The organism is Brucella tritici (assembly GCF_902825325.1).
In the GTDB taxonomy this organism is placed as follows: Bacteria; Pseudomonadota; Alphaproteobacteria; order Rhizobiales; family Rhizobiaceae; genus Brucella.
In genome coordinates, this window is record NZ_CADEAR010000001.1 from 229,819 (window position 1) to 460,504 (window position 230,686).

Genomic DNA, 230,686 nt, shown 5'->3' on the forward strand with positions numbered 1-230,686 from the left:
AACGATGGACTGGATGAACTTGCCCTTCGACTGCAGATCGATCGTATGATCGTAAAACCCGACCACGGCCTGAGCTGCACCGGCCAAAAGTTCGTTTTCTGCATCCACACCCGCGCGGCTGTTAATCAGCTCGACATCAAGGCCTTCGTCCTTGAAGTAACCGAGCTTTTCCGTCAGCACTGCAGGAAGATAAATCTGTTTTTCCATACCACCAACGATCACCGTCAGCTTCTCGGCATGGGCCGCGCCTGCGCCAAACACCATCGCGCTGCCAATTAAGGCCGCACCAAACAAATGGCGGCATGAATCGATAGAGATTGTCATCTATGCTCCTCCGAGAGCTCCTGTTGGCCCAGCAAAGCCAAGCCCCTCCTAATATGCGCCGATTCCTCAATCGGTTCTGAATGGTTACCGCAGGCAAGCTTTCAACCAGCTTTCAACAAACTTACAGCGGGCTTGCAAACCCAACGAATTGGGAACCAGAGATTATCGCTATTTGCGTTCAGAGAAACCGAACCACCAGAAGTAATGCCATGATGCGTTTGATACCGCTGTCATAAAACGATCAGTTGCTTTCCCCCTGAATTAGGGGTTCAATCAGTCAAACGGGGAGGCAGTCATGCCATTTCGCGGCAACAAGTATCAGGGTACATACGCGCCAACAGATCTTCAGGTCCTGCAGGCTGCCTATAATCGGTGCTGCGTATTACTCGAGCCTTGTGCGACCACAAACGAGAGCAAAGAAGCTCTCGCGCGCGCGATTATAAGAACATATGAATCTGGCGAACACGACCCCGAAAAGATCGCCGAAACGGTCGCGAAGCTGCAGCTTGCTCGCGTCTAGAGTATTTCCAGCAAAAGCGTGAAGTGGTTTGCGTTTGGGAATACTTTTAAAGTGGTGGGAGAGCAGGTCGAACGGTTCAATTAAAACATGAGCCATGAGGACAACTATATTGACGGAGGGTCAGTTCAAACACGCTATTTGCTTCCGGCAAAGCACTAGTAAAACCCATATGAAAGCCTGAGCAATTTTACTGCAGACTGATTATTTTACATAAACTAAACAATTATCGGTTATAAGATTTTGCAATCGGCTGTCTTTTAGTATAGCGGATCGCACGAAATTACGGGTTTTCGGGTGGAATTATCTATCCGTCAGCCATCTGCGGAATGCGTAGAATGCCATTTTCGAGAGATTACTACTTCGGGCGTTTCAAACCCACCGAGTTGGAAAAGCTGCAAGCGGCTTATGTGAAGTCGTGCGAAACAATGACTCGTTGTCCTATCACCTCTCCCCACAAAGACGAAATGGCGCGCGAAATCATCCAGATTTATGAATGCGGTGTCGTCGATGCTGACAAGATCGCCGAACTCATGGTTCAGATTGAGGCGGTAAAACCGCGCTCTATGAGTGAACAGTTACTCGGCTTGACGACAACCGAGTCCAAGATCGCCTGACAAAATCACTTCAGGAAAAACACCCGGATGCGAAGGTCGCATCCGGGTGTTTTTTGTTCAGCGCTGCGCGACAGGACGAACAAGCGGGGTTACTCGACGGATGGTGACCCGGCGATTTTCCTGCTCTGCGGCTTGCGTGCGAATCTTAAGGAATCGCTCACCATAGCCTTGCGTAACGAGATTTTCTGGGGGGATTTCATAGACTTCCGTCAGGAGACTTGCGACGGATTCAGCCCGCTTGTCGGACAGAACCAGGTTCGAACGATCCGAACCGACGGCATCCGTGTGTCCCTCAATAAAGAACGTCTCGCCAGGGTCCTTGGCCAGCACTTTCTGCATGGCGGTTGCAACCTTGCGCAGTGTCTTGGCCTGCGAAAGGGAAACCTCGGCACTTCCGGTCGCGAAGTGGATCGTATCCAGATCGATACGACGCACCTTGTCACGCAGGCGGGCGGAATGACGGACTTCGTCAATCGTGTAGACGCGTTCCACACGCTCAACTGGCGGCATGGCGAGGAAGTCATAGAAATCGCGATCCGGATCGTCCGCGACGTCGATGATGTAATCCCTAACCGGAATGGTCAGGCGCATCGGGGGCAATTCGTAGCCGACATCAATAATAGAGGCTCGCGGATTGTCGTCATATTCCGGCGCATAGATCATCAAATATTCGTTGCCGTCCCGGTCAATACGGGAGCGCTGAAGAATGTCGCCATATCGATCATAAACCGTGACGATCTGATTTCCGCCCGGACGAACGATGGTTTCACGGGTGCGTCCGCGCGGCAGCTCATCATAATAGGTATCTTCCGCATCGCGGCGCAATCTCGGACGATCATCACCACGTACGAAAATACGGTCACCCACATCGAGAATGACGCGATTATCTACTTCCTCAATCACTTTGACGTTCGCGACATTATTGGTCACATTATTGACTGTCGTATTGTTGATAACCGTATTGTTCACCACTGTGTTGTTGATGATATTTGTGGTTTCCGGCACGGCAAAAACCGGTGCCTCCTTTATACGGGTACCCTCTTCCTTGAGATTGGCTTCGATTTTCTGCGGCAATGCGGCCTTCACTTCGTCCGGAATCGCAACCTGTGCCGCCGCATCATTTGGGGGTAGCGGTGCATTCTCCTCAGACGAACGCTGTTGTTCACGCTGCTTGCGACGCTCTTCACGCGACTGGCTCCCACCGGAATTGTCGGCATCCTTGTCGCTGTCGAGAATGGCGGCGCCATTTTCAACCGGCAAGACAACGGTGTCGTCTGTCTTGGCAGGGTCTTTCGCAATCTCTTGCTTTTCCTCGGTCGAACGCTGATCAACTATCTCCGGTGCTGGCTCCGGCGTAAGCTTTTGCTGGCCTTCGGTTGATTGCGGTTGTTCGACCGGCCGCACAGGTTGAGCCTCATTCTGCAGCTCCTCCGTTGCTTTCGGTTCTTGCGGTTGAGCTTCCTCGGGATGCTCTACAATCGATTCTTCTGCTGGTTCTTTCTGCGAAGGCGTTACCGGGTTTGCCTCTGCCGGTTGCCCAGCTGGCTTTTCCGCTTCCTGAGCGGGAGCCTCCTTGGCTGGCTTTTCGGCTGCAGGTTGCTCGGGTTTAGCTTCATGGTTCGCTGCTGGAGCTTCCTTTACCGGCTTTTCCGCGGGCACGGCTTGCTCTTGAGGCTCAACGGCCTTGCGAGCTGCATCCTCATCAGCCTTCTTTTGTGCTTCGGCTCGACGTAGGGCTTCCTCTTCAGCGGCCTTCTGCTGCTGTTCGCTCTGGCGCTGTGCCTCTTCCTCGGCCTTGTTCTTCTCGGCAGCCTGTTTGGCTTGTTCTTCAGCCTGTTTCTGCGCTTCGCGCTCCGCAGCCTTCTGTTGCTCCTCGGCTTGCTTCTGTGCTTCGCGTTCGGCCGCCTTTTGCTGTTCTTCAGCTTGGCGCTGCGCCTCTGCGTCCGCAGCGCGCTTCTGCTCTTCTGCTTGACGCTGGGCTTCCTCCTGAGCTGCCTTTTGCTGCTCTTCGGCTTGTCGACGGTTTTCTTCCTCGGCAGCGCGCTGTTGTTGTTCAGCCCGACGTGCTTCTTCTTCCGCTGCGTTTTGCTGTTCTTCAGCCTCGCGCTGTTGCTGCTGCAACTGTTCGTCGGACGGCTGCTGGTCTCCATTTTCTTGCGCCAGCAAGATTGGAGCCGTCAACATATCCGCCAGTACTGGCTGCGCAAGAATGGAGGCTGACAGAACCGGCACGGCAACCGTGGCAAGAAGCTTCGAACGAATAGACATATCCTTCTCCTTCTGGAAGGCAGAATTGATATGCGTCTCACCCACAGATTCGCGAGGAGAGACGCCGTAGAGCCGCCAGCGATATCCATCGAATTGGGACAAATTCCGGCAGCTTCACAAATCCGTTATCGTAATCCACATGAACGCAGGCTGAACTCAAACTTTCCAGACCTACGAGATTTGCCGCATTCTCTTGGCCAAAAGCTCGATACCTTCCGCAATGCGATTAATCGGGATGGAGGAATAAGCGATACGGAAATAACGACATGGTCGGTCGTCGCTCCAGAAGAATGGCGACCCTGACTCGATTAACACGCCATCCTCGCGCAGATCGCGTGCGAGCTTGTCGGCATCCATACCTTCCGGCCCTTCGATCCAGAATGCCGTGCCACCAAAACCCGACTTGCCGGCGATTTTCAATCCTTCGCGATCAAGCGCGTCGATCATGACAATGTGACGCTTGTGATATTCGATCCGCATACGGTGGATTACCGCATCGTAATGGCCAAGCGCCAGAAAGTAAGCGGCCGTTCGTTGCAGATGACCGGGCGGATGGCGCAGCATGAGCGCACGTAGTGCTCTCGCCTCGCGAATGACAGGTGCCGGTGCAACCAGATAGCCTAGCCGAAGTCCCGGAAACAGCGACTTGGAGAAGCTGCCCACATAGAGAACGCGACCATATTGGTCGAGCGACTTCAGCGCCGGTGTCGGTGGCTGCAGAAAGCTCATCTCAAATTCGTAATCATCCTCGACGATCACGAAATCACGTTCAGCAGCGGCTTCCAGGAGTGCGATACGTCGCGCGCGCGGCATGGTGGCGGCTGTTGGAGACTGGTGACTTGGCGTAACAAAGACCGCATCGATCTCATCTGGCAACAGTTCCGGCGGCAAGCCGCCTTCATCAACGTCGAGGGCTGTTACACGAGCTCCCGTCAGATGAAGCGTCGCGCTGATATCCGGATGCCCCGGGTTCTCACATACGACATGCGAACGTCGCGTCAAAAGCAGATGGCTGACGATCCAAAGCGCGTTCTGTGCTCCCACCGTGACCAATATCTCGTCCGGTTCAGCCCGTATTCCTCGGCTAGGTAGCGTGCGTGAACGGATATAGTTGACCAGTTCGACGTCGTCCGCGGCAGCAAAATCTCCAGCCATGAGAATAAAGTCTTCTCGTGCCAAGGCGCGCCGGGCGCAATCGCGCCATGCGGCAAGATCGAACAAAGTCTGGTCCATCTGGCCATATAGAAACGGATAGCGATACTTCCGCCAGTCCAGCGGCTTGCGAATGGTCTTGGCAATATTGAATCCGAGACGCAATTTGGACGACCAGTCAACCGCGGTATCGGGTGTCTGCAAGAAATCTCTGTCAGGACGACTGATGGGAGGGGTTATGGCCACGTGATAGGCACTGCGTGACCGCACTTCCAGATATCCTTGGGACACAAGCTCCTGATAGGCCAGCGTTACAGTCAGGCGTGAGACTTTCAGATAATCTGCCAGCCCCCGTGTCGAAGGCATGCGCGCACCCGGTAAAACAGCACCGGAGAGGATGGCCGATACAGTCGTTTCACGGATCTGCGACTGCAATCCGGTGTTTCGGCTGCCATCTATGAAGAAGATCGTCGGCGAGACGGCGTCCAAGGCTTTACTCCATCAGTATATCTGTAATTTCGTCCAAATTTGCGTCAGTTTTTCCGCTTCATGCTCCACTTAGCAATAGTGTTTCTTCTTTCTGTTTCTCTACGTGGAATAATTTCGACGGCAAGGTGAGCGTGCCCGCCGATTTTCGGGCTGCGTCATCTTGATCACCAATCTGGACTTATTGACTATTCCAACTGGATATAAGGCAAATTTGATGAGATGGCTATCGTTTGTAACTGGAACTGCAGATTGGCGAAAAACGCCAACAGTCATGACTAAGTCAGATATGGTTCTTAAATGGAAGGGGAACTCCATGAACTATTTCAATAGCATGAAACGGGTGGCGTTATTTTCGGCCGTAGCAGCGCTTTCTACGTCTACGGCCTATGCCGAAACTACGGTCGTGGTTGGCTATCAACAGATCGTCGGTCCGTTTCTGACCGCGATCGCTGCCGGAAGGTTCGATGCGGCAGCCAAGGAAGCCGGTTACACGATCGATTGGCGCCAGTTCGCATCGGGTGGTGATATTTCGACGGCACTTGCGTCCGGTAACGTGCCCGTCGGTGTGATTGGTTCAACGGGTATCGCAGCGGCCGCCACACGTGGTGTCGACCTGCAACTATTCTGGATTCTCGATAATATTGGCAAATCGGAAGCACTGGTAGCACGAGAAGGCTCGGGCATCGACAAACCGGAAAATCTTAAGGGCAAGAAGATCGGCGTGCCCTTCGTTTCGACCTCGCATTTCCATCTGCTCGTTGGCATGAACGACATCTGGAAGATCAATCCGCGTGATGCGGAGATCCTCAACATGACACCGCCGCAGATCGTTGCCGCCTGGCAACGTGGCGATATCGATGCTGCCTATGTCTGGCCCCCTGCTCTTTCCGAAATCCTCAAGACTGGCAAGGAAATCGCCAATTCTGAAGAAATCGGCGCAAAAAGCGTTCCGACCTTCGATGGACTTGTGGTGGACAAGAGTTTCGCCAGCGAGAATCCCAAATTCATGACCGCCTTCACCACGGTGCTGAAGGAGGCTTATGCCGACTACAAGGCCAATGGCAGCCAGTGGACGGCAGATTCCGAACAGATCAAAGGCATGGTCAAGCTGATCGGCGGCAATGCCGCTGACATACCGGGCGCACTCGCGCTGCTGTCCTTCCCGACAGCGGAAGAACAGGCCTCCCCAGCGTGGCTCGGCGGCGGCAAGGACAGCGGGGCGCTCAAATCCGTCACCCAGAGCGCAAAATTCCTCGTCGATCAAAAGCAACTCGACCAGGCTCTGGATGACTATAGCGGCAACGTAAATGGCAGTTTCGCCGAAGCCGCCGCGAAGTAGTTGCGTGAAGTAATTCAAGCACCTCCCACCAGCGGCATGCCTTGGGCAAGCCGCTGAACCGAGACGGTTCCTGCAATGTTTTGCCTTCTGGCTCAAGCCGGAACCGCTCCTTCGTTCCCGAAAGGTGACGTCATGGAAACCTTGAACGTATCAAATGTCAGTCTGACCTATCCCGGTCTTTATGTGGAAGAAGCCGTGATCGCGCTGAAGGGTGTTAATCTGCGCATCGACAGCGGGGATTTCGTGGTGGCGCTTGGTGCATCCGGCTGCGGCAAGACCACACTTCTCAATCTCATGGCAGGGTTCATGATCCCGTCATCCGGCGAAATCACGTTAGGCGGAAGGCAAGTGCGCGGCCCGGGCGCTGATAGAGGTGTCGTGTTCCAGAAACATGCGCTGCTTCCCTGGCTCAATGTAATCGACAACACTGAATTCGGGCTCAAGCTTCAAGGTGTGCCAAAGGCGGAACGCCGTGCGCGTGCCACCAAGAATCTGGCTCTGGTCGGCCTGCAGGATTTCCACAATCACAAAATCTACCAGCTTTCCGGCGGTATGCAGCAGCGTGTCGGTATCGCCCGCGCACTGACCTGCGATCCGGCGATGCTGCTCATGGATGAACCCATGGCAGCGCTCGATGCCCTCACCCGCGAAACGATCCAGGAACTGCTTTTGCGGGTGTGGCAAGTGACCAACAAAATGTTCTTCTTCATCACTCACAGCGTCGAAGAGGCCCTGTTCCTCGGTTCGCGACTGATCGTCATGTCACCGCGTCCCGGACGGATCACCCATACCTATGATCTGGATTTCAACCGACGCTTTCTGGAATGCGGTGACGCGCGCGCCGTCAAGTCCAGTCCCGATTTCATCAAGATGCGTGAGACAATTCTGGGGATTATCTATGGCGATGAACGTGCATCAGGAAACCCGGAACTGGTCCATGCTTGAGTTTGTAACTCGGGCAAGACCAGTCAAACCCGGTAAAATCTATGGCGCCCCCGGCGACGGCAATAGTGGCTTTATCAGCCTCGTAACCGCACTGATTTTGTTGGGGCTGTGGTTTCTCGTAACGGGAATGGGCTGGGTCAAACCGCTGTTTCTCCCCTCTCCTTTCGCGGTCTATGGCAAGTTCATAGTTGCCATGACCGACGGCGTGGCAAACTCCACTCTGACCGAACATACGCTCGTCAGTCTCGGACGCGTATTGGGTGCTTTCGCTATTGCCTGTATTACGGCAATTCCCATCGGTATCATGATGGGCATGAGCAGCTTCGTACGTGGCGTTCTCGATCCGATAATCGAGTTTTATCGCCCGTTGCCGCCGCTTGCGTATTTGCCGCTGATTATTATCTGGCTCGGGATCGGTGAGTTCCCGAAAGTGTTTCTCATCTTCCTCGCGATTTTCGCGCCGATGGCGATTGCGGCCAGAGCAGGCGTTCGCTCGGTCTCCACGGAGCAAATCCACGCCGCCTATGCAATGGGTGCCTCCCGGACGCAGGTGATAACACAAGTCATCATGAAAGCAGCCATGCCGGAAATCTTTACGGGCATGCGCATCGGGATCGGCGTAGGCTGGACGACGCTGGTTGCCGCGGAAATGGTGGCGGCCAATCGCGGCCTTGGCTTCATGGTGCTCAACGCGGCACAGTTTCTGGCCAGCGACACCGTCATCATGGGCATCATCGTCATCGGTGTGTTCGCTTTCGCCTTCGACCTTTTGATCCGTTACATGGAAAAGGTTCTCATCCCGTGGAAGGGTAAAGTCTGATGGCGCTGCAACCGCTTTAATCAGCCCGACCGAAATCTCATTCGCAATATCAATCGCGCGGCAATTCTGCCGCGCCACAGGGAAGCTTTGCCTAAAAGTGGGCTAGGCTTCAGACTTATCAAGGAGCATTGGAATGTCCGCCGGACAACTCACAGAGAAGCATTTTTCCGACCTCTTCGACGCCTTCAACCGGCACGACATCGACGCGATTATGGCCTTTTTCGCCGATGATTGCGTGTTCTACACCATCGGCGGCGAGGAAGTTTACGGCACCCGCCTCGAAGGCAAGGATGCCATTGCCAAGGCTTTCTCCGGCGTCTGGACCGCCATGCCCGATGTAAAATGGGACGGACACAGACACTTCGTGAGTGGCGACCGTGCCGTGTCCGAGTGGACCTTTCGCGGAACCGATACCAACGGCGCACGCGTCGAGGCCGAAGGCTGCGATCTTTTCACACAGCGTGACGGCAAGATCGTCCGCAAGCAGGCATTCCGCAAGAACCGGCCTTTGCTGAAGGCGTAAGCCCCAACAATGTCCGTCGGTGATTTGGAGGACCGACATATGGATACCCACACTCTCAACAGTTTCACTGCCACTCAGCCATTCGACCCCGCCTATGATCCGGTGATTTCGAAGACGCCCGGACAGGGGCGCGACTATGCCCCGACCTACTGGATCGGCACTGCCGGACCGGTGCCGGAAGACGATGGCCCTATTCGCGGAGACGTCGAAGCCGATGTCGTGATTGTCGGCTCAGGTTATACTGGTCTTTCTGCAGCGATCCACCTCGCCCGGGATCATGGCGTCAAGGCCATGGTGCTTGAAGCAAATGGCGTTGCCTGGGGGTGCAGCACTCGCAATGGCGGTCAGGCGCAGATTTCCGCCGGTCGGCTCAAGCGTTCGCAATGGATCGAGCGTTGGGGCGTAGAGGTTGCCCGGAAGTTGCATAAGGAAATTGCCGAGGGTTTCGATCTCTTCCGCGCGCTTGTTGCCGAACCGGAAATCGATTGCGATCCGCAGGATGGCGGTCATCTGTACATCGCCCATCGCGACAAGGTCATTCCCTCGCTGGAGAAAGAATCCCGCCTGCTGAACGACGTGTTCGGCTATCGGACGCGCATGGTTGGTCGCGACGAAATTCATCGCGATTTCATCCGGGACCAGGAAGCCCGCGGCGCAATGTACGAACCGGACGGCATGGGCATTCATGCTGCAAAGCTCGCCTTCGGCTATCTTCGGCTTGCCCGCAAGCTAGGCGCAAAGGTGCATACTGCAAGCCCGGTTCTCAGCTGCCGCAAGAACGGCAATGTTTTCCATCTCAACACACCGAACGGTACGGTCAAGGCGCGACAAGTATGTTTTGCAACAGCAGGATACACCTCGCCCGGCCTCCATCCTCTCACCCGTTACCGGCTGATGCCGGTGCTGTCGAACTCTGTTGTGACGCGACCGCTGACGCCGGATGAAATTGAAGCATGTGGCCCGAAGACCGGCATTCCGCTAACTGATACGCGCACGCTTCGCCACTATTATCGTTTTCTGCCCGACGGGCGGATACAGATCGGTAGCCGCAGCGCCATTACGGGAGCCGATGCACCAAATCAGAAATATTACGATCTGTTGCTTTCGGGGCTTTACCGGAAGTTCCCGGCGCTGACCGGCATCAAGATCGATTACTCCTGGTGGGGATGGGTCGATGTCAGCCATGACATGATGCCCCGCATCTATCGTCCCGATCCGACGCAGGAAATCTATTATGCCATGGGCTACGGCGGCAACGGCGTGATGTATTCCGCACAGGCCGGACGCCGGGTCGCCCAATTGATGACCGGTCGCGGACAGGAATTGGACCTGCCGATCTTCACCTCCGAACTGCCGAGCTACGGCATGCTGACGCCATTTAGGCGCATAGGGCAGCGTGCGATGTATCGCTGGTATGCGCTGAAAGACGAAGTTCTCTGAATTGTAAGGAAAGGTATTCGCCATGAAGATGACGACGGAAGAAGCGTTTGTTAAGGTTTTGCAGATGCATGGGATAGAGCATGCATTTGGGATCATCGGTTCTGCGATGATGCCGGTTTCGGATCTGTTTCCGAAGGCAGGTATTACGTTCTGGGATTGCGCGCATGAGACGAATGCGGCGCTGATCTGCGACGGTTATACGCGTGTGACTGGCAAGATGGGCATGGCGATTGCCCAGAACGGTCCGGGCGTGACCGGCTTCGTGACCGCCATCAAGACGGCCTACTGGAACCACACGCCGATGCTGCTCGTCTCTCCGCAGGCTGCCAACAAGACCATCGGTCAGGGCGGCTTTCAGGAAGTCGACCAGATGGCGCTGTTCGAGGAGATGGTCTGCTATCAGGAAGAAGTGCGCGATGCGACCCGCATTCCCGAAGTGCTGAACCGGGTGATCGAAAAGGCATGGCGCGGCTGTGCACCGGCACAGATCAACGTGCCGCGCGATTTCTGGACGCAGGTCATCGATGTCGACCTGCCGCAGATCGTGCGGCTGGAGCGTCCGAGCGGCGGACGCGATGCCATCGCCGAGGCTGCAAAGCTTCTGACGGAAGCAAAATTCCCGGTCATTCTCAACGGTGCCGGTGTCGTCATCGGTGGCGCGATCCCGGAATCCATCGCACTTGCCGAAAGGCTCGATGCGCCGGTCTGCTGCGGCTATCAGCACAATGATGCCTTTCCCGGCACCCATCCGCTATCCGCAGGACCGCTCGGCTATAACGGCTCCAAGGCCGCGATGGAGCTGATCGCCAAGGCCGATGTGGTTCTGGCGCTCGGCACCCGCCTCAATCCATTTTCGACACTGCCAGGCTACGGCATCGATTACTGGCCGAAGGATGCCAAGATCATTCAGGTCGACATCAATCCCGATCGCATCGGCCTTACCAAGAAGATCTCGGTCGGCATTTGCGGCGATGCCAAACAGGTTGCGCGGCAGATCCTCGACCAGATGGGCGCCAATGCGGGCAATGCCGGTCGCGACGAGCGCAAGCAGCTCATCCATCAGCGCAAGTCCGCCTGGCTGCAGCAGCTTTCCTCAATGGATCACGAGGATGACGATCCGGGCACACACTGGAATGCCGGTGCACGCGAACGCGAGAAGGACCGCATGTCGCCGCGACAGGCATGGCGCGCCATTCAGGCCGGCATGCCGAAGAACGCCATCATGTCCACCGACATCGGCAATAATTGCGCCATCGGCAACGCCTATCCAAGCTTCGAGCATGGACGCAAATATCTGGCGCCGGGCATGTTCGGCCCCTGCGGTTATGGGTTCCCGTCCATCGTCGGCGCCAAGATCGGCCAGCCCGACACGCCGGTGGTCGGCTTTGCCGGCGACGGTGCCTTCGGCATCTCCATGAACGAGATGACCTCCATCGGTCGCAAGGGCTGGCCTGCGATCACCATGGTCATCTTCCGCAACTATCAGTGGGGCGCCGAAAAGCGCAACACGACGCTGTGGTACGACAACAACTTCGTCGGCACCGAGCTCAATCCAAACCTGAGCTACGCCAAGGTGGCGGATGGCTGCGGCCTCAAGGGCGTGACCGTCGATAGCCAGCAGGCGCTCACCGAGGCCTTGCAGACGGCAATCGACGAGCAGGCCAAGGGTGTGACCACCTTCATCGAAGTCGTGCTCAATCAGGAACTGGGCGAACCTTTCCGCCGCGATGCGATGAAGAAACCCGTCATCGTGGCCGGTATCGACAAGGCCGACATGCGCCAGCAAATGCCGGTCTGAACCAGTTCGTCAGTAATCAGGCCGGGAGCGCAACTCCCGGCCTTTTGAAAAGATTGCGCCATGCTGCCGTTGGAAAAGATTTTTGAGAAAGCCCGGTCGAGGCCGCGCCACATCGTGCTGGCCGAAGGCGAAGACCCGCGCATCATCGATGCGGCGCTGCGTGCCGAACGCGAAGCCATTGCCCGCATCACGCTTCTGGGGTCCGAAAGCATCATCGGCAGACAGATCGACGGCTCGACAATTGCGATCATCGATCCCACAACATCGAGCTTGAGCGCGGATTATGCGCAAAAACTCTATCGGCTGCGTCAGGCCAAGGGCATGACGGAAGAACAGGCTGAGGCAATGGTGAAGACACCGCTCGGCTTTGCAGCCATGATGGTGCGGGAGGGCGATGCGGATGGGACGGTCGCCGGTGCGGTTGCAACGACCGCCGATGTGGTGCGCCATGCCCTGCAGATCATCGGCAAGGCCGAAGGCGCTTCGCTTGTCTCCAGCTTCTTCCTGATGCTGTTGTGCCAGTCGCATCATCAAAAGAAAGGCGCTTTCGTCTTTGCCGATTGCGGCCTCGTCGTGGAACCGGATTCCGCGCAGCTGGCCGATATCGCCATCCAGTCGGCCGATTCATACCGCCAGCTAACGGAAAAAGACGCAGCCGTGGCCATGCTGTCCTTCTCCACCGGCGGCAGCGCCGCCCATGAGCGCGTATCAAAGGTCGTTCAGGCAACCCGCACCGTGCGGGAGCGGACGCCCGATCTGTGCATTGATGGCGAACTGCAGTTCGACACCGCTTTCGTGGAGGCGATCAGCCATGCCAAGTCACCGGGCTCCCCGCTGAAGGGCAATGCCAATGTCTTCGTGTTCCCCAATCTCGAAGCCGCCAATATCGGCTACAAGATCGCGCAGCGCATCGGCGGCGCACAGGCCATCGGCCCCGTGCTCCAGGGCCTCGCCAAACCCGCAAACGACCTCTCGCGCGGATGCTCCGCCGATGACGTCCTCCACATGATCGCTATAACAGTCAATCAAGCCAAATGAAGAACACCAAGCCGTTCGCGAACCGCTAAGGCTTAAGGAACCGAGCAGCGATGCCATAGAGAAACTGCGGCAGCACCGTAAAGGCATAGGGCGCATAGACCCGTTCCAGCCGCTGATGATACTCGCGTCCCCATGGGCCGATATTTACTACAGGATAAGAAAGCGCCTTTGGATTGGCGCGGTCGATAAACTGAGCAGCGGGCGTGTTGGCCGCGATGACTTCGCTATCCATCGCATCGGGGATATGACCGAAGAAGCTCATATCCGAAATCCCGGCAAAGATTTCCCTATATCGGATCGTCGTATCAAACTGGCGCTCCGTATCCACGCGCGCGGCTTCCAGAGCTTCGGTGAAACGCTGTTCTTCTGCCGTTTCGGTCCCAATCCGAACATGCGGATAGACAAGGCTCCCGAAACCGATAATGACCGTCGGACCTGTAATACGCGCCTCGGCAACCATCGCATTGACGAGTTCCCGCGTCATGAGGAGTGGGTTGTCGCTGCTTGAGAGCTCGGCTTCCAATGCAGCTATCCGTTCCAGTGCCGCGTCACCACCAATACGCCGGACTTCGTCGCGCAGCTCGACAGTGGTCAGAATTCGACCCTTGTGATTGGCGTCTGCATCGCTGCCAACCAGCTTTGCAAAGCGTTCAGCCTCAACATTGAAGTGCCCGATCGCAAGATCCAGTGCCTCGCCGACAACCGCCTTGAACCGCTGGAACAACGCATCGGGAGAAACGGAATGGGTCAGCCAGTTGAAGGCAATCCATGTTCGTTCCGGCGTGGTCACTTCATAGCCACCGCGGAAATCCCGCGCTTCAAGGCAGATCGGAGGTGGCGAAACTTCACCGTCCGCCGTATCGCAAAGGGTGGCATTGGCTTCCACCGCCCGCATGATTTCAGACGCAATGAGATGCGCGCTGACACCTTCGAACGGATAGCTTGCATGCGAAGGCTGCCCGATCACGAAGGCAAAGGGAAGCTGCTTTCCGATAGTGCCGCGATAGATGGCGCGGCCTTCCGCACCGTCACCTTGATCGCTTGTTGCATCCAGATTGATACCGGCGACAATGTCGAGACCCCAGCGTTCGGCAAGTTCCGGCAAAGCATCGCGCAGGTTGCGCATTCCCCGCGAACCGCGCTCTTCGTCAGGGGTCGCGAACAGGATCAGATTGCCTTCGCGATCAGGCTGTTGCGAGAAATATTCGAGTGTGGCGATGCCAGCGGCAACGCCACTCTTCATGTCCAGCATGCCGCGTCCCGGAATGTAATGTCCGCTCTGGAAGTCGGCGAGTGCCTTTTCTTCGTTCGGAGCAAGCGGGCGGCTGGTAAGATCGGCGAGAAGCGCTTCCAGCAAGGCATCCGGTTCAAAGGCCAGATGTTTCAAATCGCGGTAGTTTGCAGTTTCCACCACGTCGAAATGGCCCGCCAGAGCTAGAGTTCTACGCCCTGTGCCGCGAACGACCGCGATGACATTCTTGGTCATCGGCGAACCGTGACTGTCGATGACGGCAATGTGGTCCGGATTCTTCTGGAAATAAGGAATCTCACGCAGAAGCTCGGCAAGCTTCGGACCGAAGGATGCCTCGTCAGGCGTTCCGGTCTCGCTCGGCCATCGTACCATGCGATAGGAGAGTTCTCGCACTCGTTCTGTCGGGTTCCATTCTTTTGGGGATGCCACGGTCTTTCCTCGCTTAATAATTCCCCGTCTCCGTGCCTTGTTGAAGGCACAGACGGGTTCTCAAAACTGGTTTAACGTCGACTTACTGGTTGAGATGTTTTTTGAGGAACGCTCTCGTTCGTTCATTTTCCGGATTGCTGAAGATCACGTCCGGCTTGCCTTCCTCGACCACAACGCCCTTGTCCATGAAGAGCACTTTGTCGGAGACTTCAGCGGCAAAGCGCATTTCGTGGGTCACAATCAGCATGGTCATGTGCTCCTGTGCAAGCTGCTTCATGACCTGGTTGACCTCCTCGACCAATTCCGGGTCGAGCGCGGAGGTCGCTTCGTCGAACAGCATGACTTTCGGCTGCATGGCAAGTGCACGAGCGATAGCCACGCGCTGTTTCTGTCCGCCCGATAAGCGCGACGGATACATTGAAGCCTTGTCAGCAAGGCCAACCTTCTTCAAAAGTGAAACGGCCAGTTCCTGTGCTTCCTGCCTGCTCTTGCCCTTCAACTTGATGGGGCCGAGCGTGATGTTTTCCATGACATTGAGATGCGGAAACAGATTGAAGTGCTGAAAAACCATGCCCATCTGCTGGCGCACGGCATTGATATGCCGCTCGAATGCCCGCCCGTTCAACGACTGGTTCACCTGAATACCGTCCAGCAGTATCTGGCCCGAGTTGACCGTTTCCAGATGGTTGATAGAGCGCAGCAAAGTACTTTTACCGGAACCGGACGGACCGATGATCGCGATGATCTGGCCACGTTCGACAGACAGGTCGATACCTTTGAGTACTTCGAGTGCGCCATAAGACTTGTGGACGTCCCGCACTTCCACCATGGGGTTACTGTTGCTCATCGGTAAGCCTCGACTTTCTTTTCCATCCAGTGCAATCCGGCTTCCAGGATGAGATTGAGTACATAGAAGATCACTGCGGCAGTGATGTAGAATTCAAACGGGCTGTAGGTCTCGCTGATCGCCTGCTGTGACGCATGCACCAACTCTGTGATACCGATCACCGAAACAAGTGCCGTGTCCTTCAAGAGAGCAATCAGATTATTACCCACCTGCGGCAGCGCGTTGCGGACAGCTTGCGGCACGACGATGTAGCGCAGTGTCTGGCCGCTGCCGAAGCCAAGAGAGCGCGCGCCTTCATTCTGCCCCGGATCGACAGTCTGGATCGCGGTGCGGAAGATGTCAGAATTATACACCGCAAAGTGCAAGCCAAGGCCGATGATACCCGTCCATACGGCAGGAATGTTGATGCCGATCTGCGAGAGGCCGTAATAGAGCAGGAATAGTTGCAGAAGCAGCGGCGTTCCCATGAACAGCCAGATGAAGAAGCGGACCGGATAGCGCACCAGCCAGTTGCCATAGAGCACGAGCAGGGCGAATGCGATGCCGCCGAAGAAGCTGACGATGGATGAGGACACAGCGATGATGAGCGTCCACCAAATGCCCGTCATCAGAAGTTCGGTATAGGGCGGGACGATGGAAAAATCGAGTTGCATGGGATCACCGCCTATTTGAGTGCGTAGCGGGCTTCGAGGAAATCGACGAAGCGTGCAACGATGTAGATGAGAACCATGTAGATGGCCGCGGCGATGCCGAAGATTTCAAACGGGCGGTAGGTCGAGCCGATGAAGCGTTGGGCCGTGTAGGTCAATTCGACCACGGAAATCGCTGAAACCAGAGCCGATCCCTTGATCAGCATGACGGTGTTGACACCCAGCGAGCGGATCATGAGCCGTGCTGCCTGGGGCAACACCACAAAGCGCATCGACTGTCCGCTGCCGAAGCCGATGGAACGGGCAGCCTCCCTCTGACCGACATCAACCGTCAGAATGGCGCCCCGCATGGCTTCGGCGTAATAAGCGCCGATATTGAGACCAAGACCGATAGCACCTGCTGCGAACGGTTCAAGATTGATGCCAATCTGCGGTCCACCGAAATAGAGAACAAAAAGCTGCAGCAGACATGGTGTGCCGCGAAAAACACTGACATAAGCTGTTCCGATGAAACGCAGCGGCCAGAAGCGCGACAGTTTCGCTGCTGTGGCAAGAGCACCGACGCTCAAACCGATGAGAATGGCAAGTGCCGAGATTTCGACGGTAACCAGGGCGGCCTCCAGAAAGTATGGAAAGACCTCCGCCATCAAAGAGAAATTCATTATCTCCCCTTTCCTGTCTGGAAAACCAAGCCGGAAAGAAATGTTGCCGGGACAATTGCGTTAATAGCCGTCCCGGCTTGGGGTTTCACGCGGTTAGCGGATGTCGCGACCGATCCATTTGGTCGAGATTTTCTCGTAGGTGCCGTCGGCTTTCATGTCATCGAGAGCCTTGTTGATCGCGTCCTTCAGCTCAGGGTTACCCTTGCGCAGAGCAATACCAACATTGTCGGTACCCTGAAGTTCTGGCGTATCGAGCTGACGAACCTCTTCGCCGCTTTCCTTGATGGCAATCAGGATTGGAATGTCATCCGAGGCAATGGCGTCCACGCGGCCCGAACGAAGCTCAAGCAGAAGTTCCGGAATGCCCTTATAGGTGCGGACGGTCCAGCCGCCCTGCTCGCGCGCCCACTTGTCGCTGGTTTCGCCAAGCGTAACGGCAATGGTCTTGCCCTGCTTCAGCTCGTCCATGGACTTAACCGGCGATGCTTCCGTCACGAAGATACCACGACCACCGCGATAGTAAGGGCCTGCGAAGTCGACAGCCTTTTCGCGTTCCGGCGTGATACTCATGCTGCCGACGACTACATCAAACTTACCTGCACGCAGCCCTGCAATGATACCGTCGAAAGCGGTAGTCACGACAACCGGCTTTACATCAAGGCGCTTGGCGATTTCAGCACCGATATCAACGTCGAAGCCGACAACCTGGTTCTGACCATCAACAAAGCTGAACGGCGGAAAAACACCGCTCATGCCGATGCGCAATTCGCCGCTCTGCGTGACTTTTTCGAGGTCGTTAGCGTGGGCGGGAGCGAGCATCATCAGCGCGCCGACGCCAGCCGCAACGAGTGAAGACAGAAGGGTTTTCATTTTATTTTCTCCTAAGTGATCGTAACGCGATCACGGGCGATGCCCGTTCCGAGCGCCCAGATGGACGCATCTTTCCAGATCGTCGACGCCCGACGGGCGGCGGCAAATTTCTCGGGAAAACTGATTCGGAACAGGCAAGATCGACGCGCTCTGGTTACCCAGGAGCGGGAGAAAGAAAAACTCCATCGATCCACCTCCGAAATTCCCCTGCCGGTTGCGTTGCTGCTTATCCGGCTTGTTTGTTTTCAAGCACGCTAACGGAGCAAAGGATCAACGAAAACGTCAATTCGGTATAGAAATGTCCAGTAATCTGCGATAAACGCAATCAAACTGACGAAATCGTCAAATGGCGGTGTAGTGATGGATGATCTGGATCAGCGATTAATATCGGAACTGCGTATCAATGCCCGTGCGTCCATCCCGACGCTTGCGAGCATTTTGGGGGTGGCGCGAGGCACGATCCAAAGCCGTATGGAACGTTTGATCGCATCAGGGGTCATTGCAGGCTTTACAGTCAGATTGAAGGATCATGGCACCACCGACATGATCAGCGGTATCATGATGATCGAACTGACCGGGCGTAACATCAAAAGCGTGATAGCGACTTTACGCAAGAATCCCGGCTTTTCCGCCGTGAACACCACGAATGGAACATGGGACCTGATCGCCGAGATTGAAGTCCCCAACATGAATGAGTTTCACCGGCTGGTAACAGGAATCCGCGCCATGGACGGGATCGCGAAGTCCGAGACGCACATTTTTCTCGGCCCCGCCTGAACCTTCGAAGGTCTATTCCGCAGCTTCTGCTACATAACCGAATTGCATGATGGCGTCCGGCGCAGCAACGCCCGGCAAAATACGACCGTCATCCACCGGTGAACCCATTTGAGTAGTCATAGGAATGACGCCTGCCCAGATTGGCAGGGCATAATCGGCGTCATCATCCTTCGGCGGACCGGAACGAACCTTTGCCGAGGCTTCTTTCAATTCCAGTTCCAGAAGCATGGTGGCCTTCAGTTCCTTGGCCATCATCGGGCGCAGTCCCTCCCACCGACCAGGAAAAAGCCCGTTTACGAAACTGCGCAAGTGATGTTCCTTCGTCGCGACATCCGAGATTTTACGCGCTGTCCCGAAAGCCATGACCGAGCGATAATTACAGGAATGATGAAACGCTGATCGGGCAAGGACCAGCCCATCGAGCAGTGTAAAGCTCACGCACACTTCTGCTTCGTCGCAGCTTTCCAGCATGCGGCTGGCGGATGATCCGTGCCAGTAAATGAAATTGCCTTCACGCCAGACCAGCGTTGGTGTGACATAGGGCGTTCCATTGAACACATAAGCCACATGCGCCAGAGGCTGAGCATCGATGATTGCGTGAACCGTGGCTGCATCATAGGCACCGCGCTCATGCATGCGCTTCACGCGGCTGCGTTCGGAAGGGGCTGTCGTCATGGCCGATATTTCTCCTTTATGTTTGGCCAAACTGCCGCCATAGTGGTTTTGAGAAAATAACCACTTTCAACGAATACGATAATGCCAATTTCCAATACGCTTCCGGAATTCGGGATCGATCGCGCCAGCGATGTCTCGCTTACTGCGCAACTGGTCGGTCAGATAAGACAAGCGGTTTTGGCCGGACGCCTGAAACCCAATGCAAAACTGCCTTCTACCCGTGCCTTGTCTCTGGAACTCGGCCTGTCACGAACAACCGTTCTTGCGGCATTCGACCAATTGATCGCCGAAGGCTATCTGGAAGGACGTCAAGGTTCCGGAACCCATGTCACCGCCGAACTTCCCGAAACCAGCCTGACAGTCGACCAACCGCCCCTTCATACGATAGCCCAGCAGCGGTTACACCGTGAGGAAGCCAAAGCCTTCCGGCTCGGTATGTTCGATAGCGATCATTTCCCGCACGACGAATGGGGCAAACTGTTAGGACGCATCTGGCGCAATCCCTCCCCTGATCTATTAAGCAGCGACGATGTGTTTGGCTTTCATCCTCTGCGGTCATCTTTGGCCCGTCATTTGCACGAATGGCGCGGTATGATTGTCTCACCGGAACAGATTATCATCACCAACGGCAGCGCAGACGCTCTTGGCCTTATCCGGGAAGCGCTGTTTGCGCCGGGTGACAGACTCTGGATGGAAGAACCCGGATATCCGCCTGCGCGCAAGATCCTAGGTACCAATGGCCTCGACATAATAGCCGTTCCCGTCGATGTCGGCGGTCTCGATGTCTCGACGGGGCGAGATAAAGCCAGCGACGCACGCGGGGCGTTCGTCACACCGGCTCGACATCACCCGACAGGCGTAACCATGACGTTGGGTCGCCGTCTTGAATTGATTGCATGGGCAAGAGAGCGTGATGCTGTCATCATCGAGGACGATTACGACAGCGAACACCGTTATATCGGCCAGCCCCTGCCGGCGTTGATGTCGCTGGACCCAGACCGTATTCTTTACATTGGAAGCTTTTCCAAGGTCTTTTCGCCACTCCTGCGGCTAGGCTTCCTGATCGTACCGGCACATATGACCGCTCAATTCAGAGCTTTGCGACAAACCCTGTTTCCTGCGCCGTCGCCACTGGCGCAGCCAGCATTGGCCAGCTTCATAGAAACGGGAGCCTTTGCGCAGCACATCAGGCGTATGCGTCGCATACATGCATCGCGGCGGCGTAAACTGATGGCAGCACTTGCCCCCGGAGAGCCGGAACTGTTCCGGATTGAGGCTCCTCCTGCTGGGCTTTCACTGCTTCTGGCTTTACCGGACGGGCAAAGCGATACACGTCTCGCAGGCATTCTGTCAGAGTCTGGCATTGAGGTTCATGCACTATCGACACTCTACACGAAACTGAAGCCGCGCCAGGGGCTTATCCTCGGCTTCTCAGGATTTGATGAAACCGTATTGGAGAATTCTGCAACAGCACTGATTAAAATTCTCGCGCAATCAAATTAGAGAGCGTGCATTAGCAATTTCGTAAACTTTGGATTCAGCATTTCCCGGTAAGCTTTGATTAGCAATTAGCTCAGAGGGAGCGTTGCAGCCCATTTGTTTTGCGTTACGGGTGCTCATGCGTTCTTCGGTTGTATCAGTCATCGCCCTTGCCTGCGCCGCTTTGACGGGCTGTACGTCAAGTTCCGGCATCGACAGCATCATGCTCCAGTCGAAGACTTCGGCTGAGACAACGAGTTCGGTGGCTCGCCCGGTGCCGCCCGCTCCTCTGAGCGAAATGGCGAGCGCTTCGCAGCCGATGCCAGCAGCCCAACAGGAAGAAGTTCTGGCTTGGGCAGGCCCCATACCTGATGCAGGCCCGTTCAAGGCAGAGCCGCCAGCCCGCATTACGCCGCAACCACAGCCGCAGGAACGCCCCCAGGCGCGCATCTCGCTTCCGAAGCCTGAAGTCGCAGCCTACCCGCCGGTACGCCTTACGCCGCAAGAACGCTCGAAAATCTACAGCCACCGTTTCCGCGATGCAAAACCGATCAATTTCGGACGCTCTTCGCCGCGCAAGCTGGCAGTTCACGGTGTGGACGTCTCGCGCTGGCAGGGTGATATCGACTGGGTGAAGCTGCGTACACAAGGTGCAAACTTCGCCTATATCAAGGCAACTGATGGCGGCGACCATCTCGATCCCATGTTCCGCAAGAACTGGCGAGAGGCGAAAGCCGCAGGCATCAAACGCGGTGCATACCACTTCTTCTACTGGTGCCGCGTGGCAAGCCAGCAGGCCGACTGGTTTATCCGCAATGTTCCCAAGGAAGCCGATGCGCTTCCACCTGTCATCGATGTGGAATGGAACGGCGATTCCTCCTGCAAGCGGCGGCCTTCTCCGGCGCAGGTGCGGGAAAAGATGCAGGTCTTCATGGACAGGCTGGAACAGCACTACGGCAAGCGGCCAATCATCTATACCGCGCCAGATTTCTATGACGACAATCTGAAAGGTGCCTTCACCAACTATCCATTCTGGCTACGTGCCGTCGCCCAACATCCGTCCAAGGTTTATCCGGGGCGTCCATGGACCTTCTGGCAGTATTCAGGATCGGGGCTTTCGCAGGGTGTAAGCGAAAAGATTGACCTGAATGTCTTCCACGGCTCAGAGGACGACTGGCACAGATGGCTGGCGCGCGCTGCCAGTTAACCGCTCAAAACCCGGCGTGCAATATCGCCATGCCGGGTTCGTTCATTTAGGCCGCGTCCGCTCCGTGCTCTTAGCGCTTCCCGATATTTTCCAGGTCGTAAGGCGTCGATTGATACATCTCGTTGATCCAGTTTCCAAAAAGAAGATGCGCGTGGCTGCGCCAGCGGTTTTCCGGCTGGCGCGTTGCGTCGTCTCCAGGGAAATAATTCGCCGGAACCTTTGTTTCAGGTTGGGCCTGAATGTCACGGAAATATTCGTCCGCCAGTGACGTCGTGTCATACTCCACGTGATTGAACATATGCAGTGAGCGATGACGCGGATCGTCCAACAGGCAAAGCCCCGTCTCTGGGCTATCGACCAGCACCTTCAACTCGCTGTCGGACGGAATGTCGCTCTTGCGCACTTCGGTCCAGCGCGAAACCGGGATTTTGAAATCATCCGAAAAGCCGCGAAGGTAGGGAGACGATGGCGCAAGGTTGCGTTGGCTATAGACGCCCGACGCCTTGCCCGGTAGTTCGTATTTGCCCATGCCGTGGAAATGATGAACGGCAGCTTGCGCAGCCCAGCAAATATTCAGTGTCCGATGCACATGGGTCTGTGTCCAGTCGAACACGCGTTGCATTTCGTCCCAATAGGTGACTTCCTCGAACTCAAGGCGTTCGACCGGAGCCCCGGTGATGACAAAACCGTCAAAGCGTTGATCCTTCACATCTTCCCACGGCTGGTAGAAGGACAGCATGTGATCGGCAGGCGTGTGGCGCGCCACATGGTTGGTGATACGAACAAGGGTCAACTCCACCTGCAACGGCGTTGCTCCGAGAAGCCGCGCAATCTGCGTCTCGGTGGTGACCTTGTTGGGCATCAGATTAAGAAGGCCGATCTTCAGCGGGCGAATATCCTGACGAACGGCATCTGCTTCACGCATGACCATGACGCCCTCGGACTGGAGAACACTGGTTGCTGGCAGATCGTCAGGAATTTTAATCGGCATGTCGCGTCGGTCCCTAGTTTATGTTGGTGAGGACGCGAGTGGCTTTATCCGTATATTTGCCGGTTTGGCCACATCCTCTCCTTGCAGAGAGTACCACCTTGCCCGGAGAGGCAGGTTGGCGTTGGGCGTCTCCCCAACTCTTGATGTGACGACACTTCTACTCAAACTCTTTGGGAGTGGCAATAGGGATTAAGTGTCACCTTAAAGTGTATGAGAAATTTCCGTTTCAGGCGTCGATCAATATGCGAATACTACACTCACAGACGCCGCGAATTTGGATTGAATGGCCTTTAAGCGCGCGCGATTGCAGTTTTCAAAGCTCTAACGCGTTGAACGCATGTCCGAAATGATTGTTCAGCAGCAAAACCGAAGGCGATAGCACGAGGATCCTTCTCCTCGACCGGGACCCGGCATGAAGCATGAACTTCTGCGGCGCCAGTTGCCTCCATGATCCGTCCCACATTCTCAGCATTCACGCCGCTACCGGGCATAATGCTGATACCCTCGCCAGCGATTTCAGCTAGCCGCCGCAGTTTATCAAGCCCGTCCTCGGCGGTTTGTGACAGGCCGGATGTCAGAATACGTTCAAAGCCGAGCGCAATTGCTTGCTGCAGCGCAATCTCCATATCGGGAACAAGATCGAATGCGCGATGGAGCGTTACTCCAAGGCCCTTTGCCTCTGCAATCAGTCTTTCCAGCATAACCGCATCGAGAGAGCCGTCGCTCAGCGATGCACCGACAACGACACCGGCCAAACCAGCATTTCTAGCGTTGCGAATATCAGCCAGCATTATGGCTTCATCTTCTGCCGAAAAGCAGAAGTTGCCCCCGCGCGGTCTGATCATTGCGTAAACCGGGATTGGTGCTTTCGAGGCAAGCTCAATCAACCCCAGCGAAGGGGTTAAGCCACCCAGCTCGAGCGCAGAGCAGAGCTCAATCCGATCAGCACCACCTTCAATTGCCGACCGCAAGCCATCGGCACTATCCACGCAGACCTCAAGTAGTGCGCTCACGTCTGATGCCCCAATATTGCTGCCCCGACCAAACCGCCATCGCTGCCGAATATACCCGGAACAACTAACGGCTTGTCTATCTTCCGCAGAATTCGAGCCCTGACCGCCTCATCGACTGCTGAGATCAATTCGGAAGCGGTAGCAAGTCCACCTCCAACCGGTATGATTGATGCGCCGGTTATGTTGACGACGGCAGCAAGCGGATCGGCAACCAACTGGAGATAGGCCGAAATTGTCCGTCTCGCCTCCGGTCTGCCTTCCAGCCATTCCTGCAGGATCGTATGGCTATTCGCGTCGATACTATTCAGAAGCTGGTGCAGCTTTTCGATCCCGCGTGCACCGCCGATCGTGTCGACACAACCGCTTTGACCGCACCCGCAATCGAAGCGAGGAACCGACACTGTTTGCCCGTCTATTTCTACACACGTGTTGAGGATCGGGCCATGCCCCCATTCACCAGTCAAACCACCTTTACCGCGAACCAATTGACCGTCGATAACAAGCCCACCGCCGACGCCTGTTCCCAGCACTGCGCAAAAGACTATGTCATGTCCCTTACCCGCTCCTTCGATTGCCTCAGCAAGCGCCAGACAATCGGCATCATTGGCGGCAATTACCTGCCGTTGTAATCGCTCGCCGAGTTCAAAGCTTAGCCTGTGTCCGGTAATGCATGGGATATTTGCAGAGAAAGCGGTAGTTGTATCCGGATCAACTAATCCAGCGATGGAAAGTGCAAGTGGCCCCCTGTCGTCCGGTGCGTGGGTTCGGAGCGCAGTTTCCAATGCCCCGCCAAACTCATCCCAACTGTTGGCCGGCGTTGGCAGTTTTTCAAGCAGCTCGATATCGCCCGGATTGGCTGAGCGCGCCAGCCGAATGAAGGACCCGCCAACATCAGCGGCGAAAACTGTTCCAGCCCGTTGAGACTGACGCGTCCTTCTGTCGTGCATCATTGATCATCCGCCGATACGTTTCGATGTTCCATCCAATCATCGTAAATGTAACGGCAGTCAATCGGGAGGCACAATCTATCCTACGGTTTCGAGGCAACAAGCGAGATGTTCACGCCTTGCGGGTCCTTGCATTGAACAACCCATTCGCCGTTGGGCACTTGCATCGGCTCTTGCAAAACGGCTCCACCGAGAGACTTGACCCTGCTGGCAGCATCCTTCACGCCATCGACCATGAAGTAGAAACCCCAGCCGACGCGAGTACCAGGAGGCGCGGTCATGATACCGCCATGATCGGCGCCATCGACACTGAACACCTTGTAGTTCCCCATAGGCCCCATGTCGAAGTTGCGTGAGAGCTTCCAGCCGAAAACCTTCTCGTAGAAAGGAAATACTGTCTCGCCGTTCTGGGCGTAGAGTTCGTGCCAGCCCGGATGTCCCGGTTTGCGCGAACCGAAGTCGGCCGGTGGCGGCATTTCGTCTTTCGGCTCAAAAAGTGCAAAGACACCACCTTGTGGGTCCGACACAATCGCAAATCGCCCGATGTTCGGAATATCTTGCGCAGCTCTGAGAACTTTGCCGCCCTCCGCCTCAACTTTCCGGGCGTAGTCATCAGCATTTGCCACGCCGACATAGCCGATCCAACCGGGCTCGCCGCCGCAGTCCTCTTTGGGCATGTCGGCCATCGACATCATGCCCGCAATCATGCATCCGGGCACTTCAAACAACGTATATTTCATGCCGGGGACGCCGGCGTCTTTTGCCGTCCAGCCGACGACTTTTGTATAAAAATCCTGTGCCTTGTCAGCATCTGTTGTCATCAATTCGTACCAGACGAACGGAGAAGAGCCGTTTTTCATTGAAAGTACTCCCTTGGATTATTTCGCGGGCGAATGATCAGCCGCAGCAGCTGTGCCTGGAAGCCTGCGATTCATATTCATCGTGCCGCTTGACGAAATGCATCGTGCTATTTTCATTGCGGCCCTTCGGCGCGCGATCGAGGATCATCAGCGTACTGACCCATTCTTCAATGCCGCGCGCATAGCTGGAATAGGTATGATAGATCGCGCCGTTTTCATCCTTGTAAAAAGCGCTCATGCCGTGCAGTTCATCGAAAGCATCTTCGGCCGCCAGCTTTTCGAAGTTGTAGAAAACGCGATTATTCTCGAGCTCATCCTTTGTAAAGGAGACGTGATAATCAAAATTGAAATCGCTGCCTTCCGACGAAACCCACGGGAAATGCCAGCCCATCCGATTCTTGTAAGCTTCCAGCTTTGCCAGCGGTCCGCGCGAAACGGCGGCGAGCGTGACGTCGTGATTGTTGAGATGTGTCACGGCGCCATCAAGATTATCGGCCAGGAACGAACATCCTGTGCAACCTTGATCCCAGTCGGGTCCGAACATGAAATGATAGATCAGCAACTGGCTGCGCCCCTCGAACAGGTCAGAAAGTGTTTTCCGTCCCGAAGGCGTATCGAATGTATAGTCCTTATCAACCTTTACCCACGGCAGAGCCTGCCGCTCACGATTGACCTTGTCGCGCAAATGGGTGGCTTCTTTCTCGCTTGCCAGAAGCGCGCGCCGCGCCTCAAGCCAAACTTCTCGGGATACGACCTTGTTCATGGTGCAAGCCCTCCTCCGGCTTTTGCTCCCTGTCTATGCCCAGATATCAATGTTCCCGCTTGACGATTTACATTGATATCAATATTAATAAGTCATGTCAAATAGCCACGATGTACCTTTTGAAACAACACTTCTGGTTCGTGATACCTGCCTTTGTTTGCATGTTCAGCGCGCCGCACGCGCCCTCGCCCGCCGCTTTGACGACGCTCTGCGTCCAGTCGGGATGACCAATGGCCAATTCTCGCTGATGATGTCCCTTAATCGCCCGGCACCACCACCGATGAAACCGGTTTCGGAGCTTCTAGCCATGGATCAAACCACTTTGACGGCAGCCTTGAAACCATTGCAGCGGCAGGGTTGGGTGGAGATCATTGTCAACCCGAATGACAGGCGCGAACGTTTACTGCAGCTCACACACGCGGGAAAAGCAGCTCTTGCTGCAGCTGTGCCTATATGGAAGGCTATCCATGCGGATATCGAGAAACAGCTTATAAGCGGCAATGGCGATGAAGTCCGCCGCGACTTACTGGTTCTGTCATCTATCTAATGACAGAAGGGGCGCTCATCGCGCCCCTTCTAGCAACTTACTTATTCTTTTTCTTCGGCTTGAATTCCTTGTCGTAAACCTCTTCCGCCATACGCCGGAGAGAACGTCCGATAGCGGCATATTCATATTCGTTGAGGTTCGCCAACGAGATACGGCCCGCTGGCTGCAAGGTGCCAAAGCCCGTACCCGGTAACATAACGATGCCGGTTTCATCCGCTATACGGAAAAGCAGTTCCGTCGGGGAAATATTCTTCTTCACCCACGCCGCGAAATCATCGCCGTAGAGACGGCGGACGATATCTTCCAGATCGAGCAGCGTATAATAATCCACTTCATTCTCGCCGGACTGAGGCGGCAGCCCAAGTTCGCGATAAAGCGCTGCCTCACGGTGACGGATAAGCTTCTTCAGCTCCGCCTTGTATGAATCCTTTTCGTCCATCAGGCCGAAGAGCGAAAACAGAACCATCTGGACCTGCTGCGGTGTCGAAAGCCCTGCCGTATGATTAAGCGCAACTGTGCGGCTGTCGGCGACAAGCCTGTCTATAAACTTCAGCTTCGAGACATCCGGTGTCAGTGATGAATAGCGCTCGTTCATTTCCTTCTTTGCTGGTGAAGGGAGATTTTTGAGCTTTTCGTCCAGAACATTGTCCTTCTGCATCGCGACGACGCCAAGGCGCCAACCAGTTGCGCCGAAATATTTGGAGAAAGAATAGACAAGCATCGTGTTATAAGGGCAGATAGCGAAGAGCGATTTGAAATCATCCGCAAAAGTACCGTAGACATCATCCGTCAGGATCATGAGATCAGGACGCTTTTCCTTGACGATCCGTGCAATCTGCTCAAGGCTGCGTTGATCTACCTTAACCGAAGGCGGGTTGCTCGGATTGATCAAGAAAAAAACCTTGATTGACTTGTCGAGCAGCTTGTTCAGCTCTGCTTCCGGATATTGCCAGCCCTGATGTGGGTCGGCATTGATGTGCACTTCTTTCAACCGATAGTTGTTCAGCTCCGGTATTTCGATGTAGGGGGTAAAAGCAGGCATGCCGATGGCCACTGTATCGCCTTCATCGAGTATTTTGTTCTGCTTCAACGTATCAAAAATGTAGGTCATGGCGGCCGTCCCGCCTTCGACCGCGAACAGGTCGAGCTTATCGGAACTCATATAGCCGCCGATCATCTCGCGAACGAGATAATGCTTCACAATCTCCTCGCTGATCGTCAGCATACGTGGCGGAACCGGATAATTACAACCAAGAATACCTTCCACCATTTCGTGCAGATACTCCGATGGAGAAAGACCCAGCTGATCGCGAACGTAAGACAGTGCTCGTCCGAGAAATTTCACCCCCGGCTGGTCGCCGTTGTCGGAAAGAAAGCGCTGGAACCGCCCTTCTATTCCCTCAACTTTCGGCAAGCCACCGACACTTGTCGACATATATGAGTATGAAAGTTCAGCTTCGGAGACAGCAAAAAGCCCCAGCCTTAAAAATGCGCGGCGCGGCAAGGTCGCAAGAAAGTTCGGGTTGCCGCGCCCAGCATTCAGCATGGTCAGATCAGTTTTACTGGAAGCCAGCTGGATGAGTGCATCCTTGAGTTCGAACGGGCTCAGCTTCGCATACTTGCTATAATCAGTCTTCGCCATGATCTAATCCTCAGGAAAAAGCGACCACCAACGGCCCAAGCAATGTCAAAAAGACATTGGCAAGCGCGTAGGTGATAGCGAACGGGGTGGTAGGAATGGAATTACCTGCCTTGTCCAGCACTTCGCCGAAGGCTGGATTAGCGCTGCGAGAACCGGAAAGTGCCCCTGCGAACACAGCCACATTGTCGTATTTCAGCACGTAACGGCCAAAGAACATCGTGATGATCAGCGGCAGAATGGTAACGACAACACCAATCAGGAAGATGGTGAGGCCACTGCTGACAATTGTTTGCACGGCCTGCAGGCCAGACTGGAGTCCGACAACCGCCACAAAACCGGCAAGCCCCAGATCACGCAACAAAGTGGAAGCACCTGTCGGCATATTGCCGATGGTCATATTTCTGCTGCGATACCAGCCAAAGAGCAGACCCGACAAAAGCGCACCGCCACCGCTGCCGAGCGTCAGAGGTATCGAGCCGATACGTACGACCGCCAAACCGATCAGCAGGCCAAAAGCAATACCTAGACCGTGAAACACGAAATCGGTCTTGTCACTCGGAACAATCACCGGACCAATGGACTTTGCAGCACGCTGCAAATCCTGATCAGTGCCGTAGAGTGAAACGACATCACCCGCATTGATGACGGTATCCGGCTGCAATGGCAAAGGTTTGTCGGCCCGTTTGACGCCAATGACATAGACGCCGTGGCGCAGTTCAGAGCTTATATTCTCTTTGATTGCAGCGACGGTCTTGCCAACATAATCCAGTGAGGTGATCGTCACATCGCGGATTTGTACAACGACATCCATGCCCTCGGAGGATTGTAACTCGGTCCCGATCTTGTTGCCGAAAGCGACAACTCCAGTGCGTCGGCCTGCCACTAGGACGATGTCATCCCTTTCCAGTTTAAGATTGGGTGAAAGGCCGATGATCTTGCCAGTACGTTTGACACGTTCAATGGTTATAGCATCTTCAACCGAGGTTAGAGCCTCGATCTGGGCCACAGTCTGTCCGGCTGCTTGCTCTACCTTGTAAATGCGTCCCACAAGATCAGGAGCAGCCTCGCTTTCTCCCTGCCCCAAAATTCTTATGCCCGCCAACAGTTCGGCTTCCGCCTTTATGGCGTCGTCACGGATACTTCGCCCCATGAATTTCGGCAGCAGATTGACGCAAACAATAATCGCGCCGAACGAACCAAAAATATAGGTAACAGCGTATCCGACAGCTACATTCGCCTGCAATCGCTGCACCTCATCGGCAGCAAGGCCCAGCTTCGAAATCGCCGAGCTTGCCGTTCCGATGATTGCTGATTGGGTTAGCCCACCGGCGGCGATACCCGCAGCAAGACCTTTATCCAAACCAAATATACGCGCCATGATCACGACTGTCGCCAAACCGCTGATGGCAAGCACTGCAGCCATCGCGATCTCGCGCAGAGATTGCCGTCCGAGTGAACGGAAGAATTGCGGACCGCTTTCGAAACCGACCGCATAAATAAAAAGGGCGAAGAGCAGAGCCTTCACCCCATTATCGATTTGAACGCCTACTTGGCTGATTATCACCGCGACAAGCAGTGATCCAGCAACCCCTCCTAATTGGAACTTGCCGAAATGTATCTTGCCGATGGCATACCCACCGGCCAACGAGAGGAATAATGCTATTTCTGGTGCCTGCTGAAATATTGCCTGAAGCCAATGCATCCGTCCCTCCAAGCTCCGATAACAACCTAGGATTACTTAGCGCGCAAACAGCAAAGACAAGAGGTAAACAATATAAAATTGGGGAATAATTTACGACAATCCTAACATAATTAAAAAGTTGAAATCGCTGTCTGGAACTGTTCTATTTCGAAACACAAGAAACGTCTTCACGACGATCTGTGATAAAAACTTGAAGGTGATTAATATTGAAACGGATGGCCTGGCTACACGAGATGCGGACATAAACTGTGTCAGATACCCCTGTTCAAGACGGACGGGCTGGCTAAATATTGTAGAATGAACGCAGGCTGAAGATAATGAACAAAGAGCGTGTACCCCATATCGTCGTCGTAGGTGCTGGTTTTGGCGGATTGCAACTGATCCATGACCTTAGAAGCGTTGATGTGCGGATCACACTGATAGATCAGCGTAATCATCACCTGTTCCAGCCGCTCCTATATCAAGTTGCAACCACCATCCTCGCCACCTCGGAAATTGCATGGCCGATCCGGCATCTGTTCAAGGATCGCAAGGAGGTGACCACGCTATTGGGCACAGTCACCGATGTTGACACCGAGCACCGTCGGGTATTGCTCGAAAACGGCACCGAAATCTCGTACGACATGCTCGTACTCGCCACCGGAGCACGGCACGCCTATTTCGGCAACGATCAATGGGAAGCGTTGGCCCCCGGACTGAAGGCGCTTGAGGACGCAACCACCATTCGCCGTCGCCTGCTCCTAGCCTTCGAGCGTGCCGAACGCGAGACAGACGAAGCAAAACGGCAGGCGCTGCTGACATTCGCCATCGTAGGTGGTGGGCCGACCGGTGTAGAGCTTGCAGGCATTATCGCGGAACTGGCCAAGCAAACCATATGGCCGGAGTTTCGCAATATAGACACCCGGCAGACACGCGTAATGCTGCTGGAAGCAGGTCCACGCATTCTGGCGGCTTTTCCAGAAGATCTATCCGATTATGCGCTGAAAGCACTTGAAAAACTGGGTGTCGAAGTGCGGCTCGGAATTCCGGTCAAGGATATTACAGCCGAAGGCGTAACTGTTGGCGAAGAGTTCATTCCCTGCCATACGGCAATCTGGGCGGCAGGCGTTGCCGCCTCTCCTGCTGCAACATGGCTGAACGCTGAGAGTGACCGCGCGGGACGTGTGAAAGTTCTCTCTAACCTAAATGTGCCCGGCCATGAGGATATTTTCGTCATCGGCGATACAGCATGGGTCGAAGGACCGGACGGCAAGCCGATTCCAGGCATAGCACCCGCTGCCAAACAGCAAGGTGCCTATGTCGCCAAGGTCATTAAAAGCCGCATTGAAGGAAAAACACCACCGATGCCATTCCGTTATAAGCATCAGGGCAACCTTGCGACCATCGGCAGAGGCGCCGCTGTCGTAGATATGGGGCGCTTCAAACTCAAGGGGATCATCGCCTGGTGGTTCTGGGGCATCGCGCACATCTTCTTTCTGATCGGAACAAGAAGCCGTGCGGCTGTCGCCTGGAGCTGGCTGTGGACTTATATCTCCGGCCAGCATAGCGCCCGGTTGATAACACAGGGAAAGCCTGTCGAGCGCTAAACGCAAGACGGCCCGCCAGAGCGGGCCGTTGCATTTTCTGTCCGATAAACTCTATTCAGCCGGCTCAAGCTGCGGAACAAGGTCTGTGATAACTGGCGTTCCGTTCATCGCCGCGGCGAGCTTGTCCGCATCGAGTTCGTTTTCCCAACGCGCCACGACGATTGTTGCCACCGCATTGCCAACGAGATTGGTCAGCGCACGGCATTCCGACATGAAGCGGTCAATACCGAGGATCAGGGCCATGCCTGCGACTGGAACGGCTGGAACGACAGACAGCGTAGCAGCAAGCGTGATGAAACCGGCACCGGTAATACCTGCAGCACCCTTGGAGCTTAGCATCGCCACCAGCAGAAGCAGAATCTGGTCGCTCAGCGACAGTGGAATATCCGTCGCCTGCGCGATGAAGAGGGCTGCTAGCGTCATATAGATATTTGTGCCGTCGAGGTTGAACGAATAACCGGTCGGGATGACCAGGCCGACAACAGAACGCTTGCAACCAGCCTTCTCCATCTTGTCCATCAGTGCAGGCAATGCTGCTTCTGAAGATGACGTACCCAGAACCAGAAGCAGTTCTTCCTTGATGTAGCGGATAAGTGCAAGGATCGAGAAGCCATTGTAACGAGCAACCGCTCCCAGAACGACAAGCACGAACAGCAAGGACGTAAGATAGAATGTGCCGATCAGAAGCGCGAGATTGGCGATCGAACCGATGCCGTATTTACCGATTGTGAATGCCATGGCACCAAAAGCGCCGATTGGAGCGGCCTTCATGAGAATCGCAACCAGCTTGAAAACAGGTGCAGTCAGAACATGAAGAAAATCAGTGACAGGCTTCCCCTTGTCGCCGACGAGAGCCAGCGCGATACCGAACAGGACCGAGAAAAACAGTACTTGTAGAATGTCGCCTTCTGCGAATGCGCCGACAATCGTTGTCGGGATGATGTTGCTCAGAAAGCCGGTAATGGTTTGCTCATGTGCCTTGGCGGCGTAATTGGCAACAGCTTTCGGATCCAGCGAAGCCGGATCAATATGCATTCCAGCGCCCGGCTGCACGACGTTAGCCACGATGAGACCGATAATCAGGGCAAGTGTCGAGAAGGTCAGGAAGTAGATCATCGCTTTACCGGCAACGCGACCGACCTTTTTCATATCGGTCATCCCGGCAATGCCTGTCGCAACGGTCAGGAAAATGACAGGTGCGATAATCATTTTCACGAGCTTGATGAACGCATCCCCAAGTGGCTTTAGCTGCGTGCCAAGCTCGGGATAAAAATGGCCAAGCAGAATACCGGCAGCAATAGCTGCCAGTACCTGTACATAAAGATGCTTATAAAGTGGGATCCGACCGCGCGGCTCTGCCGCGGTGCCTGTCGATACTGCAATCATGATGTCCTCCGTTCGACCCAGCCCGGAACCTGTCCGGCCTCCCGAGCCTTTCAGTCTGGAATTCCAGCGGTCTGAGCCGCTGCTGAACCTTTTGATTGCAATGTCCGTGCCAGTTCGATCAAATTCATATAACTCATTGTTTTATATATATTTATTATAAACCTCATAATTCATACCTCAACGAAAGTGCGAATATCCGCACATTTTTATTTTCAATGTGTGTGAAATAATGCACTATTGAAATAATGAATTCGAACTCTTCGAAAGAGGGCATCACTGCCCAATCCGATACTTCCAACCGCCGCACATGGGCGTTGTTTGGGCTGTTTTGGGTTGTGGTTTTCGCTTTTGCTTTGTGGATTGTCGGCGATTTTGCGCGGAACAAAGCCATCCTGACAATGCGTGAGCAGACAAGGATCGATGCTAATCTCAACATAGCATTACTGCGGGCAGTTCTCGATAAACAGCGCGCACTGCCTCTGGTCCTCTCAAAGGATAAGGCACTTGAAGCAGCGCTTCAGGACAAAACGTCAGCGACAATCAATCCTTTGAACGAGAAGCTGGAGACGCTGGCGCAAGGCACGCAGGCTGCCGTCATTTATCTTGTGGGCATGGATGGCATTGCCATTGCTGCAAGTAACTGGCGCGGACCAACAAGCTTCGTCGGCAACGACTACAAGTTCCGTCCCTATTTTCACGAGGCGCTGAAAAACGGAGATGCGGAGTATTTCGCACTCGGCAATGTCAGCAATCGCCCCGGCCTTTACATATCCCGTCGTATTGATGGGCCGAACGGACCGCTGGGCGTGATTGTCGTCAAGCTGGAATTCGACCGTCTGGAGAACGACTGGAACAATGCCGGACGACCGACATTCGTCACAGACGAGCGCAACATTGTTCTGATTACCAGCCTGTCGTCTTGGCGCTTCATGACCGTTGGTTCAATCGGTCAGGAACAACTCCAGTCCATCCGTGATAGCCTGCAGTTTGGTAACGCACCTCTCACCGCGCTGCCGCTAGCGGTTAAATCAATCGGCGGCGGCGATGTTCTTCTGATCGACGCACTGCTACCGGGCAACGCCCGCAATACCGAGTTTCTAGCCATTCGTTCAACCGTGCCTTCCACTCCATGGCAAATGTACAGTCTCGCTCCAATCCGCCCGCAAATTACCGCGGCCATGCGTGAAGCGCGTCTGTTTACCTTTATTGTTCTGGCAACAATTGCCACGGTTGCCGGACTTCTTTTGCGACGCAGGCAGAAAATCGCAGCACGCATTGCCGATGCCCAACGCAGACAAGCAGAGCTGGAAGAGCGCGTGGAGGAGCGCACCCGCGATCTCAGCTCGGCGCGTGACCGTCTGCAGGCCGAAATCAGTGACCATCGTCGCACCGAAACAATGCTGCAAGGCGTCCAGCAGGATCTTGTTCATGCCAACCGGCTTGCCATCATGGGCCAAGTTGCGGCTGGAGTAGCACATGAAATCAACCAGCCGGTTGCAACCATTCGAGCCTATGCTGATAATGCAAAAACCTTCATCGAACGGAAGCACCTCTCCGATGCAACCGAGAATCTCGATGAAATCGCGGCACTGACAGACCGTATCGGCACAATCACAGGTGACCTTAAAGCACTCGCCCGAAAGGGCCGCTCTCCTTCCGAGCCGACCTCGCTCAGCCAGGTCATTTCAGGCGCGCTGGTACTGTTACGAAGTCGGTTCTCCGGACGCATGGATCAGCTTGATATCGCGCTGCCGCCGTCCGAACTGCACGTGATAGGCCAGTCCCTCCGCCTTGAACAGGTTTTCATAAACCTATTCCAGAATGCGCTGGAAGCTGTTGATTTAAAAGAAAATGACGGACGAATAGAAGTTCGTACACAGGTGAATGACGATAAGGTCATCATCACGGTCTCCGACAATGGACCCGGTATGCCACAGCATATTCGCGACAATCTGTTTTCGCCATTCAACACATCGAAAGAAAAAGGACTCGGCCTCGGTCTTGTGATCGTCAAGGAGATCATCACCGACTATGGCGGAACCATATCTGCCGAAAGCAGCGCCGCAGGTACATCTTTCCGCATTGAATTGAGAAAAGCATGATGGACAAGTCCCCTTCCGTTATTCTCGTCGACGATGACAAGGCGCTGCGCCGCGCCACCCGTCAAACGCTTGAACTTGCCGGTTTTGGAGTTGCCGACTTTCCAAATGCATTGGATGCCTTGAACAACGTTACAACTGAGTATGACGGCATTGTCGTTACCGATATCCGTATGCCGCAGATCGATGGTCTCCAGTTCTTTGCGCGGATCAAGGCCATCGACCCTGATTTGCCGGTAATCCTGATCACCGGTCATGGGGATATTCCGATGGCCGTACAGGCCATTCAGGATGGTGCCTATGATTTCATTGCTAAGCCATTTGCGGCCGACCGGCTCGTGCACAGCATCCGCCGCGCATTGGAAAAGCGCCAGTTGATCTTGGAAAACCGCGCCCTGCGTGAAGCCGCCGAGAATGTGGAGGGAGATCTACCATTGATCGGCCGAACACCGGCGATAGAAAATCTGCGCCGAACCTTGCGCGATATCGCCGACACTGATGTCGATGTTCTCGTGGCTGGTGAAACCGGCAGTGGCAAGGAAGTCGTCGCACAATTGCTGCACAACTGGGGCTGCCGCCGCAAAGGCAATTTCGTGGCACTCAATTGTGGAGCCTTGCCCGAAACGGTGATTGAAAGTGAGCTGTTCGGTCATGAGGCCGGGGCCTTTACGGGTGCCCAGAAAAAGCGGCTCGGACGGATTGAACATGCAAGTGGTGGCACGCTGTTTCTCGATGAAATTGAAAGCATGCCCGCAGCGACACAGGTGAAGCTGCTGCGCGTCCTTGAGATGCGCGAAATCACACCACTCGGTACAAATGAGGTTCGCCCGGTCGACCTGCGGGTTGTAGCAGCAGCAAAGATAGACCTCGGCGACCCAACCCAAAGAGGCGATTTTCGTGAAGACCTCTATTACCGGCTGAATGTCGTCACGCTTTCCATCCCGCCGTTGAGAGAAAGGCGGGACGACATTCCGTTACTCTTCGCACATTTCCTGACGCGGGCGTCGAAACGCTTCAATCGCGATGTGCCGGCCATAGATGCAACCACGCACCGTTATCTTATGAGCCACAACTGGCCGGGAAATGTCCGCGAACTGGCGCATTTCGCCGACCGTGTGGCGCTTGGTGTTGCGAAACCGGCACATTCGCCGCAGCCAGCGATCAGTGATCAAGAGCCCCTCCCCAAAAGGCTCGAGCGCTACGAAGAAACGCTCATACGCGAAACGCTCGCCGCACATAATGGCAATGTTCAGGAAACAATTGAGGCGCTCGGTATTCCGCGAAAAACCTTTTACGATAAAATGCAGCGCCATGGCATCAATCGCGCGGACTACCGCGCCAATGATGATTGAAGTTCATCTGCCATTTGTCTGGGAGGACCACGATGACTTTGAAACTCTACCTTCACCCCTTTTCGTCATACTGCCAGAAAGCCATAACAGCCTTCTATGAAAAGGACATAGTTTTCGAAGCAAGAATGCTGGACGGCACGGAACCAGTGGCCAGCGAGTTCACCTCACTTTGGCCCTTCGGTAAATTTCCTGTGCTAACGGGCAATGGAAAACTGGTGTTTGAGGCGACGGGTATTATCGAATACCTAGAAGCCGCCTATCCGCATACCAGACGGCTGATCCCATCAGACCCGCTGGTCAGCGCGGACGTGAGAATGTGGGATCGCTTCTTTGATAATTACATAAACTACCCACAACAACGCCTCGTTTACATTGCACTTGGTCGTGAACATGACGACGGTGGTGACCGCTGGCGAGCGGCATTTGATACAGCCTACGCATTTCTAGATCTACACATGGAAGGACGCGAGTGGGTCTCGGGCGATGATTTCAGCCTCGCGGATTGTGCTGCCGCACCTTCCCTGCTTTATGCAGACTGGACCTATGCCATTCCCGAAAAATTCGCCAACGTTTGGGCCTATCGTAAACGCCTGCTTGCGCGACCCAGCTATGCCCGCGCGCTCGACGAAGCACGGCCTTTCCGTCACTTGTTTCCATTGGGAGCACCTGAAGAAGGCAGAGATTGATAGCCTACCGTGGCGAAGCGATCAGCTGACCCGAGGAGACGTGTTGCATGACTTCCATCGGAATGCCGTAGATTTCCTCAAGGCGGTCAGGCACCATGATACCCTTTGGGGTCGATTGCGCGATCAACCTGCCGCTGTGAAGCGCAAACACTTCATCGCAAAAACGCGCAGCCATATTTACGTCGTGCAACACGACAAAGACGCTCAGTTCCTTTTCGTGTGACAGCTTACGCACAAGTGAGAGAACTTCGATCTGGTGCGCGATATCAAGCGCCGATGTCGGTTCATCAAGCAAAAGGCATTCCGCATCTTGAGCAACCAGCATGGCCAGCCAGACACGTTGACGCTCACCGCCTGAAAGCGTGTCTACCAAACGGTCAGCGAAAGGGGCGATCCCGGTCAACTCAATGGCTTCTTCCACTTTCCTACGGTCGGCTTCTCCAAAACGACCAAGGGCGCCATGCCATGGGTAGCGTCCCAATGCCACGAGTTCCTTGACCAGAATGCCTGCGGCCGGCGCCGTCTGCTGCGGAAGATATGCGAGCTTTCGCGCAAATTCACGGTCGCCCCATTCACCAAGCGTCTTACCCGCAAAGCGTACAGTCCCGCCCGACGCAGGCTGCTGCCGCGCCAGGATTTTCAGAAGCGTCGACTTTCCGGAACCATTGTGCCCAATGAGTGCTGTCAGACTTCCTCCCGGTATGGACATCGTCAGCGGCTGCAACAGAGTGCGTCCGGCGACCGAAAAGGAAACATTTTCAAGTTCGAACAGGGCGGAGCTCATCAATCTCATTCCAGATTTGGTCAAGTCCAGATGTTTGTCCTGCAATAAAGCAGTTCATCAAAGGTTGATAGCAAAATATGAGAAAGATATACATGTTTTGAGAAACACCATCAGGAAGAAGAATTTGGGCTTCCATCCGCATATGAAAAGCCACATCGAGGACGTCAGCTTGCTGGACGATCTTCACTATCGCGTATGGAACGGCGCAATAGCTGATGTATGGTCGGTCGATTGCGGACCGGGCGCGCGCGGGGAATATGTCTCGGAAGCGCCGCGTCTTTTTCTTGTACTTGAAAGCCGAGGCGAACTGGCCATCTGCCCTGAACGGACCAACCGCACGCTAGCCGATATCCAGCCCCAGCAAAGGCTTTGCTACATCCCTGCGGGAATGACGATCTGGAGCCGGGTGACGCGCCCGGGAAAACTGAAGCATCTCGATCTGCATTTCGATGTTGCCAACCTGCAAAAACGTTTCGGCTACGCCTTAAGCAAGTGCAGCATTGAGAAGCCACGTCTGTTCTTTTCCAACCCGAAGATTGAACAGATCGGTTCTCTGCTGGCGGAAGAATGCCTTTCTAAAGCACCTATGCACGACCTTCATGGAGAGGGCCTGTTAACCGCGCTCGTCGCCGAACTGTTTGAAGCAAAACTGGAACAACGGCCGCGCAACAGCCAGCTTTCGCCGCGACAATTGCGTCGCGTGACGGAATTCATGGAAGACAATTATGCGCGCGTCATCCGCCTTCAGGAACTGGCGACGCTCGCGGGGCTGTCTGAATCTTATTTTTGCAGTGCCTTCAAGGCCTCGACAGGTATTTCACCCCACGCCTGGCAAATGCAGAAGCGCATCGATCGAGCACAGATGCTGCTTCTGCAACCAAGCGTTTCCCTGCCCCATATCGCAGCTCTAACCGGCTTCGCCGATCAGGCACATTTCACACGTGTTTTCAAGAAACTGACTGGTATCACGCCTGCCGCCTGGAGCAGGCAACAACTCCAGTAAATCCGAGCCGAATGATATTCGAAGGGCTTCATACATTAGCCAAAAATCATTCAACTGGTCGAAATAATGAACAATCTTCCAGCAATAACTTGATGTAAACACTCATATTAATTCGCAACATGTCACAGCTTTGACGTGTTTTGCGCACCCGGCCCGTGCCTTATTAGGCATCAACGCGCCGGGTCATATATGGGATTTCTCGAGGGGCTTGCACCGGATGACGACATCGATAAAGCAACATTTCCTGATCCTGCTGGGTAACGCAGCGTTTACAGCTTTGGCGCTCTCGGCAGCTAGTGCGCAAGAAACGAACAATGCAGTTCGTCTTGAGACAGTTGTCGTGCAGACAGGAAATGGCCGAAACGACGAGGGCGTTGCGCCGGTGACGGGCTTCGTGCCGACGAAAACTATAACAGGATCTAAGGATAGCGTTGCCATCGAAAAGATCCCACAATCTGTATCAGTCGTAGGTCGCGAACAGATGGATGCCGTCGGTGCGCAAAAACTGGACGAAGCACTCCGCTATACGCCCGGCGTGCTCGGGCAGCCTTTCGGCGTCGATAATGATACCGACTGGCTCTACATTCGCGGTTTCGAAGCCACCCAGTACGGCACTTATCTCGACGGTTTGCAGAACTTCAGCTACGGCTTCGGCGGCTTCCTGATCGATAGCTTCGGCATCGAGCGTATTGATGTTCTGCGTGGTGCGTCGTCTGCCCTTTATGGCGGCTCCAACCCTGGCGGCATCGTCAATTATATCAGCAAGCGCCCGACCGGCGAGCGGCTGCGTTATCTCGAAACGGGCATTAATAGCTACGGCAACGCCTATCTCGGCTTCGACATCGGAGACAAGGCCAGCGAAACGGTCAATTACCGATTGAACGGCAAGATTCAGGGCGGTGACAATTATACGGACTTCGCCAAGGAATTTCGCGGTGTCATCTCGCCGAGCATTGAATACAAGCCCGACGAAGCAACCAAGCTGACCATTCTCGGCAACTATACCCACCTCAATCTGACCCATGACGGCGGTGGCTTTCTTCCTTACTACGGCAGTGTTGTTCCGACCGAATTCGGCAGGATTTCGCGCAAAAGGAACTTCACCGAGCCCGACATCGACTCCTACGAGCGCGAACAGGCTTCCATTGGCTATGAGTTCGAACATCAGTTCGACAATGATTGGACCGTACGCCAGAATGTGCGCTACGGCTTCTCACACGTGAAAGAACACAGCCTCTATGCGTATGGTTATGAGGGTTTCCTGCCGCAGCCTGCACCGGGCAATCCGAATATCGCGCGCATCAACTTCAAGCACGATACGACGGTCAATACCTTCCTTGCCGACAATCAACTTGAAGGAACGGTCGATACTGGCGCGCTGACGCATAACCTTCTGTTTGGTATCGAGTACCGTTATTTCCGAATTGACCAGATGCAACAGACTGGCGGAGCGACCGTTATCGACGGCTTCAATCCTGTCTACGGTGAACCGCAGGGACCAATGTTCGATCCTTATATCGATCAGGATTTGCGGCGCCACCAGATCGGCATTTATGCTCAGGATCGCATGGAATTCGGCGACGGTTGGATCGCGACCTTCAACGGCCGTTACGACTATGTCAAAACCGATGCGACGGGATTGCCAAGCTACGAGTATAACAAAGGCAAGGCCTCTGGGCGTGCAGGCCTCGGCTATGAATTCGACAATGGCATAACGCCTTATGTCAGTGTCGCGACCTTCTTCAATCCGATCATCGAAACGCTGGCAGACGGCAGCTACGCTCAACCAGAGACCGGAGCACAGTATGAAGTGGGCCTCAAATACCGTCCAGAACTTTTCGATGGCTTGATTACCGCTTCGCTGTTCGACCTGACCAAGGAAAATGCCCTCACCGGCTCCAGTTTCGCGCGCGAACAGCTGGGCAAGGTCAACTCTCGCGGTTTCGAGCTCGAGGTTCAGGCCAACCTCACCGACGAATGGAAAGTGACCGCTGCGGTTACCGCCTATGATCTGAAAATCAAGGAAAACGACAGCAATCCCGATATCATCGGAAATCGCCCCTATCTCCTGCCAGAACAGCAGGCCTCCGTTTTTGTCCAGTACAAAGTACCGGATGGTACACTTCAAGGCGTAACCCTTGGCGGCGGTGTGCGCTATCTCGGCTCGTCATATGCTGATGAACAAAACACCCTCAAGGTACCAATGGTGACGCTTGCCGACCTGAAGCTTGGTTACCAAAAAGACAATTGGGGCGTCGACTTGAACGTCACCAATCTGTTCGACAAAAACTATGTGGCGGGATGTCAGGGCATTTATGTTTGTGGCTATGGTGAAGGACGCAAGGCGCTCTTGAAAATTCACACCAAGTGGTGATCTTAAAGCGCAATATCAAAGGGTGTTGCAACTACGGCAGCACTCTTTGGGAATTGTCTATAGGGATTGCATGAACTCGTGTAGGACCACAGCCTGATTATGCTCTTCGTCCTTTGCGCCGTATAACAGCGTCAGCCGCCCACCTCTTGCCTTGGCTTCGGCGATCAAATCCTCCAGTGCTGGTTTATGACCTTCCAGCTCTCGGCGGTATTTTTTCTGGAAATCATTCCATTTCACCGGATCATGGCCGAACCATTTGCGAAGATCCGTCGATGGTGCGACATCCTTGGCCCAAAGATCTATATCCGCCTTTTCCTTCGTCATGCCACGCGGCCAGACGCGATCCACGAGGACCCGATAGCCGTCATCCGGCGAAGGAGCTTCATAAATCCGCTTCAAGTCAATTGTCGTCATTAGGAATGGCTCCTCAATATCCTGCCGACAGATATGGCGGGGAAAACGCATTCGACAAGTCGACACAATCTGGCTCACAAAATAAAAAGGCCGCTGCAGACTGGACATTTCATGTCCGGCAAGCAACGGCCTTTGATGGCGAAAACCGGACTGCGAGGGAGCCGCCGGTTTTCGCGCGAAACGGAAAACTTAATACTTCTTGGCCGGAGCGGCCTTCTTATGCGACTTCTTTGTAGTGTGATGCTTCTTGTGAGCCGAAGCCTTCTTCGCATGATGCTTGGTGGTTGTCATGTGGGTTGCAGCAGCCGGAGCAGCGTTAGCAGCGCTTGCCGTCAGGACAGGAGCGGACAGGCCCAGAACGACAGCCATGCCAAGAGCAGAAATAAGGGACTTCTTCATTTTCCGGTTCCTCAATTGGGTTTTCCGTTCGGGGTCTTCCCCGCCGGAGGTAAAGCAGTTTCCTGTCCGCCTGTGTCGGCCATGTCAGGTTTGACCCCTAGAAGCTTGAGGGCCTCGGCATAGGCTCGCAGGCCCTGTGCCTCTCTTCTGCTCGCGCAGAATTTCATCCCCCTCTTCTGCAAGGTCTCCGCCTGGCGAGCCTGCCGAGTTTCGACACGACCGGAAAGTGCGGTTTGCAGTTGATGCTGAAGCCTGTCACACCGTTCGCTGCGTGTTACGAGTTGTGCCGCCATTGCTCCGTTGGGAAGCGGACAGGACAGCAGACCCGCTAGACAAAGTGTTGAAAGAAACGCTTTCGCAGATGTTTTCGATATAAAAATCGAGTTGAACATACGAATTCGATCTTTCATTGGGCTTCAGTTTCTTCAGCGAGACCGTTATTGCACGCCTTGTTTGCGCTTGTTTTTCGCGTCTGTTGCAATTTGTTTCTGAATTGTAGCGCCATGCAAATGCCGGTTGAAAACCGAAGCTTGAGGCTTTTTATCGTCGTAATCCGGGCGCTACTATCACAAGACTCATAGCTACTATGGAAGCTGCAAATTGAAAGAAGACGCCCACGTTCTGATTGTCGATGACGATAAGGATATACGTGACCTTCTGCACGAATTTCTCAAGCGCCGCGGCATGCGCGTTTCCATCGCCCAGAACGGCGAGGAGATGCATGATGTAATGAGCCGCACGGCCATCGATCTGATCATTCTGGACGTTATGCTTCCCGGCAAAAGCGGCATCGAAATATGTCAGGATATCCGCCGTCATTCGCGTGTTCCGATCATCATGTTGACGGCAATTGCCGATGCGGCCGACAAGATACTGGGCCTTGAAATCGGCGCTGATGACTATCTGGCAAAGCCGTTCGATCCGCGCGAGCTCCTCGCCCGTATCCGCGCTGTGCTCAGGCGCCTGGAAAACAGCCGTGGTCCCAGCCGCCCCGTCACACACAGCTACCGCTTCGCTGGCTGGACACTCGACTGCGCGCGCAGGCGTCTTACGTCTCCGTCCGACGTGCGCGTCGAACTGACCACGGCAGAGTTCAATCTGCTTGAAGCTTTCGCCAAAAGTTCGCAACACATCCTTAGCCGTGATCAGCTGATGGAACTGGCCGGAAATCAGGCTGTTTACGGCTATGATCGAAGCGTTGACATCCTAATCAGTCGACTGCGACGCAAATTGAATGACGATCCTCGCTCCCCCAAACTGATCCTCACCATTCGCGGCGGCGGCTACCAGTTCGGCCATGAGGTCGAAATGGAATGAGGTTTCCCTTTCCTCGTTCCCTGCCAAGCTGGCTTCTCACAATTCTGATCAGCGGCCTCCTGATTACACAGATTGCTACGCTCTGGATTGTTTCGCAGGATCGCAAGGATGCGAACAATGCGCTGGAGCTGTTCCGTCTCAGCGAAAGAGCGACGGCCCTCGTCAAACTGCTTAGCTCAACACCAGTCAGCGACTGGAACAGTCTTGCCACTCGCCTGACAACTTCCGGTCAGGGCATCACGATCACGACACAACCCGATGTGTCGACTGTGCTGGCTAGTGAAGATGACCTCGCTGAGCTCGAAGACGTCCTTGTCGCGCGTCTGGCACGCTATGGCGTTATCGACGCCCGTATATGCCGCGATAAAATTACACATGGATTCCGTGCCGCTTCGACACAGACCACTGACAACGGTGATATCGGCGATGTCGAAAAGCAGATCAACGATCTTGCAGCAACGACAAACTTGAGCGCCAGCCTGACCACTTCACTGCAGTTCGGCGACGGACGCTGGATGAACTTCACTACAAGGATCACCCCGGCCGATCCGATCATCACGACCGAAACCATCCCTCTGTTTGCGCTTGTAGCGCTTAGCGTGGTTCTCGTGGCAATATGGGCGACCCGCCGTCTGACAGCACCCTATCGGGTGCTCGAACGCGCCGTGCACCGGATTGGTGGCGACTTGAAAAGCGCGCCACTGCCTGAAGACGGAAGCCGTGAATATAAAGCTGCCGCGCAAGCCGTGAACACGATGCAATCGAAGCTACTTGATTATGTTGCTGAACGTGAACAGCTTGCGGCCGCCCTTGCGCATGACCTGCGCACTCCGCTCACACGCATCCGGCTTCGCCTGGCACTGGTCGAAGATGAAGCTCTGGCAAAGTCACTCGCCAAAGATCTCAATGATATTGAGGCGATCTCGCGCTCGGTAATCGACTTTGCAGCATCCGAACTTGCCAATGAAAAGAAGGAGAAAATCGATCTCTGGTCGCTTCTCCTGTCCATTGCCGACAATTACCCGCAGGCAACGCTGGATGAGAGAAATTCCGACGGACTGGACGCTGTAGCCTACTGCCAGCCTATCTCGATCCAGCGCTGCATCACCAATCTGATTGATAATGCGTTTGCTTATGGTGGCAATGCCAAACTCTCGCTTCGGCAAGACCGTAACGAGCTCGTGTTACTTGTGAAGGATAATGGTCCGGGTATTCCTGAGAACCAAATCAAGGAAATGTTCAAGCCCTTCAACCGGGCAGACAAATCCAGAAATCGGGACTCCGGCGGCTTCGGTCTCGGATTGACTATCGCCCGCAACGTGGCGCATGCCAATGCTGGTGAAATCTTTTTAAAAAACGATCCATCAGGTGGACTGGTCGCCGAGCTGCATCTACCGGCCTGGCGGGAATAGTCCCCGGAAGATATGCCTCCGGGGACAATGGTTCAAGCAAAGACGGTGTCGATCGCCTTTTTTGTAGCTGCAACAACCTTGTCTGCCTCCTCAGGCGTAAGGCAAAGTGGCGGCGCAAATCCCAGAATATCGCCTTCCGGCATGGCGCGTCCGATCACTCCATTGACCAGCAGCGCCGTTGAAACCTGCGCGCCGATCTTCAGCGACGGATCGAAGAACTTGCGGTCGTCTCGATCTTCCACGAATTCGATCGCCGCCATCAGGCCCTCGCCACGAATTTCGCCGACGTGCTTATGATCGCCGAGAGCATCCAGCAATGCCTTGCGGAAATAGACGCCTGTGGAACCGGCATTTTCAACGAGCTTCAATTCGTCGATGAGCTTGAGATTGGCGACGCCCGCCGCAGCGCAGATCGGATGGGCGGAATAGGTCCAGCCATGGCCGATTGGTCCCATCTTGTCCGATCCTTGAACCAGCACCTGCCACATCCGGTCCGATACAATCGAACCGGAAAGTGGTGCATAGGCCGAAGTCAGTCCCTTGGCGACGGTGATCAGATCGGGTTTCATGCCGTAGTGGTCGGAACCGAACATGCTGCCAAGACGGCCGAAGCCGGTAACGACCTCGTCTGCAACAAGCAGAATATCGTAGCGGTCAAGAACGGTTTGAATTTTCTGCCAATAGCCAGCGGGTGGCGGGACGATACCTCCGGTGCCCAGAACAGGCTCACCGATGAAAGCCGCGATTGTATCCGGGCCTTCTGCAAGGATCATTTCCTCAAGCTTGTCGGCGCAATGTTGCGAGAACTGCTCTTCACTCATAGAGCGATCCGCACGGCGGAAATAATACGGCGATTCCGTATGCAGGATTGGCGCGCGAGGCAGATCAAATGCATTATGGAAGGTCGCAAGACCGGTCATGCTGCCCGTCATCACGCCTGATCCGTGATATCCGCGCCAACGCGAGATAATCTTCTTCTTTTCCGGGCGGCCCAGAATATTGTTGTAATACCAGATGAGCTTGATGTTGGTTTCGTTCGCATCCGAGCCAGATAAACCGAAGTAAACGCGGCTCATATGCTCTGGTGCGCGGTCGATGATCATCTTGGCGAGCGTGATCGACACTTCCGTGCCATGACCGACATAAGCGTGATAATAGGCAAGTTTGCGCGCCTGCTCCGCAATTGCATCGGCGATTTCCGTCCGGCCATAACCAACATTGACGCAATAGAGGCCTGCGAAGGCATCAAGGCTCTTGCGACCGTTCACATCGGCAATATAAACGCCCTCGCCGCCTTCCAGCACACGCGTCGGTGTTTCGCCCCGCGCATGCATGCCCATATGAGTGGAGGGATGAAAGAAATGATCCCGGTCCCAGGCGGTGAGTTCATTGCTATTGTTCAACATAGTTATGTTCCTTTCCTGTCGCTACGCTTTCACGCGGCGGTGTCAATGCAGAGATATTTGAGTTCGGTGAAGGCCTCGAGGCCCTGATGGGAGCCTTCGCGGCCAAGACCGGATTGTTTCCAACCTCCGAAAGGGATCGGTGCGCCCGTGATCTTCGCGCGGTTAATCGCTACCATTCCGTATTCGAGCGCACGGCCCATACGGAGCTGTCGGGCGCCGTTTGTCGTTACGACATAGGCAACGAGGCCGTATTGTGTGGCATTGGCACGCTCGACGACTTCATCCTCATCGTCAAATGCCGTGACGGCGGCAACTGGTCCGAATGTCTCTTCGTGCATGATCGCAGCATCATCCGGCACATCGACCAGCAGAGTCGGCTCAAAGAAAAGCCCAGCTTCCCCGCTCCGGTTACCGCCCACGACGATCCTGCTGCCCCGTTGCTGAGCATCCCGCACATGTTCTTCGACCTTTTCGACCGCCCGACTATGCATCAGAGGACCGATGTCAGATGCCGGATCGAGCCCGTTACCGAGCTTCAGCGCCGCAATGCGCGCTGCAAACACCTCGGTGAAGGCTTTCAAAATTCCGCGCTGGACAAAGATGCGGTTCGCAGCAAGGCAATCCTGACCGGATGTCGCGAACTTGGCAGCCAAGGCAACTTCTACCGCCCGCTCGATATCGGCATCATCGAAGATGATTAACGGTGCATGGCCGCCGAGCTCCATGACAAGCCGTTTCAACGTGTTTGCGCTTTTGGTGGCAATCAGCTTGCCGATGTCCGTTGAACCGGTGAAGCTCAGCCCCCGCACGCGCTCATCACGGCACAATACATCAACGATGGGCGCAGCCTTGCCTGCCACAACATTGAATATGCCGGCAGGCATTCCGGCACGTTCGGCCAGTTCGGCCAAGGCAAGCGCGGAAAGCGGTGTTTCTGAAGACGGATGCACGACCACCGGGCAACCGGCGGCAATAGCTGCAGCCGCCTTGCGTGTAATCATGGCATGCGGAAAATTCCAAGGGGTAACAAGCGCGACAACGCCCAGCGCCTCACGGCGCACAAGCATTTCTGCATTCGCGAGATGGCTCGCTATGGTTTCGCCATTGAGCCGTTTCGCTTCTTCAGCAAACCACTCGATGAAAGATGCGCCATAATCGATCTCGCCGCACGATTCAGCCAGCGGCTTGCCCTGCTCCAGCGTCATCAGCAATGCTAAATCTTCGCGATTTGCCGTGACCAGCTCGAACCACCGCCGTAAGACTGCCGATCGTTCCTGGGGTAGCTTATCACGCCAAGCTGGAAACGCCTTTACTGCGGCATCGATCGCGAGCGTCGTCTCCGCTTCGCCAAGACTTGCCACACGAGCAAGCCGCTGACCGGTTGCAGGATCGAGAACGGGGAAGGTTTCTGCCTTTTCTCCTGCTACCCAACGCCCATCTAAATAACCCAGTTCGCGAAAAAGATGTTTGTCGCGAAGCTTGCAAAGCCCGTCATGTTGTATCGGATGATCCAGAACGGCATTCATTGTTCTTCTCCCAATTCAGGAAGAAGTTTGTCACAGGATGGCTCCGGATTCGGACCAAAGACATCTCACCGAACATATAAATTGGACTAAATTTAAAAGCCAGACAGCCTGTTTAGGCTAGCCCGTGACTTCATTGAATAGCGACAAAGGCGCACTCGCCTTCTCGTCCTTGACCAGTTTTGTCACGATATAGGTGAAATAGCGCTCAATACCGATGTTCTGATCCAAAAGGCGGTCAATCAGGCGCTGATAACCGTCAATATCGCCTGCGACGATCATCAGAAAATAATCCACACCACCACCAACCGACCAGCAGGACACGATTTCGGGTACGGCTGTGATCGCTCTCTCGAACCGGTCGAAATCGCCTTGACGATGATTGCCCAGGGTGATCTGCACAATAACATGCGCAATCGGTGCTATTTTTCGATAGGCGATGCGCGCGTGATAGCCGGTCACGATGCCCGCCTCTTCCAGCTTGCGCAGTCGCAGCCAGCAAGGTGTCGCAGAAAGTCCAACCTTCTCCGCCAAGGCAAGCTTTGTGATCCGCGCATTCTCCTGAACGGCTTCGAGAATGCGCAAATCGACGGCGTCGAGCTTCAAGGCGGCTTTCATTGTGTTGATCCAGCATCTGCAAGTATTTCAGTTCTCATTGGCATGCCCCTGCGTCGCTGGCAAGGCTTAAGCATAGAAAGTCGTTACAGATCAAAATTGTAATGATCCAATATAATTATTGACATGAACAAACTGGTCTTTCACACATAGAGGCAAGAACAAAAATCAAGCATATGGGGAACGAGGATGCGGCCTTACGGTTTCGCACGTGGTGCATTATTGCGCCTCAGTGCGTTCATCCGTTGCCGCCTCGGCAGAACTCGACACAGCTTTCCCCATTGCCATGACGCTATGAGAGGCAGCGCCGTGCAAAAAATGATTGGTCTTGATGAAATCGAAGCCGCTCACAACAGGCTGAACGGTCTTGTCGTGAGAACGCCGCTTGTGCGCTCCGAATATCTCAGCGAACTTGTCGAGACACCAGTTTATCTGAAACTTGAAAATCGACAGACGACCGGCAGCTTCAAGCTGCGCGGCGCGACCAATACCGTCCTTAGTCTGTCGTCCGATGATCGCAAGCGTGGACTGGTGACCGCGTCAACCGGTAATCATGGGCGTGCTGTTGCGTATGCCGCTTCCGAACAAGGCTTGATCGCTACCGTTTGCCTCTCATCGCTCGTGCCGCGCAACAAAGTCGATGCAATCCGCGACCTTGGTGCGGATGTGCGCATCGTTGGGAAGTCGCAGAATGACGCCATGGACGAGGTGGCGCGACTGGCGCGCGAAGAAGGAATGAACGTCATTCCGCCTTTTGATGATCCGCGCATTATTGCTGGACAGGGCACAATCGGTCTGGAGATCATTGATGACCAGCCGGACACCGGAACGGTTCTTATTCCTCTTTCAGGTGGGGGGCTTGTTGCAGGCATCGCCGCAGTAGTCAAAGCCCGACGCCCTCATAGCCGTGTGATCGGCATTTCGATGTGTCGTGGAGCAGCCATGGATGCCAGTCTCAAAGCTGGCAGGCCAGTCAATGTCGAGGAACTGGAGACACTTGCAGATTCGTTGGGCGGAGGCATCGGGCTCGACAACCATTGGACTTTTGCGATGTGTCGCTCATTGCTGGACGAGGTGGTCCTGCTCGATGAAGAAGAGATTGCAGCAGGGATCAGATACGCTGCGACGCACGAAGGGGAAATTGTCGAAGGGGCTGCTGCGGTCGGCATTGGTGCCTTGTTGAGCGGCAAGATCAGGCCAACAGGCCCCACTGCCATCATTATCTCAGGCGGTAATATCGATCCCCAACAACATCGCGCGATCATGGAAGACCGCTATCGGAGGGCAGGCTGATGGCTGAAATGAGAATTCTGACCGAAGCTGATCTGCGACAGATCATAGCTCTTGATCTCGAAAGCGTGACGTGCGTGGAGAATGCCTTCCAGGCACTTGCCCGTGGCGGTGTCAGCATGCCGCCAATTCTTCGACTGGACATACCGGCAGAGCGCGGCGAAGTCGATGTGAAGACTGCATATATTCCGAGGCTTGACAGTTTCGCCATCAAGGTAAGTCCGGGTTTTTTCAACAATCCTTCAATCGGCCTGCCATCCACCAACGGGTTGATGATCCAGTTTTCGGCCAAGACCGGGCTTATCGAGGCACTGTTACTGGACAACGGCTACCTGACCGACGTGCGCACGGCTGCAGCAGGTGCTGTCGCCGCAAAATATCTGGCGCGGGAAGACGCTCATGTGGCTGTCATCTTCGGCGCAGGCATGCAGGCTGCAATGCAGCTTGAAGCGCTGACCCTAGTGCGTCCCATCACCGAAGTAAGGGTTTGGGCACGCAAATTCGACAGCGCGCAAAAAGCTGCGCGAAGCTTTAGTGCAAAACTCGGAATCTCAGTGAAGGCAGTCGCAGATGCGCAAGAAGCCTGCGACGGCGCTGACATCATTGTCACGACAACGCCATCGGAAACGCCGCTCGTCAAGGCCGGGTGGCTTGTCCCCGGCCAGCATGTTACCGCGATGGGTTCGGATGCCGAGCACAAGAACGAGATCGATCCTGCTCTGTTCCAGCGCCCAATCATCTATGTTGCCGACAGCCTGTCCCAGACGCGCAGGCTCGGCGAGTTGCATCATGCAATTTCGGCTGGGGTTGTTGCGACGGATGCTGTCTTCCCAGAACTCGGCCACATTGCACTCAATGCCCCGACATTCCAGCGGAAGGCAGAGGATATAACCTTCTGCGACCTCACCGGAACAGGCGTTCAGGATACGGCGATTGCTCGTCTCGCCACGGAGCGCGCCAGCCTGCGCAATGCAGGCACAAAAATCGATTCAACCAAAACTGCAGGAGCCAGTCGATGAGTGTGGAACTCAACTTCACCCGCGCGGAATACGATCAGCGGATAACCAAAACCCGTCGCGCCATGGAGAAGGCAGGCTTCGATATCATCATTGTCACCGATCCATCCAATATGCACTGGCTGACCGGCTATGATGGCTGGTCCTTCTATGTTCATCAATGCGTTGTGCTTTCGATGGAAGGGGAACCGATCTGGTACGGTCGCGGTCAGGATGGCAACGGTGCGAAACGCACTGCGTGGCTCAGCCACGACAATATTATCGGCTATCCCGATCATTACGTGCAATCGCTGGAGCGCCACCCCATGGATCTCCTGGCCTCGATGCTGGAAGAAAAGGGTTGGGGTAACAAAACCATAGCTGTGGAGTTCGACAATTACTGGTATACGGCTGCCGCTCATCACGCATTGCAGAAGCACTTGCCGAATGCCCGGTTCAAGGATGCGCAAGGACTGGTCAACTGGCAGCGTGCCGTCAAAAGCTCGACGGAAATCGACTATATGCGCAAAGCTGGCCGCATCGTGGAAGTCATGCACCGACGCATCGCCGACAAAATCGAGCCAGGTATGCGTAAATGCGATCTGGTTGCAGAAATCTACGATGCAGGCACGCGCGGCGTTGACGATTTCGGCGGCGATTATCCCGCCATTGTGCCGCTGCTGCCTTCCGGACCCGACGCATCCGCACCGCACCTGACCTGGAATGATCTGCCGATGAAGACCGGCGAAGGCACCTTCTTCGAAATCGCTGGCTGCTATAAGCGTTATCATTGCCCGTTGTCGCGCACCGTATTTCTCGGCAAGCCGACACAAGCCTTTCTTGATGCCGAAAGAGCCACCCTTGAGGGCATGGAAGCGGGACTTGCTGCCGCCCGTCCCGGAAATACCTGCGAAGATATCGCCAACGGCTTTTTTGCGGTGCTGAAGAAGTACGGGATCGTCAAGGACAACCGCACTGGCTATTCAATCGGCCTGTCCTATCCCCCAGATTGGGGCGAGCGCACGATGAGCCTGCGCCCCGGCGACCGCACCGAATTGCAGCCCGGCATGACCTTCCACTTCATGACAGGTCTCTGGTTGGAAACCATGGGGCTGGAGATCACCGAGAGTATCGTGATCACCGAAACGGGCGTGGAATGCCTGTCGAATGTGCCGCGCAAACTGGTGGTCAAGGATTAGGACGCTGCGATGATGCACACTTCGCCTCCCTCACGTCCCTCCCCGATCACGCCGACCATCGATCTCAACCGAGACGGCGTGCAGCACGGGCATCTGCGACTGCCTTGGTCCAGAGACGATTCCGCATGGGGATCGCTGATGCTACCCATCTGCGTGATCCGGAATGGCGACGGTCCAACGGCTCTTCTGACGGGCGCCAATCACGGCGATGAATACGAAGGTCCGGTCGCACTCTACGATCTCGCCGCCAATCTCAAACCGGAGCAGATCAGCGGGCGTGTCATCATTGTTCCGGCAATGAACTATCCAGCCTTTCTGGCGGGGACGCGAACATCCCCCATCGACAAGGGCAATCTCAACCGCAGTTTCCCCGGTCGCCCGGATGGCACCGTCACGGAAAAGATCGCGGACTATTTCACCCGCTACCTTTTGCCGGCAGCCGATATTGTTATGGATTTTCATTCCGGCGGACGGACACTCGATTTTCTGCCTTATGCAGCCGCACATGCCTTGCCCGATACGGCCCAGGAAGCTCGTTGCTTTGCTGCTGTCAAAGCCTTTTCTGCTCCCTTTTCCATGCGGATGATCGAGATCGACGCCGTCGGCATGTACGATACGATAGCGGAAGAAGCCGGCAAGGTGTTCGTGACGACCGAGCTTTCCGGCGGCGGCACAATTTCTGCCCGCACCGCTTCCATAGCCAAGCGCGGCATTCGCAACCTTTTGCGCCATGCAGGCATTCTGCAAGGAGAGGTGGAGCTTTCACCCACAACATGGCTCGATATGCCGTCGCAGGAATGTTTCGGCTTTGCCGATACCGAAGGTTTGCTTGAACCATTGGTCGATCTTGGCGCGGAGATACGCAAAGGTGACCTCATTGCGCGCGTTCATACCGTAACCCGCACGGGTGCAGCTCCACAGGAATACCGCGCCGCACTCGACGGAATTCTCGCGGCCCGGCACTTTCCAGGCCTCATCAAGATGGGTGACTGCCTGTCGGTCACTGCCACGATCAGCAAGGAGCCAGCCTCGAGATAAATCTATCAATACCAGCCAACCGACAAGCCGGGCAGACAAACAACCGGCATTCAAAAAGAGGAGTGAACACGATGCGCATAAAACTACATACAATTTCAGCCCTGTTCTCGGCTGCGGCAGTCCTGGCTCTTACGCTTCCGTCGCACGCCGTCACGGTCGATGAACTCAAGAGTGCGGGCTTCGTTCGCGGAGCAACAGCGAACGAAGTACCCTATGGTTATATGGACGAGAGCGGCGCGGCGAAGGGCATCGGCCCAGACGTCGCGGCCGCGATCTTCAAGAAACTCGGTATCGAGGAAATCGACTGGACCGTTACCCCGTTCGGATCGCTCATTCCCGGCCTGAAGGCAAAGCGGTTCGAGTTCGTCGCAGCCGAGCAGAACGTCCTGCCTGATCGTTGCAAGCAGGTAACCTTCACCGTTGCAAATTCGAGTTATGGTGAAGGCCTTTTGGTGCCCAAGGGCAACCCGAAGAATATCCATTCATATGAAGACATCAAGAAGGATCCATCCCTGAAAGTCGCAATCGTTTCCGGTGCGGATCAGATCGACTTCCTGCATGGAATGGGTATCGATGAATCTCAGATCGTCATGATCCAGGGCAATGCCGATGCACCATCGACCGTCCAGACCGGGCGAGCTGATGCCTATGCCGCAACGGAACTGACAGTCGCCAAGCTGGTCGACAATTCACCAGAGTTGGAACAGGCGCATCCATTTACCGATCCGGTTGTCGATGGCAAATCTGCCAGAAGCTTCGGCGCTTTTAGCTTCCGTCCGGAAGACAAGGAATTCTACGAGGCCTTCAACAAGGAACTCATCGAGTTCAAGAAGACTGATGACTATAAGAAAATCCTTATGACTTATGGACTTAGCGAAGAAAGCGTAGAAGCTGCGCGAACCGTGGATACTGCCAGCCTCTGCAACGCAAAATAAGTCGATTTGCTGCCCGCCGGATCGGTCAACGGCTCGGCGGGCATTGTCTCATCTCAACCGGGAGACGACCATATGCATTGGACGGAGTATCTTCCCGCCCTTTTCAAGGGGGCGCAAGTCACCGCCATTCTTGCCCTCAGTTCGATGGCCATCGGCACTATACTGGCGTTTGCGGCCGGGATTGCCCGTTTTGCCGGCGGACCGATCCTATCCACGATTGCGGTGATCTATATCGAGATATTCCGCGGCACGTCTCTGCTCGTGCAACTGTTCTGGCTCTATTATGCCTTGCCGCTGATCGGCATTTCATTTGATCCGGTCACTACAGGCATCATGGGGCTTGGGCTCAATATCGGTGCTTATGGCGCGGAAGTCGTGCGCGGTGCCTTACAGGCAGTTCCAGAAGCGCAACATGAAGCCGCGCGCGCACTCAATTTCAGTAAGGGACATACCTTGTTCCATGTCATCCTGCCGCAAGCCGTGGTCGAAATGATGCCAGCATTCGGTAACCTTGCAATCCATAATCTCAAGGATACTGCCCTTGCCTCGCTGATCGCGATTAGCGACCTGACCTTCCAGGCCCAACGCCTGCGCAACCTGACGCTCGATAGTGTGACAATCTATACGCTGACCTTGTTTGGATACTTTGCGATGGCGCTTGTACTTGCCGCAGCCATTCGCTGGCTGGAGAGACGTTTGAGACGTCAAACCATGGCTGGAGGTTTCGCATGATCTACGGCTATGCCTGGGACACCTCGTCCACACTCTCCTTCGCAATTTCCATTTTGCCAATTCTGGCGATTGGTCTGACTGTAACCCTGAAAGCGGCTGCAACCGGGTTTGCAATTGCGCTCGTCCTTGGCCTTGTCTTCGCGCTTCTGCGCCGCAGCCCATACAAGATCATATCCTGGCCAACAGCAGTTGTGGTGGAGTTTCTTCGTGATACACCACTGCTCGTGCAGCTGTTTTTTCTGTACTACGTGCTGCCGGTCTACGGCATTGTCCTGCCTGCCTTTCTGACTGGCGCACTGGCACTTGGTCTTCAGTATTCAGCCTATACGTCGGAAGTTTATCGCGGAGGTATCGAAGCCATTCCGCGCGGACAATGGGAAGCGGCGCGAGCTCTCAATCTCACGCCTTGGCGCACCTATCGCGATATCGTCATTCCACAAGCCATACCCCGGATCATCCCAGCCATGGGCAATTACCTTGTCTCCATGCTGAAGGAGACACCGGTTCTGTCTGTTGTGAGCATTGTCGACATGCTGAACCTCGCCAATCTGATCGGCGATCGCACCTTCGAATATCTCGTGCCATTGTCGATGGTCGGCTTGATCTTCCTTGTGCTGACCCTCATCTGTTCAGCGCTCATACGCCTGCTCGAACGCACACTTCCAAAGAACGGGATCGCTCTCAAATGACCCAGGAAATTATCCGCTTTCAGGACGTAACCAAGCGCTTCGGAGCCCTGACTGTACTGGATCGCTTCAATTTTTCGGTCAAGACAGGCGAGAAGGTTACGCTAATCGGACCCTCCGGATCGGGAAAATCAACGGTGCTCCGCATTCTCATGACACTGGAGCCGTTTCAGGAGGGTACACTTGAGCTTGCAGACATGCCCTATCACGAGCCAAACGGAAAAGGGCAATTTCAGGCGAGCGAAGGCCATTTGCGCAAGATCAGATCGCATGTTGGCATGGTGTTTCAGAGCTTCAATCTGTTTCCGCATATGTCGGTGCTACGTAACATCATCGAGGCGCCGGTCCATGTTTTGGGCATGAAACGCGGCGAAGCGGAGGCTCGTGCCCTCGACTTGCTCTCACTTGTGGGTTTGACGGACAAGAAGGATCACTATCCCTCGCAGCTTTCAGGCGGCCAGCAACAGCGCGTTGCTATCGCCCGCTCGCTTGCGATGCGCCCGCGTGTCCTGTTGTTCGATGAACCGACATCGGCGCTTGACCCGCAGTTAGTAGGCGAAGTGCTCTCCGTCATTCGCAGCCTGGCACAGGAACATGATCTGACCATGCTTCTTGTCACACATGAAATGCGATTTGCTCGGGAAGTATCCGACCGCGTTTGTTTTTTTGACAAGGGACGTATCTGCGAGCAAGGCACCCCGGAACAGATATTCCAGTCACCGACAGAAGCTCGCACCAAGGAATTCCTGCAGTCTGTACTTTGAGATTGATCGTTTAGAGCGCGTTTCGATCTGATTGGATCAGATCGACGCTCTATCTCTTGGTTTTGACGCGTATCTTTTCCGAAAACCGTTTCACACTTTTCGGGATGCGCTAAGCGATCGAACCAACATCATAAACGGGCGGCAGTTGGGCAAAGGTTTCACGGATCGTTTCAAGTGCCGTCTGCAAAGCCGAACGCGAAAGCCGTCCGCCAAGACAGACCCGGATGCCCCCGTTTCCTCGATCTACACCAGCCACAAAGGGATCAGACGGTGTGACTGCAACGCCTTTGTTGGCAAGCGCGCGCACCAGTCCATCCTCAGACCAGTTGCGAGGAATTTTCAGCCAGGCACATAGAGAAAGCGGATTGCTGCCTGCCACAAGTGCGCCCAGAATGTCGGTCACTTGCGCCTGACGGGATCGCAACTCGCTGCGCTGGATGTCAATAAGTGCCTCAGCCGTGCCATCTTCAATCCAGCGGCTGGCCATTTCAGCCATGAGATTGACGCCGCTCCAGCTCGTTACACGAAGAATGGATGTAATCCGAATGGAATATTGCGTCGGAACAACAAGATAACCCGTACGCAACCCCGTCATGACCGTTTTGGTGAAGCTCGTTACAAAGAAACCCAAGTCGGGCAACAGCTCCGGCATCGAGGGTAGTTTCTCTTCGAGAATGGGTTTGTAGACTTCATCCTCGATAACGCAGACGTCATATCGCCGCGCGATTTCGGCAACGGCTATGCGGCGCTCGGGCCCCATCAAATGGCTGGTCGGATTGCCAAATGTCGGGATCATTACGAGTGCACGAACGTCTCCAGCTTTGCAGGCGATTTCGAACGCATCCGGCAGAATGCCCTGTTCGTCAATCGGGAGCCCGCGCAGAGTAAATCCAAGCACATTGGCAAGACCAATGATGCCATGGTCGGTCAGGCTTTCCGTCAGCACCACCTCCCCCGGCTGAACAACAGCAGCGACGGCAAGAAACAGCCCATGTGCGGCACCGTTTGTGATGATAATCCGGCCTGGATCGACAGCTACGGATAGGCCACGCAGCCACTCCCGTGCAACCGCGCGATGTCGATCCAGCCCCGCAATTGGACGACATGGGCGCATGAAACTGGCGTTGTCGGACTGACTCATTTCTTCAAGCAGACAACGCGAAGCATTTTCGTGTGCTTCTGTATAAACCGCCCGAATGATTGATAAATCTGCCGCTCCACTCGGATCCCGGTCCAGCATAAAACGGTCCGCTCGCTCTGTCACACGGTTGCAGACATAGGTTCCCCGGCCAACCTCACCGCGAAGATAGCCGCGCCGTTCCGCCTCCTTGTAGCTGATACTGACGGTCTGCACAGAAAGCCCGAGCTTGTGAGCCAAATCGCGATGGGTAGGCATACGCGTGGCGGGCAGAAGAATGCCCTTTTCGATATCGTCAACAATTTTGTCCGTCAAAAGCCGGTGCTTGGTGACACCCTTGCGCATTTCCAATATGGGTTCCCACATACGTCCAACGACTCCATCATGACATATCCATAATTGTCTTATTATACTGGAGGTATATCATGACAATCCAGTCAAAACAGCAGTTGGGAAGCAGTCACTCCGGCTAGCGAGGACAATTGCCCGGACGACGCAAAGTATACCTTAACGAGCGTATGGCGCGCGATGCATTGTACCCGAAGTAGCATCGGAAGATGTCAATATCGCCTCATAAAAGATGACAAGCCCGTCAAAACAAGCTATTGATAGTTAAAGTGAATTCTATCGTTCACCTATATAAATCGCTCATCGCCGCCGGATGAAATGCGCATGAATAAAAAACGGAGCTCGCAGGCTTCCAGGCCGCAAAATCCAGCCCAATCATTCCTTGAGAATGAACGTCCGACGCTGAAGACAATTGCATTTATGACCGGCCTTGGCGTGACCACGGTTTCCCGTGCCTTGAAGGATGCACCGGAAATTGGTTTGGAAACACGTAAACGCGTACAATTGATCGCTCGACAGATCGGCTATCGTCCCAATCGTGCGGGTGTGCGTCTTCGAACAGGTAAGACGAATGTCATTGCGCTGGTACTGAATACACAGGACGAGATCATGGGTTTCACCAGTCAGGTCATTCATGGCGTCGCCGATGTTCTAGCTGAAACACAGTACCATCTCATTCTGACGCCCTATTTTCATTCGAAGGCGTCGATCGAGCCGATCCGCTACATCGTGGAAACGGGTTCAGCCGACGGCATTATTTTCTCACGTACAGAACCGGACGATCAGCGCGTCCATTTTCTGACGGAACATGATTTTCCTTTCGCCACCCATGGTCGTACTGATACGGGCATTGAGCACCCTTTTCACGACTTTGATAATTTCAATTTCTCGCTGGATATGGTCGGCAAACTGTCATCGCGCGGACGAAAGCGGCTTGCTTTGCTGACTCCACCGGCCCATCTCACCTATTACCGGCATATGGTGGGCGGATTTTATGAGGGGCTTCGTGCTTTTCACTGTAGCGGATCGCCCCTTGAAGGTGTTGATCTCGATACGCCGCTTGAGGAGTTGCGGCAGCATATTGCTCAATTGATGAAAAGACCTGATCGACCGGATGGTATCATCTGTTCCGGTAGTGCCGCTGCGTTGGCAATCGTGGCAGGCGTCGAAGATGCCGGATTGAACATTGGCAATGAAATCGATGTCGCAGCCAAACAATCAACGCAGATTCTGCATTGGTTTCGACCGGGGCTGATCGTCGTCGAGGAGAGTTTCAAGCTCGCCGGGCAACAGCTCGGTAAAGCCATTCTTGGCCGGATCAACGGCATCGATGTCAAGTCCTTGCAGACCATCGGGTAAGAGTGGGCGGAGGCCACTCCAATCCCGTAGGACCGGAATAGCCTCCTATCGCTCGGGAGGAGCGATGCAAAGTCAGTTTGCCGCCCGCTTCTTTCCGTTTTTTACGGGCCGCAGCAAGGCTTCAGCTGCGGCAATGTCGAGTGCTGCCGGGCGAGTGCAGCGTGTTTCGATGTCGATGAAGCGCTTTTCTTCACCCGACCTGAGAACAGCCAGCATGACATCGACCCCATGCAGTGCACGTTCCAGCGAACAACGCATATCGCGACCATCCAGAATTGCAGCCGCCATATCTGCCAAGCCTGCTGTTCTATAATTGGCCATCATACCTTGAGGGTGCTGTTCATTGGCAATTCCAAAGGGGTGCTCCCAATTTTCAACTGGTTCGGCTGGCTTGCCCGGCTTCGCCAGTTGCACCTCTCCGCCAAAAAAATTGGGATCTGGCAGATAGAGAGATCCTTCGGTGCCATATAATTCCGTGTTCGCATGGCGATGAGCCCAAACGTCCCAACTTGCCGAAAGGGTTATTGTTGCCCCCTGTTCGAACTCCAGCAGTGCGTGAACCGTTGTCGGTGTCTCAACCCGAATGGTTTCGCCTTTGCGGGGTTCTGAGCTGATCGTACGCGTTGGTGTAGCCGCGGAGGTCAAAGCCGCAACACGTCTCACGGGCCCTATCAGATTAACGAGATTGGCGATGTAATAAGGCCCTAAATCAAGGATCGGTCCGCCGCCCTTTCGAAAGAAAAAGTCCGGATTCGGATGCCAATGCTCCATGCCATGGCTCATGACATGGCATGTACCTGACGTGATGCGACCGACATTACCGCTATCGATTTCGCGCCGCGCCAGCTGGTGCGCTCCACCCAGAAACGTATCCGGCGCGCAACCCACTTTGAGATTGCGGCCATCGGCAAGCGCTTTCAATTCCAACCCTTGTTCCATCGAGAGAACCAAAGGCTTTTCCGAATAAGCGTGTTTGCCTGCGGCCAGAATTTGCTTTGTGACAGCATAATGGGCATCGGGAACCGTCAAATTGACGACGATATCTATATCGTTATTTTGGAGCAGCTCATCGATAGTCTGCGCTTTTACACCAAACTCTTCTGCGCGCGCGTTTGCTGCGGCAGGGTTAATATCGGCACATGCCCTTATTTCGATACCTCGAAACATCGGAGACAGCCGCAGATAGGCAGCAGATATATTACCGCAACCGATAATGCCGACACCAAGTGTCTTGGTCATTTCATTCTCCAAATCAGAAATTCTTTACGGTTTCGATGGAACGGCTGGCAAATCGGGTATCATCCGACGGATTATCGTGTTCCATGATGAAATAGCGGGCAGGCGTCTTGCGCAAAGCTGCGAACAACGCAGCCCAGTCTACAGTTCCGTGCCCGACATCTTCCCAGCCGTCTTCGTCAGCTTTTTCACCGGTTATCGCGATATCCTTGACATGGACCGCAAGGATACGGTCGCCATAGCGCTTGATCCATTCAAGCGGGTCGGCACCACCTTTGATGATCCATGCAATGTCCGCCTCCCACGCAAGATCAGGCGAAGCATCAAGGATATGCTCCTGTGGCACTGAACCGTCAGCCAGGGGACGGAATTCAAAATCGTGATTGTGCCAGCCAAAGGCATAGCCCGCCTTGCGGTAAGGCTCTCCGGCGGCAGCGAGGCGCTTTCCGAACTCCTGCCAACCGGCAACGCTATCCGGGCGACGATCAGTATCGAGATACGGGCAGAAAATCGCCTTCATATCGGCAACCTTGGCGATTTCCAGAACACGGTCGACTTCGTTCTCGAGCATGTCCAGACCAAAGTGCCCGGTAGGCATGGAGAGCCCGAAAGCGTCGAGCTCCTTCTTTAGTCGTGCCGGATCACCATAAATCCCCCCATAGCCTTCCACCCGACGATAGCCGAGGTCTCGCAGCATTGTGAGTGTACGCTCCAGCGGTTGGAAATTGCGGGAGCTGTAAAGTTGATAGGAATATCCGTTCATGTCCTCATCCTTCAAACTCTGTCCTGATTTGTCTCGGGCTTTTCTGAGGTCAAAGCATCCCGGCGCGGCCCAAAGCGATCTTCGTGCCGTCCATTGAAAGCCAATAGTTTCGCCTCTTGCAGGAGGCTCTTAAGGGGAGCGTTTTTCGCTATTCATCTAAAGCCTCTCCTCCGTTTGGGCGTCGAAAAGTGACAGGGCACCGGGCTTGAATCCGATCCTGACCTGCTCGCCCGCCCGATAGCGTTTACCGGCTTCCACTCGCGCGGATAGCGGATGACCGTTCAAGCGAAGCCAGACAAGGCTATCGGCGCCCATCGGCTCGTCCAGATCGACGGTCGCTTCAAAGCCGTTTTCGACGTCAAGCCTGATATGCTCTGGACGAACACCGAGGATCGCCTTCTGTCCTGGCGCTAGCTTCCCGTCATATCCGTCGAGCCGCACAGCAGTCTCTCCGATATGGAATACGAGCTCGCTTTGTGTGACCGTAATTTCCCCGGAAAAGAAATTCATCGACGGCGAGCCGAGAAAACCTGCGACGAACCGGTTTTTCGGCCGGTTGTAGATCGTCAGCGGATCGGCCAGTTGCTGGACCACCCCGCCCTTCATCACTGCAATGCGATCCGCGAGCGTCAGGGCTTCGATCTGGTCGTGGGTGACATAGATCATCGTATTGCCGAGCTTCTGGTGAAGACGCTTGATCTCGACGCGCAGTTCGGAGCGCAATTTTGCATCGAGATTGGAAAGCGGTTCATCGAACAGAAACACGTCGACGTCGCGCACCAGTGCGCGACCGATCGCAACACGCTGGCGTTGACCGCCAGAAAGTGCCGAAGGTTTGCGTTGCAGCAAGGGTTCGATCTGAAGAATTTCAGCGGCACGCTGGATACGTTTGTCTATTTCCGACTTCGACAGACCGGCAACCCGCAAACCGAAAGAAAGGTTCTTTTCGACAGTCATCTGCGGATAAAGCGCATAGGATTGAAACACCATGCCGATGCCGCGATCCTTCGGTTCTTCCCACGTAACGTTGCGCCCCTTGATATAAATGCTGCCTTCGGAGATATCGAGAAGGCCCGCCACGCAATTGAGCAGCGTGGACTTGCCACAACCGGACGGGCCGAGAAGCACGAGGAATTCACCCTCTCCGATCTCAAGATTGAGATTTTGCAACACGTTGACCGAACCGAAGCCGAGCGAGAGGTCCTGGATGGAGACGCTTGAATTCATGAACTCATCCTTTCACTGCGCCGGCAGCGATACCGCGAACAAAGTAACGGCCTGAAAGAAAGTAAACGAGCAGCGGCACAGCACCTGTGAGAATGGTGGCAGCCATATTGACGTTATATTCCTTCACGCCCTGCATGGAGTTGACGATATTGTTTAGCTGAACAGTCATCGGAAAATTCTGCGTTCCCGCGAACACCACGCCGAACAAGAAGTCGTTCCAGATACCGGTCACCTGCAGAATGATCGCGACGACAAAGATTGGCAGCGACATAGGCAACATGATCTGAAAGAAAATGCGCCAGAACCCGGCTCCATCCACGCGCGCTGCCTTGAAGAGTTCAGGCGGTAGACCGGCGAAATAGTTGCGAAACAACAGCGTCAGGATCGGCATCCCGAAAATGGTATGAATGAAGACAACACCGGTCAGTGTGCCGAATATGCCAAGCTCGCGCGTAATTATGACGAGCGGATAAAGCATGACCTGATATGGAATGAATGCACCGAACAACAGGACCGAAAAGAAGATTTCCGATCCTTTGAATTTCCAGTTTGCCAACGCATAACCATTGACCGAAGCAATGGCGATAGAAACGATCACACTTGGCACGGTGATCTTGATCGAATTCCAGAAACCCGCTCTGATGCCTTCACAATAAAGGCCGGTGCATGCTTGGCTCCACGCCTTGACCCATGGTTCAAATGTGATCTCGACTGGTGGTGAAAAGATATTACCGAGCCGGATTTCAGGCATGCCTTTCAGGGATGTGACGACCATCACGTAGAGCGGCAGCAGATAATAGACGGCAGCAACGAACAAAATACTGTAGAGCATAATGGTGGCAGGCGCAAAGCTCCGGTTTGGCTTACGACCCCAAGGTTGCGATGCCGGCCTCTGCGCTGGGTGGATCCGGGTTGCTACAGCCTCATTTTCTGTTGGCACCTTCCTATTCAGGACAGCTTCCGTCATCGGGCTTTCCTCCTGCTGTATTCAAGCATCGTCCACGGAACGAGAATGATCAGAACAGTGGTTAGCATGATCGTGGAAGCAGCAAGTCCTTGCCCCAAATTGGCCCAACCAAACATGAAGTCGTAGACATATTTTGCCGGGACTTCCGATGCGATGCCGGGACCACCATTGGTCATGGCAACCACCAGATCGTAGAGTTTTACGATGCCTGTCGCGATCAGAACGACAGTTGTTACCAGGACAGGGCGCATCATTGGCAGGATGATGAAGAGATAGGTTTTCCACTTCGGAATGCCGTCAACCCGCGCAGCCTTCCAGATTTCATCGTCGACATTGCGCAGTCCAGCCAGCATCAAAACCATGACCAAACCTGTCATCTGCCAGAGTCCGGCAATGACAATCGCATAGATGACGTAAGTTCGGCTCGACAGGATCGCCATCTGGAAATTGTCGAAGCCTATATCGCGAATAACTTTCTCGAGCCCAAGTTGCGGATTGAATATCCACTGCCAGACAAGACCCGTCACAATGAACGACAGAGCATAGGGATAGAGAAAGATCGTACGAAACGTGTTCTCGAAACGGATTTTCTGATCCATCAGGGCAGCAAGGATAAACCCCGTCACAAGCGAAAAGCCCATGCAGAAGACGCCATAGATCGCCAGATTGCGGATCGACACATGCCAGCGGGTTGCCGAAAACAAACGCGTATACTGATCAAAGCCAACAAAGTTCAACATAGGCAGGGATTTGGAAGACGTGAAGGAATACACAACCGTCCAGAGCGTACAGCCAACAAAGACCACGAGAACCGTCGCGATCATCGGAAGTGCTGCAATCTTTGCATTCAGATTGCGAAACATGCTCGGTGGTTTTCGACGATTGTCCTCTTCCATCAAGGCCATGATATTCCTCCCTATCCCGATTCTCGGAGTAGCCCTGCACCGTCGTCTCGTAGATGGCGCCGGACTCGAACGAGACTATTGTGCCTGTTCGATAATCTCCGCAAAGCGTTCCTGAATGTCATCGACCGTCATGTCAGGATTGGAGAAAAACTCAGCCGCCAGACTTTCAATCTGCCCTTGCGTATCGGGTGCGCGCAATTGCTCCACAGACGGAACGATGTTGTCGGGGTTCTTCAGAATATCTATACCAGCACGCATACAGCTTGAGGCTGAATCGAGATCGACATCACCACGGATCGGCAGCGAGCCCTTGGCAAGATTAAAGGCAACCTGCGTTTCCTTGGAAACGAGCATACTTGCCAGCTTGAGCTGCGCCTTGGTGACTTCCGGATCCTTGTTCTTCGGGAAGTAGATCGCATCACCGCCGGTATCCAGATATTGATGAACGCCGAGCCCCGGCAAGCAGTCATAATCCTTGCCTGCAATCTTGCCCGCAGTACCAAACTCGCCCTGCGCCCAGTCTCCCATGATCTGGGTACCTGCGCGGCCGGTTAGCACCATATTGGTTGCCTCGTTCCACGAACGGCCGACATAACCCGGATCGGCCAGTGAGCGCGCCTGCGCCAGTGCTTCGAAAACTTTCTTCATTTCAGGACCGCGCGCCGCATCGGCATCCTTGTCTTTGTTGACCTTCAGATAAAGGTCCTTACCGCCAATTGCTGTTGTCAGAACAGTCAACATGCCATTCACCTGCCAACCATCCCCCGTCGCCAGTGGCACGATGTTCTTTTCCTTCAGCTTCGGAGCTGCAGCGACGAGATCGTTCCAGTTCTTGGGAGGTTCAGCACCGGCATCACGAAAGGCTTGCGGATTGATCCACATCCATTCCCAAGAATGAATATTTAGTGGCACACAGTAGAGACGCCCTTCAAAAGTGCAGGATTCCAAGAGGCTCTTCGGGCGAATAAAATCGGCCCAGCCCTCCTTTTCGGCGAGCTCTGTAAGGTCGGTCATCAAGCCGCCCTGAACCAGCTCTTCAGCCTGCCGTCCGTGATTGAGTTGGGTTGCGCCCATTGGATTACCACCGAGAATACGGCTGATAATGATCGGTCGTGCGGTAGAGCCGCTACCGGCAATCGCTCCATCGACCCACTTATCGCCGCCGAGCGCATCATATTTTTCAGCGAGAACTTTGACAGCCGCAGCTTCACCGCCAGATGTCCACCAATGCGTAACTTCAAGATTGGCCGACGAAGCTGAATCTGCCATTGTCAACGCTGTCATAACCAGACAAACGGATGCGGTGAGAAGCTTTGCTCTTTCAGTCAACATTCCATATCCTCCCAAATCTGAAACGTTACAGATATGGTATTGAAAACAATCCCTCTTGCAAGCTCTTAATTTCTAAGGAGCGGAATTCCGCTCTCATAAAGATGCCAACTAGCTGATTTAATGCTCTTTTCTGTAAGACAATTTTTCGTCTAGTAAGCATCATTCTGTATTTTATCTCGCATTTTATCCAGCATGGAACCGGCAAAGTTCAAGAATCTGTAACGTTACAGATTATGTAAACACAAACAAAAAAGGCGCCCGTGAGGACGCCCTTTTTGTATTTCGAAACCGGCCTCAATCAGGCGGCCTTGTTCAAAAGGCCATGCGGATCGAGAACGAACTTCTTCGCTGCGCCATGATCGAAACTCTCATAGCCTTGCGGGGCATCCTCAAGCGAAATGATCTGAGCGTTAACAATCTCAGCGATGTTCAGGCGTCCGTGAAGGATGGCCTGCATCAATTGACGATTATACTTCAGAACAGGTGTCTGACCCGTATGGAATGACTGTGCCTTGGCCCAACCGAGACCAAAGCGCAGCGACAGACTGCCTTGTTTCGCAGCATTATCGACTGCTCCAGGGTCTTCAGTGACGTAGAGTCCAGGAATCCCGATTGCCCCGGCAGGACGCGTTATCTCCATCATCTGGTTCAGCACGATTGCCGGTTGTTCGCCGCCGCTATGACCGCGCGCTTCGAATCCAACAGCATCGATAGCGCTATCGACCTCGTTGCTGCCTGTGACCTCTGCAATCATGTCACCGAGGCGATCACTTGCCGAAAGATCGATGGGCTCAAAGCCAACTTTCCTAGCGTGATCAAGGCGTTCTTTGTTGAAATCGCCGATCATGACAACCGCAGCACCTAGAATACGTGCGGACGCGGCGGCAGCAAGACCGACCGGTCCCGCTCCCGCAACATACACAACCGAACCAACCCCAACACCGGCCTTTACCGCGCCATGGAAACCCGTCGGCAAGATATCGGATAGCATGGTCAGATCGCAGATTTTTTCCATCGCCTGTTCGCGATCTGGAAACTTGAGCAGATTGAAATCGGCATAGGGCACCATGACATAGCGTGCCTGCCCGCCGATCCACCCGCCCATATCAACATATCCATAGGCACCACCCGCGCGTGACGGATTGACCGTCAGACAGACGCCCGTGTCCTGAGATTTGCAGCAGCGGCAGCGCCCGCAAGCAACGTTGAACGGCACCGAAACAATGTCGCCCACGTCGAGCATCTCGACATCACTGCCCTTCTCTATGATTTCACCTGTGATTTCATGCCCAAGTACAAGGCCGGGCATCGCGGTCGTGCGCCCCCGAACCATATGCTGATCGGAGCCGCAAATATTGGTCGAGATTACTTTCAGTATGACGGCATGTTCCAACTTCCTCCCGTCTGGAGCCGCCAACGCTGGATCTTCAATATCGCGTACTTCGACGGTCCCGGGCCGCAAATAAACGACGCCACGGTTCTTGCTCATGTCTACCTCCTCCAGGTCGAACAACACTGACAGATTTCAAACAATGCAATGATCGATAATTTTCGGGCGCGAATTAAGAACGCCCGCCTCGAGAAGGTTACAGACTGAACGCACGCTGTTCAGTCTCAATCGCGACACGTCTCATTCAAATTGATCTTGGGAAATCGAAGGGCTGTGCCATCACTGCACTGAAAGGTTGGCGCGCTCCACACCCTCATCGAAAATGAAGGCTGGACCAACAACACGAACACTACGATCTGTTATCGGCGCAAAAGCAGTTGCCGAAACGCTGGCGCCGTCATTGCGTGCCGGACGGGTATCCGGCAAAGGAACAACGACGTTCTTGAATGCGCGACCGCCTTTATTTTTGGCCCGCAGCTCGCTGACCTTACCGACATAACCGGCCCAGTCACACTTCTTGAAGTCCCCACTTCCCTGATAGTTATAGGCCGTTGGCAATTCAACATAAGGCCTGCCGTTCGAAACGGATACCATATCAGCGGTCTCGCCGTTCGGATCGTTCAGAACATAGAGATCAATATTCTGGCCCTGGCAAATGAACCGGCATTGCGCCATTGTTTCCGTCACACTGTCGGATTTCTGAAACTGGGAATGCGGAGCAGGAAACAGATAACCATCCGACAAACGCACACAATAAGTCAGAGCGCCTTTGATGCCGTTCGGTACCCATGGTTTGCTGTTCGTTGTAACTGTCGAAGTCTTTGGCCGGTCAAGTTTCACCTTTGCGGTTTGACTGGCGGCCGGTTGTTCGATGCATGATCGAGAAGAAAGCGAACTGGACGAAAGCTGCCGCTGAATTTCAGCGATACGTTGAGACAAATCGCGGCAAGGATTGAAGAAACCGCCGCGTTCATCGCCTCCTTTGCAGCCACGGCTGCGTTCCAGCGCGCGCAAGGCTGAAAGCTGTCGCTGTGTCATCAAATCCGCAGCACCGGCTGCTCGCGTGCAAGACGCGGCAGCCAATTGCGGATAACAAAATAGTCCAATCAAAAGAAGCAAGGCGAAAGATTTTGCCACCACAACACCTTTGATACCCATAACTTTTGATAATCACCGCACCGACAAGAGGGGGAGAGGCGTTTCTACTTCCGAATTCCCACGTTTGGAATTCAGTACTTCGTCTGGATTCATTTCAGATACCAGCGCGGCCAATGCCAATCGCAAATAAAGAGGCGCGTCAGCGCGATTTATCGCTTTCAACGCAACTCGCGAGATGCCGAGAGAGTAGGCCAGCTCCTGCTCGGAAGTGTTTAGGGATGCACAGATCCTCGCGAGTTTTTCATATGCATGTCTACCCATTACCGTTGTTCCCTCCTCTGAAATCTGGCGGTTGGTTCCGACCGCCATTACCTTCACCATTTTATGTTAAGCCCCAAATTGCCTTCCCATATCCGGTTGCGTTCGCCGCCGAGATTGGTCGTATAATCTGCTGTCGCAAACAAACTGGCTTTCTCCGTTACGTCCAAAGTCAGACCACCTCCCAGCTCCAGCGAAGTACCCTTCAGGTCGGTTACAACCGGATCAGTGGCAAAACGCACGGTCTGGTTCGAAGAGAAATTTTGCCAGAGGTTGGCTTTCAAATATGGCCGCAGTTTTCCGATCGATGTTTCCTGTTTGCCTTGTAATCTGAACCCGATCCGCCCTGTCCACGCATCGTCTGCATCAAACGAGATCGAAGAATAGCGATCAGCCTGATCGTCGAGCGAGAGATGTTGCCAGATCAACTGCGCCTGGGGCTCGAATGTCCAGCTTTCACTCAGGGCGATAGGATACCCCCCTTCAAGCGAGGCCGTAACCCCATGCCCGTCAAGGTCGATGCTCTGCCCTTCGTTCGAGCTCGCATCCCCGCCAAACCAGGTTCCCATAAGTATGGCGTCGAGATACCAGCCTTGCGGACCAATATGGGTCCAATAACCACCAAAGCTCGTTCCCGTCACTTCGAGGTCACCGACAGCAAGATCGTTCCAGCCAAGTGCCTGCCCGGTAATATCTCCGGTTGCACGCGAATACCCGAAAAACAGGCCGAAACGGTCAAAATGTCCGCCATTCGTTTCGCGACCCAGAATATCCTGTCCAGCCTGAATACCAAAGAGCTTTCCATCAAGCGCCGGGGCGACAGTACCTTTCCATTTCGTGTCGATGTCCTGCCCGAAAACTCTGGCCCAGCTGGCAGGTAGATATCCTGCAGTCTCAAGCAGGTCTTGTTCCCCGCGGCGTTCGTGGAAGGTCCCGAGGGTGGAAAGCGCAAGATGATGTGCCACCGGCGGCAAAGCCGAATAGACGGGCACTTCCATTCGATAGAGCGACACCACGTCGCCATCAACCCGTGTCGCTCCTGGAGAAGGCGGAACTGCTCCATCGAATGGAAGTGCGACCTTCTGTTGCTGGCCCGTGGTATTGTCTGGAGGATTGGGGGCCTCGGCCGGCTCTGGCGGCGGAGGTGCCTCCGGCGCCGGTGCATCTTCCGTTACCGGGGTTGATGTATCGTCTGGGTTTCCTTCGTTCGGGTCGACAGGCAAGGTCGCTGGCGGTTGCTCAAGCGCGGGTGGCGGCGCAGTTGTTTCAGGCTCTTCCGGCGTGACAGCGGTTCCGTCCGTCGCAGCAGGTGGCTCACTCCCGCGTACCAAGGTGGATCTCAGATACCAGTTATCAGTGGTATTTGCTGTTACACCACCCTTGAAAAGAAAATATTCGTAAGCGCCAGCGGCAGCGCGGCCATTCAACGAAAACGCATTCCGGCTAGTTGAGGCACCGTTCAACGCCTGCACAACCATGATACCGTCGGCATTCGTGGCAGCACCTGTCCCACCCGCATTCGTAACCGCAATACTGGTACTGCCGGATGCAACGCCTGTATCGATCACCAGTTTATCAGAAGGTGAATTATCGGAACCGAGAACGGTATCGACAAACAGTAGACCGTTCTGCCCAATATAGTTACCCTTGATCGTAAATGTGTCGACAGTGCTCGTTCCACCGTTGGTGAGATCAATTCGCCCTGCATTGAAAACACTTGCCAGCTGACCCGAAGTGAATGGATTCACGCTACCTTTTGCTGCGCCGCCGTAAACCGTGCTCGTCGCATCAATGTTAAGCCAACCCGTTCCTGTTCCGGCGTCGCCCAACGTAAGAGCGTTATCGAAAACAAGACGCGTATCATCGGTAAGATTGATAGTTTCCCAGCTATCGAAACGGGCAACTTTTCCCGTCTTTACGTTATTGAACGTGAGAACATCGGCCCCACTACCACCGGTAAGCTGCGTGGTCGCACCTATATTGGCATCCGTAAGATTGGCGAGAATAGCCGTATCGTTATCCGGACCGAGGTCGATCTTCCCATAGATTATGCCACCGCCATTCCATGAGAATTGATCATTGCCAATGCCGAGCAAGACATCACCAGCAACCGTGCCACCCGTCATTGTTACACTATCGGTTCCGCTGCTGATGCTTATATTGCCGCCAATCATGCCTCCCGAAACGATAATTGTATCGTTTCCAAGCCCTGCGATCAAATTGCGGTCAATCGTTCCACCGGACATGTTGAAATAGTTATTGTCGAGCTTGAGATTTACACGCCCAATCCGGCCATCCGTCATGACAGCGTAATCGCCGTCGTCAAAAGCATCGACGATACGCCCACCCGACATGAAAAAGCGGTCGTAACCGTTACCCTGATTAAGCGACCCAATCTCGCCACCAGTTATTTGGAACTCATCGATATCATTTCCCTGACGAACGTTGCCTGTAACGCTTCCGCCCGTAATGAGAAAGCTATTGAGACCATCGCCCTGATTGACATTTCCTACGATCGAACCGGAATGAACTTCGACGCGATCTATACCGGAGCCGAACACAACATCGCCATTCAGGGTTCCTGTTCCTCCGGTTGGCAAAAGCAACGTATTATTACCATTGATATCTGTAAGACCGCCGGTTGATGCGCCGCTGTCGCAGATGAATGTGTCATCGCCGAGTGTCGGCGAGAACGAACATGCTGCGTTGGCAGGGGCGTCGTGTAGCAAAACCGTCCCCAAGGTTATCAGCGCTGTACTGGACATGAAACGGATGGCGCGCGAGCCAATATCGAGACAATGCATTGAAACCCCTCAGCTCTTTGCAATGCGGTACTTGCAACAATAGAAGGGCATTTCCTTTCATTAAGCAACGCAAAATATCACGCGAAAAGTGAAACTACTTCCAGGAAACAGAGATAATCTATCAGAACAAAGAACCGCATCGATTGATCCAATATGCGACACATTCTTGTCGAGTAAACAGCCGCTAAGTATACTTAAAACCGTAAACTATTAATTTTATTAGAAAATTCGTCACAACCCCCCTGAATAAGGGAATAAAAACGTATTGAAAGACAACACTCTTAGATTGAAAAGAATAAATCTTTCAATCTAAAGTTGCCATCCATTGAAAGGCTTACAAATTGAGATAACCATTAACTTTATCTGGAACTAGCAAACTCAACCCGGGTCCTGATTGCACATATGATCCGGCATAGAGAAACGAATTGATTGAATCCGAAAATCGATAAAGAATCGCTGCTTGATAAGCGCGACATCCTTGCAGACAACAGAACTCCAGCTGCCTTCAGCTAAGCAACGGAAACTGAAGGTGTTCTCTCCTTTCAGAAATCGTCCCTGTGACGGATCGATTGTACATAAGCATAGGCAGTACCCAAAAGCACTGGCACGATTACCAAAGCAGTCCAGAATAGAATATTGCTCATCTCTGCCCTCCCTCCCATGGTGCGTAGCGATGTGCATTCTGCAGCTTCTATTCTAACACGCAAAAGACCTTTTTGTTCCGGATTCTTAATATCTTTCTCCAGATCTTCCTCCGGAAAGGCTGGCAACTCCGGTAGAAGGAAATGACGTGCTGGCGTCCTGAGGTAGCAGATACGTTCTGTGAGGCCTGTATCCCACAAATCGTACTTTTCTCTAAAATTATCCTAATAGTTGTAGATATCCCCTATTCACCTTGACAGTTTGTCGCGGTGAGGCTTCACATGAGCCTGATTCTTTTCGCCTTTTCTAATAGAATTGGAAATGGCACAGGTCGATGTGAGGGGATGCAAATGCGTATTGGTTTCAACCGGTTTTTATGGGCTTTTGCGGTCGCAGCCTGCCTGTCGGCCGCTCCACACACGACGCAAGCTGCCGAAACCCGGCGGATAGAGATTACCAAGGATAGCGATTATTTCGGCTTCGACTTGCGTACGGAGAAGAATGTTTCGCTCGACCAGTGCAAAAGCATTTGCCTGGGTGACAACGCCTGCCTCGCCTTCACCTATAATCCGAAGGTGAAATGGTGCTTCTTGAAATCAGATTTCAACAAGCTCAATCAATCCGTTGGCTCTATTGCGGGCAAGGTCGTAACGCGATCCGCAGCTGCGCGCGAAGTTGAAGATCTTGGCGCCGCACCTGCCATCTCGTTCTTTGCCACCAATCTGGTTGATGAAGCCCGTCGTCTCAAGCGCGAAATCGGCGGCCTTGAAAGCTCCGACAGCCTGCGCGATCTGCGCAATGAAGCAGGCGCTGCTGGGATGAATGGCGATCCGCGCACGGCAATGGAAAAATTCCGCCTGGCTGCCAGCATGTCGCCGGACGAAAGCGAAATCTGGGCCGGATATGCACTGTCAGCGCTTGCGACCGAGCCGTCCAATGGTCAGGAACGTTCCAAGTTCCAGCGCGATGCGACGTCGGCCTCGTGGTTTGCCTACCAGACCTCACGCACCAAGGATGAGCGCGCGCAAGCGCTTGCCGTCATGGCGCAGGCACTCGAAAAGCGCGATGCATCGCGCCCGGCCTTGCAGGCCTATGAAGCGAGCCTTGATCTCGTCAATTCCGCATCCGTTCGTGACGCCTATGAAGATCTGAAGGCCCGCAAAGGCTTCCGCATCGTCAATAATACGGTCGATAATGATAATGCGGCGCCGCGCATCTGTGTGCAGTTCTCGGAAGAACTGGTGAAAAGCGGTGTCGATTATTCGAGCTTCGTTACACTCGATAACGGCGCGCCAAAAGCCGTTGACGCCAAGGACCGCCAGATTTGCGTCGAGGGTCTGGAACATGGCCGCAATTATACAGTGACGTTCCGTCAGGGTCTGCCATCGGCTGTTGGCGAAGTGCTGCCAGCTCCGGTCAATCTTTCGATCTATGTGCAGGACCGCGCGCCATCGGTGCGCTTTACCGGCGACAGCTTCGTGCTGCCTGCGAAAGCCCGTCGCGGCATTCCGCTGGTCAGTGTCAATTTGAGTACAGCCAAGGTCAAGCTCTACCGCGTCGGCGACCGTTCGCTGGCACAGCTTCTCTCCGGCTATCAGTTCCTGCGCCAGTTGGACAGCTACGACATCAGCACGGTTTCCGATCAGATGGGTGCGCCTGTCTGGGAAGGTGAGATCGAGGTTGCAGGCAATGAGCTGAACAAGGAAGCAACGACCAGTTTCCCGGTTGATGAAGCACTGCCGGAACGCAAGCCCGGCGTCTATGTGCTAACCGCTGAACCGCTGGTTCAGAAGTCCGATGATGAATATGGCACCAAGGCAACACAGTGGTTTGTCGTTTCCGACATCGGCCTTTCGACCTATACCGGACAGGACGGCATCAATGTGTTTGCCCGTTCGCTGGAAAGCGCAGAGCCGCTTAAAGGCGTGAAGCTGACGCTGCTTGCACGCAACAATGAAGTGCTGGGCGAAGCGACCACCGACAGCGATGGCCGGGCGACGTTTACGCCGGGACTGACACGCGGTACAGACGGCATGGTGCCAGCGGTGCTGATGGCAAGTCAGCATGATGAGGATTTCACATTCCTCGATATGGCGCGCGCCGGTTTCGATCTTTCCGATCGTGGTGTGACGGGCCGTGCCGTGCCGAAAGCGCTTGATCTTTATGCATGGACAGAGCGCGGTATCTACCGCGCGGGCGAAGTTGTGCATGTAGGCGCGCTTGCGCGTGACGACACCGCAACCGCAATCGATGATCTGCCGCTCACCTTCATCTTCACACGTCCCGATGGCGTGGAAGATCGCCGTCTTGTTTCCGACAGCAAACTGGCCGGTGGTCATGCCATCGACCTGACCTTGCCGTCGAACGCCATGCGCGGCACCTGGAATGTTTCGGTCTATACCGATCCCAAGCAGCCAGCGATTGCCACGCAGATGTTCCTGGTTGAAGATTTCGTGCCGGACCGGATCGAGTTCGATCTGACGTCTGACAAGCCGGAAATCGCTGTTGGCGAAACCGCCAATATCACCGTGGACGGTCGTTTCCTCTATGGTGCGCCTGCCGCCGGCCTTGCGCTTGAAGGCGAAGTCACGCTTTCGACCAAACGTCAGTGGGGCCGCTTCAAGGGCTATTATTTCGGCCTCGCCGATGAAGAACAGGGCGAAGCCACGCGCCTGCCGCTCGATGGCCTGTCAAAAGTCGATGACAACGGCAAGGCGACCTTCCCGGTTACAGTCGATGAAATGCCGTCAACGACGCGTCTCGTAAATGCAGCCGTGACCGTTCGTATGCGCGAAACCGGTGGTCGTGCGGTTGAGCGTAAGATCGATGTGGCCATTCAGCCGGAAACCGATCTCATCGGCATTCGCCCGGATTTCGCTGGCGATGAAGTCCCGCAGGGTGGAACCGCAAAGTTCAGCCTGATCGCCTCTGACAGCAAGGGTGATCGCAAGGCGCTTGATGGCGCACAATGGTCGCTGGTCAAGATCGAGCGTAATTATCAGTGGTATCGCAGCGGCAACAGCTGGAACTACGAACCAGTGACTTTCACCAAGGCGATTGCCAACGGCAAGATTGACCTTACAACCGATAGCGAGGCTGAAATCAGTCTGCCGGTCGATTGGGGCCGTTACCGTCTGGAAATCGAAACAGCTGATGCTTCGGGCCCGGCCACAAGCTATGAATTCGATGCAGGCTGGTTTGTCAGCTCAACCTCGACCGAAACGCCGGACGGGCTCGAAATCGCGCTCGACAAGGAACATTATGCGGCGGGTGACACGGCAGAACTGAAAATCTCCCCGCGTTTTGCCGGTGAGTTGCTCATCACCATTGGTGCGGAAAAGCTGCTCAAGACAATCACCGCGAGCGTGCCGGAAGGTGGCACGACCATCGATATTCCGGTGGGTGAGGATTGGGGTGCGGGCGCCTATGTTACGGCAACGCTGTTCCGTCCGGGTGAGGCTATTGAAAGCCGTATGCCTGCGCGCGCGATTGGCCTTAAATGGCTGAAGGTCGATCCTGCCGACAAGCAGCTTGCAGTCAAGCTGACCCCGCCTGAAAAGATCACGCCACGCTCCACACTGTCCATCCCTGTTTCGGTTGAAAATGCGGGTGGCGAACAGGCCTATGTCATGGTCGCGGCAGTCGATGTCGGCATTCTTAATCTCACACGCTATCAGCCGCCGAACCCTGAAAACTGGTTCTTCGGCCAGCGTCAGCTGGGCCTTGAAATGCGCGATATGTATGGTCGCCTGATCGATGGTTCGCTCGGCGTCACCGGCAAGCTGCGCACAGGTGGCGATGGTGGCAATATGGCAGCGGAAGGCAGCCCGCCCACCGAAAAGCTGGTTGCGCTGTTCTCCGGCCCTGTTGAACTCGACAGCGACGGCAAGGCAACGATCACTTTCGACATACCGCAGTTCAACGGCACCGCGCGCGTCATGGCGGTGGCATGGACCAAGAAGGCTGTTGGCCATGCGGTGACCGATGTTATCATCCGCGATCCTGTGGTCATCACCGCTGGTCTGCCACGCTTCATGGCCCCTGGCGATCAGGCCAATATCCGCTTCGATATTGCCAATACGGATGCACCGGACGGCGATTATCGTGTGAGCCTTGAGACCACCGATAATCTCGGCGTCGAGGTTGGCTCCTACCCTGAAAGCATTGCGCTTAAAGGTGGCATACGGCAGTCGATCACCGTTCCACTCAATGCTGTGGCCACGGGTGCGGGTGGTGTGACGATCCGGCTTTCCAACGATGCAGGCCTCAATGTTGAACAGGCTTTGGCATTGCCGGTGCGTCCGGTCGATCTGCCGGTCACGAGCCGCCATGTCGTCAATCTCACGGCCAATGGCGGAAGTGTGCGAGTCGATGGCGGACTTCTGTCTGAAAGCCTGCTTGATGGTGCTTTTGTCAGCGTTGGTGTAACGCGAAGTGCCGCATTTGATGTGCCAGCATTGTTGATGGCGCTCGACCGCTATCCTTATGGCTGCACAGAGCAGACCACCAGCCGCGCACTACCGCTGCTTTATTTGAGCGAAATGGCTGCAGGTACGGAAGCGGCAGCGGGTCTGGAAAGTCAGGAAGAACTTAAGAAGCGCGTACAGGATTCCATCTTCCGCGTGCTCAACAACCAGTCTTCAAGCGGTTCGTTTGGCCTCTGGTCGCCGGGATCGGGTGATCTCTGGATGGACGCCTATGTGACCGACTTCCTGACGCGTGCCCGCGAAAAGGGCTTTGACGTGCCGCAGCAGGCGATGCTGTCTGCACTTTCTAATCTGCAAAATGCGCTCGGCTATACCACCGACGTCAAGGAACGTGGCAACGACATTGCCTATGCGCTCTATGTTCTGGCACGCAACAAGAAGGCTTCAGTTGGCGATCTGCGTTACTTTGCCGATACCCAGCTTGAAAACTTTGCAAGCCCGATGGCCGTTGCCCAGCTTGGTGCAGCATTAGCGCTTTATGGTGATCAGCCGCGTTCGGAACGCGTGTTCAATGCGTCGCTCCAGCTCGCAACCAGCCAGTCCAGCTATGACTATAATCGCTCCGATTATGGTTCGCCGCTGCGTGATGGCGCGGCAATGCTGGCTCTTGCTTCGGAGACCAAGCCTGCGCCGAAAGTGCTGCCATCGCTGATTACGCTGGTCGAGTTCCAGCGCGAAAAGGCACGTTATCTCAGCACGCAGGATCAGGCATGGATGCTGCTTGCAGCACGCGGGCTTCAGGATGACAATGGCGCAATCAGCCTCGACATCAATGGCACAGCGCATGAGGGCGCGTTCTCCGAGCGTCTCAATGGTGCAGCCCTTGAAACGCAGCCGCTGGTCGTCACCAACAAGGGGCAGGGTTCGGTTGATGCGGTCGTCACGGCTGTTGCAGCACCCGCTCAGTCGCTGCCTGCGGGTGGAGAAGGTTTCAACATCGAGCGCACTTATTATACGCTTGATGGGGGAGCTGCCAATGTCACCGGGGTCAATCAGAATGAGCGCTATGTTGTTGTTCTGAAAATCGACGATCTGCAGGAATGGCAGTCGCGTCTGCTTGTGACCGATCTGCTGCCAGCTGGTTTCGAGATCGACAATCCGGGCCTTGTTTCCAGTGCCGATCTTGGCAATTTCCCATGGCTTGAAAGCACACAGGCAGCGCATCTCGAATTCCGCAATGATCGTTTTGTGGCCGCTTTCGACCGCTCTGCAGGCGAGAAGAAGCCGATTACGCTGGCTTATGTGGTGCGTGCGGTGACGCCGGGTCTTTACACCCATCCGGCAGCAACGGTTGAGGATATGTATCGTCCGCAATTTGCAGCGCGCACGGCGACAAGCATGATGGAGGTGGCTGCACCGTAAGCCATGATCCCGAAAAGTGGGAACCGGTTTTCGGACAAGATCATGGCCAAACAAATGAAAAGGCGTTGGAAAATAGCGATTGGCGGTGCCGCGTTCTGTGGCATCGCCGCACTCGGAACCGTGGTCGGGCTTAACTGGCTCGACCGCGCCTATCCTCCGCCTTTGCCGGAACGGCTGACCATTTCCACCGAAGTTATGGATCGCGACGGCGCTTTGCTGCGCGCCTATGCAACACCGGACGGCTATTGGCGCTTGAATACGCGGATCGAGGATGTCGATCCGAAATTCGTGAAAATGCTGATCGCCTATGAGGACAAGCGTTTTTACGATCATGGCGGCATTGATTTCACAGCGCTTCTTCGGGCCGCTTATCAGCTTGCAGGGAGCGGGCGTATTGTTTCCGGCGGCTCCACACTTTCCATGCAGCTTGCCCGGCTGATCGAGCCGCGCGAAAGCCGCAGCTTCGGCTCCAAGTTCCGGCAGCTGGCGCGTGCAGTTCAAATTGAGCGACGGCTGAGCAAGTCTGAAATTCTCGAACGTTATCTGACACTCGCGCCCTATGGTGGCAATCTGGAAGGCGTACGGTCGGCATCGTTAGCCTATTTTGGCAAGGAGCCGCTGCGCCTCACCATATCGGAAGCAGCACTTCTTGTGGCCCTGCCGCAATTGCCGGAGCGCCGCCGCCCGGATCGCGAGATGGAGAACGCGGTTGCCGCGCGAGATCGCGTTCTAAAACGCATGGTTTCGTCTGATGTTTTTACGAGCGAAGAAGCCGAGCGTGCATCGCGTGAGCGCATATCCGCGACGCGTCATCCCTTGCCTTCATTGGCCGCTCACTTTGCCGATCTCGCTTTGAAACAGGCACCGACCGAGGCCCGGCATCAGCTGACGCTTAAGAAGTCGGTGCAGGCTGGGCTTGAAGTTGTGGCACGCGAAGCTGCTGCGAAGCTTGGGCCAAAAGTATCGGTCGCCATGGTGCTGGCCGACAGTCGCAACGGCAATATCTTAGGCGAAGTCGGCTCCGCTGATTATTTCGACGGCAAGCGGCAGGGCTGGATCGATATGACCCGCGCCGTGCGCTCGCCGGGTTCCACGTTAAAACCTTTCATCTATGGGCTGGCCTTCGAGCAGGGACTGATTGCGCAGGAAACCATCATCGAGGACCGCCCGCAGGATTTTGCAGGCTATCGTCCGCGCAATTTCGATATGAGCTATCAGGGCGATGTCAGCATCCGTCAGGCGCTGCAAATGTCGCTGAATGTGCCGACCATCAGCCTGCTCGATGCAATTGGTCCTGCACGGCTCACCACGCGTATTCGACAGGCGGCGGTTAATCTGCAATTGCCGAAAGGTGAAGCGCCGGGACTGGCTATCGGCCTTGGTGGCGCGGGCATCAGCCTGCGCGATCTGGTGCAACTCTATACTGGCCTTGCCAATGGCGGGCGAGGGGCAGCCCTTCATGACGGCACCGAAGGTTCAGAACCTGTTCAGCCATCGGCTCCTATTCTGAGCGAGCAGGCATCATGGCAGATTGGCGATATTCTGGCTGGTGTCGTGCCGCCGCAAGGCGCGAAACGCCTCGGCCTCGCTTACAAGACCGGCACGTCCTATGGCTATCGTGATGCTTGGTCGGTCGGTTATGACGGGCGTTATGTGCTGGGTGTCTGGGTCGGGCGAGCCGATGGCGGCTCGGTGCCGGGCCTTGCCGGTTATGTTTCGGCAGCGCCCATTCTGTTTGAAGCCTTTGTGCGTTCCGGTGTTACATCCGTGCCGCTGCCGCGTGCGCCTGCTGGCGCATTTCGGACAGCACGCGCCGATCTACCTGTAACGCAGATACGCTTTTCGTCTGCAAGCGATCCTCTGCCGGTTCTCAAAGCCACGATTGTGCCTGCACCGCGCATCGTATTTCCGCCGGATGGCGCGCATGTCGAATTGAAAGCCCTGACCGATAATGCCTCGCCGCTGGTGCTGAAATTACAGGGCGGACGCGCACCGTTTCGCTGGCTTGCCAATGGGAAGCCCATCGCAGAGATTGAGCGGCGACGGACGGCAAACTGGCAACCGGATGGAACCGGCTACTCGACATTGACGGTGGTTGACGCTGCTGGACGCGCCGCCAGCGTCAATGTTTTTATAGAATAGCGGCCTTATTGGACGGCTTCCGATAGAACAGTGTTTACAGCGGCCTTCTTCTCCAGCGACATGATTTTCAAATTGCCGGAAAACAGGATGCCGGTTATCGGAAGCACCGGTTCCGCAGGAAGTTCCTCATGGTTGGCACTGTCTTTGGGAACATGCAGCTTGTGTTCCAAACCCTCTTCGGCACTGGATAGTGTAAGCGCCACATTCCCGCGTGCGTCCAGCAATTTCATGCCATACAGAAACTCGAAACTCAGCATCGAAACGAGGAATTTGTAGGTTCCATCTCGTACGCCGCCTTTCATCATTGCTGCGCGATGCACCTCCCCGCTCATCGTCACATCGAGCGGCGGAATGCGCGGATCGCAGACATAGCCAAGCGCCAGCAGCTGCCCGTTATCAACCTCAAAACGCATTCTGTCTGAACCAAGATCGAGCGCCGAGATCGAGAAGCGGCGATTGCTGTACTGGACCGGAACGCGACCCAGCCGCTTGCATAACTGCTCACCACTCAGGGCACGTGCATTGGCGAAGTGGTCTGGATCTATGGCGAATGGCAGTGCTTTAGGACGATGCGGAACAGACAAAACCGGTTCGAGAACATCGGCAATCAAATTCGCAACGATGGTTGTCGAGACAGGGCGCGCATAATGGCCCTGATCAAGATAGAAAGCCGGATTGCTTACCACATCGCGACCATATTGCTGCATCAGCATTCGCGAGATATCGGCTGAGATTGTTCCGTACCATTGCGAGATGTAATTGATGCCTGCATCAATCGAGGGAACAGAATTCAGAAACGAGCCATTGCGCGCACCAAATACGAGCGTTGCGATCCGCAAATTCGGATTGCGCTCGAGCGCGTAACGAATGATCCCTTCGTAAAACCTTGCCCAATGGCGAAACGGTCGCCGTTCATCACCATAAACGAAGGCGTCATTGATCGCATATTCGATCAGCAGCAGCTCGCACTCTTCGAGCTGTTCAAACTGCTTGAGCTGATAAAGGCCAAGCGCGCTGGTCGTTCCTCCCACTGCAAGATCAGCAACGACATCTAGCTCCAACCCGCGTTTAGCCATCGTCGACAGAAGCGTCGGCAAATAGCCGGGCAGCATGACGGTGTTGGAACCGCCAATAATTACAGTCTTGAATTTCATTTTGTCACCGTTGCAGCTTTACCGGCTGGCGTCAGCGAACCGCATCGCCAAACACCGTAAGGGCTTGCATCCCAATCAAAATAATAAGCGGCTGCGATCTGGCCACTATCCATCATCTGGCGGAAACGGTCACGCGCCTTCTGGACCAGCTGTTCGCGATTATTATCATTCGCCGGGCAGGCTTTTGACGTATTGGCAAAGCCCCATTCCGTGATCCAGCAAGGTTTTCCATCCGCACCACCGCAAAAAGAAAGCGCATTGCTAATATGCTTTGCGCGAGCGGCCCGTGTGCCGCTGCTGCCCGGATAAATGTGAATGCCATAACCGTCAGCCGCATCACTGAGACCGTACTTCTTGAGAAGATCGGTAAAGGCAGCGGGATCGACACTGTCTATTCCGCGCCGGTCGGCATCAACGAAGGGGATATCGGACAAGCCCGCAGATATAATTTCTGCCTTGGCACTATATCTGGTTTTCGCCAGTTCCGCCCGGACAATACGCAAAAGTCCGACATATTTTTCCGCACCCTTTTCGACCAGAGGAAGCTCCTCCATCTCACTTAAGGAGCGTGCGGTTTTCATCTTTTCCTTGGGCAGAATGGCAAGATCGCCATTATAAGCTCCCCAGTTGATCTCGTTTCCGGGTTCAACTGCAACCAGAGGCACTCCCAGCGCATCGATCTTCTGCAAGGCATCTGCGATCATCGGCTGAAAGCGATCCGGCGATATGTCGGAAAGCCGATACATATCCCAGATGCGCCCGCGCCCGGAACGGGGCTTCGTTCCGTCAGGATAGAAATCCGCGTTGTTGAGCGAAATTTCGAGCAGGATGGCCAGGCCTTTTTCATGTGCGAGGCGGACGGCATCGATACTTTGATCAAGTGGCCGTGTGAGTGACAGTCGAACCGCCACCACACCGCTCTCAACCATCTGATCGAAAATCAATTCACGCTCTGCAGGCTTGAGCCAGGCCATATTGACCCGGTTGACGCCAAAGCGCGTGTCAGCAAGGACACCACTGGGGGCAACGGCAAGCAAGGCAGCGCCAAGCAAGGCTGCCATTGCCCGTTTCATGCTCCCGACGGTCCGTTTCATCGAATGCCGATATCCTTCAGCGCGCCGTTGAAGTTGGCTTCACATTCCGAATAGCGATTGATGGCCGCGGGCACATCGATCTTCGAAAGAAAGTCGCGCAGGTAAGCCTTTTTCTGCGGCTCGCGATTCCAGACACTGGCCTCGATATGCGGAAAACCGACAAAGCCCAACATCTCGCGCATACGATCATCCACTGCGATCATCAGCCCCGGAATACCCGATTGCATACCGATGATTGTGCCATGGAAACGGCGGCTCAAACCGAAATCCTGACCGGAAATCCAGCTACGCCATTTATGCGTGTCGAAAAACACCAGCAACTCGTTCTTGCGCTGCCATTTTTCCATATGCTTGTAATCGACGGGTGCGGTGATGCGGCTTGCAGCCTGATCATAGGCTTCCGAGTGGTCTTCACCCGCCATGTTCATGTTGTAGACGATCACCTCGTCCTGAATGACATAGCTTGCAACACTGTCCTTTTCGAGCAGTGCATGCGCATCAACAATCGTATCCGCCACGCTGCCAAGATAACCGCCAAAAGAGATCTTTTGGGCATCCGCAAGGCTCGGATCAGCCAGGCGGGTCAGCGAGCGCTTCATCTGGTCCGGCGCATAGTAGAGCGATGGACAACCTGTCGGACGGACATATTTCATGCCCGCATCTTTCAGAAACTCTTCGGTGAAATGCCCGCGCGTGAGGAAAAAACTCTCCTTGCGGCGCAGAATTTCGAGGAAACGGCGAGTACCTTCCGGCAACTCTGCTTTCAGATTTTCCTTCTTCTGAATACCGATGCCCATGACCACAATCGGCATGTTCAGCTTTTCAAAGACAAAGGATTCAGTCGTTGCCGCATAGCCAGGACGCAGAAGGTTGGCTGAGGCGAACAGGCAGAGATCGAAGCTTTCGTTGAGCTTCGCATAGGTATCCGGCGAATTGAGGCTGTTGGCCAGATGCCAGAAAGGCACATAGGTCACATCATGGCCGCGCACGGCGTTCGCAGCGCCCTCGCCGATGAGATAATTGCCGGTATTGGCAATCTTCTTTACCTGATCGATCACATCCTTTTTGGTACGAATGGGTTCGAAATACGGGCGATGCTTGACGCTCGCCCCGGAAACACTTTCGACGGTCCGCATCAAATATGACGGAATGCCGGTGATCATTATGCGCATGGTGATCCATCTTCGCTGGAGTTGTGAAACGGATTGGACTGGGAGTTATCCGATGCCGATTTCTGAAAGCACGCTTCGGAAGTTGCGTTCGCGCGCCGAATATTTTTCCACTACATCGGGGATATTCATTGCAGCGATATGATCGCTCACGAAGGCACGCCGGTCATTAGCTGCATTGAGATCACGAGCGTCGATCTTTGGCAGACCGGAGAAATTGAGCATTTCGCGCATACGATCATCCACAGCGACCATCAGGCTCGGCACACCAGCCTGCATGGAAATGACATTGCCGTGGAAGCGGCGACCGAAGGAGAAATCCATGGTCGAGCACCAGGCGCGCCATTGATTGGTGTCCAGGAAGGCGTGAACGCTGATCTTCTTCTTGAGATCACCCGATCCCTTGTAGGTCAACGGGCCAACCAGTTCGCCGGTGGTTGAATCGTAGGCGCGTCCATTGGCGTCCGGCTCAAGCTGCATGTCGAAATGCAGAAGTTCATCCTGAACCACATAGGCCGAGCGCCCATCGTCGGAACCGAGCGCGTTCATGTCGCCAATGGTTTCTAGTTCCGCCCCCATATAGCCGGTGAAGACAGTACGCCCCTCACCTACCTTCACCTGCGGCAGACGGCTGATCGCCTTGCGCATATTGTCTGGCCGGAAATAAAGCGACGGACAACCGACCGGGCGAACATAAGAAAAGCCCTGATCGCGCAGATAACCGGCGGCATTCTCGCCGCGCGTGAGGAAATAATGTTCGCGGCCCTTCAGCACTTCAAGCAATTTCTTCGTACCCGCTGGCAGGCCGTCTTCACCTTCAATGTCCGGACGATTTTGAATGCCGATACCGAGCATGACCACCGGCATGTCGAGTTTGGAAAGAACGAGTGCTTCGGCATCAGCTGAGAGGCCCTTACGCAGAAGATTTGCGCAAGTGAAGACGCAGATATCGAATTCCTTGTTGACCTCTTCGAGACCAGTTCCATTGTTCACGCAATTGTAGAGATGCCAGAACGGAATGTGCTTGGCAGTCGGCAGCAGCGCGGTCATCGCGCCTTCGCCGATCAGATAATTTCCCGTATTGCTGATGTTCTTCAGCTCCTGGATGAAATTATCCCTGGATTCTGAATCACGCTGTTTTTCCGAGTAATGAACCTGCGCTTTGTCCGCACGCTGGATAAGACGCGTCAGGTGGCTCGGAATACCTGTGACGAGGATTCTTGGATTGGTTGGGCGGCTCATAGGTCGACCTTTCTGGTATAATCAGGCAACTGCACGGCCGGGAAGAGCGGTGATCGTGCTGGCAGCGTCTGTAACATCCGGTTGGGAAGACCGGGATTTCGGATAAACGGGGCGTATTTCATTCGCCCAATCGGTAAATTCGGAGAAAGCCGAACTCCAAGTACGGTGAGCAGCGGAGGAGAGCGCCCCTTCGGCGGTTCGCATCAAGGCTTCGCGATCCTGTGCAAGGATGGTCAGGATTCGCGTCATGTCGGAGACGATCTGCGCATCGTTGCCATTGCGGATGAGAATGCCGTCGCGACCATGATTGATGAGCTCATCGACGGCACCAACGGCCGTGGCGACCGGCACGCAGCCAAGTTGCTGCGCTTCCGCGATCATCAATGGCGCGCCTTCCCAGCGCGACGGCATTAGAAGAACATCGGCCCATGCGAGATGGTTCGCGATGTCCTTGCCATCGAAGACCGGCGACGAGACTTTAACGCCCACCTCCTTCAGGCGTGTCATCCAAGATGCGCTTGGATCATCAGAGAGGATTTCGCCGCCAATTGCCTGCGCTTCGAAAGGAATGCCCTGCTCTTTCAGCTTTACGATGGCGTCGTGCAACCGGTCGATTCCCTTCTGACGGTCGAGTCGGCCCATATAGAGGATACGCATCGGCTCGCCCTTGCGGCCCTGCTTGCGCGCTGCAGTGACCTGCGTACGCAGTTTTGTATCGATTGAAAAACTGGCTCCGTTTGGCACGGAGAACACTTTTTCATAGGGCACGCCAAAGCTGTGCAGATAGATTTTCAGCTGATCAGAGCAGGTCAGAAACGCATCATAGGCGTGCTCAAAAGCAATCGCCGCATAGGGTTGACCAGCCTGACGGCGGAAGACGGTTTCGTCCACCACATGCAGGTAGCAGGCGGTGCGTGTACCCTCCGAACGGAGCTTCCCCATGAGAGGATGCGCCGCCATGACGTGATTGTTTACGACAAGATCGAAGCCTGAAAGCTGGCCGCGCAGGATACCCCAGTCAAGCGGGTGATCGTCGGTGATGAAGTCCTGACCGAGAAACCGATTTGTGTCTCCCCAGGCCGGAATGCCGTCCTTCCAGAAATGCAGATAATCGAAGGACTGGTCGAACTCGTCGAGCACATCCATGCGCTCATTTCCGAGCACGAAAAGATGAGTTTCAAACCCCTGGTTCTTCAATTCGCGCCCGGCGGCATAGGCGACTTTTTCGGCACCGCCGAACGACGCATTCGGCACCAGAACGGCGGCCGTCTTCTTCCTTGCCGCATTATGCGCAAGCGGCAAAACGGGGCCGCCGCCAAGTTCGTTACGCAGCACCTGATACATTTCAGAAAGTGCAGGCAGGCGGCGCGGACGCCATGTCCAGCGCATGGCCGCACTTTGCTTGAGCGGGCTCGTCGCAATCGATGTCACCAGATTGAGCATCGATTGCTCAGGCCGTGACAGAGCCCGGCGCTGACGCACGCGCGGAAACGGGAAGCGTACCTTCATCCGCGCCGATGTGGGCCACAATTGCTGCGTGCCCAACGATGCGAACCAATCCAGCGCATCGTTTTCGATGATATCCTTGATCAATTTCGTTGAGACGAAAATCAGGTCGGCGTGCGGCTGGCGCGTGCCGGACGGCATAATCTCGGTATCGATGCGCCGCTCGTCTTCGACATTAGTCAGTTCCACAAAGACGATATTGGCTTGGTCAGAAAGCTTCTCAAGCCGCGACAGGATATTCGGTAGCAGTCGTGAACGCGCCAGAAGCTTCAGAGTCTCGGTATTGGACGAAGCGAGAAATGGCGGAAAGTGAAAATTATCCGGTTCGGAGACACTGCCCCAAAATGCGCGGATAGCATCATCGAATTTAAGGTCTGAGGTGCCCAGGCTGAGGTCGGTGAAAAGGCTGACTGTCCCCTCACCTGCGCGGATCACGCCATAGCGCGGACATTCCTCATGCTCGAAGCCAACGAGCGTGGGACGTCGAAACAGCGCCTTGTGCCGCTTGCGCAAGAAGCTGATCGAACCGGAGCGGTCGCGATTGGCTTCCTTGAAACGGCTTTCCGCACGCAGACGGTATTCAAAACCGGTATCGTGACACGGTGCGCCGACGAATCCCGCTTCAATCGCCGAAAGCCAGAACTCCCAGTCTTCAAAGCCATTTTGACGATCATCATCAAAACGGACGCCACTGCGGAAAACATCCGCAGAAATCATTGATCCCGTATCGCAGATATTGTCGGTGATGCAGTGGATCAGCCGCGAATAGCTGTCGCCATAGTGAGCGCGCCAATTAACGGAAAAAGTGTCGATATTAGTGTAGACCCAACCCGCATTCGACGCCAGAAGCTTTCGATAAAGCGTGTCGATTGTCTGGGGTTGCACCCGGTTATCGGCGTCCACGAAATAGACGGCCTTCACTTCCGGCATCTCTTCGAGAATATAGTCGACTGCGCGGTTACGCGCCCCACCGGGACCGGCATTCTCGCCAAAGATGATGTGAATATTGGGGTGGGCTGCCGCATAGAGCGTCAGGCTGTCGAACACTTCGCGACGCGGATCACCATCGACCGACACCACAATCTGTGTGCGGAAAACCGTTTCCGATGCCAGCACGGTTTCCAGCGCTTCAAGCGCCAACGCCGCATGACCATAGAGCGGCATGGCGACAACGATCAAATCCTTGGACCTATCGTACATTCGCGGCCTCTTTGGCTATTTCCTGGATAGGGCGTGCCTCGATGTGCTTGACCAGCCGGAAGTTGAAGACTTTGAGCCAGGAAAAGTCGACAGAGTCTGCGGCTGCCTTGCTTAGAACAACGAGATCCATGGTGCGATCGATCGCTTCCTCAAGCATGAAATTGATATCGATCGGGCGATTGGGCGCAACTTCCGACCAGCCACTGAACAACACCTGCTGGCGGCGGCGATCAAGATTGGATATCGCGTCGATTTCCTCCTTCACATCCGATGCCAGATTGACCAGCAACAATCCCACGGCGCAGGGCTGGCCTTCCGGATGGTCGATCACGGCGCGAGCAGAAACTCGCACGGTGCCCGGTGCAACGACGCGACGGATTGCAGCTGCGGTGATTCCTTCCTCAAGAGGATGACAGCCGATGGCGTCTTCGTGTTCCAGAAACCGCACAGTCGGGAAATCGGGCGTAATCGGCGTAACGGAAACGTTGGCCACATTGCGCAACAACTCAACCGGTAGTCGATAATCATCAACCTTACGGCCATCGATCAGCGAAGTCGGTACGATAGCGTTCGGCAGTGAAGCCGGACGAACGCCCGGCAAGCCGGTGAAAATCCGCAGCGCGAGCGGGCGCATGTCGAGATCAGCGTGGGGAATACGCGCACGCGCCGCATAGCGTTCATTGGCGATCACGTTACCGAGCGACAGTTCAGGAGGCACCCCGCCCGTAGCAGAAATGCGCAGGCGCAACGTACGATGGCTACCGTCGCATGCCTTCGGAAGGGAAAAGAAATTCCACTCCGAATGCAGGGCGCCATAAGGCACCAGCCATTCGGCGATGCCTTCACCATTTTCAAGATAATCCAGCGTTACGATCAACTGACCGTTACGATTGGCAGGCAGATCACGGAAATGCAGGGCAAAGCCAGAAACGGCATAGCTTGATATCGGGAAAAGCTGCTCGATCTCCGATTCGCGCAGCAGGCGTGCGAAGCCTTCATCCTTTGGATCTACCAAAGGGGCATGGCTGAATATTTCCGTAGAAGAATCCCAGTTGCGTGCATGAAATGCATCCTCGATTGCCCGGTAATTCTCAAACATGGTCTCGCGCTCGCGGCGCAACATGGCCAGCTCGGTATGAACCTTGCTGACATGGCCGACTAGACGATCCAAACTGCTCTCAAGCAGTTGCGTAACCAGCAGAGGAACGGTTTCAGCCGTAGCATCGTCGATCCGCACAACGGGAAGTTCTGGAATGGTGCTCAAACGATAAACCTGCTGCAGAATCGTTTTCAGCTCGTTCTCGCCCTCTTGCGAAGCGGCAACCGCAATGAGCGGAAATGTGTTCGCCATTCGAAGACGTTTTCCATCTCCTTCGACAAAGGTGGTCAGCTCGCCCAGAGACGTCGCTTCCAGCGCTTCACGATCACGCATCGAAGCAATGGCATATCGGCGGGATTTCCGCGCCGAGATCGCAGGAAGTGGTGTGCTCAACATAATCATCCATTGTGTGATGGCCGACTTGGGAGTTTCGGCCTGCAGCTACAATCAGAAAATACAGATTATGTATTGTCAACATCCATATAACATCAACTATATGATAATATTGCGAATATTTGAAATGACTTTAATTCAAAATTTGAAACAATGTTCATATAGATTGCATATACAGCGTAAATACGCATAAATACGGTGATTTATATTTTATAATTGGTCTTTGCGTGCCTGATTATCGCCACATAGCAGCTAACGACCATTTAATACTGCATCGATCAAGGTTTTTTGCTGTTGTAAACAATTCGACAACCGGAAACGATTTTCTACGGTTCTCCGTGCGGCGGCTCGCATTTGAAGGCACGCATCTGGATCGCGAAGGACATTCATGATTACTTCCGCCAGCACATCTGTATCAAAAAAGGGCACCAACAGGCCATTTTGTCCCGAGCGAATTACTTCTCGTACCGGTGGTGTGTCAGAACCGATAATGAGCGCGCCGCAAGCCATCGCCTCAACAACCGACCAGGACAATACGAACGGGTAGGTCAGATAGATATGAGCGGTCGATATCTGGTAGAGTTTGCGCAATTGCGTGTGCGGAATTGTACCTGGAAATACGATACGATCAGGCGGCAAGTTCAGATTCTTGACGAGATGCTCGCGCCATGAGCCTCCACCAGGTGGCGGCGTTCCGTAGCTGACTCCATCGCCACCGACAAAAACGAAGATCGCATCATCATTCTGACGAATGACCTTGGCCGCAGCTTCCAGCGCTTGCGGAAATCCACGATACGGTTCGAGATCGCGGGCGACGAATGTAATCACGCGCGATTCTCCTGCTTTCAGGGTCCGTCCATCCGGCAACTGAATTGTTGCATGTCGATCCGGATAGAAGAGTTTTGTATCCACTCCTTCATGCACCACGGCAATGCGATTCTGTATAGATCGTGGGTAGAGGCTTTTCTGCCAGTGCGTTGGGCTAAACCCGCCATCGATACCCTCAAGGGTAACGAGTTGCGCCATATTGCGCAGGCGCAGGCGCTTGCGGGTCTCGATATCTGGTTTATCGCCGGGCGCGAAGCCCACATCCGCACCGTTGGCTCGATAGAAAAATTCGCAATACCCCAAAGCGGCCGCCGAGGGCAGCACGTCCTTGACGAACATCATGCTGCCCCAGCCAATATGGCCAACGACGATATCAGGCGCCTGTCCGTGATGAGCCATGGATTCCAGGGTTTCAGCCACACGGTACCCGATCCTCGTGTGATGATCGGGCACCTCAAGGTACCTGGCCATCGCACCGCCGGTGCGGGGACCAGATTCCACTCTGTGGCGAATGACGCGGACCGCTGGGAGGCGACGGTCCACTGTCTCGCAGATCAGGCTTACATCATGTCCACTGGTAGCCAGATTCTCGGCTAACGCAGCGAACTGGCCGAAACCACGCCTGTGCACAAATGTTATACGCATGTTACGAAACGTGCTCGGCTAGCGGCCGAAAATCGTCGAAACACATCAAATGCCAAACCGTGCGGCATTACCCCACACAAGTTCCAGCCTGTGCAGAGTCTGATAGGCAATCTCGAGATTTCTGAGATCGTCATCATCGCGCGTGAGGATATGATTGTAAGCCCGGCTTGCATTCCGCAAGCTGGCACACAGCCGTTCACCCTTATCCGTGAGACGGATACGAGCAGATCGTTTATCCCTCTGCGAGGCGACGCGATCAACATACCCACCATCGGTAAGCTGTTTAAGATAATAGGAAATGTTGGAACCGACATAATGTCCGCGATCCAGTAGTTCACCCACAGTGAGCTCGACATCGCCGATAGCCATCAGAACCAAGGTCTGGGCCGGACCGATATCTTCCACACCTAACTTTGTCAGCTCGGTTTTCAGCAAGCTTACAAAGCGGCGGTTCACTCGTTCTATCATCCGGGCCAGTTCGAAATGCGTGATAACGACTGTATGAACCGGATGTCTGCGTTCCTGTTTTTCGGCGGTAACTTCAGGAAAATCAACGGCAGTAAAGCCATCGACTGATGTTTCGACTTCCACTCCCTCGTGTAGAAGTTTTTGCATCTTTTGCTCTCCATTTTCAATTTTACTTCAAATTTTGAAGAAATTTTCAGTTATATTTTCTTTGCTCCTTTCGCATTTCCCCGCCGTAAGAACCTTTTTTCTGTCACATTCTCTGCAGTATTACTTTACTGATCTTGAGAACTGGACCACAGTTTTTAGGGATATCCGCCACCTGTGACCATTCCAAGGCAGATAGCGTATGAATGATACTCGCGAAATCAATTCGATTGGCAAGAGCCCCGCACACAAAAAGGGGCAAGACGATTCGGTGACTACGCCCAAAGGCCTGATTTTCAAGGCCCGCCGCGTTTTCCTGTCGGGACTACTGTATGCGGTGCTGCTGAGTGCCTGTATCAATTTGCTACAACTCACTGTACCCCTCTATATGTTGCAGGTTCATGATAGGGTGCTGAACAGCCGAAGCATGGACACGCTTACCATGCTGACCGTGCTCGCCATCGGAGCCATGCTGGTCTTCGGCGTGTTGGAATATATACGTTCGCTTTCCTTCCAGGCCATGGGCAGCGCGCTTGTCCGCCGTCTTAACCTCGCGGTTTTGACGGCAGCGGTACAGGCCTCTGTGAATCAGGGCATGCCCAAAGCGACGCAGACGCTTCGCGACCTCAATGAATTGCGCAGCTTCCTAACGTCGCCCGCCATCAATGCTCCGCTTGATGCGGCATGGTCGCCTATTTTTCTCGGCGTTCTATTCCTACTTCATCCGATGCTTGGAGTGATCGGCCTCGTCGCCGTGATCATTCTGGTCGCGTGTGGACTGCTGACCGACCTCCTAACCCGAAACCTGATTCAGGAGGCGAATCAAGCCAATATCGAAGCGGTGTCGAAGATCGGCAGCAGCTTGCGTCACGCCGAAGTCATCGAAGCCATGGGTATGCTCCCGGCACTCGCGCGGCGTTGGCGCACGATGCAGGTTCAGGCGCTCGAAGTGCTCGACCTTGGCGGAACGCGCGCCCGCGCCCTGTCCTCGATTGCCCGCACGGCGCGCTTCATCATCCAGATCGGATCGCTCGGCATAGGCACGCTGCTTGCCATGCAGCAGGAGATCACGCCCGGCGCGATGATAGCGACGAGTATCATCATCGGTCGTTTGCTGATGCCATTCGATCGAATCGTCGAAAACTGGCGCCAGTGGGTAAGTGCTATTGCGAGCTGGAAACGTGTCCAATCATTGCTTTCGGAAAATCTGGCCGTACGCCAGACCATGCCGACACCAAGACCCAACGGCGATCTCGTGATCGACAAGCTGATCTATGCCGCGCCAGGTGTCGATGTTCCTATCATCAAGGGTATTTCGTTCTCGATCTCGCCAGGCGAAGTGCTGGGTGTCGTTGGCCCATCGGCTGCAGGCAAATCGACACTTGCCCGATTGTTGATCGGCATCGTCAAACCAACGTCTGGCGGTGTTTTTCTCGACGGCAACAACGTTTACCTCTGGGAACGCGGGTCTTTCGGCGAGATTGCAGGCTACCTGCCTCAGTCTGTCTCGCTTCTCGACGGAACCATCAAGGACAACATCGCTCGCATGGGTGACAGCGACCCGCATCGTGTGCTGGAAGCCGCGCGCCTTGCCGATGTGCACGAGATGATCGGACGCATGCCGCTTGGTTATGATACACCGGTCGGCGACGGCCGCCTGACATTGTCCGGTGGCCAGCGCCAGAGAATCGGGCTCGCCCGCTGCCTCTACAACCGCCCACGCCTGATCGTTCTCGATGAACCAAACTCGAACCTCGACGCCGTTGGCGAGCGCGCCTTGATCCGCGCTGTCGAACACGCCCGTGATGACGGCGCCATTGTCATAATGATCGCACACCGGCCATCTATCATGCAGGTCGCCGACAAGCTGCTCGTGCTCGAAAACGGGCGCATCTCGCAGTTCGGCCCGCGTACCGATGTCGTCGCGTCCCTGACACCTGCCAATAACGGCCCGCAAATGGGAGCAGCAAACGCATGATGGGTAAATCGGTCATTCCTCGTCGTGTTTCCAGTCTGCTCGCGCCGCGTGCAGAATCATCGGATCACAAGACCCTCACTCGCTTCGGTAGTGTAAAACCTGAATGGGCGCTCGATCTTGAGCGAGAGGATTCAAGATCACCATTGCGCGGCCTCATCATTGCAGGTCTCGCCACAATCGGGGTCGCTTTTGGTGGTTTCTTCGCCTGGGCCTATTCCGCCAATCTGGGAAGTGCCGCAGTCGCCATGGGTACGGTGATCGTCGACTCCAAACGCAAGACGATCAGCCACCTTGAAGGTGGTATTCTTGATCGTCTGCTCGTACAGGAGGGCGATGTCGTCAAGGTCGGCCAACCCCTGCTCCGGCTTGATGACACCAAGGCCCGCTCGGATCTCCAGTCACTGGAAAGCAGACGTATCGGCCTGATCGCAAAGCTAGCGCGTCTGCGCGCTGAGCAATCTGGTGAAAAAGAAATCAGTTTTCCGGAAGGTTTTGCCGATGGCGGTGAGAATGCGCAGAACGCCATTCGCGCCGAAAACATCTTTTTCCAGAAGCGGCTTGCGCAGAAACTGAGCAAGATCGACATACAGCAGAAGACTATCGAGCAATACACAGAGCAAGCCAAGGCTTCCACATCCCAGATTGCTGCTACCGACCGGCAGATCGAACTCATCAGCGATCAACGCAAGGCAATTGCCAGTCTCGTTGAAAAAGGTTTTGCCCAGAAGTCAAAGCTCACGGAAATCGATACGCGTCTCAGCCAGCTCGCTGGCGACCGCGGCGAATATGCCGGTGACAAGGCAAAAGCCGAGCAAGCAAAGGCAGGGGCTGAATTCGCCCTGACAGGAATCGAAAGCGACCTTCAGTCCGAAATCGCCGGCGAGATCACATCGAGCCAGGTTGAGCTTTCGGATGTGCAGGAACGTATCGTGGCAGCCAAGGATGTTATGCGGCGCGTGGAAGTTCGCTCGCCGCAAGACGGTATCGTTGCAAACATCCGGCTACGCACGCCGGGCGGCGTCATAGCCCCCGGCGAAGCTATCATGGATATCGTTCCCGAGAACGAGCCTTTGGTCGTTGAAATGAAAATCAGCCCGCGCGATATCGACAGTATCTCGGTTGGTGCAGGCGCACAGATCCGGTTGACGGCTTATAATCAACGTTCGATGGCACCGCTCGACGGTAAACTGACCTATATCGCCGCCGATCAGTCGCTCGACGAAAAAACGGATACCGCATTCTTCGTCGCCCGAGCCGAGATTACTCCGGCTTCACTTGCTGCAAATCCGACTGCAAGGCTTTATCCTGGCATGCCTGCTGAGATAATCATCGTGCACAAGGAGCGTCGCGCTATCGATTACTTGGTTTCACCTATCACAGATAGCTTAAACCGGGCCTTCCGAGAAGATTAACAGCAAGAGTATTTCGAAGTAAAACTCGATCATAGGTTGAATTATCAACAGTTTGCAACGCCGCGCATAAAACGGTATGCGCGGCGTCATCTTATTGAAAGAAATTCATATTTTTGTCTTATGGGAAACATTGTTCAAATTTTGAAATAGATTATACAGAAATACAATATAAATATAAATTATAATGATGACAAATATATTTCATATTTTTGTTTACACAACTGAAATATAAATTAATCGTAATAATTTGTTACTTATAGTTGCCGCAATTATACCAATTACCAATGTTGCAATTCCAATTAATGCAGAGCAGACTACTAAGAGCATAATGGTCGGAGCATTCCGGCTTGTGGAAACCCCATACAGGAACACAAGGAGAAGCAGATGGCCACTTTAGAAGGCGGCGCCTACGACGACGTGTTGTTCGGCTCCCGCTTTGACGATTTCATCCGTGCCCATGGCGGTGATGATCTCGTATTCGGAGGTGATGGCAATGACACCATCTTCGGCGACAACGGGAACGACACCCTTTTCGGCGGAAATGGTGATGACCTACTTTTCGGCGGAAATGGCAATGACATTCTGTTCGGTGATGCAGGAAATGACGTCCTGAGCGGCGGCAATGGGAATGATGTGCTATTTGGCGGTGCTGGAGACGATGTTCTTCAGGGCGGCAATGGCGCAGACCTTCTCTTTGGCGGCGACGGAAACGATGTCCTGCAGGGTGGTAACGGCAACGACATCCTCGATGGCGGTGCCGGTGACGACATCCTTATCGGCGGAAATGGCAGCGATACATTCCTGTTCAATGGTGGCGGCGGAAACGACGTCATTCTCGACTTCAATCCCGGCGAAGATATTCTGCAGATTCAGAAGGGTATCAATGGTCTTGATGTCTCTTCCGCAGACGATCTTGCCGATCGTGTCACGCAGGTTGGTGGCAATGTCGTTGTCGATCTTGGCAATGGCGACACCGTTACCCTCGTGAACACCAATGCAGACGATGTACAGGCTCATCCCGACCAGTACTTCACTGTTCACTAATTGAACAATTGAGAGCGTGCCCGGCAATCCTCCCGCCGGGCACGCTTCGTCTTCACCGGGCACGCATTTTCCCTAGTTTTGCGTGCCCGGGCATTCCGACAAGAATGAAAGGGCCTCACATTGAACCTCGACCATTCGGCGGACACTGAAAGCAAAACCGAGAACCTCTCCATTCGCCGTCTCTGCGCCGATGTCGCTGTGGTTATCTGGGATATCCCAGGCCCGGCTCGCACAACCACCAAATGCAAGTTTGAAATGCCGGTTCAGCCGGTTCCGCTGTTGAGCGTTGGTATTCCGCTCGAGAATGGCGGCTTACGCATGTTCTGGGCCCTTCGCACTGGCAACGAACCGGTCGAGCTTTCGCTGTCTGCGGGCTCCCTTGGTCCCACTGCTCAGGCGATTGTATATCCGGCCAGTGAACTTGCTCCCATCGATGTCGAATATGTCGTCAGGGAGCTTACTCTGCCCGGACATATCAAGCTTCTCACCAACATACTGACCACGTGGCGCAGCACTTTCCGGCTCTCGCGAAACCAGACTTTCGCATCCCTCGTGCGTGACCTGACTTTCGCACTGACGCCGGAACCGCGCGAGGCCCAGCATTGCGGCGAACCGGTTCAGGGACATCATCTCCTTGAGACCGCGATCGACCCGATGCTGGGCGAGATTTCAGCTATCTATGGCATCACTTCCGGCAGCGTCATGGTCATTCCACCAAGGTTTGTGGTGGGCAGGCAGGCTCGCAATGCCTGGCAGCCATGCCATTTTCTTCTGGAAGCAGCACAAGACCTGCCGTCATCGCTGTTGCTGGTGCTCACTGGTCAGAAAGGCGTTGCCGTTCGCAAGCTTGCGCCAACAACCGGCGAACAAATGGATTTTGCCAAATGGTGGACCAAATGGCAGGGCAATGGTGCATTGCGGGAGTTTCTCGTTCGTCAACTTGGCAAACTAAGCCCTGCCGGCGCTGCGGTCGCCATCGATTTGCAAACGCGCACTCCGCTGCCCGTTCGCCAGATCGCACAGTCTGCCACCCATCCGGCAGCGGAAATCGATCTCGCATTGGCGCTTGATGGCGGATTGATTGTTGGCGGATGGATGCACGATCCAGCCGCCATGCTTGCAGACATCGAATATCTCCCGGAAAACGGAAGCTCACTGTCGCTGAAGCCCAATTTTCATAAATTTCCCGGCAAGATTGCCAAGCGGGAAGATGCGCCGCAGCAGGATGTGACAGGTTTTGTCGCCTGGCTTCCTTCGGTGCAGAATCTTGGGCCTCTTTTGCAACCGCGGTTCCAGATGCGCCTTGCGTCCGGCACGACCGCCCCACTTGTACCAGCCCCGCAATCCTTCGAACCATCAGCGCAGCGTAATCGCATCTTACGGTCTGTACCGCCACAACAGGCAAAGCCTCACGTCTTCTCGCATATTCTGGGACCCGCTCTCACCGAAGTTGAGAAGAAGCTCGCCGCAACGGTACGGATATCCGAGGTGAGGGACTACGGAACGACGCCCGCCTCTCCGCTCGCGTCCATCGTTATTCCGCTTTACCGCAACCTCGATTTCTTACGTTTCCAGTTTTCATCCATGGCCACGGACCCTTGGCTGGTGGAAAACGCAGAATTCATCTTCGTGCTGGATTCTCCTGAAATTCAGGACGACACCGAGCATATGCTTGGCGGATTGCACATTCTGCACGACATGCCGTTCAAGCTCGCAATCATGAACCGCAATGGCGGATATGCACGCGCCTGCAATGCCGGTGCCAGCATTGCGACAGGAACAACCATCGTGATGTTAAATTCCGACGTTGTGCCTGCGGAACACGGCTGGCTGCAACAACTGATCCAGCCTTTGTTCGATCAACCGAAGCTCGGAGCAATAGGCCCTCGTCTTCTGTTCGAGGATGGTTCACTTCAACATGCCGGGCTTTATTTCGCCCGCGACCGTCAGGGTATCTGGCTGAATCACCACTATTACAAGGGCATGCCGGGCAACTATCCTCCAGCACTTAGGTCCCGCGAGGTGCCGGGTGTCACCGGTGCCTGCCTGATAACGCGCAAGGATATCTTCGATCTCGTCGGCGGCTATACGGAAGACTACGTCATCGGCGACTATGAGGACAGCGATCTGTGCCTGAAGATCAGGCAGCTCGGCTTCCAGATATTCTATGAACCTTCCGTAGCACTTTACCATTTCGAGCGTCGCTCGATCCGTCGCAGCGCGGATTATATGCGCGGCCTCGCCAGCCAATACAATTCCTGGCTCCACACTCAGCGCTGGGATGATGACATTACTGAATTGATGGTCCTGCCACAGGAACAGGAAAGCGCTGCCGACTTGTCCAATGTGATCATGACCAAATCTGAAAGGAGCGCCGCTTGACGGACGTGGTAGCGCTGAAACAGCCAGCATTTGAAGCAAAACCAGCAATACCGGATGCGCAGATCGACTGGCTGATGCAGTCTGTTTTGAAGAACCGTTTTCTCCCCTCACCCGATCCGAACAGCGTGTTCGTCGGCGATGGTGATTATCGTGCGGTTGGCGCCGAATTTCTCGGTCATTTCATTCGCAGAGGCGGACTTCGACCCGACGCGCGCGTGCTCGACATCGGTTCGGGCATCGGTCGCATGGCCGTACCGCTGACCCAATATCTCGATCCGGCAAAAGCCCGCTACTCCGGTGTCGATCCCGTAGCAGGCGGCGTGAACTGGTGCCGCCAAAACATCACGTCGCGCTACCCGAATTTCGAGTTCCGCCACATCGATATCGCCCATGATCTCTATAACCCCAAAGGGACGGTAAACGGGCTCACTCTTACTCTGCCATTCGCGGACAAGAGTTTCGATTTCGTCATCATGACATCTGTGGTCACGCATCTGCCATCAGATGAAGTCAAAACCTATCTCGATCAGATATCACGTGTCCTCGCTCCCGGCGGAAAATTGTTCATGACGGCGTTTGTCGTGGATGATGTTGCCGCGCGCGACCGCCATGGCAAACGCGACAAACGACTTGCATTTGAACGGCATGGCAGCGGACCGTGCTGGTTTGTGCCGGAACTGCCACCGCTTGCAGCAGTCGGCTTTGAAAACGGTTTTCTGGATCGTGCGCTTGCAGGAGCGAAACTGACGCTCGAAACAAAATCCTTTGGTCACTGGCGCGGCATTGATGCGGATCACTATCAGGATATTTTCATCGCCTCGCGAGGTGTTGCCTGATGGCTCCACGCGTCCTTATAGCAGCCCATAACCACCCGTCTCTGCACCCCGGTGGAACGGAAATTTTCGCGCACGATCTGTTTCGCGCCTATCAGCGCGCCGGTTGCGAAGCCATGTTCGTGGGTGCCACCAATAAGGTGCATCGTGAGGCCCGCCCCGGCACAAGTTTCCAGAGCATCGGCAATGGCGGCGATGAAATCTTGCTCTGGTCCGGCCATTTTGACCGTTTCTATATGAGCCAAATCGACCTTTACGGGATCGTTCCCGACATTGTCGAACTGCTGCAGGATTTCCGGCCCGATGTCGTTCATCTGCACCACCTGCTTTTGCTTGGTGCCGAATTCCCCCATATCGTACGTCGTACTTTACCCGACTGCCGTATCGTTCTGACTTTGCATGATTATTATCCCATCTGCCATCACGACGGGCTGATGGTGCGCACCACAGGCAAGGAACTGTGCCATGGGGCAGGTCCTGACCGCTGCCATGCCTGTTTCAAGGACATCGCGCTTGATAAATTCGTATTGCGTGAACGACATATCAAATCGCTCTTGAGCGCTGTTGATGCTTTCGTTTCACCGAGCGAGTTTCTCAAACAACGTTACGTTGAATGGGGCCTTGCGGAAGAGCTGATCAGCGTCATTCCCAATGGTCAACCGGAACGCCCCGCAGTCGAAACGCGGCAGGTCGAGCGCAGCAAGCCGGTCTTCGGCTATTTCGGCAATCTCAATCCGTGGAAAGGCGCAACAGTCCTGCTTGAAGCAGCGCAACAACTTATTTCAGAGGGTTTCGATTTCGAATTGCGCGTGCATGGTGCAGCACCATTTCAAAGCGAAAGCTTCCTCAGTGAAATCGACCGGCTCTTTGCCGAGACATCGCCGTTCGTCCAACGCCGTGGTGCTTATCGTCGTGAGGACATTGCTCAGCTGATCCAATCCGTCGATTGCGCAATCATGCCGTCGATCTGGTGGGAAAATGCGCCGCTCGTTATTCAGGAAGCACAGGGGCAAAACCGCCCCGTCATATGCAGCAATATCGGTGGAATGGCCGAAATGATTGAGAACGAGGTCAATGGCCTTACCGTTCCGCCGAATGATCCGCTCGCGCTCGCCCAGGCGATGCGTCGAATGGCGGAAAACCCGGATTTGCGCCAGTCGCTCAGCGAGAACGCGCGTCATCCGGACACCATCGACACGACCGCCGAACGCTATCTCGATCTGATCGGGACATTGCGTATTGCACGTGTCGAGGCAGCATAAGAGGTAAATCATGAACATCGCGACCAAAGTTCCATCCGAGGGGGAAACCAAGCAGGCAGCGACACCCAATGCCGCCGCCGGGCCTCAAAGGACCGAAGCCATGAAAGGACGCGTTGACGCCATTGAGGAAGGCCGCCTCTATGGCTGGGCTTTCGATCCTTCCGTTCCGACCGAACGGCTTCTGATCCGGGTTCTGCTTGATGACAAGCCCATTGCCGAAGCCCCAGCCGACAAGGATCGCCCCGACCTGAAGCGCAACGGCATCGGCGATGGCAAACATGCATTTGAAGTGATGCTACCGCAATTCGCCGCTGTTCGAGCTGGCGAACTGGTGGTGGTTGCCGCCAATTCGTCTGGCACAGAGCAGAAATTGCGCGTACCAAAACCCGACGAGCAGGCCGCCGAAGCGCTTATCGCCGCTCCGATGACACGCATTCTGGACAAGCTCGACATGCTGATGGCGGCGCAACGTCAGCTTCAGGTCAACCAGCGTTCGTTGCAGCGTGTTGCGCCAACACTGGATGCATCCGGCAATGCCGCTCCGGCGGAATTGCTCGACATTGCAAGTTCCGTCGATGGGCTGCGTACCGATCTTCATCAGCGCATGACTGAACTCGACGTGCATATCATGCGTATGGACGGCGTTGTTGCAGGGCTGGAACAGCGCATTGATGACGTTCGCAAGCGCAGCGGCGGGGACCTCAAATTCCTGTTCTTGCTGGCTGCGGTCTTGACGGGGTTCGTCGCTGGCGCGCTTCTCACACTTGCGGTCATGCCCTGAGGACGAGCTGCATGGTTCAAGACGAACGCCCCAACACACCAAAAACTGCCTCAAGACAGGTACGCACGCCGGATCGCCCTCCCATGATGATGGAGGGCGAAATGGTCGTTGGCAGCGTGATCGAAGACACGCTGGTGCTGGTGCTCGGAATCGGCAGTGCCGCAAGCGATCAGGTAACAGCTTTTCTCAATGGCGATCCTGCCATGAGCGTGAAGACGAACCTGATCACATGGCCGCTCAAGGAGCCTTCACCCGCTGGAACTCATGGTTTCGTCGCCATTGTGCCAACTGCTGCTTTGCGCCGTGGCACTCTCAAGACGATCATGTTCCAGCACCGCGCAAAAGTCGCTCGCTATAATTTCGCATCGCGCTCTGCTTCCATTGCCGATTTTGTTGCCATGATCGGCGATTTAGCCGGACCGAGCTTGCCGGGCGTCATTGATGAACTGGTCGAAGGCCTGATTTCCGGCCCTATCAGCCGGAAGAAACTTTCGGCCATTACCGTCCTGCTGCAGGCAGGAGCCCGCTCCGACGGCTGTATCGAACTCATCGGCGGCAGTGACGAAGGCGAAATTTTCGTTCAGGGTTGGGCACAGGATCTGACGCCCGCCGTCACCCGGCTACTGATCAGCGGTAAAAACCCTTCGCTTGCGGAATGTGCGGTCAGCGTTTTTGCCCGTCCCGACCTGAACGATGAAGCATCAGGATTTGCGGGTCTCCTGCTTGCCAATGAGCCAGTAGAACCGACTGATATCGAACGGCTTCTGTTTCGCGGACGAAGGGGGTGGCGCTTTACCGAAGTCTATGACCGCAGGCTGTTGTCCGGTTCGCGTGAAACGCCGGGCCATATCCGGGCGATCCTGCCACGAGTACGAAGCTCGACTGACATTCTGCTGCGCATGCGTTCCGCCGCAAACCGTTTCGATGGCGCTGACACGGTATCCGGCCTCCCCTTTCCTGTCCGGATGGGGATAGACAATGTCTTCCGCGTCGAGGGAAGCGGCATGCTGATTTCTGGCTGGCTGCTCGATCCCGATAGCCATGTGGAAAGTGTGAAGCTGCGTCGTCACCGTGGTGAAATCCAGATTGATACCAGCTGGACCCGTATCGACCGGCCCGACGTCACCAGAGAATTCGACAATCAACCGCCTTTTAACGCAGGCCTTGACCCCAGCCGTCACGCCCATGGTTTCGTCGCTTTCGCACCTGAACTTGCCGGGGACAGCACCTCACCGTTCTATCTCGAACTTGCGATCAGCGATGGACGACGCGCGTTCTTTCCATTGACACCAACGCGAGTGACCTCGCGGGACGCCATCGTCCGGCAAATCCGCGCAACTGACCCGAATGCGTGGGCTTTGCGTCATATTGTCGACCAGCAGCTCGTGCCATTACTGCGGGGCGTCAACCGTCCTGCGCCGGAAGTCTTTGGCGTGGTCGATCTCGGCCCCTTCGAAGATGCGATAGGGCCAGCGATCATCATCGGCATCGACGAGCGCGTCGAGGAAATCGAACCTTTGCTGGCGCTTCTTGCGCTCGATCCCGAAACCCGCATCGCGCCGATCGTGATTGCGGCTGCGACCGAGATCATCGACCGTATCGGCGTACAAATCAGGCGTCTTGCGGATTTCTATCGCCTGCGCATCCGTCTCGTTTCCGCCACAGGATCGGAAGACCTCTATGATGCGCTCGAAGTCGGCGCCCGCACAGTTTCGACGGATCAGGTGATATTTCTGGCGGGCTCACTGCTGCCGCGCCGCTCCGGATGGCTGAACAAGCTCGTCAGCGCCTATGAAGCGCACAAGGATTGCGTTCTCTCTCCCACCCTTGCCTATGAGGATGATTCAATTCGCTGGGCGGGAACCTGGGTTGCTGGACCGCAATCAGATCGCGCTCTGATCAGTCGTTATGCTGGTTACCCCATCGACGCCGTTTCGGGCATGTCTTTGACAGAAGTGGCAACGGCAACATTCGAGTGCTGCATCCTTCCACGCGAAGCCCTGTTTTCCGTCGGTGGTTTCACGCGCGGTTATCTCGGCACCCATGAAAAGGGATTGGATCTCGGATTGAAACTGAAACAGTCGGGCTTGCGCTCCTACTGGTTGCCTTCAGCACAGATGCTTGGAGCTGACGACACATCCGTGACCGACAGGGCATCGACCATTGCCCTCATTGAACGCATTGACCGGCAGGTCTTCGATGCACGATGGTCCTCTATTCTCGCCGGTAGACGCAAAATACAGGTGGAGGAACCCGCATGAGCGATAAACTCCGTGTTCTCGTCATCTCACACGCTCACCCATCGATTTCACTCGGTGGCGGTGAAATCGCGTCCTACAATCTGCACAAGGGGTTGAACAGCATTCCCGATGTGCAGTCAGTCTACCTCGCAAGGGCCGCTCACCCGATCCCTCGGCATGGCACAACGGCGCTGATGAGCATGCGGCGTGCCAGCGACGAAATCCTGTTCCATGCGGATGAGTACGATCACTTCTATCTGTCGAACAAGAACACCGATGAAATCCGCCGCGACCTGCTGCGCTTTGTCCGCGACTTCGACCCGGACATCGTGCATTTTCATCATGTTCTCGGACTCGGGCTAGAAACGCTCTATGCCATCCGCGAGGCACTGCCGGATCGCACCATTCTGGTAACGTTTCATGAATTCCTGTCCATCTGCAACAATGATGGTCAGATGGTGAAGGCTGGTACCTCCAAGCTTTGCAACGAGGCATCGCCCATCGATTGCCACGCCTGTTTTCCGCAGATTCCTCCAGCACGTTTTCTCAAGCGAGAACGCTTTGTGCGCGGCATGCTGGAATTGGCCGACGCCTTCGTCTCGCCGAGCGAGTTTCTCGCCAATCGCTATCTCGAATGGGGCCTCAATCCAGACAAGATGGCAGTCATCGAAAACGGCATCGCCATCCGCGATGTTACCCCTCCGCGTGAGCTGACCGGCCCGAACCCGCGTCGCAGCCGGTTCGCCTTTTTCGGTCAGATCAACCCGTTCAAGGGCATAGACGTTCTGGTTGATGCCGTATCGCGTGTACCGGAACAGGTATGGGGTGAGGATTCCCGCCTGATGATCTTCGGCGGCAATCTGGAGAAGCAGCCGCCCGCTTTTCAGGAACGTATGCAGAAACTGATTGAAGAGGCTGGCCCGCGCGTGCGTTTCTACGGCGCTTACCAGAATGCCGAAATGCCACGCCTCATGCAATCGGTCGACTGGGTGGTCATGCCTTCGATCTGGTGGGAAAACTCTCCCATTGTCATTCAGGAGGCGTTGCATCATCGCCGCCCGGTCATCTGCTCGAATATTGGCGGTATGGCCGAGAAAATCCGCGATGGTGAAGACGGCCTGCATTTCCGTGTCCGCAGCGCCGAGGATCTGGCCGACCGCTTTACAGAAGTGCTGAGCGAGCCGAGTATATGGGACAGGTTGCATCATTCCATCCGCAATCCGGTCCACTATGTCGACTGCGCCAAAGAGCATCTTGATCTCTATAAACGGCTGCGCGAGTCAAAACCGCGCAGACAGAAACCGGCAGTTACAGAAACTGCTCTTTCTCAGGCAAGCTGAGCCTGGCTTGACCTTAGTGAAACAGAAGGAAGACCGTATGGCACGCGCCCTCGTCATGATCCCTGCGGGAGAAGTGTACGATCACGACAATGTCCGCTGGTATCGTCACACCGACGTTCAGGGCAGCATCAATCACTATCACAATATCGGCGATGCCTTCGTTTTCGAGTCGTCGTTGAAGCTGATGAATTACGAAAAGGCTTCCGAACTCCCGATTACCAATTTCTCGCCGGAGAAGATCGATCAGCTGCGCGAGGAATTTGATTATGTGATCCTGCGCGGCTCGAATTATATCAACAAGGATATGAACTGGCGCGACACGATCCCGGTGCTGCAGCGGCTGAAATTGCCGGTCATTGCATTCGGCGTCGGAGCCCAAGCGCCGGTAAGAGGGGAAATACAACTTTCCGAAGAAACGAAGGCGGTCCTGCGCATCATCGCAGATTCCACTACATCCATCGGTGTGCGTGGCGCTTATACCGCCCAAGTGTTGAACGATATCGGCATCCGCAATGTGCGCATTGTCGGTTGCCCAACCGCGTTTCGTCGCAACAACCAGCATCTGCGCATCAAGTTGCCGCCGCTGGAAAACGTTACGCAAGTCGGCGTTACGGTTCGCCGCGAGGTTTCGCCGGCCTATGCGCAGGATATCGAGCAATATCTGACCCGTCACCGCGACCTTATCAAATCAATGGCTAAACGCTTCGATGTGACATTGATGGCGCAGGGCGAAATCGATGAAAAGAAGATGGTCTTCGGCACGGCGGAGCAGAAGGAGGAGGCTATTGCAGCCCTCAAGAACCATCGCTGGACAGCGGACTGGTATTTCGACGAGACTATAGAAAACCTCTATCGCCATCGTATGTTCTATTCGGATGTCGTTGCCGATTACGAGGAACTGGTGCGCAGGCAACAGCTCGTTCTCGGCTATCGCCTGCATGGTAATCTGATGGCGCTGGCCAATGGCGTGCCGTCCATCTATTTCACCTATGACAGCCGCACGGCTGAATTCGCTGAGACCTACAAGATACCAAGCTATGATGTCTTCAACGACAAGCCTTTCCAACTGGAAGATTATTGGGATCAGTCGCTGTTCGACAAATACAATCGGGCATGGTTCGAGACTTATGCCGAGATGAAGCAGTTTCTCGATGAAAATGGTGTCGACAACAAGATGACCGAAACCGGACTGCCCATCGCGGAGTTGAAGGTCGCGTGAGATCTAGTTCTCTGGCAGTTGGGCGGAACCCTTGCCCTTCTGCTCTTCTGCCAGAAGCGACCATGCGGCGATGAACATCGCAGCAATTAGCGGCCCGACCACAAAACCATTGATCCCGATCAGTGAAATGCCCCCAACCGTGGAGATTAGCACGACATAATCCGGCATGCGGGTCCCCTTTCCGACAAGCGGCGGACGCAAAAGATTATCGACCAATCCGATCACGAATACGCCGACGAAAACCAGAATACCTCCGCTTATCCATTCTCCGCTCGCAAAGAACCACGCCGCTGCCGGTACCCAGACGAGTGCCGCGCCGACCGCTGGAAGCATGGAGAGAAACGTCATCAATACGCCCCAGAGCAAAGCCGCCTCGACGCCCAAGGACCAGAAAGTCACGCCGCCTATCGTACCCTGAATGATGGCAATGATGATATTGCCTTTCACCGTCGCACGGATAACAGCGATGAACTTTTCCAGAAACTGCCGCGTATAATCGTCGTTGAGCGGAATGGCCTGCCTGATCTTCCGGCCAAGATCCGCACCATCGCGGAAAAGGAAGAACAGCAGATAGAGCATGATGCCAAAGCCGATGAAGAATTGGAGCGTGTTCTGGCCGAAGCTGACCAGTTTTCCGGCAAAAAGCTGACTGCCTTGCATAATCGCGGATGATATGCGTGCGCGCCATTCAGCGAAATCGCCCAGCTCGAACCGGGTCAGCCACTCCTCCAGCGAATCCGGCAAGGCGCCCAGAATGCGCGAGATATAACTGTTCAGATCGAACTCCCGACTGCTCAGGCGTTGATAGAGGGAATTCCCCTCCTGTACCAGCGAGCCGAAAATCGCAAGCATCGGAATGATGACCAGACAAATGCACATCAACACGGATAGCAGAGCCGCAATATTTTTCCGACCACCAAGAAGACGTTCAAGGCGCTGTTGTACCGGCGAGAACACCACAGCGAGGATAACAGCCCACAGAACCGCCGAATAGTAAGGCAGCAATAGCCACGCAAAGGCAATGGTGACCAGTGCCAGTAGGATATAAAAGCTCGCGCGCTGGACGGACATAATCACCTGCTGCAGTTTTCCGGGTCGGGAAACCCTGCCCGGAAAACCATTTCAGTTCAATAGAGAAGCATAGTTCCGGCGAGTCATGCTGCTTTCAGAGGCACCAGCTTTTCATTGGGAAGTAAACGGGCAAGCGTGCTCAGAAGATCGCTTTGCGACACCAAACCGATGATGCGGCGCATTTCATCGACCACCACGACAGCATGCGCCAATCCATCTGTCAGGCTGGGCAAAAGGCTCATCACCGGATCGGTTTGGGAAGCGGTTGGAGCCTCCACAATATAATTTCTGAAATCGTCGCCCGGATGCATCAATTCGCGCAAGCCGACCACGCCCTTCAGGCGCCCATCGGCCCCACGCACTGGCAATGTCATGAGATTATGCCTCAGGATCAGCTCGCGCGCTTGGCTCGCCGTAGCATCTTCACCGATACTAACGACATCGCGGGACATAATGTCCGCGCAGGTCAGGTCGCCGTGGGAACGAATGGACACTTCAAGCTCCACCTGCCGCAGCAGACGTCCGAGATCGTTGCGATCGATATCGAAGCTTTCATCCAGAGCAAGCAAGGCGCGGTCGATATCTTCCTCGCGGATACCCATCCGGACTGACGGCGGCAGGTCTTCCGTGCTGTGCTTGTTTACCGGAGCGGCAGCCGCGACATGCGGATATTTCCGGCGCGACAGTTTGTGAAACAGGATACCCAAGCCGACGAGAAGGCACGAATTCAGCGCGACCGGCACAAGCGGAAACAGGAATCCCCACTTGGCAACCGCGGAACCACCCAGAACAGCAGTCAGTGCTGCTGCGCCGCCTGGTGGATGAAGACTGCGGGTAGCCGACATCGCCGCAATGGCGAGAGCCACTCCGAGGCCGATTGCCAAAGCCGGATCATCGACAAACTGGGTGACGGCCAATCCCACAAATGCTGAAATCGTATTGCCGCCGATGATCGACCATGGCTGAGCCAGCGGGCTTGTCGGAACCGCAAAAAGCAAAACCGCTGAAGCGCCGATTGGTGCCACGATCAAAGGCAGATGCGGACCGGTTCCCAGCAAAATGCTCGATATGAATCCGGTCAGCGCGATACCGATCAAAGCACCAAGGCAGGCAATCGAACGTTCGCGCAGTGTTGCACCGGCAAGGACCGGCTTGAACAGTCGGAACGCGCGCGACTGGTCTTGTTCAGGATCTTTTTGGGTCATTCCGTCAATCAGGCCGATGATAGGGAAGCTTCAGCGAAAACCCGTTGAAGCTAAAGACTGTTCTCTTGGGGGTGAGACAATATCCTGCCCTTGCCGGATTCGAACAAGAAAGCAAATCCGTATCCACCTGCCGGAATGGAAAAATCGTTCCTCGTTCATCAACTCATCGAGAACAATGGTCTCAACGCCATCTCAAGCCCGAGAATCATAAGGCCGATCAGAAACCAACGACGGAAGTTTTCCGGTCGAATCTTGCGGCGACACACCTGCCCTATGAACATGCCGACCAGTGATGGAAAGACGGCCAGAACGGATGCCAGCAAAAAATCGCCCGAATAGGCCTGCCTGCTCGAAAGTCCGACCGCAAGTGCGGTGGTCGAGACAGTGAAGGAAAGCCCGAGCGACTGTACGAGATCGTCTTTTCTGAAACCCAGCGATTGCAGATAGGGTACAGCTGGAATGACGAATATTCCAGTTGCACCGGCGACCAGGCCAGTCAACAGCCCGACGACAGGAGACAGCAGGCGCTCAAACCTTTCCGCTATCTGTAACTGGCGGGCAAACAACGTGTAGGCTGCGTAGATAACAAGCGAGAAACCCAGCATCGACGTTGTGACTGCAATATTTCCGCTGACCAGAACCACAGCTCCCGCAATGGTGCCGACTGCAACGGCAAGCATCATGCTCCAGAGACGAAGCATAAGCTGACCGAAGCTAGGCCCCGCCAGAAGCTGCCAAAGATTGGTGATGAGGGACGGGATAATCAACAGGCTCGCCGCCGCAAGTGGTGATATCAGCGCGCCCAGAATGCCCATTGCGACCGTAGGCAGCCCCATTCCTGTCACGCCTTTGACAAAGCCGGCACCGAGGAATGTAACCGCAATCGTCAGGATCAAGGATAAAGAATAAGTCATGCCCCTGCTATAGCGACTTGGCCATCGGACGGAATGCGGAAGTTCCTTATCGAGCCTTCGGCTTTCCCATAGGCAGAATTCGCGCTACCATCGCTTATGCGTTTTGATCTCACAGACCTCCGCCTATTTCTCGCCGTAGCCGATACCGGCAGCATCACGCATGGCGCGGCCGAAGTCGGCCTGTCGCTTCCCGCTGCGAGCGAACGCCTGCGTGACATGGAAGCCGCAGGCCAGGTGTCGCTTCTGGAACGAGGGCGACGCGGCGTTGCCCTCACGGAAGCGGGCGAAGCGCTCCTCCATCATGCGAGGGTTGTAATGCGGCAAATGGCCGACATGCATACCGAGTTGGGCTTGCATGCCAAGGCCATGCGCACGGCCATTCGCGTTGCGGCGAATACCGCCGCCGCCACAGAATATCTTCCAGTGCGGCTTGCCAGCTGGATGGCTGATAATCCCCGCATCGATGTGGAACTGAAAGAACGGCAGAGCAGTGATATTGCCCGCGCCGTTTTGCGCGGTTTCATTGAGATCGGCATTCTGTCGGATGCAGCAGAAACCGCGGGATTGGAACTGGTTCCTTTTGCAACAGATCATTTGGTGCTGATTATGGCCAGACATCATCCTTTGGCCGAACATAAGCGTGTGAGCTTCCCCGATCTTCTGCAGGAACAATTCATCGGCCTTTCCGCTGGTGCTTTGCAGGAGCACATCGAAATACAGGCAACCCGACTAGGGGGCCGACTTAAAATCAGAACGAGGCTTCGCACCTTCGAAGGCGTCGGCAATATGGTTGCTGCCAATGTAGGCATTGCGATCATTCCGCAGACGGCTGCCCGACGTCTAAGAAAGGCGCTCCCCATTGCGACTGCGACACTAGCTGACGCGTGGGCGACAAGAAACTTAGTGATCGCTGTACGATCCCTGAATGACTTAACCACACCTGCCAGAAATCTTGTCGATCACCTCACCTTGGGCGGTCGACCTCTCGCAAAAAAGACCGCGAGAGGTTGAACCATAGCACTTTTACGAATTGAGATCTGCAAGTAGATCATCATAGACCTTGCATGCGCCTTCGAGATCGCTCGTTGCCTGCGTCTGAGCACCGCTCATTTTCTGCGCGATTTCGTGAGCTTTCTGGGGGTTCGAAGCAGCCACTTCCTGCATTTTCGTGGCGACTTCCATCGCCTTTGCCTGGACCTCCTCAGTCGTGCAGGCAAAGGATGGAGTTGCCAGAACAACGAACAAAGCGCCTAGAAGATATTTTTTCATAATAGTCCTCTCCTAATCTATTTTCATGAATGCGCATTGCACCTAGCAAGGAATTTTCTTTAGCTCTAGCTAAAACAATAGTTCACCAGAATACTTCACAGAATTGCAATATATCTGGATGAACATAACTATCAGCATTTCAGCATAGGAAGCGACCGGCGAAACCGTGTGCAGGCGTACGGTCCTGGCACCACAAGCGAGCTACCCAGACTTTGGTAGTATAAGCGCTTTCATTGAAGCTCAGGCATTGGCAAGCCGCCAGGATACATCTACATTCTCGTTAGAGACCACCGGATAATCATGCCGTTTCAAGAGCAAGCTCGGTGTTGAATCTTTCTGTCGCAGTGATTTGATAATATCGAAATTGATTGCCCGAAGCGCCCAAAGAGGCGTGGGGAACTAAATTCAAATTACGGGCTTGCCCGCCGCAACATAGTCTGGGAGGACACTATGATGAAGCTTATCGCCACTCTGGCGACAACACTTGCTATTTCCACCGCAGCTTTCTCCGCACAAGCACAAAACTATCCGGAACGGACGATCACCATGGTCGTGCCTTTCGCTGCAGGCGGCCCGACCGACACCGTGACGCGGCTGGTCGCGGAATCCATGTCCAAGGATCTCGGACAGCAGGTTATCGTCGAAAATGTCGGCGGCGCAGGCGGAACACTCGGCGCGGGGCGCGTCGCAACCGCCGATCCGGACGGCTATACCCTGCTGCTTCACCACATCGGCATGGCTACAAGCGCTACGCTCTATCGCAAGCTCGCCTATGACACGCTGAATGCGTTCGAATATGTCGGCCTCGTCACAGAGGTTCCGATGACCATCGTTGCCCGCAAGGACCTTGAGCCGACCGACCTCAAGGGGCTGATCGAATATGCCAAGGCCAACAAGGATACAGTGACAGTCGCCAATGCCGGTATCGGCGCGGCATCACATCTGTGCGGTATGCTGTTCATGAGTGCGATTGAAACTCCGCTCGTCACCGTTCCTTACAAGGGAACAGGTCCGGCCATGACCGATCTGCTCGGCGGGCAGGTCGACATCATGTGCGACCAGACCACGAACACGACCAAGCAGATTCAGGCAGGTACAATCAAGGCTTACGCCGTCACCTCGCCCGAACGTCTGGACGTCTTGAAAGACCTTCCAACGACCAAGGAAGCCGGTCTGGACGGTATGGAGGTGGGTATCTGGCACGGCATCTACGCCCCCAAGGGAACGCCGGCTGAAATTACCGAACGCCTGTCGAAATCGCTTCAGGTGGCTCTGAAAGACCAGAACGTGGTTGCCCGCTTCGCTGAACTGGGCACAAAGCCGTCACCGGAATCGGATGCGACACCAGCCGCACTGAAGGCCAAGCTTGAATCCGAAGTCGCACGCTGGAAGCCGATCATCGAGGCTGCCGGACAATACGCAGACTGATCGTATTGCACGCATTCAAGGCGCGTCTTTTGGCGCGTCCTGATTGTCGTCTCCTGTAGCTGCGCGTCGAAACAGCGGCCATCGGGATCGGTGATCCGACTTCATATGCCGGACCTTCGGCATAGCCCTTTCAACGGCAAATCCGAAAGACGATTGGCCCATGAACGAGCCCTCAAGAAAATTTTCAATCGATCCGACCAACGGATTGTGCGGCGCCCTTCTCGCACTGACCGGCGCGTTTTTCGCCTATCAGTCGCTAGGTCTGGACATCGGCACATCGCTTCGCATGGGACCGGGATATTTCCCGCTTGTCCTGTCCGGTGTCCTGATCTTGCTTGGACTGGTCATTCTTATTCAGGCGACACGTGTCGCGGGCGAACCAATGGGGCCGATTGCATGGCGCGGCCTGTTCTTTATTCTGCCTGCTCCGATATTCTTCGGTCTGACCGTGCGTGGCCTCGGTTTCGTGCCGTCGTTGTTCCTGACCTGCCTCATCGCCTCTTTCGCCTCAATGCGCATGAAACCGCTTGCTGCAATCATTCTTGCTGCTGCAATCACGGTCTTCTCCGTCATTGTGTTCAGTTACGCGCTCGCGCTGCCCTATCAGCGTTTCGGGCCCTGGTGGCCGTTCTAAGGGGGCATGAGCATGGAACTTTTCAACAATCTCGCGCTTGGCTTTTCAACCGCATCGACGCTTGCCAATCTTGGGTTCTGCCTCATCGGTGTGCTGCTCGGCACATTGATCGGCGTCCTGCCTGGCATCGGCGCTACGGCCACAATCGCCATGCTTCTTCCGGTCACGTTCCAAATCGGTGATCCGGTTTCCGCACTCATTATGCTCGCCGGCATCTATTACGGTGCCCAGTATGGCGGCTCGACAACAGCAATTCTCATCAACATGCCGGGTGAATCCTCATCCGCCGTGACGGCCATCGACGGTTACCAGATGGCACGCCAAGGACGAGCCGGTGCAGCACTTGCAATTGCGGCAATCGGTTCATTTTTCGCCGGCACTGTTTCCACCTTTCTGGTAGCGGTATTCGCTCCGCCGCTAACTGAAATTGCCCTGAAATTTGGCTCCGCTGAATACTTCTCGCTGATGGTCGTCGGGCTGGTGTCGTCTGTGGCGCTTGCTCACGGTTCCATCATCAAGGCACTGGCGATGGTCGTTCTGGGGCTTCTGCTCGGTCTTGTCGGCACCGACATCTACACCGGAGCACCACGATTCACACTTGGCATTACGGAATATGCCGACGGGCTCAACTTCGTCGCGGTTGCAGTCGGCGTGTTCGGTATCGCCGAAATATTGCGCAATCTTGAAAGCGAACATACGCGCGAAGTGCTGATGGCTAAAGTCACAGGACTGATGCCGACGCGAGACGATTTCAAGCGCATGACTGCGCCGATCCTGCGTGGAACCGCCATCGGCTCGGCACTTGGCATCCTGCCGGGCGGTGGCGCCATCCTGGCATCCTTTGCTTCATACACAGTGGAAAAACGTATATCCAAAACACCTGAGGAATTCGGCAAAGGCGCGATTGCAGGCGTTGCAGGACCGGAATCCGCCAATAATGCCGGTGCGCAGACATCCTTCATTCCCATGCTGACACTTGGAATTCCGGCCAATCCGGTCATGGCACTGATGATCGGCGCCATGATTATTCAAGGCATCGTGCCCGGTCCGAATGTTGCGGCAGAACAGCCTGCATTGTTCTGGGGCGTGATCGCGTCGATGTGGATCGGCAATCTCATGCTCATCGTCCTGAACCTGCCGTTGATCGGTCTGTGGGTGAAGCTTCTGACAGTGCCTTACTATGTGCTGTTCCCCATCATCATGACCTTCTGTTCTATCGGCGTTTATAGCGTCAATTCGAACGTCTATGATCTTTATGCAGTCGCCTTCTTCGGCTTCATCGGTTACCTGCTGGCCAAACTGCGTTGCGAACCAGCTCCCTTGCTGCTTGGCTTCGTTCTCGGTCCCTTGCTGGAGGAACATCTGCGTCGCGCCATGATCCTGTCACGCGGCGACCCGGCAACTTTCTTCACCCGGCCGATCAGCGCCATTCTGCTTGCCATAGCCGCAGCCGTTCTCGTGGTCGTGCTGCTTCCCTCGGTACGCAAGAAGCGTGATGAAGTATTCGTCGAGGAGAGCTAACATAGATTAAGCCAAAAGATGACGATGGAACATTGGTATGCTATAGGAACCAGGGGCTTGGATTGTCGTTTGAATCGCCAGCACAGAGGGAGGTGTCATGGCGGACGAACAGCGTCGGAGCATTCGGCAGCGACTGGCTGCCATCGTCATCGCAGGTATCGGCACGGCTGCCGCAAGCGTATTCTCCTACGCAACGGCGATCTATGAAGCAGCCAATCCCGAACCCATGCGGGAAGTGAGCCCCGGCGAAACGGTCGATACCGGGCGCTGGAATGTTGCAGTGACGAGTGCACGCTTCGGTTCTGTTCCGCCGACCGGCGTGAAACCTTACGAACCCAAGAACTACCTCATGGTCGATGTCAGCCTCGACAATCGTTCCGCATCTTCAGCCTATGCGTCGCGAAGGCTTCTGACCTTCGACCCGCCAAATCCGGCTCTGACCGATCCAACTTTCTACATCGTGCGCGACAAATGGATTGCGGGTCGGGTCCATCCCGGCATGCCGGAAAAGCTGACGGTAGCGTGGGAATGGCCGCAAGGCAAAGCTCCGCCACAGGAAGTCCGGCTCCTCATCGGCAGCGAAATCTACAAGAAGCGGGATAATCTCTATGGGGCCTCTACATGGCTCGATCGGGATCCGATCGCCGTCATTCAATTGCCAGTACATATGTCATCCGCCGGGGACGAAGGATGATGAAGTGGCTCAAAAGCGCCGTGATGCTGTGTGTAGCCATCGCAGCACTTTATGGCATGCAGCATTCCACCCCCTACTACAGCAATATCTTTTCCTCGGTCACCGTTGAGGGAAAGCAGGGAAAACCCGTCGAAACCAGCCGTTTCGTAGTTGGCATTGTAAATGCCTATCGAACCCGCCAATTGACCACACCCGGCATAGGAAGTACCCGCACCTATAGCACGGACGGCGAATGGCTGGTTATCGAGGCCGCCGCGAAAGCAAAGATCGAAAGCCTTGGCCTCGCATCTGTCGAATGGCTTGGGCCGAACGGTATCCGCTATGCCATGAGCAGCCGTCCGACACTTGCGCCTGGCATAGTGGGCTCCGAACGGCTGGAGCCGGGGATACCGCGTCCTATCCTGATGGTATTTGAATTGCCACGCGACCAGATCGCAGACGGAAAGCTGCTCATTGCCGAATCTTCACTGACTCCTCTTTCAGAACAGATACAGATTAGCATGAGCACAACGGCGAAGGACAATGTCAGCCGGTCAATTGCGATCAAACGCATGGGGGCCATCATGCCATGGCAATTGGAGGTCAGCCAATGAGTGACGTGACCTCTTTTGGCGAGCGGAAATCCTTCTGGATATGCCTTGCTCTCCTGATTATCACTCTGCCCCTTGCCGCCTTTGTCGGTTCCGATGGCGGTCTGTTGCGATGGATCGAGCAGAAGCTTCAAGAGCCGATGGTCGTGCCGCGCGGCAACGTGCAGGCTTATGGAGGCGGCAACTGGAAACTGGTCGCGCTGGACAGGTTTCCGGGCACGTTGCCGGAAACAAACATTGTCCTTGCCGAAGTGGAAGTGACTATTCAGGATGCCGAACAATTGAAACAGATGATACCCTGTTTCATGACCGTGACGGACACTGAGGGCCGCCGCTGGTCGACATTATATGTATCCAACCAAACAATCCAGAAACTGAAACCGGAAGCCGCCGACAAGCCGAAATGTTACGATCTCGCCAATGAAAACGGCAACGCCCCGGTTCGTATCGTCGAGAGTTTCCTTGTACCTGCAGATGCTGGACAGCTTTCGCTATTGCTCACTATGCTTGGGAAACAACCTGAGCATCTGGTTCTGAATTAGCTCTGTTCTTCTGGCTTACCAATGCATATTCGAGAACTGCCGCCAAAAGTGCAATACGTATTGCATCAAGCAGAATGCCGCCATCAAGCTCCGTCGGGCTGCCGATAAAAATAACCAGAATACTGGCAATACGCTGCCAGATTTCAATATCGTATGGTCCAAGATAATGGGTTGTGCCGTACCACATCCACGCACCGATCCAGCTTATCGCACGATAAAGAACGATAAACGACAGCAGGGTACCAAGCCCTGCCCCGGCGACCAGTTTCAGGCAGGTCCAGACAGGCCGGTAACGGCTGCGATAACCGCCCAGATAATGCGCGGCGAAGTCGCTTAGCCACTTCCGGAAGGTAGTTCCGCGAGATGGGGCTGGCGGCACAGGCGCTTTCTTCGCTGACAGATCATAGCCGTAGATGATCGCAGCCATCACCAGCCAAACCATCGGCAAGAGCGCATAGAAGAACAGATTTTGTGCCTGCACCCAAAGGCTCGGTTGCTGGAACTCCACGGGTACAAAATTTTCGGCTGCATAAGCACTTATCGAAAACCATGTGGCACTGACATCGAAACTATCGAGCAGAGACCCAGCACCGATCCAGCGGATCAGATCGTCTTTCCACTTGTCGAGTGCAAACAGACCGATGAATATCCAGCTTGCATCTGCAGCGACAATGAGCAGCCGCAGCCATGGCGATTGAACTTTTTCATTGGCGCGTTTGGCAATCCAGCGGATCAGCCAGCAGACAAAAATCGCGGCGATCAGGCTGCCGGAGCGCACAAGGTCGAATATGTGCATCTTCTCGCCAAAGGCAGTGCGCTCAAAAGCAAGCCGGGAATATTCGCGAACCGTATCGCCGAGAAACCCCCATGCGGCATAGTAGGCAAAGAACGGCAGTATAACGGCCGCCGTCACCATCAACATACGATCAGCCCTGCGATTGTCAGGCGAAGATGCTGTACCTCCTACGGCCGCCGTCTGACGCAACGAAGCGAGTGCAGGTAATCCAGGCCGCAACGTGGCGAACATCGTCACCACCACGAGCAACTTGACCAGCACGACCAGCGAAAGAACGACCATTCCGGCGAGCGGAAAATATCCGCCCGCGCTCACCGCAGCATCGAGCAGCAGGTCGCGCGCGATATAACCCAGCGCCCCAATAAGCAGCAACTGGGGCCAGAACCGAGCCAGAAGACGGGCTGTCAGAGCGAGCAGACCGCCGATATCCTTGAGCATCGTCATGGCCGCAGTTTAGCCAGCTGATTGGTAGGGCTCAATATATTTTATTTATCTAATATATAGGGCGGTATTTATCCGCGGCGTGTGCCGGAAGACACGATATCGAGATAGACGGCCAGAACAAGAATGCTACCCTTGATGATCTGCTGCCAGAACGTATCGACACCGAGCATGGACATACCGTTGTCGAGGCTCGACATGATGAGCGCGCCGACCAATGCACCAAGCACGGAACCGACACCCCCGCGCATGGAGGTGCCGCCGATAAAGCATGAAGCAATGGCGTCGAGCTCGCCACCCATGCCCGCCGATGGCGTGCCTGCCGCGAGGCGTGAGGTTGTCGTCAGACCGGCCACTGCCGCCATCAATCCCATCAGCGCGAAGACCGCCATCTTGACGAAATTGACGTTCACGCCGGAAAAGCGCGTTGCTTCAGTATTCGAGCCGACCGCATAGATGTGGCGGCCAAATACGGTTTGTTTTGCGATTACGGTGAATACACCGAGGATCACCAGCAGGATCAAGACCGGAACCGGCACACCTTGATAGCTGTTGAGGATCAGGATGAAGCCAAGGATCAGAATACCGATACCGAGAAGCCTTGCGACTTCCATCCCGGAAGAAAGCGTCTGGAGATTGTGCTTGCGCTTGCTGGCTCGCGTGCGCAGCGTCATCAGGATAAGCACACCGAACAGCGCAATGGCGCAGAGATTGCCAAGCCAGCCCGGCAGATAACCCTGCCCGATATATTTGAACTCCGGCGAGATCGGCGCGATCGTGACACCGCCCATGATACCGAGCACAATGCCGCGAAACACAAGCTGGCCGCCAAGTGTGACGATGAAGGACGGTATACCGAGATAGGCAGTCAGCCAGCCGTTAAAGGCGCCAAGCGCCACACCGAGCACCAGAACCGTGCTGATCGTCGCCCATAATGGCCATCCGTAGATTACGTCGAGAACGGCAGCGATGCCGCCCAAAAGCCCTAACAGCGCGCCGACCGAAAGATCGATTTCGCCAGCAACGATGACGAAAACCATGGCGGATGCGAGCATTCCGGTAATGGCCATCTGGCGCAGGAGATTGGAGAAATTACGTGCAGTCAGAAACTGCGAACGCCCCATCTCGGGATCATAGGTAAGGATCGCAAACAATGCCCAGATGAGCGCAACCACAATCAGCAGCGCGACAATCTTATAATCCGCCAGAAACTTCCGAAGGCTTTTGCCCGTCAATGTCATATCATGCACCGGTCAAATTTGAGCATTTCCAGCAAAGATGTGAAACGGTTTTGCACAAGGAAAATGCGTGAAAACAACAAGTTATTCGAGGATCAGGCCGCATTGGTGATCGGTTTGCCGATTGCAGCGGCAAGTACCTTCTCCTGGGTGAGATTTTCATTGGGGAAATCGCCGCGCAGCCTGCCCTCGCCGATCACGAGAACACGGTCGCTGATGCCGAGAACTTCGGGCATTTCGGAAGAGACCATCAGCACCGCGACACCCTGTTTCGCGAGCGCGAAGATCAGTTTGTAGATTTCATATTTCGCACCAACATCGACGCCCCGCGTCGGCTCGTCCAGAATGAGCACCTTGGGGTCTGGCAGCATCATCTTCGACAGCACCGCCTTCTGCTGGTTTCCGCCGGACAGGGATGCGATTTCCAGCATTGGATCGGCAGTCTTCACCTTGAGGCGCAGAATTTCGCGCTGGATGGTGGCCAGTTCCGCTTCCTTGTCGAGCAATCCGCGCAAGGAAAACCGATCCAGCACCGAGACCGTCATATTATAGCCCACCGGCATGATCGGCAGGATGCCATCCTTTTTGCGGTCTTCCGGCACCATGCAGATGCCTTGTCGAACCGCATCGCGCGGTGTGCGGATTTTCAGTTCTTTGCCTTCCAGAAAGACCTGCCCCTCATGTGCTCCGGGCCAGACACCAAACAGGCTTGACACCAGTTCCGTTCGCCCCGCGCCTACGAGCCCGGCAATGCCAAGGATTTCCCCTCGCCGAAGCGCAAACGAGACGTTGTCGACCACCTTGCGATCGGGATTGGTCACGTCCCAGCAATTGATGTTACGCGCCTCGAAAATAATTTCACCAATATCGTGTGGCTCGCGCGGAAACAGGTTTTTCATCTCGCGCCCCACCATCATGGTGATAATGGCTGGCGTGGTAAGCTCCGCCATCGACTTCGTCGCGATATGCGTTCCATCGCGAATGACCGTCACCGTGTCGGAAATTTCGGCCACTTCATCCAGCTTGTGGGAGATGTAGACGCAGGCCATGCCTTGCGCCTTGAAATCCTTGATGAGATCGAGAAGGACACGCGTTTCGGATGCTGTCAGCGCCGATGTCGGCTCATCCAGAATGAGCAGCTTCGCATTCTTGTTGATCGCCTTTGCGATCTCGATCAGCTGCTGCTTGCCGCCCGGATAATGATAGACCGGAAGCGCGACATTGATGTCGTGAATCTTGAGGCGCGCCAGAAGTTCCGTCGCGCGCGCGTTCATCTGATCATAATCGATGAAGCCGCCGCTTGTCGGCTCCGATCCCAGAAAGATGTTTTCCGCAACCGAAAGATGCGGCACCATCATAAGTTCCTGATGGATGATGACTATACCCGCGGCTTCCGTATCGCGGATGCCCGTCGCCTTGAGTTCCTGGCCTTCCCAGAAAATTTCCCCAGTCCAGGTGCCATGGGGATAAACGCCGGAAAGCACTTTCATCAGCGTGGATTTGCCCGCGCCATTCTCACCGCAAAGGCCGACACACTCACCCGCGCGCACTTTCAGGTAAATACCGTCAAGCGCTTTCACGCCGTTGAAGTCCTTACCGATATTGCGCATCTCTAGAAGATATTCGGACATCGCATATGACCTTGCAGTAATGCAGCAGAATGAGCCGTCCGGCTTCAAACCACACCATTTTCTGGTGGAAATGTTCCAGACAACGCTGTCAAAGACAGCATCGACAAGTCGGTGGGGCCAGAAGCTGGATCATGGTTTCCAGACTTCCGGCCCCACTATTCACACGAGGCTAAATCGCCGAAACCAACTCCGGCGATACCCGTCGGAAAGGCTTACTTTCCGTAGATCTGCTCCTTGGTGTAGAAGCCGTCCTGAACGTAGATGTCGATATTGTCCTTGGTCACGGCAGTCGGCGTCAGCAGAAGCGTATCGACCTGCTTGCCACCGTTGTCGAGCTTGGAATTGAATTCAGGCTTTTCGCCCTTGACCATCTGGACGGTCAGCTTGGCGGCTTCCGAAGCAATGAGTTTCAGCGGCTTATAGACCGTTACGGTCTGCGTACCGTCGATCAAACGCTTGACGGCGGCAAGGTCGCTGTCCTGTCCGGAAACGGCGGTCTTTCCAGCCAATCCCTGTGCGGCAAGTGCCTGAATAGCGCCACCGGCGGTGCCGTCGTTCGAAGCGACAACCGCATCGATCTTGTTCTGCGCAGCCGTCAGAGCGTTTTCCATGATGGAGAGCGCTTCAGTAGGGCTCCATTCCTTCACCCACTGCGAGCCAATGACCTTCACCTTGCCGGAGTCGACGGCTTCCTTGAGCGCCTTTTCCTGACCGGCGCGGAGAAGCTTGGCGTTGTTATCCGTCGGCGAGCCGCCGAGGAGATAATAATTGCCTTCCGGCTTGGCCTTCAGGACGGCTTCCGCCTGCATGAAGCCGACGCGTTCATTATCGAACGAGATATAGGCATCGATATCCGCATTGAGGATCAGACGATCATAGGACAGAACCTTGATGCCGGATGCCTTGGCATCAGCCACAACCGCGTCGAAAACCTTGGAGTTCATCGGTACGATGACGATAGCGTCAACGCCCTGCGCAATCAGGTTTTCAACCTGCTTGACCTGCTTTTCCTCGTTACCGTCAGCCGACTGCACATTGACCTTTGCGCCCAGCTTTTCTGCAGCCTCAATGAAATAATCGCGGTCACGCGCCCAGCGCTCGACGCGAAGATCGTCGATGGAAAAGCCGATGACCGGATTTTCCGGCGAAGCATAGACCGGCGTGGACGCCATGGCGCCAATACCCAAAGCTGCGGCCACCAGCACGCCGGTTAGAAAATTACGACGTTTCATGCAAATCTCCTCCAAACAACACCGGCTTGCTACCGGCTGATACCAAACCGCGCCCCCGAACGTATTCCGCCCCCGGAGTTCGGCACGACAAAACAGCCCACTTTGGAGCTGCTTATTCCTTGAATGGCTGATCCTCCCAAAGGCGTTTTGCGCCAAGATCACTCCATCGGGACAGCATGCAAAAGGCACACCGCCCCATCCTCGGAGACCATTGATACGTGAAGAAAAATGAATAGCAAGCATTTTTTGATTTACGTACCTCATTTTTGATCCTATGGTCCGCGTCGAGGAGCCAGGATGAAACCTACAGTCCATGATATAGCCAGAACAGCGGGCGTCAGTCTTGCCACGGTCGACCGTGTGCTGAACGAACGTCCCGGTGTAAGAGCGAAGACGCGCGACCGGGTTATGGACGCGATGAACACGCTCGGTTATGTGCGAGATGTGGGTGCTGCCAACCTTGCACGCGGCAGGCTTTATCAGTTCGATTTTATTTTGCCGGACAATGAAAACACATTCATGCTGAGCCTGCGCGCGGAACTGCAATCCGCGACTGAACGAGCCTTGGCCGAGCGTATTCTGGTCAATGTCGTTCTTGTCCCCGCCTTCGATGAAGCAGCACTTGTCGCAGCGCTGGATGAGTGCGCCATGCGCAAGCCTGACGGCGTGGCTTTCGTGGCGGTCGATACCGATCCTGTGCGTGAAGCCTGTGCGCGGCTGGGCGAGAACGGCATTCACGCCGTCACGCTTGTATCCGATCTCGGACATTCCACACGGACGCATTATATCGGCGTGGATAACGGTGCGGCTGGACGTACGGCAGCGCGGCTTCTGGGGCTTTTCGCCAATGGAACAGAAGGTGCTCTAGCGGTTGTCGCCGGTTCGTTGAAGGTTCGCGATCACCAGGAACGTTTCGACGGTTTTACGGCGGCCATGAAAGCAGACTTTCCGGACCGCGAGATATTGCCCGTGCTGGAAGGCTTCGATGAAGACCTGCGCGTGGAAAATCTCGTCGACAAGCTGCTTGACGAGCGTAGTGACATCGCCGGAATTTACAGCCTTGGCGCAGGCAATAGTGGTCTGGTGAAGGCACTGGCGAAGCACAGTTCCTATCGACCGCTCGTCATCGCTCATGAACGCGACAACGTTACCTCGAAAGCGCTGACAGATGGCATCATCCATGCGGTGCTGGCGCAGGATGCGGGCCATGAAATTCGCAGCGCCATCCGGGTTCTGAAAGCATCTGCGGATCGTCTGGCGATCGTTCCGGGACAGGAACACATCCGCATCGAAATTTTTCTCAAAGACAACCTGCCGCATTTCGACTGACGCGCGGGCCACAACGCCTTTCCAACAGGAGCAAATATGTATCTCGGGCTCGATCTAGGAACATCCGGTGTCAAGGCGCTGTTGATCGACGACGCGCAGACGGTGATCGGTTCGGCCCATGGCGAACTGGATGTTTCGCGCCCCCATCCCGGCTGGAGCGAACAGGACCCGGCACATTGGATCAAGGCTTGTCGCACTGCAATCGTTGGCTTGCGCACTGCCCACCCAAAGGAGTTTTCGGCGATTGCCGGTATCGGCCTTTCCGGCCAGATGCATGGTGCTACCCTGCTGGACGAACAGGATCAGGTACTGCGCCCCTGCATCCTCTGGAACGACACGCGCAGCTATCGCGAAGCAGCCAAGCTTGATGCCGATCCGGCCTTTCGCGCCATCACCGGCAATATCGTCTTTCCGGGCTTTACCGCGCCCAAACTCGTCTGGGTTGCCAATAACGAACCCGATATTTTCGCACGTACCCGCAAGGTGTTGCTGCCGAAGGATTATCTGCGCCTCTGGCTGACCGGTGAATATGTCTCCGATATGTCGGATTCAGCAGGTACAAGCTGGCTCGATACCGGTGCACGCCGCTGGTCTCAAGAACTTCTGGACAAGACCGGCCTCGATGAAAACCAGATGCCGCGTCTTGCCGAAGGCACGGACGCAACTGGACGCCTGCGATCTGAACTTGCCGCCGAATGGGGCATTGCCGGTCAGCCGGTCGTGGCGGGCGGTGCTGGCGACAATGCAGCCTCGGCCTGCGGCATGGGTACGGTCAAGCCCGGCCATGCCTTTGTTTCGCTAGGCACTTCAGGCGTGCTCTTTGCAGCAAATGGGGCCTATCAGCCAAAGCCTGAAAGTGCGGTTCATGCCTTTTGCCACGCCCTGCCCGACACATGGCACCAGATGGGTGTCATCCTGTCTGCGGCAAGTGCGCTCGACTGGTACGCGCGGCTTGTCGGCAAAACGGCACACGAGCTTGATAAGGAACTCGGCGACACCTTGAATGCACCGGGCAGCGCGACGTTCTTGCCTTATCTCTCCGGCGAACGCACCCCGTATAACGATGCGAAGATACGTGGTGTGTTTTCGGGTCTTGAGCATGAATCGGATCAGCGCGTATTGACGCAAGCCGTGCTCGAAGGGGTCGCCTTCGCGATCCGCGACAACCTCGCCGCGCTGCAATCGGCTGGCACCGATATCAAGTCACTCACTGCCGTCGGTGGCGGTTCACGCTCTACCTATTGGCTGAAGGCAATCGCGACCGCGTTGAATGTACCGATTGCCTTGCCGGAGGAAGGCGACTTCGGTGGCGCTTTTGGCGCCGCGCGACTGGGTCTCATTGCGGCCACAAGCGCCGATCCATTTGCCGTCTGCACGCCGCCGCGAACCGAACGCACGATAGAGCCGGAAGCCGCCCTGCTCCCGGTCTATGAGGAAGCCTATCAGCGTTATCACGCCCTTTATCCGGCACTTCACGCCCTCGCCGGTTAGTGACGCCGCCGCAAACAATCAGATATGACGACATTCGAACGGGAGGACACAATGAGCACCGGATTTTTCGGCGACATTCAGAAGGTTAAATATGAAGGGCCGGACAGCGACAATCCGCTGGCATTCCGCCACTATAATCCGGATGAAATCGTGCTGGGCAAGCGCATGGAGGACCATCTGCGCTTTGCGGTCGCCTACTGGCACAGTTTTGCCTGGGAGGGTGGCGACCCGTTCGGCGGACGCACCTTCGACCGCCCCTGGTATTCCAACGAGTTGGATGCGGCAAAGCTCAAGGCTGACGTGGCCTTCGAGTTTTTTTCCCTGCTTGGCACGCCCTATTATTGCTTCCACGATGCAGATGTGCGGCCCGAAGGACGCAACTTTGCAGAAAACACGCGATATCTCAACGAAATCGTCGATATTTTCGAGAAGAAGCAGGCCGAAACCGGCGTAAAGCTTCTCTGGGGTACAGCCAACCTGTTCTCCAATCGCCGCTATATGGGCGGTGCCGCGACCAATCCCGATCCAGATGTTTTCGCCTTTGCCGCAGCGACCGTGAAAAGCTGCATAGACGCGACGAAACGGCTCGGTGGTGAGAACTACGTGCTCTGGGGCGGTCGCGAAGGCTATGAAACGCTGCTCAATACCGATCTTGGGCGCGAACTCGACCAGATGGGGCGGTTCCTCAATCTGGTGGTCGAGTACAAGCACAAGATCGGCTTCAAGGGCACGATCCTGATCGAACCGAAGCCGCAGGAGCCAACCAAGCATCAATATGACTACGATGTTGCGACAGTCTATGGCTTCTTGAAGCGCTATGGCCTCGAAAACGAAGTAAAGCTTAACATCGAGCAGGGTCACGCCATTCTGGCCGGTCACTCGTTCGAACATGAACTGGCGCTTGCCCGTGCGCTCGGCATTTTCGGTTCCATCGACATGAACCGCAATGACTATCAGTCGGGATGGGATACGGACCAGTTCCCGAACAATGTACCGGAAATGGCGCTTGCCTATTATCAGGTTCTGCTTGCAGGCGGCTTCACGACCGGCGGCACGAATTTCGACGCCAAGCTGCGTCGTCAGTCGCTCGATCCGCAGGATCTGCTGATCGGCCATATCGGTGGCATGGATTGCTGCGCGCGCGGGCTGAAAGCAGCCGCCGGAATGCTTGAAGACGGCGCATTGTCCAAGCCGCTCGATGAACGTTATGCAGGCTGGAATGGCGACTTCGGCAAGAAGCTTTTGACTGGCCTCTCGTTGGACCAGATCACGGCTGAAGTCGAAGCGAAGGACATCAACCCGCAGCCGAAATCCGGCCGTCAGGAATATCTCGAAAACGTCGTCAATCGCTACGTTTGAAGTCATTAATCGACGGATACAAAAAAGGGCGCCACCGGCGCCCTTTCTTCTATTACATATCGATTTCTAAAGCTTGACCCAGCCACCGTTTTTCTGTGACGAGCGCACGCAGGCATCGATGAAAGCAACGCCCTTCAAACCGTCATCAACGGTCGGATAAATCACGGCACTATCCGGCTTTTTGCCGTTGCGATGAGCTTCGATGGCATTGGCGGCTTCCGAATAAATCGTGGCAAAAGCTTCCAGATAACCTTCAGGATGCCCAGCCGGTACGCGGGTCACGCGGGCGCTCGCAGAACCGACACCGGCACCGCCCCGTGTGATAAGCCGCTTCTGCTCGCCAAAAGGCGTGAACCAGAGATAGTTCGGGGCTTCCTGTGCCCATTCAATGCCGCCCTTCGTGCCATAGACGCGCAGGCGCAGCGCGTTTTCATTACCGGGTGCAACCTGGCTGCACCAGAGCATGCCCTTGGCGCCGCCCGCGTAACGCAGCATCACATGGGCGTTGTCGTCCAAGCGACGTCCCTCGACAAAACTGTCAAGATCAGCCGCAAGGCTGTCGAGCGTCAATCCGGTCACGAACGAGGCGAGATTAAACGCGTGCGTGCCGATATCGCCCGTCGCGCCGCCTAGTCCCGATTGCGCCGGATCGGTGCGCCAGACAGCGCCCTTGGCACCTGTCGCTTCCACCGCTTCGGTCAGCCAGTCCTGCGCATATTCCACCTGTACGACACGAAGATCGCCAAGATCGCCATTGGCGATCATTTCGCGCGCCTGCCGCACCATCGGATAGCCTGTGTAATTATGCGTCAGAACGAACAAGGCTCCGCTTTCATCAGCGACTTTTTTCAGCTTCTTCGCATCGGCAAGTGTCGAGGTCAGCGGCTTGTCGCAGATGACGTGGATGCCTCGCTTCAGGAATTCCTTCGCAGCTTCATAGTGAACGTGGTTTGGCGTCACGATGGAAACGGCTTGGATCCCGTTTTTCAGCCGTGCCTCACGAATGGCCATGTCCTTGTAGCTGGAATAGATGCGGTCTTCGGCCAGCCCCAGTTCACGCCCTGAGGCCTGCGCCTTTTCCGCAGATGAGGACAAAGCGCCTGCCACCAGTTCAAACCGGTTGTCGAGCCGTGCCGCCATGCGGTGCACGCCGCCGATAAACGCACCTGCCCCACCGCCCACCATGCCGAGGCGGATACGGGGAGCAGCTGTTTCCGTGGTTTTAGCTTCGATGGTCATGTCGATCCCTATGTCTTACAAGCCAAGCATACGGCGATTGGCAGCGTCATCGGTGCCGCCGGCGGCGAAATCGTCGAATGCCTTGTCGGTAACCCGGATGATATGCGCCTTGACGAATTCGGCGCCCTCGCGCGCGCCGTCTTCAGGATGCTTCAGGGCGCATTCCCATTCGACCACAGCCCAGCCGTCAAAGTCGTTCGCGGCCATTTTGGAGAATACCGCGCCGAAATCCACCTGCCCGTCACCGAGCGACCGGAAGCGGCCTGCACGGTTGACCCAGCCCTGATATCCGCCATAGACGCCCTGTCGCCCGGTCGGATTGAACTCCGCATCCTTGACGTGGAACATCTTGATGCGGTCCTTATAGATGTCGATATTGTCGAGATAATCGAGGCACTGCAGAACATAATGCGACGGGTCGTAAAGCATGTTGGCCCGCGGGTGATTTTTGACCTGTTCCAGAAACATCTCGAAGGTCACGCCGTCGTGCAGGTCTTCGCCCGGATGGATTTCATAGCAAATATCGACACCATGCTCGTCGGCATGATCGAGGATTGGCTTCCAGCGTCGGGCGAGTTCCTCAAATGCGGTTTCGACCAGACCGGCAGGACGCTGCGGCCATGGATAGACAAACGGCCACGCCAGCGCGCCGGAAAAGGTCGCATGCGCGCCAATGCCGAGATTGCGTGAGGCGCGGATTGCCATCTTTACCTGCTCGACCGCCCAGGCCTGACGCGCCTTGGGATTGCCGCGCACTTCCGGCACTGCGAAACCATCGAAAGCTTCGTCATAGGCGGGATGCACCGCAACGAGCTGGCCCTGCAAGTGGGTCGAGAGCTCCGTGACCTCGACACCGTTCTGGCGAGCCACCCCGGCGAATTCGTCGCAATAATCCTTCGATTCAGAAGCCTTTTTCAGATCGATCAACTGGCTGGCCCATGTGGGAACCTGCACCCCGGCATAGCCTTTTTCGGCAGCCCATTTGGTGATGCCATCCCATGTGTTGAACGGCGCTTCATCGCCTGCGAACTGCCCAAGAAAAATCCCAGGACCCTTGATCGTCTTCATCAAATTTCTCCTGAATATGCTCGGACCCCGCCATCAACCGGCATCGAGCAATTTGAGAGCGCGCATCGCGCTGCATATCGGGAATGAAAAGAAAAGCCGTGCGCCTGCTCAGACAGGCGCACGGTAGTCAAGCACCTTAGAACGGCGAATCCGGGAAATAGAAATCCTTCGCATTGTCCTTGGTGACGAGCGTAGCATCAAGGATGTAGCTGCCGCTCACCGGAATCTGGTCATAGAAATGACCGGCAGCGAGTTCCATGGCAGTCGAAACCATTGCCGGCGGATAGAGAACGTCAACCGGCACAAGCTTGTCGCCGTCCATCACCTTCTTGATCATGTCCTTGGAGCCTGCACCGCCCACGACATACTGAATGTCGCTGCGGTTCGCCTGCTTGATGGCTTCGAGAACGCCGACGAGCATGTCGTCATCCTGTGCCCAGACCACATCGATCTTCGGATATTTGGTCAGGAAGTCCTGCATGACGCGGAAAGCATCGTCGCGGTTCCAGTTGCCATACTGGCGGTCCAGAACCTTCACGTTGGAGCCTTCAATGCCCTTGTCGAAACCGTCCTGGCGTTGCTGATCGATCGGGATCGGCAGACCGCGAATGATGACGACCTGCGCATCGGGCGTGGTCTTCTTGATATATTCGCCAGCCACTTGTCCGAGTGCCGGGTTGTTACCGGCCACATAGAGATCACGGATGGAATTGTCGTTGCTGCTCGGCGCACGGTCGACCAGAGCGACAAAGGTTCCCTTGTCCTTGATTTCCTTGATGGCGTTGACGAGCGGATCAGGATCAGTCGGCAGAACGACCAGCCCGTCGAGGCCCTGTACGGCCAGATCCTGCAACGCATTGGCCTGCGATGCCGCATCGGGCGACGTCTTGACGATGACGTTGAGGCCCGGATGCTCAGCCATCAGAAGCTTCGCCACGCGTTCGGCGTGATAAACGACGCCTGCCGTCCAGCCGTGATCGGCAGCCGGGATCGACACGCCGATCGTCACTTTCTTGTCCTGTGCGCTTGCTGCGCTGCCAAAGGCAAGCGCACCCGCCGTCAATGCGGCAAAAGCAAGCTTCATCAAATTCCCTCGCATAGTCTTCCTCCCAGTAAACGCGGGGCTCTCATTCCTCTCTGGCTGGAATCGCCCCAACAATTCCGCCAATCCTTAAAGCGTGTCGCATTTTATCGTACTCGTATGACACGCTTTAAGCTTTTGTTTTCATGCATGTCTTTATCCCAAAACCGGTTCCAACTTTTGGAAGACATGCATTAGACCTATCTTCGCGACAGCGAACGCTGCACCAACATGGCGATAATGATGATCGCACCCTGAATGGCTCCCAGCAGATATTCGCTGACAAAGTTCGACAGGATCATGATGTTGCCGATGATCTCCAGAATGAACGCGCCGCAGATTGTGCCCCAGATACGACCCACGCCGCCGCGTAAAGCTGTTCCGCCGACAACGACGGCGGTGATCGCCTGCAGTTCCCACATCAGGCCGGTCGTGGCCGACGTAGAACCCAGACGCGGCACATAGAGAAGCACAGCCACAGCGACGCAAAGGCCCTGAATGACGAAGGCGATAGTGCGCACTTTCTTGACTGAAATGCCGGAATAGCGCGCCACGTCCTCATTCGATCCGACCGCGATGACATGGCGGCCATAGCGGGTCCGATAAAGGACGAATGCCGCAAGCGCTGCCGTCACGAAGATGAAAATAACAGGAATAGGAATGCCAGCTATGTGTCCGTAATAGACCGGACGGTACATGGCCTGAATTTCGGAATTACGCAGAGTGATCGCACCACCTTGCGATAGCCATGTAGTGAGACCACGATAGATGCCCATCGTGCCGAGCGTTGCAATGAAGGGTTCTATGCCGCCAACGGTCGTTATCAGTCCGTTCAACAGGCCGCAGGCTGCCCCGACGATCAGCGCCAGCATCACGGCCGCAATCAGCATCATCACCGGATCGGCGATCACCCCGCTGTTCATGAACAGGATCATGATACTGGCGACGAATGCCACCATTGCGCCCACGGACAGGTCGAGCCCACCAGACGAGATCACATAGGTGGCGCCAAGTGCGATAATGGCGATGAAAGCGCTGCGCGTTGCGACATTGAGAAGATTATCGATACTGATGAAGTTCGGGCTGGCAATCGCGCCCAGAACAAGCAGCAAGGCGAGCGCAATAAACGGGGCAATCGCCCTTAAATCCCAATCCTTGGATGTCCTCGCCACTGAGCCTTTATCGGTCGCAACCTGTGTCATCTACTTCCCACTTTATTGTTTTTATGCGGCATTTTCGGCTTCAACGCCGGTTGCAAGCACGACGATGTCATGTTCCGTCATACGGTCGCCTGTCACCTCACCGGCAACCCGCCCTTCCCGCATCACGACGATGCGGTCGCAGATACCAATCAGTTCCGGCATTTCCGACGAAACGACGATGATTGATTTCCCCTCATCCGCCAGATTGGCGATGAACTGGTAAATCTGCTCCTTCGTGCCGACGTCGATGCCGCGTGTCGGTTCATCGATGATGACGATAGACGGATCGAGCATCATCATCTTGGCAAGCAGAAGCTTTTGCTGGTTGCCACCTGAAAGCTGGCCCGCCAGAATATCCTTGCGACCGGTGCGGATATCGAACTCGCGAATTGCATCATCGAGCGCGGTGCGCTCCCGGTTGCGGTCGATCTGCAAACCGCTCACGAATTTCGTCAGCGAGGCGAGTGTCAGATTTACACCCAAGTCCTTGGACAGAAGCAGCCCTTTGCCCTTCCGGTCCTCGCTGAGATAAACGATCCCCGCCTTCTGGCTTTCATGCGCATTGCGGAAATGAACCGGTTTGCCATTATGGCGCGCGTTCCCCTTGCCGGGGCGCAGCCCGACAATGCCTTCCATCAGTTCCGTGCGTCCCGCACCAACGAGACCGGCGAAGCCGAGTATCTCGCCCCGGTTCAGATGGAAGCTCGCATTCTGCACATAGCCAGGTACGCTGAAGTTCTCGATTTCGAGAATGGCAGCGTTGTCATGCTGGCTTGCGCGGTCAGGATAAAGCTTTGAAACGTCACGACCGACCATCAGGCGGGCCATGTCCGATGGCTGCAATTCCGACGACAGATGCGCTGAAACGAGCTTGCCGTCGCGAAGCACAGTCACGCGATCGGATATTTCCTTCACTTCCGGCAGACGGTGCGAGATGTAGAGGACGGCGACACCCTTCGCGCGAATGTCGCGAATGACTTTCAGCAGTGCTTCTGTCTCGAAGGGCGTCAGCGAGGCGGTCGGTTCGTCGAAAATCACCACACGATGCGGCACCAGCAGCACGCGGGCAATCTGCACCAGCTGGCGCTGTGCAATCGACAAGGAGCCTACAACTGCATCCGGATCTATATCGGCACCAAGATCACGGATGGCCTTGCGCGCGCCTTCACGCATCGACTTGTCATCAACGACCAGTCCACGGTTAAGCTCGCGACCAAGATAGATGTTCTGCGCGACTGTCAGATCTGGCGCGAGCAAAATTTCCTGATGCACCAGCACAATGCCCTGTGCTTCCGCCTCCACCGGCCCCGAGAAGGAAACCGGCTTGCCGTCGATGCGGATTTCCCCGCTCGTAGGACGTTCATTGCCCGCGAGCAGCTTCATCAGCGTCGATTTCCCGGCACCGTTTTCACCGATGATCGCATGAACTTCGCCGCCGAAAATGCGCAGGTCAATATTCTTCAGAACCTGGACAGGACCGAATGATTTGGAAAGCGACACAGCCTTCAGCAGCGCAGGCCTGTCATCTTTTTCCGGCGCACTCACAGGCGACCGCCCATAGCGAACTGCCGCACTTGGCGCTTCTCAATTGTACTCTGTCTCAATGCTTCTGGCTGCACGTGAACTCCTCCCAAAGCGTCACGATGAAAAGCTTAGCTTTCGTTTTGAGGTACGTAAAGCAAAATGTGCACTCTATCCCATCATCAAACCGGAGAAGCCCTGCCCTTGCAAGGCTTCTGTCTCTATGCGGACGAGCCTGATCAATCGTCCTGATGGATCGGTTCATCGACAAATGTACCGCCCTGATAGACTGCGAGCGCGGAATCGGGTGCCGGCCGTGGTGTCGTCTTCTCGAGTTCGGCGCGGAAACGTTCGGCATTGTCCTTCGGGTGCCAGCCGAGAAAACGCGCATGGCTGTTATCCCACCACATCGAGTCGTTGTTCGATACACCCCAGATGACGGGACACCCAAGCATCGGCGCCCGGAAAACACACTCGATGAGGCTGGCAAAATCATCATACGACATCCAGGTGGAAAGCATGCGATGATTGCGTGGTTCTTCGAAGCAGGAGCCGATGCGAACGATTGCGGTCTCCTGCCCGAATTTGTCGTGATACAGGCTGGCGATGGATTCGCCGAAGCATTTTGAAACGCCATATAGCCCGTCGGGCCGCGTTGGCGCCTCTGCATCGATATGCTTGTCCTGCCGATAGAAGCCGATCGTGTGATTTGAGCTGGCGAAAATAATCCGCGGATAGCCATGCGCCCGCGCTGCTTCGTAAAGATTGTACATTCCCACGATATTCGCATTGAGTATCTTGCTGAAAGACGCCTCGGTCGAAATACCGCCGAGATGCAGAATACCGTCACAGTCCTCGACTAGACGCATGACCGCGTCCAGATCGCCAAGATCACACTGAACCAGCTCTTCATTGGGCTTGGCTTCGCCCATGTCGGCAACGTCGGAAAGGCGTAGCAGCTCAGCCTGTCCGACCAGTTTTTCGCGCATCACGCGCCCCAGTCCCCCCGCAGCACCGGTAATCAAAAGTCTTTTCACGAAAATCTCCATTCGGACGGGATAGGGCACAATTCGACCGCTCGGCTTGCGGGCATCAGCCCTCGTCAACGGTTATCCTTTGGATGGAAAAGCAGCGTCCCCTCCCAGGTACGTCGCCGCACCAACCATCATACATGTCCGAAGGTGACCGTCAACGCCGGCACGGCCAGCAGCCTATCCTTTGCGCCCCAAGGCCCAGGCGAGATACGGCGCACCAACAAGGGCAGCAAAAAGCCCAAGCGGCAGCTCATAGGGAAATGTTGCATTGCGTGCGCCAAGGTCAGCTATCGTCATCAACAACGCACCGAGGAGCGCCGAGGCCAACACGTGGCTCGCCGCCCGGTCAAATCCCATGCGTCGCGTCATATGCGGCGCCATCAGGCCGACGAAACTCAGTGGCCCCACGAGCAGTGAGGCAGCCGCGCTCGCAATACAGGCGAGAAGAATGGTCGACACACGCGCCGGGCCGACGGGCAATCCCAACGACACAGGCGTCGTTTGCCCGAGTGGCAGGATCGTCAGCCAACGGGTCAGGAGTAGAGCCGCCAACGTCACGCAGATGCTCAAAACCACGAGAAAAATGGCTGTTTCAGGAGTCGCGGACGCAGATGAACCACCGAGCCATGCAAGAATTTGCCACGACCGTTGATCGCCAATGGCGAGAAAAACACTCAGTATGGCAGACGCGAATGAGCTAACGGAAATGCCAGCCAGCAGAAGACGATTGGGCGAAAGATGTCTCTGACTTGCAAAACTGAGGACGACGACCATCGCCGCAAAGGCACCTATCGCGGCACACAGCAACAATTGAAAATTGTTGGGTGCGGCAAACAAGGTTAGTGCGATTGCAAAACCAATACCTGCACCACCGCTGACGCCGACAACTTCCGGGCTTGCCAATGGGTTGCCGGTGAGACGCTGGAGAACGGCACCTGCCATTGCCAGCAGGCTTCCCGCCGCTGCCGCTGCCAGAAGACGCGGCCAGCGCAGAGGCAGAAGTTCGGCAAAATCTTTTCCCGTTAGCAACGACCAGCCATCGGGCGTCCGCACCAGCGAGAGCGCCAGGAAAGCAGCAATTGCGAGCAATGCCAGCAACAGCAAGGCTTTGGTGGCCGAGGCGCGCGCGAATATGGCTGGGCTGCCTCCAGCCGATCCAGAAGAGCGGACACGTGGAATGAGCCACAAAAGGAGCGGTCCTCCGATCAGAGCCGTCACCGCACCGGTCGGGAATGTTTCACCGAGACTGGAACCAAGCCATTGCACGCCGCCGTCGCAAAGCCAGAGCAGAATTGCGCCAGCGAGTGGCGCAGCAACCAGCACCGTACCGGGCTTGCGAACGCCAAGCCCCCGTACGATTGCCGGTGCGGCAAGGCCGATGAAACTGACAAGCCCGACGTTCGCGGCAACCCCTGCAGTCAACACAACAGCAACCACCACGACTGCCACGCGCAGCCATGCCAGCGGCACGCCGAGCGCCCGCGCACTGCTATCGCCAAGCCCCACAAGTGCCAGCGGGCGGCTCAACATGATTGCGGCAACCAGACCTATGACGAACTGAACCGCCAGTACTTTAGCGGCAGACCAGTCCTGCTGACTGAGCGAACCGCCATTCCATGTCACCAGCGACATAAGATATTCGCCTTGGGAGAGCGTCATGGCGGCGGAAATCGCGCTGCACGTCACACCGACAAGCAGACCCGAAATCACCATCGTCACCGGTTCAAGGCGGCTTCGCCATCCGAGCAGAAAGACGATGACGGTCGCAAGCCCGGCTCCTGCCAGCGCGACCGCCCAGCGAAACTCATCAAGGAGAGCCGGGAAAAACAATGTGGCCGTGACGATGGCAAGCTGCGCGCCGGACGAAACGCCAAGCGTCGATGGATCGGCAATCGGATTACTTAAAAGCCTTTGCAGCAGCGCACCGGCAAGCCCCAATGCGGCACCGGCAAAGATGGCGACCGCTGCGCGCGGCAGCACCGCGTAGGCCAGAATGACCTGTTGGGTATTCATTTTATCCGGATTGAACGGAACGGCAGGCCATTGCGCGAATGGCAGAAACGCGTTCGCATTCCACAGACACAGCGCCAGCGCGGCCACGATGCCAACCACAGCCGCTACGCTAAAATTCCTTTGCGTCACCGGCTGCCCTCCGGTTGTTCCAGCAGGGCATGTTTCAAAAGGCGCGCGAAGCGCAATCCCGCAGTGATGCCGCCATAAGGATTGACATTACCCAGCATATGAACGCGTCCCTCGCGGACCGGCTGCAGCGAGCGCCAGATCAAGCTGTTACGCAGGCTGTTGCGCGCTTCGACTGGAATATCGGAAATGATAACGATCCGCGCTTCCGGCTTTTCTGCAAGAGATTCCAGCGGCACGGGAGCCGCGAACGTAAAGCGCGAACGGTCCGTCCACGCATTGGGAAGTCCCAACCTAGACAGAATATCACCGAACATGCTGTCATCGCCGAAAGCGCGAAAATGGCGCGCATCGCCGATATTGACGAGATATGTCGGGCGATCCACGAAAGGCTTCAGCGTCCCTGCGGTTTGCGCAAGAAAAGCTTCCTGCTCGCTTAGAACAGCCTCTGCCTTTGCCTCGAGTCCTAGCCTGCTTCCCAGTTTCGCTACCGCCGCAAGGGCCTTCTGATAGGGTGGTTCTCCCTGCACATAAAACGGCAGGGACAGAACCGGCGCGATCGCTTTCAGCGCCGGTTCATGCCGGGTGTAGAATGGAGAACTCAGGATCAGATCAGGTTTCAAGAGATAAAGAAGTTCGAAATTCGGCGACCCCCGTAGGCCAAGATCGGTAACCAATGCAGGGATATCCGGTTCGACTGCATCCTTGCGAAACTGAATCAGTTCCGTCGCAGCAATCGGCGTAACGCCAAGTGCTATCACCGTTTCGAGCATTGCCCAATCGATGGCTGCGATGCGCAGCGCCGAACTGGCGCGTGCGCCCTGCGGCAAAGCCAAAGCCGCCAGAAGGCCCAGAGCTTTCCGGCGGCTGATATTAAGGGACGAGAAACCCGCCCCGTGTTGCGGGTTTTCTACCATGAAAAGGTCAGCGTACTCATATAGGTTCTGCCGTCACCATAGTTACATCCAAAGGAACTGCAACTTGCGACATACTTCTTGTCCGCAATATTCTTGACACTAAGTATCCCCTTTATGCCATCCTTCTGATAGTGGACGGCTGCGTCTACCAGTGTCACCCCGTCGAGGTCGTAGGTATTTCCCGTATCGCCGTAGCGTTGGCCCAGATAGCGTACTCCACCGCCGAGGCCGAAACCGTGGAGAGCCGAGCCCTCCTGAAAGGTATAATCCAGCCAAAGGCTTGCGGAATGTTCGGGCACATTGGGCGGGCGATTGCCGTCGTCTTTCCCGCTGACGATTTCGGCCTCCATATATGTGTAGGCGGCGCGCAGGTCGAGCCCCTGGGCGAGGCTCGCTACACCTTCCAGTTCCAACCCCTTTACCTGCACTTCGCCAATCTGTTCGGTCGTTGAGCCACCGCCCGGCAGCGCAACCGAAATCGGTACATTCTGCTGGCGGAGATCATAGACTGCAGCGGCGAAATAACCGTCCCAGCCATTCGGCTGATATTTGACGCCAGCCTCCAACTGCTTGCCCGTCGTCGGCTGCAGAACCCCTGCCGTCGCGGAAACTGCCACCGGTTCGAAGGAGGTTGAATAGCTTACATAAGGCGCAATGCCGTTATCGAAGACATAGCCTATGCCGGCCCGTCCGGTCAGCTCTTCGTCATCCTGATCAAGCGAGCGGGCAACCGGCGTTGCAGGCACATAGTTGGTCGAGGTGCCGCGCGTCGTCGCCCAATCCTGACGCAAGCCGAAGGTCGCACGCCAGTTGTCATAGGTCAGTTCATCCTGCGCATAGATACCGAGCTGCGTCATGCGGGAATCCACATGGGTGTTCACCGAGTTGCGCAGCAGCTTTATCGGCCCACCATAGACCGGATTGAAGGCATCGAGAGGCGTTGCGCTCCAGAACTGTGTCTTGGCGCTGTTGTCGAAATAGCGATAGTCGACACCGAAGAGGACCTTATGTTCGACAGGTCCCGTGTCGAACTCCGCGACCAGATTGTTGTCGATATTGAATGTGTTGAGCAGTTCATCCTGAAAGGTCGCCGTTCGGTTGATGGTCCGCCCGTCGGCTGCAAGCCCTGCCGTTGCATAGCCAAGCGCCGTATAATCCCAGTTCTGATTGGAGTAACGGGCGTTCTGGCGGAACGTCCAGGTTTCGTTGATGCGGTGCTCCAGCTCATAACCGAGATTGACGACATTGCGATCGGAATCGTCGAAGCTCGGGTCACCGACGTAGAAATCGCGGGGGAGACTGTAATTTGTGGCATTCAGTGTCAGACTTGGCGGCAGGCCTGAGGGCGAGCTGGGATTGTCATGCTGGAAGCTGGTCAGAATTGTCAGTTTGGTGTCTTCGTCGGGCTTCCAGGTGAAGGCCGGGGCAATGAAGTACCGATCATTGTCGAGATAATCGGTTTGGGTTCCAGCTTTGCGCACCAGACCCGTCATGCGATAGGCAAGACTGTCATTGTCGAGAACCGGGCCACCCACATCGAAAAATGTGCCGTAAGTATTATAGCTGCCAGCCTGAAAGCCGATTTCACCGAACTTCTCGAAAGTCGGGCGCTTGCTGATCATATTGATGAGCCCGCCGGGATTGCCCTGCCCGAACATGACCGAAGCAGGGCCGCGCACCACCTCGATACGCTCCAACATATAGGGATCGACCGCCGAGGCGCCTGCAGTCCGCATCAGGCGCAACCCGTTCAAGAACTGCACCTGCCGGCCGTCGAAGCCGCGAACGAGAGGCGAGTCAAAACGAGGGTCGGAACCGTAGGGTTCAGAAACAACACCTGCCGAATAACCAAGCGCTTGCCCCAAAGTCTGGGCGCCCTGCGCCCTGATCTGATCGGCTGTGATGACTGAAATCGATTGCGGCGTCTCAACCAGCGGAGTTCCGGTCTTGGTTGCACTGATGCTCGTCTTTGCGACATAGCCTTTTACGGGGGCCGTCGGATCCTCACGGCTACCTTCAACGACGATGGGTGCAAGAACTGTAGGTGCGGCGGCCTCCTGTGCAAACGCTCCGGTCACAGCGGCAAAAGTGGTACTGGAAATGGCTGCAGCGGACAATAGACGGCGCAATCGGACTAGGACGCTCACTGGGTTCCCCTCAAAACATAAACTGGACTCCATTAATCATCTTTTGTCGATCGATCCAATAAGTTGAGGCTGTCTTTTTCATAATCATAACTTATGATACTTACTGTCGTCATAGTTTTGAATTATTCAAAAAAGCACGCAAATGCCGCCAGCTCCGAATAAAAACACTGCTGCCCGCTCCTTCGAGTTGCGCCACTTGCGCTATTTCTGCGCTCTGGTGGACGAGAAGAATTTCGAACGTGCTGCCGCGCGACTGGGCATCGCCCAACCCGGCCTCAGTCAGCAGATCATGGCGCTAGAGGCAATCGTCGGCTCGCCATTGATCGACAGGTCGCGGCGTTCGGTGCAACTGACCCAGTCCGGCGAGGTGCTTTATCGGGAAGCTCTCAATATCCTTGCACAGACCGATGCAGCCATGGTGGCAGTCAAGCGCGCCGGTCGGGGCGAAATCGGGCAGGTTTCCATCGGCTATGTAGCGTCAGCCGCCTATTCCGGTATCGTCTTCGAAGCCATTCGCACATTCCGATCGGAATATCCCGATGTCGCGGTCAACCTCACTGAAATGGAATTGCGGATGCAGCTCTCGCGCATTTCAGACGGCTTGCTGGATATGGGTTTTATCCGCTGGCCCGCCTCGCTGCCGCCCGGCTTGACCAGCCTTGTCGTGAAACATGAGCCACTTGTTGCCGTATTGAACGAAGCCCATACTCTGGCGAATTGCAGCCCAATCCGGCTCGAAGCTTTGAAGGAAGAAACCTTTCTCACGCCACGTCAACCCGCCGACATCGGCTTTCACAGGACGACACTCGAAGCCTGCCGATGTGCCGGTTTCGAGCCTGATATCAACGCCCAGGCATTAGACTTCACCGAAATAGCAAGCCGTGTAGCAATCGAGCTCGGCGTTGCACTGGTGCCCAAATCGATGAGTGCTGTCGGCCTTCCCGGCATACGCTATGTCGATATAAGTGGTATTGCCGTAACCTCGGACGTGGCCCTCGCCTTCCGTAAAAGCGAGCCCTCACAAGCCGCAAAGAGTTTCATAGCCCTATGCCGTCGCGCGCGATAAAGATCAAGATTATGCGGCCGGCAACAGGCTTATCAGATTATCGATCAGCGGCGAGCGGTTGTTCTTCATCGAAACCAGCCCCAACCGCGCCAGAAGAGGTTCGCCTTCGATAGGACGGTAAGTCACTCCGGCCAGCTTGATCTGCGCAATGGCGGTTGGGACAATCGAGACGCCCAGATCGGCTGCGACCAGATTGACCACGGACGGCATCTGCGGCGCTTCCTGCGCTACGATCATTTCAAAGCCCGCATTCCGGCAAGCCTCAACCACATCGTCGTAAAGGCTAAGCCCCACAATGCGCGGGAAAAGCACGAATGCCTCCTTTGCCAGAGCTGAAATCGGCAGCTTGGGATGAACGGCAAGCGGATGATGGCTCGGCAGGGCGATCAGCATCGGCTCATCAGCTAACCGCTTCATGCGTACATCCTTGGGATTTTCCAATCCGGGCCGGATGAAGGCAGCGTCCACTTCTCCTCTGACCAACTTTTCCATCAGCAAATGACTGTTCATCTCTGTCAGGGTCAGCCGGACATCGGGCCATCTGGCCCGAAACTTGCGGATCGTACCGCTAACAGTCGGGTTGAACGCGGACGATGCAGTGAAACCCAGCGCGAGCCTGCCGGTTTCTCCACGCGCCGCGCCCTGGGCTGCGAGCTTCGCCTTCTCGGCGGCGGCAAGGGAAGCCTTCGCTTCATCGAGAAAAGCCGTGCCTGCTGCCGTCAGTTCGGCTCCATGCGGCACGCGATGAAACAACGCCACACCGATCTCGTTTTCGAGGTCACGTATCTGCTGGCTGAGCGGCGGCTGACCGATACCGAGCTTCGCAGCCGCGCGGGTAAAATTGCCCTCTTCGGCCACGGCCAGAAAATAACGGAGATGACGTAGTTCCATCGCTATATCCAAAAGCTATTGCAATTGCCACTTCCATATATTGGACAAATGAAGCGTATTTGACTAGATCGAAAGCGGGAGGATTTAAAAAGGCAAAGTCATGTCACGCCTCGCAGAACGCAGCCTCGACAGCGTCAGAACACCGGAAAGCCAGCTCAAGCTCGTTTCAGCTCCCACGGCAACCGAACAGCAACACTATCTCGTCAAGGGCACACCGGCATTTCGCAATGCAAGCATTGCGCTGTTCCTATCCGGCTTCGCGACCTTCTCGCTGCTTTACTGCGTCCAGCCGCTGATGCCGCTTTTCGCGCATGATTTTAACATAACGCCTGCGGCCAGTTCCCTGTCGCTTTCCGTCTCGACGGGTTTTCTCGCCTTCGCAATTTTCTGCGCCGCCGCCGTATCGGAGCGTTTTGGACGCCGGACATTGATGTTCGTTTCGCTTCTCGGCTCTGCACTATGCACAATAGCCAGCGCATTGGTGCCGGACTGGCATATGCTACTCGCCATTCGCGCCCTGCAGGGACTGCTGCTGGGCGGCGTGCCAGCGGTCGCCATGACCTATCTGGCGGAAGAAATCGACCCGCGCGGCCTTGGCGCTTCAATGGGGCTTTATATTGCTGGCAACGCGTTCGGAGGCATGGCAGGCCGTGTCATTGCCGGAACGCTCGCAGAGTATTTCTCCTGGCGCGTCGGGCTGGCAGGCATGGGACTGCTTGGACTTGCCGCATCCATCGGTTTCCTCTTTCTGCTGCCCGCCTCGCAGAACTTCGTCCCGCGTCCGGGCTTCAATGCACGGTTTCACCTCGGCGCATGGATCGGCCACATCCGCAACCCGGCCTTGCCGCTGCTCTTTGCCATTGGCTTTCTCGTGATGGGTTCCTTCGTCACCATCTACAACTATATCGGTTTCCGTCTTGTCGCGGCGCCTTACAGCCTCAGCCAGACAGCGCTCGGCGCCATTTTCACGGTTTATCTGTTCGGTATCGCCGCTTCATGGCTTGCTGGCAGGATGGGCGACAGGCTCGGCTATTTCACCGTTCTTCCCATCGGCCTTGCGATACAGGCGGCGGGCTGTCTTCTGACCCTGTTTGCGCCGTTGCCTGTCATCATCGCAGGCATCATCCTCGTGACTGTCGGCTTCTTCGTCAGCCATTCGGTCGCCAGCGCTCTGGTCGGACGACTGGCACTCCACACCAAGGGACACGCATCGTCACTCTATCTGCTCGCCTATTATCTCGGTTCCAGCGTCGCCGGTGCGGCGGGCGGCTATTTCTGGGTTGCGGATGGATGGTCTGCAGTTGCCGAGTTCACCTTTGTCATGCTTGCCGTTGCGTTCGCGGCAGCATTGGGTGCAGCCCGACTGTCGAGGCGGAACTAAGATTGGAAAAAAGATAAAATTGTATGGAACCATATCGATTCCAGCGCGTTCATGCGGCTCGGAAGGAGAATGAATGCATGCAAATTATCGATGCTCTGGTCAAAAGATGCGGCGAGGAAAATTCTTATCAGGTAGAATTCATCGGTGAAGATGGCGAAACTGTTTGCGTATCCTTCCGCCACGATTCCGAAGAAGAGTTGAGCCACCATGACGCCATTGCGAGCGCGCTTGCCAAGATGGCGCCACTCACGGCTTATGGCGCGGCTTTTATCAGTATCCTGTCAGCCAACAAATTGAACACAGCCGCCACGGCGGCCTGACGATTTCCGATTGAAAAGCCCTGCAGTCCGGCCGGATTGCGGGGTTTCTTGTGTTTATTTATCTGACCTTTGCGAAGCGCTTTAGGATTGATATCCCTTCCAAAATTGCCTAGCTGCTTGACAGGAGCGAGGCAAGTGACGGAGGCTTGGACATGAGCGAATTGGCCAACTGGCTATCGGACACGCATCCGATCACACGAAAGAATGCGGCGGAAGTCGTGTTCGACGATATTCGCTCGGCCATCACATCCGGTCGCCTTGCCATAGGCACCCGCCTGCCCTCCGAAGCCCAACTCGCTGGCCGGTTCGGCGTCAGCCGCCCAATCGTCCGTGAGGCGCTGCGATCACTACAGACGCTGGGGCTTACCCAGACCCGCACGGGCAGCGGCACTTATGTCCTGAATGTTTCACCCGTGAGCGAGCTGAGTTACGGCAGCTATTCAGCGCGTGATCTGATCGAAGCGCGCCCCTTCATCGAAGTACCGGCAGCAGGCTGGGCTGCACTGCGCCACAGCGCCGAGCAACTAACCCACCTTCTCGAACTTTGCGACAAGATGGATCGCCAGACGGACCCGCAGAAATGGGAATTGCTCGATTCCGAATTTCATTGCGCTATTGCGGAGGCTTCCGGAAACACGGTCTTCACCAAGATCGTCGCCGATGCCCGCGAGGCGCTGATCCAGCAATCCGAACTGGTCAATCTGATGTCTGGCCGCCGTGAAGCGTCGAATGTCGAGCATCGCCGTATCGTCGAGGCCATTGAGGCTGGATCAGAAGCCGAAGCCCGCACGGCGATGGAAACGCATCTGAGCAAGGTCAAGACGGCAGTGACGACGATCATCGGCAAGGACAAGGTCTGACACGCCACTTGCAAGGCTGCTGCTTTGCAAAAGGATTCGTGCGGGTTATCTATACCAATCCGAATTTTTGCGACATTTTCATGCCAGATAAGCACAAGCTGCTAACATACTCTTGCTGCTGATTTTTCCCCTGCCAGCCTATTCCGGAAAAGCGTGCGAAGCTTCTCATTTGAAGCTGAATACTTGACGCGCGTTCTGCGATATGCGTTAAAACCGCCTCCAAAATCTGTCATGCAGCTTTACAGAATACCCATCAAATGGGGATGAATTCCATCGCCTCATTGAATGACCGGCGGCGTGCCCTAATTGGCCTTTCACGCCGAACGGTCGCTTGTCGAAACCGCGCTCTCAGGGAGGAGCAATGCCAATCGAAACAATGAAAGCCACCCCGGCCGAACGCGAAGTGTTCATTGAAGAGGACCGCGGTTATCACAAAGCCTTGAAACCGCGGCAGATTCAGATGATCGCGATTGGCGGCGCAATCGGAACCGGGCTCTTTCTCGGCGCGGGCGGACGCCTGGCGCTGGCAGGTCCCGCCCTGGTCTTCGTCTATGCCTTGTGCGGCTTCTTTGCGTTTCTGGTTCTGCGCGCCTTGGGCGAGCTCATCATGCATCGTCCCAGCTCCGGTTCCTTCGTCTCCTATGCCCGCGAGTTCTACGGCGAAAAGCTGGCTTTCGCGGCAGGCTGGATGTACTGGCTCAACTGGGCCATGACGTCGGTAGCCGACGTGACAGCAGTTGCGCTCTACATGAATTTCTTCAAGCATTATGTGCCCTGGCTGCAGGGCATCGACCAATGGGTATTCGCCCTGACCGCGCTTGTCATCGTGCTGGCGATGAACCTCATGTCGGTGAAAGTGTTCGGCGAACTGGAATTCTGGTTCAGCCTCGTCAAGGTCATCGCGCTCGTAACGTTTCTTGTCGTCGGCATTTACTTTGTCGTTTCCGGCACGCCGATTGACGGTCATCCGGCGGGTTTCAGCATCATTACCGATAGCGGAGGTCTGTTCCCCAACGGCATATTGCCTGCCTTCATCATCATACAGGGCGTGGTTTTCGCCTATGCATCCATCGAGTTGCTGGGCACCACGGCTGGAGAAACCGAAGACCCGCGCAAGGTAATGCCCCGCGCAATCCGCACCGTGGTCTTCCGACTGCTTGTCTTTTATGTGGGTTCGGTCCTGCTGCTTTCGCTGCTTCTTCCCTACACCGCCTATTCCGCTGGCGAGAGCCCGTTCGTGACCTTCTTCGGCAAGATCGGCGTCGAGGGTGCGGATATCATCATGAACCTCGTCGTCCTGACAGCAGTGCTGTCGTCGCTGAATGCCGGGCTTTATTCCACGGGACGCATCCTGCATTCCATGGCAATATCCGGTTCTGCACCTGCTTCGCTGGCCAAGATGAACAAGAACGGCGTTCCCTATATGGGCATTGCGGTTACCGCCGTCGTCACCGTGATTGGTGTCATTCTCAATGCCGTCGTGCCTGCGGCTGCGTTCGAAATCGCGCTTAATCTCTCCGCTCTCGGCATCATCACCGCGTGGGGCGTCATTGTCCTCTGCCAGTTGAAACTGTGGCATCTTGCGCGTCGCGGCGAAATCGTGCGCCCGGATTTTCGCATGTTCGGCGCGCCCTATACCGGCATCCTCACACTCGCATTCCTGCTCGGCGTACTCGTTTTGATGGCGCTCGACTATCCGGTGGGCACCTGGACGATTGCTTCGCTGGCGATTATCGGCCCGGCCCTCATCCTCGGCTGGTATCTGATGCGTGAACGCATCCATCGACTCGCTGCCGAACGTGCTGTAGACGCCAGCATTCTTGGTAAGTGAGAGGATTCGGAAATATGACGCTTGCAAAGCCTTCCATAATGGTGATCGCCACTGGCGGCACCATCGCCAGCAAGCGCGGGGAAGACGGCGCGAGCACACCGGTCCTGACCGGTGAGGATTTGCTGGAATTCGTACCGGGTCTTGAAGCGGAGCTTCGTCCTGTCGATCTCATGGCGAAGGACTCTGCTAGCCTTACCCTTTCCGACATGCAGCGCATCAGTGATGCTGTGGGTTCGGGCCTGCAGGATGATGACGTCGATGGCGTCGTCGTCCTGCACGGAACGGATGCCATGGAAGAAACGGCGCTGCTGGTACATCTGCAGCGTCGCATCAGCAAGCCGGTGATTTTCACCGGAGCGCAATTTACCGCCGATCATCCGCAGGCGGACGGGCCGGAAAATCTCGCTGCCGCCATTCAGCTTGCCTGCAATCCGGCCAGTGCCGACAAAGGTGTCCTTATCGCCTTCGGCGGACGGATTGTTCCTGCTTGGGGGGCATACAAGTTCAGCAGCGACAGTACTGACGCCTTCCGCTCTGCACGCATGATCCAAATCCAAAGCCCTGTGCTTCCAGCCCCTGTCGGTGACCGCCGGATCGACACGATTGCCCTGTATCCGGGCTGCGACGCCCTCCACATCGAAGCGAGCATTGCAGCCGATGCCAGCGGCGTGGTTCTTGCGGCGCTGGGGTCCGGCAACACTACGCCCTGCGTTGTCGAAGCTGTCCGCGAATGTACATGCCGCAATATCCCCGTTGCAGTCTCAAGCCGCGTGCCCGAAGGCCTGTTGACACCCGGTTATGGCGGCGGCGGCGGCGGATATGATCTTGGCGAAGCCGGAGCCATGCACGCACATACGCTTCGCCCAGGTCAGGCTCGCATCCTGCTTGCCGCATTGATCGCCAGCGGCAGTTCCAAGGATGCGATGATTCACGCCTTCAGCGACGACTGGAAAGCAAGTTAACTCGGAAATTGGCGGTAGCATTCTTCCACCACCCGCCGCAGCAGTTCGCGCGATATCTCACCGCTCACCGCATAACCAAGATCGTTATCCGTCCAGTAAAGGATTTCATCGCCATCACTTGACGGCGAAACGAAAACTCGTGTCACGATTTTCCGAATTACGGTCAACGATCAACGTCAAAAAATTGTGTTTCCTGTTTCCGGTAACCGTTGCAGCCATTGATTAGCAGATCCAGAGTATTATATATAGCTACACATATAATAGATGGCTATACAATGTCCCAGTCAAAACACGATCTCGAAGCGGCTTTCACGATGGAGCTTTCCACGGCCGCACGCAAAATGCGCAACCTTTTTGATTCCCGCGTCCGTGAGCGCGGACTGACGCTGGCGCGCGCCCGCGTGCTTGTGCTTCTGACCCAGCAGCGCGACTGGAACCAGCGCGAGCTGGCGGATGCTCTTGAGATCGAGCATCCCTCGGTAGTGCGTCTTCTGGATGGCCTTGAGAAGCAGGGATTGATCTATCGCAGCGCGGTTGAAAGCGACCGCCGTGCGAAACGCATTGAACTGACGGATGAAGCACAGGCGCAAGTGCGCGAGCTGCAAGAAATCACCCACCGCATGCGATCCGAACTGCTGCAGCGCGTAGACAGACAGTCGCTGGAAACGGCGCTATCGGTGCTTCAGGAAGTCAGCCAGACAGTAGAAGCGACCCTCGCGGGCAAAGACCGCTAAAACCATGTCGGAAGAAGGCAAAGATCGGCAGGGACAAGAGGCTGCGCCGACGCAGGCTGCAACGCCTTCGGTTTCGCATATGCCGGTTTACATGTCGGCCATCTATATCACCGCGTCTGTTCTCATGTGGTCGACACGCGGCCTCAGCATGTATTTCATCTCGGCCAATACACAGCAGATACAGGGATCACTCGGCGCGACGCTGACGGAAACCTCCTGGCTGGTAGCGGCCTATATGGCGCCTTACGCCAGCCTGACGATCCTTCTCGTCAAGATCCGCACGCAGTTCGGCCTGCGCCGGTTTGCGGAAATTGCGATCGCCGTCTTCCTGATTTCCTCGTTGCTGCATCTACTTGTCTACGACATCTGGTCGGCAATCCCGATCCGCTTCATTGCGGGCGCTGCCGCAGCACCGGTCTCGACCATCGGCTTTCTTTACATGCTGGAAGCCTTTCCGCCCGCCAAGAAAATGACGTGGGGGCTCAGCCTTGCGCTGACCTGTTCGGCGGCAGCAGGCCCACTGGCACGTGTCATTTCGCCATTGCTGTTCGATATCGGCCAATGGCAGCAACTCTATATGGTCGAGATCGGCCTGTCGCTTGCAGCCTTCGCCGTCGTCTATGTGCTGCCGTTAACGCAGGCGCCGCGCGCGAAAGTGCTGCACTGGCTGGATTTCGTTGCTTACGGCCTGATCGCCATCGGCTTTGGGCTTCTCGCGGTGGTTCTGGTTCAGGGAAAGAATTACTGGTGGTTCGAAGCCCCCTGGATCGGCGTATGCCTTGCGATCTCAATCGCAGTCCTCGCTTGCGCTGCCGCCATCGAACTCAACCGCGAACAACCGCTGATGAACCTGCACTGGTTGTTCTCGCCGGAAATTCTGCGCTTCACGCTGATACTCTTCGTCTTCCGCATCGTGCTTGCCGAACAGACGACCGGCGCGGTCGGCCTCTTTCAGGCATTCGGTCTGCAGGACGGCCAGAGCCGTGGCCTCTATCTCGTCATCCTCGCCGCGTCGCTGGCGGGCGGCATTGCCTGCGGCATGTGGATGAAGCTGGAACGCGTATCGATCATTTTCGGGCTGGCACTGGTCTTCATCGCGGTCGGGGCCTTTCTGGACAGCCATGCGACAAACCTGACCCGTCCGCACAATGCCTATCTCAGTCAGGGACTGATTGCTTTCGGCGGCGCTCTGTTCCTGCCCCCGGCCATGCTTGCAGGCATTACCAAGGCGTTGAAACAAGGGCCGACCTACATGACGAGTTTCATCGTCATCTTCCTGTTCACACAGAACATTGGTGGCCTTATCGGCTCTGCCGTGTTCAGCACCTTCATCGCGATCCGCGAGAAATACCATTCCGCCTATCTGGTGGAACAACTGGTCATGTCCAATCCCGTGGTCGCCCAGCGCGTTCAGGCACTATCCGGCACCTACGCAAAGGTTCTGGCTGACCAGGGACTGACGAAGGCAGAAGGGCTGGCGCTTCTTGGACAACAGGTCACCAAGGAAGCGACAGTGCTGTCCTATAACGATGCTTTTCTCGCGATCTCCGTCATTGCGGTGCTCTCACTCGCCTGCCTGATCGCCTATCGCCTCTATGAAAACATGCACGCCCGCCGCCAAAGTGCTGCGATGGCTGGTTAAATCGACGAGTATTTGAAAATGTCAGTTGGAAAACAGTATATTCGCGGCGGTCTTGCCCTCATCATCGGCCTGGCAGGTGTTCTGATGGTGCTCTGGGCGTGGCAGTTGCCGCCTTTCAAACACAGCGTCGAGACCACCGATAACGCTTATGTCCGCGGACAGGTAACGGTTATCAGCCCGCAAGTCGCCGGCTATGTCACCAAGGTCAATGTCAACGACTATCAAACCGTGAAACAGGGCGACCTCCTGTTCGAGATCGACAGCCGCAGCTATCAGCAGAAGCTGGATCAGGCGCTTGCCGCACTCAACAGCAAGAAGGCAGCGCTTGCCAACTCAGAACAGAGCCAGCGTTCGGCCGAAGCAACGATCCAGTCGCGACAGGCGCAGATTTCCGGCGCCAAGGCAGCACTTGAGGTAGCTGAGGCCAATGCGAAGCGCGTCGAAGCCTTGCTGCCGCGCGGCGTGACGACGCAAAGCTCTGCCGATACAGCACACGGCACCCTGCTTCAGGCACAAGCTTCTGTTGACGAAGCCCAAGCCGCACTAGCCGTTGCCCAACAGGACCTGCAATCCATCATCGTCAATCGTGACAGCCTCAATGCCGATATCGCCAATGCGGAAGCGACCGTTGAACTGGCGCGGATCGACCTGCAGAACACCCGCATCATCGCCCCGCGCGACGGTACGCTCGGCGAAGTGGGCGTCCGGCTCGGTCAATATGTGACGGCGGGAACGCAGCTCGTGTCCGTCGTCCCGAAGACCAAATGGGTGATGGCGAATTTCAAGGAAACACAGCTCTACGGCATGAAGGTCGGCCAACCAGTCACTTTCACCGTCGATGCGCTGCGTCATGCAGAGTTGACGGGGCATATCGAAGCCTTCGCACCCGCTGCCGGGTCTGAATTCAGCGTCATCAAGTCGGACAATGCGACCGGCAATTTCACCAAGATCACGCAACGCCTTTCCGTTCGGATCGCCATCGATGAAGATCAACCGGACGCCGCGCATCTGGCACCCGGCATGTCGGTGGTCGTCCGTGTCGACACCAATGCGGAACCGATTAAAAATTAGAAAAGCCGCAGCTTACGGGCATGGAAAGCTTCGGCATAAGTTTCGGGCGCGCGGCATTCCATGCCGCGTAGCCGGGCAAGACCGCGAAAGGTTTCCGGATCGAACCAATCCTTCGAGCGCTGTGTGCCGAAGTGCTTCATCAACAGTTCGATCTTGCGATCCATCATCACAGCCGGTAGCGCCGAATAGGCGTTCGGCTGGCCCAGATCGCCATCCCATTTCGGAATTTCATATTCAAGGATCACCTGATCCCGAAACAGGTTCCATGTCAGCTCGTTGATCGTACGGTGATCCTGATGAGCATCGCCATGGCGATGAGTGAAAACCATATCCGGTAGCCCTCTTCCGCGCTGTTCAATCAGCCATTGCTTGATTTCGCGGCTTTGCGCCGGGAAATAGCTATCCTCGAAAGAGGCCAGATGGATGTTGAAACTGTCTATCCCGCGCAGAAAATCGCGTGCGGAAGCCTCTGCCTCCGCGCGCCTTGTCTCGTTCCCCGACAGAACACACCATTCGACATGCAGCGGCGTTCCGCTCTCGATCAGGCTCAGAAGCGTGCCGCCGCAACCGATCTCGATATCGTCGGAATGCGCGCCCAGACAAAGCAGCTGAAGCGGACGGCTGTTATTTGCCAGTGAGCGCAGATCGATCATAGCGCTATCGCGACATTGGTGGCCCGACGTGCGGCTTCTTCCGCCTTGTGTCTCTTCCAGGGCATGTCACCCTTCTCCACCATATCTTCAAGCGTCTGCCAGTCACGCAGCGTATCCATGGAGCGCCAGAAGCCCTCATACTTATAGGCCATCAACTGGTTTTCAGCGATGAGACGACCGAAGGGCTCGAGCACCAGTTCCTCACCTTCGCGCATATAGTCGAAGATTTCCTTGCGGAAGAGGAAATAGCCGCCATTGATCCAGATATCGGAGGTGTTCGAGGTTCGGAAAGCCCGCACGTCGCCGCCTTCGGCAATATCTGCAAGGTGATAGGTCAGCGGCGGACGGACGGCGAGAAAGCAGGCAATCTTGCCGCTGGCTCGGAAACGTTCCGTCATGTCGTCGAGATCGACATCGCTGAGACCGTCACTGTAATTGGCGAGGAACATATCTTCATTTGCTACATGCGATCGGGCGCTCCAGAGCCTTTCACCGATATTGCGCCAGATACCCGTATCGAGCAGCGTAACGCTCCAGTCGCGATCCACTTCCTCGAGCAGTTGCACATTGCGCCCGCCATCCGAAACCACACAGTCCGCGAAGGTTTGCGGGCGGATTGTCAGGAAGAAATCCTTCACGACATTGGCCTTATAGCCCAGGCACAAAACAAACTCGTTGTGCCCATAGTCGCTGTAATATTCCATGACATGATGCAGGATCGGCTGATGACCGAGCGGGATCATCGGTTTCGGGACATTCTCCGAATATTCGCGGATTCTGGTTCCAAGACCGCCGCAGAACAAAACGACTTTCATGACTTACCGCTCCTCTGTGAGTAATGCCGGGTCAATCAACGTGACGTGCGGGATGGGAATGATGAACTTCGCACCCCATTCGACCACATGCTGCATCTGCCGGATGATCTCGTCCTTGAAATTCCACGGCAGAATGAGGATGTAATCGGGTCGGTATTTGTCGATTGCCGACACATCGTAGATCGGAATGTGCATGCCCGGCGTGAAACGCCCGTGCTTGTAGGGATTGCGGTCAACCGTGAAGTCCAGGAAATCTGTGCCGATGCCGCAATAATTCAGAAGCGTATTGCCCTTGCCCGGCGCGCCGTAACCGCAGATACGTTTTCCAGCATTCTTGGCTGCGATCAGGAAGGACAGGAGATCGCGCTTGGTGCGCCGCGTCTTTTCGGCAAACTGCTCATAGGTCGAAATCTCGTTGAGGCCGAAACTCTCTTCGCGCTTCAGAAGGGCGGCGACACGCGGCCCCGCCTTCCGCTTGCTGCTGTTATGCGCAAGATACACCCGGAGCGACCCGCCATGGGTTGGCAGTTCCTCCACGTCGATGACCTTGAGGTGATGGCGATGCGCCATATACCGGATCGTCAGCAACGAGAAATACGAGAAATGCTCGTGATAGATCGTGTCGAACTGGTTCTGCTCGATCAGATTGGCGAGATGCGGAAACTCCAGCGTAATCACGCCCTCCGGCTTCAACAGCAGTTGCAGGCCGCGCACAAAGTCATTGAGATCAGGGACTTGCGCCAGAACGTTGTTGCCGATCAGGAGGTCGGCCTTGCGTCCCGCGCCCACCAGTTCGGCGGCGAGCGTCGAACCAAAGAAATCCACGCGCGTCGGCACGCCCTTGGCAATGGCAGTCTCAGCCACATTGGCAGCCGGTTCGATACCGAGGATCGGGATGCCCTTCGGCAGAAAATGCTGCAACAGATAGCCATCATTGCTGGCAATCTCGACCACGAAGCTATTCTCGTTCAGTCCCAGCCGCTCGGTGATCTCGTCGCAATAGGTCTTTGCGTGGCTGACCCAGCTCGTGGCAAAGGACGAAAAATAGGCATATTCAGTGAAAATTTCTGCAGGCGAGAAATACTCCTTCAGCTGCACCAGATAACAATGGTCACAGACGAGCGCATAGAGCGGGTAATAGGGCTCCATACGGTCAAGGCGATCCGCTGTGATGAAGCTCTCGCAAGGCGGTGACATCCCAAGATCGACGAAAGTATGTTTGAGTAGTTTACCGCACAGGCGACAGCCGGTCTGCTCTTGCGCCATGCTCGTGCTCCGCGAAATATCCGGCGTCTGGATGGTCATACGTCATTCCTCGCCTCGTCGAACCTTTTGGCTGGTCCGTTATGGGTTGATAGAGTTGAACTCCGATCCGCGTCGGATAACCAAAATTACTAAGCGGCCTAAAAATTTCCGAGACTGTCATCGGGAGCGAGCCGTACATACGATCGGGCGCAACATTCACCGGACGGACTATGCGGTGTAGATACCCAATCTTCGCCCAATGGCGGCAGGGGCGTAGTCGCCTACCTCATTCGGACAGTTTGGCCTCATCCGGAAGGCTATTCGGATGCATCGAAGAAGGTTCTATCGCCCGGCAATCCAGCTGTCAGAATGCAAATGGCTGCAATCCGGGGCAAATCATGCGTTTCACTTCGCTCAATATCGACGGTGCCTGGTCTATCGAGCCGGAAAGACTTGAAGACGAACGCGGCTGGTTCGCGCGGGTCTATTGCGAAGCTGCATTCGCCGAGCGGCAGATGGAAACGCATTTCCCGCAGCACAGCCTGTCTTTCTCGCGCGAAGAAGGAACACTGCGCGGCCTCCATTATCAAAACGAACCGCATTCTGAGACCAAGCTCGTCACCTGCCTGCAGGGCGTCATATGGGATGTTCTGGTCGATCTGCGCCCGCATTCGCCAACCTATCGGCGCTGGACCGGCGTGGAGCTATCCGCCGAAAACGGCGTGCTGCTTTATATCCCCGAAGGATGCGCGCACGGTTTTCAGACCCTGACGCCCGATGTGCTCGTTCGTTACATGATCTCGAAGCCCTATGCACCGGACTATGCGACAGGTTTACGCTATGATGACCCGTCGCTCGGCATACCATGGCCAAACAGGCCGAGTGTCATTTCCGACAAGGATTTGGCCTGGCCGCTGCTTTAGCTTTCCACCAATAACTCTGCCTCGCGGAGCCGGGCAGCCGCGTCGGCGAGGGTTACAAATGGCAGTTTCGTACGCTCTGCCATATCGAGAATGGAATGCTCGCCATCTGCCAGATTGAGCACCCATAACAACGCCATTGCGTTCTGTGCAGAGCGGCTATCCCCACCCATGTTTCCATAGAGTCCACGTCTTCCAAGCTGCGGCTCTCCCTTGGGTGAGGTATTCAGCGGACGCCAGTTTCGTTCAGCAATTTCAATAGCCTGCAAGACCATGTTGAACGACTGCTCAAGATACTCCGGTTTGATGAAATCGAGATTGTCGGCCGATGTGTGATATTCCGGAAAGGTGCCATAAAGGCTGCGCTGGAACATGCCGACCGGCAGATTGAATCCCGGCGAACAGAACTGGCGCTCGTCATAGCCGTAGGGCCAGAAATCATGCATCGTCGCATTGGTGCACTCACCGAGTACGAGGCCCATGATCCGATCAATCTCCGCGTCGCCGCGACGGCTGCGCTTGTAGTTCGGCCCGCCAGCATCGCCGACGCAGGACAAGACCAGCCCGTGGCGGACCAGCCCCAGTTGCGCCTCGTTATGCCTGAGCCACGCAAGAGCGCCGAAAGTCGCCGGGCCGAAAAGCAGTCGATAGGTCAGGCGCGTGCGCCGTGATTGCAGAACCTCACCAAGGCGGGTCAGCAGTGCCAGCCCCGAACAGTTATCGTTGGCCAGCGACGGATGGCAGAGATGGGCCGACAGGATGAAGGTCTCGTCGGTGTCCCCCTCGTGAATGAACTCACCGAAGGTCAGAAAACCGTCGCGGCGCTCAGCATCGATCACGACGTCATAATCGCCGTACTGCATGGACAGAAATTCGTTATGCGCCATACAGAACCCCCAGCCCTCCGCGTGATAACAGGTGCGATAGGGAATGAGGTCCGGCTGGTCGGGCAGCGTATGAATATGCTCCCTCAGTGCACTAAGCGGCATTCTTTCCCGCACCGGCACGCTGAAATTCACCACATGCAGATTGTGCCGGGCAAAATCGACGACACGATTGCCGTTCATATCCGCAATATAGGCATCACGAATGATCCACTCCTGCGGCGCTTTCCAATCGTAAAGCGATGTACCGGTCGGAACCTGATGGACTGTCAGCGGCAGATGTTCCCCGATGATGGCAAGCGTTTCGCGCACCCCATCGCCGGCGAGACTGCGGCAGACTGGATAAAGCCGAGCAGCAAGGTCGTAAATGGCCATCCCGTTCGATACCGGCGGAATGGCTGTTTCAATGCCTTTGCGCCCTGCCCCCGTATCCATCACGCAGTTGCCCGAAGCTGTTGCGGTTCCTCGTCGGCACGCCGCAGATCGGCATCCAGCACCCCTTCCGCTATCAGCTTGCGGATATGGGCGATGCGCTGGAAGCGTGGTCCTTCAAACTCCTCAAGAGTCAGCGTCGAGCGGCTATAGGCGGCAAGCAATTCACGCGCGCCGGCAACGGCATCCCATTCCGGTTTCGCTTCCGGCAGCACGCGCGCCAGCTTTTCAAAACTGACACGGTAGGAGCGCGTATCCGGCCCGGCATCGTCCGCATATTCGATACGGCAATCGGGAACATTGTCGGCGACGATGCCCGCTATATCCCGAATGCGGTAGTTGTGCTCCGTTGATCCGACATTGAAGGCCTCGTTCCAGACTTTTTCGCGCGGGGCTTCCATGGTGGCCATGAAGGCGCGGGAAATATCGCGAATATGCACGATGGGTCGCCATGGCGTGCCGTCGGACTTGAGATAAATCAGCCCTTTCGTCACTGCCCAGGCCACGAGATTGTTGAGCACGATATCGAAACGCAGGAACGGCGAAACGCCGTAAGCCGTGGCGGGCCGAAGATACACGGGACAGAAGCTTGCATCCGCCAATTCCCGAATTTCTTGCTCCGCCCGCACCTTGGACCGGCCATAGGCCGTCACCGGTTTCAGTTCGCCGGTCTCATCGATCAGATCGGCATCGCTGATACCGTAATTGCTGCAGGATGAAGCAAACAGAAAGCGCCCCACCCCTGCCAGCTTGGCGGCCTTGGCCATCGCGAGGCTCGCCCGATGATTGATGTCGTAGGTCAGTTCCTCGTTGAGATTGCCAAGCGGATCATTGGAGAGTGCGGCAAGATGAATAACCGCATCAAACCCCTCCAGATCGCGTGGCGACACATCGCGCACGTCCTTTCGGATGGTCGGCACGCTCATAACGGCGCCGCCTTCTTCAAAACGGCAATGTTCGTAAAGACCGATGTCATAGCCGGACACCTCATGCCCCGCATTTGTGAGGACCGGCACCATGACCGACCCGATATAGCCCTGATTGCCCGTAACCAGTACTTTCATGTCCGACTCCTCAAGCTTTGATAAATGCATGTTAGCCAGAGAGGACAGGAGCGACGACTTGACCGAAGGCATGCCCGGTTAGGACAAGCGTTTATGAAAAGCGTGAAAGGGCGTATCGCCTACCTCTTTTGGATGTCCTGCAGGCGCCTGGCGTTGCCGATCAGTAAAAGCCAGTCAGTTCCGCCACCGGCATTTTGCGCCTGCTTGGGTGTGTAGGTCGCAACCGATCCCTCAAGCTTTGGTTGGCCCGCATCCGCGAACGTGCCGGAAACCGGGTCGTACCAGACAGCCTGCCAGCCTTGTTTGACAATAGCTTTCTGCACCGCAAAACCACCGGCATCGCCATAGATAACCGACAAGGTGCCGTCAGGCAGTGATGCGGCATAGTTTCCCGCGCCTGCTGAAATGGCTCTACTGCTATCGGGTTGGAGCTGCGACCATGGCAGTTTGTCGAAGAGTTTCTTTAACACCGTCATTGACCGCGCGCCGGCACTGTCGAGGGCTTCCTGCCAGCTTCGATCAGCAGTGGAGATCCCCGGTCCCGTGAAATGCCAAATCGGGTTGTTACCAAAGAACTGCCCGGCAGCACCCGCCAACAGCGCGCCATAGGCATTACGGCGGATCATCCGCGTAGTCGTCCCCCGCTCGAACTCATAGCCCGCTTCCAGCAAAATGACAGGCATTTCAGCAGCTTTTCGCCGTTGAAAAACCGCTGCATGAACATCGTCATATGTATAAACCGTATCGAAACTCAACCAGGGCCGGTCGCCCCAGAGTTCAGCCGTATTGCTATTGCGACCAGAATGTACCGTCAGAAGAGCGCCAGGAACAATACTTGAGATTCCATTGGCCAGACTGGAAACCAGCCGTCGATCAGGATCATCAAAATCCCCGCCCAAGACCCAGACAACATTATGAAACTCCGCAAATCGCTGAGCTATCGTCTGGCCATAGACACGCATTTTCTCCGGACCGGCAGCCTGCGCCTTGGAGAACCAACCCTGGTTGCCGCCGTTCACCCCAAGGTAGGCGGGCGCGAGAAAAACGACGAAGCCGAGTTCTTCCGCCCTCCCGATCACCCAGGCGGCGTGATCGAAATATTTCGGATTGAGTTCACCGAAGGCATCGCTCTTGAACGGCTTCTCGCCATAGGCATTGGCGGGCGGGTGACTGGAGAAGTAGTGTTCGACCAGACTGACCAGAATGGCGTTGAAGCCGCGCTTCCGGCGATCTTGCAGATAGGTTTCGACATCTTCGCGCTTCAATTCCGCAATCAGCGACCATGCGGTATCACCCTGCAACAGAAAAGGCTTACCGGCTGCATCCTCGAATACGCGCCGGTCCTGACCAACTGTGATTGGAAACAGATCGGCGGCATATGTCGGCTTCGTTGCCGACCACAGCAGGGTTGCGGCGATCAGGACCGCTGCGAAGTGCTTCATCGCATCGTCGGCGGATAAGTCGGCGCTTCATTGAAGCGGCGATAGACCACCTGCGAAGGACGTCCCGTCAGATAGGAAGTCACACCATCGTTCAGTGCCCGGACATAGATGTCGAGCGCGCCGTCGATTGCATCCACCGTTCGCGCAATATCCGTGTCGCTATGGGTATAGCTTACGACCAGCGACGGCATCAGCACGCCACGCCGGATTGTCTCCTGAAGAAACAGGGTGCGAAATGCCTGAGATGGCTGCCCCTTCTCGTCGAGCGTTCCATATGCAAGACAGCACGGACGCCCGAACAGGCGAAGGTGGTTCTGCAGGCCATGGCTGGCAATCGCCGCATTCACGCCCTCTGCCAGTTTGGAGCCTTGTTCGTGAAGCCTCTCGATCACCGGTTCGTCGCGATAAATCGTCATCGTGGCAATCGCAGCAGCCATGGCATGGGTCTCCGCGCCATGCGTGGTCGAAAGCAGAAAAACGCGCGGATGGTCGGTCTGGGTCAGACCGCCAAGCTGCATATATTCCGCCTTGCCTGCCAGCGCTGAAATCGCAAAGCCGTTGCCCAGCGCCTTGCCGAAACAGGAAAGATCAGGCTCGACATCATAGAGCTTCTGCGCCCCGCGCACATGCCAGCGAAAGCCGGTAATCATCTCGTCCAGAATGAACAAGGCCCCGTTTTCGTGGGCGATACGCCTTGCTTCCTGCAGGAAGTTGTTTTGTGGCTCGTCGGCCTTTGCGGGTTCAAGGATAATGGCCGCGATACGTCCCGGATAATCCTCGAACAAGGCTTTCACGCTCGCAATGTCATTATAGCGGAACGTTGCCGTCAAAGCCGAGACCGACGCCGGAATGCCCGCATTCATCTTCGTCGTGCCGATAAACCAATCGTCGGTCGAGAAGAACGGATGATCGGCACAGCAGGCAATCATGTCGCGTCCCGTATAGGCGCGCGCAAGTCGTACCGCGCCCGAAGTCGCGTCCGAGCCGTCCTTGCAGAACTTCACCATTTCCGCTCCGTCGATCAGCTCCAGAAAGCTCTCCGCGCATTCGACTTCGATGGCGCTTGGACGCGTGAAATTGCAGCCATCCTGCAAGGCGTCACGCACGGCGCGCACGACGGGTGGATAGGCATGGCCCAGCCCAACCGCACGATTACCCATGCCGTATTCGATATATTCATGGCCGTCGACGTCGAAGACATGCGAGCCGGAGCCGCGCTGGATGAAGCCGGGTGCCAGAACGGGATACTGGTCGTCGCCCTTGGCATAGGTGTGACAGCCGCCCGGTATCAGCGCGTGTGCCTTGGTGGCAAGCAGTTGAGAATTGCGAAACTGCGATGTGAAAAGGTTCATGCCCCTTCTCCTTTTTTATTAGAGCGCGTTTCGATCTGATTGGATCAGATCGGCGCTCTAATCATTTGTTTTTATGCGCATCTTTTCCGAAAACCGCTTCACCGTTTTCGGGGTGCGCTCTAAAGGATCATGCTGCCGACCATCCGGTGTGCAAGCGCTCGCGCACCTGGCGCAGCCAGTTCTTCACCGGCTTCGGCAAACGGCTGCGCAGACTGGAATGAAGCGCGTTCGGCATCGACCATTGCGAAAGCGCCAGTGGCGGTGCGATGGCAGGGCGCTCCTCCGCGAGTTTCTCAAGGAGTCCTGCGTAAGCGCGCCCGGCAGTATCATTGTTGAAGACTGTTTCAACCTTCTGCTGGGCGGCATCCGCCATGCCCGCAAGCAGTTCACGGTCGCGTGCAAGCTGCCCGATATGGCGTGCTGCCTGACGAAAATCGCCGACGGGAAACAAAAGTCCGTCCTTTCCATCGGTGACGATCATATCGGTCACACCGGCGATCTTCGACACGACCGCCGGACAGCCCTGGCTCATTGCTTCAATGAGCGTGAGTCCGAACCCTTCAAAGCGCGACGGCATAACCATGACGTCATGCTGGCTCACCAGCCAGGGAACATCGGAGGGCGCGACCCAGCCGTTGAAACGGACCTTGTCGCCAAAGGGCGCAAGACGGTGGCGCAGTTCTTTCAGATCGGGGCCATCTCCGGCGACGGTCAGATGATAATCACAGTCGAGCTCACGCAGGATGTTCGGAAGCCAGAATATGCCCTTTGAGTTATCTTCCATGCGTCCCAGATAGAGCAGCCGCAGCGGACTGCGTCCATCGTGCCTCGGAACATTGCGCGAGAGATGGATATCCCGGTTCAACCCATGCGGGATGACCAGCGTGCGCGCCGCATCGAAACCGTGCTGGCGCACGAGATCGTCGCGACAGCGTTTTGAAACTCCCACAGTTGCATGAACATGATCGCGGATTGCCCTCGCCGCCGCATAGGTGCCGGGCGTGATATTGTGCACGATCATGATACGCAGAATATCGGCAGGCAGATAGCGCACCAGATTGGTTTCGAAACGATGAGAGAGGACATTGACGAAAACGGCGTCAAAACGGTTTTCGCGCAGGAAGCCAACCATGCGCTTGGCGCGGGTTTCTTCATCCAGCACCCCCATCCCGTCGATGACATCACCCTTGCGAAGGGAATCCTCCAGCCCTTGTCCCGTCGGCACGCTGATCGTATCGCCAGCGGCACCCGAGGCAAGCCATCGAAGCTCAATGCCCGACTGGCCAAGCGACGAACGCAGACGCATGAAGACCGAATAAGTCCCGCCTATATGGGGACGGACAAAGTAAGCACATTTCATCGCCACAACCTTGTTGCCACAGGACATTTCAAGGGAGACAAGACTTCGAGGGAACAATTCCCTCGAAGCCTTACTCCGGTATATCGGGGGGCAATGGATATACCGCTGGCCAGTGTATCGAAATTGCTTTGCCGCGCATTTCGGCTATGAGGGGTACTCCCCCTCCTACAATAGAGGATGGTGTTCACCCTTCTGCCAGTTTTCCTGACAACGCGTCCGGCATTAGCCTGTTGCTACAACAGGAGAAACGCATATGAGAATTGGGCTTTTCGGGCAGTTCGGTTCCGGCAATACCGGCAATGACGGTTCGCTGGAAGCCATGTTGCAACTCCTGAATCGTAACTGTCCCGACGCAAAACTCGTCTGTATCTGCTCCAAGCCCGATGTCGTCGAGCAGACGTTTGATCTCCCCGCCCGTCCGGTTTCTCAACCGGAACCGTCAAATTGGCTACTGAGGGCAATCAACAAGGCGCTATTGCACTTTCCTCGCCGAATAATCGGCTTTATCTGCGCGCTCTTGCTTGCCTCCCAGCTCGATCTCATCGTTGTGCCAGGTACCGGGATACTCGACGACTTCAACGAAAACCCCTTCGGCTGGCCGTTCGCAGTGCTACGATGGTCCCTCGCAGCCAAACTTGCCAGCACGCGTCTGATTTTTGTATCGATCGGCGCCGGCCCCGTCGATCGTCCATTGAGCCGGCTCTTCATCCGCTGGGCTTCAATGTTGGCGTCTTTCCGTTCCTATCGAGACCAGATCTCCCATGACTTCACGAAACAGCTGGGCGTAAACTCCACTCAGGATTTCGTCAGCGCAGATATCGCCTTCGCATTGCCGACGGTTCCGGATGAAAAGCCGGGCAGCCCGGATCAATGCGTGGGCATCGGCGTGATGATTTATCGAGGATGGAAAAAGAATGAAAAGGACGGCGACGCCATCTACGAGCAATATGTTGCCAAAATAACCACGCTGGTAAAAAAGCTTCTGGCCAGCGGTCGTCAGGTTCGCCTGCTTATTGGCGGCAAGGGTGATATAGAGGCCGCCCGTGACGTACTGGAGCAGCTTGCACCAGCCGAAGCGAACAATGTCATATTTGAACCATCCGCGTCCCTGCACGACCTCATGCAGCAGATTGCCAAGACAGACATCGTTATTGCCAGCCGTTACCATAACGTCGTCTGCGCTCTTGCCATGGGGCGTCCCACAATCTCGCTGGCTTATGCGAGCAAGAACGATGCATTGTTGCAAGATACCGGATTGGCAGCATTCTGCCATCGGATCGAAAACTTCGATCCTGAAACCATACTCTCCCACGTTGAAATTGCTTTCGAGCAGCGCACGATATTGGTCAAGAAAGTGGAGGCCGGTGTACAAGGGTATCGCAGCCGGTTGGCAGGGCAGGAAGAAATTCTTTACGCCACTTTTCTCGACACGGCCAAGGAGACGGCGAATGTCGCCGTTCCATTGCCGCGCCCCAACTAGAGCATTTCTCCCGCTTTACGTTTGGGGATACCCTAGCGATCCGTCTTATGAATCTCTAGCCAGCGTCGCGTCGGCTTCGCCAGGCGGATCGTTTCAACAGGTAATCGAAGGGAGGCATGACTGCCAGCAACGGCTCACGCTTCAATGCGAACGCCATCAACGAACCTGCCACCTTCGGCTGCCGCGCCAGATTGGAGATCGCAGACCAATAGGCACGCTTGGTCAGGCAATCCTGAACCATTGCGAACAGATGGCGCTGATCCGGCAAGCTCGCACCTTCATGATCGAAGAAGGACCGGAATCCGGCTTCGAATTCCCGGTTCCAACTCAGAATGCCGTTCACTGTCGCCGATTGGTTCTGGGGATGCGAACGCGCGTAAGCCTGAATCTGGCTGGTAGAGGCGATGGAACCGCGCAGAGCGATACGCAGCCACATTTCGAGATCGTCAGTGTGAGAAAGCGAGGTGCGGTAATATCCTACCTCTTTCTGGATCGACGTCCTTACAACCGCCGTCGGGCCTATTATCGGGTTAAATGCATGCCGACAGGCAAATTCAATGAATTCATCCCCCGACCATATCCGCCAATCGTCCGGTGCGGCAACGGGAGTGGTGAGGCCGGGTTCACCGTCGTCGGCTCTGATCCTGCCTGTCGCGCCATGCGCAAGGTGAACGTCCACACATTGCGACAACACGCTTGTCGCCCTCTCCAAAGCTCCATTCGCCAATAGGTCATCCGAACACAGGATCAGGAAATATTCGGATGTGGCCCAATCTATGCCCTCATTGAATGAGGCATGCGGCCCGAGATTTTTCCGACGGAGCAGCAATTCGACACGGCTGTCACTGGCCGCAAGGCTCTTCGCCACCTCAACACTATTGTCGGTAGAGGCATTGTCGATGATCAGTAGACGGACATTGGCACCTGATTGCCGCAATACACTGTTGGCACAGGTGGAAAGATAGCGACCATAGTTAAAGTTGGGGATGACGACATCGACCGTGGGCTGTTGTTGTAGGCGTCGGTCCATGACAAGCTCTCCTATTCTGCCGGGGTCGAAGCTGAAGGCTGCGCACGCCGAACCCAAAGCTTCCCAATAGTCCAGCCCAGAACCGGTGAAACCTCTGCGGCGAAGGGATGCCGCACCAGGAACAGCGAGCTCAGCCAGCTAAATGCCGCCACAAGACCCATCGAAATCCCGGTGGCCCAATGAATTTCCAGCGAAAAGCCATTCACCGCGACCATCACGAGCGGTATAGCCAGTGTCATCAGAGTAACAAGGCCGCTTTTCATCAATGCCCGGCCAAGCACGGTATAGGAAAAAGCCACATGCCTGCGCACGAAAACGATGGCTATGACCATCTGTATCGGCAGACTGATGAACTGGCCAAGCGCAACGGCCATCAGACCGTAAAATGCAGCGGTGCTTATAACGGTGAGCGCAACCAGCCGCGAAATCAGATTGGATAGGAAAGCTTCGCGATTTTCACCCAATGCCATCAACAAAGGATAGGTCAGGATCGCGGGGAACCAGAAAAGACAGGCCAGGCTCAGGATCGCTACGATGGGTGCCGCTTCGGACCAGCCGGGGCCAAGAATGATATGTACCGCCGGATATGCAAGCAAAGCGAGCAATGCCTGTGCCGGCCAATAAGCAACGGTGATGTAGGATAAGGCACGTATATAGGACTGGCTGATATCAGCCCCGGCGCGGACCTGCGCCGAAAGCATCGGGAACGCCACAGTGAAAACGGCTGAAAGGATAATACGATCCGGCAGACCGCTCAGCGTGTCGGCCCGGTTGTAAATTCCAACTGCCGATATGGGCATGAAGCGTCCTAGCAGAAGCTGTGGAAGCGTCATGCAAATCTTGTTTAGCCCGGCATTGCCTCCAAGATAGATCCCGAACCGCCAGGCTGTATCGAAACTGGCCAGCGACGGACGAAACTGGCCTCTCAAAGGATGGATCGCGATAGCCAGTCCTGTTGTCATCAGGGCGCTCGCCAGCAATCCGAAGGCAAAGCACATATGTCCGAAACCGCAAAAGGCCATGGCAACCGTTACCAGGGCACCCAAACCGGATCCTGCAGTACGGATGCGCGCCAATGTTCCGAAGGCCATCTCACGCCTCAGCAGTGCGACGACCGGCAAGGACAGGCTTTCGACCAGCGCTGCAACGATCGTGATGCTAAGAAAGAGCTTCAGTTTCGGGTCGTTATAGGACTCGGCGAAATAACCCAGTGTGAAATAGAGGGCCAGCGACAGCAGCAGCGTCACGCCCATAAGAAAAGTAAGCGAAGTCCGGATATCCTGATCACGCACCTTGTCGATCTTTATCAGGAATTCCGGACTGGCGAATTCGCGCAGTGAAAACACAAGCGCCGTAAGGCTCAAGCCTATTACACCCATTCCGGTTTCTGCCGGCCCCAGAAGCCGAGACACCGCTGCGACGGTTACAAAGTTAAAAAGTAGCCCCGCATACTGCTCCAGCGCCGCCATGACAAAGCCCCTGCGAACGCCATTCATGATCCGCTCCAGCGGGTATTCCCAGGCGAAATCGTCGTTCTCCGTATCACCTCTTCGTCCCCCATTTCATACTGTCGCGGGCATACCGGCACCGGCACACTGGCTAAAGCGTTCGCAGGCGCGATTTTCCGGATCAGGCCCAGAATAGACTTTTGCTACCGGCAAGAAATGTCGCCCTTGGTGTTAACCCCTGACCTGAAAGGAGTATGCGGCACGCTCTAAAGCCAAGTCGTGGATCACCGCGGCAATGGGTAAAAATTTCCAAAGTTTGATCTTTGCACGCGCCTCGGAGGAGACATGACGAGTCTTTCCTGGATCACGCTTCTGGCTTTCGCGCTTTCCGTTGCCTTCTGCCTCGGTTTTCGCGGGCTGGCACGCGAATGGTATCTCATCGACATTCCCGATGCCCGCAAGAGACACGACGGAAACGTTCCGCTTTGCGGTGGCATCGCCATTTTTCTCTCGTTTTCCGTAGCAGCGCTTCTGGCGCACGGCATTTCGGGCCATGCCAGCGCCATGACCTTGCTGCCGGGCCTTGTGCTTATCCTCATCACCGGTGTTCTCGATGACCGTTTCAACCTGCCGGTCACGCCGCGCCTCGCGATTCAGCTGCTTGCAGCCTTTCTGATGATAGGCATCGCCGGAATACGGCAGATTTATCTCGGACTTGCATCGGACGGCGTTGAGGCTTCAGCGTCCGCCAATCCGGAAATGCTGTTTCAGGTTCTGACCGGACCGCTGTTCATGATTATGGCGTTCGCTTTCATTGTTGGCCTCGTCAACGCCATCAATATGAGTGATGGCGTTGACGGACTGGCGGGATCGGCTAGTGCTGCAGCGTTTTTCTGGCTGGCCGTCATCGGCTTCGGGATCGGCGAACATCGCCTTGGGCTGCACGCACTCGCGCTGGCTGCTGCTTGTCTCGGCTTTCTCGTCTTCAACATGCGGCATCGCTGGCGTGCAAAGGCCAGTCTTTTCCTTGGCGACGGCGGCAGCACCTTTCTCGGTGCGGCGCTTGCCGGATTTATCCTCATCCTTGCGAACGGAACCATCGCCGTCGCCTTTCCCGTCCTGATCTGGGTCGTCATCGTGCCTGTCATCGATACGCTGAGCCTGATCGTGCGCCGCATGTCCGCACGCAGAAGCCCGTTTTCGCCAGATCGGCAGCATCTGCACCACCTGCTGATGGATGCGGGGCTTTCCTGCGGGCAAACAGCCGTGGCGGTTATGGCGCTTAACTTCATGGCCGGGGCCATCGCCTATATCGCGATCCGGCTCGACATACCTGTCTGGCCGATGCTTCTCGCACTGGCGATCCCTGCCGCAGCGCACACGCTTTTCGTGCTGCGCATGACCAGGGGCGCGCGTCCGATCATTGCCGCCTCAATGGCCGAGGCCAACCCGACAACAAAACCGAACATCAACTATCCTGGGGCAACTTCATGAACGTTTCCGTACTCATCATGACGCTGAACGAAGAGGTCAACCTGCCTGCCTGTCTCGCCTCGCTGGACTGGTGCGACGACATCGTCATCCTCGATTCTTACAGCAGCGACCGTACGGTCGAGATTGCGAAGGCAGCGGGAGCCCGCGTGTTTCAGCGTGCCTATGACACCGAGGACCGCCAGCGTATGTATGGCCTGACAGAAATCAAGTTCAAGCATGACTGGGTCTATACGCCGGATGCGGACGAGATCACACCGGCGGACCTGCGTGACGAAATGCTGGCGATTGCCGCTGATCCCAAACGACCCGAAGTCTTCTTCAAGGCGCGTTACAAGAACATGTTCATGGGGCGCTGGATACGCCATGCGAGCCTTTATCCCACCTGGATCACCCGGCTGGTAAGGCCCGACCGGGTCCGGTTCGAGCGTTCAGTGCATTCACGTGCCAGCGGGGGGCCGGAAGGCGCTCTGCAGGCGCATTTCATCCATTACAGTTTCAACAAGGGCCTTGAAGCCTGGTACGACAAGCACAACCGTTACTCTTCCGCTGAGGCTGATCTGTCCGCCTCCCGCCTGCTTGAACGCAGGATCGACTGGGGCGGAATTCTTTCGACAGTTCCAGAACGGCGGCGGCGGGCGTTGAAATCGCTCTCCTATCACATGCCGTTCAGGCCGAGTCTGCGCTTCCTCTACATGTATTTGCTGCGCGGCGGCTTTCTCGACGGCAAGCCCGGCTATCTCTACTGCCGCCTGCTTTCCGCTTACGAGTTCATGATCGTCGTCAAGACGGAAGAGCAGCGCCAGCGCCAATCTGCGTTGCTCGCGGAAAACTCGCCCGTCAGGCACCCGCTGGAAACCGAAACACCGGAACGGCGTATGGTATGATGCTGCTCATCATTCTGCCCTGTGCCGTCCTGTTCGGTCTTGCTGCGATGTTCTTTTCAGAACCGGTTCTGACCTTGCAGGATGATGGCGGCAAAGCGGATATAATCGTCGTTCCCGGTGGAGACGGGCCGCCCCGCGCAGCACAAGCAGCCCGCCTCTGGAAGGAAGGCCGCTCGCCCGTGATCCTTGTTACCGGAGACGGTGACTGCCTTTATAACAAGCGGATCATGGTGCGTAAGGGTGTGAAACCATCAGCGATCTTCGTGGAATGCCAATCGGGCAGCACATGGCAAAATGCGCGGTTTTCTGCGCCGGTCATGCGCGAGATACAGGCCAGAAGCGCGCTGATCGTGACCAACTGGTATCATTCGCGCCGCGCTGTGGCGAGCTTCCGTGCTGCCTGCCCTCAGATGCGCTTCATTTCGTCCCCGATCGGCGGCGATGGCGGTCATCCCGGATTCCCGGCAACGCCTGCAGATATGGAACTTGTCGCCAAGGAATATGTGAAGCTCGGCTGGTATCTGCTTTCAGGCCGCATCTTCCCGCACGATCTTGCCGCTGGCGAACCGGCACCTGATCTTTCTGACGTTTGCGCCTTGGCGGGAGCCGTTCGATGAACCTCTCGCTCACCTGGATTTTCGCCGGTTTCGTCCTCTGCCTTCTGGCCGGTGGCCTCCTCTCCCGTCCCGAACGCATGTATCAGTTTCCATTCCTTGCAGGCGTGATGACCTTTGGCTTTCTGCTGCCACAGCTCCCTGCCCTCGTTTATGACCATTTTCTGCCATCTGGCGCCTATGCCAAGACGATGATCATGGGCATCCTGTCCCTTGCAATGCTGGTTCTCGGCTGGCGGATGGCCAAACGCCCGATCAAATTTCTCAGCATGAGCTTCAGCGAACGGAGATTGCTATGGGCCGCAGCCGGTCTGTCGATATTCGGCGCGGTGTTCTACTTCCTCTTGAGTCGCCTTCCCGGAGATGTTTCCATCGGCATGCAGATGACCGGAATGCCGGTGGTCTATCTCTTCTTTGCGCAGCTCATGCCTTATGGCCTCGCCATCGCCCTTCTGTGCTTCGCACGGCGTCCGTCATGGTTTGCGCTGACGATCATTCTTTTTGATCTGGTCTTCTATTTCGATCGTATTCTGGTGACCGGAAAGCGTGCAGAGACCATTCAGCTGGTGCTTATGTTCCTTCTTGCCTTCTGGTTCTACCGGCGAATTTTCGTTCCTCGAACAGTCATGGCAATCGGCATTCTGGCCGGTACTTTTCTGATGACCAGCATGGGCGATTATCGTCAGGTTACCCGCACGGATGCGAGCTTCGTTCTCGATGAGATTCTGGAAATCGACTACGCTGCCAATTTTCGCAGCACCCTGGAGCGCGGCGGCCCCGAAATGCGCAATGCCGTACAACGTATCGATGAAATCGATCGGCGGTTGGAATTCGACTACGGCAAGTATCACTGGAATCGTATCATTTTTACATTCGTTCCAGCGCAACTTGTGGGCAGCAATATCAAGGAAGCACTCTATCTCGATGTCCCGGAACCCGGTCGGGATTACAATCCTCTGACCGGCACGACGGAAACCGGACTGGTCGATGCATTTTCGTCGTTCTGGTACTTCGGAGCCCTGAAATTCCTGCTGCTGGCCTGGGCCATGCGCAGGCTCTGGGAAACCGCAATGGCAGGCGAGATGCTGGGGCAATTGGTTTACATGCTTTCCATCGTCCCAGCCATGCATTCCATTTCCCACCACACGGATTGGGTCGTGCCGGTCTGGATTCACATGTCATTGTTTCTCATTCCCATTCTGTCGTTCTGCGTCATTCGCAATCGCTCGATCCACCTGCCGCTTCCGGCATCGCATAGCGGCAAGCTTCAGGAAGGATGGTCATCATGACCGTGACCTCAGATCACACAGGCTCGCTGACCGGAGAAACCAGCCGCCCCCGCCAGACAGAGAGCATTACGGGCAGAATGACCGCATCGCGCCCCATGGAAGGTGGCGCGACCTTCACATTCCAGCACCGCGTACGACGTCTTTGCTGGCAGGCGAGCTGGCTGGTGCTGGCAGCATGGACACCATCCTTCCTGTGGCGCTGGCGTGGCATGGTGCTGCGTGCCTTCGGCGCGAAGGTTCACAGGACGGCCATCGTGCGCGGCAGTGCACGCATCTGGTGGCCGGGCAATCTGACCATGGGAGCACACGCATCGCTGGGACCGGGCGCGCTTTGCTATAACGTGGCGCATGTGACGCTTGCGCCCTTCGCCATCGTCTCCCAGCGCGCGCATCTCTGCACTGCGGGCCACAATATCGATCAGGCGGAATTCCCGCTCACGGCGGCGCCCATACACATCGGGCCACATGGCTGGGTTGCAGCTGAAGCCTTCGTGGGACCGGGCGTCAGTATCGGTGAAGGCGCTGTTCTCGGAGCACGGGGAGTCAGCTTCCGCGATATGGACCCATGGATGGTTTATGCGGGCAATCCGGCCAAGCCGGTACGGCCACGGCGAAAGCCTTGATTGTCAGCTTGCGGGAACGGACCGGAGCGCCTTGCGCCTTGCAACGGCGTCGGTCTTCTGTGACTGAAAGCTTTGGTAGGCTGCAATCGTCTGATGCGCAATGCGAGGCCAGGTGTAGTTATCCCGGACGAGCTTGGCTCCGGCCGCACCCATTCGCGCGGCGCGATCGGGGTCTTCGAGAATCCGTTCAAGCGCCGAAGCCACAGCCATCGGGTCGAGCGGGCAGACCACACCGGCACCGGCCTCGGCAACTTCCGGAAAATGACACCCATCCGTAATCGCCACCGGCACACCGCAGGCAAGGGCCTCGGTTATGGCAACGCTGAAACCTTCCTGACGGCTCGGCAGACAAAAACAGGCCGATTGTTTCAGGGCAGCGATCTTGGCCGGACCGTAAAGCCCGCCGGTCACATGAACGCGCGCCTCAAGTCCATAGTGACGAATACGCTCACGAAACTCGTCTTCCGCTCCGCCATCCGGCCCTGCGACCACCAGATCCACATCGGGAAACAAGGAAGCAACGCGGCGAAAGGCATCGGCCAATATATCAAGCCCTTTCTTGTAGTGAAGCCGCGACAGAAACAGAACATAAGGCCGCTTCGGCAAACCGATGTCAGCGGTTTCGCCGCCCTCGACTTCGTTGAGGAAGATGCCGTTCGGGATAATCATCGACGGCGGTTTCAGACCAAGAGGTCGCATCAGCTCGATTTCGTCTGCATTAAGAGCGTGAATGAAGGCTGCACCGTCGAGCATCCGACGAAAGCCGAGCGTCATCGCGAATTTCTTCTTCCACGCGCTCTGCCGCATGCTCCATATATCGAGCATGCCGCAGCAACATATGCAGTAAGGCACACCATAGCGACGACAGAACATCGAAGCGCGCAGCAGATTGGTCTCCCATACGCCATGCAGATGCACGAAATCCGCGAGGCGCAGCAGTGGCTGCATCGCCTTCGCGGCAGCTCCTCCGAACAACGTTTCCCGCAGATCTGGCATCGGCAGAAGAAGCGTGCGCACCTTGTCAAAACCGGGAATGGTTGCGGTCGCCCTGATGGCGCGTCTGTTCACCTCGTCATCGCTATAGCTTATGATTGTCACCTCGTGGCCAAGAGTAGCCTGCGCTGCCGCCAGCCTTACCACGACGGCCTGTGGCCCCCCCTTGGCAGGATCGAAGGAACCGATGACGTGGACGATGTTCATGGCGTCTTCTCCTGAAAGATTGCTGAAGCCAGCCGCTCGCCATAACGCGATAAGGTATAATCAGCCGCGCGTTCACGCGCGTTTTCCCCCATCCGTTCCAGCATAGTCGGGTTCCCTGCCAGTTCCCGCAGGATTTCCACCGTTTCCCTGACGTCGCGGATCGGTACGATATACCCATCGATTCCGTGGCGTACGACACTGCCTGTATTTTCGGTACAAATCACAGGCAGCCCGGCGGCCAGTGCTTCATAAACGGAGATTGCCGACCCTTCGCAGAGTGATGGCAGCAGAAAGACATCCGCCCATTCAAACTGCTTGCGCATCTCACTGCGTGGAATGGGGCCCGTCAATTCTACAGAGACAGCAAGTTTGGCCTGCGCTTCGGGCAATAACTCCAAAGGACCGACCATCCGAAACTCCACCTCTCCCGCCAGCAATCGGGAAACCCCGCCGACATAGGGCGAACCTTTGCGTAAGCCGACGGCGCCCACCGTCAGCACACGCAATTTACCCGGAGCTCGCGGCTTCCGTTCAAACTGGAAGCGTGTATCAACCCCGGTCGGAACCATGACGATCTTTTCCGGTGCGCAACCTTCTTCAATCACGTGACGGGCGACAAAGGGCGACGGGCACACGACCACATCGGCCAATTGCCATTCGGCGCGTTCACGCTCGGCAAAAGCCTCGGAGTATCCATCACTCTCGACCGGCAATTGCCAGCCCGGATTCAACAATTCCTCTTCATAACCAAGCTGGTCTACGATGGTGCGCGGTGCGATGACCTGATCAACCGCCGTCCAAAGGCCCATTTTTCGTGCGGCCGACAGCACTTCCACAGCTTCGCCGCTGAAGGCATAGATACCGCCAGCGCCGTGAAAGCCACTTTCGGCAACCAGCCTGCCGAATGTTTCGCCGGCCCATATCGCATTGGCCGTGGATTTCGGCCCCGTCTGGTTGGCCAGTCTGCGCACTGCAGAATGCAGTCCGAAGCCGGGAAAAGTCGTCATTTGTTCGAGCGGAATTCCCTGTGGCTTGCGTCCGATCAATCTGCGTACAGAGGATGGAAGCGCATTCGGCGGCAAGCTGTTGAGAAAACGCGGCCACCCCTGAAAAGCACATATATCCGTATAGAAATGCGCCAGTTTCTGATTGTTCGCAAAAATCCGCGGAACCGCGTAGTGCCGACGCGCACCCAGCTGGCTGACGACAACCGATCCATCCATCACATTTCCCTCGGCTGGAACTGTCGGTCGAGAACCGGCATGGCCGCCGGGACCATTTTCTCCTCAAGGCGCGAGATGGCGGATTGCCAGACGGCTGCACCATATTCCCGCGAATAGGCCGTCTCCATCAGATAGCGCGCATTGTTGCCCATCGACATGCGGCCGACGGGCGAATGGCGCAGATGAAGGATCGCATCGACCAGCGCATCGACATTGCCCGGTCTCAGCGCCATGCCACACTGAAAGTCACGGACAATCGAACCGATTTCACCTTCCGTATCGCCGATAAAGATTGTCGGGCGGGCGGCGGCAAGCACGCCATAGAACTTGCTGGGCACAATGCAATGTTCCAGCTCCGGCTTCAGGGAGACGAGATGCACATTGGCCGCACCGAGGCTTTCGGAAAGCTTCTCCACGGGCTGGAACGGTTTCATCATCACATTGGTCAGGCCGCGCCGTTTGACCTCGCTTTCGACGAAACCGCGCTGCTGCCCCTCGCCAATCATCAGAAAGACTATACTTTTCATATGTTTGAGCCGTTCGGCAGCGTCGAGAACTGTCTTGAACTCATGCGCGCGCCCGAAATTGCCCGAGTATCCGACGACGAATTTTCGACCAAGCCCCCAAGCACGGCGCAAAGGATTTTGCGCCGGTTCCACCGGAACAATTTCATTGCGGTCCGCCCAGTGGTGAACCACGCTCAGGCTCTCCGCCGGAATGTCCCGCGTCGAAAGATATTGCGCCATGCGTTCTATCGGACAAATGGTCAGCGCGGACTGGCGCATCGACCAGTTACGCAGGATCAAGGCGAGCTTGCCGGAAATGGTGTCGGACTTGATGAGACCGAGTTCCATCGCAGTTTCAGGGAAAAGATCCATCACCCAGTTGACCAACTTTGCCCGACGCATACGGACTGGGAGTGCTGCCGAAACAGATAAAAGCGGCGGATCGGTGCAGACGACGCAGACATCGTCCTTTCTGGCATTGGAAGCGAACCAGGCTGCGGCGGACAAATGAAAGGTCGCATAATCGACCGCGCGCCCGACAAGCTTTCCCCGACCGAATCCCGAGGTCCATATGCGGTGTACATCCACGCCGTCGATCGTTTCGCGCGCGGGCAAAACGTCCTTTCGATTGTCGTGATAGCTGCGGCTTGCCAGCACCGTGGTTTCAATGCCTTCTCGCACAAGTGTATGGGCAAGGCTCGTCACCATTCGGCTCGTCGCCGACTGGTCCGGGTAAAAGTAACGATTGGCAAGCACCACACGCATGATTTCGCTTCCTATTGTTCGATCCCGTTAGAACGAGCATCGCAATAGCGCGGCGGATACCGCAAGAAACACAAAGGCATGGCCCGTACCGACAGCGGGCGAACCGCCTACCTCTTTGGGTGAAACCGGCCATACCGGACGCGCTTCAGACCTCATCCGAAGAGGGATGTTCCGGCTCGCAATTGCCGTTTTGGAGCCGTTCTGCCTGCGTGGGAAATCGCTAACATGGTTCCATCAAATTTCTGATTGGAGGCAGGGTCTTGCAGGAGAAAACAGCTCTCATCGTCGGTGTGACCGGACAGGATGGCGCTTATCTGAGCGAACTTCTGCTCAAAAAGGGTTATCGCGTCCATGGTCTGAAACGGCGGTCTTCGTCGTTCAACACAGCGCGCATCGATCATCTCTATCAGGACCCGCATGAGGAGGACATTCGCTTCCGCCTGCATTTCGGAGACCTGACGGATGCTACCAATCTGTGCCGTGTCATACAGGAAGTGCGGCCCGACGAGATTTATAATCTGGGCGCGCAGAGCCATGTGCAGGTGAGTTTTGAAACGCCTGAATATACGGCGAATGCCGATGCGCTCGGCACGCTGCGGCTGCTTGAATCCATGCGCATCCTGGGGCTCGGCAAGACATGCCGCTTCTACCAGGCTTCCACATCCGAACTCTTCGGCAACAGCTCGCCCCATGCGCAGAACGAACAGACGCCATTCGCGCCGCGCAGCCCCTATGCGACGGCAAAGCTCTACGCCTACTGGACGACGGTGAATTATCGCGACGCTTACGGCTTTCATGCTTCCAACGGCATTCTGTTCAATCATGAAAGCCCGCTTCGCGGCGAAACCTTCGTCACCCGCAAGATCACACGAGCCGTCGCCGCCATTGAACGTGGCCTTCAGGATAGGCTTCGGCTCGGTAATCTCGATGCCCGCCGTGACTGGGGCCATGCCCGTGACTATGTCGAGGGCATGTGGCGCATCCTGCAGGAAGATACCGCCGACGACTACGTTCTGGCGACCGGCGAAACGCATACGGTGCGGGAGTTTGTCGAACATGCATTCAAGGCGGTAGACAAGGAGATCGAATGGCACGGCGACGGCGTGGAAGAAATCGGCCGCGACCGGAAATCCGGCAATTGCCTGATTGAAATTGATCCGCGCTATTTCCGTCCAAACGAGGTCGACTTCCTGCTCGGCGACGCATCCAAGGCGAAAACGCGCCTCGGCTGGCAGCATACGACCGGCTTCGACAATCTCGTCACCGAGATGGTCGATTGGGATTTGCGCAATATCATGCGGGAGGTTGGACGCAATGACTTCTATGGCTGAAACCGCACCCACCCCACTCTATTCGCTCGAAGGCAAAAAGATATTTATTGCCGGACATACAGGCATGGTCGGTTCGGCCATACTGCGACGCTTGCAGGGCACGGATTGTGACATCATCACAGCACCACACAGCACCCTCGATCTGACCCGACAGGGAACGACTGAGAATTTCATTAGCGGCCGCAAGCCGGATGTCATCATCATCGCTGCCGCCCGCGTCGGCGGCATTCTGGCCAATTCGCAGTACCCGGCGGATTTTCTCTACGACAATCTCGCCATCGGCATGAATCTCATCCGCGCCGCCCAGCAGAACGGCGTCGAGCGCCTGTTGTGGCTCGGTTCAAGCTGCATCTATCCACGCGACGCCGCACAGCCACTCACCGAAGATGCGCTTCTGACCGGCCCGCTGGAACCGACCAACGAAGCCTATGCCATCGCCAAGATCGCCGGGCTGAAATATGCGCAAGCCTGCTCACGGCAGTATGGCAATCATTTCATGACGGCTATGCCGACCAATCTTTACGGCCCAAACGACAATTTTGACCCCAATAGCTCGCATGTCCTGCCGGCACTCATCCGGCGCATTCACGAGGCCAAGGTGAGAGGAATGGATCATGTGACGCTCTGGGGCACAGGCAAGCCCTTGCGGGAATTCCTGCATGTGGACGACCTTGCAGATGCATGCCTGCACATGCTGCGCTTTTATGACGGCATCGATCCCATGAATATCGGAACGGGTGAGGAGATTTCAATCAAGGACCTGGCGCTGACCGTCGCCCGCGTTGTCGGGTACGAAGGTCGCTTTGAACATGATCTCAGCAAACCGGACGGCACTCCACGCAAACTCCTCGACACATCGCGGATGCGGGCGCTCGGCTGGAAACCGCTAATTCGTCTGGAGGACGGCCTGCGTAAAGTCTATCGCGATTGGTTGGAGGAAACCGCCGATCCTGTCGCCGCTTGAAGCCCCCGGAAAAGCGTGTTCCGCTTTTCCGATCAAGCCGCGACGTTTCACTCTTACATTGTCAATCCTGGACAAGTCTCCTCAGCATCCCTCATGCTGAGGAGACGCGCAGTCCTTTCCTGACTTTTGGAGAGCCTAAACCTATGACGGCGAGCCGCCGCCAATCTTGCTCATATCAAGCTCGACGCGCAGGATGTCACCCGGTTTGATTTCCGTACGCTCATTGGCAACGATATCCTGAAAGTTGCCATTGACGTTACGGCTGATCGAGAAGACCAGTTTCTGGCGCAGCGTGGCTGAGGAGATATCGCCGGAAGACTTGGCAATTTCAGCCATGGCCTGCAGTTGGGCATTGCTGCGGCGTTCCATGCGGGCCATGTTGAGGTCGATGTCCTGCAAGCTGGTGGCCGCATCGCTTCGGCGGATCTCCTCCAGATTGGCTATGCGCTGCTGCACGGCAAGCTGGTTCTGCTTCGCCCGAGCGAGAAACGACCCCTGTTCCAGCGCGGCGCGCCGGGTAGCCGACAAATCCCGCTCCAGATCGCGAAGACTGGACTTTGCCGCAAGGCCGCGATCCACCAGCGACTTGCTGGAATCCACATTCTCTTGCAGCAGCGCGATTTCGGTGTCATGCAGCTTGATGCTCTGCTGCAAGGTCTGGATTTCATCGCCATAGCTTGCAACCTGTGCCTCAAGCGCCCGGCGCTCGGAAGCAAGATTGTTGCGGCGAACATCGAACAATGTCTTCTCGCCATCAAGCATGTGTTGCTGCAGGACTGCTGTTTCCTTGGTCGCAGGCGTTTGTTCCGGTAGAGTATAGGTAAAATCCGTGCCGTTCAGTTCGGCCTCGAAACGCGCACGCTTGATCGCCATTGCGGTAATTTGCAGCTGCAGATCGGTATATTCCTGCTGAGCAGCGATCAGCTGCACGCCTGCAGTGACCGCCGGAGACTCGGCCTTTCCTACCCCGCCGCCGAGCGCCGTTAGCTCAAGCGCCACCATGCCGGGCCGAAACTGGTATTTTCCAGGCGCCCTTACATCACCGACGACAAATACCGGCGCATACTGATTGACCGTTGCAGTGACCGTCAAACCCGGAATGTGCTGGGATAGCGATCCTGCAATCTTCTCGCTGATCTCATTTGTGGTCAGCCCGTTTACCGGGATATTGCCCACGACCGGATAGCCAATATTGCCATCCACATCGACGGGATAAAGCCCTGTGAGGGACGGCTGCCCGTAGACAGTTACCTGAAGCACGTCGTTGGCACCCACACGATAGGCCTGCCCATCCGCAAGCGCTCCTAAAGTCCCGCCGATCAGAATAAGACTGGAAAGCACCGTTGCGCGGAGATATCTGCCACGATTGCTGAACACTTTGCTTGACATGATCTGTGCCCCTTTAGAGCGCATCCCGAAAAGTGTGAAACCGTTTTCGGAAAAGATGCGTGGTTCAAAACAAAGGATTAGAGCGCCGATCTGATCCAATCAGATCGAAGCGCGCTCTAGGCCTGCTCTTGTACGCTGTCCGCCGCCGGTTTCCGTCGTCGCGAGAAGAAGGTCTTCATGCGCCGTGTTGCGCTCTGCAATCCCAATCCGCAAAGCGCGACTGGAAGCGCTATCCAGTTGGGATAAGACGAAGAATTATGGTTCACGACCGCGAGTGCAGGCTTCCGTCCGAAAGATGCCATCGTCTGGATCAGCGCATTGGTCGCGTTCTGGTCCTGACGGTCGGACGGCACGACGAGAAGCGCCGTATCGGTTGCCCGTGACAGGAGAACCGACCGCTTGTCCTCCATGACTGCCGGGAGGTCCACGAGGATGATCTTGTGATCGGCGCGCAACTGGGCGATCAGATCAGCCAGCCAGTCTCCCTCGCGCATCTGCCTGTTGGGCTTGATGATGTCTATCCCCGAACCGTGATCGTGCACGAGCGTCGCGCCGGTAAGCGGACGTCCGGTGGACACAACACCGTAATCGTTATGCGGTAGACCGAAAGCCTCCGACAGACCCGACCGCTTGTTCGTCGCGTCGATGACCGCAACCGTTATGCCTGTCGCGGCGATCTGTTGTGCAAGCGCGGTAATCAGCAGGGTCTTTCCTTCACCGTCGGACAGGGACACGACGGAAAGCGCTAGTGAATCCCGACCGCGTGTCAGCGCCCGCAGACGATCATGCACGGATTTGATTGCGCGGCCGAAAGGACTCGCCGGATCGAGACCGCGATTGACGAGAAGCGGCACCGTCAGTTGTGGCGAAACCGGCAGCAGCGTTGCCGCCGGAATGCCGGGCAGCACCAGAGACGCCGTCTGCGCAGGCCTGATCTTGTCGAATGTCTCCTTCAGCATGGTGCCGGCAAGCGCAACCAGACCGCCGAGCCCCAGCCCCAGAAGCAGCCAGTTTGCGAGGTTCGGGCTGGCCTTGGCCATTGCCGGTTCCGCAGGTGAGATCATCTGCGCTTCTGGTGCGGCGATACCATCCTGCTCGATCAGCTGCTTGTAACGCGTCAGATAGCTTTCATAGACGGTGCGGCTGGCATTGGCTTCGCGGTCGAGTTGCACGGCCTTGACCTGGGCCTGATTGGCTTCGGCGAGGTCAGCTTCCGCATTCCTCAACGCATCTTCCAGCCCGCTGCGCCGCTGGCGCGCTATCTGGATTTCATTGCCGAGGCTCTTGATGATTTCTCCGACCTGACTTGAAATCTGCTGCTTCAGTGCTTCCCGTTCAGCCTTCAGCACCGGAATTTCGGCACTTTTCAGAGCACCGTTCGACTGCAATTCGTCAAGCTGACGCTCGACGCGCGCCTCCTCGTTGCGCAAGGCCTGGATCGCAGGCGAAGCCAGAACTTCGGCCAGAGCAGGTGCTTCATTATTGTTTTTCAGTTCTTCTGCGGTGCGCAACCGCGCTTCTGCCAGCGAAACCGCTCCCGTCGCGGCAACAATCTCGTTGTTCAGAGCCGCCACACGCTGTGCCTGGAAGCTGATCTGTCCCTGCTCACCTGCAAGCCGTGACTTCTGGCGGAATTCTTCCGCCGCACGCTCGGCGCCTTCAAGATCGCTGCGCAAAGTCCCAAGCTTCTCGCCGAGCCATTCGCTGATACGCCGCGTGGCCGACTGTTGCACATCGATCTGGTGATCGAGATAGGCCGTGGCAAAAGCATTGGCGACCTGAGCTGCATAGGCCCGATCAGAAGCGCGATACGAAATGAAGATGGTGTAGGACCGGCCGTCATTCGTAACCCGCAGCCGTGAAAGAAGAAGATCGATCTGCTGGCGTTCACGCATGGCCGGATCGATATCGCGTCCGCCTTTTTCCTGCTCTCCGGCATCGGAAGCGGACGACAATACCGTACGCGAACGAAATGCCGTTGGCACGACGATGTTCTCCGCGTGCAGAATGTCGATGACCTTGCGCGCCATCATGCGTGAGTTGATGATGTCCAGTTCCGAACGCAGAACCGGGCTGTCCTGCGGCAGAGGCGTGATCGCGCTTTCATTGGGAAGCGCCTGTAATCGCCGCATATCCAGCACCAGCACGGACTCCGACACATAACTGACCGGCGCAGTAAGATAGCCTGCAAAGCCGACAGCCACGCCTGCAAGCACCGGCACGATCAGCATCATTTTTCTACGTTTTATAGTGTCGAGCAGATCAGCCACCGGCTGCCGCCCGTTTCCTGCTGAAACGTCGGAGATAATCACCAAAATTCTCCTTCACGGAAGAGTTCAACCCACCCACTGGGTGCCGCCCGCTAGAGCATAATCCGACCGGAGCGAAGCGAAGATCGATAAGATTATGCTTATAATATAAGCAGTTATGGTGTCGATCTGATCCAACCGGAATGAAATTCGCTCTAACGCCAGCCAAGTCCTACTGCAAATCGGAAAACGATGTTTCCGACGGAAACATCTCGTTGATAATGCAGGCCACCTCGGTTCGGTTGGACGCCTTCAGCTTCTTCATGATGTTGCGGATATGAACCTTCACAGTGCTTTCACGCAGCTTCAGTTCATAGGCGATGATCTTGTTCGCCTTGCCCCGGCGCAGCGCATTGACCACTTCGGCCTGACGCTGGGTGAACATTCCGCCGAGAGGCTGCAGTCGCTGCGAATTTGGATCTGTTGCGTGACGGAGAGCAAGCACGCTGCTGGCCGGAACGAAGGTTCCACCTGCCATCGCAAGACGCAATGCTTCAACGCAGACATTCACATTGACCGATGTCGGGATATATCCCTTCACGCCATGGTCGAGCGCTTTGAGAACCTGAGAGATTTCTTCCTTGTCCGCCAAAAGAATGACAGGCGCCGGAGCGCAATCGGTGACGATGCGATTGAGATAATTTCCGACAGCCGGGTCCGAGACCTTCTGACCGCCGATATTGAAGAGCACTGCGCCCGCCGTGCGGCCCCTACGCTGATGCTGCCACTGTTCGAACGAGCTGAATGTGGCGATCGACATTTCGATACTGTGGTTCGTCAGTCCATGTGCGAGGCATTCGCGATCCAACGCACGGTTGTCTATAATGACCAGTAGCGGCAACATGCTGTCGTTCGGCTGTTCAGGCTTGAAAGAGGCATCCTTCGATGCAACGAAGCCGTTATTCTTTAACTCACTCGTCCTGTTACTGAATTGTGGAGAAATGTTCATTTGATCGCCCTCTAGTTTGACTTATGCGCACGACCCCATTGTTTGCACATCACAATCAAGTAAGCGCATCCTCTGCCTGTTCTATTTATCTTCATGAGATTTAGACAAAACCCCGGAAGCAATTCTTGTTTTTGTTCTTAATTTGACGAAAAGACTGCCCCAAAATTCTTTTAGTGTCATTAACCTAGATTAATGGCTTCAGCAGAATATGGTTTAGGCGAAGCGAAGATATATACCCAATTAGTGGTAGAAATTACTACCTTGCCAAAACAAATGCCCTCGCTGAAACTCATCACAGACCCAGCCTCTCCGGGACGAGCAGGGAAAACGAAACGCGGGGACGTCAGACTTACAACGCATCTTCTCCTTTACTGGGCAAAACAGCAGGTAGGCTATATGGTGGTAAATGCCGACGACGCTAAAACGCTGCGCCATTTTCTGGAGAGCGCACCCATTGGTGCGGTCTTCGACGAAAGCGATCTCAGCGTGCTCGGCGCCCTGCCAATTTCCTCAAAAAGCTATGCCTCGCATACAGTAGTCAGCAGCCAGGGAGACTGGGCCAACTCGGTTCATATTATAAAGAGCGGCTGGGGTTGCATCTATCGCGACCTTCCTGATGGCGACCGCCAGATTCTGGACTTTCCCATGAAAGGCGATTTTCTGGGTTTCCGAACCGGGCTGGGTTTCAACTACTACACCCTGATTTCGGTTACGGAACTCTCGGTACTCGAGATTTCCCTCGACCACCTCACCGAAAGCCTGCTCAAATCGCCGCGCCTTGCCATGACATTCATGGAACTCATGGCACGACAGCGGGCAATATTGATCGAACATCTCATCAGTATTGGTCGCCGCAGTGCGCTTGTACGAATTGCGCATCTTCTGCTCGAACTCGGTCACAGGGCCCGGATCAATGGAACGGGTGACGAAAACAGCTTTTTCTGTCCGTTGACACAGAGCGAACTCGCAGATGCGCTCGGGCTCACCCCGATCCATATCAATCGAATGCTGCGCGAACTGCGCGAGGACGACCTTCTGGTTTTCCGCAACAATGAGGTCGAGTTTCTCAACCGATCGGCGCTCGTTCATATCTCAAGCTTTGACGAGCACTACCTGACCATGGAAATCTTCCCGCGTGTTCGGATCAGCCGGTGAGTGACAGGTCCACGGGTTGAGGATTTCCGACATACGCAAATTCATTCTTCAACAGTTCGTCATTGGCGATGGACTGGAATAGTTGCTCCCTTCATCCTAGATTCAGGGCACATATCAAGGGAGCGCAAAAAATGACCTACAGCAAGACCCCGGAAGCGATTGCGAAGCTCACGCCGGAGCAATACCGCGTCACGCAGGAAAGCGGCACCGAGCGCCCCGGAACCGGCGAATATCTCTATAACAAGGAGCCGGGTATCTATGTTGATATCGTCTCCGGTGAACCACTTTTCGCTTCCGCCGACAAGTATGAGTCCCATTGCGGATGGCCCAGCTTCACCAAGCCGATTGAACCCTCGAATGTTGCGGAACTGAACGATATCTCGCATGGCATGGTGCGTACGGAAGTGCGTTCGACGCATGGCGATAGCCATCTGGGACATGTCTTCCCCGACGGCCCGGTAGATCGCGGCGGCCTTCGCTATTGCATCAATTCGGCATCGCTGCGTTTCGTTCCGAAAGACCGGATGGAAGCGGAGGGATATGGCCAGTATCTTGATCAGGTCGAAGATATCGGCTGAACCGACAAGTAGGGCCCGGACCGGTTTCGGGCCTGAATGTTCTCTGGAGATAGAGGCAGTTTTGGCAGAAGAAACCCGACAGGCTGTTCGCATTCTCAACCCTGAAAATGTCGCGCCCCCGATAGCTGCCTATTCGCATCTGGCGATCATACCTACCGGTGCAGAGCTTCTGGTCATCGCCGGTCAAGTCGGTATGGGTCGCGATCGCACGATTCCTGAAGAACCCGAAAAACAATATGAATGGGCGCTGCGCAACATCGTGGACATCCTTGCCAGTCAAGGTCTCACGGCGGCGAGCCTTATCAAGCTCAACATTTTTCTGGTGGACCGGCTCGACCCGGAACACGCCAAAAACATCCGCACCACAATTCTGGGCAGTAGCCTTCCGCCGACAACTCTCGTTTATGTCGCCGGATTGGCACGACCGGAGTTGAAGGTCGAAATCGAGGGCATGGCCGCGCGAAGTATTTGAAATAAAATACATGCGGTATGAAAACAATTTGGGTTCAAATTAATTGATCCACAGCCATTCCCAAGGGTAATAAAGTAAGACTTCTTTCTGTCGCATTGATCACTAATCTGATCCGGCGCACCGCTTCGGCGGAATCAGGCAAATGCGCAGCCTCGGTATGATTATGCTATCACCACACATACCGAGGCTTTCCGGGGCTTTGGGCCGATATATGCGCCTTGAACCGCCCCATTCCGGATCATTCCCCTGTACGAATAGGCAAATCGTCCGATAAAGCGGTTGCATTAAGCGCATGATTTCTATTGCAAATAGCGATAGATTATATTCAATATACTGTCCGACTACTACGAGACGACGGATTTCGATCACGCAACATTTTGGGAGGCGGCTTGGACAGCGCTGTTGGAGCCTACCGGATTTATTCCGAGAAGGAGTGCGCGGAAGCACCCGCACTCGACTGGCCCTATGTTTGCGCGCTGCACCTGCTTCGGAAACCCGTAGAAAGCGCCATTTCCGAGTTTCTTGCCTTCGTCGGCAATGCTTCGCAAGCTGACCGGTCCTGGATGATCGAGTATGCGCCCGATCTTTTGCGGTTCCGAAACACCCATGAGTGGTGCAACGGCGATACCATGGCCTATATTTCCGAACTTCAGGAAGCTCCCACCACATTGATTGCATGGTTGCACCGTTATCTGACCGAAGGACAGGCCGTTGCCGTCCACGATGTCAGAGGTTTGCCACGTACCGCACGCTCCATTCAGGCAGAGTTCCTGCGTCAGGGAAATCAGAGCATCCTGAGCATACCGGTCTTTTACCAGGACCGGCTGCGGGGAATTATCGGCTTCGATACAACCAAGGGCACAAGACGCTGGTCACGCGCGGAAATCAAAGCCATGTTTCACTGCGCCAGCCTGATCGCGCAGGCGAAATATTCCATACCAGATAATGAGCCTGTTTCAGATGAAGAGCCGGACCCCACATCGCTAATCTACGTCAGCAAACGCGGGGTAATGCGCGGGATTTCCCCGGAGGAAATCATTGGGGTCCGTTCGGCAGGCAATTACAGCGAAATCTGGCTCAGCGACGGTTCCATGGTTCTCGATTCCCGACCGCTTGGCATATGGGCAGGCATTCTTCCGGCAAGCGTCTTTTTTCGTATTCACCGCACCACATTCATAAACGTCCTGCACGTCTCGGACATAGACAGAAGTATGCTCGACAAATGGCTGGTCAGGATGCGCGGCATCGATCAGTCATGGCCTGTCTCACGGTCCTATCGAAAGGCACTACGCGAGCGCCTGGGCTTCTAGCCTTTATTTCACCTTATTTTTGTCCGTCCGTCGCCACAAAATTCCGTGTGAAATGCGAAAGTTTTTCTCACATAAATGCCATTTAAGCGTCGAACAGGATCAAATCCTGGTTTTGCCTTAATTTAAAATCAGCTGCTCAATGCAGGTCGAGATGTGCTTTGAGCGGCGTGTCGTCATGCACCGGAACAGTCTGTCTTTCGATCATGCGATGGACGAGCGGCGGCTTGTCTCCCTTGTGCAAGGCAAGCAGCCGTTCCGACACTTCGGCGTCGGCCTGAGTCCGGCGCTGGTTGTGACGGACATACTCAACCCAGGTCGGCACATGATAACTTTCCGTCCAGGTTTCCGGGTTCTCCAGATCGCGCAGCAGCACCCATTGCCGGGCACCGTCGCGGATACGCATACGGCGGCGCAAGGCCATGGCGGAAAGGAACGACGGAACATCTTCCTGTGCGATCTTGTAATCGACCATGATCATGATCGGACCACTACGCGAACGCAGATCCAGCCGAAGCTGCGGCTCGCTGAAACGGTTGAGCGGATCAAGATTGAGGGATTCAAACTCGGGCTGCGGAAGGAGGAGACCAATCAGCGCTCCGAACATCAATACGACCGCGGCGGCCAGAAGCGCGCCCGGCACGCCATATTCGTCAGCGACCGCACCCCAAAGCCAGCTACCCGCCGCCATCCCGCCAAAGGTTGCGGTCTGATAAAGTGCCAGAGCACGCCCCACCACCCAGCGCGGCGTGGAAAGCTGCACGGTGACGTTGAACAGCGACAGCGCAAGAACCCAGGAAACACCGGCAGGCAGCAGGAAAATACAGCTCAGCCACATGTTCCGGCTGATCGACAGCAAGGCGCAGCTGATTGCAAAGGCGACAAAAGCACCACGCACCAGCCACTCATTGCCGAGAAGCTCACGAAGCCGCGCGCTGAGCAACGCGCCGCCAATAGCGCCAAGTCCGAAGAAACCCAGCATGATACCGTAGATAAGCGCTGTTCCGTGGACGAGATCGCGCGCGACGAGCGGCAAAAGCGCCAGAATGACAATCGCGGACAGGCCGAACAGAAAGCCCCGGAACATCACTTTCAGGAGGTTCGGCGACATGGCGACATAACGCAGCCCCGCCACCATGGCCGGTCCCAGCGTTTCACGCGGCAGGGTGGATTTGACCGTTTCCGGCTTCCACCGCCACAGCGCCAGAATGAGCGCGCAATAGCTGAACGCATTGAAAATGAAGGCAAAAGCAGCACCCGCCGCCGCAACGATGATACCGCCGATGGCAGGACCGATGCTGCGCATGAGATTAAAGCTCATGCTGTTGAGCGCCACGGCTGCGGGCAGATCGGTGCGGGGAACGATATCCCCCATCGAAGCCTGCCAGGACGGATTGTGCAACGCCCCGCCGCAACCGATCAGGAAGGTGAAGCTGAGCAGCATCCACGGCGTGAGAATGCCAAGATAGGCAAAAGCCGCCAGCGCGACCGAAATGATCAGGAGCAAAACCTGCGCGGTCAGCATGATGCGGCGGCGGTCGAAATTATCGGCCAATGCGCCTGCAGCAACTGAAAAGATCATCACAGGCAGGGTTGTCGAAGCCTGCACAAGTGCAACCATATCGTCCGAATGGGCGATGGTTGCCATCATCCAGCCAGCACCGACCGTCTGCACCAGACCGCCAAGGTTGGAAACCAATGTAGCTGACCAGAGCGCCCGAAATGTTTTGTATTGGAAAGGCGCAAGGGGGGAAATTCTCTGCGGCACCGGACGACCTCCCGTTCCATCTGCCTAATTAAGCGGATACGTGAATCTCTCCCTAGGGACAAGGGGTTAAAACCGTCGGCGCACGAGAATGATGATTGACTCCGCCTTTTCATTAGGTAGACTGGTCTACCTAATAGATGGAACAAATGTGATGAGCGATCCCGCGGCTCCAAGTTCAAGACCGGCACGCGAGCGGCTTTTAGCAGCGGCGGCGGAACTGTTTTACGACGAAGGCATTTCGGCGACCGGGATCGACGCGATCATCCAGCGTGCGGGCGTGGCAAAGCAGAGCCTCTACAACAACTTCGCATCCAAGGCGGAACTGGTGGCCACCTATCTGGAGCATCGTCATGCCGAATGGCTGGGCCTCTATGAAAAGCGCATGGAAAAGGCATCCACCCCGATGAACGGGATACTGGCGGTCTTCGACGCTTATCGCGACCACGCGGAGTTTGCCTATGAACATGGATTTCGCGGTTGCGGCCTGCTGAATGCGGCAGCAGAGCTGCCCGCTGGCGATCCGGGCCGCGAGGCGGTGAGAAAACACAAGGAAGAGGTCGAAGGCCTGCTTGTGACACATCTCACCGGCCTGATCCCCGACGATCCGCCTCGGGTCAGCCAACTGGCCGTGCAGCTCTCCTTCATTCTCGAAGGAGCGATCATGCGGGCTGGCCTTGAAGGCAACAGTGCGCGTCTTGGCGAAGCCAAGGCGATGGTCGCGACCATTTTGAAACCAGTATAAAATGCAATCATCGAAAAGCTATCTTCTGGGAGTGACGGCCATCATCGTCGCTTCCACCATCTGGGGCACGACCGGCACCGCCGCAACCTTCGCGCCCGAGGTCGGCGCGGCTGCGATCGGCGCTGCGGCCATGGGCCTTGGCGGACTGGCGCAAGCCGCAATCGCCTGGCGCGGGCTGATTGCCTCGCGAAAGGCACTTGCCGATCGATGGCGCATCCTCATACTGGGCGCGGTCTGCGTCGCGATTTATCCCCTTGCCTTCTGTGGGTCCATGCGGATGGCTGGCGTAACCATCGGAACGGTCATTTCGCTCGGTTCCGCCCCGCTTCTGTCAGCATGCATCGAGTATCGGCAAAGCGGCTTTCGCCCTTCTTTGCGCTGGCTGGCAGGTGCCACGGTCGGCATTGTCGGCATGGTCCTGCTCAGCATGTCGGAGGACGGCGGCGGCCATGCTGCGTCTGCAGAAGGCTCCACGCTCATGGGCGCACTGGTCGGGTTGGTGGCAGGCTTCACTTATGCGCTTTATTCCTCATGCGCGCGCCAGCTCATGCAGGGCGGCATATCATCGACAACTGCAATGGGCGCGACGTTCGGCATAGGCGGTCTTCTGCTGATGCCGGTTCTGATCGCAACCGGTGGGCCGTTTCTCGCCTCATGGAACAATGCGGCTGTGGGTCTATACATGGCCTTCGTGCCAATGTTCCTCGGCTATGTCTGTTTCGGCTACGGGTTGAGCCGTGTTGAAACAAGCGTGGCGACGACGATCACGCTGTTCGAACCGGTTGTCGCCGCGTTTTTCGCGGTGGTGATTGTCGGCGAGCGCCTTTCCGCCCTCGGCTGGTTTGGTGTTCTTCTGGTCGTCATCTGCCTTATCTGCATCACCATACCAACCCGCAGTCAAAAGACTCAGATGAAAGTCCTTGAGCCGTCAACCTGATGCGCCTTTTCACATTTACGCGCATCTTGTCCGAAAACCGTTTCACACTTTTAGGGACGCGCTTTTTAACCAGGCTTTGACGGCATCGACCGATTCCGGATGGCGCGGCTTTCGAAGGGAAACCGCATAGAAATCTGCGCCCACCCGCAACTCTGTGGCCAGCGGCTGAACGAGGCTGCCTGCGGCAACTTCCTTCTCCACGAAGAAACGGCTTGCCAGTGCCAGCCCCTGCCCGGCAATCGCCGCGTCGATGGCAAGTGACGTCTGGTTGAAGCGAATATTCTTTGGCGAAGTCGACACGCCGCCCGGAAAAGCCTTTTCCAGATAGCGCGGCCAGAAATTATGCCCATCGTGCAGCAGCGGATAGTGCTCCAGATTTTCCGGCATCACCGGATCGCCAAGCCTTTCGACCAGCACCGGGCTTGCAACGGCGACGATCACATGCTCGAAAAGCAGCTCCGCATTCAGCCCCGGACCGAAAGGCGGCTCGCCGTAACGCACCGCCAGATCGACGGCATCGGTCTGGAAATTTGCGACCTTGTCGCTGGCGACAATGCGCAATTCTATATCAGGATGTGCACGCGTGAACTCCGCCAATCGCGGGATCAGCCATTTCGATGCGAAGGTTGGCGTCACGCTGATCGTCAGATGCTGCGGTTCAGGCCGCAGCATTTCGGTCGCCTCCGAAAGCAGGTCGAACGCGCGCCGCACATTGGCAATATATGCACGGGCCGGTTCGGTCATGACCAGCGTACGGGGTTGGCGTTCGAAGAGTTTCAGTCCAAGCTCTGCTTCAAGCCCGCGTATCTGTTGGGCCACCGCCGCCTGCGTCACGCCAAGTTCTTCCGCCGCCAGCCGGAAATTCAAATGCCGCGTGACGACTTCAAACACACGCAGACCGTTGAGCGAGGGAAGTCTTTTCATAAATCGAACTCGATAGATTTTCTACTGATTGGTGTTACGCATTCTCGTTCGTAAGGATAGTGGATTTCCGCTATAACGTCAAAAAATGGCCGTCGATAGTTGCCGCCTGGCGCAACACTCTGAAAAAAGGAACGCATCATGACAATAGAAAAAGTAGCGATTGTAACGGCCGGCGGAAGCGGCATGGGCGCCGCCGCCGCGCGCAGACTGGCGCAGGACGGTTTCAAGGTTGCAATCCTCTCATCCTCCGGCAAGGGCGAAGCACTGGCCGAGGAACTGGGCGGCATCGGCATCACCGGTTCGAACCAGTCGAATGACGATCTGAAGCGCCTTGTGGACGCGGTTCTGGCAAAATGGGGCCGTATCGACGTGCTGGTGAACAGCGCAGGCCACGGCCCGCGCGCGCCGATTCTCGAAATCACCGATGAAGACTGGCACAAGGGGATGGATACCTATTTCCTGAATGCGGTTCGCCCGTCCCGTCTCGTTGTGCCGACGATGCAGAAGCAGAAGTCGGGCGTCATTATCAATATCTCGACCGCATGGGCATTCGAGCCGAGCGCCATGTTCCCGACTTCGGCGGTGTTCCGCGCAGGGCTAGCCTCTTTCACCAAGATTTTCGCCGACACCTATGCAGCCGATAATATCCGCATGAACAATGTTCTTCCGGGCTGGATCGACAGCCTGCCGAAGGTGGAAGAGCGCCGGGCAAGTGTTCCGATGCAGCGCTATGGCACGAGCGAGGAAATTGCCGCGACGATCGCCTTCCTCGCATCGGATGGCGCCGCCTATATCACGGGCCAGAACCTGCGCGTGGATGGCGGCCTGACCCGCGCAGTTTAAACTATGACTCGACGGTGAGCCGCCGCATGGCGGCAGCCGTTTCCTCATTGGCAGGGAAGAAGGTTTCGATCACCACTTCCGACAGCGTGATATCGACGGCGGTGCCGAATACCGTCGTCGCGCTCAAAAACTCCAGCGGGCCTTCGCGGCTATCAATCCTGAGCGGAATGGCGACCGGATTATCGGTGACAGTTCCCCCGCCCGAAGAGGCCGCGCGCGGAGGGACCGGATAAGATTTCAACTCATCGAGAAGTGCTGCCAGCCGCGGATCGGCGGAGTTGTCCGCATCGCGGGCAAGGCGCGCAAGAATATGGCTGCGCCATTGCCGGAAATTCAGGATGCGCGGCGCCAGCCCTTCCGGGTGCAGGCTGAGGCGAAGTGCATTCACCTCCCCCTGCAGAAGATGGTCTGCCACGCCCTCGGTCAGAACACCTACCGCCTTGTTCGCCAAAAGCAGGGTCCAATGCCTGTCGATAGCAAGGGCGGGATGCGGGTTGTGTCCGTGCAGCAGGGCTTCGATCACGCTTCGCGCAGCGGCAAATTCCGGCGCTTCCAACCCTCGCTCGCCATGAACCGGGGCATATCCGGCGGCGACCAGCATCCGGTTGCGCTCCCGCAGCGGTACGTTCAGATGCTCGACCAGACGCAGAACCATGTCGCGGCTTGGCGCCGAACGCCCGGATTCCAGAAAACTCAGATGACGCTGCGAAATCTCGGCCTCCATCGCCAAGGAGAGCTGGCTGAAACGGCGAAGCTGCCGCCATTCCCTGAGAAGCGACCCGACTGTCTGTTGTGTTTCGGTCATAAGCAGTCCGATCCCTCCGACAATTTTTTCTGCGCGTCACGGCTGGCAGATGCATTCTGGAATGCGCCGCAAAATTCATAGCAACAATTACCTCTCACGTAATCGACCCCATAACGCAACAGCGCAAATATGCAGCCAGCCCGAAGAACGGGACGCCAAAATGAAAGGTCGATAGGATGAAAACCGCACAAACCGTATTTGCTCTCAAGCCACTTGTCGCCATCGACGCCATCACCTGCGCCGCGATGGGTGTCGCCCTTGTCGCAGCCTCAGCACCGATGGGCGAACTGACTGGAATTCCAGCGTCGTTGCTTTACTGGGCAGGCGTACTGCTGCTGCCGACAGCGGCCTTCATGGCCTGGGTATCGCAGAGCGCAAGTCCACCGGCATGGGCGGTGAACTTCATCATTCTCGGCAATGGCGCATGGGTAGCAGCCAGCCTTTTCCTGCCTGTTGCGGGGATGATTATCCCCAATCTGTTAGGCTGGATCTTTCTCGTTGGTCAGGCGGCGGCAGTGACAGCGCTTACCGGGTTCGAGGTTCGCGCCTCCCGTACGCTTCAAGCTGCATTCTGATCGAACGGAGATGCCAAATGACCGCTTATGCAATCGCACAGCTTCGCAATGTCAGGGTCAATCAAGGAATTGTCGATTATCTGAAAGCCATCGATGGAACTCTGGCGCCCTTCGACGGACACTTCATCATTCACGGTGGACCGAAGGATGAACTGGAAGGCCTATCGCCGAACGATCTGATCGTCATCGCTTTTCCAGATCTCACGACGGCGCGCAACTGGTATGCCTCGCCCGCCTATCAGGCGATTATCGAATGCCGCAGGCAAGGATCGGAAGGAGAGGTGTTTCTGATCGACGGCGTCGATAAAGATCACCGCGCCGCCGATATTCTATGACCAAACCAACCCGGCGACGGCATGAAAACCGTCGCCGGATTTTCCGGTCAGGCCGAATAACGTTTGGTGCCATCCATCCACGTTTCGCTGACCTTGATCTTGCCGATCTTCACATCCGGCGTGGTCGGATCTTCTTCCAGAATGGCGAAGTCAGCGAACTTTCCGGTTTCCAGCGAGCCGATCTGGTCTTCCATGTGGCACTGCCAGGCCGCATCAATGGTGACGGCGCGCAGCGCTGCATCCACCGGAATGCGCTCTTCGGGGAAGAACACGTCGCCACCTTCATTCATTACGCGGGTGACGGCATCCTCGACATAACGCAGCGGCTCGATCGGCGTCACGTTCCAGTCGGAATGGAGGGAGATCTTGAGACCCGCCGCCAGCGCCGACGCACATGGATCATAGAAGCGCGCACGCTCCGGTCCCAGAAGACGGTCGCGGAATGCCTTGCCCCACCAGCGCACATGGCCGATCAGGAAAGACGGCGAAACGCCCATATCCTTCATGCGCACCATTTGTTCCGGATGGAAAACGCTGCAATGCTCGATGCGATGACGCAGATCGCTGTTCGAGGTCTTTCCGAGCACGGCCTCGTAGGCATCCAGAACCATATCGATTGCCGCATCGCCATTGGCGTGGACGCCAACCTGCCAGCCGCCTTCATGCGCCCGGCGGATGACATCGGTTACCTGCTCAAGGCTGTAGTTCAACGCGCCACGCGCATCGGTGCCCAGATAATTCTCGCGCTGATAGCCAGTCTGCGCCTGATTGGACCCGTCTGCCCATGCCTTGATGCCGTCGACGCGGAAAAGGTCGTTACCGCGACCGGGCTTGATTCCTTCCTTCTCCCATTCATCCATGATCGTTGACACAAGCATGCCGCGATAACGCACCGGGGCCTTGCCTTCGCCCAGAACCGCATCGAGGATTTTCAGGTCCTGCGCACCAGCCATGATGCCGATGCCGCAATCGTGCAGCATGGTACAGCCGACAGAACTTGCGTGATCCAGAAAACGCTGGACGCGCCCCATCATATCCGCCGCCGTCGGAGACGGCATGGCGCCAAGGAATTCCTGCTGCGCCGCCATTTCCTCCAGACGCCCGGTCAGGTTGCCATTCGCATCCTTCACAAAGCGCGCGCCGGATGGATCAGGTGTCTCGCGGGTGATGCCAGCGGCCTTGAAGGCCGCACTGTTGGCATAGGCAATATGGCCGTTGCTTTCCTGCATGAAGAACGGATTGTTGGGCGCAAGCGCATCCAGTTCGGCAATGGTCGGGATTTTGGCATCGCGGGTGATGCTGGCATCGAACTGCTGCGCGCGCACCCATTCACCCGGCTTGGCATCCGCCACGTCTTTCTGCAACTTCGACCAGACGGTCGCGTAATCCGGTGTCGTGATCGGGCTGACATCGATCCAGTCCTCGAAGGCCGTGAACACGAAATGCATATGCGGATCGATCAAGCCCGGCATCAGGGTCCGGCCCTGAAGATCCACCACCTGCGCGCCGGAACTGACGGCCGACTGAACATCATCCAGCTTGCCGACCGCCAATATCTTGTTACCCCGAGTGGCAATCGCTTCGGCACGCGGTGCCTTGTCGTTCATGGTCAGGATCGTCCCGCCCTTGAAGATGATATCAACTGCGGGTGCTGCAGCCTGCTGCGCAAAGGCCATACCCGGCGACGAACAGGCAAAGGCCGAAGTCGCGGCGGCAGCGCCGAGATATTTGAGAAAATCACGCCTGGAGGCTGTAGACCGCAGGAACGCCACCATACCAGGATTACAGGCTATACACATCCGAATATCCTTCTTTACCGCCGCAGCGAAAAGATCATCGTTCAAACGACAACTAATTTTCTGATCGTCACGATAATGATGCAGTATTACAATTTATTAAACAGAAATTATTCTTCCATTGATTAGGATTTGCTAAAATAAATATTACCAACAAAGAAAAACCACTGACGATAAACATAAACCTGGATATATGTTTTGACGCACGAAACAATCCGACGAAGATCGACGGATTTCATAGAAATGCCCGCAATTTCCTGATGCATTGTCAGCCGCGTTTGGCTTTTTTCCGCGTCTGCTTCGCTTCGTTATGCGCTATGGCGGCATGAACGAGCGCGATGAAGGCATCCTCGTTGACCTCTTCACCCTCACTTATATCCAGCGCGCGGCGCGTATTGCCTTCAAGACTGGAATTAAAGATGCGCGCCGGATCATCCAGCGCTGCGCCATTGGCAAAGGTCAGCTTCACGACCTTCTTGTAGGTCTCGCCGGTGCAGATGATGCCGTCATGCGACCAAACCGGAACGCCGCGCCATTTCCATTCCTCGATCACGGCCGGATCGGCCTTCTTTATCAGCGCACGCATTCTGGCAAGTGTCTCGCCGCGCCAGTCGCCGAGTTCGGCAATCCGCCCATCAATCAGCTTTGAAGCCTCATTATCGTCTGCCATGAAATCCCTCCTCCCAGAGCACGTTTCGATCTGCGCTCTAACCTACATTTTCTCGCCCGGCAGCTGGCTTGCTTGCCTGATCCAGTCTGCGAGCTGCGCTTCATCCACATCGTCCTGCTCGTGAATATGGAAGTAGCGCGTATCCTGGCTCTTGGATTCGACCGGCGGCATCGGCTTCAGCTTTGCGCCGCGAAAGAACGCCACTTTTATATATTTGTCGAAACAATGATAGCTGAGGAACCAGCCCTCTCCCTTCATGCCATAGAAGGGCGAATTCCATTTGACCGCCTTGTGCACATCGGGAACGGTTCGCACGACAAGAGCATCGAGGCGGCGACCTGCTTCGCTTTTCCATCCCGGCATGGCGGCAATATAGGCCTGAACCGGCGTATCCCCTTCACCTTTTGCAATCTGGGGATTGCCGCCCGACAAAAGCACCGGACCGTCAGGTTTTTTATCGGTCATCACGTTTCCTCCACTGATCACCTTCCGCCGGGGCCCCTCGTCGAGGTGACCATAACATCTCAACTGGTTTGCGACCAAGCTTTGGATGACAGGAAAGAACAACTCCCGTTTCGGCCACGCCTCGTGTAAGCAAAGCTGACCACATCAAACAAGCAGATGGCGATGAGACGATTTTTCAACCCTGCGGTACTCGGAACTGCTCTGGCATTTCTATCCCTGAGCCAGATGAATCTTGCGCATGCGGAAGAAAATCTGCCTCGCCTCCTGCCAGAACCCGGCGTGAGCGCGCATATCGAGAGACACAAAGAGGGTTATGTTCTGATCCAGCCCGATGGATCGAATCTCGTTTTGCTGGATTCCGACTGGCTCACCGGGTTGGACGGACCGGTTGGCTTCGAAATCGCCGATTATAATTTCGATGGATACAGCGATTTCGCCTTAAGTGCCCGTGAAGCGGGAAGCCTTGATGTCGGCGTTGCCGTTTATCTCTACAATCCGAAGGTCAAAGCCTTTTCTCTCCTGATAATCGAGGACGAACTTAGCGGGAAACTGAACTGCGGCGAGCTATGGAATGTCGAGCGCATCCCGGAGCGAAAGCTCATCAAAAGCAGTTGCAGTCTGGACGGGCATTATAGCCGGGTAGACATCCTGTCGATCGATCACGACCAGCCGGCGCGGCTTGTGGAACAGTCGCGCCCGGAAGAGCAGATGTCCGGCTGGCCCTACCTGATAAAACCCATGCGCATGGTGATCTATGACCCGCGGGGAAACAGCATTCTCGAAACCCCCATAGCCCCGGATGAAACGGAACAAGGCTGGGAAGTTCCTATTGAAAAGCTGACCCTATACAGCAATCCTGACCAGCAAAGCGCCACAAACGTCTATCTGGGCAAGGACGACAAGGTGCGCAAGCTTGCCTATGCCGGTGATGACTGGATGAAGATCGCCTATCAGGGCAAAGCCGGACCGCTGGAGGGCTGGATATCCCTGAAAGAAGCCTATGATCTTGCGATATGGCAGGTCGAAAACGGACAAAAGCCGCAATCCTTGCAGCTCGGCCTCGCGGATTACAGCGGTGTCGACAAGGATCAGGATTACTACAAACACCTGTTCACACTGACGTTGGCCAATGAAAGTCGCGAAGCCATTGAACTCAACTACGGTGAATTGCACCTGATTTTCACATCTGTGGACGGCCGGCAGACCACACACAAGCTCTATGACCTCTTCAACAAGACGCTTGAACCGGGAATGAGCGAAACGCTCGACGACAACCCCGTGCAAAAGCGAGGCGGACAGTATGTGATTTATCACCCGGTCAACGATGAAGACGCCTATTCGTCATTCTTCCCCGAAGGACTGGCGGTCGGGAAATACAAGATCCGCCCCGTTGTGACTGGCCCCAACCTCAAGACCCCCATTTACGGTCCCGACGAAATCGAGATGGATTACCCGCCCAAGCTACCGGACAGCCTGATCGAGCCGTGAGCCGGCACTTGATCGCGCAAGAGCATCCAGTGCCATACTCATCGGCAGAGCGGGCGCAAACAGGAAGCCCTGCCCGCTGTTGCAGCCGAGTTTACACAGCATATCGCGGTCTTCCTCCGTCTCGATCCCCTCGGCAGTAACCTTGATGCCAAGAGCATCGCCAAGCTCGACCATGGCCCGCACGATATGCTGGTCGCCCTCGGATTCGGCGATACCACGCACAAAAACCTTGTCGATCTTGATCTTGGTGACGAGGCCTTTCTTCAAAGAAGCAAAAGTGGCGAAACCGGTGCCGAAATCGTCAAGCGCGATAGAAATCCCGGCATCCGACAACGCGCCCAGACTGTCATTCATCCCACGCTGATCGAACGGTGCCTCCTCCGTAATTTCGATCTCCAGCATGGATATCGGCAGATCGCGTTTTTCCATCTGGGACAGGATTTCATGCGGGATGCGCCCTCCCGCCAGTTCGCGAGGCGAGAGATTCATGGCGACCGTCAGATCGCTGCGTCCACCTTCGGTGAGCTTGTCGATCATCTCGCAGCAATTGAAAAACACATTATGTGTGAGCTGGCGAACCACTCCCACTTCGCAGGCAACGTCTATGATTTCCGGCGGAGCGATTGTGCCATGCTGCGAATGATCCCAGCGAAGCAGCGCTTCAAACCCGATCATCCGCCCGCTGGAAAGCTCGACCACCGGCTGGAAGTAGGTTTGGATCTGCCCGGTTTCGATTGCGATGCGCAGATCACGCTCGATGCTCTGCTTGCGCTCCCACTCATGCTGAAGGCGTTTCTCGAAAAAGTAATATTCATTGCGGCCACGCTTTTTGGCGGCATAAAGGGCGAAATCAGCCTGCAGCAGCATGTCCACGGGATCGAGACGTTCAAGTCGGCAGATACCGACACAGGCACCAATCTCGACCGACAAAATGCCCTGATAATGCGCCGTCAAACTGCCGATAATGCGCGCGGCCACCAGTCCCGCCTCTATCTTCGCCGTCGGTTCTGGATAAAGAAGCACGAATTCATCGCCGCCAATGCGCGCCAGAACGGATCGTTCCGGTGAAACCTGGCGGATGCGTTGCGCAATGGCGACCAGGAGATCGTCACCCATTTTGTGGCCGTAGGTATCGTTGACGGATTTGAACCCGTCGAGATCGATCAGCATGACAATGAACGGACCGTCCTTCACCGGAAACAAACGGATGGATGTTTCCAAACCACGCCGGTTGAAGAGCCCGGTCAACGGGTCTTCCTGCGACTTGAGCGCCATTTCGTCAGCTGTCTGTTTGGCTTCGTGCTTCAGTCTGCTCGTTTCTATGAACCTGCGCTGCCCGAGCAGCGCGCCGCGCGTAAGCCCGCACCAGAACAGAACGACGGCGACAGCAATCACGCCATATTGCAGGTCGGCCTGCAGAGCCAAGCACACCACAGTCACAACGAGCGGCGGCGTTATGAAATTGATGGCAACGGACGCATAGGATGAACCATAGGTAACTGCGCCCGCGCAGATACCGGCCAGAATGACCAGATACACTGATGACTGCGGATCAGAAAACCCATGGGAAAGAATTGCGACACCGGCCCAGACGAAACCGGCCATGGCACCAAGCAGTTGAAACCGGGTAAGCTGGCGCTGCAGAACCGCGATATTCTCAACTGGCGCAGCCGGGCTCCTATAATAGGCTATGGCATCGATGAAGCGCAGGGTATTGATGATATTGACCAGCGCGAACCAGATAATGGGCATCCAGAAATGCCCCGCAGCAATCTGGACAAGCAAAATGAGCGCGGACAAAATCGTGCTGATGGGCATCGAGAAGCGCGCACCGTCGCAAATCTCCCTGAGCTGGTCCGTAAGTATCTTGTCGGCTATCGGACTTTCCTGCCTGCCATAGGCAGACCTGACCAGTTGAAGCCAATATGCAGTTCTCGACCCCATTTAAACGCCACCACTGGCCAGAGCATGTTCAGCTTTTCCCGATCAGGACGCCCCCCTGTTCCCGATCGAAAAGGAATGACAGCAAACCTGCCCCCAACTGACAAGTATAACATGCATGCAATCTAAAATGCCAATGGTACGGCAGTTCAATCAAGACGATTACTTCGGCGGATAAGGCATACCATCGACATGCCGCCGGAGACACGCGCTCAACAATAGTTATGGATGGACTATCCGCAAACTACTCGGTCGGCTGCTCTTCCGCCGTCAGCAGCAGCTTGTCGATGCGGCGCCCGTCGAGATCGACAATTTCGAACACCCATCCGTGCTTGACGAAGGTTTCGCCTACATCCGGCAGATGCTTCATTTCCTCCAGCGCCAGCCCGGCGACGGTGTTGTATTCCGCGTCGTCGTCAATCGGGAACCGCAGAAACTCGGAGAACTCGTCAATCGGCATCCAGCCCGAGACCAGGTAAGAGCCATCCGCCCGGCGTACAATCGCCTTCTCCTCGACATGATCCTCCTGCATGGCGCCGATGATCGCTTCCATCACATCGCCCGCAGTGATCACACCTTCGAAATGGCCATATTCGTCGTAGACGAGCACCATATGGGTCGGCGTGCCACGGATAGCTTCCACCACGTCCAGCGCATCGGAAAAATCCGAAACGACCGGAACGTCCCGGATAATCTCGCGCAGATTGACGCTACCTTTGGAGGAGAGCTGATTGAAGAAGTCGCGGACTTGCAGAACGCCGATCACTTCGTCGGAATCCTCGCCGCGCACCGGAAGCCGCGACCGGCTTGTATTTTGTAGCTGCTCGCGGATTTCGTCGAAGCTGTCGTCTATATCGACCATATCGACATCCATGCGCGGCGTCATCAACCCGCGCGCCGTCCGGTCGGCCAGGCGCATAACGCCTGCAATCATGCGGGATTCCTCCGTCTCGATCACGCCTGCACTATGCGCTTCAGCGAGGACGGACTTGATTTCTTCATCGGTCACGCCGTCGCTCGACTTGCCCGACTGACCGAGCAGTTTCAGCACCAGACAGCCCGATGTATCGAGAAGCCAGACCAGAGGTGCCGCCAGCCTGGACAAGAGCGTCATCGTCGGCGCGACACGGCTTGCAACCGCTTCCGGTTCACGCAGCGCGATCTGCTTCGGCACCAGTTCGCCGACGATCAGCGACAGATAGGTGATGAGCACGACAACGGAACCGACGCCAAGCGCATCGGCAAGAGCTGGCGATAAACCTTGTCCCAGAAGCCAGCCCGACAGACGCGCACCCAGTGTTGCGCCCGAAAACGCACCTGACAGGATGCCGACAAGGGTGATGCCAATCTGGACGGTGGACAGGAAACGACCGGGATTATCTGCAAGCTCGATGGCCATGCGGGCGCCGCGGCTGCCCTTGTCGGCCATTACCCTCAGTCGTGCCGGGCGGGAGGAAACCACTGCGAGTTCCGACATGGCGAGAACGCCATTGAGGATCGTCAACAGCACGACCGTAATTATTTCAAAGTACAAAACTGCCCCTCGGGATCAGATAATCGGAATATAATGATAGAAAGGAACCGGCCTTCTTTCCAGAGGCGACCACACAAAATACTGCGATACTGTCGGAATTGCAGTAGTTATGTGCTCTCTTCTGACTGGTTTCACCTGCCTTTTCTCTTCCTTCCAGTAAACGATTCACGATGCAGATAAAACGGCATAACCATCCTCTGGTCAGGCCAATTAGGTTCAATAGCCGAAATTCAGTAGGTCTTTCCCGCCACGCTACGGGTTTTTTGCTGCTCGCGCAAAATTGGCTTGACCAGAAACCGGTAGCCTTCTACTTCTTCCATTCATAGGTGATGAAACTTTGCGCGAGGGAGGAAGCGCGATGGGAGGATTGCCGTCAGCGACAGCGCGCGCCGATACCGCGCCGATCTTGCTCAAGCTGGATTCCGTTTCCAAAGAATTTCCGGGCGTCAAAGCCTTGTCGAATGTCAGCTTCGAATTGCGGGCGGGCGAAGTTCATGCCGTCTGCGGCGAAAATGGCGCGGGCAAATCGACCTTGATGAAGATCGTCAGCGGCGTTTATCAGCCGGATGGCGGGACGATCCATTATCGTGACCAGCCTGTCCGCTTTGCCTCGACGCTTGAATCGGAAGCGGCTGGCATCGCCATCATCCATCAGGAACTGAACCTCGTTCCGCATTTGAGCGTTGCCGAGAACATCTATCTCGCCCGCGAGCCGAAACGCGGCTTCTTTGTCGACCGCCGCAAGCTGAAGGAAGATGCACAGCGTTGCCTCGACCGGCTTGGCGTCAAGATTGATCCGTCGGCACAGGTGCTGAACCTGTCGGTCGCCCAATGCCAGATGGTCGAAATCGCCAAGGCGCTCTCGCTCAATGCCTCCGTCCTCATCATGGATGAACCGACCTCTTCGCTGACAGAGCAGGAAGCGCAGCTTCTGTTCAAGGTTATCCGTGAACTGAAAGCGCAAGGCACCGGTATCGTCTATATTTCCCACCGTCTTGATGAAATGGCGGAGATTGTCGACCGCGTCACCATCCTGCGCGACGGGCGCTACGTCTGGACCAAGGACTTTGACGCTGTGACCGTCGATGAAATCGTGGCCGGGATGGTCGGGCGCTCGCTTGATGAAAAGTTTCCGGAACCGACAAGAAAACCAACGGAGGAAGTCATTTTCTCGGTTGCGGGGCTCACACGGAGCGGCGTCTTCGAGAATATCGGCTTTGAACTTCGGCGCGGAGAAATCCTTGGCTTTGCCGGGTTGATGGGCGCTGGGCGTACGGAAGTGGCGCGCGCGATCTTCGGCGCCGATCCACATGATGCCGGAACCATTGTGCTTGAAGGTGAGACACTGTCCATCTCCAGCCCGCGCGACGCCATCGAGGCAGGCATCGCCTATCTGTCGGAAGATCGCAAGGCGCAAGGGCTGGCCGTCAAGATGCCGGTCGATGCCAATCTCACGCTCGCCAATATGGAAGCGGTCAGCAGTTCCTATGGTGTGATCGATTTCGAACGGCAGCGGCAGGCAAGCCAGCGCTACGTCGATCTTCTGAACATCAAGACACCGGGACTGGCCCAGCCCGTTCGTCTGCTGTCGGGCGGCAACCAGCAGAAGATCATCGTCGGCAAATGGCTGTTCCGCGAACCGCGCATCATGTTCTTCGACGAGCCGACGCGGGGCATCGATGTCGGTGCAAAATTTGCGATCTACCAGATCATGGACGAACTCGCCGCAAGGGGCATCGGCATTGTGCTGATCAGCTCGGAACTGCCGGAAATTCTCGGGCTTTCGGACCGCGTGGCGGTCTTTCACGAGGGACGCATCACTGCCGTCCTGAACACGGCTGCGACATCGCAGGAAGAAATCATGACCTATGCTTCCGGTCGGGGCCGGCAGGACAAATGAGGACGCAGTAATGGCCGAAATCACTACGGACAAGCCCCAGCAGACGGCAAAATCCAAGGGGCTCAGCGACCGTCAGAAGGATATCATCCAGAAATTTGCGGCTGTCGGCAGCCTGATCATTCTGGCGGCGATCTTTTCCGTCACCAGCAGCGCCTTCATGACCGTCAACAATGCGATGACCATCGCCTTGCAGGTGACCTCAATCGCGTTTCTCGGCATCGGTGCAACCTATGTCATCATAACCGGCGGCATCGATCTTTCGGTCGGCTCGGTTCTGGCGCTTGCCGGTGTGGTGGCGGCCCTTGCCGTCAAGGACCTTTCGATGCCCATCCCGCTCGCCATGCTGCTCGGCATATTGACGGGATCACTCTGCGGCCTCATCAACGGCGTCGTCATCACAAAACTCAAGCTGCCGCCCTTCATCGCTACGCTCGGCATGATGCTGATTGCGCGCGGTGTGGCGCTTCAGATCACCGGCGCGCGCGCCGTTTCCGGCCTTGGCGAATCCTTCGGCGTGCTGGGAAACGGCTCGCTGTTTCGCATCGAGAGCATCGACGAACAGGGTTTTCCGGTCGTCACCTTTCCCGGCATTCCCTACCCGGTGGTGCTGATGATCGTGATCGCGATTGCGGCAGCACTCGTCTTGAACCGCACCGTGCTTGGCCGCCACATCTATGCCATCGGATCGAATGCCGAGGCTGCACGGCTTTCCGGTGTCAATGTCGCCCGCGTGACGGCCTTCACCTATGTCGTTTCGGGAACACTGGCTGGTCTGACGGGCTGCGTTCTCATGTCCCGCCTCGTGACTGCACAGCCCAATGAAGGCGTCGCCTATGAGCTCGACGCCATTGCGAGCGCGGTTATCGGCGGCACGTCGCTGATCGGCGGCGTCGGCACGATTTCGGGCACGTTCATCGGCTCGTTCGTCATCGGAATCCTGCGGAATGGCCTCAATATGAACGGCATTTCCGCTTTCACACAGCAGATCATCATCGGCCTCGTCATTCTGGGCACAGTATGGATCGACCAGATGCGCAACCGCCGATGAGAGGGGAGACGGGATGCGTCAGGCATTCCGAAAAAGGGTAGAGCCAAGAGCTCGATAACAGGAGGAAAACATGCGTAAACTGGTTTCTGCATTGATGGCTTCGGCCTTTGTGCTTGCGGGAGCGGCAGGCGCTTCGGCGGGCGAAATCGCCGTTATCGTCAAGACCGTGAATTCGACTTTCTGGCAGAACGTTCAGAAGGGTGCCGAAGCTGCGATCAAGGATTCCAAGGATCACACCATGACCTTCCAGGGTCCGGCGGCTGAATCGGCCATCGCCGATCAGGTGAACATGGTGGAAAATGCCGTAAACCGCAAAGTGGATGCAATCCTGCTTGCCCCGTCCGACCCGGACGCGCTGACGCCTGCCGTAAAGAAAGCATGGGAAGCCCGCATTCCGGTCGTCATCATTGACTCGCAGCTCGCCGATGGCAGCGACAAATACTACCAGTCGTTCCTCGCCACCGATAACCGCAAGGCCGGTGAAGCCGCAGCCAAGGCCCTGATCGACAAGGCAGGCACAACCGGCAAGATCGCAGTCATGTCCTATGTTGCAGGCGCTGGCTCGGAAATCGGTCGTGTCGGCGGCTTCGTGGATTACATCAAGGCCAATTCCAAGCTGGAAATCGTCGGCCCCTACTATTCACAGTCGCAGATGGCGACGGCCCTGAACCAGACCACCGACGTTCTGGCGGCCAATGGCGATCTCGTCGGCATCTTCGGCGCCAACGAGCCGACCGCTATCGGCATGGGCCGCGCGATCAAGCAGGCAGGCAAGTCCGGCAAGCTGACCGCCATCGGCTTTGACGGCAATCAGGATCTGCAGGAATTCGTCAAGGACGGCACGCTCAACGCCATCGTCGTTCAGGGTTCCTACCAGATGGGCGAAAAGGGTATCGAAACCCTGCTGAAGGTGCTGAACAAGGAAAAGGTCGAGAAGGTTGTCGATACGGGCGCCGTTGTCGTGACCAAGGACAATATCGACCAGCCGGAAGCCAAGAACGTGCTTTACTAAGCCGGGTCGGCTCATACGTGAGAAAGGGAGGCATAATGCCTCCCTTTTGTTTTTGCACATTATCCAACGCAAAACCGCTTCGCACTTTTGCTGGAAATGCTCTGTTAGCGACCGTTCTGCTCGCGCCAGTTCTGGAACTTGCGCTCGGTCTCTTCCTTCGTGCACGGATAGAGGCCGACAATGGTGGCACCGTTCAGCACCTCTTCCAGCACGAAATCCTCATAGGTTTCCATGCCGATGCATTCGGCTGCAATTTCATCGGCAAGATGAGCCGGAATAACCATCACACCGTCGGCATCGCCGAGCAGCACGTCACCCGGAAACACCGCCGCATCGCCGCAGGCTATCGGCACATTGATATCCACCGCCTCATGCAGCGTCAGATTGGTCGGCGCGGAAGGCTTGGCGCAATAGGCCGGCATATCAAGCTCGCCGATCCCGCTGACGTCGCGAAAGCCACCGTCTGAAACAATGCCCGCCGCGCCGCGCAAGGCAAGCCTTGTCACAAGGATCGATCCGGCCGTCGCCGCACGCGCATCCTTGCGTGCATCCATCACCAGCACCCAACCGGGCGGACATGCCTCTATCGCAACACGCTGCTTATGGTCCGGATTGCGGAAAACCGTTATGGGGTTGCGGTCCTCACGCGCCGGGATGTAGCGCAGCGTGAAGGCCTGACCGACCATATTCTCGCGCTTTCGCGCCACCGGCAGCACGCCCTGAATGAACTGGTTGCGCAGGCCGCGCTTGTAAAGCGCCGTTGCAACGGACGCCGTCGAAACCGTCTTCAGCTTCGCCCGCGTTTCCTCGGAAAGCACATAATCTGACATCGAGGCTGCCTCTCAATAAATGACCGGTTCGTCGACAGGACGGCCGAAATCGGTTTTCAGGAAGTCGAAATCGCAGCCCTTGTCGGCCTGTTCGACATGCTTGGAAAAGACAAAGCCGTAGCCGCGCTCATATTTGGGTGGTGGCGTCTGCCAGGCCGCGCGTCGTGCAGCCAGTTCTTCGTCGGAAACCAGCATGTTGAGACTGCGGGCTGGAATGTCGAGTTCGACTGTGTCACCGGTCTTTAGCAGGGCAAGCGGGCCGCCGATGAAGGATTCCGGCGCGACATGCAGAACACAGGCACCGAAACTGGTTCCCGACATGCGCGCATCCGAAATACGCACCATGTCGCGCAGCCCAAGCTTCAACAGCGCTTTCGGCATGGGGATCATGCCCCATTCCGGCATGCCCGGCCCGCCCTGTGGACCCGCATTGCGCAACACCAGAACCGTGTCCGGCGTCATCGGATAATCGGGGTCGTCGATGATCTTCTTCAGGTCCGGGTAGCTGTCCGCGACAAGCGCCGGGCCTTTGTGGCGATGAAAGCGGGGATCGCAAGCTGCAGGCTTTATCACCGCGCCATCGGGACAGAGATTGCCTTTCAGCACCGCAAGCGAACCCTCATGATAGACCGGATTGGAAAGCGGACGGATCACATCCTCGTTCCAGATGTGAACCTCTTCCAGACCATCGGTCAGCGGCTTGCCGGTCACGGTCACCGCGGAAGGATCAAGCTTGTCGCCAAGCTGCTTCATCAGCGCCCGCAACCCGCCTGCATAATAGAAATCCTCCATCAGATAGGTCGTGCCGGAGGGCCTGATATTGGCGATCACAGGCGTCGTGCGTCCGATACGGTCGAGATCGTCCAGTTCCAGCGGCACGCCCGCCCGGCGCGCCATCGCGATCAGATGGATGATGGCATTTGTCGAACAACCCGTCGCCATTGCGACAGTGACCGCATTGGTGATCGCGGCGGGCGTCATGATCTTTTCCGGTGTCAGGTCTTCCCAGATCATCTCGACGATGCGGCGGCCGCATTGCGTGGACATGCGCTGGTGATTGGCATCTGCAGCCGGAATCGATGATGCACCGGGAAGCGTCAGCCCCATGGCTTCGGCAATCGCGGTCATGGTCGATGCGGTTCCCATGGTCATGCAATGGCCGTAGGACCGGGCGATGCCGCCTTCGATCCCCTGCCATTCCTCCTTGGAAATGGTGCCTGCGCGGCGCTCGTCCCAATATTTGAAGCCATCCGTGCCAGAGCCCAGATATTTACCGGCATAATTGCCGCGCAGCATTGGTCCGGCAGGCAGGAAGATGAACGGCAGTCCCATGCTGACCGCACCCATGACGAGGCCCGGCGTGGTCTTGTCACAGCCGCCCATCAGCACCGCGCCGTCGATCGGATGCGAGCGCAAAAGCTCCTCGGTCTCCATCGCCAGCAGGTTGCGATAGAGCATGGTTGTCGGCTTCACGAAGTTTTCCGACAGCGACAATGCAGGCAGTTCCATCGGGAAGCCGCCGGCTTGCAGGATGCCACGCTTGACCCACTCCACCCGATCCTTGAAATGCATGTGGCAAGGCTGGGCCTCGGACCATGTATTTATGATGGCGATGATCGGACGACCTTCCCAGTCGACCGGGTCATATCCCATCTGCATGGTGCGCGAACGATGGCCGAACGAGCGTTGGTCATCGGGCAGCATCCAGCGCGCCGAGCGCAGGTCACCATAGGTCTTTCTCGTCATTTCCCTACCTTCCCGATCAAAGCGTATTCCAAAGGGCGCGAAACGGCCTTCGGAAAAAATGCAATTCAAAACAAATATTTATGGGGAGATTAGCGACCACGCTACGCTCCCCTCATCCGGGTGACCGGGGCCCCGGCAACAGACGCCTGCGCCAGAAACACACCGCCCGACCGAGGGGCCGCCTCCAGAGCCGCTTCCGGCAACTGGCGATGCGAGGTGATGGCCAGAAGCGTCAGATCAGCCCCGCAAAAACAGGGCATTGTCGGAGCCGGAACCGGTACGGGAACCTTTTCAAGCAGATTGCCCTCGCGGTCGAAGCGATTCAGGACACCCGCAGATACGCCCGCGCTCCAATAAGCGCCCTCGGCATCGCAGGCACCGCCGTCCGGCCTGCCGCTCAGTTCATCGAGATCGCGAATGCGCTTGCGCCCGCTTATGTCACCGGTCTCCAGGTCGAAGTCGTAACGGTCGATCCACGGTCCGCGTGAATCCGTATGAAACATGGTTCCGCCATCTGCCGTCCAGGCGAGACCGTTCGAAATCTCGAAGCCTTCAGCCTTCACGGACGCATTGCCATCGCCGGTCACCCGGTAGAGCCGCGAGATGGCTTCGCGCTCAGGACGGCCATCCATGCTGCCGATCCAGAAGGCACCATCGGGGCCAACCTTGCCGTCGTTGAGGCGGGAGGTGATGGGCTCGTCATAGGCGGACCACAGCGGTTCCTCGCTACCCGTTTCAGGGTCAAACACAACGAGTTGGCGTGAAAGCGCCACCACGAGACGTCCGCTTTCGGTCAATCCAAGGCTCGCCACCTGGCTTGCAAAGGTCCATTCACGAAGCACGCCCCGACCGGTATCTATGGCGGCGTCAATGTCGATTTCATATATGCGGCGCCCATAGATATCGCAGGCGAAAAGTGTTTGCCTGCGGTCATCCCAGACCGGGCTTTCCATCAATTGCCCGCGCAGATCGGCTATGCAGCGAAATGGTCCCATCATTCAGCCTCTGTTTTCCGCCGGATGACATCGGGATGATCGAGCACGAAATCGGAGAGTTCCAGTCCGAGTCCTGCCCCCTCGAACGGATAGATCACGCCGTTCTCGATACGCGGCATCACAGTCACCAGATCGCGATACCAGGACGTGTAATAGGCGCGGACGGATTCCTGATAGATCGCATTCGGAGCATTGAGCGACAGGTGAATGGAAGCCGCAAAAACCACCGGTCCGGTACAGTCATGCGGCGCAATGGGGCGCTGGAATGCTTCGGCCATGGTGGCGATCTTTTTCGCCTCCGAAAGCCCGCCGCACCAGGAAATGTCGAGCATGACATAATCGGACGCATCGGCGCGCAGGACATCGAGAAATTGCGCGCGCGTCGCCATGGTTTCGCTGGCGCAGACCGGAATGCCGGACTGGCGCGCATAAACGGCCAGCGCCTGCGGGTTCATCATCTTTATCGGGTCTTCCGACCAGAAAGGCCGGAAGGCTTTCAATTCGCGTGCGATGGCCAGAGCCGACGTCAGGTCCCACATGGAATGAAACTCGACCATGATTTCCATCCGGTCGCCAACAGCATCGCGTATCTGGCGGAACGGTTCCAGCGCCTTGTCGAGATCGCCAGCATGGATAAAGTTTCCGCCGGATGCGACGGCAAACGGGTCGAAAGGCCAGATTTTCATGGCCGTGATGCCTTCCGACAGAAGGCTTTCAGCAAGTGCGCCTGCATCCCTGTGAAAGGCAAGCTGGTCCTCGTACGGGCCTTCCTTCGCCTCGTCGGCATCACCAATATAACGGCGGGCACCGCTCTTGTTATAAGTGTAACCGGCGCAGGTGTTGTAGGTCCGGATCGACTGCCGAGACAAACCGCCGAGCAACTGGTGGATCGGCTGGCCAGTCACCTTGCCGAATATATCCCACAGCGCGATGTCGATTGCCGAGGCAGCGCGGATTTCCACGCCCGACGACCGAAAGCCGACATAGGGCTCCAGCAGCAGCTTGGAGATACGGTCGATCTCCAGCGGATTTTGGCCAAGGAGCAGCGGCGCAATATCGCTATGGATATAGGCTGCGACCGCATTCGCGCCGCGAAATGTCTCGCCAAGGCCGACAATGCCTTCGTCGGTGTGGACCTGCACCCACACTATGTTGTTGAGGTGCGGAAGCTGCACCGTTTCGATAGCCGTGATCTTCATTCTGTTGTGCCTCAATGCGCGGACGGTTGACGGTTGCGCGCAACAATCTGCGTCGGATTGACGAAGCGCAGTGCCAGAAGCAGCCACACCAGCGAGGTGACCATGTAAATGACCGCCATGGCATCGATGGACTGGACGGAGCGAACCCCGGCTGCGAACACCGAATAATAAAGCGCAACCACGAGCGTCTGCGACGTCGGCCCTGCGGTCAGGAAGGTCAGTTCAAACATCGCGACCGTGCGCACCAGAACCAGAAGCATGGCCGCGAGCACGCCCGGCATCAGCATGGGCAGAAGCACATGAATGAAGAGCTTGAACGTGCCTGCGCCGAACACGCGCGCCGCTGCCTCGACCTTCGGATCGATCTGCTCGATGAAGGGGATCATCACCAGAATGACGAAGGGGACTGTCGGCACGAGATTGGCGAGAACGACGCCCCAGAACGTGCCACCCACGCCGAACTTGTAAAGCACGGTCGCCAGCGGAATGCCGAAGGTTATCGGCGGCACCAGAAGCGGCAGCAGGAAGATGAGAAGCACGAATTTCTTGCCCGGAAAATCCCGGCGCGCCATGGCATAAGCTGCCGTCACCCCCAGGATACCGGACAGGATCACCACGGCAAAGACGACCTGAAAAGTGACCAGAAGCACCTGATCAAGCTGGAATTCAGCCCAGGCCGCCGCATACCAGCGCGTGGTAAACGCATCCGGCAGCCATGTGCCGAGCCAGCGCGTGCCGAAACTCGAAACCACCACGGCCGTAATGACCGCCAGAACATTCAGCACGAAGAACCCGGTCACAAGCCAGACGAGTGTGATCCAGAGCTTGGAAAGGATGGAAGTATCGCGGATCATGACCTATCCCTTTCCGCCAGCGGTGGAACCGCGATAGAAGAGCGAACGTACGCCCAGAAGCGCACCAACCACGAGCAATTGCACCGCTGCCATGATCATGGCGATGGATGAAGCCATGGAGTCGTCATATTGCTCGAAGGCCGCCTGTGCTGCGGCAATCGAGATCACGCGCGTCGGCCCCGAAGGCGCGCCCAACAGGACCGCGGACGGAAACACGGCAAAGGCCTGCACGAAGGTGAGGCAGGCCGCGACGACCAGTCCCGGCACCAGCAGGGGCAGCATGACATGGCGGAAGCGCTGCCAGCTATTGGCGCCGTGGGTGGCGGCGGCGCGTTCAAGCGCCGGATCGATGCCGGTTATGTAGGAAAGCGTCAGCAGGAAGGTGAACGGAAACACCGTGATGACCAGCGACGCAAAGACACCCCAGTAATTGTTGGTGAGTTTCAACGGGCTATCGATCAGGCCGATGGTGATCAGCGTGCGGCTGAACCACCCCTGCGGCCCCAAGTAATTCAGCAGACCTTCCGCGATCAAAACAGTACCAAGCGTTACCGGCAGAACGAGGATCGTCGTCAGCATGCGCTGGCGCGGCATCAGGCGCACGCGCATGGCTATGGGAACCGCGAAAAGCACACTGATGATGGTGACGGGAACCGCCAGCCACAGCGTCGCGCCGATGGTCTTGTAGAGATAGGGATCGGAGAAGAACTTGCGATAATTGGCCAGCGCCCCGCCGCCATCAAGCGGATTGAACGACAGAACCAGCCCGTAAAGAAACGGATAGATGAAGACGCCCACCACAAAAAGCAGCGCGGGCAGGATCAGAAGGGTAACGCCGTCAAAGCCGCGATTGGCGAGGCGTTGTCGCAAACCGGGCCGCAAGCCGGACTTGAGCGGCGCATCTGCATAGGTTTCTACCGCCATTGTTCAGCCCTCCGCCGGGAAAACCAGCGCATGGCCAGCATCAATGCCGAGCACGATACGGCTGCCGGGCTCCACGCCCTGCGGCCCGTGAAAGATCAGCTCCATCCCTGTTTCGGTGCGGGCCGTGCCGACATATTCGCGCCCACGATATTCGATGGTCTCGACGGTCGCCTGCAAATCGTTGCGGTGGCCAGAACCCGACACGACATCATCGCCACGCGCCATCAGCACGGCATCGTCGCCCGGCTTGAGTTCATCCATCGCACGGCCAGCGAGTTCGCTTCCCGCGACTGAAATAATGGCCTGCCCGTTCTCGATACGCACAATCTTGCCCGGCAGGGCGTTGCGGAAACCCATGAAGGCGGCGACATCGCGATAGCGCGGCTCTTCATAAAGTTCGTGGGGCTTGCCGACCTGACGGATTTCCCCGTCGCGCAGAACCACGATTCGATCGGCGAGCGACAGGGCTTCGTCCTGATCGTGGGTCACATAGATCGTCGTGGAGCCGAGCTGGTTATGAATGCGGCGGATTTCAGCCCGCATCTCAAGGCGTAGCTTGGCGTCGAGATTGGAAAGCGGCTCATCCATGAGAACCACAGGCGGCTCGATGACGATGGCGCGGGCAATCGCCACGCGCTGCTGCTGGCCACCGGAAAGCTGTCCGGGCAACTTATCTTCCTGTCCCTGAAGCCGCACCAGAGCCAATGCGGCCCGCGCACGTTTTTCGATCTCGCTTTTTGCCAGACCGCGCATCTTGAGGCCAAAACCGACATTCTGCAGAACATTCATATGCGGAAACAGCGCATAATTCTGGAAGACCATGCCGAAACCGCGATCTTCCGGCTTCAGCTGGTCCACGCGACGATTATCGATAAAGATACCACCAGCCGTCGTACCAAGAAGACCGGCAATGCAATTGAGAGCCGTCGATTTTCCGCAGCCGGAAGGGCCGAGAAGCGCGATGAACTCGCCTTTCCGGATGGTGAGGTTGATTTCCCTCAGCGCGTTGAAAGTTCCGAATGATCGGCTCATCCGGTCTAGCCGGAGTTCTTGAAAGGACATTGACGCAAACACCATGATTTAGAATTGGCGACCATCAGCGGCCAATGGCGAGCCGTTCACGGCTCGCCACCCACCCGGCCTTGGTCAATCAGCCAGCGGCGACGTCTTCGTCCCAGCGACGGAATGCGGCGACCAGCGCCTCCGGTTCGAGCGGCAGCTCAATCGGATTGTTGGCAATCCAGTCGGCATATTCCGGACGGCCGAACTCAGCGATGATGTTCTGGCTTTCCTTCGGCGCCATTTCGATGGTGACATCCTTCACCGCAGGGCCCGGATAGAAATAGCCGGCATCGTAGGAATAGGCCTGCTGGTCGGGCTTGAGCGAGAATTTGATGAACTCCATCAGCACCGCGATCTTTTCCTCGGACACGCCCTTGGGAATGGCGAAATAATGCGCATCGCAAACCCAGTGGAAGCCTTCCAGCTTGCTGACGCCCATCTCCTTCGGCACCACGCCGAGCGCACGCGGATTGATGTCCCAACCGGTGGTCGTCACCGTCATGTCGCGCGTGCCTTCGCCCAGTTCCTTCATGAGCGCGCCCGTGCCTGCCGGGTAATATTCGATATTCTTGTGCAGTTCCTTCAGATAGGCCCAGGTCTTGTCCCAGCCCTTGACCGGGTCTTTCGGATCGCTGTCCCCCAGAAGATAGGGAAGCCCCATCAGGAAGGTGCGTCCCGGACCGGAATTGGCCGGGCGGGCATAGATGAACTTGTTCGGATTTTCCTTCGTCCAGGCCAGCAGTTCTTCAGCGGTCTTGGGCGGCGTCTTCACCTTGTCGGGGTGAAATTCAAGCAAGGGGCCAGATGGATAATAGGACACCACGACGCCCTTGCCCTTCGACATTTCCTGCATGCGCCATGCGGGTTCCAGATAGATATCCTGAAGTTTCGGCAGACCATTATCTGGCAGCGCAATAATGTCGGTCCATATATCGTCGGCAAGTCCGGCGGAAAGCGCATCCGGCCCGACGATCACCATATCGATATCGATCCGATTGGCGCGCTGCTGCGCTTTGATCTTCCCCGGCAGCTCGGGTGCCGGTGCCTTATTGAAGGTGAAGCGCGAGACAAGCGCCTTTTGCTCAGCTGCGAAATTATCGAAGATCGGCTGGGTCAAAGCCAGATTGCCTGCGGCATCGATGACGTTGAGCGCCACCGGTGAAGACGGCAGTTTCGCCGACTGTGCCCACACACCTTTCGGCAGCATGATACCCATGCCGGTCGCAATCCCGGCCCCCGCCATGAATGTGCGGCGTGAAATTCCTTTACTCATGTTCTCCTCCACTTTTTGGTTTTCCGGTGCGCCCCTCTTCTCCCTGTCAGGACGCCCAGGTTTCATTTGTCAGACAATGCCATCGCTCTCCCAGCCCGAGACGATTTTCTGGAGCGTCTCGCGGTCATTCGTTTCAAGCTGCGGCAATCCGGGAAGTCGTACTTTGCCGACCCCAAACCCCTGAATTTGCAATGCTTCCTTAACAACGGTCACATTAGCGCCGTTGCGGTATTTGGTGCGCATGGTCTCGAAATCGGCGATGCTCTCGACCACTGCCCGCGCTTTTGCGAAATCTCCTGCCTCCAGCGCATTCCAGACAGCAAGCGAGCGTTTCGGTGCGACGTTGACGAGGCCCGAGGTGAACCCGCGCCCACCAAGGGCATAGAATGGCAACGCCCAGCTTTCCGCCAGACCGCATATCCAGGTCGCGTCCATGCCCTTTGTCGCCCGGCAGCACTCGAAGAAAAGCATCGTGTTCTGCGACGCGAACTTGACACCCGCGACCTTCGGATGGGTGGCAAGGCGCACCATCTCATCGAGCGGGATCAGGTCCGACCGGATATAGGCGACGATGGGCAGGTCGATGGCTTCGGCAATTGCGATGAAATAGTCCACCTGCGCATGGGGCGCAGCGAAGGGATCGAGCGGATGATGGATCATCACGCCATCGGCTCCGGCTTTGCCTGCCGCCTGCGCGACCTTGATCGCCTCGCGCACAGAACGCCCGGCGGCAGCCGTTACAGCGGCTTTTCCATCGACCGCCGCAATGGCAATCGCCTGCACGCGAATAACTTCTTCCTCGGTGAGGCTGTAGAATTCGCCGGTATTCCCGCCAGTGACGATATTATGAACACCCGCTTCGGCGATGCGCCCGACAATTTTACCCGTCAGTCCGGCATCGATCTCCCCCTTTGCGTCATAGGCAGTCGCATGGACGCCGGAAATGCCCCGAAGGACCCGGCGGTAGCCAGCTAAATCCATTATTACCTCCCAATATACCGGTCAGAAGACCAGTTCGATATGCGTATCTCCCGCTTTCACGATATGCTCGCGCATCAGGCGCTCGGCCAGATCGCCGTTGCGCGCCGTGATTGCCTGCATGATTGCTTCATGCTCATTGAATGACTGGCGACGCACATCCTCGCGTGACAGGACAGTCACCCTTGCGGCGTGGTCGTACATGCGCTGCGCATTCTGCAACCGGCGCAGATATTCGCATCCCGATGCCTCATGGATGCCGTCGTGGAACTTCTCGTTCAGTTCGATCAGCAGATCGACACTGCCCGCCTCGACCGCCGCCCGCATTTCCTCGATCACTGCGCGAAGAAAGCCGAACGCCTCCTCGTCGCCGTGCTTGGCCGCCTGCCGCGCAATGATGCTTTCCAGCGCTGCGCGAGCGAGTGTCATCTCTTCAGCCTGTCGTGCATTGAACGATACGAACGTTCCGCGACGCGCCTCCGTTCTGACCAGCCCCTCCCCTTCCAACTGGCGCAGAGCCTCTTTCAAAGGGCTCGTGCTGATACCGAGATCGGATGCCAATTGTCTTTCGTTCAGCTTTTCACCGGACTTGATCCGACCGGAAATAATCGCCTCCCGCAGATTGTCATGCACATGGTCTCTGAGGCTCTTCACCTTGATCGGAGAAAGGGGGGAAACATTATCGCCCAAGGCAACACCTGTTTGTCACGGAATTAACACGACGATCCTGAAACAGCGAATCTGATATGTCAATATCTGATACATCAGATATCAAATGAATTTCTCCACCAATTGACAGACAACAAAAAAAGACGGCCAAAGGCCGCCTTTACTAAGCGTATCTGATATGAAATCGGCCTATTCCGCCGCTGAATAATGCCCCTGATCCAGACTGGCCTGTGCAATATGAAGGCGCTTGTAGCGTCCGTCCTTCATGGCCAGAAGCTCGGCATGACTGCCCTGTTCGGCAATTCGCCCGCCTTCCACCACCAGAATGCGGTCGGCATTGACGATGGTTGCAAGACGATGCGCGATCACCAGCGTCGTGCGGCCATGTGAAAGCTCCGCGAGCGATTGCTGAATGGCGCGTTCGGTTTCAGTATCGAGCGCGGAAGTCGCTTCATCGAGGATCAGGATAGGCGGGTTTTTCAGGAAGATGCGTGCAATGGCCATGCGCTGCTTCTGCCCGCCGGAAAGCTTCACGCCGCGCTCGCCAATGACGGTATCGTAGCCTTCCGGCAGATTGGCGATCACGCCATCAAGCCTTGCACGGCGCGCAGCCTCGACGATTTCCGCGTCGGTCGCATCAAGACGGCCATAGGCGATGTTTTCGCGGATCGTTCCGGCAAACAGGAATACATCCTGACTGACAATACCGATATTCGACCGCAGGGACTTCAACGTCATATCGCGAATGTCGATGCCGTCGGCAAGGATTGCGCCCTGCGTCACATCATAAAAGCGCGGCAGCAGCGAGCAGATCGTCGTCTTGCCCGCACCGGAAGGACCAACGAAGGCAATCGTTTCACCAGCATGAATGGAAATGTCGAGACCATCGACAATGGGGCGCTCGGCGCTATAGCCGAAGCTCACATCGCGATATTCAATGTCGCCGGTCAGACGGGCAACGGTCTGCGCATCGAAGCGGTCGGCGATATCCGGTCGTGTATCGAGAAACTCCGTATAACGCTGAAAACCGGCAATCCCCTTGGGATAGGTTTCGATGACCGAATTGATCTTTTCAATCGGGCGGAAGAACACATTGACCAGCAGCAAGAAACCGACAAACCCGCCAGCCGTCAGTTCGCCGCGCACCACGAACCATGCACCTGCCAGCATCACCACGACCTGCACGAAGCGCATCGACAGATAGGACAGCGACATCGACGCCGCCATGATCTTATAGGCAGCAAGCTTGGTGGTCAGATATTTGTCGTTGCTCTCCGCGAAAAGCTGGCGTTCGTGATCTTCATTCGTAAAGGCCTGAACGACGCGGATTCCGCCGACATTCTCCTCGATACGGGCATTGAAATCGCCAACACGCCTGTAAAGCGCATGCCAGGTGTGCGTCATGCGCCCGCCGTAGCGGGTGGTAACATAGGCCGACAGCGGAACGATGAACGCAGTGATCAGCGCCAAAGGTTCATGCACCCACAGCATCAAGATGAACGCGCCGATCAGGGTCATGATCGCAATGAAGACATCTTCCGGCCCGTGATGCGCCACTTCGCCGATCTCTTCCAGATCCTTGGTCAGCCGCGCCACAAGATGGCCGGTCTTCTGATTGTCGAAGAAGCCAAAGGAGAGTTTCTGCAGGTGATCGAAGGCCTTGCGGCGCATCTCGGTCTCGATCTTGATGCCGAGCATATGCCCCCAATAGGTCACGATGACCTGCAGGAAGGCATTGACGACATAAATCGCAAGCAGGCCGACCGCAGCAATGGCGATCACACCAAGCTGACCGGTCGGCAACAACTTGTCGATGAAAAGCGTAACGGCAACCGGAAAAGCAAGCTCAAGCAGGCCAGAGGCCACCGCGCTGGTAAAATCCAGCGCGAACAGCCCACGATGCGGACGATAATATCCGGCAAAGCGTTTCAGCAATCCAGCCATGGCGCGGCTCCCTCAAGGTCGTTCAAAGGGTGCCTAACTCATTCAACTCCCTATTAAAAGGGTAATTTGACCAAAGAGTTCAAGATTTGATTGCTTCTGTTGCCATCCGGCTTAGGACGCGGTCGTGGAAAATCATTCCCAAAACCATCATCGCAACAAACAGCCAGACCTGCGGCAGTGCCATGGAAAGTGCAGACACGACAGGGCCGGGACAGAAGCCTGCCAGCCCCCAGCCCGCGCCGAAGATGGCAGAGCCGACAATCAGCCGCCGGTCGATTTCGGTCTTTTCCGGCAGATGGAAAGACTGGTCCAGCACGGGCCGCGCCATGCGCCGCTGCAGCATCGCGCCGGGGATAGCCACCAGTAGAGCGCCGCCCAGCACGAAGGCAAGGCTCGGGTCCCAGTGGCCGCTGGTAACATTCAGGAAGCCCGTCACGCGCGACGGATCGATCATGCCTGACAGGGACAGGCCGAAACCGAAAATTGCGCCCGCAAGCAGCGTCATGACCAGACGCGCATAGGCCGACTCTTTCATAGCAATGCTCCTGAAATGCTGGCCACCAGAATGCCGGTTAAGAGAAAGGTGAGCGTTGCGGCTATCGAACGCTTGGAAAACCGCGCCATACCAAGAATGCCGTGGCCGGATGTGCAACCCGACCCCATCCGGGTTCCGATACCGACCAGAAGTCCTGCAACAACGATAACAGGCCAGGACATGGCCATCGTGACCGGTGGAAAGGAACCATAGATTGCAGCATAGATGACCGGCCCCAGAACGAGGCCGACAACGAAGATCGCATTGGCCGATACCTGCTTGCCACCCAGAAGCCGCCCGACGATGCCGCTGATACCGGCGATGCGTCCATTGAACACGAGAAGCAGGACTGCGGAAAGGCCGAGCAGCATACCACCCGCCAGCGATTGTAGATAAGTTGCGATCACGACCGGGCCTCCGGCGCACAGAAGATACCGTAGAGTGCCTCGATCAGCTGCGCCGCCTTGGCTTCCGTCAACCGGTAGAAAATCTGTTTCGCTTCGCGACGGGTTTCGACGATACCCGCTTCCCGTAGCACGCCCAGTTGCTGTGACAGCGTCGGCTGGTGAATGCCGAGCACGCCTTCAAGCTCGCCGACCGAATATTCCCGCTCTGCAAGGGTGCAGGCCAGCATAAGCCGCGCCGGGTGCGACAGCGTCTTGAGGAGTTCGGCAACTTCGGTTGCCCGCCCCTCCATTTCTGTGCGCGTCATCTTGTCTTCATGAGCGGGTGCGCCGCCCGAATTCGAATCCATCATGACACCTCATTACCAATATACAATTAAATATAATATATATTGATTTTTTCAAGAGGGCCCGAATAAAAATACCGCCGCTCAAAATCGAGCGGCGGCTTTAAATTAAATTCCGAGTAGCGACTGCACTGCGGCCAGTTCCGTCTGGCGCAATTCATGCCCGCCCGGATGCCAGACCAGCTCGACATCGGCTCTCTGGCGCTCGAAATAATGTGCAAGCGCTTCTGTCTGATCCGGAGGACAGATCGGGTCCATCCGCCCGGCGGTCATCAGAATTTTCGCGCCTTCAAGCGCCGGATTATCCTTCGGACTGAACGGCACCAGTGGATGCAGAAGTGCTGCCTTGTCGAACACGCTGCCTTTCTCGATCAGCAGGTTCGCCATGATATTGGCGCCGTTGGAATAACCAAGCCCGATCACTTCGGATGGCTTGTATTCAGCCACAAGGCCAGAAATGAAACCCGCCATCTTGTCGGTGGCGCGGGCAAGGTCTTCCATATCGTAAACGCCCTCGCCTGTGCGGCGGAAGAAGCGTGCAGCTCCATATTCGGAAACGTCGCCGCGTGGCGACACGACGGTCGCTTCCGGCAAAAGCTGTTCCGCCAGACCGAAAAACTGGTTCTCATCGCCGCCCGTACCGTGAAACACGATGAAGAGCGGCGCTCCGTTCGCACCGGCCTTCAGCCGGTGCTCATAGGTTTGGATGGTCATGTTCGATCTCCTGTCCCGACGTCTTCAAATCTTGTCCAGATGCTCTTCGAGATAGCCGCGCAAATGCTGGTGCTGTTCTGGCAGCTTCAGCGCTTCGCCAAGATGAGCCGTATCCTCGTCGCGGTCGAAACCGGGTTCGTTGGTTGCCACTTCAAACAGGACTCCGCCCGGCGTGCGAAAATAGATTGCCCAGAAGTAATCGCGGTCGATGACCGGCGTGACGTGATAGCCTGTATCCATCAGCGCCTTGCGCACTTCCAGCTGCTTTTCGCGATTATCAACAGCGAAGGCCACATGATGCACGGAACCCGCGCCCTGCTGGTTGCGACCGACTGATGGCAGGGTTTCCAGATCGATGACGCCCGCGCCATTGCCCTCCGGCATGATGAGACGGGTGACGCCGTCCTTCGCATCGAGCTTCTGATATCCCATATATTTCAGCAGTTCCGAGGTCGCACCTTCGTCGCGAAGCCGCATCGAGACCGAGTGAAAGCCACGAATGGCATGATCGGCATCAATCCCGTCATGCAGCCAAGGCGCACGCGGATCGCCCTTCACCTCCACCAAAGCAGAGCTGTCGCCATCCGGCCCACGGAAGTGGATACGTTTTTCGCCGAAGGCTTCGTCTTCGGATTCAACCTTGACGGCGGATTGCACGAAACGATCCTTCCAGAAACCGAGCGAACCCTGCGGCACGGCAAACACCGTCGTTCCCACCTCGCCCGTGCCGCCCTGACCGCGTGGCATACCGGGAAACGGGAAATAGGTCATGACAGTGCCGGGCGTGCCAACTTCATCGCCATAATAGAGGTGATAGACGCTGGGGTCGTCGAAGTTGACCGTCTTCTTGACACGGCGCAGTCCCAGAAGATCGGTGAAGAACCGGTTGTTGGAACGCGCATCGGCGGCAAGCGAGGTAACGTGGTGAAGGCCCTTGATCTGATTTAGCATGGCGATCTCTCCTGTTTTGTTATCGCCAATATAACCACCAGCTCGATCATTGAAATATTGACAATCATGCACAGATTGTATCGATTCCAGATACAGTCGCGGGGAATGAATATTTCTATCTAGACGTAGGGTCAGGATCTACTAATTTGATGAAAATGGTGTGAGGCCATCCGTTCGGATACGAGGAGAAAAGGCGAAGGAAATGTGGTTCATTTTCGAGCCTTTTCGACAAAGTAGCCTGGCGGATGGACCACATCCTCTGGACATCGAAATGACTCGCGTTCCGCTGCGTCGAACCGCTCGGCCGGGGGAGCCACCCCGTCCTTCGCATCTCTCCTGGCAGCTCCTGTCATTTCAGGTGCCATTTCCATCAAATTAATAGGTCCTGACCCTAGCGCCCATTCAAAGTTTAGCTACTTGCAACAGCAATATAGAAAGGTTCCCCATGGCGTCCGGCTTGTTCGCGCTTCTTGATGATGTCGCAGCCATTGCGAAAATGGCGGCAGCCTCGCTCGATGACGTTGCGGGACAGACGGCAAAGGCCAGCGCCAAGGCGGCAGGCATCGTGATCGACGATACAGCCGTCACGCCGAAATATGTGGTAGGATTGAAGCCGGAACGCGAATTGCCGGTCATCTGGAAAATCACCAAGGGATCGCTGCGCAACAAGCTTATCTTCCTGCTGCCGCTGGCGCTTATTTTCGGCTATTTCGCCCCCTCCTTCATCATGCCGCTTTTGATGATCGGCGGTGTCTACCTGGCCTTCGAAGGGACAGAAAAACTGGTGGAGTTCTTCATCCCGCACAAGGAAGAGGAACATGAGGAGAGCAAGGGCGCGACGGCCAAGGAGATCGAACAAACGACCGTCAGCGGCGCGATCCGCACAGACTTCATCCTTTCTGCCGAAATCATGGCGCTGACGCTGGCGGGACTTGCCCCGTCAAGCATCTATACGCAGGCGGCCATCCTCGCCGCCGTTGGCATATTGATCACCTTCGCCGTTTATGGCGTGGTCGGCATTATCGTGAAGCTCGATGATATGGGCGTTGCGCTTGTGCGCAACAGCCACACGGCTTTCGGCAGGCAGCTCGGCCGGGGGCTGGTTGCGGGCATGCCTGTTATATTGAAGGTTCTGAGTACTGTCGGCACCATCGCCATGCTTTGGGTCGGTGGCAGCATCATCGTACACGGACTGGATTCCATCGGCATCCATAGCGTTGAAGCCTTCATCCATTCCATCGTCTCGCACCTGCCAACCGAAGGCACCCGGTTTTCAGCCGCCTTCGAATGGATCGCCACGTCCTTCCTGCAGGCCGTGCTTGCCGTCTTGATCGGCATTGTCGTCGTGATCGCCGTCAACACCTTCAAGACCTTGAAAGCGCAGGCCTAGAGCGCCGATCTGTTTGTTTTCACGCATGTCTTTATCCCGAAACCGGTTCCACTTTCGGGAGACATGCTCTAACGTCATGCCAGATAGCGCTTGAACCATTCAATCGTCCGATCCCATGCGAGCTTCGCCGCCGCTTCGTCGTAACGCGGCGTGGAATCGTTATGGAAACCGTGGTTGACGCCCGGATAGATGTAAGCTTCGTAGGTCTTGCCGTTCTTTTTCAAAGCCTCCTCATAGGCGGGCCAGCCCTCGTTTATGCGCGTATCGAGTTCGGCATAGTGCAACAGGAGCGGCGCCTTGATGCGCGGCACTTCATCCGCCGGGGCTTGCCTGCCATAAAAGGGTACTGCGGCTGCGAGTTCCGGAAAGGCGACCGCCGCCGCATTGGCAACACCGCCGCCATAGCAGAAGCCGGTGATACCGACTTTTCCGGTCGTCAGATCGCTTTTCATCATGAAATCGACCGCCGCAAAGAAGTCATTCATCAACTTGATCGGATCGACCTGCTGCTGCAATTCGCGGCCCTTGTCGTCATTGCCGGGATAGCCGCCAACGGAAGTCAGGCCATCAGGCGCAAGCGCGATGAAACCAGCCTTCGCAACCCGGCGGGCAACATCTTCGATATACGGGTTCAGTCCGCGGTTTTCGTGCACTACCACCACGGCAGGCAACTTGCCTTGCAGCTTGGCCGGTCGCACCAGATAAGCGCGAACCTTGCCGTTTCCTTCCGGCGACGGATAGGTGATGTATTCAGGATGGATATCGGGATCGGTGAATTCGACCTGTTGCGCCATCGCATAATCGGGACTGAGCGATGCCAGTATGGTTGTTGCCGTCATGGTGCCGACCGCAAATTTTGCGGCCCGGTCCAGAAACTCGCGTTTGGTTATCCGGCCATGGGCATAGAAATCGTAGAGTTCGAGAAGTTCTTGCGGGAAATCCTTCGCCGTCAGACGTGTCATGGTCAGCCCTTCCTCTCAAAGAAGGACAGTTTAACACAGGGCGAAACAGCGTAAACGCTAGTGTAGCGAATCCGAAATTCGTATCACTCTGGAGCGGGGTTGCGAACGAATTTCGGATTCAAATCCACCACACTAGCCGTCCCGCACCCCGAAAGATGCGGGACCGGAACGATCAGCGATAGACGATACCGCCGTCCGTCAGGATCGCCTGACCGGTGATGTAGTCGGAATCCGGGCTTGCGAGGAACGACACCAGAGCCGCCACATCGTCCGGCGTCTGGGCGCGGCCAAGCGCGATCCCTTCCACATATTTCTTGTAGGTCTCACCTTTCGGCGCACCGGTGATTTCCGAGAAGCGTTCATCAATCTCGACCCACATATCGGTGCCAACAATACCGGGGCAATAGGCGTTCACGGTGATCCCGGCGCTTGCATATTCCTTGGCCGCAGCCTGGGTCAGCGCGCGCACTGCGAATTTTGTTGCTGAATAGACGCCCAGCATCGCAAATCCGTCATGGCCAGCGATGGAAGAGGCATTGATGATCTTGCCCTTCTGCTTGCGTGCCTTGAACTTGGCGGCAGCCGCCTGAATGCCCCACAGAACGCCATCGACATTGATGCGGAAAATCCGCTCGACCTCTTCAGGCTTGACGTCGGCGATTGGCTGCACCTGCGCGATACCTGCATTGTTGACGATGACGTCAAAACCGCCAAGCGTCTTCTCCGCATGGTCAATCGCGGCATAAACATCGTCACGCTTGCTGACATCTGCGGAAAAAGTGGATGCCTTGCGACCCAGCGCTTCGACTTCCTTCTTGACCGCATCCAGCTTGTCGGCCTTCAGGTCGACCAGCGCGATATCAAAACCGTCCTTGGCCAGCCGCAACGCAATGCCGCGCCCAATGCCCTGTGCTGCGCCCGTGACAAGAGCAACCTTACCGTTTGCCGACATGATTCATCCTTTCCTGCGTGATTGGTGAATGGCAATGCAACGCATCCCAAAAGCGATATGGAACACGCGTCTGCCCCATCAACCCATATCCGGACCGGATTTCATTGATTGCGATCAACTTTGCTAAATTAGCTTATTTCTTAAAATACTGGCCCTCATTCCTCGCACCCAGCAATTCCAGTGCGAGCTCGCGCGCGCCCGCAGAAATATCCGGATTGAAGACCAGCCAATACCCCTTGTCGCTCGTCTGCGACACCTCACAGGCATGAACAAGCTGCCCGCGCTGCACGGCTCCGTCGATCAGCCCCGCCCAGCCAAGCGCCACGCCCTGATCGGCAATGGCGGCCTCGATCACCAGATTATAGGTGTTGAAGACCAGCCCGTAATTGCCGTCCTCAATGTCTTCACCGATAGCACCGAGCCATGACTGCCATGTGAACCAGCGATCGCCCTGCAGTGTATCGAGATGCAGCAGCGAGGCCGCACCGAGCCGTTTCCCATCCGGAAACGGACCATGCGCAGCAAGATAGGCCGGGGAACAGACCGGCACTACCTTTTCGCCGATGAAGGCGATGGCATCCTTCGGAAAATCCTCCCGACCGCCGAACAGGATCGAAATATCAGCGTCACGACGGTCGAGCGGCTGAAGCATGGATGATGCCGTGATGCGGACATCCACCTCCGGATGTTTCGGGCGAAACTGCGCGACGCGCGGCATTAGCCAGAACGTCGCGAAGCCATAGTCGGTGGCTATGCGTAATCCCGGCGCGCGCTGGCGGCGTTTTATCTGCTGCACGGCCTCCTCGATTCCATCGAGACCGGAGCGCACGGCCTCATAAAGAATGCGGCCCTCCGGCAATATCTCGACGCCACGCGCCCGCCGGGCGAACAATGCAACGCCCAGACGCTCCTCGACGCGCTTTATCTGATAGCTGACCGCCGGTTGCGTCATGCCGAGTTCGCGCGCTGCAAGGGTCAGATTTTCCAATCGTCCCACCGCTTCGAAAACGCCAAGACTGCCAAGGTCCCAGGAAGGAGAAACCATAAATATTCTCTATATCTTCGATAAAAAATGAATGGGTTTTTCCTTAGCCTAAATGATGTTCTCCTTAAAGTAGGAATACGAGACATAACCGGTTTTAATTAATCAGAGGGGTCATCAAATGGGCTATTTGAAGATTGCGGCACTGACGTTCACGGCATTGGCGGGGCTTTCAGGAACGGCTTCCGCTGCCGATCCCGCGGCTTGCGAAACCATCCGCCTGTCCGATCCGGGCTGGACCGACATCACCTCCACCAACTCCGTCGCCAGCGTGCTGCTGGAAGGTCTCGGCTATAAGCCCGACGTGAAGACCATGTCCGTGCCGATCGGCTATGAGGCGCTCAAGACCGGTAATCTTGACGTCTTCCTCGGCAACTGGATGCCCGCACAGCAGAAGTTCCGCGACGATCTCGACAAGGCGAAGGCCGCCGAAGTCATCGTCAAAAACCTTGAAGGAGCGAAGTTCACGTTGGCCGTCCCGGATTATGTGGCAAGCGAAGGCGTAAAGGACTTTGCCGACCTCGCCGCCCATGCGGACAAATTCGGCAAGGAGATTTACGGCATCGAGCCGGGTGCCCCTGCCAACCAGAACATCCAGAAGATCATCGAGGACCAGAAATTCAAGCTCGACGGCTGGAAGCTGGTGGAATCGAGCGAGCAGGCCATGCTCGCGCAGGTGGACCGCAAGAATAAGGATAAGGATTGGGTCGTGTTCCTGGCCTGGGCGCCGCACCCGATGAACAACAAGCTCAAGATCGAGTATCTCGCGGGCGGCGATGACTATTTCGGCCCGAATTTCGGCGGCGCGGAAGTTTACACGCTTGGCCGCACCGGCTGGGCCGCACAGTGCCCGAATGCCGCAACGTTCTTCAAGAACCTCACTTTCACCGTCGATATCGAGAACGAGCTTATGGGCAAGATTCTGGATGATGGCGCGGAAGGTCCTGCGGCAGCGAAGGAATGGCTGAAGGCGCATCCGGACCAGATCGACAAATGGCTTGCGGGCGTAACCACCTTCAAGGGTGAACCGGGCGCGGAAGCCGTCAAGGCAAGCCTCGGTCTCTGACCGTCAACAACGGAGAGTTATAAGGCGGGCGTTTCGGCGCCCGCCGTTTCGCGTTCCCACACTTGCCAACGGTCCCGCACAATGAAAAAGCCGAATATTCTCGTTCTCATGGTCGACCAGCTGAACGGCACCTTCTTCCCGGACGGCCCGGCCGAATTCCTGCATGTCCCAAATCTGCGAAAACTTGCCGAACGTTCCGCCCGTTTTGCCAATTGCTACACGGCGAGCCCGCTTTGCGCACCGGCGCGCGCGTCGTTCATGTCGGGCCAGTTGCCGTTTCGGACCGGTGTTTATGACAATGCAGCAGAATTTTCGTCTGAAATCCCGACCTATGCGCACCACCTTCGCAATGCCGGCTACCAGACGGCGCTTTCCGGCAAGATGCATTTCGTCGGGCCGGATCAGCTGCACGGTTTCGAACAGCGCCTCACCACCGACATCTACCCGGCAGATTTCGGCTGGACGCCGGACTATCGCAAGCCCGGTGAACGCATCGACTGGTGGTATCACAATCTCGGTTCAATCACCGGAGCGGGTTCCGCCGAAATCACCAACCAACTCGAATATGACGACGAAGTTGCCTATCAGGCTGAAGCAAAGCTCTACGACCTTGCGCGCGGCCACGACGAGCGGCCATGGTGCCTGACAGTCAGCTTCACGCACCCGCACGATCCTTACGTAGCGCGCAAGCGCTTCTTCGATCTCTATGCGGACATTCCCGAACTTGATCCTAAAATCGCACCGCTGGCTGAAAGCGAGATCGACCCGCATACGGAACGCCTGTTACGGGCCTGCAAGGCCGAGGATTATGACCTGACCCGCGAACAGGTTCGCACAGCACGGCAAGCCTATTTCGCCAATATCTCTTATGTTGATGAAAAGATCGGCGCCCTGCTCGATGTTATCGAGCGCTGCGGTATGGCGGAGGACACGATTGTCGTCTTCACCTCCGATCACGGCGATATGCTCGGCGAACGCGGCCTGTGGTTCAAGATGAGCTTCTTCGATGGCTCTGCTCGCGTCCCGTTGATGATCGCGGCCCCGCAATTGCAGGCCGGCCGCGTGGATGTGCCCGTCTCGACGCTCGACGTTTTACCCACACTGGCCGACCTTGCCGGGATCGACCTCAAGGGCATCATGCCGTGGACCGACGGCGTTTCACTGACAGGTGTTGCATCAGGTTCCGCCGAACGCGGACCGGTTCCGATCGAATATGCAGCCGAAGGCACCGTCGCGCCGATGGTCTCGCTGCGGGATGGTGACTGGAAGCTCAACCTTTGCCGCGCCGACCCGCCACAATTGTTCAACCTTGCCGACGATCCGGACGAGCTGCACAATCTGGCGGAAAAACCGGAATTCAAAGCCGCTCTGGATGACCTTTTGGCCAAGGCGGAAAAGCGCTGGAATCTGGACCGCTACGATGCCGATATCCGTGCCAGTCAGGCGCGCCGCCACGTCGTTTACCCGGCATTGCGCAACGGCGCTTATTATCCGTGGGATTACCAGCCGCTGCAAAAGGCGTCCGAGCGCTATATGCGCAACCACATGGACCTGAACGTGCTGGAAGAAAACCAGCGCTTTCCGCGCTGAACAACAATGCGGGGCCTCACAGCCCCGCCTGTTCAAGTTCTTACTGTTCGGAAAACTCCAGAACCGTGCCGCTGGCATTTTCCGGCAGCACGGCGATGCCCGTAGATGTCTTCACGTGGGAAACCCCGTTGGCATCCAGAACGTCGCGCGCCTTGTCCAGCGAAGCGACGCGGATGCGCAGAACGGCGAATGCCTTGCCCGGCGTCTTGGCAAAATCCACACCGGGATAGAATGCGGAGGCCTTCTCCTCACTTACAACCCATATGTCAGCCGAGCGTGTGCCGGTCGAAACCTTCCAGCCGCTATCCTGTACATCTGCCTTTCCGTCCGCGAACAGGCGCGCAAAACCTTTGGCCGCGGTTTCGGGATCGGATGAAATGGCAACAATGGCGGAAAGTCCGTTTGCACCATTTTCATGTTCGATCAGTTCCGGCAGCCAGACCGTCTCACGGGTCTTGTGCTGGCACATGAACACCATACCTTGCGGTACTTCACTTTCCGCGAAAGACACAGTTTCAAAAGCCGCGACACCCTCGCCGCCGCCCGGCAGTTCTACGGGACGCTGAAACGCGCCAACCTCGCCTGTCTTGATGCCAAGTGCGCCCAGTTCGGTCTTGGCATCGCGTGCATTGTCGATGCGGCAGGCAATGGCATGGAGGCCTTCACCCTGCGCTGCCAGCTTCTCACGCTGATGCAGATTGCCCGGCGTCTCGGCGACGATTCCAAGCAGCTCGAAATAATCTTCCGGAAACATGATGGTGTAGTTGCCGGTGCCTTTCTCCTTGCTGTGGAGACCGCGCGGGCTCAGCGTAAATCCGAAACGGCGATATTGCTCGGCACTTTTCTCAAGATCGCCGACCAGCAGGAAAATGTGATCGACGCCTTTGACCGGATGAGACATACAAAACTTCCTTTTCTATTTCTTGGTCGGAGCCAGAACGATTTCGTGGATCGTAACCTTGGGATTCATATTGGCAACATAGAGGGCGGTTTCAGCCATATCCTCGGGCTGGATGACATCATCCATGCGGGAGAGATCGAAGCCCGGACGACGCGCGAGAAGCGGCGTCGCCACCTCGCCGGGGCACAGCACTGTCGACCGGATGCCGTTTGGTCCTTCCTGCGCATTCAGGCTGGCGCTCAAATCGTTGAGCGCATGTTTGGACGCACCATAGGGGACGCCGCCGCCGGGCGATGAAAACCGCCCTGCCCAGGACGATGTGTGGATCATCAGGCCGCCGCCCTGCGCGCGCATGGGCGTCAGGGCAGCGGCAATCACGTTGATCGCTCCCTTGATGTTAATGTCGATGACATCGTCCCATGAGTCGAAATCGATATCCGCCCAGCTACGGCGCGGAATATTGAGACCGGCATTGTTGCAGAGCACATCGAGACGACCTGCCCATTCGACAATTGCCCCAACGGTCGCGGCCACGGCCTCCCGGTCGAGAACATCCGCCGGAAATATCTGCGCCTCGCCGCCATTGGAGACGATTTCCTCAGCAATCGCGGCAAGCGCATCCGCCTTGCGGCCCGTCAGCGCCACCCGCCAGCCCTCGCGTGCGAACCGTCGTGCCATGGCAGCACCAATGCCCGACCCGGCACCGGTAATCCAGATCGCGCCGCGCTCGTTTTTACCCGAGTTTGCGTTCTGCTCGGGGGAATTCTGGCTCATCAACAAACTCCGTCGTAGAAAATCGACATTTATTAACGCAGGCTGGTCGAGAAATTTTACCAATTTTGCCCGTCATATTAGTTTATCTTGACATTATCGCCACGGATTCTAGCATATCAATGCTTGCATACAATAAAGACCCTCTGAGGTGGCATTTCGTTGCGATTTCAGGGGCTTGAACAATATTGGGACGTGCGGGAAAAGAGGCTGGAAAGCCCTCCCTCAACGTCCTTCAGGGGAACAGAGAATGCATATCAGAAAAGCTGGCCTTGGCCTGTTTCTTGCGGCGTTTTCGCTTGCGACGGCGTCTTCGCACGCCGAAGAAGTGAAGCGCGGCGGCACTGTCATCGTCCACATGAACACCGAGCAGGGTGTGCTTAACCCTGCGCTGCGCGCCTCCACCGGCGTCTATCAGATCACCGGCCGCATCATGGAGCCGCTGATCGACCGCACCTATGAGGGTTATGTGCCGGTTCTGGCCACAAGCTGGTCGTCCTCGGAAGACGGCAAGGCCATCACCTTCAAGCTGCGCGAGAATGTGCGCTGGCATGACGGCCAGCCCTTCACCTGCGATGACGTTTCGTACAGCGCGATGAACCTCTGGAAAAAATTGCTCAACTATTCGACCACGCTTCAGGCCAATCTCGAAGCTGTCGACTGCACCGATCCGCACACGGCGGTGTTCCGCTATTCCAAGCCAATGCCGCTGGAACTGCTCGTCGCCGCCATGCCTGATCTCGGCCATCCGGTGCCGAAGCATCTTTATGAAGGCACGGATATTCTCAAGAACAAGTACAACGCCGCCCCGATTGGCACGGGACCGTTCAAGTTCGTCGAATATGAGCGCGGCCAGCACATCATTGCAGAGCGCAATGACGACTATTGGCGCGGCAAGGAATATCCTTATCTCGACCGCGTGGTCTGGCGCTTCATGCCAGACAAGGCCGCAGCAGCCGCAGCGCTTGAAGCCGGTGAAATGATGGAAACCGCCTTCAACGGCATCTCCATGTCGGATACCGAGCGCCTCCAGAAGGATGGCCGCTTCGACACCGGCACCAAGGGTTTTGAGAACAACGTCGCCCACTCGACCATCGAGTTCAACCTGCGCAATCCGATCCTTGCCAATCTGAAGGTTCGTCAGGCGATCTACCACGCGCTGGATATCGATTTCGCGATCAAGACGATCATGCGCGGCTATGCCAAGCCGGGCCGTGGCCCGATCCCGAGTGCAGGCGGCGCCAACTATACGGATCAGGTCCAGACTTACCCCTATGATGTTGAAAAGGCGAAAAAACTGCTCGACGAAGCCGGCTATCCGGTCAAGGAGAACGGCATTCGCTTCAAGCTGCGTCATCGCCCGGCACCATGGGGTGAATATACGCAACTCTGGGCTGAATATTACGCTCAGGCGATGAAGGAAGTCGGCATCGACGTCGAAATTCTCACCAATGATGCACCGGGCTTCCTCAACGGCGTCTATCGTGACCATGACTTCGACACGGCAAGCGGCTGGCACCAGTTCCGCTCCGATCCGGCTGTCTCCACCACCGTCTGGCTGCGCTCGGGCGCTCCTGTCGGCACAGCATGGTCCAACCAGTTCGACTACAAGTCCGACGAAATGGACAGCCTGATCGACAAGGCTGCGAGCGAGCTCGACCCGGCCAAGCGCGCCGATCTCTATCACCAGATCCAGCAGCTTGAGATGAAGGACCTGCCGGTCATCTTCGCCATCGAACATCCGTTCGTCGGCGTGACCAACAAGGTCTTGAAGAACCACCACAACACGCCGCGGTGGGATTCATCGAGCTGGTACGACCTCTGGATCGACCAATAAGCAATACACAACCGCTGCCGGCCTCTCCGGCAGCGGTTCCTCTCTTCCCTGAATGCTGAAATGATTATCTTGCAGGATAACCCGCAATGCCCCTGCCCCCGATCCTGACTTTTGCGCTGCGGCGCATCTTGCAGGCGATCCCCGTCATTCTTCTCATCATGATCGGGTCATTCCTGCTGATCAAGCTCGCGCCCGGCGATACCGTGGATGCACTTGTCGGAGACATGGGCGGCGCAGATCCGCAATTCGTCGCCAATCTGCGCACCGAATACGGCCTCGACCAGCCGGTCTGGACACAGCTCTGGATTTACATGACCAAGCTGGCGCAGTTCGATTTTGGCTGGTCCTATGTCTACGAGCAGCCGGTGCTGGATGTGCTGATGGCCCGCCTCGTGCCGACCCTCCTGCTCATGGTTTCATCGCTTTCGGTGGCCTTCATTTTCGGCATTGCGCTTGGGGCTTTTGCGGCGCGCAAGGCATATTCCCTGACCGACAATGCGATTTCCACGCTTGGCCTTGTCTTCTATGCAATGCCGAGCTTCTTTCTCAGCCTCATCTTGATGTTCATCTTTTCCGTCAAACTCGGCTGGCTGCCGGTCGGTGGCTACAAGACGATTGCCGGGTTTTATACCGGCTGGAAGAATGTCTGGGATATTGCCGTGCACCTTGTCATGCCGACGACGGCGCTTTCGCTCATCTATCTCGCCTTCTACATGCGCCTGATGCGCACCAGCGTGCTCGAAGTAGCCGACCTCGATTATGTCCGCACAGCCCGCGCCAAGGGCGCCAGCGGTGCAAGGCTGATGTTCCATCACATCATGCGCAACGCATTCCTGCCTGTCGTCACGTTGCTCGGGCTCCAGTTCTCGACCGTCCTTGGCGGCTCTGTCGTGATCGAGACGATCTTCTCGCTGCCCGGCCTTGGCCAGCTTGCCTACACCTCTGTGATCAAGCGCGACCTCAACACGCTAATGGGCATCATCTTCCTGTGCTCGGTGCTGGTGGTGATCGTCAATTTCATCACCGATCTCATCTATGCGCGGCTTGATTCCAGGATCGAACTGTCATGACTTCACAGGACCTCTCCCTCACCCGCCCGCGGGTCTCCCGCACGAAAATTCTGTGGCAACGCTTCAGCCGCAACCGCGCTGCCGTGCTGGGCCTTATCCTTTTCATCGCCGTGGTCCTGATCGCGTTGCTGGCCGATGTCATTGCGCCCGGCGACCCGCTGCGGCGCGCAGGCGATCCGCTCGTCTGGCCATTCGTCAATGCTGCAACGCCGCTTGGCACCGACCAGCTCGGACGCGATATCATGGCAGGCATCTTCCATGGCGCGCGCATCTCGCTTCTGATCGGCGTGGTGGCCACCCTGATTTCCATCGTGATCGGCATCATCATCGGCGCTCTTGCCGGCTATTATGGCGGCTGGGTCGATGACGTTTTGATGCGCATAACCGAGGCTTTCCAGACCGTTCCAAGCTTCGTACTGCTTCTGACACTGGTGGCGATCTTCGGTTCTTCCATCGAGAATATCATCATCTGCATCGGCATCGTGTCATGGACTGCGCCTGCCCGGATGGTGCGCGCGGAATTTCTGGCGCTGCGCAAGCGCGAATTCATTGATGCCGCGCGCAATCTGGGCGTTGGCAATGTCTCGATCATCTTCCGCGAAATCCTGCCAAATGCCCTGCCGCCAGTGATCGTCTTCGCATCCGTGGTTATGGCAACCTCCATCCTGATGGAAAGCGCTCTCGCCTTCCTCGGCCTTGGCGATCCGAACTATGCAAGCTGGGGCAACATGATCGGCCAGGGTCGCGCCGTGCTGCGCACAGACTGGTTCTGCTCGGTCATTCCCGGCATCGCCATTCTGCTCACCGTTCTTTCCTTCAGCCTGCTCGGCGAAGGCCTGAACGACGCGCTTAATCCGAGGCAGAAGAAATAATGACCGCTGCACCCGTTCTTGAAATCAAAAACCTGCAGATCGCGCTGCCGAAGGGCGCCGACCGTCCCTATGCCTTGCAGGACCTGACACTGACCATCAATCCCGGTGAGATCGTCTGTCTCGTTGGCGAAAGCGGCTCCGGTAAATCGCTTTCGGCGGGCGCGATCATGCGCCTTCTGCCGGAACCGCATGTGCGCGTAACCCATGGCACGATCAGGCTTGAAGGCACTGACCTTTATTCGCTCAGCGAAGCTGACATGAAGAAGCTGCGCGGCGACCGGATCGGCATGATCTTTCAGGAGCCGATGACCGCACTCAACCCGCAGAAGACGGTCGGCTGGCAGATCGATGAAGTGTTGCGCCTGCACACAAAGCTCGGACGCAAGGAGCGCCGGGCCGCCGTGCTCGACATGCTGGCAGAGGTAAAAATTCCAGACCCGGAATCCGCCTATAACGCCTATCCGCACCAGATTTCGGGCGGACAGCGTCAGCGTGTCATGATTGCGATGGCATTGATCCTGAAACCGCGTCTCATCATCGCCGATGAACCGACCACGGCGCTCGATGTGACCACGCAGGCGCAAATCCTGAAACTGATCCGCGACCTGCAACGCGAACACAATACCGGCATTCTGTTCATCACGCATGACTTCGGCGTGGTGGCGGAAATTGCCGACCGCGTTGCCGTGCTGCGGCTTGGCGAACTGGTCGAAGAAGGCCGGGCAAGTGAAGTGCTGAATCATCCGCAGCACGCTTACACAAAGGCGCTGATTGCATCGGTTCCAGCCCTCACGCCACCTGAACCCAAGCCATCGGTGGATGCTCAGCCGGTCATTCTCAAGGCGAGCGCTTTACGCAAAACCTTCAAGGCGCGCGGCGGCTTGCTCAGTGGCAAACGCAGCGCCGTTCCTGCCGTGAAGGACCTTTCGTTCGAACTACGTCAGGGCGAGACGCTGGGCGTCGTTGGCGAAAGCGGCTCCGGCAAGACAACCGTTTCGCGCATCGTCACGCGTCTGCTGGAAGCCGATAGCGGCGAGGTCGATGTGAATGGCAGAGATTTTCTGAGCGCCAGCCCGCGGGAAGTACGTGCCATGCGCAAGGACATCCAGATGGTTTTTCAGGACCCGATGGCCTCGCTCAACCCGCGCCGCCGCGTCGTTGACCTGATTGCACAGGGGCCAATCGTCCATGGCGTACCGAAGGCAGAGGCGCACGCAAAGGCCCGCGAGTTGCTGGAGCTGGTCGAGCTTTCGCCCGCTGCCGCCGACCGATTTCCGCATGAATTTTCCGGCGGGCAGCGCCAGCGTATCGGCATCGCCCGTGCACTCGCCTTGGAGCCACGCATCATCGTCGCGGACGAACCGGTGTCGGCGCTCGATGTCTCGGTACAGGCGCAGGTTCTGCGTCTTCTTGCCGACCTCCGCGAACGGCTCAACCTGTCGCTGCTTTTCGTAACGCACGATTTGCGTGTCGCCGCCCAGCTCTGCGACCGCATCATCGTCATGTCGAAGGGCGAGATCGCAGAAACAGGACCGACAGCCGAAGTCTTCGCCAACCCGCAACATGAATATACACAGCGCCTGCTTGCCTCCATTCCCGGCAAGGGCTGGACACCGCCTCGTTTGGAAAATGCGTGAAGCCATGCAGAACATAGTCTTTCCACCCTCCATCTGGGCTGCTACTGCCCCTGCCCGCATACCGGCCAAGCCGCTGACCGATGACGCGGAAGCCGATGTCGCCATCGTCGGTGGCGGTTTTACGGGGCTTTCGGCAGCACTCCATCTGGCAAAACGCGGCAAGCGTGTCATCCTGCTGGAAGGCAATGCTGTCGGCTGGGGCGCATCGGGGCGCAACAACGGGCAGGTCATACCGACCATGACTTCCGCCGAGCCCGATGCAATCGCCAAACGCTATGGCGCATCAGGTGAACGTTTTGCCAGACTGATCGGCAATAGTGCCGACATTCTGTTTTCCATCGTGCGCGATGAAAACATCGAGGCCGAGGCCGAGCAGAACGGCTGGTTCCAGCCTGCCCATTCGCCGGGTCGGGTGAAGCTGTCGCAAACCCGTGTGGATGCATGGAAACGCTTCGGCTTCCCGGCAGAGTTTTTCGACCGCACCGCCACATCGCGGCTGTTGGGAAGCGATTTCTGGTATGGTGGTATGTTCAACCCGACCGGAGGCCATATCAACCCGCTGGCTTTCGCGCGCGGGCTTGCAGCCGCTGCCGAACACCACGGCGCGATCATTCACGAGCAAAGCCCGGTCATCTCCTATGCCCAGGTGGGCGACCACTGGGAGGTCAAGACCGCCAGCGCCACAGTGCGCGCCAAAGGCTTCCTTCTGGCGACCAATGCCTATACCGGCGAACTGCGCGAAGGGCTTGCCCCGCGCCTGGCCCGCACCATCGTACCGGTACTCTCGTGGCAGATGGCGACCGCGCCCGTCAGCGATAATCTGCGGGCAACAATTTTGCCCGGACGGCAGGCGGTTTCCGATACGCGCGGCGATCTGCGCTTTTTCCGCTACGATGCCCGCAACCGGCTGATTACCGGCGGCGTGGTGATGGGTAATTTCAACATCGCCGAACGCGTCAAGCGCAAGACAGCGCGTAACATGGCGGAAGCTTTCCCCACACTTGGCGAGCCGGAAATCACCCATGTGTGGAGCGGTTATATCGGCATGACATGGGATCGCTTTCCCCGCGTTCATCAGCTCGGCCCCAATGGCTGGGCGTGGATCGGCTGCAACGGGCGCGGTGTTGCGCTTGGCACATCGCTTGGGCGTGAATTCGCACGCGCGCTGGACGGCGAGCCGGTACAGGAGCT

The 230,686-nt window shown here is 56.1% G+C and carries 195 protein-coding genes, 1 pseudogene and 1 riboswitch (2 of these 197 running past the window's edge); of the genes and pseudogenes, 90 read left to right on the forward strand and 106 right to left on the reverse strand.

What is annotated here, in order from left to right:
- A protein-coding gene (locus tag HWX93_RS01070; protein WP_419190601.1) for an ABC transporter substrate-binding protein crosses the window boundary here: on the reverse strand, window positions 1-312 show its start. The gene continues 714 nt to the left of window position 1, outside the view; the window shows 312 of its 1,026 coding nt (coding positions 1-312); the start codon lies at window positions 310-312; its stop codon lies off the left edge, out of view.
- An 867-nt stretch (window positions 313-1,179) separates the two neighbouring features.
- On the opposite strand from HWX93_RS01070, the gene HWX93_RS01075 reads away from it, so the two are divergent.
- Complete coding sequence (locus tag HWX93_RS01075) at window positions 1,180-1,458, forward strand: hypothetical protein (protein ID WP_176036174.1); 279 nt, start codon at window positions 1,180-1,182, stop codon at window positions 1,456-1,458.
- Window positions 1,459-1,515: 57 nt separating this feature from the next.
- Here HWX93_RS01075 and HWX93_RS01080 read toward each other — a convergent pair whose 3' ends face one another.
- Window positions 1,516-3,726 carry an OmpA family protein gene (locus HWX93_RS01080; RefSeq protein WP_176036175.1) on the reverse strand — a complete coding sequence of 737 codons (2,211 nt, stop codon included), beginning with the start codon at window positions 3,724-3,726 and terminating at the stop codon, window positions 1,516-1,518.
- A gap of 171 nt (window positions 3,727-3,897) precedes the next feature.
- Complete coding sequence (locus HWX93_RS01085; RefSeq protein WP_176036176.1) at window positions 3,898-5,367, reverse strand: PLP-dependent aminotransferase family protein; 1,470 nt, start codon at window positions 5,365-5,367, stop codon at window positions 3,898-3,900.
- Window positions 5,368-5,680: 313 nt separating this feature from the next.
- Here HWX93_RS01085 and tauA point away from each other — a divergent pair, with 313 nt between their 5' ends.
- From tauA to pta, 7 genes are all read left to right on the forward strand, one after another.
- Window positions 5,681-6,706 carry a taurine ABC transporter substrate-binding protein gene (gene tauA / locus HWX93_RS01090; protein ID WP_176036177.1) on the forward strand — a complete coding sequence of 342 codons (1,026 nt, stop codon included), beginning with the start codon at window positions 5,681-5,683 and terminating at the stop codon, window positions 6,704-6,706.
- 132 nt (window positions 6,707-6,838) lie between these two features.
- Complete coding sequence (locus HWX93_RS01095; protein ID WP_025091973.1) at window positions 6,839-7,651, forward strand: taurine ABC transporter ATP-binding protein; 813 nt, start codon at window positions 6,839-6,841, stop codon at window positions 7,649-7,651.
- Window positions 7,644-8,471, forward strand: a complete 828-nt coding sequence (locus tag HWX93_RS01100) for an ABC transporter permease subunit (protein WP_109988791.1) — start codon at window positions 7,644-7,646, stop codon at window positions 8,469-8,471. Before HWX93_RS01095 ends, HWX93_RS01100 begins: the two co-directional genes overlap by 8 nt.
- A gap of 133 nt (window positions 8,472-8,604) precedes the next feature.
- Window positions 8,605-8,994, forward strand: coding sequence for a nuclear transport factor 2 family protein (locus tag HWX93_RS01105; protein WP_109988792.1), 390 nt, complete (start codon window positions 8,605-8,607; stop codon window positions 8,992-8,994).
- 39 nt (window positions 8,995-9,033) lie between these two features.
- On the forward strand, window positions 9,034-10,434 hold the full coding sequence (locus HWX93_RS01110; protein WP_176036178.1) for an NAD(P)/FAD-dependent oxidoreductase: 1,401 nt from the start codon (window positions 9,034-9,036) through the stop codon (window positions 10,432-10,434).
- 22 nt (window positions 10,435-10,456) lie between these two features.
- Window positions 10,457-12,232 (forward strand): sulfoacetaldehyde acetyltransferase, encoded by a 1,776-nt coding sequence (gene xsc / locus HWX93_RS01115; protein ID WP_176036179.1) that lies wholly within the window; start codon window positions 10,457-10,459, stop codon window positions 12,230-12,232.
- Window positions 12,233-12,292: 60 nt separating this feature from the next.
- The gene (gene pta / locus HWX93_RS01120) at window positions 12,293-13,270 is read left to right on the forward strand and encodes a phosphate acetyltransferase (protein WP_176036180.1); all 978 of its coding nucleotides are present in this window, start codon (window positions 12,293-12,295) and stop codon (window positions 13,268-13,270) included.
- A 25-nt stretch (window positions 13,271-13,295) separates the two neighbouring features.
- On the opposite strand, the gene HWX93_RS01125 is transcribed toward pta, so the two are convergent.
- From HWX93_RS01125 to HWX93_RS01145, 5 genes are all read right to left on the reverse strand, one after another.
- Complete coding sequence (locus HWX93_RS01125; RefSeq protein WP_235969053.1) at window positions 13,296-14,894, reverse strand: M20/M25/M40 family metallo-hydrolase; 1,599 nt, start codon at window positions 14,892-14,894, stop codon at window positions 13,296-13,298.
- 139 nt (window positions 14,895-15,033) lie between these two features.
- Complete coding sequence (locus HWX93_RS01130; RefSeq protein ID WP_328700161.1) at window positions 15,034-15,798, reverse strand: amino acid ABC transporter ATP-binding protein; 765 nt, start codon at window positions 15,796-15,798, stop codon at window positions 15,034-15,036.
- Complete coding sequence (locus HWX93_RS01135; protein ID WP_176036182.1) at window positions 15,795-16,451, reverse strand: amino acid ABC transporter permease; 657 nt, start codon at window positions 16,449-16,451, stop codon at window positions 15,795-15,797. The genes HWX93_RS01130 and HWX93_RS01135 overlap by 4 nt, the downstream gene beginning before the upstream one ends.
- Before the next feature lie 11 nt (window positions 16,452-16,462).
- Window positions 16,463-17,110: an amino acid ABC transporter permease gene (locus tag HWX93_RS01140; RefSeq protein WP_176036183.1), complete on the reverse strand. Its 648-nt coding sequence runs from the start codon at window positions 17,108-17,110 to the stop codon at window positions 16,463-16,465.
- Window positions 17,111-17,203: 93 nt separating this feature from the next.
- A complete protein-coding gene (locus HWX93_RS01145) occupies window positions 17,204-17,980 on the reverse strand; it encodes an ABC transporter substrate-binding protein (RefSeq protein ID WP_176036184.1) in 777 nt (258 codons plus the stop codon).
- A 360-nt stretch (window positions 17,981-18,340) separates the two neighbouring features.
- Here HWX93_RS01145 and HWX93_RS01150 point away from each other — a divergent pair, with 360 nt between their 5' ends.
- Window positions 18,341-18,757, forward strand: a complete 417-nt coding sequence (locus HWX93_RS01150; protein ID WP_176036185.1) for an Lrp/AsnC family transcriptional regulator — start codon at window positions 18,341-18,343, stop codon at window positions 18,755-18,757.
- A gap of 12 nt (window positions 18,758-18,769) precedes the next feature.
- On the opposite strand, the gene HWX93_RS01155 is transcribed toward HWX93_RS01150, so the two are convergent.
- Window positions 18,770-19,432 (reverse strand): pyridoxamine 5'-phosphate oxidase family protein, encoded by a 663-nt coding sequence (locus tag HWX93_RS01155; protein WP_176036186.1) that lies wholly within the window; start codon window positions 19,430-19,432, stop codon window positions 18,770-18,772.
- Between the two features lie 81 nt (window positions 19,433-19,513).
- On the opposite strand from HWX93_RS01155, the gene HWX93_RS01160 reads away from it, so the two are divergent.
- Window positions 19,514-20,935, forward strand: a complete 1,422-nt coding sequence (locus HWX93_RS01160) for a PLP-dependent aminotransferase family protein (protein ID WP_151651531.1) — start codon at window positions 19,514-19,516, stop codon at window positions 20,933-20,935.
- Window positions 20,936-21,050: 115 nt separating this feature from the next.
- Window positions 21,051-22,118: a GH25 family lysozyme gene (locus tag HWX93_RS01165; RefSeq protein WP_151555782.1), complete on the forward strand. Its 1,068-nt coding sequence runs from the start codon at window positions 21,051-21,053 to the stop codon at window positions 22,116-22,118.
- A 70-nt stretch (window positions 22,119-22,188) separates the two neighbouring features.
- Here the strand turns inward: HWX93_RS01165 and metA are convergent, their stop codons facing one another.
- From metA to HWX93_RS01190, 5 genes are all read right to left on the reverse strand, one after another.
- On the reverse strand, window positions 22,189-23,109 hold the full coding sequence (metA, locus tag HWX93_RS01170; RefSeq protein WP_151555783.1) for a homoserine O-acetyltransferase MetA: 921 nt from the start codon (window positions 23,107-23,109) through the stop codon (window positions 22,189-22,191).
- A gap of 42 nt (window positions 23,110-23,151) precedes the next feature.
- Window positions 23,152-23,261: riboswitch (SAM-I-IV-variant riboswitch) on the reverse strand.
- A gap of 138 nt (window positions 23,262-23,399) precedes the next feature.
- The gene (locus HWX93_RS01175; protein WP_176036187.1) at window positions 23,400-24,122 is read right to left on the reverse strand and encodes a copper homeostasis protein CutC; all 723 of its coding nucleotides are present in this window, start codon (window positions 24,120-24,122) and stop codon (window positions 23,400-23,402) included.
- On the reverse strand, window positions 24,119-25,069 hold the full coding sequence (locus HWX93_RS01180) for an ROK family protein (protein WP_151678080.1): 951 nt from the start codon (window positions 25,067-25,069) through the stop codon (window positions 24,119-24,121). The genes HWX93_RS01175 and HWX93_RS01180 overlap by 4 nt, the downstream gene beginning before the upstream one ends.
- 83 nt (window positions 25,070-25,152) lie before the next feature.
- The gene (locus tag HWX93_RS01185; RefSeq protein ID WP_151555785.1) at window positions 25,153-25,929 is read right to left on the reverse strand and encodes a VOC family protein; all 777 of its coding nucleotides are present in this window, start codon (window positions 25,927-25,929) and stop codon (window positions 25,153-25,155) included.
- Window positions 25,930-25,966: 37 nt separating this feature from the next.
- The gene (locus HWX93_RS01190; RefSeq protein ID WP_176036188.1) at window positions 25,967-26,692 is read right to left on the reverse strand and encodes a DUF899 domain-containing protein; all 726 of its coding nucleotides are present in this window, start codon (window positions 26,690-26,692) and stop codon (window positions 25,967-25,969) included.
- A gap of 94 nt (window positions 26,693-26,786) precedes the next feature.
- Between HWX93_RS01190 and HWX93_RS01195 the strand changes: the two genes are divergently transcribed.
- Window positions 26,787-27,239 (forward strand): MarR family winged helix-turn-helix transcriptional regulator, encoded by a 453-nt coding sequence (locus tag HWX93_RS01195; RefSeq protein WP_176036189.1) that lies wholly within the window; start codon window positions 26,787-26,789, stop codon window positions 27,237-27,239.
- A gap of 37 nt (window positions 27,240-27,276) precedes the next feature.
- Here the strand turns inward: HWX93_RS01195 and HWX93_RS01200 are convergent, their stop codons facing one another.
- Window positions 27,277-28,881 carry a bifunctional aspartate transaminase/aspartate 4-decarboxylase gene (locus tag HWX93_RS01200; RefSeq protein WP_176036190.1) on the reverse strand — a complete coding sequence of 535 codons (1,605 nt, stop codon included), beginning with the start codon at window positions 28,879-28,881 and terminating at the stop codon, window positions 27,277-27,279.
- 10 nt (window positions 28,882-28,891) lie between these two features.
- Window positions 28,892-30,583, reverse strand: coding sequence for an aspartate-alanine antiporter (gene aspT, locus HWX93_RS01205; RefSeq protein ID WP_176036191.1), 1,692 nt, complete (start codon window positions 30,581-30,583; stop codon window positions 28,892-28,894).
- A 317-nt stretch (window positions 30,584-30,900) separates the two neighbouring features.
- Between aspT and HWX93_RS01210 the strand changes: the two genes are divergently transcribed.
- A complete protein-coding gene (locus HWX93_RS01210) occupies window positions 30,901-32,169 on the forward strand; it encodes an NAD(P)/FAD-dependent oxidoreductase (protein ID WP_176036192.1) in 1,269 nt (422 codons plus the stop codon).
- A gap of 51 nt (window positions 32,170-32,220) precedes the next feature.
- Here the strand turns inward: HWX93_RS01210 and HWX93_RS01215 are convergent, their stop codons facing one another.
- Window positions 32,221-33,555 carry a dicarboxylate/amino acid:cation symporter gene (locus HWX93_RS01215; protein ID WP_176036193.1) on the reverse strand — a complete coding sequence of 445 codons (1,335 nt, stop codon included), beginning with the start codon at window positions 33,553-33,555 and terminating at the stop codon, window positions 32,221-32,223.
- A gap of 245 nt (window positions 33,556-33,800) precedes the next feature.
- Between HWX93_RS01215 and HWX93_RS01220 the strand changes: the two genes are divergently transcribed.
- The 3 genes from HWX93_RS01220 to HWX93_RS01230 are packed head-to-tail and all read left to right on the forward strand — an operon-like array spanning window position 33,801 to window position 37,692.
- Entirely contained in the window at window positions 33,801-35,657 is a 1,857-nt protein-coding gene (locus HWX93_RS01220) for a sensor histidine kinase (RefSeq protein WP_176036194.1), read from the forward strand.
- Window positions 35,657-37,006, forward strand: coding sequence for a sigma-54-dependent transcriptional regulator (locus tag HWX93_RS01225; protein ID WP_176036355.1), 1,350 nt, complete (start codon window positions 35,657-35,659; stop codon window positions 37,004-37,006). The genes HWX93_RS01220 and HWX93_RS01225 overlap by 1 nt, the downstream gene beginning before the upstream one ends.
- A gap of 32 nt (window positions 37,007-37,038) precedes the next feature.
- Window positions 37,039-37,692 (forward strand): glutathione S-transferase family protein, encoded by a 654-nt coding sequence (locus HWX93_RS01230; RefSeq protein WP_176036195.1) that lies wholly within the window; start codon window positions 37,039-37,041, stop codon window positions 37,690-37,692.
- A gap of 4 nt (window positions 37,693-37,696) precedes the next feature.
- Here the strand turns inward: HWX93_RS01230 and HWX93_RS01235 are convergent, their stop codons facing one another.
- Entirely contained in the window at window positions 37,697-38,476 is a 780-nt protein-coding gene (locus HWX93_RS01235; protein ID WP_176036196.1) for an ATP-binding cassette domain-containing protein, read from the reverse strand.
- Between HWX93_RS01235 and HWX93_RS01240 the strand changes: the two genes are divergently transcribed.
- Both HWX93_RS01240 and HWX93_RS01245 read left to right on the forward strand, forming a co-directional pair.
- Window positions 38,394-39,479: a helix-turn-helix domain-containing protein gene (locus tag HWX93_RS01240; RefSeq protein WP_235969040.1), complete on the forward strand. Its 1,086-nt coding sequence runs from the start codon at window positions 38,394-38,396 to the stop codon at window positions 39,477-39,479. The two genes, HWX93_RS01235 and HWX93_RS01240, sit on opposite strands and share 83 nt — an antisense overlap.
- Window positions 39,480-39,696: 217 nt before the next feature.
- Window positions 39,697-41,853 carry a TonB-dependent siderophore receptor gene (locus HWX93_RS01245; RefSeq protein WP_176036197.1) on the forward strand — a complete coding sequence of 719 codons (2,157 nt, stop codon included), beginning with the start codon at window positions 39,697-39,699 and terminating at the stop codon, window positions 41,851-41,853.
- 57 nt (window positions 41,854-41,910) lie between these two features.
- Here HWX93_RS01245 and HWX93_RS01250 read toward each other — a convergent pair whose 3' ends face one another.
- The 3 genes from HWX93_RS01250 to HWX93_RS01260 all read right to left on the reverse strand — a co-directional run bounded on the left by HWX93_RS01250 (window position 41,911) and on the right by HWX93_RS01260 (window position 43,076).
- Entirely contained in the window at window positions 41,911-42,267 is a 357-nt protein-coding gene (locus tag HWX93_RS01250; protein WP_176036198.1) for a DUF488 domain-containing protein, read from the reverse strand.
- Window positions 42,268-42,456: 189 nt separating this feature from the next.
- Window positions 42,457-42,666 (reverse strand): hypothetical protein, encoded by a 210-nt coding sequence (locus HWX93_RS01255; RefSeq protein WP_210205213.1) that lies wholly within the window; start codon window positions 42,664-42,666, stop codon window positions 42,457-42,459.
- A gap of 11 nt (window positions 42,667-42,677) precedes the next feature.
- Window positions 42,678-43,076: a hypothetical protein gene (locus HWX93_RS01260; protein WP_235969041.1), complete on the reverse strand. Its 399-nt coding sequence runs from the start codon at window positions 43,074-43,076 to the stop codon at window positions 42,678-42,680.
- Between the two features lie 190 nt (window positions 43,077-43,266).
- Here HWX93_RS01260 and HWX93_RS01265 point away from each other — a divergent pair, with 190 nt between their 5' ends.
- Both HWX93_RS01265 and HWX93_RS01270 read left to right on the forward strand, forming a co-directional pair.
- A complete protein-coding gene (locus HWX93_RS01265; RefSeq protein WP_109989280.1) occupies window positions 43,267-43,983 on the forward strand; it encodes a response regulator in 717 nt (238 codons plus the stop codon).
- Window positions 43,980-45,395, forward strand: a complete 1,416-nt coding sequence (locus HWX93_RS01270; protein ID WP_176036199.1) for an ATP-binding protein — start codon at window positions 43,980-43,982, stop codon at window positions 45,393-45,395. Before HWX93_RS01265 ends, HWX93_RS01270 begins: the two co-directional genes overlap by 4 nt.
- 32 nt (window positions 45,396-45,427) lie before the next feature.
- On the opposite strand, the gene HWX93_RS01275 is transcribed toward HWX93_RS01270, so the two are convergent.
- The 3 genes from HWX93_RS01275 to HWX93_RS01285 form a co-directional block, all read right to left on the reverse strand.
- The gene (locus HWX93_RS01275) at window positions 45,428-46,801 is read right to left on the reverse strand and encodes an aspartate aminotransferase family protein (RefSeq protein ID WP_176036200.1); all 1,374 of its coding nucleotides are present in this window, start codon (window positions 46,799-46,801) and stop codon (window positions 45,428-45,430) included.
- Between the two features lie 29 nt (window positions 46,802-46,830).
- The gene (locus HWX93_RS01280; RefSeq protein ID WP_176036201.1) at window positions 46,831-48,327 is read right to left on the reverse strand and encodes an NAD-dependent succinate-semialdehyde dehydrogenase; all 1,497 of its coding nucleotides are present in this window, start codon (window positions 48,325-48,327) and stop codon (window positions 46,831-46,833) included.
- A 117-nt stretch (window positions 48,328-48,444) separates the two neighbouring features.
- Complete coding sequence (locus HWX93_RS01285; protein ID WP_176036358.1) at window positions 48,445-48,930, reverse strand: Lrp/AsnC family transcriptional regulator; 486 nt, start codon at window positions 48,928-48,930, stop codon at window positions 48,445-48,447.
- A gap of 327 nt (window positions 48,931-49,257) precedes the next feature.
- Between HWX93_RS01285 and eutB the strand changes: the two genes are divergently transcribed.
- The 8 genes from eutB to ehuA all read left to right on the forward strand — a co-directional run bounded on the left by eutB (window position 49,258) and on the right by ehuA (window position 56,578).
- Complete coding sequence (gene eutB, locus HWX93_RS01290) at window positions 49,258-50,232, forward strand: hydroxyectoine utilization dehydratase EutB (RefSeq protein ID WP_176036359.1); 975 nt, start codon at window positions 49,258-49,260, stop codon at window positions 50,230-50,232.
- Window positions 50,232-51,248, forward strand: a complete 1,017-nt coding sequence (locus tag HWX93_RS01295) for a cyclodeaminase (RefSeq protein ID WP_176036202.1) — start codon at window positions 50,232-50,234, stop codon at window positions 51,246-51,248. Before eutB ends, HWX93_RS01295 begins: the two co-directional genes overlap by 1 nt.
- Window positions 51,245-52,423: an ectoine hydrolase DoeA gene (doeA, locus tag HWX93_RS01300; protein WP_176036203.1), complete on the forward strand. Its 1,179-nt coding sequence runs from the start codon at window positions 51,245-51,247 to the stop codon at window positions 52,421-52,423. Before HWX93_RS01295 ends, doeA begins: the two co-directional genes overlap by 4 nt.
- 9 nt (window positions 52,424-52,432) lie before the next feature.
- On the forward strand, window positions 52,433-53,461 hold the full coding sequence (doeB, locus tag HWX93_RS01305; protein WP_176036204.1) for a N(2)-acetyl-L-2,4-diaminobutanoate deacetylase DoeB: 1,029 nt from the start codon (window positions 52,433-52,435) through the stop codon (window positions 53,459-53,461).
- A 71-nt stretch (window positions 53,462-53,532) separates the two neighbouring features.
- Window positions 53,533-54,396 (forward strand): ectoine/hydroxyectoine ABC transporter substrate-binding protein EhuB, encoded by an 864-nt coding sequence (gene ehuB / locus HWX93_RS01310; protein ID WP_176036205.1) that lies wholly within the window; start codon window positions 53,533-53,535, stop codon window positions 54,394-54,396.
- 72 nt (window positions 54,397-54,468) lie between these two features.
- Window positions 54,469-55,128: an ectoine/hydroxyectoine ABC transporter permease subunit EhuC gene (ehuC, locus tag HWX93_RS01315; protein WP_176036206.1), complete on the forward strand. Its 660-nt coding sequence runs from the start codon at window positions 54,469-54,471 to the stop codon at window positions 55,126-55,128.
- The gene (gene ehuD, locus HWX93_RS01320; RefSeq protein ID WP_061347875.1) at window positions 55,125-55,817 is read left to right on the forward strand and encodes an ectoine/hydroxyectoine ABC transporter permease subunit EhuD; all 693 of its coding nucleotides are present in this window, start codon (window positions 55,125-55,127) and stop codon (window positions 55,815-55,817) included. The genes ehuC and ehuD overlap by 4 nt, the downstream gene beginning before the upstream one ends.
- Window positions 55,814-56,578 (forward strand): ectoine/hydroxyectoine ABC transporter ATP-binding protein EhuA, encoded by a 765-nt coding sequence (gene ehuA / locus HWX93_RS01325; protein ID WP_176036207.1) that lies wholly within the window; start codon window positions 55,814-55,816, stop codon window positions 56,576-56,578. The genes ehuD and ehuA overlap by 4 nt, the downstream gene beginning before the upstream one ends.
- Before the next feature lie 109 nt (window positions 56,579-56,687).
- On the opposite strand, the gene HWX93_RS01330 is transcribed toward ehuA, so the two are convergent.
- Window positions 56,688-58,082: a PLP-dependent aminotransferase family protein gene (locus HWX93_RS01330; protein WP_176036208.1), complete on the reverse strand. Its 1,395-nt coding sequence runs from the start codon at window positions 58,080-58,082 to the stop codon at window positions 56,688-56,690.
- Between the two features lie 306 nt (window positions 58,083-58,388).
- On the opposite strand from HWX93_RS01330, the gene HWX93_RS01335 reads away from it, so the two are divergent.
- On the forward strand, window positions 58,389-59,423 hold the full coding sequence (locus HWX93_RS01335; RefSeq protein ID WP_176036209.1) for a LacI family transcriptional regulator: 1,035 nt from the start codon (window positions 58,389-58,391) through the stop codon (window positions 59,421-59,423).
- Between the two features lie 72 nt (window positions 59,424-59,495).
- On the opposite strand, the gene HWX93_RS01340 is transcribed toward HWX93_RS01335, so the two are convergent.
- From HWX93_RS01340 to HWX93_RS01380, 9 genes are all read right to left on the reverse strand, one after another.
- On the reverse strand, window positions 59,496-60,662 hold the full coding sequence (locus tag HWX93_RS01340; RefSeq protein ID WP_176036210.1) for a Gfo/Idh/MocA family protein: 1,167 nt from the start codon (window positions 60,660-60,662) through the stop codon (window positions 59,496-59,498).
- A 13-nt stretch (window positions 60,663-60,675) separates the two neighbouring features.
- The gene (locus tag HWX93_RS01345; protein WP_176036211.1) at window positions 60,676-61,422 is read right to left on the reverse strand and encodes a sugar phosphate isomerase/epimerase family protein; all 747 of its coding nucleotides are present in this window, start codon (window positions 61,420-61,422) and stop codon (window positions 60,676-60,678) included.
- Window positions 61,423-61,578: 156 nt separating this feature from the next.
- Window positions 61,579-62,649 carry an ABC transporter ATP-binding protein gene (locus HWX93_RS01350; protein ID WP_176036212.1) on the reverse strand — a complete coding sequence of 357 codons (1,071 nt, stop codon included), beginning with the start codon at window positions 62,647-62,649 and terminating at the stop codon, window positions 61,579-61,581.
- Between the two features lie 4 nt (window positions 62,650-62,653).
- Window positions 62,654-63,616, reverse strand: a complete 963-nt coding sequence (locus HWX93_RS01355) for a carbohydrate ABC transporter permease (protein ID WP_176036213.1) — start codon at window positions 63,614-63,616, stop codon at window positions 62,654-62,656.
- Window positions 63,613-64,521: a carbohydrate ABC transporter permease gene (locus HWX93_RS01360; protein WP_176036214.1), complete on the reverse strand. Its 909-nt coding sequence runs from the start codon at window positions 64,519-64,521 to the stop codon at window positions 63,613-63,615. Before HWX93_RS01360 ends, HWX93_RS01355 begins: the two co-directional genes overlap by 4 nt.
- A 75-nt stretch (window positions 64,522-64,596) precedes the next feature.
- On the reverse strand, window positions 64,597-65,853 hold the full coding sequence (locus tag HWX93_RS01365; RefSeq protein WP_176036215.1) for an ABC transporter substrate-binding protein: 1,257 nt from the start codon (window positions 65,851-65,853) through the stop codon (window positions 64,597-64,599).
- Between the two features lie 298 nt (window positions 65,854-66,151).
- Window positions 66,152-67,342 carry a formaldehyde dehydrogenase, glutathione-independent gene (gene fdhA / locus HWX93_RS01370; protein ID WP_176036216.1) on the reverse strand — a complete coding sequence of 397 codons (1,191 nt, stop codon included), beginning with the start codon at window positions 67,340-67,342 and terminating at the stop codon, window positions 66,152-66,154.
- A gap of 180 nt (window positions 67,343-67,522) precedes the next feature.
- Window positions 67,523-68,281 carry a DUF2865 domain-containing protein gene (locus tag HWX93_RS01375; RefSeq protein WP_235969042.1) on the reverse strand — a complete coding sequence of 253 codons (759 nt, stop codon included), beginning with the start codon at window positions 68,279-68,281 and terminating at the stop codon, window positions 67,523-67,525.
- 434 nt (window positions 68,282-68,715) lie between these two features.
- Window positions 68,716-71,463: an autotransporter domain-containing protein gene (locus tag HWX93_RS01380; protein WP_176036218.1), complete on the reverse strand. Its 2,748-nt coding sequence runs from the start codon at window positions 71,461-71,463 to the stop codon at window positions 68,716-68,718.
- 992 nt (window positions 71,464-72,455) lie between these two features.
- Here HWX93_RS01380 and HWX93_RS01385 point away from each other — a divergent pair.
- Together HWX93_RS01385 and pbpC are read left to right on the forward strand one after the other, a co-directional pair.
- Window positions 72,456-77,954, forward strand: a complete 5,499-nt coding sequence (locus HWX93_RS01385) for an alpha-2-macroglobulin family protein (RefSeq protein ID WP_176036219.1) — start codon at window positions 72,456-72,458, stop codon at window positions 77,952-77,954.
- A 42-nt stretch (window positions 77,955-77,996) separates the two neighbouring features.
- Window positions 77,997-80,096 (forward strand): penicillin-binding protein 1C, encoded by a 2,100-nt coding sequence (gene pbpC, locus HWX93_RS01390; protein ID WP_176036220.1) that lies wholly within the window; start codon window positions 77,997-77,999, stop codon window positions 80,094-80,096.
- A gap of 5 nt (window positions 80,097-80,101) precedes the next feature.
- On the opposite strand, the gene HWX93_RS01395 is transcribed toward pbpC, so the two are convergent.
- From HWX93_RS01395 to HWX93_RS01430, 8 genes are all read right to left on the reverse strand, one after another.
- A complete protein-coding gene (locus HWX93_RS01395) occupies window positions 80,102-81,250 on the reverse strand; it encodes an SGNH/GDSL hydrolase family protein (RefSeq protein ID WP_176036221.1) in 1,149 nt (382 codons plus the stop codon).
- Window positions 81,247-82,344: a glycoside hydrolase gene (locus tag HWX93_RS01400; protein ID WP_235969043.1), complete on the reverse strand. Its 1,098-nt coding sequence runs from the start codon at window positions 82,342-82,344 to the stop codon at window positions 81,247-81,249. Before HWX93_RS01400 ends, HWX93_RS01395 begins: the two co-directional genes overlap by 4 nt.
- Entirely contained in the window at window positions 82,341-83,516 is a 1,176-nt protein-coding gene (locus HWX93_RS01405; protein ID WP_176036222.1) for a polysaccharide pyruvyl transferase family protein, read from the reverse strand. The genes HWX93_RS01400 and HWX93_RS01405 overlap by 4 nt, the downstream gene beginning before the upstream one ends.
- Window positions 83,517-83,561: 45 nt before the next feature.
- Complete coding sequence (locus HWX93_RS01410) at window positions 83,562-84,755, reverse strand: polysaccharide pyruvyl transferase family protein (RefSeq protein ID WP_109987382.1); 1,194 nt, start codon at window positions 84,753-84,755, stop codon at window positions 83,562-83,564.
- 21 nt (window positions 84,756-84,776) lie between these two features.
- A complete protein-coding gene (locus tag HWX93_RS01415) occupies window positions 84,777-87,461 on the reverse strand; it encodes a glycosyltransferase (RefSeq protein ID WP_176036223.1) in 2,685 nt (894 codons plus the stop codon).
- Entirely contained in the window at window positions 87,451-88,956 is a 1,506-nt protein-coding gene (locus tag HWX93_RS01420) for a DUF6212 domain-containing protein (protein ID WP_176036224.1), read from the reverse strand. The genes HWX93_RS01415 and HWX93_RS01420 overlap by 11 nt, the downstream gene beginning before the upstream one ends.
- A gap of 249 nt (window positions 88,957-89,205) precedes the next feature.
- Window positions 89,206-90,426 carry a glycosyltransferase family 4 protein gene (locus HWX93_RS01425; protein ID WP_176036225.1) on the reverse strand — a complete coding sequence of 407 codons (1,221 nt, stop codon included), beginning with the start codon at window positions 90,424-90,426 and terminating at the stop codon, window positions 89,206-89,208.
- A gap of 45 nt (window positions 90,427-90,471) precedes the next feature.
- Complete coding sequence (locus HWX93_RS01430; RefSeq protein WP_010658636.1) at window positions 90,472-91,041, reverse strand: MarR family winged helix-turn-helix transcriptional regulator; 570 nt, start codon at window positions 91,039-91,041, stop codon at window positions 90,472-90,474.
- 199 nt (window positions 91,042-91,240) lie between these two features.
- Here HWX93_RS01430 and HWX93_RS01435 point away from each other — a divergent pair, with 199 nt between their 5' ends.
- From HWX93_RS01435 to HWX93_RS01480, 10 genes are all read left to right on the forward strand, one after another.
- Window positions 91,241-93,016 (forward strand): type I secretion system permease/ATPase, encoded by a 1,776-nt coding sequence (locus HWX93_RS01435; RefSeq protein ID WP_109987386.1) that lies wholly within the window; start codon window positions 91,241-91,243, stop codon window positions 93,014-93,016.
- On the forward strand, window positions 93,013-94,428 hold the full coding sequence (locus HWX93_RS01440; RefSeq protein WP_176036226.1) for an HlyD family type I secretion periplasmic adaptor subunit: 1,416 nt from the start codon (window positions 93,013-93,015) through the stop codon (window positions 94,426-94,428). The genes HWX93_RS01435 and HWX93_RS01440 overlap by 4 nt, the downstream gene beginning before the upstream one ends.
- 384 nt (window positions 94,429-94,812) lie before the next feature.
- On the forward strand, window positions 94,813-95,472 hold the full coding sequence (locus HWX93_RS01445; RefSeq protein WP_176036227.1) for a calcium-binding protein: 660 nt from the start codon (window positions 94,813-94,815) through the stop codon (window positions 95,470-95,472).
- A gap of 120 nt (window positions 95,473-95,592) precedes the next feature.
- Complete coding sequence (locus tag HWX93_RS01450) at window positions 95,593-97,854, forward strand: glycosyltransferase family 2 protein (RefSeq protein ID WP_176036228.1); 2,262 nt, start codon at window positions 95,593-95,595, stop codon at window positions 97,852-97,854.
- The gene (locus tag HWX93_RS01455) at window positions 97,851-98,690 is read left to right on the forward strand and encodes a class I SAM-dependent methyltransferase (protein WP_176036229.1); all 840 of its coding nucleotides are present in this window, start codon (window positions 97,851-97,853) and stop codon (window positions 98,688-98,690) included. Before HWX93_RS01450 ends, HWX93_RS01455 begins: the two co-directional genes overlap by 4 nt.
- Window positions 98,690-99,949, forward strand: coding sequence for a glycosyltransferase family 4 protein (locus HWX93_RS01460; protein WP_176036230.1), 1,260 nt, complete (start codon window positions 98,690-98,692; stop codon window positions 99,947-99,949). The genes HWX93_RS01455 and HWX93_RS01460 overlap by 1 nt, the downstream gene beginning before the upstream one ends.
- Window positions 99,950-99,959: 10 nt before the next feature.
- The gene (locus HWX93_RS01465; protein ID WP_109987392.1) at window positions 99,960-100,730 is read left to right on the forward strand and encodes a hypothetical protein; all 771 of its coding nucleotides are present in this window, start codon (window positions 99,960-99,962) and stop codon (window positions 100,728-100,730) included.
- 11 nt (window positions 100,731-100,741) lie between these two features.
- Window positions 100,742-102,991, forward strand: coding sequence for a glycosyltransferase family 2 protein (locus HWX93_RS01470; RefSeq protein ID WP_176036231.1), 2,250 nt, complete (start codon window positions 100,742-100,744; stop codon window positions 102,989-102,991).
- Complete coding sequence (locus HWX93_RS01475; RefSeq protein WP_176036232.1) at window positions 102,988-104,310, forward strand: glycosyltransferase family 4 protein; 1,323 nt, start codon at window positions 102,988-102,990, stop codon at window positions 104,308-104,310. The genes HWX93_RS01470 and HWX93_RS01475 overlap by 4 nt, the downstream gene beginning before the upstream one ends.
- Before the next feature lie 37 nt (window positions 104,311-104,347).
- Window positions 104,348-105,529, forward strand: coding sequence for a polysaccharide pyruvyl transferase family protein (locus HWX93_RS01480; protein WP_176036233.1), 1,182 nt, complete (start codon window positions 104,348-104,350; stop codon window positions 105,527-105,529).
- Window positions 105,530-105,532: 3 nt separating this feature from the next.
- Here HWX93_RS01480 and HWX93_RS01485 read toward each other — a convergent pair whose 3' ends face one another.
- The 3 genes from HWX93_RS01485 to HWX93_RS01495 form a co-directional block, all read right to left on the reverse strand.
- Window positions 105,533-106,600: an AI-2E family transporter gene (locus HWX93_RS01485; protein ID WP_109987396.1), complete on the reverse strand. Its 1,068-nt coding sequence runs from the start codon at window positions 106,598-106,600 to the stop codon at window positions 105,533-105,535.
- 83 nt (window positions 106,601-106,683) lie between these two features.
- The gene (locus HWX93_RS01490) at window positions 106,684-107,805 is read right to left on the reverse strand and encodes an HPP family protein (RefSeq protein ID WP_176036234.1); all 1,122 of its coding nucleotides are present in this window, start codon (window positions 107,803-107,805) and stop codon (window positions 106,684-106,686) included.
- 158 nt (window positions 107,806-107,963) lie between these two features.
- Window positions 107,964-108,719 (reverse strand): sulfite exporter TauE/SafE family protein, encoded by a 756-nt coding sequence (locus HWX93_RS01495; protein WP_176036235.1) that lies wholly within the window; start codon window positions 108,717-108,719, stop codon window positions 107,964-107,966.
- Between the two features lie 96 nt (window positions 108,720-108,815).
- On the opposite strand from HWX93_RS01495, the gene HWX93_RS01500 reads away from it, so the two are divergent.
- Window positions 108,816-109,730 carry a LysR family transcriptional regulator gene (locus tag HWX93_RS01500; protein ID WP_176036236.1) on the forward strand — a complete coding sequence of 305 codons (915 nt, stop codon included), beginning with the start codon at window positions 108,816-108,818 and terminating at the stop codon, window positions 109,728-109,730.
- Between the two features lie 12 nt (window positions 109,731-109,742).
- Here the strand turns inward: HWX93_RS01500 and HWX93_RS01505 are convergent, their stop codons facing one another.
- Window positions 109,743-109,988 (reverse strand): hypothetical protein, encoded by a 246-nt coding sequence (locus HWX93_RS01505; protein WP_109987400.1) that lies wholly within the window; start codon window positions 109,986-109,988, stop codon window positions 109,743-109,745.
- A gap of 450 nt (window positions 109,989-110,438) precedes the next feature.
- Between HWX93_RS01505 and HWX93_RS01510 the strand changes: the two genes are divergently transcribed.
- The 6 genes from HWX93_RS01510 to HWX93_RS01535 all read left to right on the forward strand — a co-directional run bounded on the left by HWX93_RS01510 (window position 110,439) and on the right by HWX93_RS01535 (window position 115,397).
- Entirely contained in the window at window positions 110,439-111,416 is a 978-nt protein-coding gene (locus HWX93_RS01510) for a tripartite tricarboxylate transporter substrate-binding protein (protein WP_419190572.1), read from the forward strand.
- 160 nt (window positions 111,417-111,576) lie between these two features.
- The gene (locus HWX93_RS01515) at window positions 111,577-112,050 is read left to right on the forward strand and encodes a tripartite tricarboxylate transporter TctB family protein (RefSeq protein WP_109987401.1); all 474 of its coding nucleotides are present in this window, start codon (window positions 111,577-111,579) and stop codon (window positions 112,048-112,050) included.
- 12 nt (window positions 112,051-112,062) lie between these two features.
- Window positions 112,063-113,571 (forward strand): tripartite tricarboxylate transporter permease, encoded by a 1,509-nt coding sequence (locus tag HWX93_RS01520; protein ID WP_176036237.1) that lies wholly within the window; start codon window positions 112,063-112,065, stop codon window positions 113,569-113,571.
- 97 nt (window positions 113,572-113,668) lie between these two features.
- Complete coding sequence (locus HWX93_RS01525) at window positions 113,669-114,265, forward strand: hypothetical protein (protein WP_176036238.1); 597 nt, start codon at window positions 113,669-113,671, stop codon at window positions 114,263-114,265.
- Window positions 114,265-114,858, forward strand: a complete 594-nt coding sequence (locus HWX93_RS01530; RefSeq protein WP_419190603.1) for a hypothetical protein — start codon at window positions 114,265-114,267, stop codon at window positions 114,856-114,858. The genes HWX93_RS01525 and HWX93_RS01530 overlap by 1 nt, the downstream gene beginning before the upstream one ends.
- Window positions 114,855-115,397 (forward strand): hypothetical protein, encoded by a 543-nt coding sequence (locus HWX93_RS01535; protein ID WP_176036239.1) that lies wholly within the window; start codon window positions 114,855-114,857, stop codon window positions 115,395-115,397. The genes HWX93_RS01530 and HWX93_RS01535 overlap by 4 nt, the downstream gene beginning before the upstream one ends.
- On the opposite strand, the gene HWX93_RS01540 is transcribed toward HWX93_RS01535, so the two are convergent.
- The 4 genes from HWX93_RS01540 to xylF all read right to left on the reverse strand — a co-directional run bounded on the left by HWX93_RS01540 (window position 115,357) and on the right by xylF (window position 120,735).
- Window positions 115,357-116,637, reverse strand: coding sequence for a hypothetical protein (locus tag HWX93_RS01540; RefSeq protein WP_176036240.1), 1,281 nt, complete (start codon window positions 116,635-116,637; stop codon window positions 115,357-115,359). The two genes, HWX93_RS01535 and HWX93_RS01540, sit on opposite strands and share 41 nt — an antisense overlap.
- A gap of 68 nt (window positions 116,638-116,705) precedes the next feature.
- Window positions 116,706-117,875, reverse strand: coding sequence for a sugar ABC transporter permease (locus tag HWX93_RS01545; protein ID WP_010658614.1), 1,170 nt, complete (start codon window positions 117,873-117,875; stop codon window positions 116,706-116,708).
- A gap of 92 nt (window positions 117,876-117,967) precedes the next feature.
- Window positions 117,968-119,503 (reverse strand): xylose ABC transporter ATP-binding protein, encoded by a 1,536-nt coding sequence (locus HWX93_RS01550; protein WP_176036241.1) that lies wholly within the window; start codon window positions 119,501-119,503, stop codon window positions 117,968-117,970.
- Window positions 119,504-119,715: 212 nt separating this feature from the next.
- Window positions 119,716-120,735, reverse strand: a complete 1,020-nt coding sequence (gene xylF, locus HWX93_RS01555) for a D-xylose ABC transporter substrate-binding protein (protein ID WP_176036242.1) — start codon at window positions 120,733-120,735, stop codon at window positions 119,716-119,718.
- A 297-nt stretch (window positions 120,736-121,032) separates the two neighbouring features.
- Between xylF and HWX93_RS01560 the strand changes: the two genes are divergently transcribed.
- The 3 genes from HWX93_RS01560 to xylA are packed head-to-tail and all read left to right on the forward strand — an operon-like array spanning window position 121,033 to window position 124,914.
- Complete coding sequence (locus HWX93_RS01560) at window positions 121,033-122,064, forward strand: LacI family DNA-binding transcriptional regulator (protein WP_176036243.1); 1,032 nt, start codon at window positions 121,033-121,035, stop codon at window positions 122,062-122,064.
- A 36-nt stretch (window positions 122,065-122,100) separates the two neighbouring features.
- Window positions 122,101-123,555, forward strand: a complete 1,455-nt coding sequence (xylB, locus tag HWX93_RS01565; protein WP_176036244.1) for a xylulokinase — start codon at window positions 122,101-122,103, stop codon at window positions 123,553-123,555.
- A 51-nt stretch (window positions 123,556-123,606) separates the two neighbouring features.
- Window positions 123,607-124,914: a xylose isomerase gene (gene xylA / locus HWX93_RS01570; RefSeq protein ID WP_176036245.1), complete on the forward strand. Its 1,308-nt coding sequence runs from the start codon at window positions 123,607-123,609 to the stop codon at window positions 124,912-124,914.
- Window positions 124,915-124,980: 66 nt separating this feature from the next.
- Here the strand turns inward: xylA and HWX93_RS01575 are convergent, their stop codons facing one another.
- The 9 genes from HWX93_RS01575 to HWX93_RS01615 form a co-directional block, all read right to left on the reverse strand.
- Window positions 124,981-126,153 (reverse strand): Gfo/Idh/MocA family protein, encoded by a 1,173-nt coding sequence (locus HWX93_RS01575; protein ID WP_176036246.1) that lies wholly within the window; start codon window positions 126,151-126,153, stop codon window positions 124,981-124,983.
- Between the two features lie 15 nt (window positions 126,154-126,168).
- Entirely contained in the window at window positions 126,169-127,221 is a 1,053-nt protein-coding gene (locus HWX93_RS01580) for a sugar phosphate isomerase/epimerase family protein (RefSeq protein WP_105544554.1), read from the reverse strand.
- 136 nt (window positions 127,222-127,357) lie between these two features.
- Window positions 127,358-128,320, reverse strand: a complete 963-nt coding sequence (locus HWX93_RS01585; RefSeq protein WP_140021153.1) for a substrate-binding domain-containing protein — start codon at window positions 128,318-128,320, stop codon at window positions 127,358-127,360.
- Window positions 128,321-128,502: 182 nt separating this feature from the next.
- Window positions 128,503-129,504, reverse strand: coding sequence for an ABC transporter permease (locus HWX93_RS01590; protein ID WP_176036247.1), 1,002 nt, complete (start codon window positions 129,502-129,504; stop codon window positions 128,503-128,505).
- Window positions 129,505-129,525: 21 nt separating this feature from the next.
- On the reverse strand, window positions 129,526-131,049 hold the full coding sequence (locus HWX93_RS01595) for a sugar ABC transporter ATP-binding protein (RefSeq protein ID WP_176036248.1): 1,524 nt from the start codon (window positions 131,047-131,049) through the stop codon (window positions 129,526-129,528).
- Window positions 131,050-131,264: 215 nt separating this feature from the next.
- Entirely contained in the window at window positions 131,265-132,062 is a 798-nt protein-coding gene (locus tag HWX93_RS01600) for an NAD-dependent epimerase/dehydratase family protein (protein WP_176036249.1), read from the reverse strand.
- Between the two features lie 174 nt (window positions 132,063-132,236).
- Window positions 132,237-134,201, reverse strand: coding sequence for a Fe(3+)-hydroxamate ABC transporter permease FhuB (fhuB, locus tag HWX93_RS01605; RefSeq protein ID WP_176036250.1), 1,965 nt, complete (start codon window positions 134,199-134,201; stop codon window positions 132,237-132,239).
- On the reverse strand, window positions 134,198-135,115 hold the full coding sequence (locus HWX93_RS01610; RefSeq protein WP_162718830.1) for an iron-siderophore ABC transporter substrate-binding protein: 918 nt from the start codon (window positions 135,113-135,115) through the stop codon (window positions 134,198-134,200). The genes fhuB and HWX93_RS01610 overlap by 4 nt, the downstream gene beginning before the upstream one ends.
- Window positions 135,109-137,295 (reverse strand): TonB-dependent siderophore receptor, encoded by a 2,187-nt coding sequence (locus HWX93_RS01615; protein WP_176036251.1) that lies wholly within the window; start codon window positions 137,293-137,295, stop codon window positions 135,109-135,111. Before HWX93_RS01615 ends, HWX93_RS01610 begins: the two co-directional genes overlap by 7 nt.
- Before the next feature lie 109 nt (window positions 137,296-137,404).
- Here HWX93_RS01615 and HWX93_RS01620 point away from each other — a divergent pair, with 109 nt between their 5' ends.
- Window positions 137,405-138,328, forward strand: a complete 924-nt coding sequence (locus tag HWX93_RS01620; RefSeq protein WP_176036252.1) for a LysR family transcriptional regulator — start codon at window positions 137,405-137,407, stop codon at window positions 138,326-138,328.
- Between the two features lie 9 nt (window positions 138,329-138,337).
- Here HWX93_RS01620 and HWX93_RS01625 read toward each other — a convergent pair whose 3' ends face one another.
- Window positions 138,338-139,219 (reverse strand): LysR family transcriptional regulator, encoded by an 882-nt coding sequence (locus HWX93_RS01625; protein WP_176036253.1) that lies wholly within the window; start codon window positions 139,217-139,219, stop codon window positions 138,338-138,340.
- A 100-nt stretch (window positions 139,220-139,319) separates the two neighbouring features.
- On the opposite strand from HWX93_RS01625, the gene HWX93_RS01630 reads away from it, so the two are divergent.
- The 5 genes from HWX93_RS01630 (at window position 139,320) to HWX93_RS01650 (ending at window position 144,573) form a co-directional block, all read left to right on the forward strand.
- Window positions 139,320-140,600 carry an MFS transporter gene (locus HWX93_RS01630; protein WP_176036254.1) on the forward strand — a complete coding sequence of 427 codons (1,281 nt, stop codon included), beginning with the start codon at window positions 139,320-139,322 and terminating at the stop codon, window positions 140,598-140,600.
- Window positions 140,601-140,677: 77 nt separating this feature from the next.
- Window positions 140,678-140,920 (forward strand): hypothetical protein, encoded by a 243-nt coding sequence (locus HWX93_RS01635; RefSeq protein WP_109987548.1) that lies wholly within the window; start codon window positions 140,678-140,680, stop codon window positions 140,918-140,920.
- Between the two features lie 152 nt (window positions 140,921-141,072).
- Window positions 141,073-141,780 carry a FadR/GntR family transcriptional regulator gene (locus tag HWX93_RS01640; RefSeq protein WP_176036256.1) on the forward strand — a complete coding sequence of 236 codons (708 nt, stop codon included), beginning with the start codon at window positions 141,073-141,075 and terminating at the stop codon, window positions 141,778-141,780.
- 361 nt (window positions 141,781-142,141) lie between these two features.
- The gene (locus tag HWX93_RS01645) at window positions 142,142-143,611 is read left to right on the forward strand and encodes an amino acid permease (protein WP_109987419.1); all 1,470 of its coding nucleotides are present in this window, start codon (window positions 142,142-142,144) and stop codon (window positions 143,609-143,611) included.
- A gap of 14 nt (window positions 143,612-143,625) precedes the next feature.
- Window positions 143,626-144,573 (forward strand): asparaginase, encoded by a 948-nt coding sequence (locus tag HWX93_RS01650; RefSeq protein WP_176036257.1) that lies wholly within the window; start codon window positions 143,626-143,628, stop codon window positions 144,571-144,573.
- Here HWX93_RS01650 and HWX93_RS22950 read toward each other — a convergent pair.
- Window positions 144,570-144,753 (reverse strand): annotated as a pseudogene (locus HWX93_RS22950) (anti-sigma factor); the annotation flags it as partial. The gene HWX93_RS01650 and the pseudogene HWX93_RS22950 sit on opposite strands and share 4 nt — an antisense overlap.
- Before the next feature lie 95 nt (window positions 144,754-144,848).
- On the opposite strand from HWX93_RS22950, the gene HWX93_RS01655 reads away from it, so the two are divergent.
- Genes HWX93_RS01655 through HWX93_RS01665 form a run of 3 tightly spaced genes read left to right on the forward strand, consistent with a single transcriptional unit; the run spans window position 144,849 to window position 148,020 of the window.
- Entirely contained in the window at window positions 144,849-145,307 is a 459-nt protein-coding gene (locus HWX93_RS01655) for a MarR family winged helix-turn-helix transcriptional regulator (RefSeq protein ID WP_109987421.1), read from the forward strand.
- A 4-nt stretch (window positions 145,308-145,311) separates the two neighbouring features.
- Entirely contained in the window at window positions 145,312-146,949 is a 1,638-nt protein-coding gene (locus tag HWX93_RS01660; RefSeq protein WP_176036258.1) for an MFS transporter, read from the forward strand.
- Window positions 146,950-146,967: 18 nt separating this feature from the next.
- Window positions 146,968-148,020, forward strand: a complete 1,053-nt coding sequence (locus HWX93_RS01665; protein WP_109987423.1) for an HlyD family secretion protein — start codon at window positions 146,968-146,970, stop codon at window positions 148,018-148,020.
- On the opposite strand, the gene HWX93_RS01670 is transcribed toward HWX93_RS01665, so the two are convergent.
- The 3 genes from HWX93_RS01670 to HWX93_RS01680 are packed head-to-tail and all read right to left on the reverse strand — an operon-like array spanning window position 148,017 to window position 150,793.
- The gene (locus HWX93_RS01670; protein ID WP_109987424.1) at window positions 148,017-148,673 is read right to left on the reverse strand and encodes a PIG-L deacetylase family protein; all 657 of its coding nucleotides are present in this window, start codon (window positions 148,671-148,673) and stop codon (window positions 148,017-148,019) included. The genes HWX93_RS01665 and HWX93_RS01670 overlap by 4 nt on opposite strands.
- A complete protein-coding gene (locus HWX93_RS01675) occupies window positions 148,670-149,488 on the reverse strand; it encodes a sugar phosphate nucleotidyltransferase (RefSeq protein WP_109987425.1) in 819 nt (272 codons plus the stop codon). Before HWX93_RS01675 ends, HWX93_RS01670 begins: the two co-directional genes overlap by 4 nt.
- A 3-nt stretch (window positions 149,489-149,491) precedes the next feature.
- Complete coding sequence (locus HWX93_RS01680) at window positions 149,492-150,793, reverse strand: class I SAM-dependent methyltransferase (RefSeq protein WP_176036259.1); 1,302 nt, start codon at window positions 150,791-150,793, stop codon at window positions 149,492-149,494.
- A gap of 338 nt (window positions 150,794-151,131) precedes the next feature.
- Between HWX93_RS01680 and rfbC the strand changes: the two genes are divergently transcribed.
- Window positions 151,132-151,656, forward strand: a complete 525-nt coding sequence (rfbC, locus tag HWX93_RS01685; RefSeq protein ID WP_109987427.1) for a dTDP-4-dehydrorhamnose 3,5-epimerase — start codon at window positions 151,132-151,134, stop codon at window positions 151,654-151,656.
- Here rfbC and HWX93_RS01690 read toward each other — a convergent pair.
- The 5 genes from HWX93_RS01690 to HWX93_RS01710 all read right to left on the reverse strand — a co-directional run bounded on the left by HWX93_RS01690 (window position 151,653) and on the right by HWX93_RS01710 (window position 158,187).
- Window positions 151,653-152,972 (reverse strand): DUF4910 domain-containing protein, encoded by a 1,320-nt coding sequence (locus HWX93_RS01690; RefSeq protein WP_176036260.1) that lies wholly within the window; start codon window positions 152,970-152,972, stop codon window positions 151,653-151,655. The genes rfbC and HWX93_RS01690 overlap by 4 nt on opposite strands.
- Window positions 152,972-154,033 carry an NAD-dependent epimerase/dehydratase family protein gene (locus HWX93_RS01695; RefSeq protein ID WP_176036261.1) on the reverse strand — a complete coding sequence of 354 codons (1,062 nt, stop codon included), beginning with the start codon at window positions 154,031-154,033 and terminating at the stop codon, window positions 152,972-152,974. Before HWX93_RS01695 ends, HWX93_RS01690 begins: the two co-directional genes overlap by 1 nt.
- Window positions 154,034-154,152: 119 nt before the next feature.
- Complete coding sequence (locus HWX93_RS01700; protein ID WP_176036262.1) at window positions 154,153-155,475, reverse strand: DUF4038 domain-containing protein; 1,323 nt, start codon at window positions 155,473-155,475, stop codon at window positions 154,153-154,155.
- A complete protein-coding gene (locus HWX93_RS01705; RefSeq protein ID WP_176036263.1) occupies window positions 155,472-156,827 on the reverse strand; it encodes a glutamate-1-semialdehyde 2,1-aminomutase in 1,356 nt (451 codons plus the stop codon). Before HWX93_RS01705 ends, HWX93_RS01700 begins: the two co-directional genes overlap by 4 nt.
- Window positions 156,828-156,954: 127 nt before the next feature.
- Window positions 156,955-158,187 carry a glycosyltransferase family 4 protein gene (locus HWX93_RS01710; protein WP_176036264.1) on the reverse strand — a complete coding sequence of 411 codons (1,233 nt, stop codon included), beginning with the start codon at window positions 158,185-158,187 and terminating at the stop codon, window positions 156,955-156,957.
- Between the two features lie 253 nt (window positions 158,188-158,440).
- Here HWX93_RS01710 and HWX93_RS01715 point away from each other — a divergent pair, with 253 nt between their 5' ends.
- A complete protein-coding gene (locus HWX93_RS01715) occupies window positions 158,441-159,667 on the forward strand; it encodes a polysaccharide pyruvyl transferase family protein (RefSeq protein WP_176036265.1) in 1,227 nt (408 codons plus the stop codon).
- 55 nt (window positions 159,668-159,722) lie between these two features.
- Here HWX93_RS01715 and HWX93_RS01720 read toward each other — a convergent pair whose 3' ends face one another.
- Entirely contained in the window at window positions 159,723-160,697 is a 975-nt protein-coding gene (locus HWX93_RS01720; RefSeq protein WP_176036266.1) for a glycosyltransferase family 2 protein, read from the reverse strand.
- Window positions 160,698-160,708: 11 nt separating this feature from the next.
- Complete coding sequence (locus HWX93_RS01725) at window positions 160,709-162,193, reverse strand: oligosaccharide flippase family protein (protein ID WP_176036267.1); 1,485 nt, start codon at window positions 162,191-162,193, stop codon at window positions 160,709-160,711.
- 297 nt (window positions 162,194-162,490) lie between these two features.
- Between HWX93_RS01725 and HWX93_RS01730 the strand changes: the two genes are divergently transcribed.
- The 5 genes from HWX93_RS01730 to HWX93_RS01750 all read left to right on the forward strand — a co-directional run bounded on the left by HWX93_RS01730 (window position 162,491) and on the right by HWX93_RS01750 (window position 167,049).
- Window positions 162,491-163,639, forward strand: a complete 1,149-nt coding sequence (locus HWX93_RS01730; protein WP_176036268.1) for an MraY family glycosyltransferase — start codon at window positions 162,491-162,493, stop codon at window positions 163,637-163,639.
- Entirely contained in the window at window positions 163,636-164,523 is an 888-nt protein-coding gene (locus HWX93_RS01735) for a glycosyltransferase family 2 protein (protein ID WP_109987436.1), read from the forward strand. Before HWX93_RS01730 ends, HWX93_RS01735 begins: the two co-directional genes overlap by 4 nt.
- Window positions 164,523-165,140, forward strand: coding sequence for a YdcF family protein (locus HWX93_RS01740; RefSeq protein WP_419190604.1), 618 nt, complete (start codon window positions 164,523-164,525; stop codon window positions 165,138-165,140). Before HWX93_RS01735 ends, HWX93_RS01740 begins: the two co-directional genes overlap by 1 nt.
- The gene (locus HWX93_RS01745; RefSeq protein ID WP_109987438.1) at window positions 165,137-166,426 is read left to right on the forward strand and encodes a hypothetical protein; all 1,290 of its coding nucleotides are present in this window, start codon (window positions 165,137-165,139) and stop codon (window positions 166,424-166,426) included. The genes HWX93_RS01740 and HWX93_RS01745 overlap by 4 nt, the downstream gene beginning before the upstream one ends.
- Window positions 166,427-166,503: 77 nt before the next feature.
- A complete protein-coding gene (locus HWX93_RS01750; RefSeq protein ID WP_176036362.1) occupies window positions 166,504-167,049 on the forward strand; it encodes a putative colanic acid biosynthesis acetyltransferase in 546 nt (181 codons plus the stop codon).
- 3 nt (window positions 167,050-167,052) lie between these two features.
- On the opposite strand, the gene HWX93_RS01755 is transcribed toward HWX93_RS01750, so the two are convergent.
- Genes HWX93_RS01755 through HWX93_RS01765 form a run of 3 tightly spaced genes read right to left on the reverse strand, consistent with a single transcriptional unit; the run spans window position 167,053 to window position 170,743 of the window.
- A complete protein-coding gene (locus HWX93_RS01755) occupies window positions 167,053-168,249 on the reverse strand; it encodes a glycosyltransferase (RefSeq protein WP_176036270.1) in 1,197 nt (398 codons plus the stop codon).
- Complete coding sequence (locus tag HWX93_RS01760; RefSeq protein WP_176036271.1) at window positions 168,246-169,472, reverse strand: glycosyltransferase family 4 protein; 1,227 nt, start codon at window positions 169,470-169,472, stop codon at window positions 168,246-168,248. Before HWX93_RS01760 ends, HWX93_RS01755 begins: the two co-directional genes overlap by 4 nt.
- Entirely contained in the window at window positions 169,472-170,743 is a 1,272-nt protein-coding gene (locus HWX93_RS01765; RefSeq protein ID WP_176036272.1) for a glycosyltransferase family 4 protein, read from the reverse strand. The genes HWX93_RS01760 and HWX93_RS01765 overlap by 1 nt, the downstream gene beginning before the upstream one ends.
- Before the next feature lie 260 nt (window positions 170,744-171,003).
- On the opposite strand from HWX93_RS01765, the gene gmd reads away from it, so the two are divergent.
- Both gmd and HWX93_RS01775 read left to right on the forward strand, forming a co-directional pair.
- Window positions 171,004-172,074: a GDP-mannose 4,6-dehydratase gene (gmd, locus tag HWX93_RS01770; RefSeq protein WP_104754392.1), complete on the forward strand. Its 1,071-nt coding sequence runs from the start codon at window positions 171,004-171,006 to the stop codon at window positions 172,072-172,074.
- Complete coding sequence (locus tag HWX93_RS01775) at window positions 172,058-173,038, forward strand: GDP-L-fucose synthase family protein (protein ID WP_176036273.1); 981 nt, start codon at window positions 172,058-172,060, stop codon at window positions 173,036-173,038. Before gmd ends, HWX93_RS01775 begins: the two co-directional genes overlap by 17 nt.
- 141 nt (window positions 173,039-173,179) lie before the next feature.
- Here the strand turns inward: HWX93_RS01775 and HWX93_RS01780 are convergent, their stop codons facing one another.
- From HWX93_RS01780 to HWX93_RS01790, 3 genes are all read right to left on the reverse strand, one after another.
- Window positions 173,180-174,427, reverse strand: coding sequence for a polysaccharide biosynthesis/export family protein (locus HWX93_RS01780; protein WP_109987552.1), 1,248 nt, complete (start codon window positions 174,425-174,427; stop codon window positions 173,180-173,182).
- 116 nt (window positions 174,428-174,543) lie between these two features.
- On the reverse strand, window positions 174,544-176,739 hold the full coding sequence (locus HWX93_RS01785) for a GumC family protein (protein ID WP_176036274.1): 2,196 nt from the start codon (window positions 176,737-176,739) through the stop codon (window positions 174,544-174,546).
- A gap of 169 nt (window positions 176,740-176,908) precedes the next feature.
- A complete protein-coding gene (locus HWX93_RS01790; RefSeq protein WP_419190606.1) occupies window positions 176,909-177,580 on the reverse strand; it encodes a LuxR C-terminal-related transcriptional regulator in 672 nt (223 codons plus the stop codon).
- A 501-nt stretch (window positions 177,581-178,081) separates the two neighbouring features.
- Between HWX93_RS01790 and HWX93_RS01795 the strand changes: the two genes are divergently transcribed.
- The 4 genes from HWX93_RS01795 (at window position 178,082) to HWX93_RS01810 (ending at window position 181,200) form a co-directional block, all read left to right on the forward strand.
- Window positions 178,082-178,840: a Crp/Fnr family transcriptional regulator gene (locus HWX93_RS01795; protein WP_109987445.1), complete on the forward strand. Its 759-nt coding sequence runs from the start codon at window positions 178,082-178,084 to the stop codon at window positions 178,838-178,840.
- 131 nt (window positions 178,841-178,971) lie between these two features.
- Window positions 178,972-179,418: a peptide-methionine (R)-S-oxide reductase MsrB gene (gene msrB, locus HWX93_RS01800; RefSeq protein ID WP_176036276.1), complete on the forward strand. Its 447-nt coding sequence runs from the start codon at window positions 178,972-178,974 to the stop codon at window positions 179,416-179,418.
- 61 nt (window positions 179,419-179,479) lie between these two features.
- The gene (locus HWX93_RS01805) at window positions 179,480-179,890 is read left to right on the forward strand and encodes a RidA family protein (RefSeq protein WP_176036277.1); all 411 of its coding nucleotides are present in this window, start codon (window positions 179,480-179,482) and stop codon (window positions 179,888-179,890) included.
- Between the two features lie 389 nt (window positions 179,891-180,279).
- Window positions 180,280-181,200: a LytTR family transcriptional regulator DNA-binding domain-containing protein gene (locus HWX93_RS01810; protein ID WP_176036278.1), complete on the forward strand. Its 921-nt coding sequence runs from the start codon at window positions 180,280-180,282 to the stop codon at window positions 181,198-181,200.
- A gap of 136 nt (window positions 181,201-181,336) precedes the next feature.
- On the opposite strand, the gene HWX93_RS01815 is transcribed toward HWX93_RS01810, so the two are convergent.
- On the reverse strand, window positions 181,337-182,965 hold the full coding sequence (locus HWX93_RS01815) for an MFS transporter (protein WP_176036279.1): 1,629 nt from the start codon (window positions 182,963-182,965) through the stop codon (window positions 181,337-181,339).
- Window positions 182,966-183,116: 151 nt separating this feature from the next.
- Here HWX93_RS01815 and HWX93_RS01820 point away from each other — a divergent pair, with 151 nt between their 5' ends.
- The gene (locus HWX93_RS01820; protein WP_176036280.1) at window positions 183,117-183,707 is read left to right on the forward strand and encodes a TetR/AcrR family transcriptional regulator; all 591 of its coding nucleotides are present in this window, start codon (window positions 183,117-183,119) and stop codon (window positions 183,705-183,707) included.
- A 1-nt stretch (window position 183,708) separates the two neighbouring features.
- A complete protein-coding gene (locus tag HWX93_RS01825) occupies window positions 183,709-184,644 on the forward strand; it encodes a DMT family transporter (protein WP_176036281.1) in 936 nt (311 codons plus the stop codon).
- A 42-nt stretch (window positions 184,645-184,686) separates the two neighbouring features.
- Here HWX93_RS01825 and HWX93_RS01830 read toward each other — a convergent pair whose 3' ends face one another.
- A complete protein-coding gene (locus HWX93_RS01830) occupies window positions 184,687-185,568 on the reverse strand; it encodes a LysR substrate-binding domain-containing protein (RefSeq protein WP_176036282.1) in 882 nt (293 codons plus the stop codon).
- 138 nt (window positions 185,569-185,706) lie between these two features.
- Here HWX93_RS01830 and HWX93_RS01835 point away from each other — a divergent pair, with 138 nt between their 5' ends.
- The gene (locus HWX93_RS01835) at window positions 185,707-186,411 is read left to right on the forward strand and encodes an SDR family oxidoreductase (RefSeq protein WP_109987453.1); all 705 of its coding nucleotides are present in this window, start codon (window positions 185,707-185,709) and stop codon (window positions 186,409-186,411) included.
- 1 nt (window position 186,412) lies between these two features.
- Here HWX93_RS01835 and HWX93_RS01840 read toward each other — a convergent pair whose 3' ends face one another.
- The gene (locus HWX93_RS01840) at window positions 186,413-187,216 is read right to left on the reverse strand and encodes a helix-turn-helix domain-containing protein (RefSeq protein ID WP_176036283.1); all 804 of its coding nucleotides are present in this window, start codon (window positions 187,214-187,216) and stop codon (window positions 186,413-186,415) included.
- 176 nt (window positions 187,217-187,392) lie between these two features.
- On the opposite strand from HWX93_RS01840, the gene HWX93_RS01845 reads away from it, so the two are divergent.
- Both HWX93_RS01845 and HWX93_RS01850 read left to right on the forward strand, forming a co-directional pair.
- The gene (locus tag HWX93_RS01845; RefSeq protein WP_176036284.1) at window positions 187,393-187,791 is read left to right on the forward strand and encodes a hypothetical protein; all 399 of its coding nucleotides are present in this window, start codon (window positions 187,393-187,395) and stop codon (window positions 187,789-187,791) included.
- A 17-nt stretch (window positions 187,792-187,808) separates the two neighbouring features.
- A complete protein-coding gene (locus tag HWX93_RS01850) occupies window positions 187,809-188,126 on the forward strand; it encodes a DUF1330 domain-containing protein (protein ID WP_176036285.1) in 318 nt (105 codons plus the stop codon).
- A 47-nt stretch (window positions 188,127-188,173) separates the two neighbouring features.
- On the opposite strand, the gene HWX93_RS01855 is transcribed toward HWX93_RS01850, so the two are convergent.
- From HWX93_RS01855 to HWX93_RS01865, 3 genes are all read right to left on the reverse strand, one after another.
- Complete coding sequence (locus tag HWX93_RS01855) at window positions 188,174-189,925, reverse strand: amidohydrolase (protein ID WP_176036286.1); 1,752 nt, start codon at window positions 189,923-189,925, stop codon at window positions 188,174-188,176.
- A gap of 265 nt (window positions 189,926-190,190) precedes the next feature.
- The gene (locus HWX93_RS01860) at window positions 190,191-190,592 is read right to left on the reverse strand and encodes a DUF1801 domain-containing protein (protein ID WP_176036287.1); all 402 of its coding nucleotides are present in this window, start codon (window positions 190,590-190,592) and stop codon (window positions 190,191-190,193) included.
- 42 nt (window positions 190,593-190,634) lie between these two features.
- Window positions 190,635-191,057: a DUF1801 domain-containing protein gene (locus tag HWX93_RS01865; protein ID WP_176036288.1), complete on the reverse strand. Its 423-nt coding sequence runs from the start codon at window positions 191,055-191,057 to the stop codon at window positions 190,635-190,637.
- A gap of 162 nt (window positions 191,058-191,219) precedes the next feature.
- Between HWX93_RS01865 and HWX93_RS01870 the strand changes: the two genes are divergently transcribed.
- A complete protein-coding gene (locus tag HWX93_RS01870; RefSeq protein WP_235969045.1) occupies window positions 191,220-192,545 on the forward strand; it encodes a hypothetical protein in 1,326 nt (441 codons plus the stop codon).
- On the opposite strand, the gene HWX93_RS01875 is transcribed toward HWX93_RS01870, so the two are convergent.
- Window positions 192,519-194,489, reverse strand: a complete 1,971-nt coding sequence (locus HWX93_RS01875) for a putative bifunctional diguanylate cyclase/phosphodiesterase (RefSeq protein ID WP_176036290.1) — start codon at window positions 194,487-194,489, stop codon at window positions 192,519-192,521. The genes HWX93_RS01870 and HWX93_RS01875 overlap by 27 nt on opposite strands.
- A 241-nt stretch (window positions 194,490-194,730) precedes the next feature.
- Complete coding sequence (locus HWX93_RS01880; protein WP_176036291.1) at window positions 194,731-196,020, reverse strand: hemolysin family protein; 1,290 nt, start codon at window positions 196,018-196,020, stop codon at window positions 194,731-194,733.
- A 358-nt stretch (window positions 196,021-196,378) separates the two neighbouring features.
- Here HWX93_RS01880 and HWX93_RS01885 point away from each other — a divergent pair, with 358 nt between their 5' ends.
- The 3 genes from HWX93_RS01885 to HWX93_RS01895 all read left to right on the forward strand — a co-directional run bounded on the left by HWX93_RS01885 (window position 196,379) and on the right by HWX93_RS01895 (window position 199,980).
- On the forward strand, window positions 196,379-197,920 hold the full coding sequence (locus tag HWX93_RS01885) for a sugar ABC transporter ATP-binding protein (protein WP_176036292.1): 1,542 nt from the start codon (window positions 196,379-196,381) through the stop codon (window positions 197,918-197,920).
- 10 nt (window positions 197,921-197,930) lie between these two features.
- Window positions 197,931-198,968, forward strand: a complete 1,038-nt coding sequence (locus HWX93_RS01890) for an ABC transporter permease (protein ID WP_176036293.1) — start codon at window positions 197,931-197,933, stop codon at window positions 198,966-198,968.
- A gap of 70 nt (window positions 198,969-199,038) precedes the next feature.
- Window positions 199,039-199,980, forward strand: coding sequence for an ABC transporter substrate-binding protein (locus tag HWX93_RS01895; RefSeq protein ID WP_109987463.1), 942 nt, complete (start codon window positions 199,039-199,041; stop codon window positions 199,978-199,980).
- Between the two features lie 104 nt (window positions 199,981-200,084).
- Here the strand turns inward: HWX93_RS01895 and HWX93_RS01900 are convergent, their stop codons facing one another.
- The 16 genes from HWX93_RS01900 to HWX93_RS01975 form a co-directional block, all read right to left on the reverse strand.
- Complete coding sequence (locus HWX93_RS01900) at window positions 200,085-200,810, reverse strand: ribonuclease activity regulator RraA (RefSeq protein ID WP_176036294.1); 726 nt, start codon at window positions 200,808-200,810, stop codon at window positions 200,085-200,087.
- A gap of 12 nt (window positions 200,811-200,822) precedes the next feature.
- Window positions 200,823-202,556: an L-arabinonate dehydratase gene (araD, locus tag HWX93_RS01905; RefSeq protein WP_176036295.1), complete on the reverse strand. Its 1,734-nt coding sequence runs from the start codon at window positions 202,554-202,556 to the stop codon at window positions 200,823-200,825.
- A gap of 101 nt (window positions 202,557-202,657) precedes the next feature.
- Window positions 202,658-203,554: an SMP-30/gluconolactonase/LRE family protein gene (locus HWX93_RS01910; protein WP_176036296.1), complete on the reverse strand. Its 897-nt coding sequence runs from the start codon at window positions 203,552-203,554 to the stop codon at window positions 202,658-202,660.
- On the reverse strand, window positions 203,551-204,750 hold the full coding sequence (locus HWX93_RS01915; protein WP_176036297.1) for a mandelate racemase/muconate lactonizing enzyme family protein: 1,200 nt from the start codon (window positions 204,748-204,750) through the stop codon (window positions 203,551-203,553). The genes HWX93_RS01910 and HWX93_RS01915 overlap by 4 nt, the downstream gene beginning before the upstream one ends.
- Before the next feature lie 11 nt (window positions 204,751-204,761).
- Entirely contained in the window at window positions 204,762-205,604 is an 843-nt protein-coding gene (locus HWX93_RS01920) for an ABC transporter permease (protein WP_176036298.1), read from the reverse strand.
- A gap of 3 nt (window positions 205,605-205,607) precedes the next feature.
- Window positions 205,608-206,528 (reverse strand): ABC transporter permease, encoded by a 921-nt coding sequence (locus HWX93_RS01925; protein WP_176036299.1) that lies wholly within the window; start codon window positions 206,526-206,528, stop codon window positions 205,608-205,610.
- A 3-nt stretch (window positions 206,529-206,531) separates the two neighbouring features.
- Window positions 206,532-207,605 (reverse strand): ABC transporter ATP-binding protein, encoded by a 1,074-nt coding sequence (locus HWX93_RS01930; protein WP_176036300.1) that lies wholly within the window; start codon window positions 207,603-207,605, stop codon window positions 206,532-206,534.
- A gap of 73 nt (window positions 207,606-207,678) precedes the next feature.
- The gene (locus tag HWX93_RS01935; RefSeq protein ID WP_235969055.1) at window positions 207,679-208,833 is read right to left on the reverse strand and encodes an extracellular solute-binding protein; all 1,155 of its coding nucleotides are present in this window, start codon (window positions 208,831-208,833) and stop codon (window positions 207,679-207,681) included.
- Between the two features lie 99 nt (window positions 208,834-208,932).
- Complete coding sequence (locus HWX93_RS01940) at window positions 208,933-209,844, reverse strand: dihydrodipicolinate synthase family protein (RefSeq protein ID WP_176036302.1); 912 nt, start codon at window positions 209,842-209,844, stop codon at window positions 208,933-208,935.
- A 21-nt stretch (window positions 209,845-209,865) separates the two neighbouring features.
- Window positions 209,866-210,474, reverse strand: coding sequence for a GntR family transcriptional regulator (locus tag HWX93_RS01945; protein WP_176036363.1), 609 nt, complete (start codon window positions 210,472-210,474; stop codon window positions 209,866-209,868).
- A gap of 225 nt (window positions 210,475-210,699) precedes the next feature.
- The gene (locus HWX93_RS01950) at window positions 210,700-212,454 is read right to left on the reverse strand and encodes an ABC transporter ATP-binding protein (RefSeq protein WP_176036303.1); all 1,755 of its coding nucleotides are present in this window, start codon (window positions 212,452-212,454) and stop codon (window positions 210,700-210,702) included.
- Between the two features lie 79 nt (window positions 212,455-212,533).
- Window positions 212,534-212,989: a YeeE/YedE family protein gene (locus HWX93_RS01955; RefSeq protein ID WP_176036304.1), complete on the reverse strand. Its 456-nt coding sequence runs from the start codon at window positions 212,987-212,989 to the stop codon at window positions 212,534-212,536.
- Window positions 212,986-213,396 (reverse strand): YeeE/YedE family protein, encoded by a 411-nt coding sequence (locus tag HWX93_RS01960; RefSeq protein ID WP_176036305.1) that lies wholly within the window; start codon window positions 213,394-213,396, stop codon window positions 212,986-212,988. The genes HWX93_RS01955 and HWX93_RS01960 overlap by 4 nt, the downstream gene beginning before the upstream one ends.
- Window positions 213,393-213,743, reverse strand: coding sequence for a sulfite-sensing transcriptional repressor BigR (gene bigR / locus HWX93_RS01965; RefSeq protein ID WP_176036364.1), 351 nt, complete (start codon window positions 213,741-213,743; stop codon window positions 213,393-213,395). Before bigR ends, HWX93_RS01960 begins: the two co-directional genes overlap by 4 nt.
- Window positions 213,744-213,848: 105 nt before the next feature.
- Window positions 213,849-214,454 carry an alpha/beta hydrolase gene (locus HWX93_RS01970; protein WP_176036306.1) on the reverse strand — a complete coding sequence of 202 codons (606 nt, stop codon included), beginning with the start codon at window positions 214,452-214,454 and terminating at the stop codon, window positions 213,849-213,851.
- A 24-nt stretch (window positions 214,455-214,478) separates the two neighbouring features.
- On the reverse strand, window positions 214,479-215,405 hold the full coding sequence (locus HWX93_RS01975) for a VOC family protein (RefSeq protein ID WP_176036307.1): 927 nt from the start codon (window positions 215,403-215,405) through the stop codon (window positions 214,479-214,481).
- Between the two features lie 445 nt (window positions 215,406-215,850).
- On the opposite strand from HWX93_RS01975, the gene HWX93_RS01980 reads away from it, so the two are divergent.
- Entirely contained in the window at window positions 215,851-216,795 is a 945-nt protein-coding gene (locus tag HWX93_RS01980; RefSeq protein ID WP_176036308.1) for a DUF808 domain-containing protein, read from the forward strand.
- Window positions 216,796-216,869: 74 nt separating this feature from the next.
- Here the strand turns inward: HWX93_RS01980 and yghX are convergent, their stop codons facing one another.
- The 3 genes from yghX to HWX93_RS01995 form a co-directional block, all read right to left on the reverse strand.
- Complete coding sequence (yghX, locus tag HWX93_RS01985; protein WP_176036309.1) at window positions 216,870-217,757, reverse strand: YghX family hydrolase; 888 nt, start codon at window positions 217,755-217,757, stop codon at window positions 216,870-216,872.
- Window positions 217,758-217,929: 172 nt separating this feature from the next.
- The gene (locus tag HWX93_RS01990; protein ID WP_176036310.1) at window positions 217,930-218,709 is read right to left on the reverse strand and encodes an acetoin reductase; all 780 of its coding nucleotides are present in this window, start codon (window positions 218,707-218,709) and stop codon (window positions 217,930-217,932) included.
- 133 nt (window positions 218,710-218,842) lie between these two features.
- The gene (locus tag HWX93_RS01995; RefSeq protein WP_176036311.1) at window positions 218,843-219,754 is read right to left on the reverse strand and encodes a LysR substrate-binding domain-containing protein; all 912 of its coding nucleotides are present in this window, start codon (window positions 219,752-219,754) and stop codon (window positions 218,843-218,845) included.
- Window positions 219,755-219,872: 118 nt separating this feature from the next.
- Here HWX93_RS01995 and choX point away from each other — a divergent pair, with 118 nt between their 5' ends.
- The gene (gene choX / locus HWX93_RS02000) at window positions 219,873-220,817 is read left to right on the forward strand and encodes a choline ABC transporter substrate-binding protein (protein WP_176036312.1); all 945 of its coding nucleotides are present in this window, start codon (window positions 219,873-219,875) and stop codon (window positions 220,815-220,817) included.
- Window positions 220,818-220,898: 81 nt separating this feature from the next.
- Entirely contained in the window at window positions 220,899-222,407 is a 1,509-nt protein-coding gene (gene betC, locus HWX93_RS02005; protein WP_176036313.1) for a choline-sulfatase, read from the forward strand.
- Window positions 222,408-222,447: 40 nt separating this feature from the next.
- Here betC and HWX93_RS02010 read toward each other — a convergent pair whose 3' ends face one another.
- Together HWX93_RS02010 and HWX93_RS02015 are read right to left on the reverse strand one after the other, a co-directional pair.
- Window positions 222,448-223,308 (reverse strand): VOC family protein, encoded by an 861-nt coding sequence (locus HWX93_RS02010; RefSeq protein WP_176036314.1) that lies wholly within the window; start codon window positions 223,306-223,308, stop codon window positions 222,448-222,450.
- Between the two features lie 15 nt (window positions 223,309-223,323).
- Window positions 223,324-224,082 (reverse strand): SDR family oxidoreductase, encoded by a 759-nt coding sequence (locus tag HWX93_RS02015; RefSeq protein ID WP_176036315.1) that lies wholly within the window; start codon window positions 224,080-224,082, stop codon window positions 223,324-223,326.
- 247 nt (window positions 224,083-224,329) lie between these two features.
- Between HWX93_RS02015 and HWX93_RS02020 the strand changes: the two genes are divergently transcribed.
- From HWX93_RS02020 to HWX93_RS02040, 5 genes are all read left to right on the forward strand, one after another.
- Entirely contained in the window at window positions 224,330-225,916 is a 1,587-nt protein-coding gene (locus tag HWX93_RS02020) for an ABC transporter substrate-binding protein (RefSeq protein ID WP_176036316.1), read from the forward strand.
- A gap of 86 nt (window positions 225,917-226,002) precedes the next feature.
- Window positions 226,003-226,986, forward strand: a complete 984-nt coding sequence (locus tag HWX93_RS02025) for an ABC transporter permease (protein WP_151556616.1) — start codon at window positions 226,003-226,005, stop codon at window positions 226,984-226,986.
- Complete coding sequence (locus HWX93_RS02030) at window positions 226,983-227,858, forward strand: ABC transporter permease (RefSeq protein WP_176036317.1); 876 nt, start codon at window positions 226,983-226,985, stop codon at window positions 227,856-227,858. The genes HWX93_RS02025 and HWX93_RS02030 overlap by 4 nt, the downstream gene beginning before the upstream one ends.
- Window positions 227,858-229,495, forward strand: coding sequence for an ABC transporter ATP-binding protein (locus tag HWX93_RS02035; RefSeq protein WP_176036318.1), 1,638 nt, complete (start codon window positions 227,858-227,860; stop codon window positions 229,493-229,495). Before HWX93_RS02030 ends, HWX93_RS02035 begins: the two co-directional genes overlap by 1 nt.
- A 4-nt stretch (window positions 229,496-229,499) precedes the next feature.
- On the forward strand, window positions 229,500-230,686 hold the 5' portion of the coding sequence (locus tag HWX93_RS02040) for an NAD(P)/FAD-dependent oxidoreductase (protein ID WP_176036319.1). 115 nt of this gene lie beyond the right edge of the window; 1,187 of the gene's 1,302 nt are visible here — the first part of the coding sequence; the start codon lies at window positions 229,500-229,502; the stop codon falls past the right edge of the window.

Bases quoted from the DNA above. Each gene is read 5' to 3' on its own strand.
- HWX93_RS01340 (WP_176036210.1), bottom strand. From the start codon at position 60,662: ATGACCAAGACACTTGGTGTCGGCATTATCGGTTGCGGTAATATATCT.
- HWX93_RS01795 (WP_109987445.1), top strand. From the start codon at position 178,082: ATGGTGGTAAATGCCGACGACGCTAAAACGCTGCGCCATTTTCTGGAG.
- HWX93_RS01520 (WP_176036237.1), top strand. From the start codon at position 112,063: ATGGAACTTTTCAACAATCTCGCGCTTGGCTTTTCAACCGCATCGACG.
- HWX93_RS01850 (WP_176036285.1), top strand. From the start codon at position 187,809: ATGACCGCTTATGCAATCGCACAGCTTCGCAATGTCAGGGTCAATCAA.
- HWX93_RS01260 (WP_235969041.1), bottom strand. From the start codon at position 43,076: ATGAAAGATCGAATTCGTATGTTCAACTCGATTTTTATATCGAAAACA.
- HWX93_RS01760 (WP_176036271.1), bottom strand. From the start codon at position 169,472: ATGGATGGATCGGTTGTCGTCAGCCAGCTGGGTGCGCGTCGGCACTAC.
- HWX93_RS01715 (WP_176036265.1), top strand. From the start codon at position 158,441: ATGAGAATTGGGCTTTTCGGGCAGTTCGGTTCCGGCAATACCGGCAAT.
- HWX93_RS01380 (WP_176036218.1), bottom strand. From the start codon at position 71,463: ATGCATTGTCTCGATATTGGCTCGCGCGCCATCCGTTTCATGTCCAGT.
- HWX93_RS01845 (WP_176036284.1), top strand. From the start codon at position 187,393: ATGAAAACCGCACAAACCGTATTTGCTCTCAAGCCACTTGTCGCCATC.
- HWX93_RS01460 (WP_176036230.1), top strand. From the start codon at position 98,690: ATGGCTCCACGCGTCCTTATAGCAGCCCATAACCACCCGTCTCTGCAC.
- HWX93_RS01650 (WP_176036257.1), top strand. From the start codon at position 143,626: ATGACGCTTGCAAAGCCTTCCATAATGGTGATCGCCACTGGCGGCACC.
- HWX93_RS02030 (WP_176036317.1), top strand. From the start codon at position 226,983: ATGACTTCACAGGACCTCTCCCTCACCCGCCCGCGGGTCTCCCGCACG.
- HWX93_RS01515 (WP_109987401.1), top strand. From the start codon at position 111,577: ATGAACGAGCCCTCAAGAAAATTTTCAATCGATCCGACCAACGGATTG.
- HWX93_RS01200 (WP_176036190.1), bottom strand. From the start codon at position 28,881: ATGGCGAAGACTGATTATAGCAAGTATGCGAAGCTGAGCCCGTTCGAA.
- HWX93_RS01865 (WP_176036288.1), bottom strand. From the start codon at position 191,057: ATGACCGATAAAAAACCTGACGGTCCGGTGCTTTTGTCGGGCGGCAAT.
- HWX93_RS01700 (WP_176036262.1), bottom strand. From the start codon at position 155,475: ATGAAGCACTTCGCAGCGGTCCTGATCGCCGCAACCCTGCTGTGGTCG.
- HWX93_RS01375 (WP_235969042.1), bottom strand. From the start codon at position 68,281: ATGACACAGCGACAGCTTTCAGCCTTGCGCGCGCTGGAACGCAGCCGT.
- doeB (WP_176036204.1), top strand. From the start codon at position 52,433: ATGATGCACACTTCGCCTCCCTCACGTCCCTCCCCGATCACGCCGACC.
- HWX93_RS01670 (WP_109987424.1), bottom strand. From the start codon at position 148,673: ATGATCGATCTGCGCTCACTGGCAAATAACAGCCGTCCGCTTCAGCTG.
- msrB (WP_176036276.1), top strand. From the start codon at position 178,972: ATGACCTACAGCAAGACCCCGGAAGCGATTGCGAAGCTCACGCCGGAG.
- HWX93_RS01180 (WP_151678080.1), bottom strand. From the start codon at position 25,069: ATGCACGACAGAAGGACGCGTCAGTCTCAACGGGCTGGAACAGTTTTC.
- HWX93_RS01840 (WP_176036283.1), bottom strand. From the start codon at position 187,216: ATGACCGAAACACAACAGACAGTCGGGTCGCTTCTCAGGGAATGGCGG.
- HWX93_RS01825 (WP_176036281.1), top strand. From the start codon at position 183,709: ATGCAATCATCGAAAAGCTATCTTCTGGGAGTGACGGCCATCATCGTC.
- HWX93_RS01105 (WP_109988792.1), top strand. From the start codon at position 8,605: ATGTCCGCCGGACAACTCACAGAGAAGCATTTTTCCGACCTCTTCGAC.
- tauA (WP_176036177.1), top strand. From the start codon at position 5,681: ATGAACTATTTCAATAGCATGAAACGGGTGGCGTTATTTTCGGCCGTA.
- HWX93_RS01860 (WP_176036287.1), bottom strand. From the start codon at position 190,592: ATGGCAGACGATAATGAGGCTTCAAAGCTGATTGATGGGCGGATTGCC.
- araD (WP_176036295.1), bottom strand. From the start codon at position 202,556: ATGACGAGAAAGACCTATGGTGACCTGCGCTCGGCGCGCTGGATGCTG.
- HWX93_RS01530 (WP_419190603.1), top strand. From the start codon at position 114,265: ATGAAGTGGCTCAAAAGCGCCGTGATGCTGTGTGTAGCCATCGCAGCA.
- HWX93_RS01690 (WP_176036260.1), bottom strand. From the start codon at position 152,972: ATGGATACGGGGGCAGGGCGCAAAGGCATTGAAACAGCCATTCCGCCG.
- HWX93_RS01355 (WP_176036213.1), bottom strand. From the start codon at position 63,616: ATGACGGAAGCTGTCCTGAATAGGAAGGTGCCAACAGAAAATGAGGCT.
- ehuB (WP_176036205.1), top strand. From the start codon at position 53,533: ATGCGCATAAAACTACATACAATTTCAGCCCTGTTCTCGGCTGCGGCA.
- doeA (WP_176036203.1), top strand. From the start codon at position 51,245: ATGAGTGTGGAACTCAACTTCACCCGCGCGGAATACGATCAGCGGATA.
- HWX93_RS01420 (WP_176036224.1), bottom strand. From the start codon at position 88,956: ATGTTGAGCACACCACTTCCTGCGATCTCGGCGCGGAAATCCCGCCGA.
- HWX93_RS01745 (WP_109987438.1), top strand. From the start codon at position 165,137: ATGAACCTCTCGCTCACCTGGATTTTCGCCGGTTTCGTCCTCTGCCTT.
- fdhA (WP_176036216.1), bottom strand. From the start codon at position 67,342: ATGAGCAAGAACCGTGGCGTCGTTTATTTGCGGCCCGGGACCGTCGAA.
- HWX93_RS01465 (WP_109987392.1), top strand. From the start codon at position 99,960: ATGAACATCGCGACCAAAGTTCCATCCGAGGGGGAAACCAAGCAGGCA.
- HWX93_RS01710 (WP_176036264.1), bottom strand. From the start codon at position 158,187: ATGAAATGTGCTTACTTTGTCCGTCCCCATATAGGCGGGACTTATTCG.
- HWX93_RS01870 (WP_235969045.1), top strand. From the start codon at position 191,220: ATGAGACGATTTTTCAACCCTGCGGTACTCGGAACTGCTCTGGCATTT.
- HWX93_RS01885 (WP_176036292.1), top strand. From the start codon at position 196,379: ATGGGAGGATTGCCGTCAGCGACAGCGCGCGCCGATACCGCGCCGATC.
- HWX93_RS01540 (WP_176036240.1), bottom strand. From the start codon at position 116,637: ATGACGATGCTCAAGGATATCGGCGGTCTGCTCGCTCTGACAGCCCGT.
- HWX93_RS02020 (WP_176036316.1), top strand. From the start codon at position 224,330: ATGCATATCAGAAAAGCTGGCCTTGGCCTGTTTCTTGCGGCGTTTTCG.
- HWX93_RS01635 (WP_109987548.1), top strand. From the start codon at position 140,678: ATGCAAATTATCGATGCTCTGGTCAAAAGATGCGGCGAGGAAAATTCT.
- HWX93_RS01125 (WP_235969053.1), bottom strand. From the start codon at position 14,894: ATGGTACGATGGCCGAGCGAGACCGGAACGCCTGACGAGGCATCCTTC.
- pbpC (WP_176036220.1), top strand. From the start codon at position 77,997: ATGGCCAAACAAATGAAAAGGCGTTGGAAAATAGCGATTGGCGGTGCC.
- HWX93_RS01425 (WP_176036225.1), bottom strand. From the start codon at position 90,426: ATGCGTATAACATTTGTGCACAGGCGTGGTTTCGGCCAGTTCGCTGCG.
- HWX93_RS01920 (WP_176036298.1), bottom strand. From the start codon at position 205,604: ATGATCCGCGATACTTCCATCCTTTCCAAGCTCTGGATCACACTCGTC.
- HWX93_RS01980 (WP_176036308.1), top strand. From the start codon at position 215,851: ATGGCGTCCGGCTTGTTCGCGCTTCTTGATGATGTCGCAGCCATTGCG.
- HWX93_RS01705 (WP_176036263.1), bottom strand. From the start codon at position 156,827: ATGAACCTTTTCACATCGCAGTTTCGCAATTCTCAACTGCTTGCCACC.
- HWX93_RS01940 (WP_176036302.1), bottom strand. From the start codon at position 209,844: ATGGATTTAGCTGGCTACCGCCGGGTCCTTCGGGGCATTTCCGGCGTC.
- xylB (WP_176036244.1), top strand. From the start codon at position 122,101: ATGTATCTCGGGCTCGATCTAGGAACATCCGGTGTCAAGGCGCTGTTG.
- HWX93_RS01995 (WP_176036311.1), bottom strand. From the start codon at position 219,754: ATGGTTTCTCCTTCCTGGGACCTTGGCAGTCTTGGCGTTTTCGAAGCG.
- HWX93_RS01480 (WP_176036233.1), top strand. From the start codon at position 104,348: ATGGCACGCGCCCTCGTCATGATCCCTGCGGGAGAAGTGTACGATCAC.
- HWX93_RS01490 (WP_176036234.1), bottom strand. From the start codon at position 107,805: ATGACCCAAAAAGATCCTGAACAAGACCAGTCGCGCGCGTTCCGACTG.
- HWX93_RS01415 (WP_176036223.1), bottom strand. From the start codon at position 87,461: ATGTACGATAGGTCCAAGGATTTGATCGTTGTCGCCATGCCGCTCTAT.
- HWX93_RS01335 (WP_176036209.1), top strand. From the start codon at position 58,389: ATGAATAAAAAACGGAGCTCGCAGGCTTCCAGGCCGCAAAATCCAGCC.
- HWX93_RS01615 (WP_176036251.1), bottom strand. From the start codon at position 137,295: ATGGAGTCCAGTTTATGTTTTGAGGGGAACCCAGTGAGCGTCCTAGTC.
- HWX93_RS01220 (WP_176036194.1), top strand. From the start codon at position 33,801: ATGAATTCGAACTCTTCGAAAGAGGGCATCACTGCCCAATCCGATACT.
- HWX93_RS01900 (WP_176036294.1), bottom strand. From the start codon at position 200,810: ATGTCAGATTATGTGCTTTCCGAGGAAACGCGGGCGAAGCTGAAGACG.
- HWX93_RS01235 (WP_176036196.1), bottom strand. From the start codon at position 38,476: ATGAGCTCCGCCCTGTTCGAACTTGAAAATGTTTCCTTTTCGGTCGCC.
- HWX93_RS01645 (WP_109987419.1), top strand. From the start codon at position 142,142: ATGCCAATCGAAACAATGAAAGCCACCCCGGCCGAACGCGAAGTGTTC.
- choX (WP_176036312.1), top strand. From the start codon at position 219,873: ATGGGCTATTTGAAGATTGCGGCACTGACGTTCACGGCATTGGCGGGG.
- HWX93_RS01775 (WP_176036273.1), top strand. From the start codon at position 172,058: ATGACTTCTATGGCTGAAACCGCACCCACCCCACTCTATTCGCTCGAA.
- HWX93_RS01110 (WP_176036178.1), top strand. From the start codon at position 9,034: ATGGATACCCACACTCTCAACAGTTTCACTGCCACTCAGCCATTCGAC.
- pta (WP_176036180.1), top strand. From the start codon at position 12,293: ATGCTGCCGTTGGAAAAGATTTTTGAGAAAGCCCGGTCGAGGCCGCGC.
- HWX93_RS01790 (WP_419190606.1), bottom strand. From the start codon at position 177,580: ATGTTGCCGCTACTGGTCATTATAGACAACCGTGCGTTGGATCGCGAA.
- HWX93_RS01245 (WP_176036197.1), top strand. From the start codon at position 39,697: ATGACGACATCGATAAAGCAACATTTCCTGATCCTGCTGGGTAACGCA.
- HWX93_RS01165 (WP_151555782.1), top strand. From the start codon at position 21,051: ATGCGTTCTTCGGTTGTATCAGTCATCGCCCTTGCCTGCGCCGCTTTG.
- HWX93_RS01435 (WP_109987386.1), top strand. From the start codon at position 91,241: ATGAATGATACTCGCGAAATCAATTCGATTGGCAAGAGCCCCGCACAC.
- eutB (WP_176036359.1), top strand. From the start codon at position 49,258: ATGATTGGTCTTGATGAAATCGAAGCCGCTCACAACAGGCTGAACGGT.
- HWX93_RS01295 (WP_176036202.1), top strand. From the start codon at position 50,232: ATGGCTGAAATGAGAATTCTGACCGAAGCTGATCTGCGACAGATCATA.
- HWX93_RS01925 (WP_176036299.1), bottom strand. From the start codon at position 206,528: ATGGCGGTAGAAACCTATGCAGATGCGCCGCTCAAGTCCGGCTTGCGG.
- HWX93_RS01440 (WP_176036226.1), top strand. From the start codon at position 93,013: ATGATGGGTAAATCGGTCATTCCTCGTCGTGTTTCCAGTCTGCTCGCG.
- xylA (WP_176036245.1), top strand. From the start codon at position 123,607: ATGAGCACCGGATTTTTCGGCGACATTCAGAAGGTTAAATATGAAGGG.
- HWX93_RS01575 (WP_176036246.1), bottom strand. From the start codon at position 126,153: ATGACCATCGAAGCTAAAACCACGGAAACAGCTGCTCCCCGTATCCGC.
- HWX93_RS01660 (WP_176036258.1), top strand. From the start codon at position 145,312: ATGTCGGAAGAAGGCAAAGATCGGCAGGGACAAGAGGCTGCGCCGACG.
- HWX93_RS01475 (WP_176036232.1), top strand. From the start codon at position 102,988: ATGAGCGATAAACTCCGTGTTCTCGTCATCTCACACGCTCACCCATCG.
- HWX93_RS01680 (WP_176036259.1), bottom strand. From the start codon at position 150,793: ATGACCATCCAGACGCCGGATATTTCGCGGAGCACGAGCATGGCGCAA.
- HWX93_RS01280 (WP_176036201.1), bottom strand. From the start codon at position 48,327: ATGAATGCCGTTCTGGATCATCCGATACAACATGACGGGCTTTGCAAG.
- HWX93_RS01275 (WP_176036200.1), bottom strand. From the start codon at position 46,801: ATGTTGAACAATAGCAATGAACTCACCGCCTGGGACCGGGATCATTTC.
- HWX93_RS01625 (WP_176036253.1), bottom strand. From the start codon at position 139,219: ATGGAACTACGTCATCTCCGTTATTTTCTGGCCGTGGCCGAAGAGGGC.
- HWX93_RS01195 (WP_176036189.1), top strand. From the start codon at position 26,787: ATGTCAAATAGCCACGATGTACCTTTTGAAACAACACTTCTGGTTCGT.
- HWX93_RS01930 (WP_176036300.1), bottom strand. From the start codon at position 207,605: ATGGTGTTTGCGTCAATGTCCTTTCAAGAACTCCGGCTAGACCGGATG.
- HWX93_RS01630 (WP_176036254.1), top strand. From the start codon at position 139,320: ATGTCACGCCTCGCAGAACGCAGCCTCGACAGCGTCAGAACACCGGAA.
- HWX93_RS01655 (WP_109987421.1), top strand. From the start codon at position 144,849: ATGTCCCAGTCAAAACACGATCTCGAAGCGGCTTTCACGATGGAGCTT.
- HWX93_RS01255 (WP_210205213.1), bottom strand. From the start codon at position 42,666: ATGAAGAAGTCCCTTATTTCTGCTCTTGGCATGGCTGTCGTTCTGGGC.
- HWX93_RS02035 (WP_176036318.1), top strand. From the start codon at position 227,858: ATGACCGCTGCACCCGTTCTTGAAATCAAAAACCTGCAGATCGCGCTG.
- ehuD (WP_061347875.1), top strand. From the start codon at position 55,125: ATGATCTACGGCTATGCCTGGGACACCTCGTCCACACTCTCCTTCGCA.
- HWX93_RS01640 (WP_176036256.1), top strand. From the start codon at position 141,073: ATGAGCGAATTGGCCAACTGGCTATCGGACACGCATCCGATCACACGA.
- HWX93_RS01445 (WP_176036227.1), top strand. From the start codon at position 94,813: ATGGCCACTTTAGAAGGCGGCGCCTACGACGACGTGTTGTTCGGCTCC.
- HWX93_RS01240 (WP_235969040.1), top strand. From the start codon at position 38,394: ATGGACATCGTCAGCGGCTGCAACAGAGTGCGTCCGGCGACCGAAAAG.
- HWX93_RS01405 (WP_176036222.1), bottom strand. From the start codon at position 83,516: ATGCGCATAATGATCACCGGCATTCCGTCATATTTGATGCGGACCGTC.
- HWX93_RS01145 (WP_176036184.1), bottom strand. From the start codon at position 17,980: ATGAAAACCCTTCTGTCTTCACTCGTTGCGGCTGGCGTCGGCGCGCTG.
- betC (WP_176036313.1), top strand. From the start codon at position 220,899: ATGAAAAAGCCGAATATTCTCGTTCTCATGGTCGACCAGCTGAACGGC.
- HWX93_RS01215 (WP_176036193.1), bottom strand. From the start codon at position 33,555: ATGATTGCAGTATCGACAGGCACCGCGGCAGAGCCGCGCGGTCGGATC.
- HWX93_RS01495 (WP_176036235.1), bottom strand. From the start codon at position 108,719: ATGACTTATTCTTTATCCTTGATCCTGACGATTGCGGTTACATTCCTC.
- HWX93_RS01970 (WP_176036306.1), bottom strand. From the start codon at position 214,454: ATGACCATCCAAACCTATGAGCACCGGCTGAAGGCCGGTGCGAACGGA.
- HWX93_RS01505 (WP_109987400.1), bottom strand. From the start codon at position 109,988: ATGAAAAAATATCTTCTAGGCGCTTTGTTCGTTGTTCTGGCAACTCCA.
- HWX93_RS01500 (WP_176036236.1), top strand. From the start codon at position 108,816: ATGCGTTTTGATCTCACAGACCTCCGCCTATTTCTCGCCGTAGCCGAT.
- HWX93_RS01765 (WP_176036272.1), bottom strand. From the start codon at position 170,743: ATGCGTGTGGTGCTTGCCAATCGTTACTTTTACCCGGACCAGTCGGCG.
- HWX93_RS01620 (WP_176036252.1), top strand. From the start codon at position 137,405: ATGCCGCCAGCTCCGAATAAAAACACTGCTGCCCGCTCCTTCGAGTTG.
- HWX93_RS01610 (WP_162718830.1), bottom strand. From the start codon at position 135,115: ATGGTAGAAAACCCGCAACACGGGGCGGGTTTCTCGTCCCTTAATATC.
- HWX93_RS01210 (WP_176036192.1), top strand. From the start codon at position 30,901: ATGAACAAAGAGCGTGTACCCCATATCGTCGTCGTAGGTGCTGGTTTT.
- HWX93_RS01585 (WP_140021153.1), bottom strand. From the start codon at position 128,320: ATGCGAGGGAATTTGATGAAGCTTGCTTTTGCCGCATTGACGGCGGGT.
- HWX93_RS01140 (WP_176036183.1), bottom strand. From the start codon at position 17,110: ATGAATTTCTCTTTGATGGCGGAGGTCTTTCCATACTTTCTGGAGGCC.
- bigR (WP_176036364.1), bottom strand. From the start codon at position 213,743: ATGGATTCGAATTCGGGCGGCGCACCCGCTCATGAAGACAAGATGACG.
- HWX93_RS01160 (WP_151651531.1), top strand. From the start codon at position 19,514: ATGCCAATTTCCAATACGCTTCCGGAATTCGGGATCGATCGCGCCAGC.
- HWX93_RS01095 (WP_025091973.1), top strand. From the start codon at position 6,839: ATGGAAACCTTGAACGTATCAAATGTCAGTCTGACCTATCCCGGTCTT.
- HWX93_RS01990 (WP_176036310.1), bottom strand. From the start codon at position 218,709: ATGTCGGCAAACGGTAAGGTTGCTCTTGTCACGGGCGCAGCACAGGGC.
- HWX93_RS01330 (WP_176036208.1), bottom strand. From the start codon at position 58,082: ATGTGGGAACCCATATTGGAAATGCGCAAGGGTGTCACCAAGCACCGG.
- HWX93_RS01430 (WP_010658636.1), bottom strand. From the start codon at position 91,041: ATGCAAAAACTTCTACACGAGGGAGTGGAAGTCGAAACATCAGTCGAT.
- HWX93_RS01510 (WP_419190572.1), top strand. From the start codon at position 110,439: ATGATGAAGCTTATCGCCACTCTGGCGACAACACTTGCTATTTCCACC.
- HWX93_RS01665 (WP_109987423.1), top strand. From the start codon at position 146,968: ATGTCAGTTGGAAAACAGTATATTCGCGGCGGTCTTGCCCTCATCATC.
- HWX93_RS01975 (WP_176036307.1), bottom strand. From the start codon at position 215,405: ATGCTAAATCAGATCAAGGGCCTTCACCACGTTACCTCGCTTGCCGCC.
- HWX93_RS01830 (WP_176036282.1), bottom strand. From the start codon at position 185,568: ATGAAAAGACTTCCCTCGCTCAACGGTCTGCGTGTGTTTGAAGTCGTC.
- HWX93_RS01730 (WP_176036268.1), top strand. From the start codon at position 162,491: ATGACGAGTCTTTCCTGGATCACGCTTCTGGCTTTCGCGCTTTCCGTT.
- HWX93_RS01410 (WP_109987382.1), bottom strand. From the start codon at position 84,755: ATGAGCCGCCCAACCAATCCAAGAATCCTCGTCACAGGTATTCCGAGC.
- HWX93_RS01725 (WP_176036267.1), bottom strand. From the start codon at position 162,193: ATGAATGGCGTTCGCAGGGGCTTTGTCATGGCGGCGCTGGAGCAGTAT.
- HWX93_RS01185 (WP_151555785.1), bottom strand. From the start codon at position 25,929: ATGAAAAACGGCTCTTCTCCGTTCGTCTGGTACGAATTGATGACAACA.
- HWX93_RS01545 (WP_010658614.1), bottom strand. From the start codon at position 117,875: ATGACATTGACGGGCAAAAGCCTTCGGAAGTTTCTGGCGGATTATAAG.
- HWX93_RS01740 (WP_419190604.1), top strand. From the start codon at position 164,523: ATGCTGCTCATCATTCTGCCCTGTGCCGTCCTGTTCGGTCTTGCTGCG.
- HWX93_RS02025 (WP_151556616.1), top strand. From the start codon at position 226,003: ATGCCCCTGCCCCCGATCCTGACTTTTGCGCTGCGGCGCATCTTGCAG.
- HWX93_RS01935 (WP_235969055.1), bottom strand. From the start codon at position 208,833: ATGGCGGGGGCCGGGATTGCGACCGGCATGGGTATCATGCTGCCGAAA.
- HWX93_RS01350 (WP_176036212.1), bottom strand. From the start codon at position 62,649: ATGAATTCAAGCGTCTCCATCCAGGACCTCTCGCTCGGCTTCGGTTCG.
- HWX93_RS01250 (WP_176036198.1), bottom strand. From the start codon at position 42,267: ATGACGACAATTGACTTGAAGCGGATTTATGAAGCTCCTTCGCCGGAT.
- HWX93_RS01365 (WP_176036215.1), bottom strand. From the start codon at position 65,853: ATGTTGACTGAAAGAGCAAAGCTTCTCACCGCATCCGTTTGTCTGGTT.
- HWX93_RS01400 (WP_235969043.1), bottom strand. From the start codon at position 82,344: ATGAAACGGACCGTCGGGAGCATGAAACGGGCAATGGCAGCCTTGCTT.
- metA (WP_151555783.1), bottom strand. From the start codon at position 23,109: ATGCCGATTAAAATTCCTGACGATCTGCCAGCAACCAGTGTTCTCCAG.
- HWX93_RS01950 (WP_176036303.1), bottom strand. From the start codon at position 212,454: ATGGCTGGATTGCTGAAACGCTTTGCCGGATATTATCGTCCGCATCGT.
- HWX93_RS01750 (WP_176036362.1), top strand. From the start codon at position 166,504: ATGACCGCATCGCGCCCCATGGAAGGTGGCGCGACCTTCACATTCCAG.
- HWX93_RS01955 (WP_176036304.1), bottom strand. From the start codon at position 212,989: ATGAAAGAGTCGGCCTATGCGCGTCTGGTCATGACGCTGCTTGCGGGC.
- HWX93_RS01780 (WP_109987552.1), bottom strand. From the start codon at position 174,427: ATGTCAAGCAAAGTGTTCAGCAATCGTGGCAGATATCTCCGCGCAACG.
- HWX93_RS01855 (WP_176036286.1), bottom strand. From the start codon at position 189,925: ATGTGTATAGCCTGTAATCCTGGTATGGTGGCGTTCCTGCGGTCTACA.
- xylF (WP_176036242.1), bottom strand. From the start codon at position 120,735: ATGAAACGTCGTAATTTTCTAACCGGCGTGCTGGTGGCCGCAGCTTTG.
- HWX93_RS01675 (WP_109987425.1), bottom strand. From the start codon at position 149,488: ATGAAAGTCGTTTTGTTCTGCGGCGGTCTTGGAACCAGAATCCGCGAA.
- HWX93_RS01915 (WP_176036297.1), bottom strand. From the start codon at position 204,750: ATGAAGATCACGGCTATCGAAACGGTGCAGCTTCCGCACCTCAACAAC.
- HWX93_RS01485 (WP_109987396.1), bottom strand. From the start codon at position 106,600: ATGTCCGTCCAGCGCGCGAGCTTTTATATCCTACTGGCACTGGTCACC.
- HWX93_RS01100 (WP_109988791.1), top strand. From the start codon at position 7,644: ATGCTTGAGTTTGTAACTCGGGCAAGACCAGTCAAACCCGGTAAAATC.
- HWX93_RS01890 (WP_176036293.1), top strand. From the start codon at position 197,931: ATGGCCGAAATCACTACGGACAAGCCCCAGCAGACGGCAAAATCCAAG.
- HWX93_RS01580 (WP_105544554.1), bottom strand. From the start codon at position 127,221: ATGAAGACGATCAAGGGTCCTGGGATTTTTCTTGGGCAGTTCGCAGGC.
- HWX93_RS01550 (WP_176036241.1), bottom strand. From the start codon at position 119,503: ATGTCCGAATATCTTCTAGAGATGCGCAATATCGGTAAGGACTTCAAC.
- HWX93_RS01835 (WP_109987453.1), top strand. From the start codon at position 185,707: ATGACAATAGAAAAAGTAGCGATTGTAACGGCCGGCGGAAGCGGCATG.
- HWX93_RS01590 (WP_176036247.1), bottom strand. From the start codon at position 129,504: ATGACACAGGTTGCGACCGATAAAGGCTCAGTGGCGAGGACATCCAAG.
- HWX93_RS01470 (WP_176036231.1), top strand. From the start codon at position 100,742: ATGGTTCAAGACGAACGCCCCAACACACCAAAAACTGCCTCAAGACAG.
- yghX (WP_176036309.1), bottom strand. From the start codon at position 217,757: ATGACACGTCTGACGGCGAAGGATTTCCCGCAAGAACTTCTCGAACTC.
- HWX93_RS01230 (WP_176036195.1), top strand. From the start codon at position 37,039: ATGACTTTGAAACTCTACCTTCACCCCTTTTCGTCATACTGCCAGAAA.
- HWX93_RS01695 (WP_176036261.1), bottom strand. From the start codon at position 154,033: ATGAAAGTACTGGTTACGGGCAATCAGGGCTATATCGGGTCGGTCATG.
- HWX93_RS02015 (WP_176036315.1), bottom strand. From the start codon at position 224,082: ATGAGCCAGAATTCCCCCGAGCAGAACGCAAACTCGGGTAAAAACGAG.
- HWX93_RS01345 (WP_176036211.1), bottom strand. From the start codon at position 61,422: ATGAACGGATATTCCTATCAACTTTACAGCTCCCGCAATTTCCAACCG.
- xsc (WP_176036179.1), top strand. From the start codon at position 10,457: ATGAAGATGACGACGGAAGAAGCGTTTGTTAAGGTTTTGCAGATGCAT.
- HWX93_RS01895 (WP_109987463.1), top strand. From the start codon at position 199,039: ATGCGTAAACTGGTTTCTGCATTGATGGCTTCGGCCTTTGTGCTTGCG.
- HWX93_RS01720 (WP_176036266.1), bottom strand. From the start codon at position 160,697: ATGGACCGACGCCTACAACAACAGCCCACGGTCGATGTCGTCATCCCC.
- HWX93_RS01755 (WP_176036270.1), bottom strand. From the start codon at position 168,249: ATGAACATCGTCCACGTCATCGGTTCCTTCGATCCTGCCAAGGGGGGG.
- HWX93_RS01395 (WP_176036221.1), bottom strand. From the start codon at position 81,250: ATGAAATTCAAGACTGTAATTATTGGCGGTTCCAACACCGTCATGCTG.
- HWX93_RS01735 (WP_109987436.1), top strand. From the start codon at position 163,636: ATGAACGTTTCCGTACTCATCATGACGCTGAACGAAGAGGTCAACCTG.
- HWX93_RS01910 (WP_176036296.1), bottom strand. From the start codon at position 203,554: ATGATGGGACCATTTCGCTGCATAGCCGATCTGCGCGGGCAATTGATG.
- HWX93_RS01130 (WP_328700161.1), bottom strand. From the start codon at position 15,798: ATGAGCAACAGTAACCCCATGGTGGAAGTGCGGGACGTCCACAAGTCT.
- HWX93_RS01150 (WP_176036185.1), top strand. From the start codon at position 18,341: ATGGATGATCTGGATCAGCGATTAATATCGGAACTGCGTATCAATGCC.
- HWX93_RS01075 (WP_176036174.1), top strand. From the start codon at position 1,180: ATGCCATTTTCGAGAGATTACTACTTCGGGCGTTTCAAACCCACCGAG.
- HWX93_RS01080 (WP_176036175.1), bottom strand. From the start codon at position 3,726: ATGTCTATTCGTTCGAAGCTTCTTGCCACGGTTGCCGTGCCGGTTCTG.
- ehuA (WP_176036207.1), top strand. From the start codon at position 55,814: ATGACCCAGGAAATTATCCGCTTTCAGGACGTAACCAAGCGCTTCGGA.
- HWX93_RS01225 (WP_176036355.1), top strand. From the start codon at position 35,657: ATGGACAAGTCCCCTTCCGTTATTCTCGTCGACGATGACAAGGCGCTG.
- HWX93_RS01560 (WP_176036243.1), top strand. From the start codon at position 121,033: ATGAAACCTACAGTCCATGATATAGCCAGAACAGCGGGCGTCAGTCTT.
- HWX93_RS01270 (WP_176036199.1), top strand. From the start codon at position 43,980: ATGAGGTTTCCCTTTCCTCGTTCCCTGCCAAGCTGGCTTCTCACAATT.
- HWX93_RS02010 (WP_176036314.1), bottom strand. From the start codon at position 223,308: ATGTCTCATCCGGTCAAAGGCGTCGATCACATTTTCCTGCTGGTCGGC.
- aspT (WP_176036191.1), bottom strand. From the start codon at position 30,583: ATGCATTGGCTTCAGGCAATATTTCAGCAGGCACCAGAAATAGCATTA.
- HWX93_RS01875 (WP_176036290.1), bottom strand. From the start codon at position 194,489: ATGGGGTCGAGAACTGCATATTGGCTTCAACTGGTCAGGTCTGCCTAT.
- rfbC (WP_109987427.1), top strand. From the start codon at position 151,132: ATGCGTTTCACTTCGCTCAATATCGACGGTGCCTGGTCTATCGAGCCG.
- HWX93_RS01155 (WP_176036186.1), bottom strand. From the start codon at position 19,432: ATGACGACAGCCCCTTCCGAACGCAGCCGCGTGAAGCGCATGCATGAG.
- HWX93_RS01135 (WP_176036182.1), bottom strand. From the start codon at position 16,451: ATGCAACTCGATTTTTCCATCGTCCCGCCCTATACCGAACTTCTGATG.
- HWX93_RS01820 (WP_176036280.1), top strand. From the start codon at position 183,117: ATGAGCGATCCCGCGGCTCCAAGTTCAAGACCGGCACGCGAGCGGCTT.
- HWX93_RS01360 (WP_176036214.1), bottom strand. From the start codon at position 64,521: ATGGCCTTGATGGAAGAGGACAATCGTCGAAAACCACCGAGCATGTTT.
- HWX93_RS01535 (WP_176036239.1), top strand. From the start codon at position 114,855: ATGAGTGACGTGACCTCTTTTGGCGAGCGGAAATCCTTCTGGATATGC.
- HWX93_RS01190 (WP_176036188.1), bottom strand. From the start codon at position 26,692: ATGAACAAGGTCGTATCCCGAGAAGTTTGGCTTGAGGCGCGGCGCGCG.
- HWX93_RS01385 (WP_176036219.1), top strand. From the start codon at position 72,456: ATGCGTATTGGTTTCAACCGGTTTTTATGGGCTTTTGCGGTCGCAGCC.
- ehuC (WP_176036206.1), top strand. From the start codon at position 54,469: ATGCATTGGACGGAGTATCTTCCCGCCCTTTTCAAGGGGGCGCAAGTC.
- HWX93_RS01525 (WP_176036238.1), top strand. From the start codon at position 113,669: ATGGCGGACGAACAGCGTCGGAGCATTCGGCAGCGACTGGCTGCCATC.